General features: G+C 42.5%; 224 protein-coding genes, 1 tRNA gene, 2 pseudogenes, 1 riboswitch and 1 other annotated feature (1 of these 229 cut by a window edge). Of the genes and pseudogenes, 160 read left to right on the forward strand and 67 right to left on the reverse strand.

Annotation, left to right across the window (positions count from 1 at the left end):
- Positions 1-28: 28 nt before the first annotated feature.
- From ERJ70_RS07570 to ERJ70_RS07610, 9 genes are all read left to right on the forward strand, one after another.
- On the forward strand, positions 29-1,561 hold the full coding sequence (locus ERJ70_RS07570; RefSeq protein ID WP_209368335.1) for a tagaturonate reductase: 1,533 nt from the start codon (positions 29-31) through the stop codon (positions 1,559-1,561).
- A 106-nt stretch (positions 1,562-1,667) separates the two neighbouring features.
- Positions 1,668-2,423 carry a 2-dehydro-3-deoxy-D-gluconate 5-dehydrogenase KduD gene (kduD, locus tag ERJ70_RS07575; RefSeq protein ID WP_209368337.1) on the forward strand — a complete coding sequence of 252 codons (756 nt, stop codon included), beginning with the start codon at positions 1,668-1,670 and terminating at the stop codon, positions 2,421-2,423.
- 25 nt (positions 2,424-2,448) lie between these two features.
- Positions 2,449-3,282, forward strand: coding sequence for a 5-dehydro-4-deoxy-D-glucuronate isomerase (gene kduI, locus ERJ70_RS07580; protein WP_209368339.1), 834 nt, complete (start codon positions 2,449-2,451; stop codon positions 3,280-3,282).
- A 97-nt stretch (positions 3,283-3,379) separates the two neighbouring features.
- Positions 3,380-4,396 carry a dienelactone hydrolase family protein gene (locus tag ERJ70_RS07585; RefSeq protein ID WP_209368340.1) on the forward strand — a complete coding sequence of 339 codons (1,017 nt, stop codon included), beginning with the start codon at positions 3,380-3,382 and terminating at the stop codon, positions 4,394-4,396.
- An 80-nt stretch (positions 4,397-4,476) separates the two neighbouring features.
- Positions 4,477-5,235, forward strand: coding sequence for a DeoR/GlpR family DNA-binding transcription regulator (locus ERJ70_RS07590; RefSeq protein ID WP_209368342.1), 759 nt, complete (start codon positions 4,477-4,479; stop codon positions 5,233-5,235).
- Positions 5,236-5,256: 21 nt separating this feature from the next.
- On the forward strand, positions 5,257-6,201 hold the full coding sequence (locus ERJ70_RS07595) for a sugar kinase (RefSeq protein ID WP_209368344.1): 945 nt from the start codon (positions 5,257-5,259) through the stop codon (positions 6,199-6,201).
- Positions 6,202-6,223: 22 nt separating this feature from the next.
- Entirely contained in the window at positions 6,224-6,874 is a 651-nt protein-coding gene (locus ERJ70_RS07600; RefSeq protein ID WP_209368346.1) for a bifunctional 4-hydroxy-2-oxoglutarate aldolase/2-dehydro-3-deoxy-phosphogluconate aldolase, read from the forward strand.
- A 288-nt stretch (positions 6,875-7,162) separates the two neighbouring features.
- Complete coding sequence (locus ERJ70_RS07605) at positions 7,163-8,374, forward strand: NAD(P)/FAD-dependent oxidoreductase (RefSeq protein WP_209368348.1); 1,212 nt, start codon at positions 7,163-7,165, stop codon at positions 8,372-8,374.
- Between the two features lie 450 nt (positions 8,375-8,824).
- A complete protein-coding gene (locus ERJ70_RS07610; RefSeq protein ID WP_209368349.1) occupies positions 8,825-10,984 on the forward strand; it encodes a type IA DNA topoisomerase in 2,160 nt (719 codons plus the stop codon).
- 647 nt (positions 10,985-11,631) lie between these two features.
- On the opposite strand, the gene ERJ70_RS07615 is transcribed toward ERJ70_RS07610, so the two are convergent.
- Positions 11,632-12,321 (reverse strand): FadR/GntR family transcriptional regulator, encoded by a 690-nt coding sequence (locus ERJ70_RS07615; protein WP_209368350.1) that lies wholly within the window; start codon positions 12,319-12,321, stop codon positions 11,632-11,634.
- A 340-nt stretch (positions 12,322-12,661) separates the two neighbouring features.
- Here ERJ70_RS07615 and ERJ70_RS07620 point away from each other — a divergent pair, with 340 nt between their 5' ends.
- From ERJ70_RS07620 to ERJ70_RS07630, 3 genes are all read left to right on the forward strand, one after another.
- On the forward strand, positions 12,662-13,840 hold the full coding sequence (locus ERJ70_RS07620; RefSeq protein ID WP_209368351.1) for a trans-sulfuration enzyme family protein: 1,179 nt from the start codon (positions 12,662-12,664) through the stop codon (positions 13,838-13,840).
- Between the two features lie 19 nt (positions 13,841-13,859).
- Entirely contained in the window at positions 13,860-15,335 is a 1,476-nt protein-coding gene (gene nhaC, locus ERJ70_RS07625) for a Na+/H+ antiporter NhaC (RefSeq protein WP_209368352.1), read from the forward strand.
- 374 nt (positions 15,336-15,709) lie between these two features.
- Positions 15,710-15,919, forward strand: coding sequence for a thioredoxin family protein (locus ERJ70_RS07630; RefSeq protein ID WP_209368353.1), 210 nt, complete (start codon positions 15,710-15,712; stop codon positions 15,917-15,919).
- 41 nt (positions 15,920-15,960) lie between these two features.
- On the opposite strand, the gene ERJ70_RS07635 is transcribed toward ERJ70_RS07630, so the two are convergent.
- The 7 genes from ERJ70_RS07635 to ERJ70_RS07665 form a co-directional block, all read right to left on the reverse strand.
- Positions 15,961-16,569 (reverse strand): polysaccharide deacetylase family protein, encoded by a 609-nt coding sequence (locus ERJ70_RS07635; protein ID WP_209368354.1) that lies wholly within the window; start codon positions 16,567-16,569, stop codon positions 15,961-15,963.
- Positions 16,570-16,643: 74 nt separating this feature from the next.
- Entirely contained in the window at positions 16,644-17,411 is a 768-nt protein-coding gene (phnC, locus tag ERJ70_RS07640) for a phosphonate ABC transporter ATP-binding protein (protein ID WP_209368355.1), read from the reverse strand.
- Between the two features lie 13 nt (positions 17,412-17,424).
- Complete coding sequence (phnE, locus tag ERJ70_RS07645) at positions 17,425-18,180, reverse strand: phosphonate ABC transporter, permease protein PhnE (RefSeq protein WP_209368357.1); 756 nt, start codon at positions 18,178-18,180, stop codon at positions 17,425-17,427.
- A gap of 12 nt (positions 18,181-18,192) precedes the next feature.
- Positions 18,193-19,101, reverse strand: a complete 909-nt coding sequence (gene phnD, locus ERJ70_RS07650; protein ID WP_209368359.1) for a phosphate/phosphite/phosphonate ABC transporter substrate-binding protein — start codon at positions 19,099-19,101, stop codon at positions 18,193-18,195.
- A 93-nt stretch (positions 19,102-19,194) separates the two neighbouring features.
- Entirely contained in the window at positions 19,195-20,244 is a 1,050-nt protein-coding gene (selD, locus tag ERJ70_RS07655; protein ID WP_209368361.1) for a selenide, water dikinase SelD, read from the reverse strand.
- A 65-nt stretch (positions 20,245-20,309) separates the two neighbouring features.
- Positions 20,310-21,302 carry a glycosyltransferase gene (locus ERJ70_RS07660; RefSeq protein WP_209368363.1) on the reverse strand — a complete coding sequence of 331 codons (993 nt, stop codon included), beginning with the start codon at positions 21,300-21,302 and terminating at the stop codon, positions 20,310-20,312.
- A gap of 185 nt (positions 21,303-21,487) precedes the next feature.
- Positions 21,488-21,584, reverse strand: a tRNA-Sec gene (locus ERJ70_RS07665).
- A 148-nt stretch (positions 21,585-21,732) separates the two neighbouring features.
- On the opposite strand from ERJ70_RS07665, the gene ERJ70_RS07670 reads away from it, so the two are divergent.
- The 5 genes and pseudogenes from ERJ70_RS07670 to ERJ70_RS07690 all read left to right on the forward strand — a co-directional run bounded on the left by ERJ70_RS07670 (position 21,733) and on the right by ERJ70_RS07690 (position 26,512).
- Entirely contained in the window at positions 21,733-21,882 is a 150-nt protein-coding gene (locus ERJ70_RS07670; RefSeq protein WP_209368364.1) for a YfhD family protein, read from the forward strand.
- 289 nt (positions 21,883-22,171) lie between these two features.
- The gene (gene selB / locus ERJ70_RS07675; protein WP_209368365.1) at positions 22,172-24,076 is read left to right on the forward strand and encodes a selenocysteine-specific translation elongation factor; all 1,905 of its coding nucleotides are present in this window, start codon (positions 22,172-22,174) and stop codon (positions 24,074-24,076) included.
- Between the two features lie 100 nt (positions 24,077-24,176).
- A pseudogene (locus tag ERJ70_RS20215) lies at positions 24,177-24,365 on the forward strand (Rdx family protein); the annotation flags it as partial.
- A gap of 139 nt (positions 24,366-24,504) precedes the next feature.
- Positions 24,505-25,920 carry an L-seryl-tRNA(Sec) selenium transferase gene (selA, locus tag ERJ70_RS07685; RefSeq protein WP_209368366.1) on the forward strand — a complete coding sequence of 472 codons (1,416 nt, stop codon included), beginning with the start codon at positions 24,505-24,507 and terminating at the stop codon, positions 25,918-25,920.
- A gap of 382 nt (positions 25,921-26,302) precedes the next feature.
- Positions 26,303-26,512: a hypothetical protein gene (locus tag ERJ70_RS07690; RefSeq protein ID WP_209368367.1), complete on the forward strand. Its 210-nt coding sequence runs from the start codon at positions 26,303-26,305 to the stop codon at positions 26,510-26,512.
- A 39-nt stretch (positions 26,513-26,551) separates the two neighbouring features.
- Here the strand turns inward: ERJ70_RS07690 and ERJ70_RS07695 are convergent, their stop codons facing one another.
- Both ERJ70_RS07695 and ERJ70_RS07700 read right to left on the reverse strand, forming a co-directional pair.
- On the reverse strand, positions 26,552-27,100 hold the full coding sequence (locus ERJ70_RS07695; RefSeq protein ID WP_209368368.1) for a GNAT family N-acetyltransferase: 549 nt from the start codon (positions 27,098-27,100) through the stop codon (positions 26,552-26,554).
- Positions 27,101-27,417: 317 nt separating this feature from the next.
- Entirely contained in the window at positions 27,418-28,209 is a 792-nt protein-coding gene (locus ERJ70_RS07700; protein ID WP_209368369.1) for a DUF3298 and DUF4163 domain-containing protein, read from the reverse strand.
- Between the two features lie 150 nt (positions 28,210-28,359).
- On the opposite strand from ERJ70_RS07700, the gene ERJ70_RS07705 reads away from it, so the two are divergent.
- Entirely contained in the window at positions 28,360-28,800 is a 441-nt protein-coding gene (locus ERJ70_RS07705) for a GNAT family N-acetyltransferase (protein WP_209368371.1), read from the forward strand.
- 18 nt (positions 28,801-28,818) lie between these two features.
- Here the strand turns inward: ERJ70_RS07705 and ERJ70_RS07710 are convergent, their stop codons facing one another.
- Positions 28,819-29,304 (reverse strand): GNAT family N-acetyltransferase, encoded by a 486-nt coding sequence (locus ERJ70_RS07710; RefSeq protein WP_209368373.1) that lies wholly within the window; start codon positions 29,302-29,304, stop codon positions 28,819-28,821.
- Positions 29,305-29,827: 523 nt separating this feature from the next.
- Between ERJ70_RS07710 and ERJ70_RS07715 the strand changes: the two genes are divergently transcribed.
- The 7 genes from ERJ70_RS07715 (at position 29,828) to ERJ70_RS07745 (ending at position 35,906) form a co-directional block, all read left to right on the forward strand.
- Complete coding sequence (locus ERJ70_RS07715; RefSeq protein WP_209368375.1) at positions 29,828-30,031, forward strand: helix-turn-helix transcriptional regulator; 204 nt, start codon at positions 29,828-29,830, stop codon at positions 30,029-30,031.
- Between the two features lie 7 nt (positions 30,032-30,038).
- Positions 30,039-30,248, forward strand: coding sequence for a hypothetical protein (locus ERJ70_RS07720; protein ID WP_209368377.1), 210 nt, complete (start codon positions 30,039-30,041; stop codon positions 30,246-30,248).
- Positions 30,249-30,346: 98 nt separating this feature from the next.
- Entirely contained in the window at positions 30,347-31,126 is a 780-nt protein-coding gene (gene fabI, locus ERJ70_RS07725) for an enoyl-ACP reductase FabI (RefSeq protein WP_309507389.1), read from the forward strand.
- A 697-nt stretch (positions 31,127-31,823) separates the two neighbouring features.
- On the forward strand, positions 31,824-32,696 hold the full coding sequence (locus tag ERJ70_RS07730; RefSeq protein ID WP_245208192.1) for a glycoside hydrolase family 16 protein: 873 nt from the start codon (positions 31,824-31,826) through the stop codon (positions 32,694-32,696).
- On the forward strand, positions 32,687-34,060 hold the full coding sequence (locus tag ERJ70_RS07735; RefSeq protein WP_209368379.1) for a glycosyltransferase family 2 protein: 1,374 nt from the start codon (positions 32,687-32,689) through the stop codon (positions 34,058-34,060). Before ERJ70_RS07730 ends, ERJ70_RS07735 begins: the two co-directional genes overlap by 10 nt.
- A gap of 15 nt (positions 34,061-34,075) precedes the next feature.
- The gene (locus ERJ70_RS07740) at positions 34,076-35,011 is read left to right on the forward strand and encodes a polysaccharide deacetylase family protein (protein WP_209368380.1); all 936 of its coding nucleotides are present in this window, start codon (positions 34,076-34,078) and stop codon (positions 35,009-35,011) included.
- A 154-nt stretch (positions 35,012-35,165) separates the two neighbouring features.
- Positions 35,166-35,906, forward strand: a complete 741-nt coding sequence (locus tag ERJ70_RS07745; protein WP_209368381.1) for a CAP domain-containing protein — start codon at positions 35,166-35,168, stop codon at positions 35,904-35,906.
- A 42-nt stretch (positions 35,907-35,948) separates the two neighbouring features.
- Here ERJ70_RS07745 and ERJ70_RS07750 read toward each other — a convergent pair whose 3' ends face one another.
- A complete protein-coding gene (locus ERJ70_RS07750) occupies positions 35,949-37,661 on the reverse strand; it encodes a BCCT family transporter (RefSeq protein WP_209368382.1) in 1,713 nt (570 codons plus the stop codon).
- Between the two features lie 562 nt (positions 37,662-38,223).
- On the opposite strand from ERJ70_RS07750, the gene ERJ70_RS07755 reads away from it, so the two are divergent.
- From ERJ70_RS07755 to ERJ70_RS07765, 3 genes are read left to right on the forward strand one after another with little or no spacing between them, the layout of a single operon-like run.
- Entirely contained in the window at positions 38,224-39,162 is a 939-nt protein-coding gene (locus ERJ70_RS07755; protein ID WP_209368383.1) for a glycosyltransferase family 2 protein, read from the forward strand.
- Positions 39,162-39,536: a GtrA family protein gene (locus ERJ70_RS07760; RefSeq protein WP_209369210.1), complete on the forward strand. Its 375-nt coding sequence runs from the start codon at positions 39,162-39,164 to the stop codon at positions 39,534-39,536. Before ERJ70_RS07755 ends, ERJ70_RS07760 begins: the two co-directional genes overlap by 1 nt.
- Before the next feature lie 12 nt (positions 39,537-39,548).
- Positions 39,549-42,194 (forward strand): YfhO family protein, encoded by a 2,646-nt coding sequence (locus tag ERJ70_RS07765; RefSeq protein ID WP_209368384.1) that lies wholly within the window; start codon positions 39,549-39,551, stop codon positions 42,192-42,194.
- A 246-nt stretch (positions 42,195-42,440) separates the two neighbouring features.
- Here ERJ70_RS07765 and ERJ70_RS07770 read toward each other — a convergent pair whose 3' ends face one another.
- Positions 42,441-42,806: a DoxX family membrane protein gene (locus ERJ70_RS07770; protein WP_245208147.1), complete on the reverse strand. Its 366-nt coding sequence runs from the start codon at positions 42,804-42,806 to the stop codon at positions 42,441-42,443.
- Between the two features lie 146 nt (positions 42,807-42,952).
- Here ERJ70_RS07770 and ERJ70_RS07775 point away from each other — a divergent pair, with 146 nt between their 5' ends.
- Positions 42,953-43,996: an ATP synthase beta subunit C-terminal domain-containing protein gene (locus ERJ70_RS07775; protein WP_209368385.1), complete on the forward strand. Its 1,044-nt coding sequence runs from the start codon at positions 42,953-42,955 to the stop codon at positions 43,994-43,996.
- Between the two features lie 334 nt (positions 43,997-44,330).
- On the opposite strand, the gene ERJ70_RS07780 is transcribed toward ERJ70_RS07775, so the two are convergent.
- Positions 44,331-45,848, reverse strand: a complete 1,518-nt coding sequence (locus ERJ70_RS07780; protein WP_209368386.1) for an HD-GYP domain-containing protein — start codon at positions 45,846-45,848, stop codon at positions 44,331-44,333.
- Between the two features lie 203 nt (positions 45,849-46,051).
- On the opposite strand from ERJ70_RS07780, the gene ERJ70_RS07785 reads away from it, so the two are divergent.
- From ERJ70_RS07785 to ERJ70_RS07800, 4 genes are read left to right on the forward strand one after another with little or no spacing between them, the layout of a single operon-like run.
- A complete protein-coding gene (locus tag ERJ70_RS07785) occupies positions 46,052-47,026 on the forward strand; it encodes an ATP-binding cassette domain-containing protein (protein WP_209368387.1) in 975 nt (324 codons plus the stop codon).
- Between the two features lies 1 nt (position 47,027).
- Positions 47,028-47,858, forward strand: coding sequence for an ABC transporter permease (locus ERJ70_RS07790; protein ID WP_209368389.1), 831 nt, complete (start codon positions 47,028-47,030; stop codon positions 47,856-47,858).
- A 49-nt stretch (positions 47,859-47,907) separates the two neighbouring features.
- Positions 47,908-48,423 (forward strand): NUDIX hydrolase, encoded by a 516-nt coding sequence (locus ERJ70_RS07795; RefSeq protein ID WP_245208148.1) that lies wholly within the window; start codon positions 47,908-47,910, stop codon positions 48,421-48,423.
- A 55-nt stretch (positions 48,424-48,478) separates the two neighbouring features.
- Positions 48,479-49,324, forward strand: a complete 846-nt coding sequence (locus ERJ70_RS07800) for a dimethylarginine dimethylaminohydrolase family protein (protein ID WP_209368391.1) — start codon at positions 48,479-48,481, stop codon at positions 49,322-49,324.
- 367 nt (positions 49,325-49,691) lie between these two features.
- Here ERJ70_RS07800 and ERJ70_RS07805 read toward each other — a convergent pair whose 3' ends face one another.
- Positions 49,692-49,973: a hypothetical protein gene (locus ERJ70_RS07805; protein ID WP_209368392.1), complete on the reverse strand. Its 282-nt coding sequence runs from the start codon at positions 49,971-49,973 to the stop codon at positions 49,692-49,694.
- A 367-nt stretch (positions 49,974-50,340) separates the two neighbouring features.
- Between ERJ70_RS07805 and ERJ70_RS07810 the strand changes: the two genes are divergently transcribed.
- The 3 genes from ERJ70_RS07810 (at position 50,341) to ERJ70_RS07820 (ending at position 53,101) form a co-directional block, all read left to right on the forward strand.
- Positions 50,341-50,649 (forward strand): hypothetical protein, encoded by a 309-nt coding sequence (locus ERJ70_RS07810; RefSeq protein WP_209368393.1) that lies wholly within the window; start codon positions 50,341-50,343, stop codon positions 50,647-50,649.
- Positions 50,650-50,732: 83 nt separating this feature from the next.
- Entirely contained in the window at positions 50,733-52,034 is a 1,302-nt protein-coding gene (locus tag ERJ70_RS07815; RefSeq protein ID WP_374099808.1) for a cytochrome ubiquinol oxidase subunit I, read from the forward strand.
- A 23-nt stretch (positions 52,035-52,057) separates the two neighbouring features.
- The gene (locus tag ERJ70_RS07820; RefSeq protein WP_209368395.1) at positions 52,058-53,101 is read left to right on the forward strand and encodes a cytochrome d ubiquinol oxidase subunit II; all 1,044 of its coding nucleotides are present in this window, start codon (positions 52,058-52,060) and stop codon (positions 53,099-53,101) included.
- Positions 53,102-53,157: 56 nt separating this feature from the next.
- Here ERJ70_RS07820 and leuD read toward each other — a convergent pair whose 3' ends face one another.
- The 8 genes from leuD to ilvE all read right to left on the reverse strand — a co-directional run bounded on the left by leuD (position 53,158) and on the right by ilvE (position 62,546).
- Positions 53,158-53,739 carry a 3-isopropylmalate dehydratase small subunit gene (gene leuD / locus ERJ70_RS07825; RefSeq protein WP_209368396.1) on the reverse strand — a complete coding sequence of 194 codons (582 nt, stop codon included), beginning with the start codon at positions 53,737-53,739 and terminating at the stop codon, positions 53,158-53,160.
- 11 nt (positions 53,740-53,750) lie between these two features.
- Positions 53,751-55,175: a 3-isopropylmalate dehydratase large subunit gene (gene leuC / locus ERJ70_RS07830; RefSeq protein ID WP_209368397.1), complete on the reverse strand. Its 1,425-nt coding sequence runs from the start codon at positions 55,173-55,175 to the stop codon at positions 53,751-53,753.
- 38 nt (positions 55,176-55,213) lie between these two features.
- A complete protein-coding gene (gene leuB, locus ERJ70_RS07835) occupies positions 55,214-56,320 on the reverse strand; it encodes a 3-isopropylmalate dehydrogenase (protein ID WP_209368399.1) in 1,107 nt (368 codons plus the stop codon).
- Positions 56,321-56,382: 62 nt separating this feature from the next.
- A complete protein-coding gene (locus ERJ70_RS07840) occupies positions 56,383-57,927 on the reverse strand; it encodes a 2-isopropylmalate synthase (protein WP_209368402.1) in 1,545 nt (514 codons plus the stop codon).
- The gene (gene ilvC / locus ERJ70_RS07845; RefSeq protein WP_209368404.1) at positions 57,914-58,948 is read right to left on the reverse strand and encodes a ketol-acid reductoisomerase; all 1,035 of its coding nucleotides are present in this window, start codon (positions 58,946-58,948) and stop codon (positions 57,914-57,916) included. Before ilvC ends, ERJ70_RS07840 begins: the two co-directional genes overlap by 14 nt.
- Before the next feature lie 57 nt (positions 58,949-59,005).
- Complete coding sequence (gene ilvN / locus ERJ70_RS07850) at positions 59,006-59,530, reverse strand: acetolactate synthase small subunit (protein ID WP_209368406.1); 525 nt, start codon at positions 59,528-59,530, stop codon at positions 59,006-59,008.
- Positions 59,527-61,248, reverse strand: coding sequence for an acetolactate synthase large subunit (ilvB, locus tag ERJ70_RS07855; RefSeq protein WP_209368407.1), 1,722 nt, complete (start codon positions 61,246-61,248; stop codon positions 59,527-59,529). Before ilvB ends, ilvN begins: the two co-directional genes overlap by 4 nt.
- Positions 61,249-61,637: 389 nt before the next feature.
- Positions 61,638-62,546: a branched-chain-amino-acid transaminase gene (ilvE, locus tag ERJ70_RS07860; protein WP_209368409.1), complete on the reverse strand. Its 909-nt coding sequence runs from the start codon at positions 62,544-62,546 to the stop codon at positions 61,638-61,640.
- Between the two features lie 1,066 nt (positions 62,547-63,612).
- Here ilvE and ERJ70_RS07865 point away from each other — a divergent pair.
- Positions 63,613-63,813, forward strand: coding sequence for a cold-shock protein (locus ERJ70_RS07865; RefSeq protein ID WP_053219883.1), 201 nt, complete (start codon positions 63,613-63,615; stop codon positions 63,811-63,813).
- Between the two features lie 83 nt (positions 63,814-63,896).
- The gene (locus ERJ70_RS07870) at positions 63,897-64,364 is read left to right on the forward strand and encodes a DUF6884 domain-containing protein (RefSeq protein ID WP_209368411.1); all 468 of its coding nucleotides are present in this window, start codon (positions 63,897-63,899) and stop codon (positions 64,362-64,364) included.
- A gap of 29 nt (positions 64,365-64,393) precedes the next feature.
- Here ERJ70_RS07870 and ERJ70_RS07875 read toward each other — a convergent pair whose 3' ends face one another.
- A complete protein-coding gene (locus ERJ70_RS07875) occupies positions 64,394-64,924 on the reverse strand; it encodes a GNAT family N-acetyltransferase (RefSeq protein WP_209368413.1) in 531 nt (176 codons plus the stop codon).
- Between the two features lie 365 nt (positions 64,925-65,289).
- Between ERJ70_RS07875 and ERJ70_RS07880 the strand changes: the two genes are divergently transcribed.
- From ERJ70_RS07880 to ERJ70_RS07895, 4 genes are all read left to right on the forward strand, one after another.
- The gene (locus tag ERJ70_RS07880) at positions 65,290-66,150 is read left to right on the forward strand and encodes a manganese catalase (protein ID WP_209368415.1); all 861 of its coding nucleotides are present in this window, start codon (positions 65,290-65,292) and stop codon (positions 66,148-66,150) included.
- Between the two features lie 627 nt (positions 66,151-66,777).
- Positions 66,778-67,737: an AAA family ATPase gene (locus ERJ70_RS07885; RefSeq protein ID WP_209368417.1), complete on the forward strand. Its 960-nt coding sequence runs from the start codon at positions 66,778-66,780 to the stop codon at positions 67,735-67,737.
- The gene (locus ERJ70_RS07890) at positions 67,734-68,933 is read left to right on the forward strand and encodes a DUF58 domain-containing protein (RefSeq protein WP_209368418.1); all 1,200 of its coding nucleotides are present in this window, start codon (positions 67,734-67,736) and stop codon (positions 68,931-68,933) included. Before ERJ70_RS07885 ends, ERJ70_RS07890 begins: the two co-directional genes overlap by 4 nt.
- Complete coding sequence (locus tag ERJ70_RS07895; protein ID WP_209368420.1) at positions 68,930-70,123, forward strand: hypothetical protein; 1,194 nt, start codon at positions 68,930-68,932, stop codon at positions 70,121-70,123. The genes ERJ70_RS07890 and ERJ70_RS07895 overlap by 4 nt, the downstream gene beginning before the upstream one ends.
- A gap of 636 nt (positions 70,124-70,759) precedes the next feature.
- On the opposite strand, the gene ERJ70_RS07900 is transcribed toward ERJ70_RS07895, so the two are convergent.
- Positions 70,760-71,275 (reverse strand): GNAT family N-acetyltransferase, encoded by a 516-nt coding sequence (locus ERJ70_RS07900; protein ID WP_209368422.1) that lies wholly within the window; start codon positions 71,273-71,275, stop codon positions 70,760-70,762.
- Positions 71,276-71,450: 175 nt separating this feature from the next.
- Here ERJ70_RS07900 and ERJ70_RS07905 point away from each other — a divergent pair, with 175 nt between their 5' ends.
- From ERJ70_RS07905 to ERJ70_RS07935, 7 genes are all read left to right on the forward strand, one after another.
- Complete coding sequence (locus ERJ70_RS07905) at positions 71,451-71,684, forward strand: phage holin (RefSeq protein WP_209368423.1); 234 nt, start codon at positions 71,451-71,453, stop codon at positions 71,682-71,684.
- 17 nt (positions 71,685-71,701) lie between these two features.
- Positions 71,702-72,823, forward strand: a complete 1,122-nt coding sequence (locus tag ERJ70_RS20185; RefSeq protein WP_309507397.1) for an N-acetylmuramoyl-L-alanine amidase family protein — start codon at positions 71,702-71,704, stop codon at positions 72,821-72,823.
- A 270-nt stretch (positions 72,824-73,093) separates the two neighbouring features.
- The gene (locus ERJ70_RS07915) at positions 73,094-74,887 is read left to right on the forward strand and encodes a M3 family oligoendopeptidase (RefSeq protein ID WP_209368424.1); all 1,794 of its coding nucleotides are present in this window, start codon (positions 73,094-73,096) and stop codon (positions 74,885-74,887) included.
- A gap of 333 nt (positions 74,888-75,220) precedes the next feature.
- Positions 75,221-76,408: a cation:proton antiporter gene (locus ERJ70_RS07920; RefSeq protein WP_209368425.1), complete on the forward strand. Its 1,188-nt coding sequence runs from the start codon at positions 75,221-75,223 to the stop codon at positions 76,406-76,408.
- A gap of 76 nt (positions 76,409-76,484) precedes the next feature.
- Positions 76,485-76,898, forward strand: a complete 414-nt coding sequence (locus tag ERJ70_RS07925; RefSeq protein WP_209368426.1) for a universal stress protein — start codon at positions 76,485-76,487, stop codon at positions 76,896-76,898.
- A 108-nt stretch (positions 76,899-77,006) separates the two neighbouring features.
- Positions 77,007-77,108: riboswitch (TPP riboswitch) on the forward strand.
- A 96-nt stretch (positions 77,109-77,204) separates the two neighbouring features.
- A complete protein-coding gene (gene thiT, locus ERJ70_RS07930; protein ID WP_209368427.1) occupies positions 77,205-77,780 on the forward strand; it encodes an energy-coupled thiamine transporter ThiT in 576 nt (191 codons plus the stop codon).
- 47 nt (positions 77,781-77,827) lie between these two features.
- Complete coding sequence (locus ERJ70_RS07935) at positions 77,828-77,977, forward strand: hypothetical protein (RefSeq protein WP_209368428.1); 150 nt, start codon at positions 77,828-77,830, stop codon at positions 77,975-77,977.
- A 140-nt stretch (positions 77,978-78,117) separates the two neighbouring features.
- Here ERJ70_RS07935 and ERJ70_RS07940 read toward each other — a convergent pair whose 3' ends face one another.
- On the reverse strand, positions 78,118-78,477 hold the full coding sequence (locus tag ERJ70_RS07940) for a YflT domain-containing protein (RefSeq protein ID WP_209368429.1): 360 nt from the start codon (positions 78,475-78,477) through the stop codon (positions 78,118-78,120).
- Between the two features lie 160 nt (positions 78,478-78,637).
- Here ERJ70_RS07940 and ERJ70_RS07945 point away from each other — a divergent pair, with 160 nt between their 5' ends.
- From ERJ70_RS07945 to ERJ70_RS07955, 3 genes are all read left to right on the forward strand, one after another.
- A complete protein-coding gene (locus ERJ70_RS07945; protein ID WP_209368430.1) occupies positions 78,638-79,522 on the forward strand; it encodes a DUF1028 domain-containing protein in 885 nt (294 codons plus the stop codon).
- Positions 79,523-79,706: 184 nt separating this feature from the next.
- A complete protein-coding gene (locus ERJ70_RS07950) occupies positions 79,707-81,134 on the forward strand; it encodes a hypothetical protein (protein ID WP_209368432.1) in 1,428 nt (475 codons plus the stop codon).
- 138 nt (positions 81,135-81,272) lie between these two features.
- On the forward strand, positions 81,273-82,253 hold the full coding sequence (locus ERJ70_RS07955) for a zinc-binding dehydrogenase (RefSeq protein ID WP_209368434.1): 981 nt from the start codon (positions 81,273-81,275) through the stop codon (positions 82,251-82,253).
- A 101-nt stretch (positions 82,254-82,354) separates the two neighbouring features.
- Here the strand turns inward: ERJ70_RS07955 and spoVAE are convergent, their stop codons facing one another.
- The 5 genes from spoVAE to ERJ70_RS07980 all read right to left on the reverse strand — a co-directional run bounded on the left by spoVAE (position 82,355) and on the right by ERJ70_RS07980 (position 85,933).
- Entirely contained in the window at positions 82,355-82,705 is a 351-nt protein-coding gene (gene spoVAE / locus ERJ70_RS07960) for a stage V sporulation protein AE (RefSeq protein WP_209368436.1), read from the reverse strand.
- Positions 82,705-83,721, reverse strand: coding sequence for a stage V sporulation protein AD (spoVAD, locus tag ERJ70_RS07965; RefSeq protein WP_209369216.1), 1,017 nt, complete (start codon positions 83,719-83,721; stop codon positions 82,705-82,707). The genes spoVAE and spoVAD overlap by 1 nt, the downstream gene beginning before the upstream one ends.
- Positions 83,721-84,185, reverse strand: a complete 465-nt coding sequence (gene spoVAC, locus ERJ70_RS07970) for a stage V sporulation protein AC (protein ID WP_245208149.1) — start codon at positions 84,183-84,185, stop codon at positions 83,721-83,723. Before spoVAC ends, spoVAD begins: the two co-directional genes overlap by 1 nt.
- A gap of 16 nt (positions 84,186-84,201) precedes the next feature.
- A complete protein-coding gene (locus ERJ70_RS07975) occupies positions 84,202-84,675 on the reverse strand; it encodes a YhcN/YlaJ family sporulation lipoprotein (protein ID WP_209368440.1) in 474 nt (157 codons plus the stop codon).
- A 253-nt stretch (positions 84,676-84,928) separates the two neighbouring features.
- Positions 84,929-85,933, reverse strand: a complete 1,005-nt coding sequence (locus tag ERJ70_RS07980; RefSeq protein WP_209368442.1) for an aldo/keto reductase — start codon at positions 85,931-85,933, stop codon at positions 84,929-84,931.
- Positions 85,934-86,106: 173 nt separating this feature from the next.
- Here ERJ70_RS07980 and ERJ70_RS07985 point away from each other — a divergent pair, with 173 nt between their 5' ends.
- A complete protein-coding gene (locus ERJ70_RS07985) occupies positions 86,107-86,553 on the forward strand; it encodes a hypothetical protein (protein ID WP_209368444.1) in 447 nt (148 codons plus the stop codon).
- Positions 86,554-86,577: 24 nt separating this feature from the next.
- Here ERJ70_RS07985 and ERJ70_RS07990 read toward each other — a convergent pair whose 3' ends face one another.
- A complete protein-coding gene (locus ERJ70_RS07990; protein ID WP_209368446.1) occupies positions 86,578-87,333 on the reverse strand; it encodes a hypothetical protein in 756 nt (251 codons plus the stop codon).
- 227 nt (positions 87,334-87,560) lie between these two features.
- Here ERJ70_RS07990 and ERJ70_RS07995 point away from each other — a divergent pair, with 227 nt between their 5' ends.
- The gene (locus ERJ70_RS07995) at positions 87,561-87,959 is read left to right on the forward strand and encodes a hypothetical protein (RefSeq protein WP_209368447.1); all 399 of its coding nucleotides are present in this window, start codon (positions 87,561-87,563) and stop codon (positions 87,957-87,959) included.
- Positions 87,960-88,007: 48 nt separating this feature from the next.
- Here the strand turns inward: ERJ70_RS07995 and ERJ70_RS08000 are convergent, their stop codons facing one another.
- Complete coding sequence (locus ERJ70_RS08000; protein ID WP_209368449.1) at positions 88,008-88,190, reverse strand: hypothetical protein; 183 nt, start codon at positions 88,188-88,190, stop codon at positions 88,008-88,010.
- A gap of 169 nt (positions 88,191-88,359) precedes the next feature.
- On the opposite strand from ERJ70_RS08000, the gene ERJ70_RS08005 reads away from it, so the two are divergent.
- The 4 genes from ERJ70_RS08005 (at position 88,360) to ERJ70_RS08020 (ending at position 92,621) form a co-directional block, all read left to right on the forward strand.
- Positions 88,360-88,938, forward strand: coding sequence for a class I SAM-dependent methyltransferase (locus ERJ70_RS08005; protein WP_209368450.1), 579 nt, complete (start codon positions 88,360-88,362; stop codon positions 88,936-88,938).
- An 801-nt stretch (positions 88,939-89,739) separates the two neighbouring features.
- Positions 89,740-90,279 carry a TRAP transporter small permease gene (locus tag ERJ70_RS08010; RefSeq protein ID WP_209368452.1) on the forward strand — a complete coding sequence of 180 codons (540 nt, stop codon included), beginning with the start codon at positions 89,740-89,742 and terminating at the stop codon, positions 90,277-90,279.
- The gene (locus tag ERJ70_RS08015; protein ID WP_209368455.1) at positions 90,276-91,556 is read left to right on the forward strand and encodes a TRAP transporter large permease; all 1,281 of its coding nucleotides are present in this window, start codon (positions 90,276-90,278) and stop codon (positions 91,554-91,556) included. The genes ERJ70_RS08010 and ERJ70_RS08015 overlap by 4 nt, the downstream gene beginning before the upstream one ends.
- Positions 91,557-91,571: 15 nt before the next feature.
- A complete protein-coding gene (locus tag ERJ70_RS08020; protein ID WP_209368457.1) occupies positions 91,572-92,621 on the forward strand; it encodes a DctP family TRAP transporter solute-binding subunit in 1,050 nt (349 codons plus the stop codon).
- 198 nt (positions 92,622-92,819) lie between these two features.
- Here the strand turns inward: ERJ70_RS08020 and ERJ70_RS20220 are convergent, their stop codons facing one another.
- Both ERJ70_RS20220 and ERJ70_RS08030 read right to left on the reverse strand, forming a co-directional pair.
- Positions 92,820-93,092 (reverse strand): transposase, encoded by a 273-nt coding sequence (locus tag ERJ70_RS20220; protein WP_209368459.1) that lies wholly within the window; start codon positions 93,090-93,092, stop codon positions 92,820-92,822.
- Between the two features lie 196 nt (positions 93,093-93,288).
- Positions 93,289-93,618 carry a hypothetical protein gene (locus tag ERJ70_RS08030; RefSeq protein ID WP_209368460.1) on the reverse strand — a complete coding sequence of 110 codons (330 nt, stop codon included), beginning with the start codon at positions 93,616-93,618 and terminating at the stop codon, positions 93,289-93,291.
- 299 nt (positions 93,619-93,917) lie between these two features.
- Here ERJ70_RS08030 and ERJ70_RS08035 point away from each other — a divergent pair, with 299 nt between their 5' ends.
- Together ERJ70_RS08035 and ERJ70_RS08040 are read left to right on the forward strand one after the other, a co-directional pair.
- Positions 93,918-94,328 carry a YwpF-like family protein gene (locus ERJ70_RS08035; RefSeq protein ID WP_209368461.1) on the forward strand — a complete coding sequence of 137 codons (411 nt, stop codon included), beginning with the start codon at positions 93,918-93,920 and terminating at the stop codon, positions 94,326-94,328.
- 240 nt (positions 94,329-94,568) lie between these two features.
- Entirely contained in the window at positions 94,569-95,864 is a 1,296-nt protein-coding gene (locus ERJ70_RS08040; protein ID WP_209368462.1) for a putative bifunctional diguanylate cyclase/phosphodiesterase, read from the forward strand.
- Between the two features lie 69 nt (positions 95,865-95,933).
- Here the strand turns inward: ERJ70_RS08040 and ERJ70_RS20225 are convergent.
- The 4 genes and pseudogenes from ERJ70_RS20225 to ERJ70_RS08060 form a co-directional block, all read right to left on the reverse strand.
- Positions 95,934-96,014, reverse strand: a pseudogene (locus ERJ70_RS20225) (YjcZ family sporulation protein); the annotation flags it as partial.
- A 377-nt stretch (positions 96,015-96,391) separates the two neighbouring features.
- On the reverse strand, positions 96,392-97,558 hold the full coding sequence (locus tag ERJ70_RS08050) for a S1C family serine protease (protein ID WP_209368463.1): 1,167 nt from the start codon (positions 97,556-97,558) through the stop codon (positions 96,392-96,394).
- A 27-nt stretch (positions 97,559-97,585) separates the two neighbouring features.
- On the reverse strand, positions 97,586-98,743 hold the full coding sequence (locus ERJ70_RS08055) for a tetratricopeptide repeat protein (protein ID WP_209368464.1): 1,158 nt from the start codon (positions 98,741-98,743) through the stop codon (positions 97,586-97,588).
- A gap of 355 nt (positions 98,744-99,098) precedes the next feature.
- Positions 99,099-99,455 (reverse strand): PilZ domain-containing protein, encoded by a 357-nt coding sequence (locus ERJ70_RS08060; RefSeq protein ID WP_209368466.1) that lies wholly within the window; start codon positions 99,453-99,455, stop codon positions 99,099-99,101.
- Between the two features lie 203 nt (positions 99,456-99,658).
- Here ERJ70_RS08060 and ERJ70_RS20015 point away from each other — a divergent pair, with 203 nt between their 5' ends.
- Together ERJ70_RS20015 and ERJ70_RS08070 are read left to right on the forward strand one after the other, a co-directional pair.
- A complete protein-coding gene (locus tag ERJ70_RS20015; protein ID WP_245208150.1) occupies positions 99,659-99,850 on the forward strand; it encodes an aspartyl-phosphate phosphatase Spo0E family protein in 192 nt (63 codons plus the stop codon).
- Positions 99,851-99,940: 90 nt separating this feature from the next.
- Positions 99,941-100,111, forward strand: a complete 171-nt coding sequence (locus tag ERJ70_RS08070; protein WP_209368468.1) for an aspartyl-phosphate phosphatase Spo0E family protein — start codon at positions 99,941-99,943, stop codon at positions 100,109-100,111.
- A gap of 719 nt (positions 100,112-100,830) precedes the next feature.
- Here the strand turns inward: ERJ70_RS08070 and ERJ70_RS08075 are convergent.
- The gene (locus ERJ70_RS08075) at positions 100,831-101,988 is read right to left on the reverse strand and encodes an aminotransferase A (protein WP_209368469.1); all 1,158 of its coding nucleotides are present in this window, start codon (positions 101,986-101,988) and stop codon (positions 100,831-100,833) included.
- A gap of 103 nt (positions 101,989-102,091) precedes the next feature.
- On the opposite strand from ERJ70_RS08075, the gene ERJ70_RS08080 reads away from it, so the two are divergent.
- The 4 genes from ERJ70_RS08080 (at position 102,092) to ERJ70_RS08095 (ending at position 104,269) form a co-directional block, all read left to right on the forward strand.
- A complete protein-coding gene (locus ERJ70_RS08080) occupies positions 102,092-102,229 on the forward strand; it encodes an FbpB family small basic protein (protein ID WP_245208151.1) in 138 nt (45 codons plus the stop codon).
- Between the two features lie 413 nt (positions 102,230-102,642).
- Complete coding sequence (locus tag ERJ70_RS08085) at positions 102,643-103,518, forward strand: patatin-like phospholipase family protein (RefSeq protein WP_309507401.1); 876 nt, start codon at positions 102,643-102,645, stop codon at positions 103,516-103,518.
- Positions 103,519-103,579: 61 nt separating this feature from the next.
- Positions 103,580-103,963: a hypothetical protein gene (locus ERJ70_RS08090; protein ID WP_209368473.1), complete on the forward strand. Its 384-nt coding sequence runs from the start codon at positions 103,580-103,582 to the stop codon at positions 103,961-103,963.
- Positions 103,964-104,077: 114 nt separating this feature from the next.
- A complete protein-coding gene (locus tag ERJ70_RS08095; RefSeq protein WP_209368474.1) occupies positions 104,078-104,269 on the forward strand; it encodes a hypothetical protein in 192 nt (63 codons plus the stop codon).
- Positions 104,270-104,277: 8 nt separating this feature from the next.
- On the opposite strand, the gene ERJ70_RS08100 is transcribed toward ERJ70_RS08095, so the two are convergent.
- The 4 genes from ERJ70_RS08100 to ERJ70_RS08115 all read right to left on the reverse strand — a co-directional run bounded on the left by ERJ70_RS08100 (position 104,278) and on the right by ERJ70_RS08115 (position 107,530).
- Positions 104,278-104,490: a hypothetical protein gene (locus ERJ70_RS08100; RefSeq protein WP_209368475.1), complete on the reverse strand. Its 213-nt coding sequence runs from the start codon at positions 104,488-104,490 to the stop codon at positions 104,278-104,280.
- A 939-nt stretch (positions 104,491-105,429) separates the two neighbouring features.
- Positions 105,430-105,903, reverse strand: a complete 474-nt coding sequence (locus ERJ70_RS08105) for a YkyB family protein (protein ID WP_209368476.1) — start codon at positions 105,901-105,903, stop codon at positions 105,430-105,432.
- A gap of 95 nt (positions 105,904-105,998) precedes the next feature.
- Positions 105,999-106,577 carry an SCO family protein gene (locus ERJ70_RS08110; protein ID WP_209368477.1) on the reverse strand — a complete coding sequence of 193 codons (579 nt, stop codon included), beginning with the start codon at positions 106,575-106,577 and terminating at the stop codon, positions 105,999-106,001.
- 101 nt (positions 106,578-106,678) lie between these two features.
- On the reverse strand, positions 106,679-107,530 hold the full coding sequence (locus ERJ70_RS08115) for a metallophosphoesterase (protein WP_209368478.1): 852 nt from the start codon (positions 107,528-107,530) through the stop codon (positions 106,679-106,681).
- A gap of 141 nt (positions 107,531-107,671) precedes the next feature.
- Here ERJ70_RS08115 and fadH point away from each other — a divergent pair, with 141 nt between their 5' ends.
- On the forward strand, positions 107,672-108,439 hold the full coding sequence (gene fadH / locus ERJ70_RS08120; RefSeq protein ID WP_209368479.1) for a 2,4-dienoyl-CoA reductase: 768 nt from the start codon (positions 107,672-107,674) through the stop codon (positions 108,437-108,439).
- Between the two features lie 57 nt (positions 108,440-108,496).
- Here the strand turns inward: fadH and trhA are convergent, their stop codons facing one another.
- Positions 108,497-109,135, reverse strand: coding sequence for a PAQR family membrane homeostasis protein TrhA (gene trhA, locus ERJ70_RS08125; RefSeq protein ID WP_209368480.1), 639 nt, complete (start codon positions 109,133-109,135; stop codon positions 108,497-108,499).
- A 264-nt stretch (positions 109,136-109,399) separates the two neighbouring features.
- Between trhA and cbpB the strand changes: the two genes are divergently transcribed.
- From cbpB to ERJ70_RS08145, 4 genes are all read left to right on the forward strand, one after another.
- Entirely contained in the window at positions 109,400-109,876 is a 477-nt protein-coding gene (gene cbpB / locus ERJ70_RS08130) for a cyclic-di-AMP-binding protein CbpB (protein WP_209368481.1), read from the forward strand.
- 186 nt (positions 109,877-110,062) lie between these two features.
- Positions 110,063-110,782, forward strand: coding sequence for a 2,3,4,5-tetrahydropyridine-2,6-dicarboxylate N-acetyltransferase (gene dapD / locus ERJ70_RS08135; protein WP_209368486.1), 720 nt, complete (start codon positions 110,063-110,065; stop codon positions 110,780-110,782).
- 142 nt (positions 110,783-110,924) lie between these two features.
- Positions 110,925-112,040, forward strand: a complete 1,116-nt coding sequence (locus ERJ70_RS08140; RefSeq protein ID WP_209368488.1) for an N-acetyldiaminopimelate deacetylase — start codon at positions 110,925-110,927, stop codon at positions 112,038-112,040.
- Between the two features lie 226 nt (positions 112,041-112,266).
- A complete protein-coding gene (locus ERJ70_RS08145) occupies positions 112,267-112,509 on the forward strand; it encodes a YkuS family protein (protein ID WP_074597521.1) in 243 nt (80 codons plus the stop codon).
- Between the two features lie 72 nt (positions 112,510-112,581).
- Here ERJ70_RS08145 and ERJ70_RS08150 read toward each other — a convergent pair whose 3' ends face one another.
- Positions 112,582-113,415 (reverse strand): mechanosensitive ion channel family protein, encoded by an 834-nt coding sequence (locus ERJ70_RS08150; protein ID WP_209368490.1) that lies wholly within the window; start codon positions 113,413-113,415, stop codon positions 112,582-112,584.
- A gap of 231 nt (positions 113,416-113,646) precedes the next feature.
- Here ERJ70_RS08150 and ERJ70_RS08155 point away from each other — a divergent pair, with 231 nt between their 5' ends.
- The 7 genes from ERJ70_RS08155 (at position 113,647) to ERJ70_RS08185 (ending at position 122,359) form a co-directional block, all read left to right on the forward strand.
- The gene (locus ERJ70_RS08155) at positions 113,647-114,189 is read left to right on the forward strand and encodes a peroxiredoxin (protein ID WP_209368492.1); all 543 of its coding nucleotides are present in this window, start codon (positions 113,647-113,649) and stop codon (positions 114,187-114,189) included.
- A 92-nt stretch (positions 114,190-114,281) separates the two neighbouring features.
- Positions 114,282-114,731, forward strand: a complete 450-nt coding sequence (locus ERJ70_RS08160; RefSeq protein WP_209368494.1) for a TlpA family protein disulfide reductase — start codon at positions 114,282-114,284, stop codon at positions 114,729-114,731.
- A 698-nt stretch (positions 114,732-115,429) separates the two neighbouring features.
- Positions 115,430-117,181: an ABC transporter ATP-binding protein gene (locus ERJ70_RS08165; RefSeq protein ID WP_209368496.1), complete on the forward strand. Its 1,752-nt coding sequence runs from the start codon at positions 115,430-115,432 to the stop codon at positions 117,179-117,181.
- Positions 117,182-117,196: 15 nt separating this feature from the next.
- Positions 117,197-119,041: an ABC transporter ATP-binding protein gene (locus ERJ70_RS08170; protein ID WP_209368498.1), complete on the forward strand. Its 1,845-nt coding sequence runs from the start codon at positions 117,197-117,199 to the stop codon at positions 119,039-119,041.
- A 237-nt stretch (positions 119,042-119,278) separates the two neighbouring features.
- Complete coding sequence (locus ERJ70_RS08175; protein ID WP_374099810.1) at positions 119,279-120,610, forward strand: cytochrome ubiquinol oxidase subunit I; 1,332 nt, start codon at positions 119,279-119,281, stop codon at positions 120,608-120,610.
- Positions 120,607-121,620: a cytochrome d ubiquinol oxidase subunit II gene (locus ERJ70_RS08180; RefSeq protein ID WP_209368502.1), complete on the forward strand. Its 1,014-nt coding sequence runs from the start codon at positions 120,607-120,609 to the stop codon at positions 121,618-121,620. The genes ERJ70_RS08175 and ERJ70_RS08180 overlap by 4 nt, the downstream gene beginning before the upstream one ends.
- A gap of 70 nt (positions 121,621-121,690) precedes the next feature.
- Positions 121,691-122,359 carry a potassium channel family protein gene (locus tag ERJ70_RS08185; protein ID WP_209368504.1) on the forward strand — a complete coding sequence of 223 codons (669 nt, stop codon included), beginning with the start codon at positions 121,691-121,693 and terminating at the stop codon, positions 122,357-122,359.
- 272 nt (positions 122,360-122,631) lie between these two features.
- Here ERJ70_RS08185 and rnjA read toward each other — a convergent pair whose 3' ends face one another.
- Positions 122,632-124,299, reverse strand: a complete 1,668-nt coding sequence (gene rnjA / locus ERJ70_RS08190) for a ribonuclease J1 (RefSeq protein ID WP_209368506.1) — start codon at positions 124,297-124,299, stop codon at positions 122,632-122,634.
- 3 nt (positions 124,300-124,302) lie between these two features.
- On the reverse strand, positions 124,303-124,512 hold the full coding sequence (locus tag ERJ70_RS08195; protein WP_209368508.1) for a DNA-dependent RNA polymerase subunit epsilon: 210 nt from the start codon (positions 124,510-124,512) through the stop codon (positions 124,303-124,305).
- A 517-nt stretch (positions 124,513-125,029) separates the two neighbouring features.
- Between ERJ70_RS08195 and ERJ70_RS08200 the strand changes: the two genes are divergently transcribed.
- Positions 125,030-125,803: a Cof-type HAD-IIB family hydrolase gene (locus ERJ70_RS08200; protein ID WP_209368509.1), complete on the forward strand. Its 774-nt coding sequence runs from the start codon at positions 125,030-125,032 to the stop codon at positions 125,801-125,803.
- 141 nt (positions 125,804-125,944) lie between these two features.
- Here the strand turns inward: ERJ70_RS08200 and def are convergent, their stop codons facing one another.
- A complete protein-coding gene (def, locus tag ERJ70_RS08205) occupies positions 125,945-126,496 on the reverse strand; it encodes a peptide deformylase (RefSeq protein ID WP_209368511.1) in 552 nt (183 codons plus the stop codon).
- Between the two features lie 239 nt (positions 126,497-126,735).
- Here def and ERJ70_RS08210 point away from each other — a divergent pair, with 239 nt between their 5' ends.
- The 5 genes from ERJ70_RS08210 to lpdA all read left to right on the forward strand — a co-directional run bounded on the left by ERJ70_RS08210 (position 126,736) and on the right by lpdA (position 133,257).
- On the forward strand, positions 126,736-127,479 hold the full coding sequence (locus tag ERJ70_RS08210; RefSeq protein ID WP_245208152.1) for a YkyA family protein: 744 nt from the start codon (positions 126,736-126,738) through the stop codon (positions 127,477-127,479).
- Between the two features lie 974 nt (positions 127,480-128,453).
- The gene (gene pdhA, locus ERJ70_RS08215; RefSeq protein WP_209368513.1) at positions 128,454-129,536 is read left to right on the forward strand and encodes a pyruvate dehydrogenase (acetyl-transferring) E1 component subunit alpha; all 1,083 of its coding nucleotides are present in this window, start codon (positions 128,454-128,456) and stop codon (positions 129,534-129,536) included.
- A 3-nt stretch (positions 129,537-129,539) separates the two neighbouring features.
- Positions 129,540-130,517 carry an alpha-ketoacid dehydrogenase subunit beta gene (locus ERJ70_RS08220; protein WP_209368515.1) on the forward strand — a complete coding sequence of 326 codons (978 nt, stop codon included), beginning with the start codon at positions 129,540-129,542 and terminating at the stop codon, positions 130,515-130,517.
- A 28-nt stretch (positions 130,518-130,545) separates the two neighbouring features.
- Positions 130,546-131,844 carry a dihydrolipoamide acetyltransferase family protein gene (locus ERJ70_RS08225; RefSeq protein ID WP_209368517.1) on the forward strand — a complete coding sequence of 433 codons (1,299 nt, stop codon included), beginning with the start codon at positions 130,546-130,548 and terminating at the stop codon, positions 131,842-131,844.
- A gap of 3 nt (positions 131,845-131,847) precedes the next feature.
- The gene (gene lpdA, locus ERJ70_RS08230) at positions 131,848-133,257 is read left to right on the forward strand and encodes a dihydrolipoyl dehydrogenase (protein ID WP_209368519.1); all 1,410 of its coding nucleotides are present in this window, start codon (positions 131,848-131,850) and stop codon (positions 133,255-133,257) included.
- 629 nt (positions 133,258-133,886) lie between these two features.
- On the opposite strand, the gene ERJ70_RS08235 is transcribed toward lpdA, so the two are convergent.
- Both ERJ70_RS08235 and ERJ70_RS08240 read right to left on the reverse strand, forming a co-directional pair.
- The gene (locus ERJ70_RS08235) at positions 133,887-134,267 is read right to left on the reverse strand and encodes a hypothetical protein (RefSeq protein WP_209368521.1); all 381 of its coding nucleotides are present in this window, start codon (positions 134,265-134,267) and stop codon (positions 133,887-133,889) included.
- 911 nt (positions 134,268-135,178) lie between these two features.
- Positions 135,179-136,720, reverse strand: a complete 1,542-nt coding sequence (locus ERJ70_RS08240; RefSeq protein WP_209368523.1) for a glycine betaine uptake BCCT transporter — start codon at positions 136,718-136,720, stop codon at positions 135,179-135,181.
- Between the two features lie 374 nt (positions 136,721-137,094).
- On the opposite strand from ERJ70_RS08240, the gene ERJ70_RS08245 reads away from it, so the two are divergent.
- A complete protein-coding gene (locus tag ERJ70_RS08245) occupies positions 137,095-137,976 on the forward strand; it encodes a polysaccharide deacetylase family protein (RefSeq protein WP_209368526.1) in 882 nt (293 codons plus the stop codon).
- Between the two features lie 73 nt (positions 137,977-138,049).
- Here the strand turns inward: ERJ70_RS08245 and ERJ70_RS08250 are convergent, their stop codons facing one another.
- Complete coding sequence (locus ERJ70_RS08250) at positions 138,050-139,522, reverse strand: aminotransferase class I/II-fold pyridoxal phosphate-dependent enzyme (protein ID WP_209368529.1); 1,473 nt, start codon at positions 139,520-139,522, stop codon at positions 138,050-138,052.
- Positions 139,523-139,704: 182 nt separating this feature from the next.
- On the opposite strand from ERJ70_RS08250, the gene ERJ70_RS08255 reads away from it, so the two are divergent.
- Together ERJ70_RS08255 and ERJ70_RS08260 are read left to right on the forward strand one after the other, a co-directional pair.
- Positions 139,705-140,682, forward strand: coding sequence for an NAD(P)H-dependent flavin oxidoreductase (locus tag ERJ70_RS08255; RefSeq protein WP_209368532.1), 978 nt, complete (start codon positions 139,705-139,707; stop codon positions 140,680-140,682).
- Positions 140,679-140,948 carry a UPF0223 family protein gene (locus ERJ70_RS08260; RefSeq protein ID WP_209368534.1) on the forward strand — a complete coding sequence of 90 codons (270 nt, stop codon included), beginning with the start codon at positions 140,679-140,681 and terminating at the stop codon, positions 140,946-140,948. Before ERJ70_RS08255 ends, ERJ70_RS08260 begins: the two co-directional genes overlap by 4 nt.
- 118 nt (positions 140,949-141,066) lie before the next feature.
- Here the strand turns inward: ERJ70_RS08260 and ERJ70_RS08265 are convergent, their stop codons facing one another.
- Complete coding sequence (locus tag ERJ70_RS08265; RefSeq protein ID WP_209368536.1) at positions 141,067-141,678, reverse strand: YktB family protein; 612 nt, start codon at positions 141,676-141,678, stop codon at positions 141,067-141,069.
- A 178-nt stretch (positions 141,679-141,856) separates the two neighbouring features.
- Here ERJ70_RS08265 and ERJ70_RS08270 point away from each other — a divergent pair, with 178 nt between their 5' ends.
- Entirely contained in the window at positions 141,857-142,042 is a 186-nt protein-coding gene (locus ERJ70_RS08270) for a YkzI domain-containing protein (RefSeq protein ID WP_209368538.1), read from the forward strand.
- A gap of 406 nt (positions 142,043-142,448) precedes the next feature.
- Positions 142,449-143,252 (forward strand): inositol monophosphatase family protein, encoded by an 804-nt coding sequence (locus tag ERJ70_RS08275; RefSeq protein ID WP_209368540.1) that lies wholly within the window; start codon positions 142,449-142,451, stop codon positions 143,250-143,252.
- 93 nt (positions 143,253-143,345) lie between these two features.
- Here ERJ70_RS08275 and ERJ70_RS20230 read toward each other — a convergent pair whose 3' ends face one another.
- Positions 143,346-143,453, reverse strand: a complete 108-nt coding sequence (locus tag ERJ70_RS20230) for a hypothetical protein (RefSeq protein ID WP_209369223.1) — start codon at positions 143,451-143,453, stop codon at positions 143,346-143,348.
- Positions 143,454-143,776: 323 nt separating this feature from the next.
- Positions 143,777-143,956 (reverse strand): DUF5325 family protein, encoded by a 180-nt coding sequence (locus ERJ70_RS08285; protein ID WP_209368542.1) that lies wholly within the window; start codon positions 143,954-143,956, stop codon positions 143,777-143,779.
- A 139-nt stretch (positions 143,957-144,095) separates the two neighbouring features.
- On the opposite strand from ERJ70_RS08285, the gene ERJ70_RS08290 reads away from it, so the two are divergent.
- Complete coding sequence (locus ERJ70_RS08290; RefSeq protein WP_245208153.1) at positions 144,096-144,446, forward strand: YlaH-like family protein; 351 nt, start codon at positions 144,096-144,098, stop codon at positions 144,444-144,446.
- Positions 144,447-144,502: 56 nt separating this feature from the next.
- Here the strand turns inward: ERJ70_RS08290 and ERJ70_RS08295 are convergent, their stop codons facing one another.
- From ERJ70_RS08295 to ERJ70_RS08305, 3 genes are all read right to left on the reverse strand, one after another.
- A complete protein-coding gene (locus ERJ70_RS08295) occupies positions 144,503-144,706 on the reverse strand; it encodes a YlaI family protein (RefSeq protein ID WP_074597493.1) in 204 nt (67 codons plus the stop codon).
- A 160-nt stretch (positions 144,707-144,866) separates the two neighbouring features.
- Positions 144,867-145,472, reverse strand: coding sequence for a YhcN/YlaJ family sporulation lipoprotein (locus tag ERJ70_RS08300; protein ID WP_209368546.1), 606 nt, complete (start codon positions 145,470-145,472; stop codon positions 144,867-144,869).
- A 441-nt stretch (positions 145,473-145,913) separates the two neighbouring features.
- On the reverse strand, positions 145,914-146,480 hold the full coding sequence (locus tag ERJ70_RS08305) for a hypothetical protein (RefSeq protein ID WP_309507407.1): 567 nt from the start codon (positions 146,478-146,480) through the stop codon (positions 145,914-145,916).
- Positions 146,481-146,607: 127 nt separating this feature from the next.
- Here ERJ70_RS08305 and ERJ70_RS08310 point away from each other — a divergent pair, with 127 nt between their 5' ends.
- Together ERJ70_RS08310 and ftsW are read left to right on the forward strand one after the other, a co-directional pair.
- Positions 146,608-146,889: an Fpa/YlaN family protein gene (locus tag ERJ70_RS08310; protein WP_026570491.1), complete on the forward strand. Its 282-nt coding sequence runs from the start codon at positions 146,608-146,610 to the stop codon at positions 146,887-146,889.
- A gap of 431 nt (positions 146,890-147,320) precedes the next feature.
- Positions 147,321-148,523: a putative lipid II flippase FtsW gene (gene ftsW / locus ERJ70_RS08315; RefSeq protein WP_209368548.1), complete on the forward strand. Its 1,203-nt coding sequence runs from the start codon at positions 147,321-147,323 to the stop codon at positions 148,521-148,523.
- A gap of 160 nt (positions 148,524-148,683) precedes the next feature.
- On the opposite strand, the gene ERJ70_RS08320 is transcribed toward ftsW, so the two are convergent.
- Positions 148,684-149,580 (reverse strand): COX15/CtaA family protein, encoded by an 897-nt coding sequence (locus tag ERJ70_RS08320; protein ID WP_209368550.1) that lies wholly within the window; start codon positions 149,578-149,580, stop codon positions 148,684-148,686.
- 518 nt (positions 149,581-150,098) lie between these two features.
- On the opposite strand from ERJ70_RS08320, the gene cyoE reads away from it, so the two are divergent.
- From cyoE to ltrA, 10 genes are all read left to right on the forward strand, one after another.
- A complete protein-coding gene (gene cyoE, locus ERJ70_RS08325) occupies positions 150,099-151,034 on the forward strand; it encodes a heme o synthase (protein ID WP_209368551.1) in 936 nt (311 codons plus the stop codon).
- 179 nt (positions 151,035-151,213) lie between these two features.
- Entirely contained in the window at positions 151,214-152,272 is a 1,059-nt protein-coding gene (gene coxB, locus ERJ70_RS08330) for a cytochrome c oxidase subunit II (RefSeq protein WP_209368552.1), read from the forward strand.
- 36 nt (positions 152,273-152,308) lie between these two features.
- On the forward strand, positions 152,309-154,168 hold the full coding sequence (gene ctaD, locus ERJ70_RS08335; RefSeq protein ID WP_209368553.1) for a cytochrome c oxidase subunit I: 1,860 nt from the start codon (positions 152,309-152,311) through the stop codon (positions 154,166-154,168).
- Entirely contained in the window at positions 154,168-154,785 is a 618-nt protein-coding gene (locus ERJ70_RS08340) for a cytochrome (ubi)quinol oxidase subunit III (RefSeq protein WP_209368554.1), read from the forward strand. Before ctaD ends, ERJ70_RS08340 begins: the two co-directional genes overlap by 1 nt.
- A gap of 3 nt (positions 154,786-154,788) precedes the next feature.
- The gene (gene ctaF, locus ERJ70_RS08345) at positions 154,789-155,103 is read left to right on the forward strand and encodes a cytochrome c oxidase subunit IVB (protein ID WP_209368555.1); all 315 of its coding nucleotides are present in this window, start codon (positions 154,789-154,791) and stop codon (positions 155,101-155,103) included.
- 284 nt (positions 155,104-155,387) lie between these two features.
- The gene (ctaG, locus tag ERJ70_RS08350) at positions 155,388-156,290 is read left to right on the forward strand and encodes a cytochrome c oxidase assembly factor CtaG (protein ID WP_209368556.1); all 903 of its coding nucleotides are present in this window, start codon (positions 155,388-155,390) and stop codon (positions 156,288-156,290) included.
- Between the two features lie 36 nt (positions 156,291-156,326).
- Positions 156,327-156,782 (forward strand): DUF420 domain-containing protein, encoded by a 456-nt coding sequence (locus ERJ70_RS08355; protein ID WP_209368557.1) that lies wholly within the window; start codon positions 156,327-156,329, stop codon positions 156,780-156,782.
- A gap of 211 nt (positions 156,783-156,993) precedes the next feature.
- A complete protein-coding gene (locus ERJ70_RS08360; RefSeq protein ID WP_209368558.1) occupies positions 156,994-157,530 on the forward strand; it encodes a GNAT family N-acetyltransferase in 537 nt (178 codons plus the stop codon).
- Between the two features lie 580 nt (positions 157,531-158,110).
- Entirely contained in the window at positions 158,111-158,371 is a 261-nt protein-coding gene (locus tag ERJ70_RS20020) for a TetR family transcriptional regulator (protein ID WP_245208154.1), read from the forward strand.
- A gap of 41 nt (positions 158,372-158,412) precedes the next feature.
- On the forward strand, positions 158,413-159,411 hold the full coding sequence (gene ltrA / locus ERJ70_RS08365; RefSeq protein ID WP_245208193.1) for a group II intron reverse transcriptase/maturase: 999 nt from the start codon (positions 158,413-158,415) through the stop codon (positions 159,409-159,411).
- 379 nt (positions 159,412-159,790) lie between these two features.
- Here the strand turns inward: ltrA and ytvI are convergent, their stop codons facing one another.
- Complete coding sequence (gene ytvI, locus ERJ70_RS08370) at positions 159,791-160,849, reverse strand: sporulation integral membrane protein YtvI (RefSeq protein WP_074597481.1); 1,059 nt, start codon at positions 160,847-160,849, stop codon at positions 159,791-159,793.
- 282 nt (positions 160,850-161,131) lie between these two features.
- Positions 161,132-161,497: a YugN family protein gene (locus tag ERJ70_RS08375; protein WP_209368560.1), complete on the reverse strand. Its 366-nt coding sequence runs from the start codon at positions 161,495-161,497 to the stop codon at positions 161,132-161,134.
- Between the two features lie 223 nt (positions 161,498-161,720).
- On the opposite strand from ERJ70_RS08375, the gene ERJ70_RS08380 reads away from it, so the two are divergent.
- The 6 genes from ERJ70_RS08380 to ERJ70_RS08405 all read left to right on the forward strand — a co-directional run bounded on the left by ERJ70_RS08380 (position 161,721) and on the right by ERJ70_RS08405 (position 166,146).
- On the forward strand, positions 161,721-162,149 hold the full coding sequence (locus ERJ70_RS08380) for a CBS domain-containing protein (RefSeq protein ID WP_209368562.1): 429 nt from the start codon (positions 161,721-161,723) through the stop codon (positions 162,147-162,149).
- Between the two features lie 285 nt (positions 162,150-162,434).
- Positions 162,435-163,502 (forward strand): CAP domain-containing protein, encoded by a 1,068-nt coding sequence (locus ERJ70_RS08385; RefSeq protein WP_209368563.1) that lies wholly within the window; start codon positions 162,435-162,437, stop codon positions 163,500-163,502.
- Positions 163,503-163,768: 266 nt separating this feature from the next.
- Complete coding sequence (gene ylbD / locus ERJ70_RS08390; protein WP_209368564.1) at positions 163,769-164,182, forward strand: spore coat protein YlbD; 414 nt, start codon at positions 163,769-163,771, stop codon at positions 164,180-164,182.
- Between the two features lie 12 nt (positions 164,183-164,194).
- Positions 164,195-164,428, forward strand: coding sequence for a YlbE-like family protein (locus ERJ70_RS08395; protein WP_209368565.1), 234 nt, complete (start codon positions 164,195-164,197; stop codon positions 164,426-164,428).
- Between the two features lie 868 nt (positions 164,429-165,296).
- Positions 165,297-165,737: a YlbF/YmcA family competence regulator gene (locus ERJ70_RS08400; protein ID WP_209368567.1), complete on the forward strand. Its 441-nt coding sequence runs from the start codon at positions 165,297-165,299 to the stop codon at positions 165,735-165,737.
- 133 nt (positions 165,738-165,870) lie between these two features.
- Positions 165,871-166,146, forward strand: coding sequence for a YlbG family protein (locus ERJ70_RS08405; protein WP_209368570.1), 276 nt, complete (start codon positions 165,871-165,873; stop codon positions 166,144-166,146).
- A gap of 340 nt (positions 166,147-166,486) precedes the next feature.
- Here the strand turns inward: ERJ70_RS08405 and ERJ70_RS08410 are convergent, their stop codons facing one another.
- The gene (locus tag ERJ70_RS08410; protein ID WP_209368572.1) at positions 166,487-166,873 is read right to left on the reverse strand and encodes a DUF7147 family protein; all 387 of its coding nucleotides are present in this window, start codon (positions 166,871-166,873) and stop codon (positions 166,487-166,489) included.
- A gap of 359 nt (positions 166,874-167,232) precedes the next feature.
- Here ERJ70_RS08410 and rsmD point away from each other — a divergent pair, with 359 nt between their 5' ends.
- Positions 167,233-167,793 carry a 16S rRNA (guanine(966)-N(2))-methyltransferase RsmD gene (gene rsmD, locus ERJ70_RS08415; RefSeq protein ID WP_209368574.1) on the forward strand — a complete coding sequence of 187 codons (561 nt, stop codon included), beginning with the start codon at positions 167,233-167,235 and terminating at the stop codon, positions 167,791-167,793.
- Positions 167,794-167,795: 2 nt separating this feature from the next.
- Positions 167,796-168,275, forward strand: a complete 480-nt coding sequence (gene coaD / locus ERJ70_RS08420) for a pantetheine-phosphate adenylyltransferase (RefSeq protein ID WP_209368576.1) — start codon at positions 167,796-167,798, stop codon at positions 168,273-168,275.
- Positions 168,276-168,357: 82 nt separating this feature from the next.
- Here coaD and spoVV read toward each other — a convergent pair whose 3' ends face one another.
- The gene (gene spoVV, locus ERJ70_RS08425) at positions 168,358-169,560 is read right to left on the reverse strand and encodes a dipicolinic acid transporter SpoVV (protein ID WP_209368578.1); all 1,203 of its coding nucleotides are present in this window, start codon (positions 169,558-169,560) and stop codon (positions 168,358-168,360) included.
- Between the two features lie 175 nt (positions 169,561-169,735).
- Here spoVV and ERJ70_RS08430 point away from each other — a divergent pair, with 175 nt between their 5' ends.
- Positions 169,736-170,521, forward strand: coding sequence for a patatin-like phospholipase family protein (locus tag ERJ70_RS08430; protein ID WP_209368580.1), 786 nt, complete (start codon positions 169,736-169,738; stop codon positions 170,519-170,521).
- Entirely contained in the window at positions 170,518-171,534 is a 1,017-nt protein-coding gene (locus ERJ70_RS08435) for a SepM family pheromone-processing serine protease (protein ID WP_209368581.1), read from the forward strand. The genes ERJ70_RS08430 and ERJ70_RS08435 overlap by 4 nt, the downstream gene beginning before the upstream one ends.
- A gap of 708 nt (positions 171,535-172,242) precedes the next feature.
- Here the strand turns inward: ERJ70_RS08435 and ERJ70_RS08440 are convergent.
- Positions 172,243-173,463, reverse strand: a complete 1,221-nt coding sequence (locus ERJ70_RS08440; protein WP_209368583.1) for a nucleotidyltransferase — start codon at positions 173,461-173,463, stop codon at positions 172,243-172,245.
- A 216-nt stretch (positions 173,464-173,679) separates the two neighbouring features.
- Between ERJ70_RS08440 and ERJ70_RS08445 the strand changes: the two genes are divergently transcribed.
- From ERJ70_RS08445 to ERJ70_RS08455, 3 genes are all read left to right on the forward strand, one after another.
- Positions 173,680-174,210 (forward strand): YceD family protein, encoded by a 531-nt coding sequence (locus ERJ70_RS08445; RefSeq protein ID WP_209368585.1) that lies wholly within the window; start codon positions 173,680-173,682, stop codon positions 174,208-174,210.
- A gap of 114 nt (positions 174,211-174,324) precedes the next feature.
- Positions 174,325-174,498 (forward strand): 50S ribosomal protein L32, encoded by a 174-nt coding sequence (rpmF, locus tag ERJ70_RS08450; protein ID WP_026570466.1) that lies wholly within the window; start codon positions 174,325-174,327, stop codon positions 174,496-174,498.
- Positions 174,499-175,015: 517 nt separating this feature from the next.
- Positions 175,016-175,501: an RsfA family transcriptional regulator gene (locus ERJ70_RS08455; protein WP_209368587.1), complete on the forward strand. Its 486-nt coding sequence runs from the start codon at positions 175,016-175,018 to the stop codon at positions 175,499-175,501.
- Between the two features lie 102 nt (positions 175,502-175,603).
- On the opposite strand, the gene ERJ70_RS08460 is transcribed toward ERJ70_RS08455, so the two are convergent.
- On the reverse strand, positions 175,604-176,083 hold the full coding sequence (locus tag ERJ70_RS08460; protein ID WP_209368588.1) for an N-acetyltransferase: 480 nt from the start codon (positions 176,081-176,083) through the stop codon (positions 175,604-175,606).
- A gap of 231 nt (positions 176,084-176,314) precedes the next feature.
- Between ERJ70_RS08460 and ERJ70_RS08465 the strand changes: the two genes are divergently transcribed.
- From ERJ70_RS08465 to ERJ70_RS08675, 43 genes are all read left to right on the forward strand, one after another.
- A complete protein-coding gene (locus tag ERJ70_RS08465; RefSeq protein WP_209368590.1) occupies positions 176,315-177,205 on the forward strand; it encodes a 2-dehydropantoate 2-reductase in 891 nt (296 codons plus the stop codon).
- A complete protein-coding gene (locus tag ERJ70_RS08470; protein WP_209368592.1) occupies positions 177,198-177,581 on the forward strand; it encodes a DUF3397 family protein in 384 nt (127 codons plus the stop codon). The genes ERJ70_RS08465 and ERJ70_RS08470 overlap by 8 nt, the downstream gene beginning before the upstream one ends.
- A 74-nt stretch (positions 177,582-177,655) precedes the next feature.
- Positions 177,656-179,287 (forward strand): bacillithiol biosynthesis cysteine-adding enzyme BshC, encoded by a 1,632-nt coding sequence (gene bshC / locus ERJ70_RS08475; RefSeq protein WP_209368594.1) that lies wholly within the window; start codon positions 177,656-177,658, stop codon positions 179,285-179,287.
- Positions 179,288-179,603: 316 nt separating this feature from the next.
- Positions 179,604-180,035 carry a division/cell wall cluster transcriptional repressor MraZ gene (mraZ, locus tag ERJ70_RS08480; RefSeq protein ID WP_026570460.1) on the forward strand — a complete coding sequence of 144 codons (432 nt, stop codon included), beginning with the start codon at positions 179,604-179,606 and terminating at the stop codon, positions 180,033-180,035.
- Positions 180,036-180,069: 34 nt separating this feature from the next.
- Positions 180,070-181,050: a 16S rRNA (cytosine(1402)-N(4))-methyltransferase RsmH gene (gene rsmH, locus ERJ70_RS08485; RefSeq protein ID WP_209368596.1), complete on the forward strand. Its 981-nt coding sequence runs from the start codon at positions 180,070-180,072 to the stop codon at positions 181,048-181,050.
- Complete coding sequence (ftsL, locus tag ERJ70_RS08490) at positions 181,047-181,433, forward strand: cell division protein FtsL (protein WP_209368598.1); 387 nt, start codon at positions 181,047-181,049, stop codon at positions 181,431-181,433. Before rsmH ends, ftsL begins: the two co-directional genes overlap by 4 nt.
- Before the next feature lie 19 nt (positions 181,434-181,452).
- On the forward strand, positions 181,453-183,666 hold the full coding sequence (locus ERJ70_RS08495; RefSeq protein ID WP_245208155.1) for a penicillin-binding protein: 2,214 nt from the start codon (positions 181,453-181,455) through the stop codon (positions 183,664-183,666).
- 79 nt (positions 183,667-183,745) lie between these two features.
- The gene (locus tag ERJ70_RS08500) at positions 183,746-185,686 is read left to right on the forward strand and encodes a stage V sporulation protein D (RefSeq protein ID WP_209368599.1); all 1,941 of its coding nucleotides are present in this window, start codon (positions 183,746-183,748) and stop codon (positions 185,684-185,686) included.
- 199 nt (positions 185,687-185,885) lie between these two features.
- Positions 185,886-187,364, forward strand: a complete 1,479-nt coding sequence (locus ERJ70_RS08505) for a UDP-N-acetylmuramoyl-L-alanyl-D-glutamate--2,6-diaminopimelate ligase (protein WP_209369229.1) — start codon at positions 185,886-185,888, stop codon at positions 187,362-187,364.
- Positions 187,365-187,367: 3 nt separating this feature from the next.
- Entirely contained in the window at positions 187,368-188,726 is a 1,359-nt protein-coding gene (locus ERJ70_RS08510; RefSeq protein WP_209368600.1) for a UDP-N-acetylmuramoyl-tripeptide--D-alanyl-D-alanine ligase, read from the forward strand.
- Between the two features lie 70 nt (positions 188,727-188,796).
- The gene (gene mraY, locus ERJ70_RS08515) at positions 188,797-189,762 is read left to right on the forward strand and encodes a phospho-N-acetylmuramoyl-pentapeptide-transferase (protein ID WP_374099811.1); all 966 of its coding nucleotides are present in this window, start codon (positions 188,797-188,799) and stop codon (positions 189,760-189,762) included.
- Complete coding sequence (gene murD, locus ERJ70_RS08520) at positions 189,759-191,108, forward strand: UDP-N-acetylmuramoyl-L-alanine--D-glutamate ligase (protein WP_209368602.1); 1,350 nt, start codon at positions 189,759-189,761, stop codon at positions 191,106-191,108. Before mraY ends, murD begins: the two co-directional genes overlap by 4 nt.
- Positions 191,109-191,180: 72 nt before the next feature.
- Positions 191,181-192,281, forward strand: a complete 1,101-nt coding sequence (gene spoVE / locus ERJ70_RS08525) for a stage V sporulation protein E (protein ID WP_209369231.1) — start codon at positions 191,181-191,183, stop codon at positions 192,279-192,281.
- Positions 192,282-192,846: 565 nt separating this feature from the next.
- Positions 192,847-193,647: a cell division protein FtsQ/DivIB gene (locus ERJ70_RS08530; RefSeq protein ID WP_209368604.1), complete on the forward strand. Its 801-nt coding sequence runs from the start codon at positions 192,847-192,849 to the stop codon at positions 193,645-193,647.
- Positions 193,631-194,335 carry a DUF881 domain-containing protein gene (locus ERJ70_RS08535; protein ID WP_245208156.1) on the forward strand — a complete coding sequence of 235 codons (705 nt, stop codon included), beginning with the start codon at positions 193,631-193,633 and terminating at the stop codon, positions 194,333-194,335. The genes ERJ70_RS08530 and ERJ70_RS08535 overlap by 17 nt, the downstream gene beginning before the upstream one ends.
- A gap of 2 nt (positions 194,336-194,337) precedes the next feature.
- Positions 194,338-195,051, forward strand: coding sequence for a DUF881 domain-containing protein (locus tag ERJ70_RS08540; RefSeq protein WP_209368606.1), 714 nt, complete (start codon positions 194,338-194,340; stop codon positions 195,049-195,051).
- Positions 195,051-195,419: a small basic family protein gene (locus ERJ70_RS08545; protein ID WP_209368607.1), complete on the forward strand. Its 369-nt coding sequence runs from the start codon at positions 195,051-195,053 to the stop codon at positions 195,417-195,419. The genes ERJ70_RS08540 and ERJ70_RS08545 overlap by 1 nt, the downstream gene beginning before the upstream one ends.
- A gap of 297 nt (positions 195,420-195,716) precedes the next feature.
- Positions 195,717-197,000 carry a cell division protein FtsA gene (gene ftsA / locus ERJ70_RS08550; RefSeq protein ID WP_209368608.1) on the forward strand — a complete coding sequence of 428 codons (1,284 nt, stop codon included), beginning with the start codon at positions 195,717-195,719 and terminating at the stop codon, positions 196,998-197,000.
- A 69-nt stretch (positions 197,001-197,069) separates the two neighbouring features.
- Complete coding sequence (gene ftsZ, locus ERJ70_RS08555) at positions 197,070-198,206, forward strand: cell division protein FtsZ (RefSeq protein ID WP_209368609.1); 1,137 nt, start codon at positions 197,070-197,072, stop codon at positions 198,204-198,206.
- Between the two features lie 469 nt (positions 198,207-198,675).
- Positions 198,676-199,596, forward strand: coding sequence for a sigma-E processing peptidase SpoIIGA (gene spoIIGA, locus ERJ70_RS08560; protein ID WP_209368610.1), 921 nt, complete (start codon positions 198,676-198,678; stop codon positions 199,594-199,596).
- 25 nt (positions 199,597-199,621) lie between these two features.
- Positions 199,622-200,341: an RNA polymerase sporulation sigma factor SigE gene (sigE, locus tag ERJ70_RS08565; RefSeq protein ID WP_209368611.1), complete on the forward strand. Its 720-nt coding sequence runs from the start codon at positions 199,622-199,624 to the stop codon at positions 200,339-200,341.
- 124 nt (positions 200,342-200,465) lie between these two features.
- Complete coding sequence (sigG, locus tag ERJ70_RS08570) at positions 200,466-201,245, forward strand: RNA polymerase sporulation sigma factor SigG (protein ID WP_026771388.1); 780 nt, start codon at positions 200,466-200,468, stop codon at positions 201,243-201,245.
- A gap of 264 nt (positions 201,246-201,509) precedes the next feature.
- Positions 201,510-201,776 (forward strand): YlmC/YmxH family sporulation protein, encoded by a 267-nt coding sequence (locus ERJ70_RS08575; RefSeq protein ID WP_209368612.1) that lies wholly within the window; start codon positions 201,510-201,512, stop codon positions 201,774-201,776.
- A 62-nt stretch (positions 201,777-201,838) separates the two neighbouring features.
- Positions 201,839-202,648, forward strand: a complete 810-nt coding sequence (gene pgeF / locus ERJ70_RS08580; RefSeq protein WP_245208157.1) for a peptidoglycan editing factor PgeF — start codon at positions 201,839-201,841, stop codon at positions 202,646-202,648.
- A gap of 20 nt (positions 202,649-202,668) precedes the next feature.
- The gene (locus ERJ70_RS08585; protein ID WP_209368613.1) at positions 202,669-203,343 is read left to right on the forward strand and encodes a YggS family pyridoxal phosphate-dependent enzyme; all 675 of its coding nucleotides are present in this window, start codon (positions 202,669-202,671) and stop codon (positions 203,341-203,343) included.
- Positions 203,344-203,359: 16 nt separating this feature from the next.
- On the forward strand, positions 203,360-203,785 hold the full coding sequence (locus ERJ70_RS08590) for a cell division protein SepF (RefSeq protein ID WP_209368615.1): 426 nt from the start codon (positions 203,360-203,362) through the stop codon (positions 203,783-203,785).
- A gap of 5 nt (positions 203,786-203,790) precedes the next feature.
- The gene (locus tag ERJ70_RS08595; protein ID WP_074597442.1) at positions 203,791-204,057 is read left to right on the forward strand and encodes a YggT family protein; all 267 of its coding nucleotides are present in this window, start codon (positions 203,791-203,793) and stop codon (positions 204,055-204,057) included.
- A 38-nt stretch (positions 204,058-204,095) separates the two neighbouring features.
- Entirely contained in the window at positions 204,096-204,869 is a 774-nt protein-coding gene (locus tag ERJ70_RS08600; protein ID WP_209368617.1) for a YlmH family RNA-binding protein, read from the forward strand.
- 105 nt (positions 204,870-204,974) lie between these two features.
- Positions 204,975-205,490, forward strand: a complete 516-nt coding sequence (locus ERJ70_RS08605) for a DivIVA domain-containing protein (protein WP_209368618.1) — start codon at positions 204,975-204,977, stop codon at positions 205,488-205,490.
- Positions 205,491-205,564: 74 nt separating this feature from the next.
- Positions 205,565-205,785 (forward strand) — a binding site (T-box leader).
- A 94-nt stretch (positions 205,786-205,879) separates the two neighbouring features.
- On the forward strand, positions 205,880-208,639 hold the full coding sequence (ileS, locus tag ERJ70_RS08610) for an isoleucine--tRNA ligase (RefSeq protein WP_209368620.1): 2,760 nt from the start codon (positions 205,880-205,882) through the stop codon (positions 208,637-208,639).
- A 585-nt stretch (positions 208,640-209,224) separates the two neighbouring features.
- The gene (lspA, locus tag ERJ70_RS08615; protein ID WP_209368622.1) at positions 209,225-209,692 is read left to right on the forward strand and encodes a signal peptidase II; all 468 of its coding nucleotides are present in this window, start codon (positions 209,225-209,227) and stop codon (positions 209,690-209,692) included.
- A complete protein-coding gene (locus ERJ70_RS08620) occupies positions 209,689-210,594 on the forward strand; it encodes an RluA family pseudouridine synthase (RefSeq protein ID WP_209368624.1) in 906 nt (301 codons plus the stop codon). Before lspA ends, ERJ70_RS08620 begins: the two co-directional genes overlap by 4 nt.
- A 228-nt stretch (positions 210,595-210,822) precedes the next feature.
- Positions 210,823-211,365, forward strand: coding sequence for a bifunctional pyr operon transcriptional regulator/uracil phosphoribosyltransferase PyrR (gene pyrR / locus ERJ70_RS08625; protein WP_209368626.1), 543 nt, complete (start codon positions 210,823-210,825; stop codon positions 211,363-211,365).
- Positions 211,366-211,537: 172 nt separating this feature from the next.
- Entirely contained in the window at positions 211,538-212,926 is a 1,389-nt protein-coding gene (locus ERJ70_RS08630; RefSeq protein WP_209368628.1) for a solute carrier family 23 protein, read from the forward strand.
- 82 nt (positions 212,927-213,008) lie between these two features.
- Entirely contained in the window at positions 213,009-213,941 is a 933-nt protein-coding gene (locus tag ERJ70_RS08635; protein ID WP_209368630.1) for an aspartate carbamoyltransferase catalytic subunit, read from the forward strand.
- A complete protein-coding gene (pyrC, locus tag ERJ70_RS08640; protein WP_209368632.1) occupies positions 213,898-215,199 on the forward strand; it encodes a dihydroorotase in 1,302 nt (433 codons plus the stop codon). The genes ERJ70_RS08635 and pyrC overlap by 44 nt, the downstream gene beginning before the upstream one ends.
- Positions 215,174-216,289, forward strand: a complete 1,116-nt coding sequence (locus ERJ70_RS08645) for a carbamoyl phosphate synthase small subunit (protein ID WP_209369236.1) — start codon at positions 215,174-215,176, stop codon at positions 216,287-216,289. The genes pyrC and ERJ70_RS08645 overlap by 26 nt, the downstream gene beginning before the upstream one ends.
- On the forward strand, positions 216,268-219,471 hold the full coding sequence (carB, locus tag ERJ70_RS08650) for a carbamoyl-phosphate synthase large subunit (RefSeq protein ID WP_209368634.1): 3,204 nt from the start codon (positions 216,268-216,270) through the stop codon (positions 219,469-219,471). The genes ERJ70_RS08645 and carB overlap by 22 nt, the downstream gene beginning before the upstream one ends.
- Positions 219,468-220,244: a dihydroorotate dehydrogenase electron transfer subunit gene (locus ERJ70_RS08655; protein ID WP_209368636.1), complete on the forward strand. Its 777-nt coding sequence runs from the start codon at positions 219,468-219,470 to the stop codon at positions 220,242-220,244. The genes carB and ERJ70_RS08655 overlap by 4 nt, the downstream gene beginning before the upstream one ends.
- On the forward strand, positions 220,241-221,176 hold the full coding sequence (locus tag ERJ70_RS08660; RefSeq protein WP_209368637.1) for a dihydroorotate dehydrogenase: 936 nt from the start codon (positions 220,241-220,243) through the stop codon (positions 221,174-221,176). Before ERJ70_RS08655 ends, ERJ70_RS08660 begins: the two co-directional genes overlap by 4 nt.
- On the forward strand, positions 221,151-221,861 hold the full coding sequence (gene pyrF, locus ERJ70_RS08665; RefSeq protein WP_209368639.1) for an orotidine-5'-phosphate decarboxylase: 711 nt from the start codon (positions 221,151-221,153) through the stop codon (positions 221,859-221,861). The genes ERJ70_RS08660 and pyrF overlap by 26 nt, the downstream gene beginning before the upstream one ends.
- Positions 221,845-222,480 (forward strand): orotate phosphoribosyltransferase, encoded by a 636-nt coding sequence (gene pyrE, locus ERJ70_RS08670; protein ID WP_309507409.1) that lies wholly within the window; start codon positions 221,845-221,847, stop codon positions 222,478-222,480. Before pyrF ends, pyrE begins: the two co-directional genes overlap by 17 nt.
- A gap of 129 nt (positions 222,481-222,609) precedes the next feature.
- A complete protein-coding gene (locus tag ERJ70_RS08675) occupies positions 222,610-223,032 on the forward strand; it encodes a YtxH domain-containing protein (RefSeq protein ID WP_209368641.1) in 423 nt (140 codons plus the stop codon).
- A 384-nt stretch (positions 223,033-223,416) separates the two neighbouring features.
- Here the strand turns inward: ERJ70_RS08675 and ERJ70_RS08680 are convergent, their stop codons facing one another.
- Together ERJ70_RS08680 and ERJ70_RS08685 are read right to left on the reverse strand one after the other, a co-directional pair.
- A complete protein-coding gene (locus ERJ70_RS08680) occupies positions 223,417-225,126 on the reverse strand; it encodes a DNA-binding protein (protein ID WP_245208158.1) in 1,710 nt (569 codons plus the stop codon).
- A gap of 454 nt (positions 225,127-225,580) precedes the next feature.
- Positions 225,581-227,296, reverse strand: a complete 1,716-nt coding sequence (locus ERJ70_RS08685) for an Rqc2 family fibronectin-binding protein (protein WP_209368645.1) — start codon at positions 227,294-227,296, stop codon at positions 225,581-225,583.
- An 88-nt stretch (positions 227,297-227,384) separates the two neighbouring features.
- On the opposite strand from ERJ70_RS08685, the gene ERJ70_RS08690 reads away from it, so the two are divergent.
- Together ERJ70_RS08690 and ERJ70_RS08695 are read left to right on the forward strand one after the other, a co-directional pair.
- Positions 227,385-230,030: a calcium-translocating P-type ATPase, SERCA-type gene (locus ERJ70_RS08690; protein WP_209368647.1), complete on the forward strand. Its 2,646-nt coding sequence runs from the start codon at positions 227,385-227,387 to the stop codon at positions 230,028-230,030.
- 280 nt (positions 230,031-230,310) lie between these two features.
- Positions 230,311-230,686: the start of a YicC/YloC family endoribonuclease gene (locus tag ERJ70_RS08695; protein WP_209368649.1), read on the forward strand. 503 nt of this gene lie beyond the right edge of the window; only the first 376 of its 879 coding nucleotides appear in the window; it begins with the start codon at positions 230,311-230,313; its stop codon lies off the right edge, out of view.

Below are 230,686 nucleotides of genomic sequence, written 5' to 3' on the forward strand. Positions count from 1 at the left end.
ACATTCAGAAAAGAGGAGGGAAAGCATAGTGGTCAAATTAGATCGTACCGTCTTGGAGGAATCGGTTACTGACACAACATACCGAAAGTACGACAGTAACCTTCCAGAAAAAGTGCTGCAAATCGGAGAGGGGAATTTCCTTCGCGGATTTGTGGATTGGATGATTCATCAGATGAACAAACAAGGAATCTTCAAAGGTTCCGTAGTGGCTGTTCAACCAACCCCGCATGGGCGTGTACTTCCGAAACTTAAAGAACAGGATTGGCTTTATACGGTGATCCTTCGCGGGATAACCGACGGAAAAAAAGTGGACGAAGCAGAAGTGATTCCAGCTATTTCGAGAGGGATCAATCCTTACGAAGAATGGGAGCAAACACTCAAAGTTGCTGAATCAGACGAGTTGGAATTGATCATTTCCAATACAACCGAGGCAGGAATTACATACATGCAAGAACCTTATCATAGTGATTCCTCTCCGTTGTCCTTTCCAGGAAAGGTAACCGCTCTTCTTTACCATCGCTATAAACACTTTTCCGGTGACGTAAAAGCAGGATTGCATATCCTTCCTTGTGAGCTTATCGAGGAAAATGGCGGAAAGCTTAAATATATTGTAAAACGGATTGCAAGGGACTGGAATCTGCCTTCCGGTTTTTTACGCTGGCTCGAAACGGCAAATCGATTTTACGATACGTTGGTTGACCGGATTGTCACAGGGTATCCTAAATCGAACGCAGCGGATTTTGCCAGTAGGCTCGGTTACGAAGATGCCTTCTTCACTGTGGGAGAGCCATACCACTTATTTTGTATTGACGGGCCAGCGGAAATAAAGCAAGTGTTTCCCCTTGATCAGGCCGGCTTACGGGTGAAGTGGGGAGATATAGAACAATATCGGGAGTTAAAGGTCCGTTTGTTGAATGGACCGCATACCATGATGGCTTCTGCCGGTTACTTGGCGGGTGCAGATACGGTATTGGATGTCATGAAGGATAAGTCGCTTCGCTTGTTTGTAGAACGAGGATTTGAAGAAATCGGGGAGGCTCTTCCTTTCGGCGATCAGGAAAAGCGTGATTATGCAGAGGAGGTAAAACAACGGTTTTTGAATCCATATAATCAACACTATCTCCAGGATATCGGAATGAATGCAGTGAACAAGTTCAAATCGAGGCTCTTGCCCACCCTGAGCAGGTATATCGAGAAAACAGAACTTTTGCCAAATTCTATAATACTGTCGCTTGCTGCAATTCTCGTCTATTTCCGCCCTGTACATATGAATGAGCATGGGATTGTCGGGAGAAGGAATGGGAAAAACTATCAAACTCGCGAAAGTGAGCTTGTCAGCAAAGTGCTGGCGAACTGCTGGGAAGAATATGAACAGGAAAAGATCAGTATCGAAGAATTTGTTTTTGCAGTTTTGGGAAACCGTGCCATTTGGGACGAGGATTTAAATGAAATAGAACAGTTGACACAGACAGTCAGCAGCTATGTCCGTCAGATTATTTCTATGGGGATGAAGGAAACCCTGACACAAATGCTTCAGAAGAATTACTCTTCTTTGACTTGAATCCATGATAAAAATATCCCTTGTTATCTTTCTAACTCCGTGCTAAAATCAAACTATAACAAACAAAAACAAACATAAAAGTACAGGAAGGGAGAGAAGCTTGGTTATGGGCGAACTATTCTCGTTAAAAGGTAAAACCGCCCTCGTGACTGGTGCCACCCGAGGACTTGGTCAGGGCATGGCAGTGGGTCTTGCGGAAGCTGGAGCGAACATAATCGGAACGGGGACAAGTGATTTGAGTGAAACACAAGCGAAAGTGGAAGCTGTTGGCCGAACCTTTCACGGATTGAACAAAGACTTGTCCCGAAGAGGTTCAGCAGCGGAACTTGCCAATGAAGCGGTAGAACGAGGCGGAACAATCGATATTCTCGTAAATAATGCTGGAATTATCCGCCGATCAGATTTAGAGGACTTTACAGACGAAGACTGGTACCAGGTAATCGATGTCAATCAGCATGCTGTTTTTCAACTGAGCAGGGAACTTGGCAGACATATGCTGAATAATGGTTCGGGGAAAATCATCAACGTAGCTTCGATGTTATCCTTCCAGGGCGGCTTGAAAGTGCCAGCCTATACAGCCAGTAAACATGCTGTTGCCGGGTTGACCAAGTCTTTTGCCAATGAGTGGTCCAGTAAAGGAATTAATGTAAACGCTATCGCACCCGGGTACATGGCAACGGATAATACAGCTCCCATTAGAGAAAACAAGGAACGTAACGCCTTTATTACATCCAGAATTCCCCAAGGCAGATGGGGATCCCCAGATGACTTAAAAGGTGCAGTGGTGTTTCTTGCCTCAGATGCTTCCAATTATGTTAATGGCCATGTGCTTTGCGTAGATGGTGGATGGATGAGTTCTTAATAAAATCCGGAGAGGGGAATGAGCAATGGAAATCAGGTATGCGACCAATCCAACAGATCTGAAACAGTATGACACAGAAAGGATCCGCAAAGAGTTTTTAGTGGAAAACCTTTTTAAAACCGGCGAATTGAACCTTGTTTACTCTCATTATGATCGTCTTATCACAGGCGGAGCAGTGCCGGTAAAAGAGGCGCTAAAGCTGGAAGCAGGCGATCTGCTTAAAACAGAGTATTTTCTGGAAAGGCGGGAAGTGGGAATCATCAATATCGCTGAGGGTGCTGGGATTGTGACAGTGGACGGAGAAAAGTATGAATTGAACAAACGCGATTGTGTCTATGTTGGTCTCGGGCATGAGAATGTATCTTTTGCCAGTAAAGATAGCAGTAAACCTGCCCGGTTTTATATCGTTTCTGCTACGGCACATAAACAATATCCAACCAAAAAAATCGCCATTGAGGAAGCAACACCTAACCATTTGGGTTCCGACAGCCAGTCCAACAAGCGCACCATCTATCAATATATCCACGCTGGCGGAATACAAAGCTGTCAGCTGATGATGGGGATGACCCTTCTGGCACCAAACAATATGTGGAACACAATGCCGCCGCATCTTCATGACCGCCGCATGGAAGCTTATTTATATTTCGATATGGATGAGGATTCCCGGGTCATTCACTTTATGGGGCGACCGGATGAGACGAGGCATATTGTCATGAAAAATGAACAAGTCGTTTTTTCACCACCATGGTCCATTCATTCTGGAGTAGGTACCGACAACTATACGTTCATTTGGGCAATGGCAGGAGAAAATTACACGTTTACCGATATGGACAGCGTATCCATGGATGAACTAAAATAACGACTTTCAAGTGAAAATAAGTTCTGCCAATCCGGTTCATTGTTTACAGTGAATCGGATTTTTATTACACAAAATCAGCCGATTCAGGAAGTTGGTAATGGAAATGGGAAAAACACTAGAACAATTTTTTATTGATGAATACAATCGGGTCCCGGTCCTTAAACGGACGTTCGAGCAGTATGAAAGTCAACGAGAGAAGATGAAACTGGAATTGAAGCATTTACTTGGTGATTTTTCCGATTGGGATAAAATACCTTCAGTACCTGTCATCGAATCTGTTGAAGAATTTGAAGATTATCGTCAAGAAAGGTTTAAAGTGAGATTAGGGAATCAGCTTGATGTTCCTATCTATGTGCTTACACCATTGCAGGCGAAAACGACTTTTCCTACTGTCCTGGCACTTCATGGTCATGGTTATGGACCAAAACAAATAATCGGACTGACGAGACAAGGAATAAGGAATCTTTCGGCTACTACGCAAACAAACTATGCTTTGCAAATGGTGAAACGAGGCTGTAAAGTTTTCGCGCCGGCTTTATTAGGAAAAGGAGAACGGATTTTTCAAGCCGATGCGGAAGCGGGGAAAGACAAGTCATGTGAGCGGCTGGCTCAATTATTCTTAATGCAAGGAAAAACACTTCTCGGCGCCAGAGTTTGGGAAGCCCGGAAATTACTTGATGTTATGACATCCTTTGATGATGTACTTCCTCGTAATATTGGAGTATTCGGCTTTTCGGGCGGAGCTGCAGTAGCTGGTTTTACAGCGATTTTAGATGAAAGATTGAGAGCGGCAGTGTTGGCGGGCTATCCCAGCCTGTTTCGAGACAGTATTCTGGATAAACCACACTGCCTGGACAACTATCTGCCGGGCGTATTAAATCTTTCCGAGCTTCCGGGCTTGCTTGGACTGGTATCACCTCGTCCTATTTTTATTGAAACAGGAGAAAAAGATCCTTTATTTCCATTAGACAGTGCTAGTGTTGCTATCTCTCAGTTAGAAAAGATCTATCTGCAAAGCGGGAGACCGGAAGCGTTTGGTTTTCACATCCACAATGGCGGTCATGAAGTCGATGGCGGCCTGTCCTATGACTGGCTTTTACGGCAGCTTATCTAGCAAAGCAAAGGAAGTTCGATGAAGACATTCTACCCTGAATATGGTAGGTTAAAAATATGTGTAACTGCAGGAGGGTTGATATGCTATCAATAGAACGCTATCAACATATTTTAGCTGAACTGGAAAAACAGAAGATTATCAAAGTTTCCGCTCTTAGTAAACAATTAAAAGTGACCGAAAAGACGATCAGAATTGATTTGGAAACCTTGGAAAGTCGCGGGTTACTTACCCGAATTCACGGCGGTGCGATGTTGGTGGAGTCAGAGGAACGATTGTTGCCCATCGAAGAGCGGCAATCCGGTCAAAACGAGATAAAACAAGCGATTGCCAAACGGGCAGAACAGTTGATTGTGCCGGGAGAAACAATCCTTATGGACGGAGGCAGTACAACGGTAGAAATCGCCAAGCTGCTGGGCGACAAGGAGGTTACTGTCATCACGAATGATTTGAATATCGCTCATGTATTGCAAGCCAAACCGAAAGTGCAGCTTCTGGTTCCGGGAGGAGAGAGGATAGCCAATTCCAGCTCTCTTTTCGGTACACAGGCTACTCAATTCCTGCAAAAACTGCACGTAAACCGTGTGTTCTTTGGTGCTACAGGGGTATCAGTGGAACAAGGGTTATCTGTTTTCACTAGTTTGCATGCAGATTGGAAAAAACAGATTGTGGGTTGTGCAGAAGTGGTGACACTTGTCGCTGATTCCTCCAAACTTGGCAAAGTCGCCCTGATTCAGTTTGCCGATATTGACCAAGTCGATATCATCGTAACCGATGATCGTCTTGATAAGAATTATAAGCGACAACTTACGGAAAGAAACATTCAAGTATTACTTGCATAAAGACAAAGGAGGATTTCAGGCATGGATGTAGTAACTTTAGGAGAAAGCATGGTTTTATTTACCCCGGATACTGAAGGTCCGCTCCGCTATGTCAGCGGATTCCATAAAACGATCGGCGGGGCGGAATCAAATCTTGCGATAGCCTTGACCAGACTAGGTCATCAAACAGGCTGGATCAGTCGGCTAGGTAACGATGAATTCGGTCTGTTTGTCCGCAATTTTATTCGTGGAGAAGGAGTCGACACATCGAATGTCGTCTTTGATACAGAATTGCCGACAGCTGTTTTTTTTAAAGAAAAACTTGCAGCGGGCGATCCCAAAATTTATTATTATCGAAAACTTTCTGCTGCCAGCGAGCTATCGCCAGATGATTTAGATGAGGAATACATAAAACAGGCAGCTTACCTTCATGTAACCGGCATCACCCCGGCACTTAGCGATACATGCAAGCAAACAGTGCTTGAGGCTATCCGTCTAGCGAAAGAGAATGGCTTAAAGGTAGTGTTTGACCCGAATCTGCGTTTGAAATTATGGTCTGAGCAGGAAGCGGCTAAGACGTTGATGGAAATTGCTGCTTTAAGTGATATCGTGCTTCCAGGAATCGACGAAGGGGAACTGATGACCGGGCATGATGAGGAGAAAAAAATTGCTGAAGAACTGTTGGAGAACGGTTCAGACGTCGTCGTCATTAAACTCGGTTCAGCTGGTGCTTATTACGCTACCAGACGAGAAGCTGATTATGTTGAGGGATACAAAGTAGAACGAATTATTGATACCGTCGGAGCCGGAGATGGTTTTGCGGCCGGTTTTCTATCAGGCCAGCTACGTGGATGGGACCTTGCCGAATCGGTAAAATTGGGCAATCGAATAGGAGCTTATGCATTGACCGTTGCTGGTGATGTGGAAGGTTATCCTTTCTGGCATCAAGTCGATACGGAACAGGGAAACAAGGAAATATTGCGCTGAACAATAAGGAGGCAGAAGAAAAATGGATAAAGCTACGATTATGAAGAAAATAATGGAAAATGGAGTTCTTGCAGTTATTCGCAAAGTACCGGAAAAAGATGTAGAGCAAGTGGCTGAATCGCTGATAAAGGGTGGCGTGAATGTTCTTGAAGTAACGCTTGATGCCGAAAATGCCAATCAAATCATCCAAACTTTAAGCAATAAATTCGCCGGGAAAGCGGTAGTCGGTGCCGGAACTGTCCTTGATGCGCCCTCCGCAAGAACAGCCATTGAACATGGAGCACAATTTGTCGTCAGTCCGCTTCTCGAACAAGAAGTAATTGAGGCAACCCTTGCTCTTGATAAAGTTTCTGTTCCCGGAATCATGACGCCAACAGAAGCAATGACAGCTGTTAAACTAGGCGCCGATATTGTCAAGGTTTTTCCGGCTTCGGCAGTAGGGCCTTCCTTTCTCAAAAATGTCAAGGGTCCATTACCGGATATCACGATGATTCCGACCGGAGGCATCACGACAGAAAATGCTGCTGATTTTATAAAGGCAGGAGCGGCGGCAGTCGGAGCTGGGGGAAATCTTGTGGACAATAAAGCGATCAGGGAAGGGAACTTCACTCAGATTGAACAAGTTGCTGCAAAATATAAGGAGACGGTAAGGCAAGCAAGAGAGACGATGTAACAGATTGATAAGTTTATGGAATCTGTTTCAACAAACCCTTGTCATGAATGGTAATTATTTGACACAACAATGGAAAAGATTTATGTTTGTGAAGATAGTAGCAAAAGGAAAACTTCCTTTTTTCAAGATGTCGAGACGAGAAGATACATAGGAAGGTTTCATCTTTCTACCGCCGAGGGTAAATAGAATCAATAGATTTGCCGGAAATGGTAGATTTCTCCTGCTTATAAGTGTATCTCTACGGAGGTATTGCACTTTTATATATAAGAGAAAGGTGTGGACATGAATATGAGCAACAAACCTAAAATTGTCGTTCTTGGCGCGGGTTATGCCGGGATGATGACAACGAAACGATTGACGCAAAAGCTAGGCCAAGAAGAAGCAGACATTATTCTGGTCAACAAGCATAATTATCATTATCAATCTACGTGGCTTCATGAAGTTGCGGCAGGCACGATTGATGTCAACAAAGTCCGTATGCTTATCAGTGATGTCATCGATACGAATCGTGTAAGACTTGTCTTTGATACAGTGCAGGAAGTGAAAAAGGATGAGCAGCGCGTCGTTCTGGAAAATGGCGAGCTGGAATATGATTATTTAGTGTTCTCGTTAGGATTTGAGAAGGCCTCTTTCGGTATTCCCGGAATGGAAGAAAACGCACTGTCGATTGAAAGTGTCGACAAAAGCCGCTTGATCAGCGAACATATTGAGCATCAATTTGCCCGGTATAGCAGCGGGGAAGAAACAAACGACGAGGCATTGAACATCGTTGTAGGCGGATCTGGGTTCACCGGTATCGAGTTTGTCGGAGAACTCGCAGAAAAGGTGCCGGAACTCTGCCGGAAATACGATATCGAGCGCAGTAAGGTACGTATCATCAATGTGGAGGCTGCCCCATCGATACTCCCTGGATTTGATGAAGAGCTGGTTGCTTATGCCCGTAAATCTTTGGAAGACCGTGGAGTAGAGTTCCGTATTGGCACGAAAATCCAGGAATGCAGAGAAGATGCATTTATCGTGGGTGACGACAACGAAGAGATCAAAGCAGGTACGATTGTCTGGACTGGCGGTGTACAAGGAAGCTCTATTCTGGATAAATCCGGTTTCGAAGTGTTCAAAGGTAAAGTAAATGTGAACGGCGACCTTCGTGTACCAGGCTATGACAATATCTTTATTCTCGGAGACTGTTCCTGGGTAATGGATAAAGAAAATGACCGTCCATATCCTCCGACTGCCCAACTTGCTATCCAGGAAGCTGACACTGCTTCTGACAACCTTACAGCATTGCTGCGTGGCGGCAAGCTGGAAGATTTCGTTTTTGATAATAAAGGAACGGTGGCTTCATTGGGCGGCAGCCATGCAATGGGAACCGTTTTCTCCGGATATAAGTTGTACGGTAAAACTGCCCGCGCCATGAAAAATGTCATTGATAACCGTTATCTATTCATGCTCGGCGGACCAAAGCTTGTCTTGAAAAAAGGGAAACTTCGTCCATTTTAATAACCAACCATCAAAACGCTCAGGGAGGGAAGTAGGTTGAAAAACACATTTCTTGTAACACTGCTTGCGGTCCTTTCTACGGTTGTCTATGCCGTAGTTTTGAGGAAACAGGAAGACAACAAACATTTTTGGTAATAAGCATAACCGGAATCCATTAGGGGTTCCGGTTTTTTTCTTTAGTCTCTTATCGCAGTCTTTGTTGTTTTTACTCTTTTGTTACCGAATCCTCACTTGGTCCAGAATTTTTGACTTGAAGACAATCGAAGAAAAAACGCTTGCACCTTCTTTACAAGAAGGAGTAGAGTAGATGCAAACATTCGTTCCCTAGATTAGTTATCCGTGTTATAATGGTGGAAGCCTTAGTTTGGGTTTACCTTCTCCTTTTATATTTCCTTCGTATGCTGTTCCGGACATAATTCTCCCCGAAAAAAGTAAAGATGGGTGATACACATGAAATTAATATTAGCTGAAAAGCCTTCTGTGGCAAAAAATATTGCAGATGCTTTAAATATAAAAACAAAACAGGATGGTTACTTTCAAGGTAATGGTTATTTGGTTACCTGGGCATTTGGTCACTTGTTGCAATTATTTGACGCAAAAGATTATGATCGTTCGATGACAAAATGGAAGATGGAAAATTTTCCATTCATACCGGAGAAGTTTCAATATAAAGTGAAAACGGATATCCGCAACCGCAACCGGGCAGATGGAGGGGCACAAAAACAGCTTCATGTGATTAAGCGCTTGATGAAGCGACCTGACGTAGAAGCAATTATCTCTGCGTGTGACTATGATCGGGAAGGCCAGTTAATTGGCGACAGCATCATCGACTATATCAATCCCAAGCAACCTGTCTATCGATTATTGATCAACGAGTGGACCCAAGAGGAAGTGCTTCGGGGACTGAAAACCATGCAACCGAATGAAAAGTTGCGCGCCTTGCAGGATGCCGGGATCAGCCGCCAATGGGCGGATTGGGTAATCGGTATCAATTTAACCTCTGTTGCTACCCTTAAATACCAGCAGGGAAGTGGAAAGGCACTTAATATCGGACGGGTTCTGCTGCCGACATTGAAGATCATTTATGACCGGGATAAAGAAATCAAATCATTCATTCCGGAAGATTATTTCAAGCTGACCGCGACATTTTCTACTAAATCCGGTGGAACGTTTCAAGGTGTTTACCAGGAAAATGAACAAGAAAAATTCAAACATAAGCAGCCACTTGAAGAAATCGCCGGTAAAATAGCCGATAAAAAAGCAACCATAATAGATAAACAGGTCGAGAAAAAGAAAGAGTTCCCTCCATTCCTTTTCAATCTGTCCAATTTACAAGGATATATGACAAATAGGTATAACGGATGGACATCGGACAAAGTACTAAAAGTTGCTCAATCACTTTATGAAAAGAAGTGGATCACTTATCCCCGTACAGCAAGTACGGCCCTGGATGAAAGCCTGGCAGGAAAAGCGGCAACGGTATTAAAAAAGTTGGCTGAAGATGTTCCGTATAAAGAAGAAATCCGTTTCTCGAAGTCAAAACGGGTCTTTAACAATGCTAAAGTGGAAAGTCATAGTGCAATTATGCCTACTTATGTAAAACCAAAGCGGCTCACTAAGGACCAGGAACTCGTCTACCAGGCAATAAAAAACAGATTCATTATGCAGTTTATGCCACTTGCAGAATATGAAGAAACAAGGCTTTTCACTAAAGTTGAAGAACTGGAATTACCAGGTTTGTTCTATTCGAAAGGCAGAGTCCAGTTAAAGGAAGGATGGAAGCAGGTAGAAAGTATTCAGTCAAAGGAAACGATCCTTCCTAACGTGGAACCTAAAGAAATGGTCGCAGTTAAGGGTAGCGATGTTTCTTCCCATGTAACCAAGCCCCCAAAACCTCATACTGAAAAAACATTGCTTCGATTAATGGAAACGTGCGGAAAGGTTTCGAAGGAAAAAGCTCTAGATCAGGAAGAGGAAGTTACAGAAGTACTATCAGGCTTTAGTATCGGTACTCCAGCAACAAGGGCTGAAACAATAAAAAAATTGAAAGATGTTGGGTATATTACGATGCAAAGAAAAAATCTGGTATGTACCGAGCTTGGAAACAGGCTTGTGGAGACTTTTCCGATTGATCGTTTATTCGACTTAGAATTTACTGGAAGATTAGAGAAATCACTTGCGGATATCGAAAAAGGCAAAGTGGATAAGGAGCGTTTTTTGGAAACCGTATTCTCCTTTACGAAACAATCCGTGGGCACGATTAAGCAGGAAGCGAAGGTTACGATAAATAAGGTTGAGCGGCAAAAAGGGACGAAAGAGGCACTCGGAAAATGTCCGGTATGTGGCAGCAAAGTCGTCGAAGGAAGTAAAGGATTTGGTTGCAGTAATTGGAAGAGTGGCTGTAAATTTGTCGTTTGGAAAAATGATAAATATTTAGCCTCAATGCGAAAACGGGCGACAAAAACGTTAGTAAAAGGATTGTTGAAAAATGGACGGGTATATGTGAAAGGATTGACTAGTAAAAAAGGCAAGAAGTTTAACGCCTATTTAAGCTATCAAAAAAATGCATCCAATGACTATTTCAGTTGGAAAATGGATTTCACCAAATAAATAGAAAAGTTTGTCAGATGTTATGACAATAATAAAGCAGGGATTCATGGCCTGTGTTATCTTTAACTTACAGAACATAACAGCTGACCAAATGGAAGCTTTGCCATCCACCACTTGGTTGATAGCTGCAGGTTTTGTACCCAAAGTTTGCGTCTCCCTCTTTTCTTTGCAAGGTGTCTGAATGATTGCCGCCAGTCCAACGGCAATCGCAAAAAAGCCAAACCGGCTCCCAAGCGGCCGGTTTGGCTTTTTGTTTTTACAGGAAATGATAAATTTAACTGTCTGGGGATCATTAGTGGCTGAAACAGCCACGTCCAGCTTCAGCGCCTCGAGGTCTTAAGCCCACCCTCGGTGTGGCAAAAAGCGCCACGCCGAGGTTGTTCTTAAGCTTGTCGGAGGCCCGAACGATGTGGGTCATGCAGGCGTTGCCACAGGACGTGGCGGCTTTAGCCTGTACTCCTTTAAACAGGCGCTTGCGCTTTTGTCCATTTAGGAGACATAAAAAAAAGATTAGCTAGAAATAGCACACCATGTTATGTGGTGTTGGTCAGCGGTCTGCCAAATAAATACAGTGAACTTCACGGTGCATCCGTTTAAAGCATAACAAGAAGAGAAATTTTATGGTGATCGGAAAGGGTGTATAGAAATCACTCTCGATATTTTTCAATGCTTGTTTTAACAGAATCCATCATCTTTTGGAAGGAATCTGCTGCAGCAACGGTGTTCCGCTGCTTGATTGCTTCTAGCAAAGCTACATGGAAAGGGTAGCTTTGATCAAAAATATCATCTTGACCGAAGGGTTCATTCCAGAACTGGTGGAAAGTGTCCCACACAGAATCAATAATACTGGTGAGCAGCTGATTGTTGGCGGCATCGTATAAAGCCTGATGAAATCCCGCGTCTGCACGGTTGGCTTGTTCGCGTTTTCCTTCCTCAATGTAACGCACATAGTCCGTTAAGTGTTGCTGCATGATGGTTATATCTTTCTCTGTTGCCTTATGGACAGCTAAATCAACCGCTTTTCCCTCTAAAGCCATTCGGACATCAAGCGCATCCAGTAAAAATTTCTTTTCGTTTTCTACATCGAAAGCTGTCCTGATATAAAAAGGTTTTGCGTCTTTTATAAATGTGCCTTTTCCATTTAATACTTCTAGGATGTCTTGTGATTCTAGTAATTGCAGTGCTTCCCGCAGTGTGGATCGTCCAATACCCAAAGCATTCATTAACTCGGTTGTAGCAGGAAGGCGATCTCCGGAAGTAAGGTTTTCCTTTTTAATATATTGTTTTATTTCATCGGCTACCATTTCGGATAGTCTTTTTTTCTTTACTGTTTTCATGTAAGCACCTCGCAAATCAACTAACCCTATTATAGCAAAAAAGTAAATAATTGATGAGTACAGCAAGCTGGAAAGAAACAATAAGGTATTTTGTTAGATATTCGACTTTTGACCAGTATTAGAAACTGCGTACTGCGATGTAGATGACTCCATCTGTGGATTACCACTTATTCTATAAAGGAGGGGGTAGCCGCATGAAAGTTGAGTTGCAGTTCCTTTCTCTGGTAGTCGTCAATCAATAATTATCAGAAAAATTAGACCTTTCATACAGGTGGATAGTATGATAGTATAAGCATACACGATATTTTAAGCAGAATCCTGCAAGAAAGAAGGATGAAAAATGTATTACAGCGATGAAGAAATTTGCACACAACTTGGGGAGTCTTTCAGTGACCATCATGGGGCTGTGTCACCTCCTGTTTACCAAACAAGCTTGTTTGCGTTCGATTCATTTGAAGCCTTCACCGAAGCACAGAAAAGAGAACGCGAAAATTACGTTTATACCAGGGGGCTCAATCCTACTACTGAAATACTGGAACAAAAGCTCGCATTACTGGAGAGGGGGGAGAAATGCAAGTGTTTTGCTTCGGGAATGGGTGCCATTAGCAGTATCTTTTTATCCCTGCTGCGAAGCGGAGATCACGTTTTATTTGTGAATAACATCTACGGACCGACAATTCAATTGTTGGACCACTTAAAACGCTTTTATATCGATCATAGTTCGGTAGGCAATAGTCTGGAGGAAATGGAAAAGGCGATCAAACCAACTACTAAGCTTATTTACGTAGAAAGTCCAGGAACGATGTTAATGAAGGTTGTAGATCTTCAGCAAGTTGCCCATATTGCCAAAAAGCATGGAATCATCACGGCAATAGACAATACGTGGTCCACGCCGATTTTCCAGAAACCTTTGCTGCATGGGTTTGATTTATCGGTCCATTCCTTGACGAAATATATCGGCGGTCATAGCGATGTCGTAGGCGGAGCGGTAATTGGAAAGGAAGAATTAATCGATACTATCTCAAAATATGGTTTTCAATTAAATGGAGCCGTTTTATCTCCCCACGATGCATCCTTGATTATCAGGGGACTGCGGACATTGCCGATCAGGCTAAGACAGCACCAACAACATTGCCTGAAGGTGATCGATTACCTGAAAGGTAAGGAGGAGGTACACCGTATTCACCACCCAAGTCTTCATTCTGAGGAAGACCGTGTTATCAACAAGCAAATGAAAGGTTTTTCGGGATTGTTAAGCTTTGAATTAAAGGATGCAGGATTTGAGCAAGTCGCCCGACTTATTAATCAGTTATCGGTTTTTAAAATCGGAGTAAGCTGGGGGGGGTTTGAAAGCCTGGTAAACGCACCGGTGAAAAAGGGGAACGAAAAAGAATTGAAGAAACAGGGATTGAGTCCAGGTTTGGTTCGTTTGTCGATTGGTCTCGAGGGAGCAGATTTACTGATTCAGGATTTAGAGCAAGCCTTCCAGGCCTTGAGCCGGGAAGTGGAAATCCAGTAGCTAAAAGGAGAGGGTAAAAATGAATGATGCAAAAATAAAACGGCCATCGATTGGGATGGCAATGATTCCAATAGGTCTGGCCGTAGCTATTTTCATTATTGGGATTGGGGTGTTGAAATACCAAGCAGAATTAATGTTGATTTTTGCTGGTGCCTTGTTTGCCTTATTCGCGACGTTTTATGGTCGGTCATGGGAAGAAATTTTGGTTGTAATGGGGGATAAAATCAAAAAAGCCTTGCCGGCCATTTTAATATTGTTCAGTATTGGGATGTTGATCGGTACCTGGATGATTTCTGGAACGATTCCGTTTTTTGTCTATTATGGACTGGAAATCATCAACCCTGCCCATCTTTACGTTATGGCTTTTCTGGTAACCGCCATCGTTTCGACTTGTGTAGGAACCTCCTGGGGCTCAGCTGGGACAATCGGGGTGGCGTTGATGAGCATTGCGCAAACCATGGATTTATCCATGGCTGTAACTGCAGGTGCGGTTGTTTCCGGTGCCTATTTCGGGGATAAATTATCCCCTCTATCCGATACAACCAACATGAGTTCACTCGCTGCTGGTTCCAATCTATACGAGCATATTCGTCATATGCTTTATACATCGTTACCTTCTTCCATCGTAGCGGTCATTGTATTCTTCATAATGGGTTTGCAAATCGATTCAGCTGCAGATCAGCTTGCCAATGTGGATGAAATGCTAAGCGGACTTGGACAATTATTCAATTTAAATCTTGTTGTTTTGCTCCCCGCTGTTATTGTAATCGCGGGCTCTCTTATGAAGAAATCCCCGTTGATAGTATTATTTGTTTCAGCTTTGACAGCGATGGTGGTGGCACTGATTTTTCAGCATGCCACTGTGAGTAATCTGATTACTTCGGCCGTAGAAGGATTTAACGTCGAGATGATCGCTTCTTCTGTAGCAGGAGCTGATGCCTCCGTCATTGGACAAGACATGCAGGATTTACTCAATAGGGGAGGGCTGTACTCTATGTATGGGGCAACGTTCTTTGTATTTTGCGCTTTTTTCTTTGCTTCTGCCTTGGAAGTTTCGCAAGCCCTAAATGTCGTATTGGAAAAGGTGATAACCTATTTACGTTCGGTGGGAAGTGTTGTAGCAGCTTCCCTGATCACAGGATTTGCTGTCATTAATTGTACTTCCAATGCATTGGTAACATATTTCTTGATTCAAGACATTTATGGAGACGTTTACAAAAAGAAAAAACTCCATCCGGTCAACCTGTCGCGTAGCATGGAAGATTCTGTTACGGTAACGGAAGCATTGATGCCTTGGACGGTTTCTGGGGTTTTTATGGCCACAACGTTAGGAGTAGGAAACTTTGAATTTCTGCCTTGGGCAATATTTAACCTCGGTGGCATCATATTCTCTGTATTATACGCTTTCCTTGCACCCTTGACAGGTGGTTTTGGAATTCGAAAACTGAAGGAGGAACCAGAAAGCGGTCAAGCTTCTTCTAAAACAGCGATTTAAATATATGTGCGGTGTGCGTCTCCCGACTTTTCAGCCAGATTATGTCGGCAATTCGTCAAATAAAGTATTGTTTTAAGCCTGTAGGAATGGCTTAGAAGGAAGGATAATGCCACTTAAGTACTTATCCATCCTGACAGCATGAAAAGCCCTCTCTGACAAAGAAGCACAAGGTTTTTGTTTTAGCAAAACAGTTTCGTGGAAAAATAAACGTGAAAGTGGTAATATCTAATTTGCCGTCTTCAAAGGCAAATCATGTGAAAAGGAGGGTAATCATGGCTGAAAAGATTACAGCGCAACAATTTAAAGAACTGACAAATACGATGGACAAGCCAATCATCCTCGAATTTGGAGCTGACTGGTGACCAGGCTGCCGTATGTTGAGGCCGGTGGTCTCAAGCGTTTCTGAGCAGCTTGATACTGTAAACTTCTACTATGTAGACGTAGATGAGTCAGCAGAATTGGCTGAACAGTTTGGGGTGCAAAGTATCCCGACATTGGTAAAAATAAAAGATGGCGGAGAAGAAGCGGATCGTTCTGTCGGCTTTATGCCAGAGGAGCAGGTCAAAGCCTTCGCTGAGTCATAAATGTAGAAGAAAGGTGCCACGTCTTGAAGACGGGGCACCTTTTAATTTTTGCCTGATTCCCTTAACAATTGAAACGTGTAACCTTCCTGTTTAATTGATTGGATCAGCGATGGAAGGACTTCAACTGTTTGTTCTAGCTCGTGCAGCAAAACAATGGACTTGTCCTGCAAATGATGAAGCGTATTGTCGACAATTTGCCGGGGGTTGTTTTTTAGCTCCCAGTCAATCGAGGCTATTTTCCAAAGTACTACAGTTAAGCCTAGCTTCTCTGCAGCGCGTTTTGTATTCTCGTCATATTGGCCAAAAGGAGGCCGGAAATACGTCACTTTTTGCCCGGTAATGGATTCAATGCTCTGGACACTGGCAGCCAGCTGTCGATATTGTGCCTTGTAATCTAACCTTGTCATGTCAGGGTGCGTAATCGTATGGGTGCCAATTTGGTGACCTTCCTGAATCAATCTTTTCCATGGTCTTTCCGGGTAGAGAAGTTTGGATTGCCAAAAAAACATAGCCGGAACGTTTTCGTGCTTTAATATATCAAGTATCTCGGACAGTACACTGCTTGGCCCATCATCAAAGCTGAGCATGATGGTTTTATCTTTCGATTCCGGAAGACTTGTGATGATTTGTTTATCCTTTGAGTCGTACACGACTCTTGATTGATCTGCAATTCATGGACTATATGCCAATTTTTTCCCTCCTCGGTTTTATATTTTCTGGCAGGTTATCGTTTCTTCGTTTTCCCACTTTCTTCTTGGGATTCATATGTGTCGAAATACTCCCGATCCGTAAACTCCTCCGGTTTTCCATCAAAAATGATTTTTCCTGCTTTTAATGCGACAATCCTGGTCGCATATCGTTTAGCCAATCCCACATCATGTACATTGATCATCGTCAGTAAATGACGCTTTCGATGCATTTGCTCAAGCAGGGAAAAAATATGGTTGGATGTCCCTGGATCGAGACTGGAAACCGGTTCGTCCCCCAGCATGATTTGCGGTTGTTGCAACAATGCCCTAGCAATACCGACGCGCTGTTTTTGTCCTCCACTTAATCGTTCGACACGCCGATCGGCCATGCTGGATAAATCAACATCTTCAATTACTTGTTTTGCCTGTTGTTTTTCTTGATCACTAAACCATCCGATAAGATTTTTAAAGTTGCTCCGATAGCCAAACGTACCGGTAAGTACATTTTGCATGACGCTTAGTCTGGGAATCAAATTAAAATGTTGAAAAATCATTCCCATCTGCCGACGAATTTTCCGTAATTGTTCCTCTGACATTTTCGACAGGGCTTGTCCATCCCAACGAACTTCCCCGTTTGTGGGTTCTTGCAGCCCGTTGATACACCGTATCATGGTAGACTTACCAGACCCGCTTTTTCCAAGAATGCAAACAAATTCGCCCTGCTCAAATGTTAAAGTTACCTTTGACAATGCATCCTGTTCACTGCCTGGATAACGGACAGACACTTCCTTTAATTCCAGCATTTGTCGCACCTCCTTATATGACCCGATTTCTGACAAAGCTGCCTAATACATCGACAATGACGACGATCACCATAATAATCAATACATCAAGCGAAACAGAGGAGTATTGAAAGGTTTTGAAGTCATTGAATAAACGCTGGCCGATTCCTCCGCCACCGATGAAACCGAGAACAAGTGAGGTCCGGATTGCCACTTCAAGTCGATAAAAATAGTGTGATAGCACATTCGGCCAGATTTGCGGAAGGATACTGAACAAATGGGCAAACCAATTTTTTGATCCGACAGCTTTCATTGCTTCCTGCGGTCCCGGGTCTGAGGCTTCTACTAATTCGGAAATCAACTTGCCCAGAACGCCGATATTATGAAAAGCTATCGCGAGAACAGCCGGAAAAGGGCCGAGTCCTAAAGCTGTCAGCAAAATCAGACCAAACACGATTTCCGGAATGGAACGCATGAAACTCAAGGCAAATCGTGACAAATGGTAAACCGGCTTGGAAGGGGAGGTGTTCCAGGCAGCAATAAAGCTGATTGGAAGGCCGAAAAACAACCCGATAAAACTACCCAAAAAGGCCATCCCCACTGTTTCCAAGCTATCATTGACCATACCAGGGAATTTAGAAGTATCCATAGGAAACCACTGTGCCAAAAAATCGATCATATTACGAAAATCACGAAATTTCGACAGGTCAAATTCGGTCAGCCGCATGCTGATATATAAGAGTAGACAAAGGATAAGCAATGTCACTAGATTTTTTCGTTTAAACCACATTGAAAATCAGCTCTATTCTTCAATAACGCCTTGTTTGATAGCTGCATCACGGATGCTCTCATAATCTTCGTTTGTCGCTGTTGTAAAACCAGTTGCCCCAAAGGCATTAAGGATTTCTTCATCTTCTATTTCCTGGAAAGTTTCCTGCAATGTAGCAATGGTTTCTTCATCCGTATCTTGATGTACAGCCCAAGGATATTGGAATAACTCTTCCGATTGCCAGATTGTTTTTATTTGATCGCCATCTACTTTACCTGATTCGACTAATTGATTATAGATAGCACTGTCAATTGCTCCGGCGTCGACTTGTTTGTTTTGCACGGCCAATGCTGTCGCGTCGTGTGAACCAGTGAAACGGACAGAATTAAAGGAATGCTCGTCTTCCGATTGATAAACACCTTGATCTTGAAGCTCTATTTCTGGTATCAAGGCACCTGAAGTAGAATTAGGATCACCAAAAGCAAAGTCGATTTCTTCCGGATCTGCAAGTAACTCTTCTAAAGACTCCCAGGGATTATCATTGTGCGTAATGATATAGGAATGATAGTAAGGTTCACCATCTATAAGTTGAGTAATGATTGCCTTTGCGCCGCTTTTCTCATGAGCGACTACATATGTCAGCGGGCCGAAATAAGCCATGTCAATTTTGTCGTAATTCATTGCTTCTACGACACCGTTATAGTCAGGATAAACATCGACCTTTACGTTCTTTTCCATGGCTTCGTCTAATATGGATTGAAGTTTATCCATCGCCTCTTGCATTTCGCCTTCTGTCTGTGCAGGTATCACTCCGATAGTGAACGTGTCCTCTGCATTGTCATTCTTTTGTTCATTAGCACTATCATTATCCTGTTTATCCCCGCAAGCAGAGAGAAGTACAGACACACTCAACATGATTGCTAAGTAAATCCATTTTTTCATCTTATCACCTCATAATTTCATTTACCGGCTTTTGTTATTGTATTCAAGAAGAAAAAGGACTCTCTTGAGCCCTTTTCCCTAGAAACAGAAGGTTTATACCACAGAAATACGTCCACAGTTTTCGCTGGTGACGTCACCGATTATTGCTGACGGAACATCGCTGTTTTGCAGTTTTTGTTGTAATTCGTCAGCTTCGGCTGCTGGCACTGAAATCAGCAATCCGCCGGATGTGACAGCATCACACAGGATCAATTGATCAAGCTTACTTATTTGATCACTGTAATCAATGCATTCGGCCAACCATTTATGGTTCTTTTTTGAACCTCCAGGGATGACATTCTTTTCCGCCAGCTCTTTTGTTCGGGAAAGAAGCGGTACTTTATCGTAATGAATCGTGATGCCGACATCGCTGCCCTCAGCTATCTCCCTTGTATGGCCCAGCAACCCGAATCCGGTGACATCCGTGCATGCATGGACGGTATGGTTCTCCATCGCTTCGGCTGCATATTTATTTAAAGCAGCCATCACTTCCATCACTTCATCAGTTGTTTGTTCGTCCAGCAAGCCGTTTTTGATGGCAGTTGTTAAAATCCCGACCCCGATCGGTTTGGTGAGAATAAGCTTGTCACCTGGTCTTGCGCCGACATTTGCCCGGATTTTGTCCGGATGAACGGTGCCGGTGACCGATAACCCAAACTTAGGTTCCTGATCATCGATAGAATGGCCTCCGACCAATACGGCCCCGGATTCATTCACTTTATCAGATGAACCGGCAAGAATATCAGCGAGAATGCTTTTATCCAAATCATTGATCGGAAAGCCGACAATGTTCATTACCGTAATCGGCTTGCCACCCATTGCGTAAACGTCGCTCAATGCGTTTGCGGCTGCAATTTGTCCAAACATATAGGGATCATCCACAATGGGAGTAAAATAATCCAAAGTCTGAACGAGGGCAGTTTCATCATTGATTTTATAAACACCTGCATCATCTGACGTTTCTAAACCGACGAGCAGATTTGGATCTGGTACGGATTTTGGTAAGTGACGCAGCACCTGCGTCAGGTCCTCAGGACCGATTTTGCATCCTCAGCCACCTTTGCTGGATAAAGAAGTTAATTTAACTATTTCTTCTTTAGACATTTTCCCACACTCCTTTAATTCCTTAAGAATTGATCTGCTGCCTTCTGAATATTCCAATGCACCCATTACGTAAGCCGTTTATAAATATCCAGTAGATTTTTAGCCTCTTGTTGACTGGAATGGTTTTCCGAAATATAGCGGGCAGCAGCCTGTCCTATGGACTGTCTTAAATGGTTATTATTCATGATTTTTTCCGCATAAGCAAGAAATTCGTTTTCGTTCTGGTAAATAAACCCATTCTCTCCATGGGAGACAATACTACGATTCCCTTGGTTATCCGAAACTAAAACAGGTATTCCGGCAGCCATTGCTTCCAATATTGCCGAGGGCTGTCCTTCCGCGAGCGATGTATTTAGCAGAACATCGGCTGACCGATAAATGCTTCCCATTTTTTCATGATCTATTTGGCCAAGATAGCTGACCCAATGGTTGTTTTCGGCGACCAATTGTTCCACTGCATTTCCTTCTTCTTCTTCCAGAATTGGGCCAACCAATGCCAAGCGAATAGTTGGGTAATCGGTGTGCAGCTTTTTCATCATTTGGATGGCTGCCGGTACATTTTTAACTTTTCTTATACCTGCTGGTAGAACAAACAGGGTGGTACCTGGTTCTTTTTCATACTTATCATCAGGACTTGGAAATTCATCTGTGCCTTGGGGAATCACATGGATTTTTCCAGTGATTCCAGGGATTTCTTTCAACAGGGTGGACCGTGCTTCCTCATTAAATACATGAATGGCACGAGCTCTTGTTAGTGAAGCAATCGTATCAGCTCTGGTCGTGTCCTCATATAAATAATAGCTTAAGTCCGTACCGGTGATGGTGATCATATATGTTGTCGGTTTTTTTCGAAGCTGCTTCAAAAACTGATAAAACCGATAGGCATGAAAACCGTGTACCAAATCTGCATCAGGTAAATCTTTTTGTTGATTTTCAGACGTGATCGATACGATTTCCGTTTGTATGTTCAATTTAAGCAACGCCTTCGATATCCGCTGGACTGTAACGGTGTTTCCGCGTTGTTGATGATAATTTGGTGTTGCGAGTATTACCTTCATCGTACACATCCTTTTATAAATACTTATATTGGCGATAAAGAATTGAAAAATTGTTCATAAGCCACCATGCTAAGGCAAGCTATAAGCTGATGGAAAATGGATGTATGAGCTTACTTTACCCGGAAGAGCAAATAATAAGCCGCAATTCTTTTAAGTTGAATTGCGGCCGTACTTTCCTTATGTATTGGCGGGACTGTGTGGGAATCGAACCCACCGGAGACGGCACGCGCCTCCCTCAGGGTTTTGAAGACCCAGGGGGACACCAGTCACCCATCCAGCCCCATCAGTCATTATCGCCAAGCCTCACCCAGTTTATAATGATTTTCCCGCAGGTGCAAGTACAAAGTCTCAGTAGTTTTTACCAGCGTACATTGGAATGAGGAGACAGACAAATACTATGCTGGAAACTGTTTGAAAAGAGGTGGAAAGAATGGGCAGAGATGAACATCATCATTCAAGAGGGAAAAACAAAGTGAAATTACCTCAAACACCAGCATATGAAAAAGACCGGACCGGCGTCGATATCGAAATGTCAAAAAACCCCCGTGTTCAGTTCGGCATAAACGAAGAAGACAAATAACCCTTCAGACCTGAGGGGTCAGTCCCCCTACACCCAATTTACGCACTATTTATTAGGAAATGCGGGGTAGGGGGACTGACCCTGAAAGTATTGGACGTGCACACAAACGTTGGGACAGCAAGGTTTTCAGTGCTGCGCCGAGTAGCCCGCATGGTTATCAGTCGCGAATAAGGGACTGACCCTCCTAGGTTTTCTGTCCCTCCTAGTTTTTGATTCTTCCTGCTTGAATCACGGACTCTAGATGATTAAAGTAAGAAGTACGATGACAGAATGAAAGAGGGTGGGGAGGATGGACGAGACTTACTATACAATCGGGATGGCTGGTCACATTGACCATGGCAAAACGACCTTGACCAAAGCGCTGACCAATGTTGATACGGACCGGCTGAAAGAAGAAAAAGAGCGGAGTATCTCGATTGAAGCGGGATATGCCCCTTTACATACAGAGGATGGTACGCACGTATCCATTGTTGACGTTCCAGGCCACGAACGGTTTATCCGCCAAATGATAGCTGGTGTTGCAGGCATCGATTTGGTAGTACTGGTAGTCGCTGCTGATGAAGGAGTGATGCCGCAGACAAAGGAGCATTTGGAAATCCTTCAATTTCTCGGCATTAAAAGGTGTTTGGTGGCTGTAACCAAAATCGACCGGGTTGACGAAGAACTTCAGGAGTTTGTCGGAAGTGATATAAAAGAAGCATTGTCGGGCACGATTTTCTCGGAAGCTGAAATGGTGTTTGTAGACAGTGTGTCAGGGAAAGGAGTGGAAGAGCTTCGATCGGCTATTTTTTCCGCTTTGAAACAAGTAGAATTCAGGGACCGGTTTGGCTCATTCCGTCTGCCGATCGATCAGGTTTTCACTGTACAGGGGCAAGGTACGATCGTTAGAGGAACCATCTATGAAGGTGTGATACGCCAAGGCAGTTCATTAACGGTGTTGCCTGCAGGAAAAAAAGTTCGGGCACGTAATATTCAGGTACATCATGAAAATGTACAGGAAGCAAGAGCAGGACAGCGGACTGCAGTAAATATTACAGGCGCGGACCGTGAGCAAATCAACAGAGGAGATGTTCTAGTTGCTTCCAACCATTTCTTGGTAAGTAAGACGATTGATGTGGCGGTCCGTTTAGTGGATGACATGGAGCATCCGATAAAACAGAGGGCTCCCATCAAATTACATATTGGAACATCTGAGGTGATGGGGAAAATAGTGTTTTTCGATCGGAATGAAGCACAAACAGCACAGGATGAGATACTTTGTCAACTGCGATTGGAAGAGGAAGTTGTCGTGCGTCGGGGGGATCGCTTCATTATCCGCAGGCCTACCCCAGTGGAAACGATCGGTGGAGGCTGGGTAATCGATCCGAAAGGTGAAAAATACCGGTTTGGTACAGAAACGACCAATATGCTGGAACAGAAAAAGGTAGGTACACCAGAGGATTTGATTGCCGCAGCACTAAACGAACATACCCTCTTGAATGAACAGCAAATTATTCAGAATACTTCTTTAGATAATGCTGTCGTTATGGCGGCCTTAAACAGTGGTATTCAATCGAAACGGTTTATCCCAGCCGGAAAAAAGTTCGTTTTAACGAGTACTTTTGAGAAAGGGAAAAAGACCATAGAAGAATTCGTGGTAAACTATCAACTGCAGCATCCGATGCGGCCTGGAGTTAACAAAGCGGAGTTACGCCAAAGTTTTCTGGACACCTTTCCAAGACCGTTTATCGATTTTGTTATAACTGAAATGCTGGAGCAAGGGATAGTAAAGCAACAGGAACAGTATTTGTCGACCGCTGATTTTCGACAGCACTTGCCCCCGCGTTGGAAAGCGAGATTGGAAGAAATTATTGACCAGCTTAAAGAGGATGGGCTGCAAGTCAGGAAATGGGAAGAATACTTTGTTGGTACTCCTCTTCCTGAAGCGATCGCTGGTGAATTGAAAAGTTTTTTGCTACAGACCGGACAGGCTTATGCACTTACTGATGATATGATTATTGATCAGCAAGTGTTCTTAGAAGCCGTTAAAAAGCTGAGAAAGATGACGAATGAAACGTTTGGACTGCAAGATGTGAAGGGTGCGTGGGATGTTTCAAGAAAATATATGATTCCGCTGCTCGAATTGCTTGATCAATGGGGTTGGACCACTCGGGAAGAAGGCAACCGGCGCTGGCTGCACTCGGAAAACGGATGAGACAGTTTTGTCCTGAGTTGTAAATGATAAAGAAAAAGGAGGAGAAAATATGAAATACGAGGTAACGATTACATTCTGCATGCAGTGAAATTATGCACCAAAAGCCGCAAGTTTTGCGGAACAGTTATTTACTCACTATCGTTCTACGATTACATCCCTGTTAATGATACCAAGTTCTCGGGGAGCGTTTGAAATCTCTGTGAACGGTAAGTTGCTGCATTCGAAATTGGATACAGGAATTTATCCTGAACTGGATGCAGTAATTGCTGAAATGGATAGGTTAAATTAAGTTAAAGGAGCCAGCAACAATGTGGCTCTTTTTCTAGTTAAAACATGGAATTCGTCGTAATCGAATTAATGGGTTTAAGAGCCGTTTTCAGGCTATAATGGGAATAGAATACATGTTAGGCATAATGGAGGAAGATGATATGAAGCATTTGCTGCGAGAACTGCCGCCGGTTCATGAATTTCAGCAGCATTCGAAATTCCAAGACCTTACCGCTCAATCCGGATTCCCGGAAGAGGAAGTCACTAGCACCATAAAAGCTGAATTGGCCGAATTGCGCAAGGCGTTACTGGACGGTATCAATCCGCTCGAAGAGACCGCTGGCCATAGTTTCACAGAATACATATGGCAAAACACTGAAAAGCGTTTACAGCGCTTTGAACAGGACAGGCTCCGTCCGGTAATCAATGCTACTGGAACCGTCTTGCATACGAATCTCGGCAGAGCACGTCTTAGTCCGGAAGCAATCGACCATGTAAAGCAGGTGGCAGCCAACTTTTCCAATCTGGAGTATGCCATTGAAGCCGGCAAAAGGGGGTCACGCCATGATATTCTCGAGGATTTACTCGTGAAGCTGACGGGAGCGGAGGCAGCCATGGTCGTAAACAACAATGCGGCTGCAGTCTTTCTCGTACTGCGGGCGTTAGCAAAAGAGAAAAATGTCATTGTTTCCCGCGGACAGTTAGTCGAAATAGGAGGATCGTTCCGTGTCTCGTCCATCATGGAAGAAAGCGGAGCGAATTTGGTGGAAGTCGGTACGACGAATAAAACGCATTTATATGACTATCAGAAGGCTGTAGATGAAGAAACGGGAATGATTTTAAAGGTTCACACAAGCAATTTTAAAACAGTTGGTTTTACAGATTCCGTGAGTACCAAAGAGTTGGCGGAATGGAAGAGCCAATACCCGGATCTCATTTTTTACGAGGATTTAGGGAGCGGTGCACTATATGATTTTAGAGCAGAGGGAATCGGTGACGAGCCAATTATAAAAGAGGTCATCAAGGAAGGTGCGGATTTAGTATCTTTCAGCGGGGATAAGCTGTTGGGTGGACCACAAGCAGGAATCATAGCCGGAAAGCGGGAATTGATTCAACGGTTAAAAAAACATCAGCTTGCACGGGTTCTTCGTGTTGATAAGATGACGTTTGCTGGATTGGAAAAAACGTTGATGGCTTATATATCCGGAACTGCAGCACAACAATTGCCAACTGTCCGGGATATTGTCAAAAGGCTGGAAACAATCAAAGAACAAGCGGAAACGATGATCGAACGGCTGGAAGCCGAACTTCCACAACTTGAGTTTGAAATGATAGAAGACACATCGCAAATCGGCGGAGGTACGATGCCTGCTGTAGAACTACCAACCTATGTGGTAGCGATTACTAGTACAATCTCTTCCGCGCAACACTTAGCAGACACCTTACGGTTGGGAACGCCGGCCATTATTACAAGAATAAAGGAAGAAAAAGTGATGCTTGATTTTCGTACGATCGCACAGGAAGAGATGGAAGGCTTATATGAACAGCTACTCCATTTATTGAAGGAGAAAAAGTGATGACAGGAGGAAAACATATGAACAAAAAAATCACCGTTTTTTCAGATTTTTTATGAGCTTTTTGCTTCATCGGGAAAATCCCGTTCAGTTGCTGAATAAATAGTAAAACAACTTTCTTATTCGACTGCTTGTTGAGAAACCTTGCGTTTTCTGCAAGCTTTTGTTGAAAAAGCAAGAGAGATTAGGCATAGACAAAACTTGTTCGACCTGTTTCTTTCCTTCTCAACATTCAGGCGCGGCAATTGTGAAAGGTTTCGAGCGGTGCAAATCCTTCTATTCTTTAACTTTTTATAGGAAAAATGCAGGAATATCCGGACTGGTATGGAATATATATGACTGGGATTCAATTTATACAGCAGATAATAGAAAAGCAGGTGGAAAGATGGCATATATAATCGAAACAATGACATTCCCAGTCGACAACTTTTTAGGAATGCTTCTGTATGCAGTATTGTTTATGGCAGGGGCAGCCTTGCTTATAGGAATTCCCATGCACTACATTCCATATCATATTCCATATGCCGTTAAAAATGCTGCAATCGGAACAGCAGTTTTTATCGGTATTTTAATTTGGTGGCTGCTTATATTTTAAGATGGACTGTTTCTTTGAAAACAATTTCCTATCAAGTAGTTATATTTTTTGTTTCCATTCAGGTTGTAATAAAGAAAAAATCAACGCATCATGGGATTGCTTATGCTGGTATAAATATCCTCTTAAAGTGCCCTCCTCCATAAAACCTAATTTACGCAGTAACTGATTGGAAGCATGATTTTGGGGGAAAGTAACCGCGCCAAGCCGGTATAACCCGAGCTTTTCAAAACTGTATTGCATGATTTTGTTGATTGCTTCGGTAGTATAGCCCATCCTCCAAAAATCTGGATTTATTTCATAACCAATCTCAGCTTTTTTGCTATAGGTACTTAAGTTATTCAGTCCTGCAGTCCCGATAAAACGGTTACTATCCTTTACAATCAATCCCCAGCGAATGCCCCTTCCGCTTTTATAGGTTTCATGAAGCGAGTATATCATTTCCTCTGCTTGTTCCATGTTAACCAGGCTGTTCATCCCATAATACCTAGTCACTTGATCATTGGACATGATGTCAAAAAAACTAGAGGCATGTTGCTTTTTTATTTCCACTAAATGCAGTCGCTCAGTTTCTAACTCCGGGAAAATCATATTTCAACCCACCAATCTTAACAAGATTTCTAAATGGATAAAGTTGTTTTCAATGGTATCCTAACTCATTAAAAAGTTCAATTACCATCTGAATTCTATAGACGAATCTGCAAATTCTATAGAATTATAAGTGCTTTCAAACTGATATATATCAAATGGGAAAGTTAATATAACAATGAGGGGAGACGAGAGGTACACGTGTGGCTATTCTTTTGTTCACTGGAACGTCGAATGGCCAGGAAGTTGTAAAAAATCACTCCTAATTAAAAAAGGAAAAAACCAGTATATCTGCTCCGGTTTTTTCCTTTTTTAATGGGTTACTCGGATTTCGCGAGGTTTTGATATTGTTCTTGTAATTGTTCCTGCAAGGTCGATAGGGGAATGTGAAAGGCAGGTTCTCCCATATAACCCGGTGCAATCTCGTATTGGCCAAAAGCGATGACCAAATCCCCGTCTTCTATATAGAAAGATTGGTCCTCTGAGATACTTTGAAAGGCACTTGCTCCTGTAAAGAGATCATCGGGGTGAAAATAGCTTCCCTCCTCTGCGTTTTCCTGCTCTTTGATTTGTCGATGGATCTCCTGGTTGATGATGTCCTGATAGTTACTGTTTTCTTTGAAAAGACCTGTAAGAACTAACTTGTGATTGGTTTTTAAGTCAATATTATAGTAATCGGTTTCTGTAATCCCGTGCGCACCTCCTGTATAGGAATAAGTAGTTACCGTAAAGGACAAGACTTGATCCGTATTTTTAAGATTGTAATCAATCTTCAGTTCATAGGGATTAAATGGCCGGTTTTCCTGTTCGGCGTTATTCTGACCCTGTTTTGCCTGGACGATGATTTCTTTCTTCGCTTCCAAGGCTAGTTTTTTGATGTGACTATTTAGTCTTTTTTCAAATTTACGGTCGGACAAACCGTTTACGACAGGTATAGTTAAATCAATGGAAACGAAATCGGTTTTTTCCTGGATGACTTTGGAACCGATGATAATACTCCCGCTGTCGGACTGATCGCTTACTGGCTCTACAGAAAGTGCCTCGGCTGGTTGTGGAACTGCGGAATGCCAGCAAAAAAATGCAGCAGAAAGTAGGATCCAAGCTTTCTTCATATACTGTTACCTCCTGTTTTTTTGATTAGCTTGCCATATTTTATGAAAATACATGCTTTAAACAGAAAAATTGGCAGGAGGATTTTCAGTAAAAAGCGAAGTAATAGCTAGTTGCACTAATTATTTTGCAAGCGAAAGAGGGAGAATATAATGCTTGAAGTAAAACAAATAGAACCGGAGAGAACGTATTTACTACGTCATCAGGTTCTACGGCCAAACCAATCTATACTCCAATGTCAGTATCCGAACGATTTTCAGCAGGGTTCTTTCCATTTGGGTGCATATTTAGATGGGGAGTTAATCAGTATTGCTTCTTTTTATCCGGAAAAGCATCAAGCATTTTCCGACACAAGGCAGTACCGGTTACGTGGGATGGCGACATTGGAGGCGTACCGTAATCAAAAGGCCGGTACCGCATTGATCCAAAAAGGTGAATCATTGATGAGGGAGAAGTCGGCTTCCCTGTGGTGGTGTAACGCCCGTACAACTGTCAGCGATTATTACCTGAAAATGGGGATGGATTTTGAGGGTGAAGTATTCGATATCGAGCCCATCGGCCCCCACCGCTTAATGTATAAGCGGCTGGGTTAGGCAGACACAGTAGGCCTGTTATAAAATCAACTGGTAAAACCATACGTCCTGCCAACTTTCGAACTTGTAGCCGACCTCCTTAAAGCTACCGATGAATGTGAAGTGAAAATGCTCATGGAGCTTGATACTGGCGTCGTTACCGGCTGTTATGCCGCTAATTACTGAATGATATCCGAGTTTCTGTGCCTGCTCTAGGATAGCTCCCATCAACGCTTTTCCTAGACCTTTTCCCTGGTTGGCGGGATCGACATAAACCGAAAGCTCGCAGGTCCATTGGTAGGCGGGTTTGTCTCGATAGGCACTCAAACAACTATAACCTGCTACTCTTCCATCGTGCTCAGCAACGAGCAATGGGTATCGGCCGCCGTACTTGGAAAACCACTTATTCCGTTGCTCGATTGTTTGTGTTTCCAAATCAAACGTGGCGGTTGTATGTTCGATTGCGTGGTTGTATATGGTCAACAACGAAGAAATATCTTCTTTTCTTGTTTGTCTGATGATCACTGGAACCCCTCCCGGGCGAATATTTCATTCTTTTAGGCTATTTTATAAGAGAATAGTGTTTTGCGCAAAAGTCAGAAACTGCACATTAAATGGTTCACTTCTGTCCTTGATTAGAAAATGTGTAGTCAACTGCTGCAGGAATCCCCTGCGCTTTCCAAGGGCGGCTAGTGAGCTTCCTCGTGCTTGCGTTCACAGGGATCTCACCGAGGCCTCTCCTCCCGAAGGAATTTCAACCGTTTTCTATACTTAAACAGGATACTACTGAATTCTCACTTAGAACAGCGATTACAGAGTACAAGTGAAAACGAGGCCGTGGAATCGGCGTGGGAGTTACTTCCCGGTTTCTATCCAATGTACCAATGAACAATATGGAGAAGAAGCGATTTTTCCTATTTATTCAGTGGGAAGGATAGAAAAATGTAAAATAAGTTTGACATGAGGTAATCTATGTTTTACACTACAAATAAATGTAAAACATATTAGACATTTTAATGGGAGACCGTTATATTCGGAGGCAGTAGATGTGGAGAATACGATTCGGAGGATTAGAAAAAGTAAAAAACTGTCGCAAGAAGAATTGGCAGGGAAGTGCGGTGTTACGAGACAAACGGTCAATGCAATTGAAAATAACAAATACGATCCGACTCTGGCGCTGGCTTTTAAATTGGCCTTCCATTTGGAGGTAACCGTTGATGAGTTATTCGAATTTCACTATGGAGAGGAGTAAATGGGAAATGCGGAAACCAGATGAAATGGAAAAGCATCACAATTATGTAGCATGCAGAAATGCTTTTGTATTTTATTCAGTTGTCCTGCTCATTTGGTCACTGTGGAGTTTTATTGAAACTAGAGAGGCAGGATGGAAATTTATCATCCTCTTGACAGGTGTGGCGGTATTTTGGTTTACCAGAGTATTTTATGCACATAAAACCGGTCAGCAGTAGAAGGGGATTGGATGCCGATTAGCGTTTATTCAAAAGGGGACTGTCTTTATTGATGAAATTTGTTATGATAAAACAGAAACTACTTAATGGAGGACATTATGGAAGATATATTACAGTTAAAAGATAAACATATTGTAGTAATGGGAGTGGCCAACGAACGCAGTCTTGCCTGGGGAGTGGCTAAATCACTGGCTAAAGCCGGAGCAAAGCTGACATTTACATACCGTAAAGAACGCTCATACCAAAAATTGACGAAGCTTTTTGAAAAAAACGAACTAACTGCTGAGCATGTTACTGTTTGCGACATTAATGAGGACGAGAGTATAAAAAACGCATTCGCAGACATCCATGAAAAGGCAGGCAGGATTGATGGCGTGGTACATTCCATTGCCTTCGCTCATGGAGAGGATTTGAAAGGGGCATTTGTGGACACTTCACGCAGTGGATACGCTTTTGCTCAGGATACCAGTGCATATTCGTTGATTGCTGTGTCCAGGGAAGCGAAGCCCTATATGACGGAAGGTGGAGCGATTATCACCATGAGTGCGCTTGGTGGAGAAAGAACACTAGAAGGGTATAAAGTGATGGGAGTTGCCAAAGCTGCTTTAGAATCTTCGGTGCGCTATTTGGCGCTGGATTTGGGAGCGGACGGTATAAGGGTCAACACGATCTCGGCTGGACCGATCAGGACGCTGGCAGCTAAAGGAATCCCTGGATTTAACGATATGCTTCATGATATCGAATCAAGAGCGCCGCTGAAACGAAATGTGACACAAGAAGAAGTGGGAGATATGGCAGCAGTGATGATGAGTCCGCTTTCGAGAGGAGTGACAGGCGAAACAGTTCATGTGGATGCCGGATATAATATAATGGCCTAAGTCCAAAAAGTAAACACGAAACGTCTTTGTGGGAAAAAATTTTCTTGCAAAGGCGTTTTTTAAAAGATAAGAAAGTATAAATTTCAGAGATGTCTAGCTCCAGCGCCTACCCCCTCGAGGTCTTAAGCAAATCCTCTGTGTGGCAAAAGGCCACCACTTCGAGGCTTTGCTTAAGCTTGTCGGAGGGCCAAACGATGTGGGTCATGCAGGCGTTGCCACAGGACGTGGCGGCTTTAGCCTGTACTCCTTTGAACAGGCGCTTGCACTTTTCTTTATGTGAATGTATATGTTTTTCCTGTCTTTTCATTTTTCATTAAAAAATTTGCCTTATCTCTTTTTCCAAAGGAATAACCCCCGTGTAGAGAACACAAGAAGGATGAACAATAGGAAAAATGCCCTGTTTGAAAAGACTGGGGCTTTTAACTATAAGTGGATTAATATATATAACAGTCACTATATCAGAGTTCATTTACAGCGGCCTGTACAAGAACTGGAAGTCGTAACAGTTAACTAGAGAGAAAAAATGAAAAAGTAAGAAAAACGTAGGAATCACTCAAATAACGAACAGAACTGTTGTATTTTTCACTAAAAAGAACGAATACAACGGTTTTCTGTTTGTTTTTTTCGTTATAAAATATTTTATATTCTTTATAGAGAACAAAAGTGACTTTGGCAGGAAGTGACTAGCTTGGGAAAAGTGCTGGCTTGTTTAGTGTCTATATGCTTTCTTGTGTTGTTTGCAATTCGTCTGTTTTCAGATCAAGCGACAGTCATAGTCGCTGACACCCCTTATATTCGCGATGCACACTCATTTGAGTTGGCTGGCAGAGTGCCAGTATACATCCGGGAAGCCCAAATTGAATCGGCTTATGCTGAGAAGGGATGGCACCTTATTTGGTATGACGAATTTACGGATTCAGGATTAGATACGGATAAGTGGAGGACGGAAGACTGGGCATCCTTTAAAAATGAGGAATTGCAATATTATACTCCTGCTAATGTCCAAGTTGGAGATGGTCGTTTACGGCTGATCAGCAGGAAAGAAACGTATCATGACAGAAGATTCACTTCTGGAGCCGTACATACCCAGAGCAAGTTTAGCTTCCGCTACGGGAAGGCAGAGATAAGAGCGAAATTGCCGAAAGGAAAGGGGATATTCCCAGCATTTTGGATGCTTCCCGATCAGGAGGATAAATGGCTGCCTGAAATTGATATTCTGGAAATGCTGGGGCATGAACCGCATAAAATTTGGATGGTACAACACTGGTTAAATGGAAATGAAAAGCTTGTAAGCAATTCCTCCACCTATACAGGAGATGATTTTTCAGCAGGCTTTCATACTTTCTCGATAGAATGGTCTCCCGGGCAAATCATCTGGCTAATCGATGGGAAAGAAAGATTTCGCTCCAGTGAGTCCGTGCCGGGAATGAAAATGTACCTTTATTTAAATACCGCAATCGGGGGTGTATGGCCGGGAGATCCCGATCAAACAACTGAGTTACCACAAGCTTTTGAAGTAGATTATGTAAGAGTATTTCAAAAGAAGGGGGGTGTAGATAGATGTTGTTAAAAGTAACGATCGTTTTTTTTATCATATTTATTGTATTTCAACTCTTATATATATTCATCCCGTTATTTACGGTTAAGCCAAATAGCCGGTTTCGCAGAGCAGACAGTCAGCAGGGCATTTCCGTTTTGATTCCAGCTTACAATGAAGAACTGATTATTCTTCGTTGTATACAGGGAATTGTCCATGTTGATTACAAGAATTATGAAGCGATCTTTGTGAACGATGGTTCCACTGATCGGACGATGGATGTCCTTCATCAGCATTTGCAGCTTGAGCCGGCAGTTTTCCGGTTGCCCGCCGTGAAAATTCCTCATCAGTCGGTAAAGGAAATATACCAATCGAAGCGATTTCCTCAAATCTTTGTCATCGATAAAGAAAATGGCGGGAAAGCAGATGCATTGAATGCCGGAACAGAATATGCGCGTAAAGAGATTGTCGTGACGCTGGATGCAGATAGTGTGCTCGATTCAAATGCTCTGCATGCTGTCAATGCCGGATTTGAAGATAACCAGGTTATTGCTGCAGGCGGGACTGTTCACATCGGACAAGGGTATTCCAGTAGTATTACGCAACCCATGCCGACTTTCCGAACAAAAGGAATCATTCGTTTTCAAATCATTCAATATATCACTGCTTTTTATTTACATAAATTCACTCAGGCAAGGCTTCGCTCGATTACTGTGATTGCCGGCGCTTTTGGTGCATTTCGGAGATCGGCTTTATTTGAAGTGGATGGCTACCGAAGGACTGTAGGGGAAGATATGGATATTACCCTGCGTATTCAACGTTTGATCAATTGTAAGTACAGTAGCCATAAACTGGTATTTATTCCTCAGGCAGTTTGCTATACAGAATGCCCCGCGACTTTACGCGACTTGTTCCGGCAGCGAATCCGTTGGCAAAAAGCATTTGTTGACTGCATTTTTATGTACCGTAAAGCCTTTTTTAAACAGCTGGGCATGGCTGCGTCAATCTATTTATTGATCGATTCCCTTGCACTCGGAACACTGAATGCCTTTCCAATGTTGTTTATCCCAGTATCGATTCTAATTAATTTGGATAATTTGATGATTGCGTGCGGCCTGTTTACGATTTCTTTTTTTCTGGCAAATTATCAAAGCATCACGGCATTGATTGTCAGCCATCGATTTGGTGTCACTTATTCGTTTCATGACTATTTGCGTATCGTTTTCTTTATACCAGTTGAAATTGTTTCTTATCGACTGCTCGGCATTTTTTTCGTCATTTGTGGTACGTATATGTATTTTCGGAACAGGAATGACTGGACGGTTTCCAACCGAATACCAACCACGAACCCACCTAACAGTGAAAATTTAGCGCTAACGGATGATCAAGCTGTCTAACGGGGGGGGATTGGGATGAAAAAATGGTTTAATTTCGGTTATACACTAGTATTCCTTTTGATTTTTTCTTCAATTTGTCTTTTTTATTCCGACGATTTCACAAGGGCTTTATCATCGCGTCCGCCCCTATTTCCAACGAATCAGCCATTTGGCATAGAAAAATGCCAGAAGTGGACAGAACAGGTTAGAGACTTTTCGCTATTTCGAGAAAAAGCAGCGGAAAAGGTTACCGTGCTCATGTATCATCGGATTTTAGAGGAGGGGGAGATCGATCCATCGATCCATTATGATAAACATGGGCAACTGTATGACACAATCGTATTGAAGTCCGCCTTTGAGGAACAGATGCAATTTCTGCACGATCATGATTATACAACGTTAACGGTAAAAGAGTTTTTATTGTTCATGCAAGGAAAAATAGAAGTGCCGAGAAAAAGTGTTTTGCTTACGTTCGATGATGGATTCAAGGATAATTTTATAGAGGCTTACCCTATAATGAAAAAATATCAATTTACCGCCGCCAATTTTTTGGTTACAGGGTTTGTTTCCAAACGAGAGGACAAATTCTCATCGAGCAAACATCAATACTTCAGCCTGTCTGATGTGGGAAAAAGCTGCGATGTTTTTGACTTTCAAAGTCATACCTATAATTTTCATCAACGGAACAAACAGGGTACAGCTTACCTCGAATCCAAAGCGCCAGATGAGATAAGAGATGATTTATCGGTCAGTTTGACTAATTTGTCAGGCCGCAATCGTTCTATCGCTTATCCTTACGGTGCATACAACCAAAATACTATCGATGTAGTAAAGGAGCTGGGCTTTGAATTGGCATTTACCGTTGAGTACAATGATGCTCGTCCAGGAATGGCACTATATGAAATACCTCGTAAAGCCGTATATCCAGATGATACGTTGCATGATTTCAAAGAAAAAATCAACTTTTACTAAGGGTAAAACTGATATACAAGATTTTATTCCCGAAGGGCCAAGAAAATAAAATATGGTTGTTCTGGAAATCGCTTGTCGCTTTTTTCAATAGTATAATTCGCATCGGTTGACAAATAGTAAATATGCCACAGTCTATTACAATGGAGGTCAACTGATGAAAAAAGCGTTTGTTACTGTTGCAGCGGCCGTTGTCTTAAGTGGTTTAACTGGATGTAATACGAACAACCAGGAAGCGCAAAACCCGAATAATGACGAAGGATTTCGCCAAGTCGGTTTTCATGGTGGAGGGCAAGATGCCGGAAATCCGGATAATGACAATGATAATGGACAATTTTTTCTCAATCCGGGTGGCCAGAGCCAATATCCAAATCTTAGGGAAAATCCACCGCTAAGACGCGGAAATGAGAACTTTCAACAGGATTTTAGGCAGTTCAGCCAAGGAAACAATCAACCAGATAACCGACAAAACAACCAACAAACAGATCGTCAGAATGGTGAAACGAACAACAATGCGAATATCGGTGATATGCAGCAAGAAGTCATCCGGTTAACGAATGTCGAGAGACGTAATAATGGACTTCAAGAGCTGAAAGCCGATGCGGATTTAACCGAAGTAGCACAGGAAAAATCGGAAGATATGTCCGAAAATAACTACTTTTCGCATAACTCGCCAACATATGGCTCTCCGTTTGATATGATGCAGCAATATAATGTGGACTATCAAACAGCGGCTGAAAATATCGCTTCAGGACAGCAATCCGCTGAGGCTGTGGTACAAGCATGGATGGATAGTCCGAGTCATCGGAAAAATATCCTGAACGGAGAACTGACCCATATTGGAGTCGGATTTGATGCTGATGGTAACTATTGGACACAAATGTTTATCCAAAAATAGCTAGAAAAGGGATTCACCGCTGCTTGGTGAATCCCTTTTCGTTTAATCCTTCTTCCGGTCGATTTTCTGTCTGTCCTCTTCCGAAAGTTCTTCCATTATTTCCTCTTTCATTTCCGCTTTCACCTCTTGTTTGACTTCCTCATAAATCTCATCGTATACTTCTGTTTTTACATCGTCCATTAACTCTTCTCGGAATTCCGATTTTATTCTGGAAATGCGCCGCTTCCGTTTTCGATTGCCTTCGAGTTGTAAATCTTTACTGAACATCATCAGAATGGCAATTACCATCACCAACATGATAATAGCAAATGGCAAAGCGGCAATAATCGAAGCCGTTTGTAATGCATCTAAACCGCCGCCTCCGCTTAAAAGCAGTACACTGGCTGTCCCTGCAATCAGGAATCCCCAAACGAGCTTAGCAGTCATCGTTGGTGCCAGGCTGCCTTTGGAAGTCATGGCACCTAATACATAGGAAGCCGAATCTGCGGAGGTAATGAAAAAAATCAGGATTAGTAGGATGGCAAGAACGTTGGTAATCGTGCTAAGTGGCAGTTCCCCCAGCGTTGCGAACAATGCTAATTCTACATCACCGGTGACTAGTTCGGCTAATCCGCCAGAGCCGAACATTTCTACATTCAATGCGGTACCGCCAAAGGTAGTAAACCAAATAATCGCCAACAAGGAAGGAACAATCAATACACCGGCCATGAATTCTCGTATTGTCCTGCCTCGTGAAATCCTAGCGATGAATAGTCCCATGAATGGAGCCCAGGAAATATGCCAGGCCCAGAAAAAAATGGTATTTGTGCCAAGCCACTCACTGTCGGAAAAGGGGGTCATCGTCAGACTCATCGGAACTAGATTCGAAATATAACCGCCCAATGTGGAAACGAAGTTCTCGGCGATAAATAATGTCGGCCCCACGATAATAACGAACAATAAGAGCAGCCCGGCCACAACAAGGTTCACATTGCTTAATAATTTAATCCCTTTGTTGACTCCTTTTGCTGCTGATATCATGAATAAGCAGGTGACAATGATGATAATCGAAATTTGCGTCCAAGCATTGTTGGGAATGGCGCTGATATAGGACAAACCGCCTGTGATTTGCATCGCGCTGAGGCCGAATGTGGTTGCCACACCGGTACAGGTTGCCAGAACCGCCAGTATATCGATTGTTTTACCGATCCAGCTGTCCGTCCGGTCGCCAATCAATGGGTAAAAAGCAGAGCTGATTAAAGCGGGCCGGTCTTTGCGGAATTGAACATAGGCAAGCGTCAAGGCAACAATGGAAAATATAGCCCAAGGATGCAAGGCCCAGTGATATACGCCATATCGAAGTCCTGCGATGGCCGCTTTTCTGGTTTCAGGTTGATAACCTACAGGTGTGTCCAAATAGTAGAGTACAGGTTCGGCAACTCCCCAGAAGACAAAACCGACCCCGATTCCAGCTGCAAACAGCATACCAATCCAGGAGAACCAGGAATATTCCGGCCTGTCGTCCGGTTTTCCAAGACGGAGCCGTCCAAAAGGGCTGATAGCTAAAATGATCACGAACAGGACAAAAAATGCAGTGATCAGCATATAAAACCAGCCGAAGCTTTCAATCATCCAGCTAAGTGCGTCACTGGCTGCCTCTTGCAGGGTGTTTGGAGAGGTCGCTCCCCATAAAACAAATAAAGCTACTAAAATTGTGGAGATAACAAATACAATTCCTGGTTTTTTTGTAGTATAGGTATAGTTTTTTTCAGCCATGAAGTTGATCTGCGCGCTATTAGCGCAGAGCCCCCTTTCTTTTATTAAGAAATAAATACTCTGTAATGTTTTTGTCCAGCTTCAGCGCCTACCCCCTCGAGGTCTTAAGTCCATCCTCTTTGTGGCAAACCACGCCACTTCGAGTCTGTTCTTAAGCTTGTCGGAGGCCCAAACGATTTGGGTCATGCAGGCGTTGCCACAGGACGTGGCGGAATTAGCCTGTACTCCTTTAAACAGGCGCTTGCTCATTTCTTTATAAATAGATTGTTTGGAAGTGTGTAAAATAAAATGCGAGTGTGCATCAGTGGGTGATGGACCATTCTGGTCACATCGATTATGTAGCACTCGTACCTTTAATACCCATAGTGACCCATAATAAAACCGTATCATTAATGAGACGCTAGTGTAAACGGTACGTTATATTGATTTTTTGCTGTTTCCAGCCCTTTGAATGTTGCCTGTAACTTTGGTCGGGTTTTATCATGGAAGGTAGAAGGGTATATCATAATTGTCTCTAGAAACATACCTTTTTGAGTGATGATTAATATCGGAGGACACGCATATGAATGAGGCTTATTATTCTTTTTTAATCCCTTCCTATAATGAATCGGACAATATCCAGCTGATCCATGAAGCACTGACGAAAGAATTGGGAAAAATGAATTACGCTTATGAAATTTTATTTGTAGATGATGGAAGTGAAGATGATACATTTAAGAAAATACACCAGTTGGCAAACGACCATCCAGCGGTAAAGTATGTTTCTTTTACAAGAAATTTTGGAAAGGAAGCAGCATTGCTTGCCGGCCTAAGACATGCACGAGGAGATGCCGTCATTATTATGGATGCCGACTTACAGCATCCTACATATTTAATCGGAAACCTGATCGAGGGCTTTGAGGAAGGCTTCGACCAGGTTGTTGCTAAGCGCAACCGTGATGGCGATTCACGAATGCGTTCATTCTTATCGAAAATTTACTATAAATGGATTGATCAAGTTGTTGATGTAAAACTAAAAGATGGAGAAGGAGATTTCCGTCTATTGAGCAGAAAAGCGGTGGAAGCTGTGCTGGAATTGTCAGAAGGAAACAGGTTTTCTAAAGGACTGTTTTCCTGGATAGGATTTGAACAAAAGACAGTATATTACCAAAATCATGTTCGTGGTAACGGAGATTCAAAGTGGTCTTATAAAAAACTGATCAATTATGGAATAGAAGGAATCGTTTCTTTTAATCAAAAACCGCTCCGCGTCTGTCTCTACGGCGGGCTGATTATTATGTTTCTGGCCCTGCTTTACATTTTTGTCATGCTGGTCGGCATCATCCGTACAGGAATTGATGTTCCTGGCTACTTTTCCATCATCTCTTCTGTTTTGTTTCTTGGAGGAGTTCAATTGGTCAGCCTGGGGATTATCGGTGAATATGTCGGCAGGATTTATGCAGAAACGAAGCGCAGGCCGCATTATTTGATAAGGGATACGAACATGGACAGGGATTTATGATGAATTGGATCAATAATGAGTTCACCCGTTTTGTAGTTGTCGGCGGACTGAACACTGTTAATTATTACTTGGTATATTTGATTTGCTTTAACCTTTTGGAATGGCACTATTTAGTCGCTCACATTTTGGGGTTTTTTGTCAGTCTGGTGATTTCTTTTTTTCTAAATGTTTATTTCACCTATCGGGTAAAGCCGACGTTTTCCAAGTTTTTGCAATTCCCGTTATCTCAACTAGCTAATATAACGTTATCATCTTGTTTAATGTATATCTTTGTCGATCTACTTGGCTGGAATGGAAATGCAGCCCCGTTCGCTGCCCTGTTTATAACAGTGCCAGTCACATTTATGATTACCGGAAAAATACTGAAAAAGTAATGGTGGCAGTCTATGAGAAAATATAATTACTTCATGAAGCTGATCGGTTTCAGTGTGGTGGCTGCGATTGCAGCCCACGGATTTTTTCTATATCAATGGTGGCAGGGGGGCTTGATGGCTGGTCCTAATGATGGTCTTTCGCAAATGGCCCCATTCAGAAGCATGCTTTATCAACAGTTTACGGACGGCAATCTGTTCTATTCCTTTATATACGGGCTTGGAGGGAGCACTTTCACCCAACTTGCCTATTATTATGGAATTAATATTTTCTTTTACATAACAACTGCAGTTGTGTACGGTTTGGAGCTATTGTCGCTTGTTAAAGAACCGAATGTATTGTTTTGGGCACAAGCCACTGTATTTATAAGTGTTGTGCGATTGTCGATTGTTCTCATCTTGACTACTTGTTTGTTTCGATACATGAAGATGAACACCATTCCTGCTTTTACCGGGGCATTGTTATACGGAGCTTGTGTTATGTATTTCCGCCACGTTACTTACTGGGAGTTTTTTGGCGATGCTTTTCTATGGCTTCCGCTGTTAGTGCTCGGAGTCGAAAAGGGAATACGGGAACAGAAGCCGGGCTGGTTGATCATGGCAGTGGCGTTGTCTCTATTTGATAACTTTTATTTCGCTTTTATCAATTTCTGTTTCATCGGCTTATACGTTTGCCTGCGCTGGGCGATCCGATTGACATCGGAAGAACCGACCCTGAAAGTGCAAATACGTCAGTTTAGCCTTTCGGCACTTTTAGGCTTTGGAATTGGATCGGTAGGTTTTGTCCCAGCTGTCTGGGGCTTTTTCCATAATTATCGACCTGATTATGAACATGACATTCCATTTTTGGACAATACAAGCAACGTATTATATGACAGCCATCTTTATCTGCTCCCTGCCATATTTGTAATGTTTTTATTTGTATTTCCTTTGTATCGAATCCGGGCGTTTCGTCTGTTTGCGTTGTTGGCGATACTATTCACTTTCCTGCATTTCATTCCGTTGGCCGCCAGTTTTTTTAATGGAATGTCTGCGCCTCAGCACCGGTTTGAGTACTTGGGTTTCTTCTCGATAGGCGGTACTGTTGCAGCTGGCCTACAGCACTTCAATCGGTTAGATCACCGTGTATTGATACCGGCTGCCGTACTGATGGTTTATAGCTACATTGCTTTTTATGTGATGGATGATTCTTTATCTTTGAAGGATATACTTCCTTTCCTCATCGTATGTACTGCGATAGGGGTCTTGCTATTGACTGTCACCGCTGGAAGATTTCGTTTTGTCATGCCATGGTTGGTCGGTTTTATTCTCTTGTCTCATTTAGTGATTGTCAATCAGTTCCAACACGATAAGCTATATGAGGCTGGAAGGGTAAAAGAATCAACAAAAGCGTATGTTGAGAGCGAAGCTTATTTTTCGAATGAACAACAACGCTTGATTGATCATGTAATTTCCTCGGACGCTGCAGTACTTCCGAGGGTTGAGTGGAAGACTGATGGAAGGAATAACACACCGCTTATTCAGGGGTTCCCGGGGACGAGTGTCTATTCGAGTATTTTAAACAAGGAATTGTTGTTTTTTTATTATTACGATTTACAGATAGATATGAAAAGGGAAAGTGTCAGCCGTTATTCCGGTTTCGGGGACCGCGCCAATTTGTACAGTCTCTTTGGCGGTAACTATATCATGTATGAAAAAAACAAGGAGAAGAACATTCCTTATGGATTTACGGAATACATGGAAAGTGACCATTATGTTGTTTATCAAAACCGTAACAGTCTTCCATTTGTCCGTACATCGGACATTGTATACACGGAAGAAGCTTTGAGGGATGCTTCCGTACTTGATCGAGAGCATGCGATGTTGGATGGAATCGTACTGGAAAAAAGTTCGCAACAATCAGCTGAAATCGATACTGTGCCTAATTTAATTGAGCAAGCTACTATAGAACCAATCGAAGCAACTTATAACGATGGCCAGTTGAATGTCTCCGGTAAAACAGGCGGAATAGACATCCATACAAACCAGATTGGTCCATCCTATGAGGATTATTACGTATCCTTCTATTTATTAAATAACGATAGGCACGCACCGCTCTTCCCTTTGCATGTTAATGATTTTAAAACGAGCAGGAAGTCAAGACAGTCGATTTACCGGACAAAAGTTAATGAAATTACTGTTCGCGTACCAAGGGAGGAAGTTATTTCCCTCAGGGTGCCTGAAGGGAACTATACACTCAAAAATCTTCGTTTATATGGGGAAGATTACCAGGAACTCGAGGAGGCTGCTGGCGGTACGCAAAACCATGCAGAAGTTGAATTAGATGGCAATCGGATTGAAATATCCCTTGATAACAAGAAAAGGGACCATTTTCTTTCGGTACCTATACCATATGAAAAAGGTTGGCATGTTTACATTGATGGGGAAAAGCAACAAATTCGAAAAGCGAACTATGCTTTTCTGGGTACGAGAATAAAACCTGGCCACAACGAAATCAAAATGGTTTACTATCCTCCTTACTTTGGCATTACCATCACTTTGGCATTGCTTTCAGCTGGTGTTTCGGCTTTTTGGATTTTGTGGAGAAGGAATAAAAGAAAAAAGAGGGAAAGACATAACCTGAAGCGACTTGCAAAAGAACCGATCGATAACAGAATATGAAATAGTGATTCTCCTGGCTAAGGGCGTACCAGAGGAAAGCGAATAATTCTGTCGGCGCGAATGTGGCCCACCTTGTGAGAAGGAGACTTTAAAGTCGGAAAAGAAAAAACGAGCGATTTCGAAAGCATGCACGGTATCGCCCCCAAAAGTTAGAGTGAAAAAATCTGACTTTTTGGGGGGGACCACGTTCGGTTTTTCCATCGATCGCTATGTTTTTCTTCCAGGAGTGATACACCCTGGGCTTTCTCACTTTCCGTAGCTTTTCCAGAGTATTGCCAACAATATGATCATGATGATATCTAGCCTCGCTTCAAAAGCGAAGGATAAGAAACCTGCATGTAATAGTGGGATTTTTGTCAGCAACAAGGCGCCAATCATGATTGCAAGTAATGGAACAACTGCTCTTTTTACGTAAAATTGAAACAAAATGAAGCCTCCGCCAATGACCTCAGTTAACGCTACCAGTAAAAGAAGCGTAGCAGGACTGGGGATGCCTGTATTTGCGAACACTTCCTTGAAACTTGGGTTAAGCAATTTGATTAAACCTGAGGCGATGAATACATAAGCGACCCCATATCGAATGAGGTGCAAGGAATGGATAGGTCCTCGCAAATTTTACTCCTCCTCCATTGTTTTTCTTTTACCTTATGCAGTACGTAGGACAGCCTATGCTCTAAATTGGAATTATTTCTATATTTCTGAAAATAGTTGCTTTTTAAAGTAAAATGAATTACCTTATAAAGTAAGGAGGCGGTAAGATGGAGGATTTGAAGCTCAATGTTAGTTTGCTGCGCAAACGGGTTCCCAATTTAACAGTTGCTGCCCGTTCTGTTGGTCTCAGACCAGCGACCGTATCCAATCTTTGTACAGGGAAAATTCCGTTGGCACGGGCAGAGGTAAGAACATTAGTCCGTTTGGCATCTTTAGCAAACTGTGAAGTGGACGACTTGATCATTCAAAGAGGAGGGGAAAAAATGATCGAAACTGGAATCAAGGTGTTGGATTTATTCGCCCCGCTTGTAAGGGAAGGAAAAACGGGACTGGTAGCAAGACCAGGAATGGGCCAACTTGTTTTGTTGGCGGAAGTGTTTTATCGTTTAAAGAAGCAAGGTTTTCGTTCCATGTTTTTTGCAGATGATTGCAACAGCAATATTGCCGATGCACTCGCAGAATCGGAATTTTACAGTACTTCTGCCGAAGAAATTTTCGCTTGCATGGAGAAATACCAGCCAGCAGACATTATCCTGGGGGTGGACCGCAGGATCTATTTATCAGAGGATTTTTACCAATTAGAAGATCGTTTTTATGAAAGTGGTATAAAAAATATTACTTTCGCGATTGTTGATACGAGTGGAGAGGCGGTTGATGAGGAGCTGCCATATGGTCCGCTTGAAACCCTTTGGGAATTTGATATGGAATTGGCAGCCAAGCATGCGTATCCTGCTGTCAATCCTTTGACTTCGATTTCGACCGTTTTGGAAGATATTGATTTGGACAGTGGCCATATGGAAGTGCAGCAGCAAGCACGTAAAGTTCTTCGCAGATCAAAAGAATTAACGTATCTTGTGGAACAACGAGGAGTAAGCAATCTTTCAGAGGCCGACAAGACCACGTTTGAAAGGGGAAAAAAATTAGAGGCTTTTTTGACCCAGCCACTATTTGTAGCAGAAGAATTTTCTAATCAGCCCGGACAGTCTGTAGCGCTTTCAGAAACGTTGAATAGTGTAAAAGCAATTTTGCGGGGAAAAGTAGATAAATTAGCTGTCGATGATTTGAAATATATCGGATCCCTATCGTTGTGAGGATATTTCGGTTGCACAAGGTGATTGCAATGAAGAATGAAACATGTTATATTAATTTGGCGATGAGCTAATTTGCGTAAGACGAACAGACATGCACATGCTAAACGCCGAAATGTGGTCGGCGGTCTTTCGCCGCAAACGTCAAGCCCTCTACCAGGACAGGGGGCTTTTTTATATGGTTCAAACTAAGTAGTTGAGACAAAAGCATGGTTTCCAATGCAAAAACCGAACAAATTCGTTCGGTTTTTGCATTGGAAACAGGAGTTCTTTTCATCCTTCCCTATCCGGTTATTGTTCGGTTTTTACATATGGATTTATGGTATGTCCAAACCTCTCACTCGTTAGCAGCTTTTATACTTGCTTGTTTTCTGTTTTCCGACAGATACCATGCAACAAACACATCGACAAAGCGGGGATCCCATTGCGAGCCCTTCCCTTCTTCCAAAATGGCAATTGCTTTTTTAAAGGACATTCCTTTTCGGTAATTACGATCAGAAGTCATGGCGTCGAAAGCATCAGCCACTGCCAGAATTCTCCCGAACAAAGGGATACTTTCTCCCGCCAGTCTGTCAGGGTATCCATGTCCATCAAAGCGTTCGTGATGGTGGCGAACACCGGGAAGCAGAGGCGAAATGGCCTCGCTAGGTTTGATTTCCAGCAGGATTTGTTCGCCGATAATAGTGTGAAGCTTAATCGTTTCATATTCAGATTCTGTAAGTTTTCCGTCTTTCAATAGAATTTCATCTCGGATACCGATTTTCCCGATGTCGTGAAGTAGTGCAGACTGTTTAAGTAAGGCAAGTTCACCCTCTGACAAGCCGTATCTGCGGCCGATATGCTGTGCATACTCTGCAACACGTATTGAGTGGCCGGCCGTATATGGGTCTCTGGCATCGAGCGTGGCAGCGAAAACAGTGAAAAAGCTATCATGCAGTTGCTCGGTCATTTGTTTCTTTTCTAAGATGGAATCAACCATATGATTAAACCCATTGATCAAATGACTGAACTCATCTGAATAGTAATTGTTTAACTTAGCAAGGTCTCCTGCTTCTACTTTCCGCATACCATTTTGCAGCTGTTCGACTGGTTCTTGAATATCGTGGCTTAACAGGTTGGATCCGAACAGAGCAAAAGTTAAGACGATTATCACAACAATTACTGCCCAAACAATATATTCCATCATAAAGGCTGAGCCTGATTCATGAAGCCGGAGGGTGGTTGCTGCAGCGAACAGTAACATTGGAAAGACACTAAGTAAGGCGGCACTAAAATAAAACTTCTTATTGATTGACAGTAACAAATCTGCTCCGTGTGAAATATCTTTTTGAAACAACTCAGTCCCTTTCTCTTTTAAAAACGTCAAAACCCGCCGCATGACGAGGCTTGTCAGATAATACTCAATCATTCCATGCATGAAAGCGATGAGCAATGCCGCAATGCAGGCGATAAAAGCATAATAGTAAGGAAAAGACAGCCAGCCTGTATTTATGGCTAAAATCGTTAAAATAGCAGCAGGAGCTGTGATGCCGATAAAATGAGGCAAGATGATCCGTTGAAAGGAAAGCATTGGAAAACGGTGTGCACATTGGTAGGCTGCTTCCAATCTCATTAGCGTTGGCCGTCGATGCTTCAATACTTTTTTTATCGGAGCAATATGCTTAGAATAAGCGCTATATTCCAGAACCAGCATCACTATAAAAGACACCACAACAATTCCTAGGAAAACGATGGTCTCCGTTTTGGAAGCCTGCAAGGGATGCAATATAAATATACTGCAGAAGCCAAAAACAGCAAAGAGGGAGCCGATTAAATAATTGAGCATTAATTTAACGGCCAATTTGTTATATGACATGGGTTTACCATCCTAATTCACTTATTGTTGGAGTGTTGTATTCTTATTATAATAAAAATTGTCGAAAAAATGGGGAATTTGTCATAACTTTTTTCAATTGAATTCTGTTATTTATGATACCATTGTTTACGTGCGAAATGTTCTTGTTCGAACTTGTTTTCTGGAAAGGACGATGGAAAATAACGGGTATTAGGGGGGACATGATGAAAAATATTGTGGAAGTAAAGGGACTTAAAAAAAGTTACAAGGATTTCCAGGCAGTGACAGGTGTCGATTTTGAAGTGGGTGAAGGCGAGATATTCGGTTTTCTCGGACCGAATGGCGCCGGAAAAAGCACTACGATTAACATGCTGTCGACAATCATCAAACCTTCTGGGGGAAAGGCAAGCATCAATGGATTTGATATAGTAGCAGACAAAAACAAGGTCCGATCAAGCATTGGCCTTATTTTTCAAGAATCAACGCTGGATGAAAAATTGACCGCCAACGAGAATCTAATGCTGCACTGTAAATTTTACGGTGTGCCGAAAGAAAAACGGGAAGAGAGAATAAAAGAAGTGTTAGAAATCGTCGACCTCGAAGATAAACGAGGAAATATTGTTGATACCTTTTCTGGGGGGATGAAACGCAGGCTGGAGATAGCCCGTGGCCTGTTGCATTATCCGAGGGTCCTGTTTCTCGATGAGCCGACCGTAGGATTAGACCCTCAGACTCGAAACCATATTTGGGAGTATATACTTCGACTGAAAGAAAAAGCGGGGATCACGATTTTTTTGACCACCCATTATATGGATGAGGCGGAGATATGCGACAGGGTTGCCGTCATGGATCATGGGAAATTAATCGCTCTTGATACCCCTGATCAGTTGAAAACCAATGTCGGCGGAGACATCATTGAAATCGAAACAGAAGACAACCAGGCAGCGAAGTCAGTACTCATGGAGAAATATGAAGTGGAAGTGAAGGAAGCAGGCGGATCCCTTACATTTCAGGTGGACAAAGGGAGCGAATTCCTTGTTCAATTTGTCAAAAACTTTGATATCCCTATAAAGACAGTCAATCTTAGGCGCCCGACTTTGAATGATGTATTTCTAGCGTTGACTGGAAGAGAAATACGAGAAGAGATGGTTTCCTCAAAAGAGAAAATGAAGACCAGTATGAGAAAGGGGCACGGATAGGATGGAAGCGATATATGCGATTTGGCAGCGCGACGTCCTGAAATTTTTTCGGGACCGAGCCAGGCTTATTGGTTCTTTTGCCATGCCTTTTATGTTTTTGATCCTTTTTGGAAGCGGTATGAGTGGTGCGATAGGCTCAATGATGGGTGGAGAAGCAGCCGCTGGACCGCTGCGTGACTTTGATTTCGTTGAATTCATGTTTCCGGGGATAATTGGCATGACTGTGTTCAATACGGCGATTTTTTCCGCACTGTCGGTTGTCCAGGATCGGGAATTCGGCTACTTACGCGAGATTTTGGTTTCACCGATGTCAAGGACGTCTATCGCAATTGGCAAGGTGCTTGGTGGAAGTACAGTTGCCTTATTCCAAGGGTTGATGATGCTCGTTTTTGTTCCGTTCATAGGGGTATCCATTACGATACCAATTATTATCCAATTAATTCCTGTCATGTTCTTAGTGGCTTTTGCCATTTCATCAATCGGTCTTTTGATTGCAACAAGCTTAAAAACTTCCCAAGGCTTTCAGATGGTCATTCAGGTCTTGATTTTTCCGATGCTGTTTTTGTCTGGAGCGCTTTTCCCTTTAAATGGAATGCCTGCATGGATGGATTTTTTGGTGAAAATAAATCCGTTAACGTATTCGGTTGATATGTTTAAAAAGATTATTCTTCAGCCGGAGGATTTAGCACCTGTTTTGCGAGAGGCAATGGGGCTGAACCTGTCTGTTTTCGGCCATGTTATTTCTTTTTCAGAAGAAATGGTTGTTGTCCTCATTCTCAGTATCCTGTTTGTTGTATTGGCCACTGTTCGATTCAATCGATCAGAAGCATAACTTTTACCAATCAAAAGTATAAACGCAGAATGAAAGGAAGGCAGGGGAAATGGTGGAGCATCAGTCTGTTAGAGAGGTTAGTGGGATGAAAATCATTACGAACAAATACGATAAAACGTATTTCAGCAAGAAGGATAACCAGTCAGTGGTTCTGCTGGCAAGAGACGGTGACTCATTGGTGCTAATCCGGCAGTATCGTGAACCAGTAAACGATTTTGTTGTCCAACTTCCAGGAGGAGGGGTAAATCCTGAAGAGGATTTAGATGCTGCAGTAAAACGTGAATTTGCGGAAGAAACCGGCTTAAACTGTGAGAAAGCAGTTTATGTAGGGAATATGTATGCAGCGTCATGGATTACGAATGAAGTAACGCACGTTTACTATAGCGAATCTATTAGTAGTGGAACGGGACAAAAATTGGAAGCCCATGAAAAAATTGATGTACTAAAAGTCCCGATTGAAGAGTGTATCGAGAAAATTAAGCAAAATATTTATAACGATACAGAGCTTTGTTTTGCGGTACTTCAAGCTTCGTTGCGGGGTTTTTTATCACCTGCTGAACAATAATTTGCCGCCCTGCAGGCCATAATAAACGGAAACGTTTATTATCGGAGGGTAGCGAATGGAAATCAAAAGTGCGTACACAAACTGTTATAGTGAATATGGGCGACTTAAAAGAGTGGTCTTATGCGAACCCCAATACATGACAATTCGAGATGTCATCAATGAAGTGCAAAAGAAATTTAAAAATGAAGGGATCCATATTGAAAAAGCAGTTCGACAGCATCGTCAGTTCGTGAGCAAGCTTCGTGAATTCGGAGTGGAAGTAGTATTGCTGCCCTATCATAAAAAATTCCCTGAACAGGTTTTCACCCGTGATATCGGTTTTACACTTGGGGAGACTATTTTTGTTGCGGAAATGGCCAGCAAGGTAAGGAAAGGGGAACAGGATCAGTTAAAACAATGGCTCGAGGATGAAACAATATCTTACTATAACTTTATCGGCAACCAGATAGAAGGTGGAGACGTCATGATTGACGGAGAAGTGATTTATGTAGGTCTCAGCAATCGGACAAACCGCCAGGCGGCTGAACATTTAAGTAAACTATTGACTAATTTCGAAGTCATTCCTGTTCCGTTTGTGGAAAAATACTTGCATCTCGATTGTGTGTTCAATGTGATTTCCCCCACAGAGGCGTTGTACTATCCCGAAGCTCTCGGCCAAAAAGAAATTAATTTGCTTGCGTCAAAATATGATTTAATCGAAGTAACAAAAGAAGAACAATTCAGGCTGGGAACAAATGTTTTAAATATCGGTGACAAGCAAATCTTCAGCCTTCCTGTAAACACACATGTAAATGAACAACTTCGTGCCAGAGGTTACCAGGTTATCGAAGTGGATATAAACGAAATCATCAAGTCTGGCGGATCTTTTCGATGTTGTACGTTGCCGTTGCTTAGGGAATGAAATTTCGCAAGGCAGGCGCCTGATTTAGGTAGACTGAAGCCGGTACTAATAGCAAAAGGTATGCTCCGAGTATCAAAAAACTTACGGGAGCATACCTTTTTTTGTGTATAGGAACTGATAAATTTAACTGCCTGTGGATCATCATTGGCTGAAACAGCAACCTCCAGCTCCAGCGCCTACCCCCCTCGAGGTCTTAAGCCCACCCTCTGTGTGGCAAAAAGCGCCACGCCGAGGCTGTTCTTAAGCTTGTCGGAGGCCCAATCGATGTGGGTCCTGCAGGCGTTGCCACAGGACGTGGCGGCTCTAGCTTGTACTCCTTTAAACAGGCGCTTGCGCTTTTGTCCGTATCCGTTAGTAGCATCTAATACTATTTATTAAAATCAATGTTTTCCACCACAATTTGTTCCGGATCCCAGCCTCTACTAGGATTTGTATCAATTAACTCAGCAGTCACCTGTTGCCCGACTTGAAATTCCTTTGGATTCTCCACCATGATGGGATTGCCATCAATATAAAGCAATTGTTCCTCATCATCAATCAACGTTATTTCTCCTTCTACATCGAACTTTTTGGCCTCATTATTTTGTTGACAGCCGGTTAACAGGACGACTGAAACCGCTAAAGCAATCATTAGGCGTATCTTATGCATGTTTTTTCTCTCCTGCTGCAGATTGTCGTTTTTACTTGTTACCCATCTGTTCAATGAGGTAAACCTGCAAAAGGATGACAAGAAGAGGTTTGCAATCGAGGGATTGATCAGAAGTGGAGTGTTTCAAGAGGAAACAGTCGATCTGAGTTTAAAAAGGGGAGGTAAACTCTGAATGCATATATTACTGGAACGATGTTTCCTCTTAATATATAGACGATTACATCTATATAATAGTTTCACTTTTTTCTTATTTTTACGTTGTTGAATAATAATGCATAGAGGCGGACAATTATGGGCAGATTACTAGCGACATTTTGTTTGAACATAAGACGGAAGCTTGTCAGCTTCCTGAAGGAGCGGCATATTTATGAAAACAAAAATTATATTCCTCTTCATTTTAATGGGAATCATGGGATCAACCCCCGTTTTTGCTTCGCCTGAGGAAGTGGAAGAATCAGCTGAAGAACATAACTGGGAACGGATGGATACAGAGTATGAAACAGTCCCAGTCGACACCCATACATATACTGTTTGGCGAAACTTTATCCGGCATACACGTCAATGCGATATTTCTCATTTAATTAAAACGGATGTCTGGTACTGTGACTTGCATCATCATACCCGAAGTTCTTCCACTATAGAGGAAATTATTCATAGTGAAAAGCATAGCCATTAATCTTTAGGCACAACGTGATGGCAAAATCTTGAGATGGAGAAAAAGGGGGGAACTTCGTGGATCATTTAGAAACAGCTAGAGCTATGTTTGGTACAACCATGGCTTTTCATATCATATTTGCTACCTTGGGCGTTGGCATTCCGCTCATGGTTTTGTTTTCTGAGCTCTTCTATCAAAAAACAAAGGATCGGGATTTTGCCGTGATGGCCAACCGCTGGACAAAAGGATTTGCTGTTCTGCTCGGAGTAGCGATACCTTCCGGGACAATTGCCGGTGTACAGCTATCTCTATTGTGGCCGGGATTTATGGAAGTGATTGGAGAGGTGATGGCTCTTCCCTTCCAAATTGAGATTTATGCCTTTTTTGTGGAAGCCTTATTCATGTCGATTTATGTATATGCCGCCGATCGAATATCTCCCTGGATGCGGATTGTCAGCTTATGCCTCGTAGCTTTGGGGGCAGTTGCTTCAGCTATTCTGATTACGAATGTTCATGCATTCGAAGGGACACCCGCCGGATTTCGCATAGAGAACGGCGAAATTGTTGATGTGGATCCTTGGGCGGCCTTCTTTAATCCTGCATTCTTTACTACTGCCGGACATGTGGTGGTATCGGCTTATACGACCGGAGGGTTTGTGATAGCTTCCATTGCTGCCTTCAAAATGATAAGACAGCCGGTAGGAAGCAGACTCCGCCGTTTTCACCAAAAGGCATTGCTGCTTGGATTGACTGTCGGAGGAATATTTTCTTTACTCACAGCACTTAACGGACATGAATCGGCACAGCTTTTACACGAATACCAGCCGGAAAAATTGGCCGCAGCCGAAGGACTATTCGAAACACAGGACTATGCTCCGCTTGCTATTGGGGGTTTTACTGACAGAGAAACAGAAGAAGTTAAATGGGCAATCGAGATTCCCTGGGCACTAAGTTTCCTGTCCGGTAATCGTTTCGACACCGTTGTAAAAGGATTGAATGATTTTCCCGAAGAGTGGTGGCCGCCATTGTATGTTCATACCTTGTTTAATGCGATGGTGGGAATTGGTTCGCTGTTGATCCTTATTGCAGCTAGCGGTCTTGGTTGGTATAAATTCATTAAAAAACGTCCATTTCCCAAGCCTTTGATGGTCTTATTCATTGCATCCGGACCTTTGGCCGTGCTAGCAATCGAATTTGGCTGGATATTCGCTTGTACTGGAAGACAGCCTTGGGTTATATACCGGATGATGACAACCGAAGATGCTGTAACGGGAGCGACACAGCTCGGAGTTCTCTTCCCACTGTTTGGTCTTGTCTATATTATTTTAGGTATTGCGGTAATTCTCGTTTTGCGTTTCTATTTTAAAAAGCATCCAGTTCAAGATGAAATTGATATGCAAGAGTAAATGGAAGAAGGAGAGGGTATCCCATGTCGGATGTATTGATTGCCATTACGGTCCTTTGGGGATTTATTTTTATCTATTCGGTTATGGCTACCATGGATTTCGGTGCCGGCTTTTGGTCGTTGGTTTATATTAACAAGGAAAAGACCAATGCAACCAACATAGCAAACCGCTACCTTTCCCCGACTTGGGAGGTTACCAACGTATTTATCGTAGCCATTGTGGTGGCTTTATTCAGCTTTTTTCCCGGAGCTACATTCACGCTGGGTACCGTTTTACTGATCCCGGGAAGTATCATCCTTCTGTTGTTGGCTGTACGTAGTGGATTCCTCGTGTTTTCCCACATCGCCGAAGAATACCGCAAACCTTTAACGTATATTTCAGGTGTGACGGGATTTTTGATCCCGGGTTTGCTGATTCTGGTTCTTCCGGTGACCCATGGGAATTATATTGAGGTCCGAAATGGGGTGGAGCAATTGCTTTTCGGAGAATTACTGACCAGTTATCACGCTTGGTCGTTTATCGGTTTTGCTATCAGCAGTACCTTGTTTCTATCATCCTTGCTGTTAGCCGACTTTTCCAATCACGCCGATGAACAAGAGGCGTACAAGATTTACCGTCGTGATGCGCTGCTGTTAGGCCCTGTTACGCTATTGATGGCTTTCCTGGTCATATTTACCATGCGCTATGAAGCTGTTTGGATGTATCAAGGAATGATGGAACACTTGCCGTTTTTGTTAGCATCGGTATTTGCGTTTCTGCTGGCAGGCTTGTTTCTTTATCTGCCGTTGGGCAAGCGGAAATTGGGGTGGCCCAGAATTGCCGTCATTGTCATTGTCCTTCAATATTTACTGGCAAGCTATGCGTATGGAAGGGCACATCTCCCTTATCTGGTTTATCCGACTATCACCATCGAGGATGGCTTTACCAATCCAAATGCTTTTCGTGCTTTGTTTGTTTCTTATATTTTCGGTTTCGCTATTTTATTTCCGGGGTTCATTTACTTCTGGAAACTGTTTATGAAAGATAAACGGTATGCGAAACAACAAAAGTCAGGTTACAGTAAATAACGACGGGGCACATCTACTCAAATATCATAGACAGCCCCGCTTGATTTTCTATTTCCTTAATGTGATGCTTCATAATCGGCAATGGCCTGTTCGAGGGTAAGGGTAACAGCGATTTCATCCCAGCCGTTAAGCAGCATTTGCTTCTGATACGCCGGAAGGTCAAATTCCGCTAGAAAGCCTTGACCGTCGGTGACCTGCTGTTCGTGTAAATCTACTGTTATCCGGTATTGCCTGGTTTCGGCCTTTTGTATCAACACTTCTGTTTCGAGTTCGTTTAAATGTATGGGGAGAATTCCGTTTTTTGTACAGTTATTATAAAAAATATCGGCAAAACTCGGAGCGATGATCACTTTAAATCCATAATCCTGCAAAGCCCATGGTGCATGCTCCCTTGAAGACCCACACCCAAAATTTTCACCTGCTACCAAAATGGAAGCCCCACTGTATTTTTTATTATTCAGGGTGAAGTCAGGTTTTTCTGTCCCATCTTCGTCGAAACGCCAGTTATAAAATAAAAACTTACCAAACCCTTGTCGTTCTATTCTTTTGAGAAATTGTTTCGGAATGATTTGATCGGTATCAATGTTGGCTCTGTTCAATGGATAAACTAGTCCTTCATGCTTTTTTAACGGTTCCATTTTTTCACCCCTCACGATTGCAATGTTGCTTCGGTAAATTTTCGAACGTCGACAAAGTGACCTTCAATCGCAGCCGCTGCAGCCATTTCAGGACTGACAAGGTGTGTCCGTGCTCCGTTACCCTGCCGGCCTTCGAAGTTGCGGTTGGAGGTAGAAGCACAGCGTTCTCCGGGTGGTACAATATCATCATTCATGGCAAGACACATGCTACACCCTGCGTCGCGCCACTCAAATCCTGCCTGGGTAAAAATAACATCCAACCCTTCCGCTTCGGCAGCTGCTTTTACACTGAATGAGCCAGGAACAACAATAGCTTGCACTTGTCGGTGAACCTTCTTTCCCCTTATTACATTCGCAGCTCTTCGCAAGTCGCTTAACCTAGAATTGGTGCAGGAGCCGATAAATACGTGCTCTATTGGAACAGCATCCATCCGTTGTCCCGGATTTAGTCCCATATATGTCAATGCGCGTTCGATTTCTTCTTTTTTGCTAGCTGTCTCCGCATGGGCAGGGTCGGGGACGGTGGCACTTACAGGTATACACATACCTGGGTTCGTTCCCCAGGAAACCTGTGGTTCGATTTCCTCCGCATCGATGACGACGGTGGCATCGTAGATAGCTCCATGATCGGTTGCCAGTGCTTTCCACTCCCTTGAGATTGCTTCATATTCTTCCTGCTGCTGGGGTACATGGCGCCGTCCCCGTAAATACTCGACCGTTGTATCATCTGGACTGATCAAACCTGCCCGAGCACCTGCTTCAATGGACATGTTACATATTGTCATGCGTTCTTCCATTGTCAGGTCGCGGATCGCTTCTCCGGTATATTCGATGACATATCCAGTACCAAAGCGTACACCGAATTTGGCGATGATTGCCAATATCAAGTCCTTGGATGTGACTCCTTTGCCAAGTTTGCCATTTACCTGGACATTCAGGCTTTTTGGTGGCGCTTGCCAAAGTGTTTGCGTTGCCAGGACATGCTCGACTTCACTGGTGCCGATCCCAAAGGCCAATGCACCGAACGCCCCATGTGTTGAGGTGTGACTATCGCCGCAGACAATTGTTTTTCCAGGCTGTGTCAAACCTAGTTCTGGTCCGATAACATGGACGATACCCTGATCGGGATGGTCGATATCCGCGAGGGAAATACCGAACTGTCTACAATTTTCTTTCAAGGTTTCCATTTGTTTTTTGGAAATAGCATCTTTGATAATATTCCGGTGTTTTGTGGGAACATTATGGTCCATTGTCGCATAGGTAAGCTCTGGTCTGCGCACGCTCCGATTTTTCATTCGCAGTCCTTCGAAAGCTTGGGGAGAGGTGACCTCATGAACCAAGTGTAAGTCAATATAGAGTAAGTCAGGTTTATCCTGCTCCTGATGAACGACATGCCGTTCCCAAATCTTCTCAATAATCGTTTTTGGTTTGCTCATTTTATCAACTCCCTGCAATCAATATTTTTGTCCATTGATTATGCATAACAATTTAGGATACTGACGGTAGCGCTTTGTGATTTTATCAATTCCACAATCATTTCCGTCATTTGTTCCGTACCGACCTGGTGGCCGTTTTCTATTTGTAAATCGGCAGTATGGTAGCCATCATCGAGTACTGCCTGGACTGCTGTTTCAATCAAACGGGCTTCCTTTTCCAGTTGGAATGAATGCCTCAGCATCAGTGCAGTCGACAAAATCATCGCTAAAGGATTGGCTATCCCTTTACCGGCAATATCGGGGGCTGAACCATGGACCGGCTCATAAAGGCCGACACCGGCTTGATTCAATGAGGCCGAAGGAAGCATTCCCAGCGAACCGGTTAAGACGGATGCTTCATCACTTAAAATGTCGCCAAACATATTTTCCGTTACAATCACATCGAAAGATTTCGGGTTTGTAACGAGCTTCATTGCTGCGGCATCGACAAGCATGTGCTCGACCGTTACGTCTGGATATTGTGCTTGTTTTTCCTCAACTGTTTCCCTCCAAAGTTTGCTTGATTCCAAAACGTTTGCTTTATCAACAGAAGTGAGATGCCCTTTACGGAGCTGGGCGCTTTGAAAAGCTTTATCGACAATTTGTTCGATTTCTTTTTTTGTATAAGTGAGTGTGTCAACAACCGATTGCCCATCAACACTGCGCTCGCTAGGTGTACCGAAATATAAACCACCAATAAGTTCTCTTACGATCAGCAAATCGCTGCCACTGACTACTGCCTCCTTGAGCGGTGATGCATGCAATAGGTTGGGAAAAGCTTTTACCGGACGGAGATTCGCGAACAGATTGAGTGCTTTTCGAATACCCAAAAGTCCTTTCTCAGGGCGAAGATGGGAGGGGAGACGATCCCATTCTGGTCCACCAACTGCCCCAAGCAACACGGCATCTGCCTGTTTGCAGGCAGTTACCGTAGACTCCGGAAGGGGGATGCCGTGTAAATCAATTGCACACCCTCCAATGTCCTGTGTTTCAAATGTAAAGCTATGATCAAATTCTGCTGCAACAGCCTCCAGAACATCTTTGGCGGATTGGATGACCTCTTTGCCAATTCCGTCCCCAGGGAGCAGGACAATATGCTTTTTCATTGTGGGACCTCCTTTTCAAAATTGTCTTGAAAATACCAATTGTTTCATCATCCTGCATTTGCCTAAAGTGGTGCTGTCTCCTGCACAGTCGTATTTTTATTAAGAAAGACACGATTGATGGCATTTAAAAATGCATGCGCGGCTGCTTCCAAAACATCCTGGGCAGAACCACGTCCGCTTACGGTCGTATCATTGACAGTCATATTGACGTGGACTTCAGCCAAAGCGTCCCGGCCTTTTCCTATCGAACTTAAATGAAAATCGGTCAGATGGATGTTTTCTTCGACTAAAGCCTCGATTGTATTGTAGAGAGCCTCGACACTTCCTTGGCCGGTCCTGGCCGTTTCCACTCTGGATCCATTCGGCGTAGTAAGGGCCACCGTTGCCGTCGGCATATTGGAAGAACCATATTGCACTTGGAAGGCTTGCAGACTGTATTTTTTCCAGTCGTCTATATTTGTCTGAACATCGATTAAAATCGTGAAAAGGTCGTCGTCGGTCACTTCCTTCTTGCGGTCAGTAAGTTGCTTGAACGCTTGGAACGCTTCACTGACTTTTTCATCGGAGAGCCTGTAGCCAAGCTGTTCAATCTTATCTTTAAAAGCATGTCGGCCAGAATGTTTTCCTAATACCAGGTTGTTTGACTGAACACCAACAAGTTCTGGCGTGATGATTTCATAGGTCGATGCATTTTTTAATACCCCATCCTGATGAATGCCGGATTCATGGGCAAAAGCATTACGACCAACGACGGCTTTATTGGCTGGTACTGCCATTCCGGTAAACTTGCTGACAAGATCACTTGTACGCTTAATTTCTTTTAAGCGCAAATTGGTTTGGTATGGATATTTGTCTTGACGAATGTTCAAAGCCACAGCGAATTCCTCTAGTGCTGCATTCCCGGCCCGTTCACCAATTCCGTTGATTGTTCCTTCAATTTGAGTAGCGCCGTTTTCTACAGCTGCGAGTGAATTTGCCACTGCCATACCTAGATCGTCATGACAATGAGCGGATAGTGTTACTTGATCGATGTTCGGTACGTTTTTTCTCATGTAATGGAATAAAGCGCCATATTCTTCAGGAGTCGTGTAACCTACTGTATCAGGTAAGTTGACCACAGTTGCTCCTGCCTCGATCACTTTTTCAATAATGGTTGCGAGGAAATCCCGGTCGGATCGTGTGGCGTCCTCTGCAGACCATTCGACATGAGGAAATTTCTGTTTTGCAAAAGTTACCATCTCGACCGCTGTTTGGATCACTTCTTCCGGCGTTTTTTTCAACTTATGCGTCATATGAATGGGGGAGGTGGCCAAAAAGATATGCAGCCGTGGTTCATCCGCGTCTTTCAATGCCTCCCAGGCAATATCGATATCCGTCTTTTTTGCTCTAGCCAACCCGGTTACCGATGCGTTTTTGATCGTACGTGCGATGTTCCTCACAGCTTCAAAGTCGCCTTTGGAGGAAGCGGGGAATCCCGCTTCCATAATATCCACGCCAAATCGTTCCAATTGTTTTGCGATTTCCAGCTTTTCCAATTGGTTTAAGTTGACCCCGGGGGATTGTTCGCCATCCCGCAGGGTCGTGTCGAAGATTTTAATTGGACCCATGTGTGACCACTTCTTTCTTTTTGGAGTTCAGCGGCTGTTTCACAAACGGCATTAACTCACGAAGCTCACGTCCTACCTTTTCAATGGAATGATTGTTTTCCTTGACATTGATTGCGTTAAACTGCGGGCGGTTTGCCTGGTTTTCCAGAATCCATCCTTTGGCAAATGCGCCTGTTTGAATGTCGGAAAGTACTTCCTTCATCCGGGCCTTGGTATCTTCGTTTACCACTCTGGGGCCTGAAACGAAGTCTCCCCACTGAGCTGTATCGGAAATCGAGTAGCGCATATTCTCCAATCCGCCTTCGTACATCAGATCCACGATCAGCTTTAATTCATGCATACACTCAAAGTAAGCCACTTCCGGCTGGTATCCTGCTTCCGTCAAGGTTTCAAAACCAGCTTTCACGAGACTGGTAAGACCTCCGCAAAGCACGGCCTGTTCTCCAAACAAATCTGTTTCTGTTTCTTCCTGGAAGGATGTTTGCAAAATTCCGGCCCGACCGGCACCGATTCCTTTTGCATAAGCCAATGCAGTTTGTTCTGCTTCTCCAGTGGCATCCTGGAAAATACCGAACAACGCTGGTACGCCGGCACCTTCTTGGAAGGTCCTGCGTACAAGATGACCTGGCCCTTTAGGTGCAACCAGAAAAACATCAACGTCCGCAGGCGGGACCACTTGGTTGAAGTGGATATTAAAACCATGGGCAAATGCCAACGCATTGCCGGGAGATAGATTTGGTTTGATACTTTTTTCGTAAACGTTCGGCTGGAGTTCATCCGGAAGTAAAATCATCACCACGTCTGCCTGGGCTGTGGCCTCTGCAACGGACTGAACAGCCAGGCCATCTTCGACTGCTTTATCCCACGATTTTCCTTTTCTAAGCCCAACTACGACATCAAAACCGCTTTCCCTTAAATTCAAGGCATGTGCGTGGCCTTGGGATCCATACCCGATAATGGCAATTTTCTTTGCTCTTAAACTTTCTTCATGAATATCATTGTGATAGAGTACTTTTGTCATTTGTAGACATCCTTTCATTTCCGTATTTGTTTTATAAAAATTGGCTTCTGCCAACGTTTATCTATTTAGTAAAGAGTAGGAGGGGAGTTCCGTCGATTGCGGCTGGTGTCCCCGTAAAAAAGCAGTCATTCCTGTCCGCGCCAATTCTTTGATTCCATAGGGGCGGAGTAGTTCAATCAAAGCTTCGATTTTTTCTGGCTTGCCAGTAACCTGAATGGACAAGCTGTCTTTGGAAACATCGATGATTGAAGCGCGGAATGGCTCGATAATCCCTTGAAGTTCATTACGCAGCTGGCCGGCGGAGACTACTTTTATCAGGGCCAGCTCACGGGAAACAATTGCTTTATCTGTTATATCGGTGACTTTCAGTACATCGATTTGTTTGTTCAGCTGTTTCGTGAGTTGCTCCAATTTTTGATTATCTTCCACTTCTACCACTAAGGTCATTTTTGAAATACTGTCTGTTTCTGTTCTTCCGACGGAAATACTTTCAATATTAAACTGGCGCTTTTGCAATAAACCGGTAATCCGGTTAAGTACGCCGCTGCGGTTTTGTACGGTTGCGGTTATGATTCGTCTCATGGTTTCACCCCAATCATCTGATGAAGTCCTTTGCCTGGCGCTATCATCGGATAGACATTCTCTTGCCGGAGTACACGGCAATCCAGGACGACAGGTCCGTTGTATGAAAAGACCTCCGGAAGCAAATCAATGAATTCTTCCTGGGTATCAATCCGGTAACCCCGGATACCGTAACTGTCGGCCAGTTTCACAAAGTCCGGTTGTATTTGCAGCAGTGATTCCGAATAACGCTCTTCATAAAAGGTTTCCTGCCATTGCCTTACCATCCCGAGAGCGCCATTGTTTACAATGATTACTTTTACAGGTAACTGCCGTTCTTGTAGAACGGAGAGCTCCTGGAGAGTCATTTGAAATCCGCCATCCCCCACAAAGGCGATGACTGTTTCTTCCGGCTTTGCCAGCTGGGCACCGATTGCTGCGGGAAATCCGAATCCCATTGTTCCCAATCCACCCGAGGTCACCCACCTGTCAGGTTCTTCAAAGGCGTAATATTGTGCGGCCCACATTTGATGCTGCCCGACATCTGTCGTCACAATGGCATTGCCATTGGTAACGTTGTGAACAGCCTCAATCAACCATTGCGGAACCATTTCTTTTGCCGGGTTTTTATACCAAAGCGGATTTTCTTTTTGATAATCCGTAAGGTGCTGAAGCCAATCATCATGATTCGAGGTGGATTCAGCATGATAAAATAGCGATTGTAATGCAGCTTTCGAATCAGAAACGACTGGTATATGGGTTGTTACGTTTTTGCCTATTTCAGCCGGGTCTATATCGATGTGCGCAACGGTTGCCGTTGGGGCAAAATGTTCCAAATTCCCAGTCAAACGATCATCAAAACGGGCACCGATGTTAATCAGTAAATCGCATTCATAAAGCGCTCTGTTTGCTGTGAACGTACCATGCATCCCTGCCATTCCTAAAGCAAGTGGATGGCTGCCCGGAAAACTACCAAGACCAAGCAGGGTAGTGACGACGGGGAGAGAATGCTTTTCGGCAAATTTTCGCAACTCATCTGATGCATTGCCGAACATGACGCCGGCGCCTGCCAAAATAACGGGCCTCTCGGCAGTTTCCAAAGCATTTGCCAGTTTTTTTAACTGCAAGGGATTCGGCTTGATGTTCGGTTGGTAACCTGGCAAGTGAAAATCATCATCGTATTCATCTTCACAAGAATTAGCAGATATATCTTTTGGAATATCGACTACCACAGGACCAGGTCTTCCTGTACTGGCGATATGGAATGCTTCCCTCACAATCCTAGGCAGGTCACTGACATGTTGAACTTGATAGTTATGTTTGGTAATGGGCGTTGTAATTCCCATGACGTCTGCCTCCTGAAATGCATCTGTTCCGATTACGCCTCGGGCCACTTGTCCTGTGAAAACGACAAGGGGTAAGGAATCAATCATAGCGTCAGCAATGCCGGTAACAAGATTTGTCGCACCTGGGCCGGACGTTGCGATGACAACCCCTGGTTTCCCCGATACACGGGCATATCCTTCGGCAGCATGGATAGCACCTTGTTCGTGCCGGGTGAGTATATGGGTGAACGATTCTCTCGCTCTGTAAAGGGCATCATAGATCGGAAGAACAGCTCCTCCCGGATAACCGAATAAGATATCCACTTTTTCTTTAATCAGTGATTCAACAAGCAAATCTGCTCCTGTTTTTGTTTCGATACGGGGTGCAGCCCCCGGCTTTGTTTGTACCTTCACCTGGTAATCCCTCCTATATAGTTTGAATTTTGGGAACTTTGAAAATAAAGAATCGTTAAAAAAAGACTTTTTCTTCCGCTGACAGACTGCGTATGTGCAGAATATCAGGGGAGAAAAAGTCTTTTTCACGGTACCACCCTGTTTCACAGCCTTCTCGCGAAGACCGCCTCGGGAAGCATTGAACATTAATTCATTGCTTCATTGGTAACAGGCAGTTTGGATTCTGCCTGATCAAGCCTACTAAGTAAACCGTTCAGCCCGACACTCAGGGACGATGTCAGAATAAGGTGTATTTCCGGGCTTCCAGCAACCCCGGCTCTCTGTGAATACAGTTTCTTATTCCTTTGTTCCCGTCATTGATTTTAAAATTTTATTGTAGGCAGTGTGTCCTAACTGACTACTGCTTTATTGTTTAAATCAGGGTAACACTTGACGCCGTCATTGGTGACTACCTTCCGGAATTCTTTTAGTAACTGATTGGTTATTTTTCCTGGCCTGCCGTCATCGATTTTCCTGCCATCCACTTCAACGACAGCAATGACTTCCACCGCGGTACCAGTCAAAAATACTTCATCTGCTACATAGACATCATGTCTGGTGAAAGGTGTTTCCTTGACTGTGTATCCAGTTTCCTTCGCCAAATCAATGATGGCATTGCGAGTAATTCCTTCTAATGCTCCAAGATAGACAGGAGGGGTGAAGATGGTTCCATTTTTGACGACAAAAACATTATCTGCGGAACCTTCTGTCACATAGCCCTGATCGTTAAGCATAAGCGCTTCATCGACACCTGCCTGGTTCGCTTCCAGCTTCACAAGAATATTGTTTAAATAATTTAATGATTTAATTTGGGGGCTAAGGACATCCGGCCGGTTCCTACGGCTGGCGACTGAGCCGACTCGAAGGCCGCGCTCATAGAGTTCTTTTGGAAAAAGAGCGAGAGCTTCCGCGATAACTACCAGCCGCGGTTGTGAGCAGTTTGATGGATCTAAGCCCAGATTGCCGGAACCCCGAGATACAACCACACGGATATAAGCATCTTCCAGCTGATTTTTACGGATGGTTTCAACAATAATCTGTGTCAGCTCCTCCTTGGTGTATGGTACTTCCAACAGGATGGAACGGGCAGATTCATAAAGCCTTTGTAGATGCTCCTCAAGTTTGAATATATTCCCGTCGTAAGTCCGGATTCCTTCAAATACCCCGTCTCCATATAGAAATCCATGGTCATAGACGGAAACAACCGCTTCTTCTTTTTTTACGAATTCGCCACTTAGAAATATCCATTGACTACTCATACTCAACCACTCCTTTCTTGTCAAAATGTTAAATTAAGTTATCCTATTTCGTTTTGCCGAAAGGGGGTGGACCGCTGTCCTTGTCATTTAAAAAAAAGTATCTCAACCCCGGCAGTGAAAAGTTTTTGTTTGCTTTATTTCCATTCGTAATTGTTAGGATTGACGACAATAATACAACCATTTACAGGGGAGGTCAACAGGTAAAACAGAAGTTTTCTGATAGTTTAGATAAATCAGAAAACTAGTAAGCGCTTACAATGCTTGTTTGTCAATAAATCTTACAAACATAATTTTTTTCTGAATTTTTTGTGTAGTACTGTCCCATCTGTGTGACAAGCTATGTTGAGTGTGAATATAGAGAAAGGGGAGAAGAAAAATTAGCCATACCTTATACATGAAAAAATGAAAAGGACTTACTCCTAATTAGGACAGACCTTCAGGAGGGTGTAAGTCTTGAATTAGCCAGACAAGGTGATTCGCCAGGCTGCTGCCGTTATTTGATGATCGAATCTGTAATAACAGTTGCAACTATGCCATTGTTTTAGTGCTTCTCGTTTGTTGATGAGCCATCGTAGGTGTCTTTCTTTTTGTTATAAGGAATGTTCCGTTGTTTTATCAAAATAGACTTGACGTTATGACGGTCGCACCCATTTATTTTGGTTAACTTCTAACCTTTAGCAGGCGTTATCAAGATTGCCCTATCGGCAGATGGTATCTCGTTAATTTTCTTCTGTTAGAATTGATTTTTTATCTGAACTAGTAAGCAGAAATCTTATGAATGGTTTTGTACAGTTGAGTTGAATCGATCGTTTATTTCCAATTAATCACTTATTCCACTTATGGACAAATCTTAAAACGAACAAATATTTTGTCGAATGAAAGCGTCAAAAAAAATTGCCAAAGATAGTTAAAAGACTTGGAAATGTCTAACGGATTTGTTATTATAATATTAGCTATTTTGTTCGTGACCGCTTCAAGTAATTGAAACGCCAACATTTTTTGTTGAGGTAAGAGCAAGAATAGTAATACATGTGTGTGGAAGATCCACACAAGGAGGAAATGTTTCATGGCACAAGGAAAAGTAAAATGGTTTAACGCAGACAAAGGTTTCGGTTTTATCGAAGTAGAAGGACAAGACGATGTATTCGTTCATTTCTCTGCTATTCAAGAAGAAGGTTTCAAAACACTTGAAGAAGGTCAAGAAGTGACTTTTGATGTTGAAGAAGGAAACCGTGGACCACAAGCAGCTAACGTTGTAAAAAACTAAATTAGCTGATGATAAAAAAGGCAAACCTTATGGTTTGCCTTTTTTGATTTGGTCAGCAGGAAGATGAAGGAGGAAAAAAGTAAATGGAACCGTTATGTATTATACCTTGCGGAAAGAAAAAAATTTGGGATAAACAGGCAGATGTCGGTCCTGTTGCGGCACGAGAAGCATATATCGGTACATTCCACCGTTTGTGTGAAACGTACGCAGATCATTTTAAATTGGATTGGGTTGTTTTGTCTGCGAAACACGGGTTCCTGCTTCCGAAGGATATCGTACCGGAAAATTATGATCTTACATTCAATCAGAAAAGTGACCAAATCGTTACAGGGGACTTCTTGGCAAACCAGGTAAAAAACAAGCGCCTTGATATTTTTTCTCGAATTATCGTCCTTACTGGAAGAAAGTACAAGCCGTTTATTTCTGCTGCTTTTTCTTCAACGAATCCAGAGATAGCTTATCCGCTGGAAGGCTGCAAAGGAATTGGGCAAATGCAGCAGCGATTAAAAACGGCAGTGGCTAATGATACACCAATTCATCCGGGATACTGACGATTAAGCGATACTTGCAACGAATGGATTTAATTTATTTTTCCATCCCATTCCCTCTTGAGTATACTCATTTCATAATAGCTCCAAAATTCGTCCTTAACTTTCCGGACTTCTCTGATCAATCCCTCGTTTGTGAATCCCGCTTTCTCATATGCCTTGATAGCAGGAGTATTGAAGTCAAACACACCAAGACTTACCCTGTTCAAACCAAGATTTAGAAATGCAAACTCTAAAATTTGTTCCAACATCCTTCCGGCAACCTTCTTTCCTCTGGCCTGTTCGGTTACCATCACTTTTCCGATTCTGCCTGTCATATGGCCGTAATCAATCCGGCCGATTGAGATATGCCCCACTATCTGGCCGCTGTTGGTGTCGACGGCCTTAAAAGCATACGTATCAGCCCCATCCTGGTTGGCAGACTTGATATATGTTGACAACTGTCCGCGGGTCAGTGGGTAAGTGAAAGCTGGACCACTCCATTGCATCGTCAATTCTGGAGAGGTTATCCAGCTGATCAACAAATCAAAATCGTCTTCAGTGAAATATTCCAGTTTTATCATTTTTTCCTCCTATCTACTAAACTCATTGTAATACAGATTGTTATTTTTTGAAGGTGGTTTAAGCGTACAAGAAATAGAAATGGCTGCGATATAACATTTGATTTGTTTAAAAGAAGATAAGAGTGCTAGTCTTCGACGCAGGAGCACCCCAGTCTTTCTCCGGGAGCCATTAAGCTTTCTCACAGTTTCATCATCTACGGTGATTATATAGTAATAAGTCTTGTGAAAAGTATTCATGATGAATATGTTTTTCGCTGCCAATGAAAAAAAACTCCGCTTACCCTTCACCTTTTTATTGCGTGATGAATACCTAATAAAGGAGGGGCAATAACCCAACAAAACTTATCATTAAGGAAGTGGATAAATTGTTCTATCACGTAAGCGAACTGCAGTACCGTTCTAAGCCTGACTGTCCGGATCCCGTTTATGCGAAAAAACTGCAAGAAGTTTTAGGTGGGCAGTTTGGTGAAATTTCCGTGGCTTTGCAATATTTATTCCAAGGTTGGAACACCAGGGGAGACGGTAAGTACCGGGATCTATTAATGGATACCGGTACCGAGGAACTGGCACATATTGAAATGTTGGCCACCATGATAGCTAGACTTCTGGATGGGGCTCCTGATGTGGAACTGGATGAAGCTGTTCAGAATCCAGTTGTTGCTGCCATACTTGGAGGAACAAACCCGCAGCATGCAATCGTATCGGGTCTTGGAGCAATGCCTGCAGACAGTGTAGGTAATCGCTGGACGGCAGATTATATCATTGCCAGCGGCAATCTGCTGGCCGATTTTCGCGCCAATTTAAACGCAGAATCCCAAGGGAGACTTCAAGTTTGCCGTTTATATGAAATGACGGATGACCGAGGGGTGAAAGACATGCTATCCTGGTTGATTGCAAGGGATACTATGCATCAAAATCAATGGCTTGCTGCCATAAGAGAGCTGGAGTCGAAAGAAAATATCGTTGTGCCTAGTACGTTCCCTCGTAATCTTGAAAAGCAGGAAGTAGCTTATACCCTGTTTAATCTCTCTAACGGAAACGCCAGCGCTGAAGGACGATGGGCGCATGGACCTAGCATGGACGGGTGCGGTATGTTCAATTACGTAGAACACCCAGTACCTTTTGGTAAAAAACCAAAACTTCCACCAGCACCGCCATATATTTACGATACGCCATTGTTCGCCATGCGCAATTCAGATGATTACCCGGATCCAAACATGAAATAATGGAGTCGATCTGCCTTAACGGGCAGATTTTTTTTACTGTATAGGAAATGATAAATTTGACTGTCTGTGGATCATTATTGGCTGAAACAGCCACGTCCAGCTCCAGCGCCTAGCCCCTCGAGGTCTTAAGCCCACCCTCTGTGTGGCAAAAAGCGCCATGCCGAAGCTGTTCTTAAGCTTGTCGAGGGCCCACACGATGTGGGTCATGCAGGCGTTGCCACAGGACGTGGCGGCTCTAGCCTGTAATCCTTTAAACAGGCGCTTGCGCTTTTGTCCTTTTCAGATAGCCCAGTCCGAAAATTAAAAAGACGAAATGATAAATAAATAGCTTCGCTACGGCAGAAAACCTTTCCATGGGTAGCGGCTTCCGCATCCAGAAGTGAAGAATGCCTTTTTACAGGTTTCGGAAGCATGCGTTTCTTATAGGAGTTTGCGTGTTCTGCCTCCGTTGATAGGAAGTTTCTCCATCACCCGGAAGTGACAGCCTTCCCAAATCATTTTTAATTTTTCATGGAAGCGAAGAATTGGGAAAATGCAGGGGGTATTTTATTGAAAATTTTGCCGATTTCTCCCTATTCGCCTATTAAAAATGATAAAATATGTAAAAAGACAATCCAAGGGGGAAGTATGGTGTCATCATTACAAGCAAAAATTACTACAGCAAAACAGGAAATCGGAAAGACTATTATCGGAAAAGAACTGGCAGTAGAACTGCTGTTCACCGCTGTGTTGGCAGAAGGGCATATCTTGCTCGAGAGCGTTCCCGGTTCTGGGAAAACAAAGCTTGCCAAAAGCTTTGCGACCATCATCTCCGGAGACTTTCAAAGGATTCAGTTTACGCCGGATGTACTGCCAAGCGATGTAACAGGAATCCAATTTTATAATCCGAAGACGCAGGAATTTGAACTGCGGACTGGTCCAGTATACTCGAACATTTTACTCGCTGATGAAATCAACCGTGCTACACCGAAAACACAGTCAAGTCTGCTGGAGGCAATGGAAGAAAAGCAGGTGACGGTGGACGGGGAAACAGTAGCGCTTCCAGTCCCGTTTTTGGTGATTGCCACTCAGAATCCGGTGGAAAGCAACCACGGTACCTTCCAATTACCAGAAGCGCAGTTAGATCGTTTTTTATTTAAAATCGACATGGGCTACCCATCTTTAGAGGAAGAGCGGACAATCCTCGATACATACAGGGAAGCTGAACCCTTTTCTGAGCTGCAAAAGGTTATAGAGCTTGAAGAATTGGTGGCTTGGCGGAAGCAAGTAAGACAAGTAACAGTCTCGCAGCCTGTGCGGGATTACCTGCTCAAGCTGGTAAGAGGCACCCGTGAGCATCATGAGATCGAGTTGGGCATCAGTACCCGGGGAGCTCTGGCATTGATGAAAGCAGGACAGGCTTATGCATTGATCAAGGGAAAAGACTATGTAAGCCCGGCGGATATTAAATTACTCACCCCTTATCTGTTTGAACACCGACTGATCTTGAACATGGAAGGCTCTATTCGTAAAACACCAGCTCAAGTATTGGAGGAAATAATCAGCCAAATAGACGTCCCAGTGGAAGCAGGAGAGCCTGTATCATGAAGTTGGAAAAAAGAATCGGCGATCAGTTGAACTATGGTTATGAATTAATGGTGTTCCTGGTCAGCGTTATTTTTGTCTTCAGCATTATTTTTAATCGTCCCATGTTATTCGGACTAGTAGCAATTGTTACCGCATATTTATTTATCAACAGGCTGTATGAAAAGAACATTGGAAACCGTTTGGTGATCGATAACCCAGCGAAAAGCATTCGGTTATTTCCAGGAGAAGAGAGTGCTATTTCTTTTTCATTCAGCAATCAATCCCGCTTACCGATAGTGAATGGCAGACTGTATTTCGCAATCGGAGAAGTGATAGAAGGGAAAGAGGACAACGACGAAAAGAGCGCCACCCATAAATTCGGGATTCCTTTTTCTATGGCTAGAAAAGGAAAAACGAATGTCACCTTCCCTTTCACGGCAAAACAACGAGGAACAGCAAGAATACATAATATCCATTACTTATTTCCCCACCTTACGGGATTTGATACCATCCGTTTGACTTTCAACGGCTTCTATCGTACGGAGTTGATTGTCTACCCAGAACCGTTGCCGGTTCAAGGAGTTCAAAGTGTATTTGTACAAGCACCGGGGAATCAACGTGCGGTCATTTCCCCTTTTGAAGATACGATGGATGCAGCTGGAGCACGGGACTATGTTAGTTCTGACTCTTTTTCCCGCATACATTGGAAAGCGACTGCGCGAACGACGAGGCTTCAGACCAAAGTCTATGAACGTAGTCTGGATTTCACCTGGGTAATGGTCATTAATCTGGGAGAAACAAGCAGGCTTGGCAACCGGTATTTTTCTGCCTCTATGGAGAAAATACTTTCCCAGGTGACCTATTTTTGCTATGTTGCTGTGCAAAAAGGATATCCTTTTGAAATCTATATCAATTTACAACGACCAGGCAGAAAACGATTCTTCTCGATAGAAACTGGAAGTGGAAAAACACATCTAAAAGAAGCACTGGAGATGCTGGCAAGAGTGGATAAAAACTATAAGCTGGAAACTTCTGGCACATTGCTTCAGTTTGTGGATAACCATATGTATAAACAAAAATCTGTCGTATTTTTCGGAGAAATGGATGATGCAACCAAACACTATGCCAACAAGTGGAGTAAACAAGGGATTCCGGTGTTTTATGTGGAAGAATCGAAAGAAACAGGAGCGATGAAAGGTTGGGGGGCATACCGATGAACCGTACAGCCCTTACGATTACTCGTATCTATCAATTCATAAGTGAAGCGATAGTAATTTATTTGCTGGCGGTACCATTTTTATGGGTATTTCATCTGGAATATTCGTTTTGGAGTTATTTTCTTCTCGTCTGTATCCAGGCAGTCACCGGCTTATTGATTATGCGGGTTACTGCAATATTGGCTGCTCTCATAGTCCTTGGTGCTGCCATTACCGCAATGGCTGGTTTTATCCTCCACGTTCCCTGGCCGGCGGCTGTTATCACAGGAGTCCTACTATGCTGGAGATTCATAAAACATCAAGAAGATGCCGATCATCAGCATGAAAAAGCCATTCTTGGACTAAGTTTTTTCATGTTATCGGGGTACCTGCTGTTAAGTACCGATATCACTTTTTTGGCAATAGGCCTTGTTCAGTTTTTACTGATTTTGTCTGGTTTTTTACTTCGCAATGTTTTTAGCATGGAAAAAGATCGGGGATTCGGTGTTTATATCGTAAGCGGAACGATAGGTATTTTCGCTGCCGCAGGGCTGGTTATAGCCTTACTATATAACGGCGCCCGATCCATATATTTATTTGCCGGTGGTTTGTTTTCTTCATTGGCAGGCGGAGCCATGGCAGCCTTGCTGAGCCCATTTGATTTGGAGCCTAATTTGGAAAAGACAGAGCGGAACGGAAATGAGACAGAGCAAAATCAAGGGGCAGAGGATCCACTACCAGACCGTCCTGAACAATTTAATGGAGAAGCAATAGATCGAGTTTTTCATATTGTGGAATGGGTGGTGATCATCGGTGCGCTGGCTATCATTGTATGGATAATCCTTAAGGTATACCGAAAGCGGGTACAAATGGAAACGGTTGATAGCTCTAAACCAATGGTCACTTATGAAGTGCTGTCTGATCAAGACAAGCAAAAGGGATGGCGACTATTGAAAAGGCGGAAACCGCAGATAGACGATACTGTCCGTCAATTGTTTTTAGAATTTGAATTGTTTGCCGCCAAAAGAGGACTTGGCAGAGAGCGGTTCGAGTCGATAGAGGACTGGTTCCAACGAATCGGTTTACAGGTGAACGACACAGAACTTTATCAACGGGTTCGATATGGAGAAGAACAACTGGAAGAGGATAAAATAGCGGAATTCCGGGAGGGAATAGCAGAATTAACCTCCCGCTTAGAGGAAAAATTATAAGGAAATAGAGGCATGGTGCTTTGTCTTGCATATGGGGATACGAAATAGAGCCTGGGACAAAAGCATCGTGACCAAAATGAAAACCGAACGATTCCACCATTCGTTCGGTTTTTTGATGAGCAAAAAGCAAAACGTTTAACCCTATGAAAAGTGCCACTTTCCACTCCGGCAAGGTACTTCGCTTTCCGCGGGCACGGCCAGCTAACTTGGCAAAGCATACCGCTTTGCCAAGTGGATCTTCAGCTCGCGCTCATCCGGCTGGAGTCTGCGTACCTTGCCTCCGTTGAAGGAGATACATTCTCTTCTGGTGTGATTTCCGTTTTGCCTATTGCTGTTACAGATAGAAAACTGAGCTGCATGGAAACAGCCTTCTTATGCTATTGTCCAATTTCCGAAGAATAAAGGCCCCCCCATGCTGATTTCTCGTCTTCGTCACTGTTTAGATACCTATCAGCCAATAAAAAAATATGGTTCATCTTGTCTTGATCATGTGGAAATCAGATCACGAAATCGTAGCGATTCGAAGCACGCATCAAACAACAGGATTAAAAGAGAATATACAACTAAAAACCGAACGAATTTGATTTTAAAATTCGCTCAGTTTTTGCTTTGGTGGCCATGCTTTTGTCCAGACCACTATTTTTCGTTTGTTTCGTCCATCCCCTCCAACGGGCATGTCATCACAATAAATTCAATATTATTGTTCATAAATGCGCCTTGTATGGTGAAACCCACACGTTGGTATACAGTTACAGCCCGCTGATTGAAGGCCGCGACAGTTAAACGCACTATACGGGGTTGAAAGGTTTTAATGCCGAATTCCATGCCTCTGGTCAGGAAACTGGTGCCTAATCCTTTTCCGGTTAAATTAGGTCGGAGACCAAGTCCGATATCAAGAGCGGTTCCGTCATAGAACCCTTCTTTTTTTCCTGCAGGGACCTGGGCACTTTCCCCAAAACAGAAATATCCTATTAACGATTCATTTACCGTAGCTCCATAGTAAGATCCGTTTAATAGTTCTTTGATTAATGCAGGACTTCCGTCATGACTGTATAAGTCATAAGGTTTTTCATATTGCCAGGATGAAATCTCCCGTGCACAATCCTCGCTTAATGCATCGATAGATACTGGTAATCCTCCGATCAAGTTCATCGCACCTTACTCCTGTCTTCAAACAATTATATTAGTGAAACTATTCCTATTGTAACACAGATATATGTGGATTCCTGCCGAAAATAAGATAGCTGCCGTGCCCGAAATTGTTTAATTTGATTCTACTATTAGGAGAAGTATTATGCTTCCCAATCTAGACTGAGGAGGTGACGAAATGGACAAAGGGACATGGGTCAGAACCGTTGTGTTGGCTTTGGCTCTCGTAAACCAAGTGCTTGTCATGTTCTCCAAGTCTCCACTTCCAATCGACAATGAAATGGCGGAGCAAATAACAGCCAGTATTTTCACCGTCGTTACTTCTGTCTATGCATGGTTTAAGAACAACTATGTTACGAAGAAAGGAAAGCAGCAGCGAGATATTCTAAGACAAAACGGGTTATCAAAATAAAAGGAGGGGATCGGTAAGTGGCACCTATTTTAATCATTGATCCCGGCCATGGGGGAAACGATCCAGGCGGCGGTTCCAATCAATATTGGAGGGAAAAAGACCTGAACCTGCAAATATCGCTATATCAGTTTCAACGATACCAAGAGCTGGGTGTTCCAGTTGCTATCACTCGAACAAAAGATCAAACCCTTACTCCAGAAGAACGGACACGTCTGGTTATAGACAGTGGAGCCGACTATTGTCATTCCAACCATATAAACGCAGGGGGCGGGGATGGAGCAGAAGTCATCCACTCCATATACAGCGATGGCAAAATGGCGAAAGCGATTGGAGAAGAATTACGGAAGGCCGGACAAAATCTCCGGAATATTTATACGAGAACACTGCCCGGTAACAGTAACCAAGATTACTATTTTATGATCAGGGATACAGGCCAAGTTGAAACGAATATTATTGAATATGGTTTTGCCGATTCAAGTGGCGATGATATACAGCAGCTAAAAGAAAATTGGAGAACATTAGCAGAGGCGGTTGTAAAGGCATTTTGTCAATTTGCAGGATATCAGTATCAATCGCCTTCTGGCTCAAGTAGTAAGAACGTTGGGAGCAAACCGGTCAATGTTTCTCCTACAAAACAATCATCGAACGGCAGCTCTGCCGGTCAGACACTGTATCTTCCGGCTGATGCGAACTCATGGCGTGTTTATCCTTTAGGTATTTCTCCGGTGAAAGGCAACGAAAAAGGGTTTCTTAGACCAGCAAAATTTGGTGGATTAGAATATAGGATTGAAGGAACAACCCAGGCAAATGTTTACATCATCGAGACAGCAGATTTTGGCAAGGTTCAGATATATGCACATCCAAATACAGGCGCAAAAATTGTCCAGGGAAACAAAAGCGGTACCAATCAACCTGCCTATGCAGGCCACAGGGTGGAAAGTAAAGTGAATAACTTGCGTTTTTACAACCGCCCTTCTTGGAGTGACGCCCATGTGGTCAATACGATTGATAAAGGTATCGGGTTTCCGGAAATCCTCGATAAAGTGAAAGTTGGCAGAAGTTATCAATATAAAGTCAAAAATTCCAAAGGATCGATTTATTATCTTACAGCCAATCCCTCATATGTTCGCGTCATCTGATTATTTCAGCATGAACCAGGAATGAAGCGTAAGAAAATCAGGGAACCGGGGACAGTCCCCATCACTGCTGATTCTGCAAAAATTTGCAGGAAAAGTGGTGTTGAGGGACTGTCCCCACACAAGCTTAATGGCGGATAAGCGATTTCATTCTGGTAAAAAAAGCGGTATAATAGAATACTAAAATAGGGAAATAACAAGTAGGAAATAATTAGGGAGGGAACTGCCCCTTTCTTTCTTGCTATTTTGCTAGAAGATAAGGAGAGGTGTTGGATGAATAGCAGATATAATCCGCGTTGGGACCTGGAATCTATTTTTTCCGGTGGAAGTGAATCGGTCGAGCTTGAAAATTACATAGCCGTTTTGGAAACGGATTTGGATCAACTTTCCCAGCAAGTGAAAGGGTTTCCGCTGCCGAAACAGCCTGAGGATGTCGCTTATCTGGAGAGTATGATCAGTTTACTAGAGAAAGTATCCAAGCAACTAGGTGAGGTGTCAGCCTTTGTCAGTTGCTTGACGGCAGAGGATGTACATGACTACAAGGCAAAACTGCTTGTAGGAAAAAGAAGTGAGCTGAGTGCAGCATATTCTGCGAATTTGACGATTCTGGATCGTAAATTTGTACAGATTGATTCCGATGTTTGGAATGGTCTCCTTCAACAACCGACACTCGCTCCGTTCTCATTCATTCTTGACGAAAGACGGCAAAATGCGATGGACAAGCTGCCGGTCGAACAAGAAATACTGTTGAACGATTTGGCAGTGGACGGTTATCATGCCTGGGGAGAAATGTATGATGCAATTGTGGCAAAAATGGGGATAGATTGGGAACAAGATGGAAAGAAAGAGCGACTATCCATCGGACAGGCGGCTAACTTGTTAAGTAGTCCTGATCGAAGTGAGCGTAAGTCTGCATTTGATAAGTTGGAAAAAGCATGGCTGGAGCAAACAGATTTGTTCAGTGAGACGATTAATCATCTAGCCGGCTTTCGTCTGCAGACATACAAACATCGCCATTGGGAAAATGTTTTAAAAGAACCGGTCCAGTATAACCGGATGAGTGAGAAGACGCTTAATGCGATGTGGGAGGCAATATCTAGTCATAAAACGCCGTTTGTTTCTTATCTCAGGCGAAAAGCTGAGTTGCTTGGCTTGGAAAAACTGAGCTGGTTTGATCTCGATGCTCCTGTTGGGGAAAATAACAAGACCATCGATTACGATGAGGCTGCAAGAATTATTATCGAACAATTCAACCGTTTCAGTACCGGGATGGCAGAATTTGCCCAAATGGCTTTCGACCAACGCTGGATTGAAGCAGAAAATCGTCCTGGTAAACGTCCGGGAGGTTTTTGCACAAGTTTTCCAGATAGTCGGGAAACGCGAATCTTTATGACCTATTCAGGCACTCCCTCCAATGTAGCCACATTGGCACATGAACTCGGTCATGGATATCACCAGTTCGTGATGAACGATATTGAAATACTAAATCAGGATTATGCAATGAATGTGGCCGAAACAGCTTCTACTTTTGCTGAAATGGTTGTAGCCGATGCTGCTGTGAAAAATGCAGAAACCAAGGAAGAAAAAATTTCTTTACTGGATGATAAAATTCAACGTAGTGTGGCATTTTTCATGAACATCCATGCTCGTTTTCTGTTCGAAACAAAATTTTATGATGAACGTAAAAAAGGCCTTGTCTCTGCTGAACGCTTGAATCAATTGATGAAACAGGCACAAAAGGATGCGTACTGTAATGCGCTTTACGGTTATGATCCAACTTTATGGGCATCTAAACTTCATTTTCACATTACTGATGTACCTTTTTACAACTTCCCTTACACATTCGGTTATTTGTTTAGCCTTGGCATCTATGCGGATGCACTGGAATCTGGTCGAGGTTTTGAGGACAAATATGTTGCCCTTTTAAGAGATACTGGACGAATGAGTGTGGAGGAATTGGCTAAAAAACATCTGAATGTCCACCTGGACAGAATGGAGTTTTGGGAGAAAGCCATCCAATTGTGCAAGGACGATGTGGAAGAATTTTTAAAGCTGACAGAGCGATAAATACTTGTTTTATATAGTACGAAGGGAGCGGAACAACCACCCGCAGTGGTTGTTCCGCTTTCCGTTGTTATGGAGACGATTTTCGTAATACCTGAAAAGCAACAAGGTCTGAAAAAAGTGACTTGATGAATAAGAAATTTTGCCATGTGCGATTTGTAAGCCAATGCCTTTTTCAGTTCAATCAATTCGGTTGATTGAAGGATACAAGTTGGTTTTCTGGGAGACAGTTAAAAGACAGCAGAAAAACATATGCTTATACTGCCAGTTTAAGCCGCTCGCTTTAAGGCTAAAGAATAGATATAGAAATGAATGTTGTAGAAGGGAGTCTCAGTCATGTTAGCGCATCAGATCGTTTTGCTATTATTCTTAGGCTATATCGTTTTTTCCATTGATAAAAAACAGAAGTATTTTCCGGTACCAATGGTGTTGGTGCTTTTAGGAATCGCGTTATCGTTTATATCCTATTTCGATTCTCTCAAAATTACCAAGGAGATTATTTTCAACGTTTTTTTACCAGCCTTGTTGTTCACTTCCGCATACCAGTTTTCACTTGATTCGTTAAAGAAAAATAAATGGATCATTGCTACGCTTACTACTGTGGGACTAATGGCGACTGCTGGACTTCTAGGTGTCGCCATTTATTTTATCAGTGGGCCTTTCCTTCAAATTTCCCTGTTAGGAGCGCTTTTGATTGCGGCAATCCTGACACCGACTGATCCGGTCTCGGTTGTTTCCATTTTGAAGCAATCAACGGGAAATGAAAAAATAGCCGATATTGTAGAAGGTGAATCGATGGTGAACGATGGAACAAGCATCGTTGTCTATTCGGTACTTTTGACTATGTATAAAAGTGGAGAATCTTTCTCAATTGTTTCCTTCTTAAGCGAATTTTTACTCGTATCTGCAGGCGGGGTCATCCTCGGGATTATTTTTGGCTGGCTTCTCAGCAGGGCTGTGCACTATACACACCATAAACAGTACCAGGTTATGCTCAGCATCATCGTCGCATACGGAAGCTTCCATATCGCGGAAAAAATTGGTATTTCTGGTGTCTTGGCAACTGTCACTGCTGGGATCATGCTTTCTTGGGAATTCGGTAAAACGGAAAAAGAAGATTATTTCCATGACTCACTTGATGGGTTCTGGACCATTGTTGAGCCGTCTGTGTTAGCCCTCATTTTCCTGCTTATCGGCATAGATGCTGCAGATTACCTTGCATTTCCCGGCTGGGTCCTTGCTTTTATCATTTTTGTTTTATCGCTTGTTGTCCGTTTCCTTGTATTGGCTGGTTTTACGAGCGCGGTACCTGCCTGGAGGAAAAAATTCAGTGCAGGTGACGTTGGCCTGATTACCTGGTCCGGCATAAAAGGAACGATGTCGGTCGCATTATTGTTGGGATTAGAAGCGGGTGTAGATCAGGATAATGTTCTAGTGTCTTTGACTTTCGCAGCCGTCTTATTGTCATTAGTCATTCAAAGTGTCGGTGTCTATCCATTGACGAAAGAAAAAGAAAAAGAATAAGCCTGTGAAAATTTTTCTCCATCAGTTGGTGCCTTTCTTTTACTAATTGAATAGACTGCAATAGAGGTGAACGCCCATGCAGAAAATTTATTTGGTGCCAGTCGATGGCAGTGAACAATGTTTATCGGCAGTTGATCATGCTGTAGAAGCGGCGCTTGAAAGTGGTTATGGAATCCGATTGTTGAACGTCCAGCCGAAAGTCCATACACAGTATGCGCAATCAAAAGTCGGAACAAAGACGTTGGAAAACTATAAAAAGGAAACATCCGACAGAATCCTGAATCAAGCAGAAGAGAGAATAAAGGATCAGGTAGAGGTTGTTTGTAAAACACGCTGGGGAATCCCCGCAGTGGAAATATGTGAAGAGGCAAAAGGGAAAGCGATAAAAGGAATTATTCTAGCACCGCGAACAGCAAAGAAAAAGCTTGGAAGCGTCACTTATAAAGTCTTGCAAAAGTCGACTGTCCCAGTAACTGTCATTCCAGTTTAACGGTATAAGCAATAATAATTCCGCAAGATATAACTCCAATCCATCGTTTCCTTTTTGCGGTGCAAGGCAGTTTTCGTTATACTGTGTCTAACAAAAAAAGAGGATGCCGAAGTCTTCAGGGGGAGCCAACTGGCTGAGAGTGAACACTGATGTTCAGACCCTTTGAACCTGTTAGTTAACACTAGCGTAGGAATGGCGGCTTTTATGATGGCGAGGTAAGCAATGCAACGGGTATTTCCATCAGGAAAGCTTTCCCCTTTTGCATTGCTTTTTTTGTCGATAACTAAAACTATGGGGGTGTGCACGATGGAAGCAAGGCAAACACTGTTTTTGGTCGAGGTAGCTATCATGTCTGCTATGGCACTCGTACTTGATATTATTCCTTTCTTATCGTTTAAAATTTGGCCGCAAGGCGGCTCTGTATCCTTCGCCATGATACCAGTATTTCTTTTTGCTTTCAGGTGGGGCATGAAAGGGGGACTGTTGAGCGGTCTGTTGTTCGGGGCATTTCAAGTGGTGACCGGTACAGCTTATATTCTTACACCATTACAAGGATTGATAGAATACGGTTTGGCCTTTACTGCTCTCGGTACTGCAGGAGTTGTATCAACAAAGGTACAAGCAGCACTGAAAGCAGGAAAACATTCAGTATTTTTTGTGTACATTTCACTCGGTGTTCTTCTAGGATGCAGTTTGCGTTTTTTGGGTCATTTGTTGGCGGGCGTATTCTTCTTTTCGGAAAATGCGCCCGAAGGACAGCCGATTTGGCTTTACTCCGCAATTTATAATGGTTCTTACATGCTTCCGGCGTTTATATTGAGTTCGATAGTCATTTCCTTTTTGTTCTATAAACAGCCACGGTTGGCAGAAGCCAGACCATGATAACGACGAAAACGGATCGTAAGGAGGAAAAAGGAGGTTGAATTTTAATGAAGGAACTTATCGGCAACTGTATTCGTTGTAATAAAGCTGTTTATTGTAAGGATGGTTTTTTTGACGGTATTCATCATGAGGGGAAACTGCTTTGCGTTGATTGTAGTGAACAGGACGAACTGGAAGAAGAATCAGACAAACAGTGATCCTGAAGTAATTGAATCATGGTACATAATCTTAAAGCATACCAACCGATGCGTTTTCTTTCCCTGTATGGAACATTCCTAATTAACAAATAGGGGCTTGTCCGCAAAAGTCTTTCTTTTGCGACAGCCCCATATTCTTCTTAAAGGGTATTGGTTAAAATTTCTTCTACGTTATCGGTATTGGTAACGACCAGTAAAATTTTCCCTTCGTCCAATTCTTCCTCATAATTATTAGCTTCCACATCAGATAAACCTACTTCTTTCAACTTGGTACGAAGTTCGTCTCCTTTTTTATTGAACAGATTACCAACGGCACTTTTTAAGTTCATCTCGTTTAATCCGATGGTATTGGCGTCTGCATTATCTGCAACACGTTTCGACCGATCGCTGTCATGGGCAAGAACATATACGTTATCTTTATCAATGCCCTTTTGACTTAATTTGTTTACATCCTGTTGTAATTGTTCGTCGTTTGTATATTTGCGAATAAATGGTGACATATAAAGCCCTCCTTTTTTATTTTCCATTTCATAAATAAAAATACCCTTCCCACATAGAATGAAACGCTTTAAAGGGGAGCTCCAACCATACATGATGTCAGAAAAGGATAAATTTTCAGGTAAATAAATTGCTGTTCTTGGTAGTATTGTTCTAAAATGAATGCAGGTCATTAAGGGGGGAATAAATTTGAAGAAAAATATCGTAGCAACTTTTTCCATTGTCGGAGTGGATCCGGAAACAGGAGAACATGGGATTGCTGTTCAATCAAAGTTTATTGCGGTAGGGTCTGTCGTGCCGTGGGCAAAGGCTGGAGTGGGAGCAGTAGCGACCCAGGCTTTTGCCAATCCTTCTTACGGTCCACAGGGTCTTGAGCTTCTTGAAAAAGGGTACACACCTGAAGAAGTTATTGACCTTTTGACAAAAGACGATCCACAGAGGGAAGAACGTCAGGTTGGCATAGTAGATGCGAAGGGAAACAGCGCTACTTATACTGGGGTACATTGCTATGATTGGGCAGGAGGAACCCGCGGAGAAAATTTTGCGGCCCAGGGAAACATTCTCGTAAATGAAGCCACTGTTTCCCATATGGCTAAGACCTTTGAACGATCACAAGGAACATTGGCAGAACGCTTGCTGGCATGCCTGCAAGCTGCCCAAGAAGCTGGTGGGGATAGTAGAGGAAAGCAGTCGGCAGCACTGTATGTTGTGAAAGATAAGGGAGGATATGGTGGGTTCAATGACAGGCTTGTCGATTTACGGGTTGATGACCATCCTGAACCTATCCAAGAAATTATCCGTCTTTATCAGCTTCAGCAGCTTTATTTCGGTGAGATAAAACAGGAAAACGTACTTCTGATTGAGGGAACAACAAAGCAGAAGGTGATCTCTGGTTTGGTAAACAAGGGATATCTCCGGAGTATGGAAGTATCCGAGGAAGAGCTTCAGAAGGGGCTGACGGAGTACCTTCATACCGAAAATTTTGAGGAAAGGGAATTAGAACCGGGTAAGATTGATAAAGAAGTATTGGATTTTTTAAATAAGTAGTAACATTAAACGTCTTAGCCATAGAGGCTAAGGCGTTTCTTATAGGATAGCTCTGTCGCCCCAGTAGTAATACAGGGGAAAGAGTCTAGGCACTCCTTCAAGGATGCGCCGGAACTCCATGGTCTCCGATTGCATAGGCTATAGCACACACATAAGCAGTACCAATTGAAGGGAGTTCCTTGCTATGGAATTGACTGTATCCCATTGGTTGTACGGTTCTTTTACGTTATTAATTATCCTTACGATGATTTTTCGTAAAGGGGTGGTACTGCCAACGCTTCTGGGTACCTTTCTGGTTTCCTGGGTTTTTAAAGGCAGCGTCATCGGTGGATTCACAGCCATTTTTAACGCTAATCTTGTAGCTGCGAAAGAACTATTTAACATCTTTTTGATTATCACTTTTATGGTTGCGCTGCTTCATTCCTTAAAGGATCTGGATGCCGACAGACGAATGATTCAGCCAATCCAAAAGGTTATGGTCAATGGACATTTAGCCTATTTTGTATTAGTTGGTGTTACTTATGTTATTTCCCTGTTTTTTTGGCCCACCCCAGCTGTCCCTCTTATTTGCGCTCTTCTCGTTCCAGCTGCCATCCGAGCGGGGCTGCCTGCAGTTGTGGCAGCGGTTGCTGTAGCTCTTGCCGGGCAAGGCATGGCTTTGTCGTCTGATTATGTCATTCAAGTGGCGCCAGGCCTATCTGCAGCAGCTGCCGGTGTGGAAACGGCAGCTGTATTGGAGAAAGGACTTGTATTATCATTGATAACTGGTGTCATTGCAATCTCCGTTGCTTACTTTGCCAACCGCCGGCATATCCGTTCCCAGAATGACCCAAGGAATGATGTAGAATTAAGCATGATGCGGGGGATAGACGATCAAGATCAACCGTTAAATGGTAAGCAGGATGTCCCACCTTGGGGTAAATTTTTTGCTGTAGTTGTGCCATTATCTATGTTATCTGTCATGATATACATGGTTTCAACAAAGCTTACATCCGGAAGAATGGGAGGATTCGAGGGAGGGGATGGTGCTGCCTTTATCGGTGGTGTCGCAGTAGTATTGCTGTTATTGTCGACCGTGGCATTTGGCAAGCATCGTGCACTGGATTATATCAGCGAACATATTACCAATGGGTTTGTCTTTGCTTTTAAGGCGATGGGACCGGTGATTCCGATTGCCGGATTTTTCTTTCTCGGAAGCGCTGACTTTGCCAGTTCCATTCTTTCCATCGAGGCAGACAAGGCCCCTGGACTGCTGTTTGATTTAGTGCAGTCATTACAAGCGTATCTTCCAGAGAGCTCCGTACTGGCAGCGTTTAGTATATTGATTATTGGGGTCATTACAGGACTTGATGGCTCTGGATTTTCTGGCTTGCCGTTGACTGGGGCATTGTCTGGTGCTCTGGCGGACGGAACAGTTGATCCGTCTGTACTTGCAGCTATCGGTCAAATGGGATCGATATGGACTGGGGGAGGAACAATCATCGCCTGGTCTTCATTGGTTGCCATTGCCGGATTTTGCGGTGTACCGGTCATGGAATTAGTACGAAAAAACTTTCTGCCTGTAATGACCGGATTATTTATTTCAACCCTGCTGGCACTATTTATATTCTGACACCATCTAATAGAGGGACAGCTCCGGAGAAGGGGACTGTCCCTCTGTTTACTAGTGAACATAATGTTTCGTGATGGGGGAAGGCGTATGATACCATAAGAAAAACCGTACATACTTTTATAAGGAAAGGATGATTGGATGAAAGCTTTTGTCCATCAAGGTGATACAATTGCTTATAAGGAAATAGAGGAGCCTGAAACTGGCAAAGGAATGGTCAAAATCAAGCTGAAAATGGCTGGTTTGAATCACCGGGACCTGAATATACCAAAACGAAGAGGCAGCCAGCCTGAACCATTAGTGTTGGGATCCGATGGTGCTGGGACGGTTGTCGAAACCGGAGCAGGTGTTACCGGAATAAAAGAAGGAGACGAGGTGATTCTTAACCCAGGCTTGGGTTGGTACCATAACAGCGATGCACCTCCGGCAGGTTTTGAAATCTTGGGAATGCCGGATAATGGAACGTTTGCTGAATATATTGTGATAGCAGCAGAGCATGTTGAGAAAAAGCCGGCCTTCTTGACATGGGAGGAAGCAGGAGTACTCGCTTTGTCTGGTTTGACAGGTTACCGGGCCTTAGTTACCAAAGGTAGTATCCAGCCAGGGCAAACGTTGTTCATTCCCGGGGCAGGCAGTGGGGTTGCAACCTTTTTAATCCAGTTCGCGAAAGCCAAGGGTGCCCGTGTTATTGTCTCTTCCAGAAGCGAAAAAAAGCGGCAAAAAGCACGCGAATTAGGTGCTGACAGGGCAATCGATACTAACGGTGATTGGCAGGAAGCCTTATCCGAAGAACAAATCGACCTGGTGATTGACAGCGTCGGACGGGCTACTTTCAACCGGTCTCTGGATGTTTTGAAAAAAGGCGGCAGGCTTGTCAGTTTTGGAGCAACAACCGAAGACGAAATAACGATCAATATTCGAACATTCTTTTATGGACAATATCAATTGTTTGGCTCAACGATGGGGAGCAGAGAAGAATTGCGTGATATGCTCCATTTCATGGAGGTGCACAAGATTCGTCCAGTAGTAGGAGAAACCTTTGATTTAAAAGAAACAAAAGCGGCATTTGATTATTTGCGGGAGGCAAAGCAGTTTGGCAAGGTGGCGATTCGGATAGACTGATTATCAAGTATCCTGTACAAAACACCATGTCCCGTTCCTTTAAGGGTTATCTTTTTTAGGAGCGGGACCTTTCTGTTTTACCAACCATCATTTTTGCTGAATCACCCTTTTGGCTTAAATAAAATAGCACCGATCATGCCAAAAATAATTGCTGCAGTGATGCCGGAACTTGTCATTTCGAACATACCGGTAACTACACCGATTAAACCATGCTGTTCAGCCTCCTGCATAGCACCATGAACCAGTGAGTTGCCAAAACTGGTAATGGGAACAGTAGCACCAGCACCTGCAAAGTCGATAAGTGGTTCGTAAAGACCGAAACCGTCAAGCAGCGCCCCAATTACTACCAATATACTAAGTGTGTGGCCAGGAGTCAGTTTGAGAATGTCGAACATCAACTGACCAATTACGCAAATAAGACCGCCTACGACGAATGCCCAAATAAACATCATTACGTTGTTTCACCTCCGGATTCGATTGCTACAGCATGGGCAATACATGGAATAGACTCCTTCTGCTGAGTAGTCAGTGGTGATAATAAGGCACCGGTGGCTACAACCAATATACGGTTCAGTTCCCCTCTTTTCATGCGATTAAGGAAGTGGCCGTACGTAACGACAGCAGAACATCCGGCACCGCTTGCGCCGGCATTGACATGCTGCTCTTTACTGTAAATAGTCAGGCCGCAATCGACATAGTTTTCATCGAGAATCTTCGTTCCATTCTTTTTGAATAGGTCAAGGGTGATTTGGCGTCCGATTTTTCCTAAATCACCGGTAATGATTAAATCATAGTGGGAAGGCTCAAGGTCTAAATCGTTGAGATGTGCTTCAATCGTATCCACAGCAGCTGGTGCCATAGCCCCGCCCATATTAAATGGATCATTCAGGCCCATATCGATTACTTTGCCGATAGTAGCAGAAGTGACAACCGGTCCTTGTCCAGAATTGCTTAGCAATGCGGTTCCTGCCCCTGTCACTGTCCATTGGGCTGTTGGAGGTTTTTGTCCACCGTATTCAGTGGGATAACGAAATTGTTTTTCAACCGCAGCATTGTGACTGGATGCCCCGGTCAACACATAGTTCGCGCCACTAGCATTTACTAGGAACGCACTAAGGGCAAGTCCGGCCATCGAAGTGGAACATGCCCCAAATAGTCCCAAATAAGGTGCCCCCAATGTTTTCGCCGAAAAGCTTGTAGGAGTAATTTGATTGATCAAATCGCCGGCTAGGAAAAATTGAATTTGGTCTTTGGTTAATCCTGCTTTGTCGATTGCTTGCTGACCTGCTTTTTCGAGCAATACTTTATGTGCCTTTTCAAAAGAGTCCTGTTCCATATACAGATCGGGATGAAGCAGGTCAAAATCTTCTGCTATGTTACCCTCTGCCTCGAAGGGCCCGCCAACGGTACCTGTCGAAATGATTACCGGCTTATTGGCAAATGTCCAAGTTCGTTGGCCAGTTAGCATCATATTACCCCCCATTGAATAAGTAAAGTTTTTATCAACGCAATGATAAATGCAGAAAACACACCAAAGAGAATGACCGATCCAGCCAGCTTGAACATGTTTCCGCCGACACCGAGGACGAATCCTTCCGTTCGATGTTCAATTGCTGCAGATATGACTGCATTGCCGAATCCAGTTACCGGCACAGCGGAGCCAGCCCCCGCAAATTGTGCAAGCCTATCATATACACCGAAACCAGTTAGCAGCATCGTAATGAAAATTAGTGTAGCCACTGTCGGGTTGCCTACATTTTGCTCGGTGAAATGGAAAAAATGAATGTAGAAAGTGGATATCAATTGACCAAAAGCACATATCAAGCCACCGATAAGAAACGCCCGGATACAGTTTTTAAAAACCGGCCGTTTTGTTTCCCGTTGTTTGGCGAATTGTTGATAATCTTGATTCGTTTGTTTGTTGGTAGTCATTGTCATCCCTCGTTCTTTATGCTTGATCTGAAATCAATTTCTTTATCCTGTTGGTTTCCTGGTCTAACTTTTTCTTGGATAAATCCTTTGTTTGCAACCGTCCTTCTAACTCATCGAGTTCTAAGTAAATTTTCTTATCAGTAGAAACGGTCACCTTTTTATCCTTGAACTTTTTTTCCAAGTCCGACGTGATTCTCTTTTCCAATTTTTTAAGTCGAAAGCGATCCAATTGCCGGACTTCTATAGCGACGAGCAGCTGATCAGAAGTATTGACTCCCCGTGCTCCAATTACTTCTTGTTTTTTTAGTACGGATCTTTTTGCTTGGTTAGCTATTTCCTGACTGATTTCTGCTTTATTGCTTACTTGCGTTAAGTCGTAATCGGGATCACTGCTGGCACTGCGTCCATCCTCGTTGTTTGCACACCCTGCCACCGAAAGGAAGAACAATAGCAAAGCTGGCAGAGAAGCTTTTTTCCATATGTGTTTCATCTGCATCACCTGTATTAGTAAGTATGAAAAGCCAAAGCAGGAGCTGGCCATTAATTTCCTGCTGTCTTAGCATGAACCTGTTGCAGACAAATATACTTTGTATTAATTACCTTTGAGAATTAATTGAGCAGTAAAGCAATCAGGGGAAAAGCCGTGGATGGTTAGGGTTGGATAAAGTATGAGAAAGTAAAAACTTGTAGAAAAACCAGAGGTTTTTCTACAAGCTTTGTCAAGGCAAATTTTATATTGTTCCTTATAATTCTTGTTTATTAGGTGGAGCCATAAACTCAACACCAATAGGCGATTTCACTGTTCGCATCAGGATTTCGTCTATATCCCTCATCGTTTCATCATCGATAGAAAAATCCCAAAGATTATCTAATGGAGCTAGTTGGTCCGGGTGTCGCGCCCCCCATAACGAGATAGTCGATCCAGGTTGCTGAAGATTCCAACGCAGAGCTAACTCAAGCACATTTTTTTGAAATCTATCCTGCGCCAGGTCATCTAATTCTTTGACTGCCTTCAAGTATTGTTCAAACCGGGGAGATTGAAATTTCGGATCTGTATCTCGACGGATATCTCCATCAGGAAACTGACTTTCTTTGGTGATCTTACCGGATAAGAGCCCTCTGCTCAGCGAACTGTAAAGAAACGCTGTCAATTCTTTTTCCTCCGCATAGGGCAGGAGTTGATTCTCACTATTTCTTTCAAACAAATTATGTGGTACCTGGATCGCATGGATGGGAGCTGCTTCCCGGAAAATGTCCATTTGCTCGGTAGTGAAATTACTTAGACCGATTGCCCGTATTTTCCCTTCTTTATATAAATAATTCAATGCTTCCGCTGTTTCATAAAAAGGAGTCAGCGTGTCGGGCCAGTGGACATGATACACATCGATATAGTCGGTTTGAAGGTGGTGCAGGGTCCGTTCGATATCCTTGTGAATAAAGGATTTGCTGGAATCCCGAAACAATCCATCCTTTTCGTTCCAATTAATTCCCGTTTTAGATGAAAGGATGACTTCGGAACGATCGAGGGAGGAGGTATGCAGCGCCTTGCCAATGATCTTTTCCGCTTTTCCAAATCCGTAACCAGGAGCAGTATCAAGCAGCCTTATTCCTTTGTCCAAGGCAGCATGAATGGTTTTTTCCGCTTCCTGTTCATCCGTGCCGCCCCATTGAAAGCCTCCGATTGCCCATGTTCCGAGTCCAATTTTACTTGTTTCTATATTGGTTTGTTTCATTGTCATATTTTCCATGATTTCCACCTCCATTAATAATGGGCACTGATAAAGCAATTCCCGTTATTACTGTCATTCAATCATAAAAAAATTGTCGGCAATATGAAACTTTTTCCATAGATCCATCGTCTATAATATAGGGTAAAGGTAATACATAGATGGTGGCTTCAGAATAACAGAGGAGGAGAAAGATGGTAAAAAAATTGCTGATGATTTGTACGACATTGGCTGTTATTGGGGGAGCAGCAGCTTATTGGTTTGTGGAAACATCCAGTGCAAAGCTGGCGGAACCTGTACAGGTTAGCGAGCAAATGGAGGATTTTATTATGCATGTCCAAGTTGAAAAAAACGAAGAGGGATTTCAAGTTTTAAGATCGCTTGAATATATTGGAGATGAGCCGATTGTCTTATCTCATCGTACTCCATTGATATCACTCCGTGTCAATCATGATGCGAAAAACTTCACAGGCAGTCCAGTCACCAAAGAGCTGAACCCCGGAGATGTATATCATCCCCAGGAAGCAAAAGTATTCAATCCATTAAAAAAGGGCAGTCACACTTTGTATATGGATTGTGAATTTTATATTGACGGTGAACGCAAAAACATTAAAGCACATAAAGAAATGGTTTTTCAATGATAACAGAAATGTCGAAATCTTCAATTATTCAATAGTCAATTCTATCGTTTTTGTCGGTTGATCGGATAGATACCAGGTTTCAAGTGACTCTTCGGTACCCGATATGGCTGGTACCGTCACGGATATCACCTGGTTGTTTTTCCAAGATGCCGACAGGACCGGCCAATGATATTCGTTCTTGAATGGTTCTCCGCTATCCATCAGCGTCCTTTGCCTGCTCATTTGTTCCAAGTCGACAATCACCATCTTGTCTTTGGAAATATCCGTTTCCAAGCCAGGCTCTTTTCTGTTGAAAAGTAGTAAGAGAAGGTCATTTTCTGGTGAAATAGAGGCGGATTTAAACATCGCTAAATCTGCTGCAAGGTAAGAACCGCCTTCTTCCTGCTGATTCAGGAGAAGGTAAGAGCAACTATCCTCTCTGCAGGTAAACTCCAAAAGGTAAATTGTATCCTTATCCGGTATATCTACTCTTGTTAATGACATATCCTCTATTTCCGCTTCTCTGTCTGGAACCGCAGATAAGTAATGCTTCAAAATCGTGACTTGATTTAAATCAATGACAACTTGTTCGTTCGGCAAGGTGAATTCAAGCAGCATCTCCTCTGGCTCTGAATCCTCATCCTTTTCTTCCGTATCTTTTTCAACTAAGACAGGTTTTTTTTCTGTAGCATCTGCATGTTCTTCTGATTTAACCATCACTGGCTGGGCATCATCATCTGAACAAGCAGAACCTGCCATAACGAATGATAACCCGATCAAAAACAGCAAACCTGCACGCATAAGTGTCACTCCCACACCTCATTTTAGTCGCTTTGTTATTATTATACCGAAAATTGAATGAAAAGCTTAGAAAAACGGTCTTCTGTTCTTCAGGTTATGGTCAGCATACCTTCCATATGTTTATACATGTAGTAAGAGAGGGGAAGCTGTCATCTCTACTCTACTACAGGAAAGAGTTTCTAATTTTTCAAAAGTGGTAAAAGTATTTTAGGATGGTTATTAATAGAATGAATAAAACATCTTTAATGGTAGGAAAGGTGCTGACAATGGGGAACTTAATTGATTTTGACCAAAAGAAAACGAAGAAAAGAATGAAAGAGCTCGCCCAATCGAAAGGGGTTGTATATGAAATTTATTTAATTGTTGTAAAGTATGTCTATAGGTATGCTGATAAAGAAAGAGTCGATGCCTATGACTTCTTGACAACGGAAGCAAGTTTGTCCAACTTGTTTGCTGGAGACAGGAACAAATTCAGACAGACTTATGATGAGTTGATGCGCTACTGGGACTTAACGAACGTTTATGATCGGGATGTCCTCGGGGGAAAGGAATTTCAGCAATTCCATACAATTGGAGATTTGTGTTTTTATATTGAAGAAAAATTAAACAAGGAAAAAGGTTTATAAATCTAACAATGAGGCGTGCACCAGCCGGTGCACGCCTCATTGGTTTCCTCAAAGTTTTTCTGCTTCATCCGTTTCGTGCTCGGCGCCACGTTTGATGTAATCCTCATTAAATGCTTCCAGTTCTTCCGTCGTCAAATCTGTATCGCTGTTTTTCTTTTTACCACTTGTTTTAAAATATACAAGGACACCGATAACAAATGCAAGAACGATAAGTAAAAAAATCCATGTCATACTGTATTGCCCTCCTCGTGTCTGTTATTTTCTATATTTTCCCTATATTGCTGTTTTTTAATCGACAGCTTTTCAGAAATTTTTCCAGAACATCTATAAAATGCAGGGTGTTTGAAGTGCGAAATAAAAGGCTACATATCAGTATACTTATCAGGGAAAGGGGATAAACATGGCAGGAGAATTGTTTTCTTATCAAAAAGCAGATCAATTATTGAACCCCGAAAGAGAGGAATGGGTTCCGATTGATCAAGTCATCGAACTATTGAATTTGCAGGGAAATGAAAAAGTGATTGATTTAGGGGCGGGTAATGGTTATTTGACTATACCTATAGCAGAAAAAACGGATGACCGGGTGGTTGCAGTCGACGTCCAACAGGAAATGCTCGAACAGCTTGCTGATCGTGCTGTTGATCAAGGACTCGAGAATATAGACAGAATGCCAAGTGGAATCGATTATTTGAATTTTCCTGATAATTCATTCCAGAGAGGTGTTGCTGCATTTGTCTTTTACGAGGTGAATGAGCTGGAGCAAGCTTTGCAGGAAATCCATCGGGTCATTAGTGAAGATGGCAGGCTGCTTATCATAGAATGGGAAAAGTCGAATCATGAGGAAGGGCCTCCATTGGATGTACGTCTTCCAAAAGAAGCCTTGCAGGAAAAACTGGAAAACTTCGGTTTTTCCGTGACAAATGGTAATTTAAACAGCAATATTTATTACATGGTAGCAGAAAAAGTAAAACACATATGAAGAAAAGATGCGGACTTGTTCTCAAAGACGGAGACGGGTTCGGCCAGGAGTCTGAGGAAAAATCCATCTAGATAGCGTTTTGAAAAAATCCTTCGCTTTTTATAATGAAGTTACCTAATAGGAAGCGGGGGAACCACATGAATATTTATGAAATGGAAATCGAATTGGAACGGCGAAAGCCAAAACACAAACAATTGAATAGTGGATAAAAGACCAGCTGAACTTAGCTGGTCTTTTATTTTTGTACTTGTATAGGAAATGATAAATTTAACTGTCTGTGGATCATTAGTGGCTGAAACAGCCACGTCCAGCTTCAGCGCCTACCCCCTCGAGGTCTTAAGCTTGTCGGAGGCCCAAACGATGTAGGTCCTGCAGGCGGTGCCACAGGACGTGGCGGCTCTAGCCTGTACTCCTTTAAACAGCCGCTTGCGCTTTTGTCCTTTTATTAGAAATGTCTGTGACTTGATGCGATAAGTCTTAAGTCACTACTCTGTGTAACCAATATGTAACCAATGGATTCTATGTAAAGTTTGCTCAAACAGAAAGTAAAGGGAGGGCAAACAACTAGCACTCCCAGGATTACTTAAGCTGACCAGGGGGTGAGAAAGGTGCTTGGGTTTTCCGTATGCGGGTTAGCGAACGGTTCTGAGCTTTTTCTTTTTAAGCTTTTATAAGTTTTATATGGGGCAGCGGGCAAGCGAGCATGACCATATTCCCGCTTTCTTGTTAAATCGGAAGTTTACTTATTTACTCGAGCAGGTATTTATTAGTACGGGCTTAAAGAAGGAGAGGATGATCAGGATGAATGTATTTAGAAGAATAGATAAAATTCAGGCTGGAATTGAAAAGTGGACGATCATAACAGCAATATTCGGGATGACTATTGTATTGTTGGCCAATGTATTCGCCCGAACATTAGGCAACAGCCTGACCTTTGCAGAAGAGGTTGGACAATTTTTCATCATCATTGTGACCTTTATCGGACTTAGTTATTGTGCCAGAAGGGGCAGGCATTTGAAAATGACGGCTATAGTAGAATTTCTGCCTTTTAAAGTCCGCAAAATACTTGTGCTGATCATTACATTCACAACTTCCCTATTGCTTTTTTATTTATGTTACATCTCTTTAGACTACACCATTACATTATATCAATTGGGAAGAGTGACAGCAGCATTACGATTTCCGGTATATTTGATTACATTGTTTATTCCTATCGGATTTCTGTTCAGCGGACTACAGTATTTAAGGGAGTGCTGGCTAAATTATAAGTATAAAGACGAAATGATCGATGGTACGGAAGACCCTGACTGGGAGAGAAAGGAGGCAGATGGAACGACATGATTTGGATATTATTAGGTATTATGTTTCTACTTTTGTTCCTGGGTTACCCGATAATGGTTCCATTAATTGTGGCTCCGCTGGTAGTAGCCTTGTTATTTTTCCCTGAATTAAATCCGATGGTTCTGATTCAGCAGTTTTCCATTGGAATCCAGACGTTTGTACTCCTGGCGGTCCCTATGTTCATATTCGCGGCGGACATTATGTCTTCAGGGAAAACGTCTACCAGGCTCTTGGATCTTGTAGGAAGCTTTATCGGGCATATCCGTGGTGGTTATGCTATCACGACTGCTGCTGCCTGTGCCATGTTTGGTTCAATATCTGGGTCCACGCAGGCAACAGTCGTTGCGGTCGGAAAACCGACAAGAGAAAGACTGAAAGAAATCGGTTATAAAGATAAACAAGCAATCCCGCTGATTATTAATGCAAGTGACCTTGCTCTCATGATACCTCCAAGTATAGCCATGATTGTCTATGGGGTGGTTACCGGAACTTCTGTCGGTGAACTATTCATTGCAGGCATTGTACCTGGTTTGATAATTTTCCTGTTCTTTGCTCTTTATAGTTATTTTTTAGCAACGGCTAAAAAATTGGGTAATGAACAAAAGGCAACCTGGAAACAGCGAGGCAGAGCTTTTAAAAAAGCAATATTGCCGCTGGGCTTTCCAATTGTCATTATCGGTGGAATTTACTTAGGTATCTTTAGTCCTACCGAAGCTGCGGCTGTATCTGTGTTATATGCCTTCTTATTGGAAGTGGTTATCTATCGCGATGTAAAACTAAGTGATTTGCCTAAAATAGCTGAATCTACTGCCATTGTAACTGCTGCAGTATTTATTTTGGTGGCGGCAGGAACTGCGTTGAGTTGGATTTTGTCTTATGCAAAACTGCCCCAGGAAATCACGGAGGCTGTATTGGGAAGTGATCCTTCCGCAACATATGTGCTGTTTATTGTTGCTATTTTCTTCTTTGTCGGCTGTATGTTTGTTGATCCACTGGTCGTCATTTTGATTTTGACACCGATTTTCTATCCCGTGGCGATGGATGCAGGAGTTGACCCAATAGCTCTAGGGATAATTGTTACCTTGCAAGCCGCCATCGGATCGGCTACGCCACCGTTCGGAGTTGACATATTTACAGCTATAGCAGTATTTCAGCAGCCATATAAAGAGATAATCAAAGGAATTTGGCCATATATACTAATTTTAATGGCGGCCTCTGCTTTGTTTATATTATTTCCGGAAATTATTACATCTTACCAATACTTTTATTCGGATTAGAAAGAAGGTGATAGGATGAAAAGATCAGTATTAATGTTGTTTAGCATGTTACTTCTGTTGACTGCATGTGGGTCAGGAGGGACGGAAACGACAAGAGGAGAAGATGCTCCAGAGTATGTATTCCGTTTCGCCCATGAAGAATCACCGGATTCTGTTCAGAATACCTATGTAGAGGAATTCAAAAAAATCATCGAAGAAAAATCAGACGGAAATATAAAAATAGAAATTTATCCAGTAGGACAACTCGGAAATGCTACCACTCAAGCTGAACTACTGCAAATAGGTGCCATTGATTTTGCCATTATTTCACCAGGTAATATCGGTACGATTGTTCCTGAATCGCAGGTGTTGCTATTGCATTTTCTATTCTCGGACGATATGGAAATAAACAAACAAATCATGAACAATAGTGAAGCGCTATATGGTCCATTGGCAGATAAATTTGAGGAAAAAAAAATAAAAGTTTTATCCTACTGGACAGAAGGCTTCAACCATTGGACGACCCAGTCTAAAATTGAACAGCCGGTGGATTTCTCAGGGGTGAAGTTTCGGACAATGCCATCTCCGTTAATCGTTTCTTCTTATGAGCAGTATGGGGCGAATCCGACTCCTGTACCTTATGAGCAGGTTTACAGTGGGTTACAGTTGAACATGATAGAAGGACAGACAAATCCAATGTTTGCCATCGAACAAATGAAATTTTATGAGGTACAAAAGTATTTGACCCTGTCTAAACATTCGTTATATACGACCACCACAGCGGTTAACCCGGATTTATATGAAGAAGTACCGGAGGAAGTAAGACAGATGATCGACGAGACGATTAAGGAGATGAAGGAGAAGGCCTTTGCAATTCAAGAAGACACCAATAAACAGGCGTTAGAACAAATTAAGGAGAATAGTAACATAGAAATTACCGAATTGACCGATGAGCAAAGGCAAGCTTTTCGAGATGCGAGTAAGCCGGTCAGACAGCAATATATCGATCAAGTCGGTGGAGCTGCAGATGAAATTATCAAAAAATTGGAAGAAGAGATAGAGGAAGCAGAGAAAAACAGCAATTGACAAGCCCGACCAGACTGGAGCCGATGGGGCATCGCCGGTCTGGTTTTTCGGTTCTCTGTCAAATGAGATGGTGTGATTTTCACTCCACCCTCTCTTAATCTAAAGGCTCATTTCAAAAAATAGCTATTCTACTCAGGCCGCAGCGGAAATAAACTCGCTTTCCGCGGACGAACGTTTTTCTTACACGGCGAAATGCCTCTATGTTAGAAGCGCGCATCCATTACAGGCATTAATCCAGTCCTTTTCCACCTTTTGTCGCCCTTCTGACAATTTGGAAGGCGATTTCCACAACAGCTTTTTACCTCGCTTCGTGTGAATACGTGTCTTTTTATCCACCTCTCGTTGAACTTCTGGACGAACAGCATTCACTACCAGATAAATCTGCCGCATGAAATGAAATCGATCGGCAATGATTAATGGAACTCCTAAGTACCTTACGGACTGCCTGTTAAATGACTTCGATAAAACCATCACGACTTCCACTTTTACTGGTGTCACAGGAACACAAGTACTTTTCGATCGGAACACAACCACATTCAGTAGAAAGCCGGTTTTTCTAATTCATTAAAAAGACAAAATCCGCTTCATGCGGATTTTGTCGAGTAAAGATGGAGAAAAGGATGATTATATATGATAAACTTCTTATAAGAAGTTCCCAACGAATTATTTAAATGACAAAGGAGATGTCATTGTCTACTTCAACTTTATGTCGATTTCTGATTTTGGCCTGTTTCACGTTTTTATTTAACAGTTGTTTGATATGTTGATAACCTTCGTCCGGCTTTTCGCCGTCAATGACAATCACCAAAGGCTTTTTGCTTGAAGCTATGAGGAAAAAAGATAGCAATTTTGGAAAGTTTCCTGCGTCGGCCACCTGTCCGTTTTGGTACAAATATACATCATATTCACTTCTGGAAACATAATGATACAGCTTCATCATTTCGTGTGTGGTTAATTGATAAGTTAAATCTACTTGATAGGATGTAATTTCTTTCAAGGTCATCACCTCTCCAATTTTTGTTGTCTAATCTGTCTATCTAATCGCGCAGAAGTAACAAAGTAAACAAGCCAGCCGTTCACTAAGTTTTTCATGTTGGTATATAGATACCCCTGGGTTGCGAGGATAAAACCCGAAGATCAATAAATATGCATGTAAACAACTGTTACAGCAGTTACTTAGGTAGAGCATCAGCATGGTTTTTTGGTACAATAAAGAAAGATAGTAATTGACTGACAGAAAGAAACACCCTGCCTCCGATTGCATTGTAAATCGGTGAAAGTTGTTAGGAGGAAATCATGAAAACATTTAAATTAATTTCTCTTGACGTGCTGGAAGATCAGCATGAAGAAATCCGTCCCCGTAATATTCCGTTGCTCGATGGGTTGATCATCAACAGGGAAGATGACCAAAACCGCTGGCTGCTAGAAGCCTATTTGGACAAGTCTTATGAGAAGTATTTTCAAGTATTAAAGGAAGAAAATGAACAAGTCATGTTACAGGGGAAAATTACCAAAGAAAGTAACCAGCCGGCTACTTTCATGGCTTCTATCACCAATATCAATACAATTGGTGAACACATCAATGTTCTTTTTTTAAGCACGCTTGTCGACCGGAAAAAGGGAGAGATAGAGCGTACGTTAAAAACTTTAATAGAAGAGGGTTACCAGGGAGACGAGCTGCTTGATGAATTTAAAGACAGAGTATGAAACTGTCCGGAGGTACCGGCTGTTGATTGGATGGCCGGTGCGCTTTATGTCGCTTCTTTCGGAAGATATATCGGGTCATTTTTCGGAATTTTTTTAAATTTATTTTCGTTGAATGGCTGTCTTCCATAGAATTGTCGGTCCAAAAGCGTTCTCGTTACTTGCGGTACACAGTTAAACATTTCTTTTGAGGAGACAGGAAGTAACCAAGAATGAATCATGGACTTGAGGAGGCCTGTGAATATGGCAAACAAACCAACCAATGCAGAGAAATTAAGTACACATCAACAATTTTCCTCCAAAAACCGATTTTTGCACAAGGTTGCCAAGGGATTGGAAGAATGTAAAACTACTAAACGGTCACTAACTGTTCTATTTATTGGTTTGGATTCTTTAAGGCAGATTTTCCATACATATAATGTGAAGGATGGAACGGCTTTTCTCAGGCAGTGTGCAGACCGGATACGGATCTTTTATTCAGAAATCGGGGTGGCAGAAGGAGGGGATGGCCTGTTACTCCTCGTTGATGGCCTCCATGATATGGAGTCGGCTGAACGAGCGGCCTGCGACATTATTGAAGCATTTTCGGAACCGTTTGCGATGAATGGAACGGATATATTCCTTACTGTTAGTTTGGGTATTTGCCTGGATTCTGACCAAAGAAAATCTCCGAATGAGTTGGTCAAAGGAGCAGAAATGGCATCGACGTTAGTAAGAGAGAAACCCGGAAGTAATTTTCACTTTTTCAGTCCGGATATCCTTACGACATGGAAAAACACATTCAACTTGGAATTTTCTTTGAGAAAAGCTTTAAAAGGAAACCAATTCGAACTTCATTATCAACCACAGAAAGATATAAAATCAGGAAATATCGTTGGATGCGAGGCTTTACTAAGATGGAAGCATCCGGATAAAGGCTATATACCACCAGACCATTTTATTCCATTGGCAGAAAAAAATGGGATGATGCTTGAATTGGGTGAATGGGTCTTACGGGAAGCCTGCAGACAGAATAAAAAATGGCATAGTACGGGAACTTACCGCGGACTTATAGGCGTTAATTTATCAGCAAGGCAGTTACATCAACCGGAGTTGGCAGAAAAGGTAAAAGAAATACTCGAGGAAACAGGACTTTCTGCTGAGTATTTGGAGCTGGAAATCACAGAGAGTGCGACAATCTCCCAAAACAATGAGGTGCTGAACAGTCTAAGGCAGCTAAGGGAGCTCGGTGTTCACGTTTCCATCGACGACTTTGGCACAGGCTATTCCTCCTTAAAATATTTAAGTATATTTCCGATCAGTAAGTTAAAAATCGATAAACTGTTCATGAAACAAGAAGTACAGCACAATCAGGCGATTGTAAAATCAATTATCACAATGTCACATTCTATGGAAATGAAAGTAATAGCGGAAGGGGTGGAAACCGAGGAACAGCTTGTTTTTTTAGAGAAAGAAAATTGTGATGAGGTGCAGGGGTATTATTTTTATAAACCACTTCCGCTCCAGGAAGCAAGCGAATTATTTTTGCAAGCTCAATAAAGTGAATAAAAATCAACAAACCCCCGTGTTTGGGGGTTTGTTTTAAGTTGATGGTTGAATGAGGTTCTATTAGCAGTAGAAAGCAGCACCAACGATGATGAGTAAAATGAAGAGAACCACGATCAAAGCGAAGGAGTTACCGTAACCGCCGCCATAATAACCGCCGACGTTGCCTCCGCCGCAGTAACCTCCACCATAAGGATAACCAAAGGACATACATACTCACCTCCTGAATGTTTACAATTTACTATATGGAAAGAGCGGAGGGTTTGTATGGACGTATGCCTATGAGAATGAAAGTTAAGTAAGATTGGGCAGGGTATTCGGCTGAGAGAGGGGGGTGTACCTCCTCAAAGGAATGAACATATCCCTATCTAACAGGCATATGTCTATTCTTTTATCCTCTAACGTACAAAAGCCTCCCAAGTGGACTGTTCTATACACTTTTTATCGCTATGGAAACAACCCTTATCAGCTAGACATAACTATTTTATTGGTCTTGCCATTGCAAGTGGATTCCCTTTTTATCATTCCTTGTTCTTCTCTTTTTCATTAATCAGCTCCCGCTTTCCTTTCAGCAGTCGGACTTGATCATTTTCATATCCTACTTCAAATCGATAAAGGTAAACCCTTTTAAAAACCTTTTCGGGGCTGCTGCGCTCTTCATGCTCAACCTCCATTGTTACTTTTGCAAGGTTGTTTTCTTTGTCGAATTGGATATCCATTTCCGATGTTTTGGTATCAACGATATAGATATAATCCTCTCGAAATTGCTGGTAGCTCGTTTCCGTTTGCCAGTCACTCCCTAGGAGGGTGTAAGCATTGATAAAGTCACGGATGGAGATACTTTCAAAAAAGTAATTGATCATGTATTTTGCGTCTTCTTTTAACTTATCTGGATCTGATTCTTGTGCATTGGCTATAGCGCTTTCGTAATCCAAGGTCTCTTCATCTGCTTGTTCAGACCATTGTTCTGCTTTATCGATCACCTGCTGCATCGGAATACTGAAGCCCATACTTCCATCATCTATTCCGGCAGAATTAACCGCAATAACTTTTCCGGAAGCGCGGTTTATAAGGGGGCCTCCGCTGTTCCCGTGATTGATTTGTGCAGAGATTTGGTAGGCATCCTCATATTCGAATTCATCTATTTCAAAGGATCGATTCTGCCCGGAAATAATGCCTAACGTTACGGAATTTTGAAAGCCTAACGGACTACCGACAGCAAGAATTTCATCTCCCAGCTCGGCCTCAAAGCTAGTGTCCAAAACCGCTGGAGACTGATTTGCGAGTTGGGGGACACGAATGACAGCAATATCCAATTTTTCCCCTTTACCAACCAATGCGGCTGTATAGGTTTGGGCATTTGCTGTTTTGACATAAATCGTTTCTGCATTCTCCACAACATGGGCATTGGTTATGATATCTCCTTTGTCATTATATAAAAATCCTGAGCCAATTGTTTCATTCCATTTATCCAACGCCTCTACCTGTACAACGTTTTTCTGTGACTGATGAATAATTGATTTTAAATTCACTTTGTCCTGCTGCTCTTCAACTTGGTGAGCCAGCGTATTTTTCAGTTCCAGTGACTGATCATCCCAGTTTTGGTATATAAGGAATACAGATGCTGCACCAACAGATAGAAACAAAACGGTTAAGAGAACCGGGAATATAAATTGTTTGTTTTTCATTATCTCACTCCGTCTTTCTGTAAGTCGTTAGTCGAGAAACCATTTTATTTTTTCAATTTCAACCTTGGATGTATCCTGTGCGTTGGTATCAAAGTGAGTGAACTCAAACTTGCCTTCTTCTCCTGGATAAAGGGTATCAGGATATACATACACCTCATTTGTCAGCAATTCATCATCCTCAGGGTCGAGTATTTTATAATCAACAGATATCGAGTAAACCGGAACAGTGGCAATACTTTTCAGTTTACCACTGACTACGGCTTTCCCCTGATCATCTTTGGAAATAGATACATCAATCATTTCCACTGCATCATTTTTGTTTTGATTCTGTTCTTTTTCTGCAGCAGTAACTGCTTGCTCTATTCTGTTTTGCTGTTCTGTTTCAAAAGCCGTTTTTTCTTTTTCAATAGTTGTTTGCAAACTTTGCAATTTATCTGAATCCGGAACATAATTCAGCCCCTCTTCCACAACATCACGTGCATCGGTAAATTGTTTTTGGGATAGCTGTTCATTAGCCGTTGAGAAAATATAAGAAATGATTTTCTCCTCTATGGTTCCGGTGATGGTTTCCGCTTCTTCACTGTTGATCGCCTTTGCTTGCCATAGTAGCGTTTTTAACTTTTCTATCGAGGGATCGTTTTCCATTGCTTCTTTTAATTGATTCAACTGCACTTCACTTCGTTTTGTAACTACTTCGTCTATAATGACATCGACTGCTTCTCCATCATAGACTTTTAGATTGTTTTCCGCTTCATCTATTTTTTCCAGGGATTTTTGATAGTTTTCATCACCTGCGTAATCCTCTGCTTGTTTTAAGTCTAATTTTGATCGGAGGGCAACCTCCATAAATGATTTATTTTCGCGGGCAGCAGGAAAGTTGTCTTTTTGTTGAAGAGCTGTTTTAAACTGGATGAGCGCCTCATCATAAGCACCATCCAGGGCTTTTTCTTCAGCGGCCTGAAATGCTTCCTTTGCCTGCTGAGTCTGGTGTTGTAAATAAAAGTAACTAAAACCAACAGCTAATATACTGATAATGAAGGAGGCAGCCGGTAAATACCAAATCCGCTTACTGACCGTCGGTTCTGCAATTCGGTCATAGCGATCCTCCGGTAATTTTTTTCCGCACTGAATACAAAACAGTTCGTCATCATTCGTTTTGCTTCCACAATATGGGCAATAAAGCATTATCACACCCGCTTTCTTTTCTGTGAAACTAGTTTTATGTCTAGAGTCTCAAAGAATAGTTTACCACAATCCTGCCACCATCCGTACCCATTATTTGTTAATAAACTTTTTTGTCAAAGGTGGAGAATCTAAAACTGAAAGAAAGGGAAATCCGTAAATTTATATGGAAATGTTGCTGGAAAAGGATCTATTGATTACAATGGAAATGGAGGTGTAGGGAATGATAAATGCCGCTTTAGCAGTTGTTTCAGTAGGAATTCTTGTTTTGAATATCGGTTACTGCATATTTGATAACAGTTAAATGAAGCAATAACGGAGAAAACCTCCCGCGTTTATGAACGGGAGGTTTTACATGTCAATCATTTTCCCCAGCAGATTTGACCATCTGTTTCAGTAAACCTGTAATATGCCTTTGGTACTCTTCTTCAGCATTCAATTTTATACCGAAAATATGATAATTGTAATGGCGTTTTCCCCATACGACGGTTCCAACAGCCTGACAATCTGCTTTCATTAATTGGTAAGTAACTTGTACCATATCCCCTGTATTTAGTGAATAGGCCGCTTCTTGTTTAACCCTGATTCCATTCAAGCTGACATCGAGAACGGAAGTATGGTAGATAGTTTTTTCGTCTTCATTCAGGATTTTTATCTTCCCGTCTATAGGAGTGGCAAAAGTAAACCGATATGCCTCGTTTCGTTTATAGTACATCTTAATCCTCCCGGGGTAAGTAATAGTACCTAAAATCTCTTCTCCACGATGATTGTATCGAAGGTAATGTTGTCGAAATATCTGCCTTTCTTTTTATTTTATTACAAATTGTTATAAAATTTTGTCTAATTTTGCGATTCCCTTTACTTATCCTAGTTCCTCTGACATAATCATGAAGGTTAAAAAAAGAAAAATGAAAGGTCTTGGGAAAGTTGAAGGGGAATATAGCAGGAAGAGAAATCTATTATTTGCAAGAATCGATCGCTGAAAAACGAAGACAAATGATTCAGGCGGCAAACAAAAATGGGCTGTCTAGTATCATTACCTTGAAAATCAGTCAAGAACTCGATGGATTGCTTAATCAGTATACACGAGTTCGACAAGCGATTAAATGAGAAATCAGAGAACAAGAAGCTAATTACATCCAGAAAAGCAAATTGAGGAAAGGAAATCAGTAAGCTGTTAGGAGGGTAACCAGGCCAAAGATGGAAAATTCTCAGTCGCTTTTGGAAAAAATTGAATACTTACGCAACAAAATGACCAAAGTAGCCCTCCGTAAAGGCTTCACAAGCAATGAATCGATTTCACTAAGCCAGGAATTGGATCACCTATTAAATACCTACGAAAAAAGTAAAAACAACAAAAATAGATTATAGAAAAATGAGAGCGTCTTTTCCTGTAATACAAAAAGTGGATTTCGCCGGAGGAGATAAAGGAAACAGGATGAGCGTAGGAAAACTATGATGACTTTGACAAGGCTTTGATAGCAACCAGGACTCTAGTTTTGCCAGTCGACGACTCTTCTTTTACGTACGGTGGGAGGCAAAGGAAGTTTGTAAGATTTCTAGTAACTACAGCAGGACAAAGAGCGAAGTCGCTTCCGCAAATACACTGTTACACCGGGTGCAGGTTAGATGCTTACGTACAAGGTGGGGAAATGGTGGTCGTTTTTTTGTTATCAGCTGTGGAAAGTAAGGAGTAACGGAGAAAAGAGAAAACTCTCTCTTTAGGCAAAACGCTCCTTCATTGTTGGATACGTCTGTCAGTCTATTTACAAGAGAGAGTTGTTCAATCGGCGTTCTACAGTATATTTGCTTTCCGAGGGTAGTGCTTCAGCCTTCTCGAACATGTAAATGGAGTTTCTTCAGGGTAATGGTTCACTGCCGAAACTTCCATGACCTGTGGGATAGCACGCGGCCGGAGACACCGTAAGAAGCTTCCTCGCGTTTTTGGTGGACTTTGCCCAAGGAAAGCGTAATGTGTCCACCGGCGTCTAAGAGAGACGAAATAGTACTTATAGTACTATACGTTTACCTGTTGCTCGGGTTTCTATCACACGAAAGGGAAGGCCAGGTCTGGTTATTCCCGGTTTTTATTACTTGTGTCGCGCCAGAAACTCCTCAAGCCTGTTAAGTCCTTCCTCCAATGTGTTCAAATCATAGGCATAAGAAAGACGCAGAAACCCCTGACCCCCTTCTGAAAAAGCATCCCCTGGAACAAGGGCCAATTTTGCTTCCTCAACTAATCTTCGTGCTAAATCAAACGAAGATATCCCATTTAGTTCGATACCGAAGAAGAAATAGAATGCTCCGTCAGGCTTCATGACGTTCAATCCCATCTTCAAAAGCCGTTCATAGACATAATCTCGCCTTTTCAGATATTGGCGTCTCATTTCTACAGGGTCCTGTCCGCCGTCTTTCAATGCAGCTAACGCTGCATGCTGACTGATGGAAGTTGCGCAGGAAACATTGTATTGATGAACTTTCAGTATATGCTGACATAGCCATCCGGGACACAGCAAGTAGCCAATGCGCCACCCGGTCATAGAATGAGATTTTGACACGCCGTTGATGACGATGGTTTTCTCCCTGATTTGAGGGAATGTGCCAAGTGATACATGTGTATGCTCGTATACCAGTTCACTGTAAATTTCATCTGCCAGAATAAATATGTCCTTATCAGCCATCAGATCGGCTATCTCCTGAAGTTCTTGCCTGTTAAGTGTCATTCCCGTCGGATTGGAGGGATATGGGAGAATGATGCACTTTGTTTTACTTGTGATATGTGGCTCGATCAAATCCTTCGTCAATTTAAAATAGTTTGTCCGAGTATCTACATGGACGGGCGTTCCACCTGCCAGGCGGATTAAGGGTTCATATCCTGGGTAGACCGGGGAGGGGAGGATTACTTCATCCCCGGTTTGGATAATTGTCCTCAAGGTAATATCGATTGCTTGAGAAGCCCCTACTGTAACGATGACTTCATTGAACGGGTCGTAGGTTAAATGGTATTTATCCTTTGCGAAGTCAGTGATTGCTTGACGTAAAGGGAGCAAACCGGCATTATGCGTGTATGTTGTCTGATTCTGATCGATCGCTTGTTTACCAGCATCTTTAACATGCTCGGGTGTAGGAAAATCAGGCTGCCCGATTGTCAGTGAGACGATGTCCTGTTTCCCACTTACCATGTTGAAAAACTTTCTGATTCCTGATATTTGCAATGCTTTTACTTGATCATTAAGAAGATGTTCCACATTCCGACCTCCTGAAAAGTTCTCTAATTGTTCACACAATTAAGATAAATATAGGGTGTAATTCTAGTATAATGAGATAGAGGATCAATCAAGTATATAAGGGGTGATCGTTTTGCGAAATCGTCCTTCCACTTTCACTGAACTGGTAAAGAGAAATAAAGAGGAGTTGCTCAAAAATCCTCAAGAAATGGCTAAAATGGAAAAGAAACTCGATGCAAAACAAATACTAAGAACCAAATAACCTGACTGGTAAACTGATGATACCATACTACAGGACATTCTAAAACCGGAAGGATCAAGGCAACTGGCGATGGCTGTGACAAAAGCTTAGTGGCCAAGCAATAACCGAACGCCGATTCGAATTTCAACCATTCGAACACGTTCGGTTTTTCTTTTTTTAATAGTTGGTAAACACCTTAGAGAAACTTTCTTTCACCCTCTTCTTACCTTTAAAGAGAAAGTTAGCCTTCGTTTGTTCTTCCACTGTACAATCTACTAAAAGTACAAACTGGTTTTTTTCGTACTTCCTATCGGTTTTTAGGTTTGCCTCCACCTCATTCGTTTTTATTTGCTTGATAGCCATATATTCGATATAATATTCCTATTTTGAACCTAGAATTTCCAATTTAGAATTCTATCAAAGGATGTGTCTATATGATGCAGGATGTCGGTTTGGTATTGGAAGGAGGCGGCATGAGAGGTGCCTATACAGCAGGAGTGCTCGATGCTTTCCATGACAGCGGGATTACATTCCCTTTTGTGACAGGAGCTTCAGCTGGTGCTTGTAATGCCACTTCTTATGTTGCTGGCCAACGTGGACGAAACTATAAAGTGTTGGTTGAATATGGAAGCCATCCAGAGTACATCTCACTGAAAAGAGCTGTTATGAGGAAAGAGCTGTTCGGGATGGATTTTATTTTTGATGTTCTGCCGAATCAGCTTGTTCCCTTTGATTTTGCATCTTTTTTTAACAGTAATATTCGTTTTGTAGTGAGCACCACTGATATCGATACAGGAGAACCAGTGTATTATGATACATTTCATTCGAATCAAGAATTACTCACCATCATTCGTGCTTCCAGCTCTCTACCCTTTGTCGCACCAAGCATTTCGGTGGATGGCAGAAACTTAATGGATGGGGGCATCGTTGATCCCATTCCCTTGCAGCCATCGATTGATGCGGGGAATCGTAAGCATGTAGTGATACTTACCCGAAACCAGGGCTATATGAAGAAACCCATGAGACTCGCATGGTTATTGAAACGTTCTTTAAAAGCACATCCTGCGCTTGTCTCTGCCATGCAAAATCGGCATAAACGATACAATGAGATGGTAAAGCGCCTGGAGAAAATGGAAAGAAACAATCAAGTTTATGTTATTCGACCGAAACAACCATTGGAAGTAGGTAGAATCGAACGAAATAGGTCAAAACTGGATGCTCTTTATCAGCAAGGGTACCAGGAGGCAAAGCAGCAAGAAGAAGCAGTTGTTCGCTTTACCAGTCCTGTGGAGGAGCCTGTCATGTCCTGAGAAGTATAAAGTCTGGAACAGGTGGTTAGGCTGAATTAAAAGGGACTGAAGAGGTGAGCCTATGAACACTTGGAATGATGGACCGGTTTTCGATTTAACTTCCATTGTGAATAGAAACCAATTGCATACATTAGGTATTTCAGATAATTATTTGTATATTTTGTTGGGTTTCGTCAGTATTTTGATCTGTTTTTGGCTAATCAGGCCGCTGGTAAGGTTTATGGTTCTGTTGAATTGGGAAGATCTAATAACCTACCTGATTGGCGGAGTGATGCTGTTCTCCTCATTATTACTTATTGTATACTCAGATGGCAATGAGGAAAAAGGTCAGGGAGATCAACTTTCGTATCTTGTGCTTGGCTTTGTTTTGTTTGGAGGGTGTTTATGCTCATTGAAAGTCATTAAAACAATGGCTAAAAATATGAAAAAAAACATCGGATCGTAAAAGAATAAAGTAAAGCAAAAATCCCTTCTTCGATTGATTTCGAGTGAAGGGATTTTTTGCTTTATGAATCTATTTCCCTTTGTAAAACGTATAGTAATTACAGGAGGGGAAAACATGGGAGCTATGTTGTTTATATTTTTGTTTGCAGCAGGTTTGTTGTTCTTGAATATTTTCACTAGTATTTGGGCCTACAAAGATGCTGTTAGTAAGGGAAGAACCAGTGTTTTTGCTTTGATCGTATTATTTGGTACTTTATTCTTTCCAATCTTGGGATTAATCGTTTATGTGTTTATACGGAATGAATAAAAATCAACTTATTCATCTCCCGTAACACCCATTTCTTTCTGCATGGCGGATAGCCATTTCGTCGCGTTTTCTGCTAATTCATCAGGTGGAGTCTGGGTCGGAGATTGTGATAATACCAGCTGCTTTTCAGTGTCAGACAGTCTATTATATGCATCTTTAAGAATGGAAGACTGATCCATATATTTATTTAGTTCATATAGAAAATCCTGTAATTCGAGCATACAATAACCTCCTTTATAAAACCATTTCCGATTATTGACCGAACTAAACCACGATATCACCATCAGTTAAAATAAAGGGTCAGGATAAACGATCATCAGAAACAGTTGCAGGCTGATTCTTACCTGTTTAAAAATACCTTGTCCACCTATCATGGGGGAAGCCGGGATTTAATAATAAAGAGGCCGGGACAAAAGCAAGGCCACTAAAATACAAACCGAACGAATCTAAATGCCAATCAAATTCGTTCGGTTTGTATTTGTATATTCTCTTTTTTATCCTGTTATTTGATGTGTGCTTCGGAATCGCTACGGCAAGATACTACGCGTTTCACGGGCACGGCTTCAACTTCCTCCGAAAGCACCAACCGCTTTCTTGCGGGATTTTCAGCTCGTGCTGTTCCCGTTGGAGTCTCCGTATCTTGCCTTCGCTACGTTTATGTGCTCTGATTTCCACACGATAAAGACAAGATGAACCGTATTCTTCTATTGGATGATAGATATCTAAACAGTGACAAAGACGAAAAATCAGCATGTGGGTTCCTTTATTCTTTGGAATAGGACAATAGCATAAAAAGGATAAAGAAGTACTCCTGGTTTCCACGCAGCTTCGCTTTCTATCCGTAACGGCAATAGGCAAAACGGAAATCACACCAGAAGAGAAAGTATCTCCATCCAACGGAGGCAAGGTATGCTGACTCCAGCGGGATGCACGAGCTGAAGATCCACTTGGCAAAGCGGTATGCTTTGCCAAGTTAGCTGAAGCCGTGCCCGCGGAAAGCGAAGTACCTTGCCGGGGTGGAAAGTTACACTTTTCATAAGAGAGGGGTAGAACGGTTTCTTTTTGCTTATCAAAAAAACCGAACGAATGGAGGAATCGTTCGGTTTTCATTTTGGTCACGATGCTTTTGTCCCAGACTCAGATTGAGTCAAGTATTCGAATTAGTATTTTTTTTGTTTTCTTCGCGGTTTTCTTTCCCACTGGCCGAGAGAAGAGGGGGTATAATAAGAAGAAGGTTGTTTACGGTCGGCTTCCTTTTTTTCGGGAAAGGACCATCCCAAATAACCGGATAGTATTTTTTTCGCCTGTGTCAGACTCATTTGCGGTTTAGGATTTCTGAAATTTTTGTCGGTCGCACCCAAATGCTTCACTTCTTGGAAATCTTGTTTGGCAGGCGGAATATGGAAGTAAAAGTCGCTCACTTTAACAAGTAAGGTGGAGTGTTGGCGGCTTAGTTTTGGTCGGTCAGAGAAATGCAAACCGATTTTTTCAGCATGGTTTTCCTGAAGCAATTTGTTAATGGCCTGCTTTTTCATGTCGTATAATGGTCGGGGATTTGGGGCGGTCTTTGCATGTCGATTCACAATGAAAAGTGCTTTTGCAATATCATTCAGATTGTTTGTTTTATTACTCATGTACCTGTCCTCCTTTTCCAACGAGCTAGAGGTAAATGGGAATCACATATCCCGGGCCAGGAATAAAAATCCCGGCCTCGATGGAAGGTTATCCTTTAGTTGCTCATCTTTTTAATATCTTCTACTATTTTGTCCATTTGAGCAGCTTTCGTACCGTCGTAAGCTTTAATGGCATTTCCTTCTGGAGAAACTAAATAGAAGCTTGTGGCATGTAAGTATTGATCGGAATCATCCAATTCTTCGACTAATGCTTTAAATGAATTAATGGAAAACTCTTTTATTTCGGAGAATTCATATCCCGTAAGTAAGTCCCAATTGTCAAACTCGCCCCCGCGTTCTTTGCTATACTGTTTCAAATCTTCAGGAGAATCATGTTCCGGATCAATACTGAAAGAAATAAGACGTACATCCAGGTTTTCCTGCTTCAATTTTTCCTGGAGACGAGCCATGTTAGCTGTCATTGGTGGGCATACTGTTTCACAATTAGTGAATATCATATCGGCCACCCAAAACTTACCGTCCAATTCTTCTTTGGAAACTGTTTCGCCATCTTGGTTTTTATAGGAAAAAGGTTCGACTTTATAAGAAAAGTCTCCTTCATATTTTGGCCCGCAGGCTGCTAAGAAAAGCAGAGAAACTAACCCTGCGACCAGTGCCATCCTTTTTATACTCATGCAAGAACCTCCGTGAATCCTTTTCTGTTTGTCCATTATTTTAGCATGGCTGGTTAAAAAATACTATGTCCGTTCTGTGACGTATCTCCATTAGCAACGCGCTACTGTTCTGAATTTAATTGGAATAGAGTGATTTCAGGAGCGCATAAAAAACGATAGGGCAGCCGGGTCGTTCCTATTCCTCTGCTGACAAACAGCTGCAAGTGATCTCCAATCAGGTAGTTACCTTCTACATATTTCTCTGCATAGGCAGGCGTGTAGATATGGCCGACCAATGGAATTTGCACTTGTCCCCCATGGCTGTGTCCGGAAAATTGAACATCTATCGGATACTGCTTCGCTTTGTCCGCATAGTCTGGTTCATGTATCATGACCATCGTGTAAGCATTTGGATCGGTCCCTTCCATTGCCTTATCCAAGTCAGGCTGACCGAGCATCACATCGTCAATTCCTGCCAAGGTAATGAAATCATTTCCTTTTTTAAGGGTGGTGTGATTATTTTGTAAAAGCTTGAAACCGCCGGCTTCCATGGCTTCTTTGACAGTTTCTGTACCATATCCTCCATGGTCGTGATTACCATAAATCCAGAACTTCCCTTCAGGACCGCGAATGTTTTTCAAAATATCTGAAATCCTGCGATCCCACATAAATTGATTCGGTTCATCCACTAAATCTCCTGTGAATAGGACGATGTCCGGGTTATGGCTATTGATTTCCGTTGATAGCTGGTCTAATTGCTCTAAGGAATATTGAAAGCCGACATGTGTGTCTGAAAATTGCAGTATTTTTAAACCATCGAACGATTTCGGGATTTTTGTAGAAGTAAGTGTTTCTTTATGAATTTTCAGCATGCCAGGTTCTATTTCCCTGGCATAATAATAGGTTCCTCCTCCTACACCAAATAGTGCAAGGACAGAAGCTCCTAATTTTTTCAGGAATGATCTGCGGTTCATCTATGTCCAAACCCTTCTTCTGCTAGATTAATCTAGTAGCATTATAGCACGGAATGAAAATTTTGCGTGACCATAAAAAAATGCCGGGAATGGAAGGGTTTCCAGCAGTTATATGGAAATGTTAGGGGAGGGGGGATACGAATGGAAAATGAGACAGTCATCATCACAGGAGGATCCAGCGGGATGGGGAAGCAAATGGCCAAACGTTTTGTCGAAGGCGGAGCAAACGTAATGATTACAGGGAGAACGGAACAAACATTGGCTAAAACAGTTAGAGAACTAGAAAATGCAGGCGATGGAAAACCAGCCTATACAGTGATGGATGTCAGAGAGCCTGACGAGATAACAGCTTTGCTGGATAAAACGCTCAACATATTTGGAGGGGTAGATCATTTAATTAATAATGCTGCCGGAAACTTCGTCTGTCCAGCCGAAAAATTGTCCGTTAACGGTTGGAATGCCGTGGTGGATATTGTCCTTAATGGAAGCTTTTATTGCAGCCGAGAAATCGGTAATTACTGGATCGGCAAGAATCAGAAAGGAAATATTGTCAACATGGTGGCCACCTATGCCTGGAACGCAGGAGCAGGTGTGATCCATTCAGCAGCCGCAAAGGCAGGGGTCCTTTCTATGACTCGAACACTAGCAGTCGAATGGGGAAGTAAATATGGAATCAGAGTGAATGCAATCGCTCCCGGCCCTATTGAGCGGACAGGAGGAGCCGAGAAATTGTTCGAGTCAGAGAGCGCAGCGCAAAGAACGCTGGAGTCCGTGCCGCTTCATCGGCTGGGGAAACCAGAAGAAATAGCGGAGTTCGCGTATTTCCTCTGTTCAAAGCATGCTGGCTATATCAATGGAGAAGTAGTAACCATGGATGGGGGGCAGTGGTTGAATAAACACCCTTTTTGAACCAGGATAAACAAATAGAACAAGGCAACAGTCATATACTGCTGCCTCGTTCTATTGTTAAATTAAATAAAGAATAACCGAGAAAAAATGGAGAGCTGTTCCAGCTAAAACAAATAAATGCCAGATTGCATGGTGGAATTTAAATCCTCTCCACACATAAAAAATCGACCCGATCGTATACAGAATACCGCCAATCACAAGTAAGAGAAGTCCGTTAAACTGCATGTTCTCTACAAGGGTTTTCCAAGCGAAAACAATTTGCCAGCCGACAACAATATAACCAATCGTAGAGACGAACAAAAATCGTTTGACAAAAAAACATTTAAAAATCGTGCCGGCGATTGCAATTCCCCACACAATTCCAAATAAGGTCCAGCCTAACCAGCCTTTTACTGCCACAAATAAAAAAGGAGTATAGGAACCGGCGATAAAAAAGTAAATCGAAGCATGATCCAGTATTTCAAAGACATCTTTTCCCCGACCTTTTGGCAAAGCATGAACAAAAGTCGAAGAAATATATAGTAGAACCATCGTAGTGCCAAAGAGAGTGAAGCTGACTACATGCCAAACTGTTCCGTGTTGAGTTGCATAAACGATTAAGGTTACAAGAGCGGCAATGCTGAAAATAGCACCGACAGCATGGGTAATTGCGTTTGCAATTTCCTCGTTTTTAGAAAAAGTATGAGTGTTAGCCAAATTGACCGTCCTTCCGGAGGGGGATTACATCCCCACCTCATTTTTATATGCTTATTATACACGGATTGACTGAGATTATAAAGAATGGAGGTTTGAAGAGGGCAATGGATGTGGAATGTTTAAGATGGTAGTTGTCGAATCCAGTCGTTATTTCCTGTTTCCAATCTGAGTTATGGAATGGTTTTCATAACCTGGATATGGTAAAATGACATTTGGATAGGATGCGTGAGAACTCCTTCAACTGCTAAAAAGGAGTGTCAGCAAATGAGCAGTACGCAAAGCAAAGAAATGACAGAAATGGTAGTCGAAGATTTAATGATTCCTGCAGAGAAAGTAGCACATGTTCAAATGGGAAATCCATTGGAGCACGCATTGTTGGTTCTGGTGAAATCGGGTTATTCCGCAGTGCCCGTGCTAGATGCCTCGTTCAAATTGCAGGGAACAATCGGCAAAACAATTATTTTAAATGATATCCTCGGACTTGAACGCTTTGAAATGGAAAAACTATCGGTTACGACAGTTCGAGAAGTGATGAACACCGATATACCGTGTCTTTCGAAAAAAGATGACTTTTTGAAAGCATTAAAAGAGATGATTAATCATCCTTTCATTTGTGTCGCTGATTCACAAGGTTATTTCGACGGGATTGTGACTAGAAGGGCAATTTTAAAGCAGTTGAACAAAAATCTTCACGCAAGCAAATATTCGCCGGTCACAGAGATGGTTACCGGGAAGAATTAAAGTTCATGTCAGAGTGGGTTCTTGGTCAGCCAAGAGCCCTTTTGTATGCAAAGATTACTCCATACTATCCTGATAAAACGGCAAAAGTGAACAGGAAACATTTTAAAACAGGGTAAAATTCTTGTACCCTTGTTTGAAATTTTGATAAAGTGTAATACAGAGTATGATAAATGGAGGGAACAGTAAATGAAAATGATGGATGCGAATGAAATAATCTCTTTTATTTCCAATAGTAAAAAATCAACACCTGTCAAAGTATATTTAAAAGGCACTCAATTGAATACAATCGATTTTGGCGACCTGATTCAGGATTTTGTCGATGAAAAGACAGGCGTTCTCTTTGGTGAATGGAAAGACATAGCAGCCGTACTGGATACATACAAAGATCAAATTGAAGATTATGCGGTCGAAAATGATCGCAGAAACTCGGCTATCCCATTACTGGATTTAAAAGAAGTCAATGCCCGGATTGAACCTGGTGCGGTTATACGAGACCAGGTTGAAATCGGAGATGGCTGTGTCATTATGATGGGAGCTATGATAAATATCGGATCGGTTGTCGGTGAAGGCACAATGATCGATATGAACGTCACACTGGGAGGAAGAGCTACCGTCGGTAAAAATTGTCATATAGGTGCCGGCGCTGTACTTGCCGGTGTAATCGAGCCGCCTTCGGCCAAACCCGTTGTTATTGAAGACGGCGTTGTCGTCGGAGCAAATGCCGTCATTCTTGAAGGAGTCACAGTTGGAGAAGGTGCAGTTGTTGCGGCTGGAGCAATTGTAACAAAAGATGTACCGGCCAACACCCTTGTTGCTGGTACTCCTGCAAGGGTGCTGAAGGAGATAGACGACCAGACGAAGTCTAAAACCGAAATAAAAGCAGAACTGAGAAAATTGGATCAGTGATAATCAAGTCACTTTCCGTTAGCAAAAAGCAGGAGATGTTTCTCCTGCTTTTTGCAATTCACGCTAAACGACGCAATACAATGCTGCAAGCCTGCATAGTGCCTTCAAGGCAGGCAGAAGTGACTTAAGGGAGGATTGACGAGTGAATCACCAAGATTTAGTGAATATAAGAAGAGATTTGCATCAAATTCCGGAATTAGGTTTCCAGGAATATAAGACTCAGCGATACTTGCAGGAGGTAATTGCCCGTATACCGCAAAAGCATCTTACCATTAAACAATGGAGAACCGGATTGCTGGTAAAAGTATCTGGATATAACCCTGCCCGGTTAATTGGCTACCGAACAGATATTGATGGATTACCAGTTACAGAAGAAACGGACTATTCATTCGCTTCTAAGCATGAAGGGAACATGCACGCTTGTGGACATGACTTTCATATGACTATTGCTTTGGGAGCACTGCAGCGTTTGGCAGAACAACCGATGGAAGATGATGTCCTGTTTATTTTCCAGCCGGCGGAGGAGGGACCTGGCGGTGCTTTGCCAATGCTGCAGACAGCATTGTTGGGCGAATGGAGACCGGATGTCGTGTTTGCCCTTCATGTAGCTCCTGAGCTTCCTGCAGGAACGGTTTCTACCAGGGATGGTTTATTGTTTGCCAATACGAGTGAATTGTTTATCGACTTCAAGGGCAAAGGAGGGCATGCTGCTTACCCCCATTTGACTCATGATATGGTGGCTGCCGCCAGCAGCTTCGTCACCCAGTTGCAGCAAATTGTAGCCAGGCGGATTGATCCATTGCAAAGTGCTGTGGTAACCATTGGAAAAATCGCTGGGGGTTCCGTACAAAATGTTATTGCAGAAAAGGCCCGACTGGAAGGTACGATTCGGACTCTTGATCCCAAAGCAATCGACCTTGTGAAACAGCACATTGAACAAATTGCTAAAGGGCATGAAATAAGTTTTGATTGCAAAATAAACCTTGATTATGGAGCTAATTATTATCAAGTTTACAATACAACGGAATACATCGAGCGATTTAAACAAATTGTATCTCAGGAACAGCTAACGTGGAAAGAAGCGAAAGCTGCTATGACAGGCGAGGATTTTGGGTATATGTTGAAAGACATACCCGGTTTTATGTTTTGGCTCGGCGTTGATTCCCCCTATGGATTGCACAGTAGCAAATTAAGTCCTTCGGAGGATGCTCTTTCGACCGGTGTCCATATTGTGGAGAAGACGATAAGGAATTTGTAAAATGCGATAAAGAAAGTATATCGGAGATTGTCATGATGTAGTGACCTCCTACGTTCTTTTCTGGCAAAAGGAAGGCCATACCAATCGTGAAGAAAACAACCATTTATCAAGGTCCAGCTGCAGACGCTGCTTTTTAAGCCGACTGGTCCCGGTTCTGTATATGCTTTTCGTATTAGGGAAGTCTAATAGGGATTATTTAATCCATTTGTACAGAGGAGGTATTTGGATGCCGCGTATAGGTATAGAAGGAACACTTTCAGACGTAAAAGGAGCATTACAGGAACGGGGCTATGAATTGGTGGATTTGAGACAGGAATCAGATGTACAAAATTGTGATTGCTGTGTCATCTCAGGGCAGGATAAAAACGTGATGGGAATGGCGACGGCGAGTACACAGGCCCCTGTTATCAATGCAAATGGGATGACTGCCGACGAGGTTTGCCATCAGGTTGACAGTCGTTTTCAATAACGGAATCGATAAGGTTGTAAGGGGGAAGAGGCTGGCTTCTGTTTAGAAAGAAGCCAGCCTCTTATCATTTCCTCATTTAGGTTGTTTATTTACATTAACCTGGTGGGGATATGGAATATCAATGCCAGCTGCATCAAATTCTTCTTTGATTCGTTTCCTTAAATCTCGTTCCACTTCCCATTGCATCATGTTTTCGGTTTGTCCGAGAACCCGAAGAACGATATCAGAAGAGCCGATGCTTTGCACGCCTAAAACGTCCGGTCCTTCTGCAAAACGAGCATCATTCTCTCGGAAATCATCACAAATCCGTTGGAGTACGGCCATCGCTTCGTCAATGCTGTCTTCATAACTGATCCCAATATCGACTAGGGCGCGCATGGTGCCGCGGGAATGGTTGCTGACGCTGGAAATTTCCCTGTTCGGAACGAAGTTCAATGTTCCGTCGAAGCTGCGTATTTTGGTTGTCCTTAATCCGATTTCTTCGACGATTCCATCGAAACCGCCTAAGGTTACATACTCATCCACTTCCACCTGTTTTTCCAGCAACAGAAAAAAACCGGTGACGACATCGCTGACAAGGCCTTGCGCTCCGAATCCGATTGCAAGTCCAAGGACGCCTGCACCTGCAAGGAGCGGGCCGATCGGGATGTTGAATATACCAAATAGAATAACGATGAACAGAAAAATGAGCACATACGAGTAAACATTGATCAGCAGTTTTTCGAGGGTTTTTATTCTTCCTTCTGAAACCTTTTCCCTTCGTCCGGCTCGGGAGAGTGTTTTAGCAATGATTTTTTTCCCGAGCGGTGCGGCAATCATAAAACCGATGATCAACAGGATGATTTGCAATCCATAACCAAGGAGTGCTCCGAAATCCAAATACAACCCTTCTTGAAAAATGTCCATACTACGTCTCCTTCCTATGTATTGTTAAGTTAAAAGAAAAAAAGACTGTTTGCAACTGAACAAGCCAATTTTCTTCCTTATTCTTATATATCTTCGGGCTTTTTACAGAATTTTTGTCATTGGGAACGAAATGAATTAATTTTTGACTGAACAACGTTCCTCCTTTATAATGTTTTTTGTAAATCAACAGCGTTCGTTGAAAAATAGAGAAGCAATGTGGAGGGATTACATATGGCAGAACGCATGGTAGGAAAACAGGCTCCTAGGTTTGAGATGGATGCCGTACTATCTAATAAGGAATTTGGAAAAGTATCTTTGGAAGAAAACATGAAAAACGATAAGTGGACGGTGCTTTTCTTCTATCCAATGGATTTTACTTTCGTTTGCCCGACAGAAATCACTGCGGTTTCTGACCGTTTCGACGAATTTGAAGATTTGGATGCAGAAGTTATCGGTGTTTCCACTGATACTATCCATACGCATTTAGCTTGGATCAATACCCCAAGAGAGGATAACGGTCTTGGTGACCTGGAGTACGCGTTAGCTGCCGATACCAATCATCAGGTTGCCCGTGAATACGGAGTACTGATTGAAGAAGAAGGGGTAGCGCTTCGCGGTTTATTCATTATCAGCCCAGAAGGGGAGCTTCAGTATCAAGTAGTTAACCACAATAACATCGGCCGTGACGTCGATGAAACACTACGTGTTCTGCAGGCATTGCAAACTGGCGGTCTTTGCCCGGCGAACTGGAAACCAGGTCAAGAAACATTGTAATTCGGTTCCGTGAAGACTTAAACGGGTCTAACACATTGTGTTAGACCTTTTTCACGACATAATCGCTTTGGTTGAAGAAGGAGGAAAAGGGAATGAAACTAAGAACACCAATGCCTGAATTGGAAGGCGCTACCGAATGGCTTAACGGAGAAGTAACGAAAGAAGACTTGGTTGGAGGAAAGCCGACTTTAATCCATTTTTGGTCTGTAAGCTGTGGTCTATGTAAAGAAGCTATGCCGAATGTAAATGAGTTTCGCGATGAATACAAGGATGATTTAAATGTCGTAGCTGTTCACATGCCACGCTCCGAAAAAGATTTAGATCTGGAACAGATAAAAGAAGTGGCTGAAGAACACGGCATTTCCCAACCAATATTTGTTGATAACAAACATGCCTTGACAGATGCATTTGAAAATCAATACGTCCCTGCATACTATGTATTCGATGCAGAAGGAAACCTTCGGCATTTTCAAGCCGGCGGTGGCGGTATGAAAATGCTGCGTAAGCGCGTCAATCGTGTTTTAGGGCAAAACGAGAAATAAATAAGAACTAACAGCAGGAGGATGGGAGCGGTAGCGCTAATTCTCCTGCTTTTTTCTTGTTGTACAGGAAATGATAAATTTAACTGTCTGTGTATAATTATTGGCTGAAACAGCCACGTCCAGCTCCAGCGCCTCACCCTCTGTGTGGCAAAAAGCGCCACGCCGAGGCTGTTCTTAAGCTTGTACTCCTTTAAACAGGCGCTTGCGCTTTTGTCCTCTTGTTTTCCACGCTTAAGGAATGCTGATACGGTGTTTGGTAATAACTTTGCTTCCCTTCAGATTCTCCTCGTATCCTCCCTCCTTATTAAAATCCTGTGTCTAAATAATATACATTCTTCTAGGCCAACTCACGTGGAAAAAACATTAGTCCTTCTTATGGATAAAGCGAAAAAGGCATGAAAGGCATGAACGCAAGGTTAGGATAACCATGGTACTTTTCCAAGGAATCCTCCTTCTTCTGCAACTCTAATCGATTTAGGAGTACACCATTTCTTTTAGCTCTAACAGAGTTACCGTTTATATGTACGATTAAGAAACCGTGACAAAATGTCCCTTATTCTTTGAGGAGAGTAGAAGCATTCCGGTAATTCGCAGCCGATTAAAAATTTTAAAAAAATTGAGTCAAATGGGTGGAAAAATATTTCGTTACCCGATATATTTATACATACGTGAAAAAATCATCAGGAGGAGGGATATTCTTGGACACTTTTAAAAAGTTAAAAAACTATTACTGGCCATTTAAAAAATTGTTTTTTGCATCCCTGTTTTTCGTTATGCTGGTTACAGCAATAACAGTCATTTACCCAGTGGTCCTGCAGTTGACCATCGACAATGTCGTATTGAAGGGCCAGTACTCATGGATTCCGTATTTGTCAGTAGGATTTATACTCATCATGGCCGTGAAAGGAGTCGCAAACTTTTCCCAGCAGTATTTAGGAGAATTGTTTGGTGTTAAATCCGTGTACACATTAAGGGATAGTTTATACCAAAAACTGCAAAGGCTTTCGTTTACTTATTATGACAACGCTAGAACAGGGGATTTGATGTCACGTCTGACAATGGATGTGGAAGGATTCAAATTTTTCCTTGCTGCAGGATGTAAGGAATTGATCAAAGTCGTCTTGTTGATGCTTTTGAGTCTGAGTGTCATGTTTTACTATTCCGTTCCTTTGGCTCTAGTAACCATGGCTGCCATGCCGTTTTTAGCAGTTGTTGTCTATAAGTTTGATCGGCGTGTTCATCCTTCATTCCGGAAAATCAGAAAATCGATGGGAAGGCTCAATACGAGGATTCAGGAAAATGTCAGCGGAATGAATACAGTAAAGTCGCTTTCGAAAGAAGATTTTGAAATCTACCGTTTTACCGATAAGAATGACAACTACAAAGATAATTATATTGCTACCTCGCATATTTGGGCCCGTTACTTCCCGCTCATGGAATTCATCGGCAATATCTGTATGGTCGCCTTGCTTGCTTACGGTGGTTATTTGGTTATTAACGGGAATCTAAGTATTGGTGCCCTCGTGGCTTTCTTCAGCCTTGTCAATTATATACTTGGACCTTTGATGCAGCTTGGATTTATCGTTAATATGTTCTCGCAGGCAAAAGCATCAGGGGAACGGCTGCTGGAAATTCTGGAAGCTGAGGAGGACATCCAGAATGCAAAGAATCCGGCAGAAGTCCAGAGACTACAGGGGCATGTCACTTTTAACCATGTTACCCTTACATACTCGGAAGATGATGATTCTGCTTTAAAAAATATATCTTTCGACGCGCCCCCTGGAACGGTAGTTGGTTTAATCGGAGCGACAGGAGCAGGTAAAACGAGTATTACTCAATTGATTACCCGCTTCTATGAACCTGAAGCGGGTGAAGTACTGGTGGACGGAAGAAAAGTGGAGGAATACGATTTAAAATCATTACGCCGCAACATCGGTTTTGTATTGCAGGAGTCTTTTTTATTTTCCACTTCTATAAAAGAAAACATTGCATACGGTAACCCTAATGCCAGCATGGACGAAATTGTGGATGCAGCCAAGCGTGCCCAGGCGCATGATTTTATCATGGAAATGCCTGCTGGCTATGAAACCATGCTTGGCGAAAGAGGAATGGGACTTTCTGGAGGTCAGAAACAACGAATTGCAATTGCCAGGGCTATCTTAATTGATCCGAGCATTCTTGTTTTAGATGATGCCACATCAGCAGTCGACATGGAGACAGAGTTTAAAATTCAGAAGGCGTTGAAAGAAGTGATGAAAGATCGGACCACTTTTATCATAGCCCATCGAATTTCTTCTTTGAAACATGCAGACGAGGTGTTGGTCCTGGAAGATGGAGAAATTGTCGAACGCGGCAGACATGAAGAACTGTTGACGAATGGCGGACCATATCAGCGGATTTACGATATTCAGTATCAGGATAAACAAGAAATCATGAGTGCTGCAAAATAAAAGGGGGGGAATAGTATGGCAAAAACAATGGCTAATCAGCCCAAGCAAAGCAGGCACCTTAACCGATTTTATTATCCATTGGATCATGCAGTGGAGAAACCCTTTAACTGGAAACAAATGCTGCGACTGTTGAGATATGTAAAACCATACACCGGGAAGCTGGTTCCAGGCGCCATTATCGCCATGTTTATTTCCACGCTGATCAGAATGGCTGTGCCTGTTTTGATTACTAAAGTGGCGATTGATATAGCAATACAAAATAAAGACGTCGGTTTCCTGACGTATCTTGTCATTGGAATTTCAATATTGTATTTAATCAGTTATCTTGCGAATACATTTCGGATAAAATGGGTGAATATACTTGGACAGAATGTGATTTATGATTTACGAAGGAATCTCTTCTCCCATGTTCAGCATTTGTCCCATAACTTTTTCGATAAACGTTCTGCCGGTTCAATTCTTGTACGGATTTTGAATGATGTTAATTCCTTACAGGAATTATTTACGAATGGGATTATCAATTTGTTAATGGATGTAGTCATGCTTATCGGTATCGTAGTCATCCTGTTCGTGGTCAGTCCTCCGCTTGCATTGGCAGTCATGGTCGTATTACCGATCATGTTTTACATTTCCACAAAGCTGCGGCGTAACATACGACGTGCTTGGCAGGATGTCCGAATCCAGAAATCAAGGCTTAATTCCCATTTAAATGAAAGCATGCAGGGAATCCGGATCACCCAGTCTTTTTCGCAAGAGCAAGAAAACACCGAATTTTTTAATGGTGTGAACACAGATAATTATGAAAGTGAACGACTTGCTACGAGAAAGAGTGCTTACTTCGGACCTTTCGTAGAAATGAGCAACGCCATTGGAACAGTCATTCTCATCTCCTATGGATCACATTTATTATTGCTGGGAGAAGCCAACGGAGGCATTGAAATCGGTTCATTTGTTTTGTTTGCCTTTTTCCTTGGGATGTTTTGGGAGCCGATTTCACGTCTTGGACAGATTTATAATCAATTACTGGTTGCAATGGCTTCCTCAGAAAGGATCTTTGAATTTCTCGACGAACAACCGAACGTAGAAGAAAAGCCGGATGCGAAGACGATTGACAACATGGAAGGACATATTGAATTTGATAAAGTACAGTTTTCTTACGATGAAGACAGGATTGCATTACATGAGATCTCTCTTGAAATGAAACCTGGCCAGACTGTTGCACTGGTAGGGCATACAGGATCAGGGAAATCGACGATTGCAAACCTGATCAGTAGATTTTACGATCCCACCAAGGGTGCGGTGAAAATCGACGGGTTGGATTTGCGGGATTTAAAGCTCGATAGTCTGCGAAAAAATATCAGTGTCGTGCTTCAGGATACATTTATTTTTTCAGGTACAATCATGGAGAACATCCGATTCGGAAGGCCAGATGCTTCAGATGAAGAGGTGTATGAGGCTGCAAAAGTAGTCGGTGCGGATGAGTTCATCAGCCGGCTGGCCGATGGATATCAAACGGAGGTCGAAGAAAGAGGAAACATTTTATCAGCTGGTGAGCGACAATTATTGTCTTTTGCTCGGGCATTGTTGGCGGATCCGCGAATACTAATATTGGATGAAGCGACGGCAAGTATTGATACAGAAACAGAAATGAGGATTCAACAGGCTTTGCGCAAGCTGTTGAAGGGCCGTACGGCTATCATGATTGCACACCGTCTCTCCACGATAAGGGAAGCGGACCAGATTATCGTATTGCAGCACGGTAAAATTTTGGAAAAAGGCAACCATCAGGAACTGATGCAACAACGGGGAGAATACTTCGACCTGGTTAAATCACAATTTCAAATGTTGAATGCTCTCTAATACAAAAGCTGCCCACCGAACAAGTGGGCAGCTTTTGTATTATTGGCAAAGCGGCTGCATATAGTGGGAAAAGTCGTCTGGTTTCATATCCGCAAATGGTTCAGAAATGATACAGATGTGATTTTTCCGTTTACCCCTGTACTGTAAAGGAAAATAAAATTAGATAGGGTTATATCTGTTAGGAGTTATGGAGGAAACAGAAAGGGAGGATGCAGTTTGTTTGCTGATAGTGTAGCGATGAGCAGAGCGTTGACATCATTGACGCTGGGCTTTCACATTATATTTGCAACCATCGGGGTCGGTGTTCCATTGATGATTTCGATTGCTGAATTCATTGGAATAAAAAAAGGTGATGCGCATTACATCTTGCTTGCTAGAAGATGGACACGCGGTTTTGTCATAACCGTTGCAATCGGGGTGGTGACTGGTACTGCAATTGGGCTTCAGCTATCTTTATTATGGCCAAGCTTTATGCAAATTGCAGGAAATGTTATCAGCCTTCCGCTATTCATGGAAACTTTTGCCTTCTTTTTTGAAGCCATATTTCTCGGTGCATATTTGTATACGTGGGATCGTTTTAAAAACCCGTTTTATCATTGGATATTATCCATACCTGTAATCATTGGTTCTACCATGTCTGCGGTTTTTATCACGACGGTAAATGCGTTTATGAATGCGCCGCAAGGTTTTGAATTAAATGGACGAACCATTACGTCCATCGATCCAATTGCTGCTGTATTGAATCCGGCGACACCTGCCAAAGTTTTTCATGTGGTGACATCCGCTTATTTGGCATCTGCCGCTATATTGGCTGCCATTACTGCGTTTAACATATTGAAGAAAAAAACCAATCCGTACCATAAAAAAGCGTTGAAGCTTACGATGATATCCACTTTGGCTTTTGCACTCGCCACTGCTATTGCAGGTGACGTATCAGCAAAATATTTAGCAGAACACCAGCCAGAAAAACTTGCGACTTATGAATGGCATTTTGATACCGAAAGAGGTGCGGATTTAATACTGTTTGGCACACTGAATGAAGAAAACGAAGTGGAACATGCTATCCGGCTGCCGAACTTTTTAAGCTTTCTGTCTTTCGGCGATTTCAACAGTGAAGTGTCAGGACTGGAAGAATTCGATGAAGAATTGGTCCCTCCATTATGGATTCATTATTTATTTGACGGAATGGTGACACTTGGTATGTTTGCCCTTGGAATTTCCATGCTTTATTTGATTTCGCTTAGAATCCGACGTTGGAATGAAGAACACCCGCTGCTTTTATGGCTGATTATTATCAATGGTCCGCTAGCCATGCTTGCCATTGAATTTGGCTGGATTCTTGCTGAGGTGGGGCGCCAACCATGGATCTTGAGAGGTTATATGAAGGTGGCAGAAGCCGCGACGACTTCTCCGCATGTTGGCTGGATGTTTTTGTTGTTTTTAGGATTATATATCGTTTTGGGGGTCATCGGTGTACGGGTATTGAGAAAGCTATTTAAAAACAATCCGGTTGAATTAGAGCTTGAGCAGCGATTTCCCCACATTGCAAAAAAGGATGATGACCAATGAGTTATGAAATGATAGGAATTATCGTCCTGTGGCTGTTTCTTTATGGTTATTTGATTGTCGCTTCGGTTGATTTTGGTGCAGGATTCTTTGCGTACTATGCAAAGCTCACCAACAACGACCATATTATCAACCAGTTGATATCCAGATACCTTTCACCTGTCTGGGAAGTGACCAACGTTTTCTTTGTCTTTTTCTTTGTAGGCCTTGTCGGTTTTTTTCCTGATACCGCTTATTATTACGGCCAGACCTTGCTGATACCAGGTAGCATTGCTATTGTATTATTGGCTGTAAGAGGATCATTCTATGCCTTTGAGAATTATGGTTCGAAGAAAAGCAATATCTATATGTTTCTGTATGGCGCCACTGGACTTCTTATTCCTGCATCCTTGTCGACAGCGATGACTATTTCGGAAGGCGGTTTTATACAAGAAACGGAGGAAGGGGTGGTTTTGCTTACAAAGGATTTGATGACAAGTCCTTATTCTTGGAGTGTCGTGTTTTTGGCGATTGTTTCCGTGCTTTATATCAGTTCAGCATTTCTAAGTTTTTATGCAAACCGGGCGAATGACCGAAAAGCATTAGAACTTGTAAGGAAATATGCTTTGTTTTGGAGCTTCCCGACTATTATCGCTTCTTTGACTACCTTTATTGCGCTGAGCCAGCATAACATCGAACACTATCAAAATATGATTGATTTGTGGTGGGTGTTCGGGTTGTCGCTCGTTTGTTTTTCAGCTGCAATGTGGCTAATATACCGGGGTATTTATTATGGACTTGCATTTATATGCGTAATGCTCCAATTCTTTTTTGCCTTTTTTGGCTACGGAGCAGGGCACCTTCCATATTTGTTATATCCTTATGTCACTGTGGAGCAGGGGGCGACACATGAGGCGATGGGTATTGCCCTGGTGAGTGCGTTTATATTAGGGTTGCTGTTGCTGATTCCTTCTCTGTATATGCTGATGCGTATGTTTTTATTTGATGCAGATTATGTAAAAGGCAAAAAGTAGCTTCCCCTGCCTCTTCTTCAGAAAATATGGTAGAATGATGAAAGTATTGATTAGATATGGAGGAAGAGGCATGGGTAGAGAATTCGCAGTCATCGGACTAGGTCGCTTTGGAGGAAGTATATGTCGCGAACTTAGTAAAGAAGGAATGCATGTATTGGCGATTGATTTGGCTGAAGATAAAGTCAATGAGTTTAAAAATATTGCGTCGCATGCAGTTATTGCTGATACCACAGATGAAAAGGTGTTAAAAGAATTGGGAATCAGGAATTTTGATCACGTGATTGTCGCAATCGGTGATAATATTCAATCCAGTATTTTGACGACCTTGATGCTGAAGGAATTAGGGATTAGTAAAATAACGGTAAAAGCGCAAAACGATTACCATGAAAAAGTATTAAATAAGATTGGTGCAGACCATGTTGTCCATCCGGAAAGGGATATGGGGAAAAGGATAGCCCACAGTATGATTTCCAACAATATTCTGGACCACTTGGAACTTTCGGATGAATATAGCATAGCAGAAGTGAAGGCTGGCAGGAAGATGAGTGGGAAAACGTTGATTGATTTAGATATTCGTGCGAATTATGGCTGTAACGTAGTGGCCATTAAACAGGCTAAGGATATTAACGTATCCCCAATGCCGGACGAAGTTATTTCGCATGATGATGTATTGATTGTCATTGGAGCAGATAAAGATATAAGCAGGTTTGAAAAACACTTAGTTGTAGATGAAGACTAAACGGAAAAACGAGATAGGGTCAATAAGGGCCAAAGCAAAAACCAAACGGTTCGAATGGACTCGTTCGGTTTTTTGTTTTACCTATGAACTGTTAATGAACTTGACAAATAATAAGCGATAGTAGCTTTCTATCAAGAATGGTGGCAAGTACTACACCTAGGTCAGATATTCCGCTTTCTGAGGAAGTTTCGAGCTCTAAGAAAACTGGACACCAAAAACAAACGGAGACTGATTTCGGCTATTAAAACCGCTGATCAGTCTCCGTCTTCAAGTTAAACTTCCATAATGATTGGTAAGACCATAGGCTTCCGTTTCGTTTTCTCGTATAGGAAAGGGGCAATTGTATCGGTAATTTCATTTTTGATTTCCGACCATTGTGTTGTTCGTCTCTCCATCACTTTGTTCAAGTGGGATGAAACAAGTTTTTGGGCCTCTTTGATAAGATCTTCCGATTCCCTCATATACACGAAACCACGAGAAATAATGTCAGGACCTGAGGCGATTTTGAACTCTTTCATATTGATACTTACGACTACCATGACTAAGCCTTCTTCTGAAAGAATACGGCGGTCTCGAAGAACTATGTTTCCGATATCCCCGATACCACTGCCGTCAACATAGACGGATCCGGAAGGGATTTTGCCGGCTACCGCAGCATTGTCTTTGCCAAGCGCGAGTACATCGCCATTATCCATGACAAAACAATTACCTGGATCAATATCACAAGCGTTGGCCAGCTTTGTATGTTCTTTCAGCATTCTGTATTCTCCGTGTATCGCCATGAAATACTTAGGCCTGATAAGGCGTAGCATCAGCATTTGTTCCTGTTGGCTGCCGTGACCCGAAGTATGAATGTCATTTAGCGGTCCGTGGATGACATCCGCACCAGCCCGATATAGCATGTTGATGGTTCTGCTGACGCTTACGGTGTTTCCAGGGATTGGAGAGGAAGAAAATACAACCGTATCGCCAGGGATGATCTGAATTTGCCGGTGCGTTCCATTGGCAACTCGGGAAAGGGCGGCCATTGGTTCGCCTTGGGATCCGGTGCAAAGAATCGTCACTTCATTTGCCGGAAGTCTGTTAAGCTGGTGAGCATCGATAAAGGTATCTTTGGGAGCCTTAATATATCCGAGCTCCTGACCAATATTGATAGACGCTTCCATACTTCTACCGAAAACTGCCACTTTGCGGTTGTGCCGCACGGCGGACTCAACTACCTGTTGGAGTCGGTGGATGTTGGAAGCAAAGGTTGCGAAAATTAATCTGCCGCTAGTTCTTGCGAAAATATCGCTGATGCTTTCCCCTACTACACGCTCGGACTTGGTAAAACCAGGTACCTCACTGTTGGTACTGTCTGATAATAAACAAAGGACACCTTCTTTGCCGATTTCGGCCATTTTCGCCAGGTTTGCTGGTTCTCCTACCGGTGTGAAATCAAATTTGAAGTCTCCGGTATGAACGATGTTTCCTGGAGGTGTTTTGATTACGATTCCATAGGAATCAGGGATGCTATGAGTGGTTCTGAAAAAGGTAACTGATGTTTTACGAAATTTAATAACGTCGTCTTCTTGAAATGGATATAACTTCGCATTTCGCAATAGACCATGCTCGTCCAGTTTGTTTTTGATTAATCCAATCGCAAGTTTTCCAGCATAAATTGGGACATTGATTTGCTTCAGCAGATAAGGAATCCCGCCGATATGGTCCTCGTGTCCGTGGGTGATGAATACCCCTTTGATTTTATCTTGGTTTTGCACCAGGTAGGTGTAATCAGGAATGACATAATCAATGCCCAGCAATTCATCTTCGGGAAATTTTATACCCGAATCCACGATAATAATCTCATCCTGGAACTGAATCCCATACATGTTTTTGCCGATTTCTCCAAGCCCGCCAAGTGCAAAAACGGCTGTCTGATCATTCTTTACAAATTTCATTGACTAAACAGACTCCACTTTATAATCAGGAGATTGTTTTTCATACTCCAAATGTGTTTCATCAAGTTGCTGGATAAACTCGATATTAATGTTGCGACTGGCTAGTTCTTTTCTAACTTGTCGTTCTGATTCAGCCTCAAAGTATAAGCTTTTCGTGCGTTCCCGCACTGGTATTTCTTCCGGTAACTCCTGGTAAAGAACTTTATATACCATAAAATATATCTCTCCTTAATCTTGTATTACCAGTTATATCCTTTTTCATAGCATGTTTATTATCAGTAAAATACAGTAATCAACAAACGCAGCAGGGTTTTCACTTAGCGGCAGTCATTTTCAAATGTACTAGGTACGCCTTTGCGACCGCGTCCTAACAGACCTTTCCATTGTTTTTTTAACTTTTCCCTCAAACGTTTTAACATTATTACTTACAGCTCCTTTCCTTATACACAAAGAAAAGCAACAGAAAAACGTTTACCGATCCAATCCCTATTAATTTATAGTATAGTATGAAATGGCAAATATTGAAATAGAAACGCGTCTCTAAATTTATTTTTTTCTGTTTCAGCCGAATTATCTTGAGTTTTTTGCTGCCTCGTGTAATGATATTTTTTACTTAAAGAGTCAACTTATACTAGCTTAAAACAGAAATGCTTGTTTTTTGTGAAGCCAATTATTTGTGAAGTGCCGAATCGATCGGCAGTTGTTCAATTTGGATGTAGGGGGAAGGAAAATGGCTGATAAAATTGTATTTCTCGATATAGACGGAACCATCGTAGATCATGAAAAAAAGATACCAACTGAAACCAAACAAGCAGTAAAGTCGCTAAAAGAACAAGGGGTTTATGTTGCCATTGCGACAGGAAGAGCTCCTTTTATGATTAAAGATATTTGTAGAGAATTGGATATAAATTCCTACGTCTGCTTTAACGGCCAATATGTCGTTCTCGAAGGCAAAACTGTTTATGAGCACCCGTTGACGGTTGAGCAGTTGACCGCTCTCTCTAAAAAAGCAGAACAGTCTGGTCATGCCATGGTGTTTATGAACCATGAAGGGATGCGGGCTTCCATTAAGGAGGACCCATTTATTGCGGATAGTTTGTCCAGCTTGAAGTTTGCTTACCCGGAAGTCGATCCTGACTACTTTTATAAAAAGCAAATATATCAGGCATTGTTGTTTTGTAAAGATCAAGAAGAAAAAATGTATCAGGATAACGATGATTATTTTACGCTCATCCGGTGGCATGACTACTCCTGTGATGTTTTACCTGGAGGAGGATCAAAGGCTGTAGGAGTAGAAAAACTGATCGAGGCGAGCGGACTTAATAGTGCTGATGCATATGCATTTGGCGACGGTCTCAATGATATTGAAATGATCAAACATGTTGGAACAGGGGTTGCCATGGGGAATGCAGTACCAGAACTGAAAGCGGTGGCAAACCATATTATCGGGAATGTAGATGAGGCAGGTCTCGCTAAAGGAATGGTGCAAATCGGCCTATTATGACTTGAACGTGATGATTTTCTCCTTGGGTTGCATTTCAGTAGAAATGCTCTTGGTACGAGGCTATCCGGAAAGGCAGGAGCCATCGTATGCAACAGGCTGTCCGATAAGGAATACCAATTATCGGACAGCCTGTTTTCAGGTTTATTCTATTGGTTTGGAATTTTCTGGAACTTCGAACGGGTTAACTGGATTAATATAATCATAAAACATAATGCCGTTTAAATGATCGATTTCATGTTGGAAAACAATGGCGGCATATCCCTTTAGCCGAAGTTTAACTGGATTTCCTTCCAAATCAGTTGCCTTTACAGTAATCCGTGCATATCGAGGGACATAACCCGGGACTTCCCGATCAACGGACAAACATCCTTCTCCTGTGGAAAGGTACGCTTTCTCAACAGAATGACTGACAATTCGCGGATTGAACAAGCCATAACTGTATTGTTTGCCATCGAAATCCTCTAAATGGACGGCGATCATCCGCTTTGGTATTCCTATTTGCGGAGCAGCGAGTCCCACCCCTGCGCGTAAATTATATTGTTCGGCAATTTTTTCATCCTGGCTATTTTTTAGGAATTGCAACATTTCCTTAAGTGTTTCTGTTTCCTCTTCTGTTGCAGGCAGAGAAACCTCTTCGGCTGTTTTTGTTAAAATCGGATTGCCTTCCCGGACAATATCATCCATTGTTATCATATCTTTCACTCCTAAGCTGCAAACTATGGTGATTTTTAGTTTAACACATTACCGTGGAAAGCGGGAATTGAAATACTTTTCCAGACAAATAAGAATGTTTGGGGGCTGTCCTCATAAACTAAAACAAGGAATAATGCGGTTGAAAAACTGCTTTATAAACCGTTGGATTTATTATATGATGGAAAACGTAATTGAATCTACATAAAAGATATTCAACTACGAAGATAGGAGGGGAATCATTGCCAAGGAACCGTATTATAATCCTTTTAGGGATACTTTTAATGTTGCTGGCTGCCTGTAATAGTCAGTCCACGGAAGAAAAAATGTACGAGCATTTAGAGGAGGCAGTTTCACAGGAAGATGTTTTTGCGGAACAACAGCAACCTTTAGTGGAACTCGAGCAGCAGGAAAAAGAGTTATATAATGAAATTATCTCCTTGGGGATGGAAGAATTTGATCAAGTGAAAGAATTGTCGGAGGAAGCTTTAGGTCTGATAGACAAACGGGAAGAACGACTTAAGGCGGAAAAGGAGAGCATTGAATCGGCAAAGTCAGAATTCGATAAAATTGATTCATTGGTTGATGAATTGGAAGATGACCAGGTTCAATCTACTGCCAACGAGATGATCAGTGTTATGGATGAAAGGGAGCAGGCATATCAAGCATTGAACGAGGCCTACCACTCAGCCTTGGAACAGGATCGGAAGTTGTATCAAATGTTGCAGCAGGAAGACTTGCAAGAGGAAGATCTAAGGGCCCAAATCGATGTTATCAATGAAAATTATGACAAGGTAATTGCTGCCAATGAAACATTTAATGACAAAACAGAAGCCTATAATCAATTGAAGCAAGATTTTTATGAACAGGCCGAATTGAATGTCGAATATGAGAATCAATCGGAAAGTGAATCTAACAAACAAAGCGAATCGGACGAAGATGCTCAAGAAGACGAGCAAGATCAAGAGAACACGAAGGATGAATAACTAGTTGAACCCTCCAAACTGAAATGGAGGGTTTTTTAACTGTATAGGAAATGATAAATTTAATTGTCTGTGGATAATTATTGGCTGAACCAGCCACGTCCAGCTCCAGCGCCTACCCCCTCGAGGTCTTAAGCCCACCCTCTATGTGGCAAAAAGCGCCACGCCGAGGCTGTTCTTAAGCTTGTCAGATGCCCAAACGATGTGGGTCATGCAGGCGTTGCCACAGGACGTGGCGGCTTTAGCCTGTGCTCCTTTAAACAGGCGCTTGTGCTTTTGTTCTTATATCCTCTAAAACTGCTGCTTATACAGAAGTTGTAACACACTAAACTTCTATCAATACATCCTATGTCTAACAGGATCACTAGCATGTCCTCCTATCATTGGTTAAGCAATCACTTAATTATTACAAAAACAAGAGCCACTTAAATAAAAATAAGACCGTGCCTGCAGGCTCTTTAATCGGTAAATTTTCTTTGTGAGAAGAGCAGGATGATGGGCTGTTTCTGCATCTACTAATGAATTTACCCAAAAGCTATTGATACAGTTAGCTGAAAATCCTGAAACAGCTACAAGATATAAATGAAGGCCGTCGTGTTGGCGGATCTCTCGCCAGGAATTTACTCATAGAAAAAAATACAATCCACAAAGGTAAAGTGTTTGACCATCCCATACGAATGAGCTAAAATTAAACCAGAGTGAAAATTGTACCAGTCAATTTAAAGATAAACTATGTAACAGTTTGTTGATTGCTTTATCAAACGATTAAGTAATTGAAATAAAGGGTATTGTATTTTTATCATAATTGGTACAGATTTTTTAAACTTTTGGGAAGGCTAGAACCATAAAGGATTATTGCCTTTGTGCGTGCTTTCTGTTCAAGTTGCCGAAAAGTTGTTTCGGCCCACTCAGTATTACTTACCCCGTATGGTCGGGGACAAATCTAAAGGATAAGAGAAAGGAAGAGGTGAGTCGATTTGAAACGTACTCTTGAAAACATCGAAAACCAATTTGAAACGTTTCGAATTCTGAATGAAGACGGCGAGATCATCAATGAAGATGCTATGCCTGATCTTTCGGATGATGAATTGAAAGAACTTATGCACAGAATGGTGTATACCCGTATCCTGGATCAACGCTCCATTGCGCTGAATAGACAAGGGCGACTGGGATTCTATGCTCCGACTGCCGGTCAGGAAGCTTCTCAATTGGGAACACATTATGCATTGGAGAAAGAAGACTTTATTCTTCCGGCTTACCGTGATGTGCCTCAATTGATCTGGCACGGCCTGCCGTTGTATCAAGCATTCTTGTTCTCCCGTGGACATTTCCATGGCAACCAGATGCCTGAAGGTGTAAATGCACTAAGTCCACAAATCATCATCGGTGCTCAATATACCCAAGCTGCCGGTGTAGCACTTGGTATGAAGCGCCGCGGTAAAAAATCAGTTGCAATTACTTATACTGGTGACGGCGGTACTTCCCAAGGTGACTTCTACGAAGGAATCAACTTTGCGGGTGCTTATCAAGCTCCAGCAATTTTCGTGGTGCAAAACAACCAATTTGCAATCTCTGTACCTGTTGAGCAGCAAACTGCAGCTACAACATTGGCGCAAAAAGCGGTTGCTGCAGGAATTGAGGGCATCCAGGTAGACGGTATGGATGTATTGGCTGTATTTGCAGCAACGAAAGAAGCGCGTGAACGTGCCATTAACGGAGAAGGTCCTACCTTGATTGAAACATTGACTTATCGTTACGGACCGCACACAATGGCTGGCGACGACCCGACTCGTTACCGTACAGAAAACATGGATAATGAGTGGGAAAAACGCGATCCGCTTGTACGTTTCCGCAGCTTCCTCGAGAAGAAAGGCCTATGGTCGGAAGAGGAAGAAAACAAAGTAATTGAACAGGCAAAAGAAGAAATTAAAGCGGCAATCAAAAAAGCCGACGAACAGCCAAAACAAAAGGTAACAGACCTCATCAAGAATATGTATGAAGAACTTCCTTCCCATTTGGAAGAACAGTTGGAAGAATACACAGAAAAGGAGTCGAAGTAAATCATGGCTCAAATGACAATGATCCAAGCAATTACAGATGCCTTGCGCACTGAATTGAAAAATGATGAAAATGTGCTGGTTTACGGAGAAGACGTCGGTAAAAACGGCGGTGTTTTCCGTGCCACTGAAGGGCTGCAAGATGAATTCGGAGAAGACCGCGTATTTGACACCCCGCTTGCTGAATCAGGCATCGGCGGTATTTCCATCGGTCTGGCTTTGCAAGGATTCCGTCCAGTACCTGAAATTCAATTCTTTGGCTTCGTTTATGAAGCGATGGATGCCATCAACGGTCAAATGGCCCGTATGCGTTATCGTTCAGGCGGTACAAAGGCGCAGCCTGTTACAATCCGTTCACCATTCGGCGGTGGGGTTCACACTCCAGAATTGCACGCCGATTCTTTGGAGGGATTGATTGCGCAACAGCCTGGTATGAAAGTTGTCATTCCTTCTTCTCCTTATGATGCAAAAGGTTTGTTGATTTCATCCATCCGCGACAACGATCCGGTCGTTTTTCTTGAGCACATGAAGCTTTACCGTTCTTTCCGTGAGGAAGTGCCGGAAGAAGAATACACGATTGATCTTGGAAAAGCCGAAGTGAAACGTGAAGGAACGGATGTAACGCTTGTAGCTTATGGTGCAATGGTCCATTCTTCTTTGAAAGCTGCTGAAGAGCTGGAAAAGAATGGCGTAAGCGCGGAAGTAATCGACTTAAGAACCGTAATGCCAATCGATATGGATACAATCTTGGAATCTGTGAAGAAAACAAATCGGGTAGTAGTGGTACAGGAAGCACAACGCCAAGCTGGTGTGGCAGCGCACATCATTGCTGAAATTCAAGAACGTGCGATTCTTCATCTGGAAGCTCCTGTATTGCGAGTTACTGCTCCTGATACAGTATATGCGTTCTCTCAAGCAGAAGAAGTTTGGCTTCCAAACTATAACGACATAATTGAAAGAGTCAACCAAGTAGTTAATTTCTAAAGAGAACCTGAGATAGGAGGCAATATAAATGGCTTTTGAATTCAAGCTTCCGGATATCGGTGAAGGTATCCATGAAGGTGAAATAGTAAAATGGTTCGTAAAAGAAGGCGACCAGGTCAATGAAGATGACGTGCTTTGCGAAGTACAAAACGACAAGGCTGTTGTTGAAATTCCATCTCCTGTAGAGGGGACAGTCAAAGATGTGAAAGTGGAAGAAGGAACGGTTGCCGTTGTAGGTGACGTCATTATCACGCTTGACGCAGAAGGTTATGAATCAGAAGACAGTGGAGAGGAAGAAGCTCCTGCAAAAGAAGAAGAACCTTCTGAGTCAGAAGAAAAACCTGCTGCTGATCAAGAGCAGCCTGCTGCAAGTGAAGAGGACAGCGCTGAAGATTCTGACAGACGTGTCATTGCTATGCCTTCTGTACGTAAATATGCCCGCGACAACAACGTGAAAATCGCGAAGGTACAGGGTACAGGTAAAAATGGCCGAGTTACCAAAGAAGATGTAGACAGTTACTTGAACGGAGGACAGCAGCCTGCCGCTGATCAAGCAGAACAACAACAGCCGGCTGAGGACCAATCTGCTGCTCCTGCTACTGCTCAAACAGTTCCGGAAGGCGAATTCCCTGAAACTCGCGAGAAAATGAGCGGCATCCGCAAATCTATCGCTAAAGCGATGGTTAATTCGAAAACAAAAGCTCCTCACGTAACACTTCATGATGAAGTGGACGTAACTGAGCTAGTAGCACACAGAAAGAAATTCAAAGCAGTTGCTGCTGAACAAGAAATCAAGCTGACCTATCTACCTTATGTCGTAAAAGCTTTGGTTTCATCCCTGAGAAAATATCCGATTTTAAATGCATCCATTGATGAAAATACCGATGAAATCGTTCAAAAACATTACTATAATATCGGTATTGCTGCTGATACGGATAAAGGATTGCTAGTACCAGTTGTGAAAAATGCTGATGCTAAATCCATCTTTGCGATTTCTCAAGAAATCAATGAATTGGCAGGCAAAGCAAGAGATGGTAAACTAAGCCCGAATGAAATGAAAGGTGCTTCAAGCACTATTTCCAATATCGGTTCTGCAGGCGGACAGTGGTTCACACCTGTGCTTAACTACCCAGAAGCAGCCATCCTAGGAATTGGACGTATCGCTGAAAAACCTGTTGTACGCGACGGTGAAATTGTGGTAGCTCCAGTATTGAGCCTATCCCTAAGCTTTGATCACCGTATCGTAGACGGCGCTACAGCCCAAATGGCACTAAATCAAATCAAGCGTCTGTTGAACGATCCACAATTAATTATGATGGAGGCGTAAATTATGGTAGTAGGAGATTTCCCGATCGAATTAGATACTTTAGTAGTTGGCGCCGGACCAGGCGGCTATGTAGCCGCCATCCGGGCTGCCCAAACCGGCCAGAAGGTCACCATTGTCGATAAAGGCAATCTGGGGGGCGTCTGCCTAAATGTCGGTTGTATTCCTTCCAAGGCTTTGATTCAAGCAGGTCACCGTGTCGAACAGGCACATGGCGAAGATGAGCTTGGAATTAAAACAGAAAATGTCAGTGTCGATTTCTCAAAAGTTCAAGAATGGAAAGGCACTGTGGTCAATAAACTGACCAGCGGAGTGGAAGGACTTTTAAAAGCGAACAAAGTGGACATTGTGAAAGGGGAAGTTTACTTTGTCGATAAAAATACAGTGAGAGTAATGGACGAGAAAAATTCTCAGACTTATACGTTTAATAACTGTATTATCGCGACGGGCTCAAGCCCGATTGAACTTCCGACTTTCAAATTCTCTGATCGTGTTCTGGATTCCACTGGAGCGCTTAACTTAGGTGAAATTCCTGAGAAATTGGTAGTGATCGGCGGAGGTTATGTCGGAACAGAGCTAGGAACTGCTTATGCCAACTTCGGTACGAAAGTGACGATTTTAGAAGGAACGAAAGATATCCTGGGCGGTTTCGAAAAGCAGATGACTTCTCTTGTGAAGCGTCGTCTGAAGTCTAAAGGCGTAGAAATTGTAACCAACGCAATGGCTAAGGGAGTAGAAGAAACGGATAATGGCGTTAAAGTAACTTATGAGGCAAAAGATAATCAAGAGGTTATCGAAGCTGATTACGTTCTTGTAACAGTCGGTCGACGTCCAAACACTGCTGAAATCGGGCTTGAGCAAGTAGGCATCGAGATGGACGATAAAGGATTGATCAAAATCGACAAGCAGTGCCGTACAAATGTAGATAATATTTTTGCGATTGGTGATATTGTTGCCGGTCCTCCACTTGCTCATAAAGCGTCCTATGAAGGAAAAGTAGCTGCCGAAGTTATCGGCGGAGAAAAGTCTGAGATTGATTATAATGGCATCCCTGCTGTTGTATTCTCCGAGCCGGAACTGGCTACAGTTGGATATGATGAGCAAAGTGCCAAGGATGATGGGTATGAAGTGAAAGCTTCTAAATTCCCATTTGCAGCGAACGGCCGTGCATTATCTCTTAATGATAGTGATGGATTTTTAAAACTTATCACGAGAAAAGATGATGGATTGGTCATTGGAGCACAAATTGCCGGTCCAAATGCCAGTGACATGATTGCTGAACTAGGATTGGCGATTGAAGCAGGAATGACTGCTGAAGATCTTGCACTTACTATTCATGCCCATCCAACACTTGGTGAAATTACCATGGAGGCAGCAGAAGTTGCCCTTGGCTCACCGATTCATATCGCTAAATAATTTGAAATGCAAAAACTCCAGAAGATCAATCTTCTGGAGTTTTTTTCTTGTTATATAGGAAATGATAAATTTAACTGTCTGTGGATCATTATTGGCTGAAACAGCCACGTCCAGCTCCAGCGCCTACCCCCTCGGGTCTTAAAAACAGCCTCTGTGTGGCAAAAAGCGCCACACAGAGGCTGTTTCTTAAGCTTGTCGGAGGCCCAAACGATGTGGGTCATGCAGGCGTTGCCACAGGACGTGGCGGCTTTAGCCTGTTCCTTTAAACAGGCGCTTGCGCTTTTGTCCGTAATAAAGTGTGATCGCTTCATATTGGATTCTATGTAAATGTATTGGTAAGACTCTCACTCCACCATTTCTATGTCGAAAAGCTTATTCCATAATCATAGCAGTTTTGTTCAGTCCCCAGAGGGAAACAAAACTCGCTTTCCGCGTTATAATGCACGGACCTTCCCGCATAACTACTGAAGGGTCTCAGTCGCTCATATCCCGCAGGAGTCTCAGTAACAAAGAAAATCATCCCATTCAGTATAGAACCTGTTACGTAATTCTTTCTGTAAGACAAAAAATTCCACCTCCGAGTAGTAGATTTAACCTGTCGGGGGTGGGAGTAATGCTTTACGGCTTTCTTAATTGACTGTTTTTAGCAGATGCTGTAATACTTCTGATTTTTTTGTATTGCCACTTACAGTTGAAATTGTTTCTCCATCTTTCACGATAACAAGCGATGGATATTCACTAATTTTTTTTCTTTTCGCGGCTTCTTTGGTTGTTTCTTTACGTTCTATATTATCCATTTGCTCAGGATAATCTTGTTTTAAATCCAAAATAGCGGTTAAATATTCATTTTCTATTTTTGGGTTTGAATTGGTTGAATAATAAAAGACCTGATAATCACTTGGGGCGAAGCTTACTTCTTCGATTGGATGCTTCGCATTACAACTTGTTGAAATTAAAACTAAGCCCACAAAAATAAAGGTAAGCCATCTTTGCTTAGTGATATGCCGCACCTTCCTTTTGGTTGATGTCGTATAGCTACATCATAACAAAAAATTCGCCAGTATTAGTCTCTATAACCTAATTGTTAACAAAATGAAACAGGAGTGCGGTTTGTGTAACAAAATGAAATAAAAACGGTTCTCTGTCAAAAGTGGTGGTGTGATTTTTCCTCCCACCCTCTCTTTACAGAATGGGCACTTTTGTTGCCTTTTGTGTAAAGCTCTACTCTTAAAGCACTTCCTTCTTCCTTTACATTCCATACATCCACTTGTTTATCTTAATCCCTAATAATTCGATGATAAAATGACGTTTTACTCATATCCCTCTCTTTTTCCTTTGGTGTCGGCAACTTTAGGGTAACAAAGAGAGAGGGAATGAGTGTATTTTTTTGCCCTGTTCGAATCCGCATCACGACAGGGGACACCACCACATTCAGTATAGAGCCATACAAACTATGGAAGTGTGAAGAGTACCGTATTTTTCCGGTTTAGGAAATGGACTAGTGAAATAAAGAAAAAAGCTAGGACATGCCATAAATCCACTTGCGAAAGCGAACGATAACAGAACGTGAAATTCTAAATGGCCATCTTCCAGTGTTTCAATTTTATTTCACAGGAAGGGCAGTAATTTTTTTCACCCAGTTGTGTGATGAGTGTTTCGCTTCACTCAGGCAGGATACTGCTTTCTAAGGGAAGTATTGCACCACTGACAGGTTATAAGAAAAAGTGCGCTATGGTACAGCTTTCAGGCTATGACAGGGAGATAGTAACACTACTTCATTTCTTGCTATATAGAGGATCGCGAGGCGCTGTAGCTGGGTAGCATCACATTAGAAATTTAGAAGTAAAAAAAAGAAAAACCGAACGGGTTCGTTCGGTTTTTTCGTTGGCCGAGACTCTTTTGGACACAGCTACTTATCATATTATCTATTATCTTTCTTTGGTCGGCGTAAGTCCACTGTTGCTGCTTCCTCACGGAAGGACTTGACCAATGAAAACACGACCAAAATCATAATGATAGCAAATGGAAAAGCGGCAATGATAGAAGCTGTTTGCAACGTTTTCAGACCACCTTGCCATAATAGGATGGCTGCAGCAGCCGATTGGATAATGCCCCAAACAAATTTTATCCTGTTTTGTGGATTCAATCCGCCGCCTGTGGTTTGCATACCCAGCACAAATGTAGCGGAGTCCGCTGATGTGATAAAGAAAGTACTGATTAGCAAAACAGCTAAAATCGACATGATTAAACCGAGAGGATAGGACTCCAATACTGCGAATAATGCAATTTCGGTTCCCATGTCATTTACGTAATGAATGATGTCCTGACCGCCGTAAAATTCAAGGTTGATGGCAGATCCGCCGAAAACCGAGAACCATAATGCGCCAAATATGGTCGGCACCAGAAGAACACCTAATACGAATTCTCGGATTGTTCTTCCTTTTGATACTCTGGCAATAAAAGTACCGACAAATGGAGCCCACGCAATCCACCAGGCCCAATAGAAAATCGTCCAACCCTGAATCCATGTATTATCTTGATCGAACGGGGTAAGCCGGAAACTCATATTGACAATGTTGGCAGCATAATTCCCAAGTGACGTAGTAAATAAATCCATGATGAAGTTAGTCGGCCCGGCAAACAGTAAAAACACCATAAGTAGAATGGCCAATACGATATTCGTATTACTTAAATATTTTATACCTTTGTTAATCCCGGTCATTGCCGACAACAAATAGAGCACAGTTACGATGGCAATTATGATTAGTTGTACAGTTATCGTACGGTCTATACCCGGAAAGATGAAAGCAAGACCGCCGCTGATTTGAATAGCTCCGAGTCCGAGTGAGGTAGCAACACCGAAGATAGTCGCAAACACTACGATAAAGTCGACAAGGGTGCCCCAACCGCCTTTTATTTTTTCACCAAATAATGGCTCCAGAATGGAACTGACCAAACCAGGTGCACCTTTTCTGAATTTAAAATAGGCTAGTGCCAGTGCGATGACAGCGTAGATCCCCCATGGATGCAGGCCCCAGTGGAAGAAGCTGTAACGCATTGCTGTCCGGGCTGCCTCTGGGGACCCCTCGACAATGTTTCCATCTGGCGGAGTATGAAAATGCGACAGTGGTTCCGCAGCTCCCCAGAACACCAAACCAATTCCCATTCCGGCACTGAATAGCATAGCAAACCAGGTTAAGTAGTTATACTCTGGACGGTCCTCTGGTTTACCAAGCCTGATATTGCCGTATTTAGAAAAAATCAAGAATATCGCGAAAACCAGGAATCCCGTAGCTGATAATAAATAGAACCAGCCGAATTTTTCAACGATAAACCCTTGGACTGCACTTGTCACGTTCTCCAAATTGCCATTAGGCAAGACATCATCCGAAATCAAGCCCCAGATGATAAAAATGATAGCTACAGCAAGGGAAATATAAAAAACTCTGGTAATTTTATTCATTTTTTCTCGTTCCTTTCCTTTATAATTTTTTTGACGTAATCAACATTGTTAATAAAACCACAATTATGTATTAAAACATAAATTGTCCATGTTTTAAAATGGTTTGCAAATATCTTGGTGTTCAGGAATGGTCTTAATATGTCCATGTTTTTGAAGGAGATTCTTTCTTTAGGAGGGAAGGGAGGAATGAATTGCTTCGTCAAAACTCGACAGAAACGAACACATAGAATATGATTACCCATCCTTGTAAACCACTAAACACTTTAAAAATCCTTCTTTCTCACTAGAAAATTCTTACGTGGAATGGTTCCCAACTTTTAGTGGATTATTTATAATGAGGAGACAGGAAACGACAAACAGCAGGAGGGAATTTTTTGAAGAAGCTCAAGATTTTATGGATTGGAATAATCGGTGTACTCTTACTTGCCGGCTGTAGCCACTTGTCTACTTCGGCAGGTCCTGACAAAGAGAGTCAGCAAAGTGAAAACGAAGAGGATACCCAGGAACAAACAGATGAGGATAACGTTTCTGAAGGACAAGAAGAACAGAAGGATACAGGTGAGAATGAAGTACAAGAAACAGTACAACCGGAAAGCGGATCGGCTGACAGCGTTATAGAGCCCAAATATGAATTGACAGATACTTGGTCTATCAAACCCATTAAAGATCAAGCGGAAGAGAATGTCGTGCTGTTGACAATTGACGATGCGCCGGACAAGCACGCTCTTGAAATGGCTAAAACATTGAAAGAATTAGATGCCAAAGCAATTTTTTTCGTCAACGGACACTTTCTAGAGAGGGAAGAACAAAAGCAAGTATTAAAGAAAATCCATGATATGGGCTTTTTAATTGGTAACCATACATACCATCATCAAGCTTTAGTCGATGCAACGAAAGAAGAGCAGAAAAAAGAAATTGTCCGTTTGAATGATTTGATTGAGGACATTATTGGAGAAAGGCCGAAATTTTTCAGGGCGCCTAATGGCCAAAATACCGATTATTCAAAGCAGGTTGCGAAAGAGGAAGGGATGCTTCTTATGAATTGGTCTTATGGCTACGATTGGAATGAGGAGTACATGGATGAAGATGCCCTTGCTGACATTATGGTGAATACAGAACTATTGGGTAACGGAGCAAATCTGCTGATGCATGACCGTGAGTGGACCGCAAATGCGCTGGAAGAAATTGTATCTGGTTTGCGGGAAAAAGGGTATGAAATTGTCGATCCGGGTTTAATAAGAACTGCGGATGAGTAAAGCTTTAACTGATTTCGTGAATGCAAATAACCCTCACGGCCAACCAATGGCCGTGAGGGTTTGCATTTAGCGATTATCTGAAGGCTTTATGTTCTTTTATCACTCGGATAGATTGTAATGTTTCGTCCTCCAGTCCCTGAACAGGCAGACCGGTTTTTAAGTTTTCCCGGATATATTGGATGTTATCTGCAGTAATAATTTCACCAGGAATAAAAATTGGAATACCCGGCGGATAAACCATGATGGATTCAGCGCTGATCCGGCCGGATGCTTCCTGAAACGGAATAACTTCGGTATCTGCGTAAAAAGCGTCTCTTGGCGACATGGATAAGAGAGGTATTTCGGGTATCTTGACGGGTACACTTTTCTGAATGGCATAACTGCTGCGTTCCCAAGCCAGTTTATCCAATGCTTCGACAAGCGTGTCTGTTTCCTCTTCCTTATCTCCCGGAGTAATAATGCAGAGAATGTTATACATATCCGACAATTCCACTTCGATTCGATAATGCTTTCGAAGCCACAATTCTACGTCATAACCAGTGAGACCGAGGTTTTTAACAGAGATAATCAATTTGGTCGGGTCGTAATCAAATGTCGCCTCACTGCCAAGTATTTCACTGCCGACACAGTAAAGGTTCGGAATTCGGTTAATGGCATCTCTTGTTTTGTTTGCCAAATGAATGGTCTCGTCGATGAATCCTTGTCCATTTACAGCCAAATGCTTCCTGGCAGCGTCAATGGAAGCAAGAAGCAGATAAGAAGTAGATGTGGTCGTAAGCATCGATAGGATGCTCTGAACCCTTTCATGGGAGACCAAGCCTTCCCTCAAATTAAGTACCGAGCTTTGGGTAAGCGATCCCCCTAGTTTATGAACACTCGTGGCGGCCAAATCTGCACCTGCATCCATGGCAGACACAGGAAGGGCTTTGTGAAAATGGATGTGGACCCCATGCGCTTCATCAACTAAGACCGGAACTTCAAAAGTGTGTGCTATCTCGACTATTCTTTTCAAATCGGCAGCAATTCCAAAATAGGTTGGATTGATTACCAGCACCCCTTTGGCATCCGGGTTTGCGCTTAATGCCTTTTCTACTGCTTCAGGAGTAATACCATGGGAAATACCGAGTTCATTGTCCACTTCCGGATGGATGAACACCGGCGTAGCACCGGAAAAAATAATCGCGGTCGTCACCGATTTATGAATGTTTCGCGGGACGATAATTTTGTCGCCAGGTCCACAAACACTTAATACCATTGTCATAATAGCGCCGCTTGTCCCTTGGACTGAGAAAAAAGTATAGTCAGCAGAAAAAGCTTCGGCAGCAAGGTCTTGGGCTTGCTTGATCATACCTTGCGGGTGATGGAGATCGTCAAGGGGTTCAATGTTAATCAAATCAATTCCGAGAGCGTTATCCCCAATAAATGCCCGGAAATCGGGATTCATTCCTGCGCCTTTTTTATGACCGGGGATATGGAATTGAATTGGTTTTCTGTTCATATGATTCACCAATCCAGTAAATAACGGAGTTTGTTCCTGTGATGTCATTATTCAAAATACACCTCTTTATAGCACTTTAATAAGTAGTTATCATTTGTTTTAATCTAACGTTCCACTCACTCCAGAGATTGCGCAGTGTATGAGAAATTATAGCAAAACAGAAGAAGAATCGCTACTTTTAGAAAAAGAATATACGACATGATAGGATAAAGAGAAAGAGGGGGGATAGAATGAAATGGAATACCCAGATAACGGAGTTACTAGGAATAGATTATCCGATAATTCAGGGAGGTCTTGCATATTTGGCCTATGCGGACCTAGCCGTCGCTGTATCCGAGGCAGGTGGACTAGGACAAATAACGGCAATGAGCCTTACAACTGAAAAACAATTGCAGCAGGAAATAGTAAAAGTGAAGGAAAAGACAGACAAACCATTTGGCGTCAATTTTTCCATTGGTCAGCAGCGCCGTCCGTTTCAAGGGATGGTACAAGCAGCAATCGATGCACAAGTTCCTGTTATAACGGTAACCGGAGGGAACCCCGAACAAGTGCTAACGATGACGAAGGGCACAGGGATTAAAACATTGGTGCTTGTAGCCGCCAAACGGCAAGCACAAAAAGCAGAGCAGTTAGGAGCAGATGCTGTTATTGTGGTAGGACAGGAAGGTGGAGGACATCTAGGGAGGCAAGACACAGGTACATTTGTTTTGACTCCGCAAGTGGTAGAGGCCGTATCCATTCCAGTGATTGCTTCTGGCGGTATCGGAGACGGAAAAGGGATGATGGCTGCTATGGCTTTAGGTGCTGAAGCAGTGGAAATGGGGACAAGGTTCATCGCCACCAAGGAATGTATCCATGCTCATCCAGCGTATAAACAAGCCCTTTTAGAGGCAGGAGAGCACGATACTTTGGTTATTAAGCGTTCGCTTGGCGCTCCCGCTAGAGCACTGCGCAATAAATGGACAGAAAAGATCGTAGAATTGGAGCAAGATAATCCCGGGTATGAAGTTTTACAGCCTTATATAAGTGGGGAAGCGAATAAACGGTTTATTTACGAAGGAGAGGGTTCAAACGGATTTGGATGGGGAGGCCAAATTTCGGCAAGAATAAGCGATATTCCCAGCGTGAAACACTTAATCAAAAGAACGATGGGTGAGGCGGCCGACATCCGAAGGACTTGGAGTGTAGGAAAGGAGGAAAGTCTGTGAACTATAGTTATCCAATTGAAGAGACATGGACAAAGCAGGAAATCATCGATGTGGTCAATTTTTATTCCTTGGTGGAGCAGGCTTATGAGAGCGGTGTGAAGCGTGATGATTTGATGCTGGCATATACTCGGTTTAAACAAATTGTTCCTTCGAAAAGTGAAGAAAAACAGCTTTGTGGTAAATTCGAAAAAGAATCTGGTTACTCTTGCTATCGGACAATAAAAAAAGCAAATGAAGCCGGTACTGGGGGAAAGATAAAAATGTAATTACATAAACGGAGAAAAACAAAAATCACTTGGAATAGACCAAGTGATTTTATTTGTTTTCAACACTCCAAAGGTAACTACTACTTTCGTAAAACGGCTTTGCTCTCTGTATTCTGGATTATGAAATAGCAAGCTTGTAAAAAGGTAAGAGGGTTTCGCAGGTTTGTTTCACTTCATCCATGAATTTATTGCCATTTTTAGCAGTAGGACTGTCCGGATTAATATGTTTCCCTACTAGAAATTCTGCTTTTTTCACATCTCTGAACCTGATGAGATTTTCTTCGCTTAAATCGGAAATCGGCATTGCCTCCTTCTTGGTATGGTCAAGAGAGACTACAAAATCATCCGGGAGCTGTTTCAAAGCATCGTAATTGTCCAGGAATGTTTTTGCTATTGTTTGTTTTTCTGGAAGCTCATAAATCAATGCCAACCATATAAACACATGATCATCAAACAACCCAACTTGAAAATGTGGGTGCTTCTTGTACCCTCTTTTGTTAGCAGCTACCGCCAGCCAAGTATCTGCTGGTGGATTAACAGACCTTCGGGCATGCTGCGCTATATGTAAGAACATTTCGTTCCCTAGTTGTGCGGCGAGGTGCTCTGTCAATTCACTTCCGATAAGTTGAAACTTAGGCTGGATGCGTTCTCTTATTGCTTCCATTCTGGCATCCAAGCCATCGATATCAAAAGTAGCAAAATCTTCTTTCGTAAAACCGTTAAATTCCATGTTACGCTCTTCCCTCCATTATATTGCTAAATTTATTTTACCATAGTAATCAGGCAGAACAAACGGAACAGCCTGTGTTTAAAGGGATGGTCAGAGGGGTAATAAAAAATTAACAAAACGTAAAAGATAAATAGCAGGATAAAAAACGACCATAAATAATCAAAGGGAAGGGGATAAAATGAAATACGTAATGGAAGCAATTAAAAAGCGAGAGGCTGAAGAAAAGCTCCCGGTAATAAAATTGGAAATCGATTATGAACTAATTACCTTGTATGATGCAATGAAAGATAACGACCAGGAAGCAATGGATATTTCCAAACAACGATTGAATGAATTACGCCGGGAAATGCTGGCACTGTCTTAAAAGGAATGAGCTCATGCTCGTTCTTTTTTATAGCATTTTTTAAAAGAGTGTTGCTTTTTGGTCGTGGGGGACCCCTTCGGTGAATTTACTTTTTGTTTACAAGCAGGAAATCTGCTTGGTATTCCTCTAATTTACCGCTAGAAACGGATATACGCTTCAACCATCTGGAACAGATAATGATGAGTCGTGATTCTCTTTATTCTCTTTATTAAAAATGGGAAGCTGTGCTCACTTGAAAGGGAAGCGCAGAAGTGGATTCAAGTTACGCTTGTTTGATGGCCGAGAAAGACAAGAGGGATTGCTCTGGAAATCTGGTGTGTTTTTCTTTAGAATGAAGAAAGAATATAATGGGTGGCTTCCTAACCTTTATAAGTGGTAGGCAAATATGAAAAAAGGTGTGTTAGGTATGAAACGAGAAGAAAGACAACAGCTATTTGATACGGCGAAACAGTGGGTTCTTGAGGCAGGAGAAAATATACGGACAGCGATAGATGAACCATTAAGGATAGATACGAAATCCAATGCAAATGATTTAGTAACACATATGGACCAACAGACGGAGAAGTTTTTTACGGAAAAAATCAGAAGGGAATTCCCTGACCATTCTATACTTAGCGAAGAAGGGTACGGAGATAATTTAGATAGTGATAAAGGGGTCATCTGGATAATCGATCCTATTGACGGAACGATGAATTTCGTCCACCAAAAACGAAACTTTGCCATTTCCATTGGAATTTACCAAGACGGGGTTGGGGAAATCGGATTGATTTACAATGTGATGGATGATGTACTTTATGCTGCCCGGCGAGGCGAAGGAGCATACCGGAATGAAAAAAAACTTCCACAGTTAAAGCAGGAGCTTCCATTAGAAGAAGCGATTTTAATTCTAAATAATTTTTGGACATGTCCGAATCATAAGATAGAAGAAACCAAAATGCAGTCTCTCGTTAGAAAAGTCAGAGGAACGAGATCGTATGGTTCCGCTGCATTAGAACTCGCCTATGTGGCCGAAGGGATAGCTGACTGCTACTTGACCATGAAGCTAGCACCGTGGGATATTGCCGGTGGAATGGTCTTAGTCAATGAAGTTGGCGGCTTGACAACGAAAGCTGATGGCAGTCCGATCAACATACTGGAACAAAACACCCTCTTATCCTGCAATGGCGATATCCAGGAGGAATTAGTAGGAGAATATATCGAGTTGAAATGAAACAATGGGCTGCTCCTAAGTGAATAAACTTAAGAGCAGCCCGTTTTTTTTTCGCAGGAGTCTTGCTCAATTCCTCTGCTCCGTTATTTCGCTTTATAGAGCCTTTATAACCGCTTGTTGCCAAAAGACTTTTTGCTTTAAACGTTCAAAGTTTCTGGTTCCAAAGGAATCTCGTTTTATAATTTTTATCGTATTGTTTATCCCCTCGACATCCTACTGTTTCCACCACATGAAGGTTTTTCTTACACGGCGAAATGCCTCTATGTTTGAAGCACGCATCCATTCCAGACATTCCTCCAGTCCTTTTCCGGTCTTGTTTATCTTTAATCTCCACTAATTCTATGATAAAGTGACTTTGCACACTGTACGAACCCGCATCACGACAGGGGAGACCACCACATTCAGTATAGATCCCTTTAAAGCGTTCCTATAAGCATAAAAAATCATCAGCAATTATCCTATGCTGATGATTCCTCTTTATCCCGTCCTATCGGGATATCCCTTTATGCGTATGATTACCTGAGTCAGGAAAACGACTGCCTTCTCCGTTTTCTCGCCAGTCCGAATCCCATCAACAGAAAGCCTGCCAGAATAAACAAAACCATCCACAAATAGTTTCGGAACCCAATTGCAACCCCTGCTGCTACGAAACTTGCTATAACTAAAACAGCCAACAGCAGCATCGGTAACTGAATCTTTTTCATGACTCTCACCCCTAATCTTCTACCATTAAGTATAACGGAATTTCCTGTAAATGAAAATGATCTTTTCTTATGCTAGCACAGCAGATGATGTTCTAGTATGATAGATGGGGGAATGATTCGGAAAGAAGGAGTGAAAAAGGTGGAGGAAACAAATGAAGCAATCGATATAGGCAACAATTTGCCCATTGTCGACTTCCTGTTTAATACGGCGGCAAATGGCGACCTCCTGATTGGTTTTCTTTTGTTGTATTTGACGATTGGTATCCTGCTGGCAATTTGTTATAAATTGGGTTTTGCAAGAAAATTACCGCTGCTTAAATCTTTGATTGTCTATATCTTTTTATTTATCGGAGCTTTTATCATTGCAATGCTTGGTCTTAAACTTCCAATGGCAGAGTGTCTGGTCATTATAGCTCTGGTGCTTGGGATTTATCGTTTCCGGCTGGCTCAAGACCGAAAACGACGGAATAACCAAATTGAAAATAATTAAAAAAGAAGGGACGTACCTGCTGCCATTTGAGCGTACGTTCCTTCTTCTTTTTTGTATCATATCAGGCTGTTCTTTTTTTTCTTTTCTTTGTATAACTTAAAATTTCCCGTGGCATGTCGCTTATTCGTGTTCTTTTCCACTCTGTCGTAGCAAGTTTTACAAATATACATATGAATTCGGCGGTTGCGTAACCTTTTTGCCTGCAAACAGTTGCTGTCTATATTTTCAATAATGTCACATAAGACACATTTTACTTTCATATTATTATCACCTCGCGGTAATTATTTCTACCATTGTAACATAGGCGAGGGACATACATCTAATCCTTTTTGCGAATAAACTGGCTAAACAGAAAAGGGCAGGCGAGTAAAACGAGGTTCATCCTCCCTCCTTAGATGATAAACCTCGATTTGATGCTCGTTACTGATTTTTTTGTTGATTGGACTGATCATTCTCGATATCATCTAATTCCTGCTGCTCATTTTCTGGTATTACTTCTTTATTTTGATCAGGTTCTTCAGGCTGATCATCATTGATGGGGATTTCCGGCATATATCTACCGACTACTGCGGAGAGTTCATCGACAAAACCTTGGACAGGATGGCCCTGTTGAATTTTGTCAGCCATGTGCCTGATTCGTTCCATTCCATCAGCATCTGCTATGACAATTGCTGTTTTCCCGTATGGATCATGATGGAGCGCTTCCGCCACGGAGTATTTAATGGTACTAACACGCGAACGATCTAAATCCTTGTCTACATCTATTCCGACTACTGCATAGGGGCCAGCTACTACTGAGGAAGCATCATTTACGTTTGGTACATCAGCAGCCAAGCTTGCCAAGTGATCGGCTATTTCTTGATTCGTGTAATTTTTTTGCTGTCCGTCTCCGGGGTCAGAGTTTTCCACTTGAATGGTCGGATCCTGGTTCTGTTGATCAGGCAAGCTTTCCTCCTGTTGACAGCCCATCAATACCAGTCCCAGCGACAAAACACTTGCACATAGGAAAATAAACCGGGTAAACATAAGGGCACTCCTCCTTTTACTCCTATCATTTCAATTCCTGCTCAGTTTATGCATGGAAAGGAGGGAAAGCAGTGCGATATGGATCAACATAAACATCAACTGTTTTCTGAAAAATCGAGGGTTATCATTATGGATCCCTTTGACTAACTTATTTTATACAAATTTTCTTGCCGGAAGTGAGATCAAAGTTCAAGAGGCAATGCTGAAGTACTCTGGTTGAAGACAGGAAAGTCAGTAAGGAAGAATACAAGTGGATATCCCGTGAGGAAGGATTAGGTGAGACTTTTCAGAACAAGATCCCGATAAGGCTCACCCGCCGTCCGCGGAAGGAGTGCTATCAGCTGAGCACTCGTCCTAGTAATGGAGGTTCTTGCGTGGCAAATCTTACTCCATTGAGCGCTATAAAAAGCAGGCATGCAACGAAAGCATTTGGTTCACTCTTCATTCAATAATTATTTTGGTTACTCCTTTGATTGGTTCATCACGATTAGAACCGTCAGCAAAGTAAACATGAACCGGACCGTTCTCTTTAACTGGTTTTCCGTTTTCGGCAAATAAAAATAATGAATCTTTTAAAAGCGGTAAAGAAATAATTTTTTCCTCGTTGTTTAAGACAAGTCTTGCCTGGCTTGCACCTGCTTCTATTTCTGCCGTTTTGAGAAAGTCTTTAATGGGCATGAGGTATGTTCCCTTCAAAATTTGTTCTTTCTCGAATCGGTTGATGCTTCTATTTACTGGCGGTTTGCTGCTTTGCTGGGTGACTTCGCGCTCCCAGCGAGTTGAAGCCCGCTTCAGTGCTTCTTCTGAATCCTCTTCAGGTAAGTCCGTCGAATCGGTAAAGGCATTTTCCATTTCTATTTTTCGATCGTCAAAAATCCACACAGTCGGATCCAATGTGATTTGATAATTTACTTTTCCCGTAAGCTGGACAATCATCTGTACCAGTCCCTTTCTATCTCTATTATAGTATTCGTTTACAAGAATAGCAGACTTGGTGTTGAATTTCATCTATTGCGGGGGGGTATCCCTAGTTAAATTAATTCCGAAAGAGAAGATATTTCTGTTCTTACCTTGCATTTTTTTCGGACAACAGCTAATATAAATAGAAGAGAGTCTGTTAAACGGAGGGGATTTTGTGATACCTGAAGTGGCTGTTAGCAATCGTGATAAAGCCTATGCCCTTCTAGAGGCTGATGCAAATAAAATATTGAAATTGATTAAAGTACAAATGGATAACCTGACGATGCCTCAGTGTCCTTTATATGAAGAGGTTTTAGATACGCAAATGTTTGGTTTGTCGCGTGAAATTGATTTTGCAGTCCGGTTGAACCTGGTCAGCGAGGAAGACGGCAAAGCATTGCTGGAAAATCTCGAAAGACAATTGAACGTGTTGCATGAAGCAGCTCAAAAATCGTAGAGAAGGACAGGCGAATTCTGTCGTATAAGAGGAAAACCTTTGCCAAAATCCGGCGGGGTTTTTTTGTTACTGTATAGGAAATTATAAATTTAATTGTCTGTGGATAATTATTGGCTGAACCAGCCACGTCCAGCTCCAGCGCCTACCCCCTCGAGGTCTTAAGCCCACCCTCTATGTGGCAAAAAGCGCCACGCCGAGGCTGTTCTTAAGCTTGTCGGAGGCCCAAACGATGTGGGTCATGCAGGCGTTGCCACAGGACGTGGCGGCTCTAGCCTGTACTCCTTTAAAGAGGCGCTTGCGCTTTTGTCCCTTGTACCAAACTATGCAGCTGTACCTATATATAATCATTGTTCCCTATGGTATATTTTATATAACTGTGAAATTTGGATTAAAGGGAATTGATTATCAATACATAGTTAGGAGTCATCACATTGAAACAGAAATGGAAAGATTTAGATTTCACGCTTTTTATAACCCCGTTGCTATTGACTGCATTCGGTATTGTGATGATTTACAGTGCCAGTATGGTAATTGCAGTTATAAAAAATGACGTACCAAGCAATTATTTCATGGTTCGGCAGCTGATTTGGTTTGGACTTGGCTTCGTTTTTTATCTGTTTTGCAGCATGTTTGCATACCGCCATTACCAAAAGCTTATCAAGCCGATGATTATGGTGATTTTTCTACTGTTGGTGGCTGTTCTTTTTTTTGGAGAGGAAGTAAACAATGCTAAGTCATGGCTGGTTTTGGGGCCGTTGAGACTGCAGCCAGCTGAATTGGCGAAGCTTGGACTGATCATTTACCTGGCATCTGCTTATTCCAAAAAACAGCAATATATAGATGATTTTTTCAAAGCGGTACTGCCGCCTTTAGTCATGACAGGAATGATATTGGCGTTGATTATCAAACAGCCTGACATTGGTACTGCAGCAATTATTTTGATGATAGCTGCCACGGTTATATTCAGCTCAGGTATAAAATTCCGTCATCTTTTCCTTTTGGGTGGCGCTGTTATCGTCATAATCGGATTGGCAGCAACCAAAATGGTTACTCCTGAACGAATTTCCCGATTTACTGGCGCCTATCAGCCGTTTGACGATCCTGACTTGAACGGCTTCCATCTCATTCAGTCCTATTTGGCCATTGGTACAGGTGGGTTAACGGGACAAGGGCTTGGACAAGGCATCCAAAAGCTCGGGTACCTTCCTGAACCCCACACGGATTTTATCATGGCTGTCATTGCAGAAGAGCTAGGGTTCCTCGGCGTGATCGTTGTTCTTGGAATGCTTGCGGCGATTGTACTTCGTGGGTTATACATCGCGAATCAATGCAGAGACAGTTTTGGCTCTCTATTGGCAATCGGTATTTCTTCCATGATCGGTATTCAGGCATTTATTAATCTTGGCGCTATAAGTGGACTTTTACCGATAACTGGAGTGACACTGCCATTTGTCAGTTACGGAGGTTCCTCCTTGCTGATCCTATTGATCTCCGCAGGAATTCTCAACAACATCGCAAAATCTGTTCGTGCAAATGAACAACGGATAACAAAAGAAACGATACCAGATGATAAAGAATACGACAAAAACAGAAGAACAGTAAGACAGCGGAGGTCCTGGTCGCAATCGCAGTAATCATAAACATGCTGAAAGAATATACGACTAAAAGAAAAAGAGGCCGGGACAAAAGTAGCGTGATCAAAGCAAAAACCGAACGATCCACCAATTCGTTCGGTTTTTGCTTTGGTGCTATGCTTTTGTCCCGGCCTCTTTGTTCGTGTTAGCCATATGCAGTTCAATTTTCGTGTTTGGCGCTCCGGGAAGAAAGCAAGATAAAATAGCTGAGAACGCCAAAGTAAATAGAAATGATCAAAGCGTGAAATAATGCAGCAGTCAAATCGACCATGCTGAAAATCACGATTGCACCCAATGCAACCTGGGTGATCATCAAAAGAGATGCCGCAGTCCATCCCCAGAGCATGACGCGATTATGTTGATAACGGCGGTAAATCTTAACCATTAAGTATAATGTCCAAACAAATGCCAAACCTGCGGCCAACCTGTGACCCATTTGAATCCATTGTGTAAAGTGAAATTCGAGGGCAAAAGGTGCTCGGTTATCACAAAATGGCCAACTCCGGCATGCCAGGCTTGCATGAGCGTGACGCACCAGTGCGCCCGTATAGACAACCAACAATATATAAATGAATAAGCCGTAAAAGTGGCGGCGAATTCCTTTTTCGATGATCAGGGAACGCGCGTCGAACTTCTGATCAATTTCGAAAATCAGCAAGGTAAGTAAAAACACTGCCGCAAATGAAATCAGCGAGATGCCGAAATGCATGGCAAGAACGAAATCGGACTGGGACCACAATACAGCAGCAGCGCCGATCAAGCCTTGCAGTACTAAAAAGAAAATGGAAACAAAAGATAGAAATTTCACTTCTCTGATATGGCCGACAAATTTCCAGGATAAAACCGATAACAGCAGTACAATGATTCCGGCGGCTCCCGAGACAAGACGATGGCTTAATTCAATGATCAATTCTGCTGAAAGCTCGCCTTCGCAAATAGGCCAGTTTGCTCCACAGCCCATGCCGGAACCGGTTTTGGTTACCAGGGCACCACCGAGCAGAACAAGCATCATGGTAATTGTGGCTATGATAGATAAACTTTTAAGGAACTTAACCAAGGTTCCACCTCACAATCTTAGTGGAAGAGTTTTTTAGGCTGAAATCAGCTGATCAGATAACACGTCCAAACATACAAAGGTTATACTACCATGTTTGACGGCTATTTTCACTATAAAAAAATCAAAAAAAGCCTTGCATTGTTGATATTTGTTTGCTAGAAATAAATATGAGGATTTGATCGTCTTATTAATCGACGCCGTAAGAGTTGATTCGACCGCAGTTTCGGCACTTCCATATTGATTAAAGGCTTCTGGCCTTTAATTTTATTTTTGCCCTGTCGTTCACAAAATTGTCATCTTTATTTTTGGCGTAAAGCCGGTCTTACGGCGTTTAGTTAAATAGATGGAATAGCAAATCCGTGATACAATATGGATATAACCTGCGTAGTTGTTAAAAATAGGTTATACTAACAACATTGACGATCAACCATCTATTTTAAAGAGATGAAAGCTGACGAAAGCTTTTCATCACACGCGTTTGATTGTAAAGGGAGCTGGAAGGAGGGTTGTAGGCTAGAATGAATAAAGTAGAAGCAACTTCTTCTCATGTAATAGGGAAGACAGACAGCGAAGATAAGTCTGCTCTCTGGGCGGATATAATGGCTCTCATTAAAGTAGGTATCATAAATTCCAATTTGATCACTGCTTTCGCCGGATTCTGGCTGGCGCTGTATTTTACTGGGGGTATTCTGTCGGATTATTGGGGTAAGTTGATATTGATGGTGGCTGGTACGGCTTTGTTGATTGCCGGTGGCTGCATATTAAATAATTATTACGACCGGGATATCGATCCAATCATGAAGCGGACGAAAAATCGTCCCACTGTTACCGGGAGCATACCTCTAAAAGTAATTCTTGCAATGGGGATTTTAACTTCATTGGCAGGGGTTGTGCTCTTGTCGTTCACGACTATGGAAGCTGCCTTGATAGGAGCTTTTGGATGGTTTGCCTATGTTGTTCTTTATACAATGTGGACAAAAAGAAGGTACACAATTAACACCGCTGTCGGCAGTTTGTCAGGTGCGGTACCACCAGTAATCGGGTGGGCAGCAGTTGATCCAAGCCCGCATGCTGCGGCTTTTATTTTGTTTTTGATCATGTTTCTATGGCAGACGCCGCATTTTTTGGCGCTGGCCATTAAAAAATGTAAAGAATATAAAGCGGCGGGCATACCGATGCTTCCAGCCGTTCATGGATTTGCCATTACAAGAAGACAAATGGTTATCTACGTGGCTTGTTTATTGCCACTGCCGTTTTACTTATTTTCATTGGGGAAGATATTTCTGATCATTGCCGGACTGTTGAATGCAGGCTGGCTGATTATGGGCATAAGCGGCTTTTTTATGAAGAATAGCAGGAAGTGGGCAAACCTTATGTTTGTTTATTCTTTGAATTATTTGATGATACTATTTGTAACTATGGTATTAGTAACACTTCCGGGTGTTGTTAATTAATTTAGAATACGTTTGAAAAGTTCACTAATTGGCAGGTTGATTCGGCTTGTTCGTACCTTGGCTTCAATTGTGTTACGGTGGATTTAACAAGCCGTCCTGCTTACATACTAACGAACTTACACCTGTGTATTCTAATTATTTAAATAAAAGGACACAAGAGAAAGAGAGGTATCATTCGAATGAAAGGTTGGATGGGAAAGTTCCGGGCACTCGGTATATTCGGTTTCTTGATGCTTGTACTATCAGGCTGTGGAAAAGAAAATCTAAGTGCCTTAACACCTAAAGGTTATGGATCCAAAGCTGCCTTGAACCTTATCAATATTTCTTTAGGCGTCATGATTTTTGTGTTTGTCGTCGTAATGGTGATTTATGCGATTGTCATTGTTCGTTTCAGAAAGAAAAAAGGGCGAGAGGATTACATTCCACCACAAACAGAGGGGAACAAAGCGTTGGAAGTGATTTGGACCGTTATCCCTATTATATTACTTGTCATCATTGCGATTCCTACTGTCGCTATTACGTTTGATCTGGCAGACGAAAGCGCTGCAGATGAATCACTGAACGTAAACGTAACTGGTAACCAGTTCTGGTGGCATTTTAATTATGAAGGGGAAGAAATTCAAACAAGCCAGGACTTATATATCCCTACTGGTGAAAAAGTGTATTTGAATATGAAAACCAGTGATGTACTTCACTCATTCTGGGTGCCGGCACTCTCCGGTAAAATGGATTTGCATCCAGAAAACGAAAACACCATGTATATTCAAGCTGATGAAGAAGGAGTTTACGATGGAAAATGTGCTGAGTTTTGTGGTACATCTCATTCATTGATGGACTTCAAAGTAATCGCTGTAAGTCCTGAAGAATTCGACCAATGGGTGGAAGATATGCAAAATGTGGATCCGGAAGCACAACCGGAAACAGCTGACGCTCAAGAAGGTCAACAATTATTCCAGGATAACAGCTGTATCGGCTGTCATGCGATTGGCGCATCTCCAGCTGCCACTGGTCCGAATTTGACAAATTTCGGTGACCGAACCACTTTGGCAGGTGTGAAAGAACATACCAAAGATAACATCGTTGATTGGATCATGGACCCAGAAAGTATGAAACCGGGAAACAAAATGGCAGATGCCAATTATGATGTCACGCAGGAAGAAGCGGAAAAAATCGCTGACTATTTACTACAATTACAACCATCGGATATTACTCCTGAAAGTGCAGAGACAAACGAGTAAAAAAGGGATGGAAGAGGTTAAGGGAGGTTTAAAAGCTTGAGTACAGCAGTTGCGCAAAAAAAAGGCTTCGGCGCATTTATCTGGGATTACTTAACCACTGTCGACCATAAAAAGATTGCCCATTTATATTTAGTGGCTGGTGGATTGTTTTTCCTGGTAGGTGGACTAGAAGCACTATTGATCCGTATTCAGCTAATAAAACCAGATAATGATTTTGTTAGCGCTGGTTTTTATAATGAGTTATTGACAATGCACGGAACGACCATGATTTTTCTGGCTGCAATGCCATTAATATTTGCTATCCTGAATGCTGTTGTTCCATTACAAATAGGGGCCAGGGATGTAGCATTCCCGTTTTTGAATTCATTGGGTTTCTGGCTATTCCTGTTTGGCGGCCTTATACTTAATTGCGGCTGGTTCCTCGGAGGAGCTCCCGACGCAGGATGGACTGCCTATGCACCGCTGTCAGCTGTATCGCCGGGCCATGGTGTTGATTTTTATGTGCTGGGTCTGCAAATATCCGGTGCAGGTACATTGATTGGGGGCATTAACTTCCTTGTCACCATCATCAATATGCGCGCGCCAGGAATGACTTACATGCGGATGCCGCTATTCACTTGGACAGCACTTGTAACAAGCACATTGATTCTCTTTGCATTTCCGGCATTGACAGTCGGCTTGTTTTTGTTAATGTTCGATCGTTTGTTCGGAGCTGGTTTCTTCAATGCTTCGATGGGCGGTAACTCGGTTATTTGGGAGCACTTATTCTGGATATTCGGACATCCGGAAGTCTACATTCTGATTCTTCCTGCATTCGGCGTATTTAGTGACGTACTATCAACGTTCTCGAAAAAACGATTGTTCGGTTATACAGCAATGGTGTTTGCGACCACACTGATCGGTTTTCTAGGATTCATGGTTTGGGCGCATCATATGTTTGCAACCGGTCTGGGACCTGCTGCCAACTCTATTTTTGCGATTGCAACAATGGCAATTGCGGTTCCAACAGGTATCAAAATCTTTAACTGGTTGTTCACCTTATGGGGTGGAACTATAACCATCAATTCTGCCATGTTATGGGCGTTAGGGTTTATTCCTTCGTTTACGATTGGTGGTACGACTGGTGTCATGTTAGCGGCTGCAGCAGCAGACTATCAATACCATGATACGTACTTTGTTGTTGCCCACTTCCACTATGTCATTGTCGGCGGGGTAGTGTTTGGCCTGTTTGCCGCCATGCATTACTGGTGGCCGAAAATGTTTGGTAAAGTTCTTAATGAAACATTGGGACAAATTACATTCTGGACATTCTTTGCCGGTTTCCATTTAACGTTCTTTATACAGCACTTCCTCGGATTGATGGGAATGCCTCGTCGTTACTGGACATATTTGCCGGGACAGGATTTAGATACAGGAAACCTGGTGAGCAGTATCGGTGCGTTTTTAATGGCAATCGGTGCTATCGTGTTTGTCATCAATGTCATTTATACATCCGTTAAAGCACCAAAAGTAAGCGGGGATCCATGGGACGGACGAACGCTGGAATGGTCGATTCCATCTCCACCGCCTCATTACAACTTTAAACAAACCCCATTGGTGCGTGGACTTGATCCTTTATGGATTGAAAAAATGGAAGGACGGAAAGGCATCACTCCAGCAGAACCGCTGGATGACATTCATATGCCGAATCCATCCATTCTGCCATTTATCATGTCGCTAGGTCTGTTCATCGCAGGATTCGGTTTTATTTATCAGGTCGACAATTTGTCATACCTATGGTTAGTGATTCTTGGCATGGGTATTACACTTGGATGCATGTTGATCAGATCGGTGAAAGACGACCTTGGACACCATATCCATAAAGAAGATTTAGAAGAAGAGGGGGCTGAACAATAATGAGTGATCAAACATTGAATCCGGAAACAATGCCGGAACAGCCCGAAAGAGCTACATTAGAAGGAAAGAACAAATTTTTAGGGTTCTGGTTCTTCCTAGGTGGAGAAACCGTGTTGTTTGCAAGTCTGTTTGGTACTTACCTTGCATTGAGAAATTCGACGAATGATGGACCAGGATCAGAAGAATTATTTGGTCTGGAATTAGTATTTATTATGACCATGTTGCTATTAACCAGTTCACTTACCAGTGTTTATGCGATGTACCATATGAAAAACAACAGTTTCGGCAAAATGCAGCTGTGGCTTGGAGTCACTGTTCTTCTGGGACTTGGTTTTCTGGGCTGTGAGCTTTTCGAGTTTTATCATTACATCCATGGCGAAGGGTTTACACTCCGTTCCTCTGCATTCGGTTCGGCGTTCTATACACTTGTCGGATTCCACGGGGGACACGTGACATTCGGTTTACTGTGGATCATTGCCTTGATGGTACGGAACGCGAAACGCGGATTGAACTTGTACAATGCACCTAAATTTTATATTGCCAGCTTGTATTGGCACTTTATCGATGTTGTATGGGTATTTATCTTCACAGTTGTTTATCTGATGGGGGTGATCTAAGCCATGGCCGAGAACACCAATATTCATGAAAATTATAAACGCAAAAAAAACAAGGAAGAAATGAAACAACAGGTTATCACCTTTGCATTGATGATCGTATTTACGCTCATCGCATTCGGAATGGTGAAGGCAGATCTAAGCAAGTTGTTTGTGATACCGATTTTACTGGTACTGGCTGCAGTTCAAGTTGGATTCCAACTATATTATTTCATGCATATGAGCCACAAGGGACATGAAATGCCAGCTCTGATGATATATTCTGGAGCATTTGTTGCATTTATGACTGTCTTGACTCTATCTGTCTTGATTTGGTGGTAAAACATAAAGGGCCCGGGGAACTATTCCCGGGCCCTTTTTTAATGGTTAAAAAAACCTCACATCATGGTAAGATAAATTATATCTAGTGGGAACTTATCGCTGAAATAAACCTAGGTGTTTGATTGGGAGTTGTTCTATTGATTTCAAAAAAACAGGGAAACGCGATATAATGTAGGAGTGTACGGGATGTCAATCTGTTTTTAAATTGTCACAATACACGCTCAACAAGGTTTCGGGATGCGTTATAATGGAAGAAGCAATTTTTTAGATGGAGTGAGGTTGTTATGTGGCTGGAATTACAAATTTTTGGTTTTCGAGCTCTATGGAGTCCTTATTATTTGCTGTTTGTTATCGCACTTGGCTTGTTATATTACTTGGTCACCATTACTTTCAGAGAGAAGTTCACTGATAAAGCAAGGCCAAGTTCAAAACAGCTGATTTATTTTTACACTGGATTGGTAATTCTTTATCTAATTAAAGGATCACCAATCGATCTACTTTCCCATATCATGTTTACTTCCCACATGGTACAAATGTCGCTGTATTATTTGGTTTTTCCGATTTTGATCATCAAAGGTATCCCAGAGTGGATATGGAGAAACGTTTTTTCGGTGCCGGGTTTAAAACAGGTGCTGTACCTTTTGACAAAACCATTGATCGCTTTACTATTGTTCAACGGGTTGTTTTCTATGTACCATATGCCAGTCATATTCGATTTTGCAAAAGCAAATGTAATTGCCCATGCTGTCATCACGACAGTGATATTAGTAGCGGCATTTTTGGTTTGGTGGCCGATTTTTACACCTATCAAAGAAATGGACAAACTATCCCCACTAATGAAAATTGGTTATATATTTGCTAACGGGGTGTTGATAACACCTGCTTGCGGTTTAATTATTTTTTCTGGACAGTCGCTATATGCCACCTATAGTGAGACAAGTGGTTGGATTCAAGCAATGTCGCTTTGTGTCCCGCAGTCCATTCTAAACGGACTTCCGTTGACAGGGCCACAAATGTTCTCACCAATTCCAGTCTTGGAGGACCAGCAGCTTGGTGGGATTCTGATGAAAATCATGCAAGAAATTGTTTATGGGTTTGTTTTAGCCCGGATTTTCTTTGGCTGGTTCAATAAAAGTGTGGACAGGGTCGATCCGTTGCCATCAACAAACACAACTACAGAAGCATAAATCGAACTATTCAGAACAGGGAGAGGTAAAAGTCTTATGCCTATATTGCCAACGATCAGCACGTTTTTTATCGTATTGAGTGCTGTACTTATTGCCATCGGCTGGTATCTAGTTGCAAAAAATAAGTTCGCTGCTCATAAACGTACGATGATAGCAGCTGCGATTAGCGCTTTGCTGTTTTTTATCATTTATATGTCTCGGACCATTTTCATTGGTAATACCAGCTTCGGAGGTCCTGATAATATCAAGCTATACTATACCGTTTTCTTGATTTTTCACATTATCCTTGCAACAGTAGGGGCTGTTTTTGGAATTGTGACTCTGACCTTGGCTTTTAAAAGAAAAATCAAGAAACATCGTAAAATCGGTCCAGTTACGAGTATTATCTGGTTTTTTACTGCTATAACTGGTGTAGCAGTTTACCTACTGTTGTATATCTTTTTTGATGGCGGGGAAACTACCAGTATGATCAAAGCAATCCTCGGCTTGTAAATGGAGTTTCGAACACCCGGAAAGGGCTGTCCCAATTGTCATAATACAAGATGGGACAGCCCTTTTATTAAGTTAGTTTTGCTTCAACAGGATTTTTACCATTGTGCTGATAAATTACTTTCATTTCCCACTTTTAAAGAGCTCGTACGTTTATTTCTTCGAATCCGATGGTATATAGGCTATATAAACACGTACGAAAGGATCGGTTTAGATGGATATAGAAAGCGCACGGTTGCTTATAGAACCTGTTACATTAGAAGAAGGCCAAATGCTTATCAAAAACCCGATGGAGTATTATTATGAGAAACATATCCCATATGATGTAGAATGGCCCCATTATTCATTGAAAGCATTGCTCCCTTATTATTTGGAAGATTTGGAGAAGAAAAAAGTATCTCTCGGCATGGGACCGTGGATTATCCGGGACAAACGAAAGGGGCGGATAATCGGTGAGGCGGGTTTCAGAGCTTTTGACGAACAGAAAAAGACGGTAGAAATCGGCTATCGAATTCTACAAAAGAAACAAAATCAAGGTTATGCAACGGAGGCTGTAAGTTCCCTATGTCAATGGGCTTTTTACCAGCAAATAAAAAAGATCAGAGCTTGCTGTGACAAGGAGAATGTTGCTTCTCAACGTGTACTTAAGAAGAATGGTTTTAAAAAAGTTGCCAATGAGAAAGGCATATTGGTATATGAAAAAAGAAGAGCTGTCCAAAAAAAGAGCATCCAAGGAACCAATTCCTTGTAAAAAAAACAGCCTACCTGGTAAAAGGGATAGGCTGTTTTTGTCATTGTATGCGTGCCCAGCGCGCTATTAATTGCTTACTGGTGAAAGTCCAGTCTGAGTAAGTGCCAAGACGCTCAGTAGCTGACAGGCGACTGGTGGAGAAACCCTAAGGTTGAAGCCCTGTGACAAAGCAACTCCTTTCGGAGTGCGAGCAACTTAACAGGTTGTAACATGAAGTGAATCTTGCAGCTTCGTCAATTAAATCCCTCTTCGGAGGAGCAAGGGAAGTCGAGCCTCTATACGATGGGCGAAGACCATGGAAGGTGTGTAGAACTTGGAGTACAGCACTGAAGGATCCCTCGGGGTATGGAGAGCGACATGTTAAGACAGTAATTAATGGAACTGGGGATACCCTCCTCGGTCACTTCGAAAGAAGTAAAACAGATACCTATAAGCTATCGGTGAAATGGTTGACGGACTGAGAGGGAGTCGGAGGGGGTCATAGTACCAATGATGACAAGGACAACACAACATTGTCTAGGGAAGGACGGCACAAGCCAATACCCTACTTCGTTCATATGTTCAAAGGAGGTAAGAGTCAGTGAATGCCAAGAAAATGGCTAACTACGCCAGTAATGCAAAAGCTCAAGAACTCTGGAAAACATTATACCTTTGTGCCAAGGAAAGTGATACTCGTCGGTTTCATGCACTATATGATAAGATTTATCGCCCGGATATCTTGTGGGATGCATGGCAACGCGTGAAGCGGAGAAAAGGAAGTGGAGGTGTCGACGAACAAACGCTGGAAGATATCATGGCTTATGGAGAGAAGAACTTTCTCAATGAGCTCTACTTGAGTTAAAAGATAAGAAATATCATCCACAACCGGTTCTTCGAACCTACATTCCAAAGGGTGATGGCAAGAAACAAAGACCATTAGGAATCCCAACAATTAAGGACCGAGTAGTTCAAATGGCAACGAAGCTTGTGATTGAACCAATATTTGAGGCGGACTTCGAGGAATGTTCCTATGGCTTTCGTCCAAAACGAAATGCGCATCAAGCTATCGCTAAAATACGTAAAGAGAGTAAGAAATCCTATTGGGTATTGGACGTCGATATCCAAGGTTTCTTTGACAATATCAATCAAGATAAATTAATGAAACTTCTTGAACAGCGTATCAGCGATAGAAGAGTGCTAAAACTTATTCGAAAATGGCTAAAAGCTGGAATTATGGAAGAAGGGAAGCTCAGAAACTCCATAACTGGTACACCGCAAGGTGGAGTTATCTCGCCACTTCTCGCGAACATCTATTTGAATACAATGGACAGGTTATGGGAAAAGAAATTCAGTCATTTTGGTAAACTTATTCGTTATGCAGATGACTTTGTGGTTATCTGCAAGAGGAAACAAGAGGCACAGGAAAGTGCGCAAGTAATAAAGGCCATTATGAATAAACTTGACCTTACCATTCACAAGGATAAATCGAGATTAGTGAATATATGGGATGACAAAGATGGATTTGATTTTCTTGGATTACATCACCGGAAATTTCCAATCCGCAAGAAAGGTGGTCGTACATTCTATATCATGAACCACGTACCATCAAAGAAGGCCATGAAAAAGATGCGAACCAAAATCAAGGAATATACCGAACCACGCCATAAATTATTTATGGATATTCGTGATTTAGTGAAAGGATTGAACCGTAGACTTCAAGGTTTTAAGAACTACTATCAATTATCACCGATGGGAAAGAAGTGGTTAAATCGCATCGACTGGTATGTGTTAACTCGTCTTAATCTGTTTAATAACAAGAAAAGGAACAGACGGAAAAAACATGCCAAATTCCAAGATACTGCGGAAGAAGTTAAATACTTATTAGTGAAGTTGGCAAGTTAACACCGTAAAGCCAAAGGAAGAAGAACGTCGGAAAGCCGTATGAGGGAAAACTTCACGTACGGTTTGATGAGGGGGAGCTGAAAGTAAAGAAGATAGCCGAAAGGCTACCCTCTAGAAATCAGTTCTCTACTCTACAGGAAATTATAAATTTAATTGACTGTGGATCATTATTGGCTGAACCAGCCACGTCCAGCTCCAGCGCCTACCCCCTCGAGGTCTTAAGCCCACCCTCTGTGTGGCAAAAAGTGCCACGCCGAGGCTGTTCTTAAGCTTGTCGGAGGCCCAAACGATGTGGGTCATGCAGGCGTTGCCACAGGACGTGGCGACTCTAGCCTGTACTCCTTTAAACAGGCGCTTGCGCTTTTGTCCTACTGTACGACTATACTTTAAAGTTCCATTTAATAATTCCAGCTTCCTTCGCTGAATTAAAAGCTATAACCAGCAAAGGCCCCAGGATAAAGCCGATAATTCCTATTAACTGAAGACCGAGGTACATGGCAATCAGTGTTGCTAAAGGAGAAAGTCCGATATGACGACCCATTACTTTCGGTTCTACGGTTCTTCTAATCGCCAACAGGATGATCGCCAATACAGCAAGCTGAATGCCCATAACTGTGTCACCGGCCAAAAGCATATACAAGGCCCATGGACCTAGTATGACAATGGAACCTATAATCGGGATGAAATCAACCAGCCAAATGATAATCGACATGATAATGGCGACTTCCGGTGTGATATAAAGAAGTCCAATTAGCGATACGACAAATATTATGATGCTTACGAGAAACTGTGCTTTCAAAAAGCCAAGTACGACATAGGACAGACGGGCATTCATGAACTTTACTTTTTCTGCTGTTTCCTCTGTTAGGTGATTGTAAGACATTGCTTTCAGGCGGGGCAATTCAAGCATGAATAAAAATAATGCGATTAAGTAAACGAGCAGGCTGACAAGGTATTCAGGTACTTTAGCCGCTGCCGAAGCAATCTTATCTAATTCAAAATACTGTTTAACTTTTGTATTCAGTAATTCAATATTACGTTTAAATCCATCTTTCACCTCCGCTACAAAATCAGCAGGGAGATTTTCGGTAAAACGATCCATATCTGTTTCCCATTCCGTAAATTTGGTATTCAGCTGGTTCACATAAGACGGCGCGTTTTCGGCAAAGTTGACGACATGGGTGATGGCTCTTGTTACAAAATAAGTTCCGACAAGACTAATAATGAGCAAAAAAATCAAAAATATGACCGTTACCGATATTTTGCGGTTCAGTTTAAAACGGTATTGGAGCCATCGAATGGCCGGATTCAAAAACATGGCGGTCAGAAGAGCCAAGATTAAGGGTACAGACACCGGCAAAATGAAATATCCAGCTATAAGAATAAGAATCGCTGCAATAATTAATATCCATTGGCGTTTTGACAAGTAACGGAACAATTGATTATGTATCTCCTTTCCTGCATGTGAACAAAATATAAATACGGTTGCGTCGAACTTATTTACGTAGTGGTGTATACAAAGAAAACTGCCCCAGGGCAGTAATTCTGAGAGTAACGCGTTTTAAGCAGGCAAACAACAGCATTCTCTAAGGTTAATCATAACATGTTTTTTTGTAAGTTTGTTGAAAAAACAATTAACTTCTTGTGAACAAAATCAACAACATTAGTTAAACGACAAGGAGAAAAAACTGCCGGCACATAAGCCGGCAGCAGTAATACATTATTTCGCGAAATTGTCTAATTCGTTCTTTGCTTTCGCCAACAAACTTTTTGTACGGTCGATGACACTTTCCGGGAAATCTTCCCCTTCTCCATACTCGACTCCATGCGGATAATAATGTTTTCCCAATAAAGGCGTCGTAAGTTTGATGACTGCGTCCCCCCGGTCTACTTCGCCTTCAACAGCGTATCCCTGGATTCTTATGTAATAAGTGATATTTTTCTCTGCAGACCCGATTTTATAATCGTATGTGACCCTTTCATAGTCCCATTGTCCGGCACGGACAAAAGCGATTTCATCCATTAGATGGTCCAAGGGTTTTAAGTCCATGATCATTCCTTCGATTCCTGTTCCTTCTATTCTCATTACTTCCACCTCGCAAAAATTGTGTATCTAATCTAATAATAGTATTTATTGCAATAAGTTGCAATTATTATTGTACGGATCATTTCAGTCCATTTCACTAATGAGAAGATCTTATAGGGAAGAGAAGTTTTTATAAAGGAAGTGCGATTTATATGAAGGGTTTAGGGGAAGAATACCTACAGAGTGGGGAGTACCATTCATAATACAACGAGGAGGTACTGCAATGAAAAAACTAAGAGAGGTTATGACAACTGATCTTTCTGTTTGTTCAGCAGATGATACGTTGACTGAAGCGGCAAAAATCATGACAGACCATAATGTCGGTGCTGTCCCCGTATGCGGGACCAATAGAGAATTGCTTGGGATGATTACGGACAGAGACTTGGTTGTACGCGGATTGGCGAGGGAAAAAAGTCCTTCGACTAAAATAAGTGACGTAATGAGTGGGAAACTTTACTCTGTAGCTCCCGATACTTCCGTTCAAGAAGCAAGTAGCTTAATGGCTGAAAAGCAAATTCGTCGTCTGCCAGTTGTTGAAAATGGTAAGTTGGCGGGAATCGTTTCGCTTGGAGATTTGGCGTTGGAAGAAAAATCTAATTTAGCTGCAGGTCATGCTCTGGAAGAAATTTCTGAGCGACCGGAACTTCACTAAGTTGTAACAATTGAATGGAACAGACTGTCCCTGAAAGACAAAGGGACGGTCTGTTTTAGATTTTATTATACGAAAGGATAAAAGGTGGTCGACTACATCCTTCTAGTGAAGTCAAAGCAGCTTGAAGAAGAGGATATTTTTATCATTCCTGTACAAAGTAGCGCCACGTTGAGGGCGAACCGTAGCATGTGACTTAAGAAAAATGGGTTTCCTCAATTTCTTTTCATAAAGTCGGTTTTCGATTATTATAATTATTTAACAGGTAAAAAAGGAGTTTAAAGGGCTATGAGAGGAATCGGAAGGTTGATCGTGCTGTTACTGATCGGCGCGGGGGTTTTTTATTTGGTTAAAATAGGGGATTTTAACCCTGATGAAGCGGTACAGAAAGTAGAACAAAAATTAAAGACAAAAGAAACAAAGATGGAAAGCAAATCCACCCCGGATCATTTTACTCCAAATATTGACTTGGAAGGAGATTTGTACAGCAGAATCGGGGAAACATCGGATGAATTGCAACAAGAGCTGGGAAAACCAGTACGCAAAGATAAAAGTTCATATGGGTACGACTGGTGGGTCTACACCACCGAAGAAAATCAATATATGCAATTTGGTGTGGAGGATGGACAAGTTGTCACTATCTTCGCAACAGGTGAAGATTTATCAATTGATCCAGTCAACATCGGACAATCATACGATGAAGCAGCCGCACATTTTGAATTTACCAAAGAAGTATCTATATCGGAAGGGATTACTTCCTATAGGTTCCAATTGACAGACGAGGAGTTAAAAGTACGCCCATTAGTAAAGCTGGACAAGCAAACTTATATGCAGTTATATTTTGATACATTCACGGATAAATTATCCTCTGTCAGGGTAGTAACCCAAGATATTTTATTGAAACAACGTCCATACGAAATATACTACCGCGGCCAGCTTCCTGAGAAACCGGAGTTAACCGATGCAGAATGGGAAGATGTACAAAAAGGTATGGAGAAGCAAATATTTGACATTACTAATGTCATTAGAAAACGGCACGATAAAGGCTCGCTCAGTTGGGATGATCCTATAGCAGAGGTTGCCTTTTCACACAGTAAAGACATGTCGGATAATAATTATTTTTCCCATTATTCTCAGAACGGCGAAGGGTTAAAGGAACGGCTTAGTGAACATGACATTTATTACTTGTCTGCTGGAGAAAACATAGCGGCTCAATACACAGATGGACCTGCTGCTGTGGAAGGATGGCTGAATAGCGAAGGACATCGTGAAGCACTTTTAAAGGATGGTTACACCCATTTAGGCGTTGGTGTTTATCGGTATTACTATACGCAAAATTTCATGCAAAAACCTTAGTACTATGCAAGTGACAGGGATAAAAGTATAAAGGAAAAAGCAAAAACCGAGCGATGATTCGAAATCGTTCGGTTTTTGCTTTTTTGTACCAACAACCGATAAAAAGTCTACTGATATGCTGTCCCGCTTCAGCGTTTCCCTCTCGAGTTCCATTAATATGCCATTAGTTACTTGCTCATGGACACTTGTCATAGGGAGGAATTTCACACGTTCTCTAAGCATTCATATAATGAATGAAAAAGGATATGGGGAGCAGGTGATTGTCAATGAGTGATTTACACCCTTCTGTACAAGAGTTTAAAGCATTCGTCAAAAAGCATCCTGGACTGGTAAAGGAAGTTAACCAAAACGGAAATTCCTGGCAGGATATCTATGAAATGTGGGTGTTGCTCGGGGAAGAAGATGAAAAATGGAAGGAATTCCAAACGGGAAACCTGAAGGGAGCACAGAATAGTGAAAGGTCGGCACCAGGAGATTCTCAAGGTAAGCAGCAACAGCTTGCAAGTCAATTCATGCAAATGATTGAGAAAGTAGACTTAAATAAGGTGCAGGGTCATATGCATCAATTAAACGGAGCGATTAACAATATCCAGACGTTAATTGGCCAATTTCAAGAGTTTAAAAAACATTCTCCGGCAAAACAATCTAAAATGCATCAGACACCTTGGAGTAAAGATTAGGGGGAATACGGATTGCAGCCAGCCATTTATCAGCAACTGACGAACCGGCCAGACTTGAAGCATTTTATCAGGATGAACCCCGAATGGTATCGGAAATTGACTCGGTATCCGGAAGAATTTACGGAGATGGAAAAAGCAGCAAAAGCTTTTTATGGGAAAACAATTCCGCAGCGGATTGAACGTTTGAGTGGTCAAATGCAAATGATATCAATGCTTATCCAAATGGCCGGATCCATGAAGGATTAATTAGGAAAACTTTATTTTGATGGGATCTTTTCGCATACATTGTTGCTTATTAATCGGCATAGTTGATAGAAACTGCGATATAACTGTAATGGGAAGTTTCATTGCCTATTCAAAGAGCGTGTTACCGCTTGGTAGCATACTTCGCTTTCCGCGGGCACGGCTTCAGCTAACTTGGTAAAGAAAACCGCTTTACCAAGTGGATCTTCAGCTCGTGCTGTTCCCGCAGGAGTCTGCGTATGCTCCCTGCGCTAAGGAGCATGCTGATTAAAGGAAGCGGAGACTTTTTCCTTGAGAACCAACAAGCCATCTTAAAAACGTTTTTCAGGAAATAGGTACTTCTTTTCATAAAAAGACAGTTGGAGTTCCCGTCTTTTCTCCTGTTCTTGGACTTTCTGCTTGTTTTCCTAGCAATCTTTTGATAATAAGGTGCATAGAGTACCATGAATAAAAAATTTCGAGGCGTTTCTAAACAGAAAGCTGTTCCTAGCGAAGAAAATACCCGGAGACTCCCGCGGGAGGAAAGGCCTCGGTGAGATCCCGCAGAGCGTCAGCTCGAGGAAGCTCACCAGCCGCCCGCGGAAAGCGCAGGGTATTTTCGCAGCGTCGAACTCCAACTCAACAAAAGTAAGAAGTAAAGTAAGAAGACAGGAAGATGCATTCAAACTATGTCGTAGTTTATAATTTATGTGCAAGAGCAAAAATTTATAAGAATCCGCCTTGTAGAACACAGCAAAAGTTTGAGACGAGCCATAATTGTTGGACCTCTATCCTTGCAAGTCATAATCCGGTTCTACATTACTAAAAGGACTGATATTACTTTTCATTTCAGTCCATTGTTGGTATTATATAGGATATGGAGGTGGATACAGTGTTTGCCACTTTAGAGTTAGTAGATATTATAGATAAGTCTGAAGCACTTGGCCAAATGATTCTTCAATCCGATGTCATGGAAGAATATCATCAGCAAAAAAGACAGCTGGAAGAGGATGATGAGGCGCAAAAACTGATTGCTTCCTTCAATCGTATGAAAGAACAGTACGAGGATGTTCAGCGATTCGGTAGGTATCATCCGGATTATAATCAAATTATGAAGGATGTTCGTGCTTCGAAAAGGGAAATGGACATGAACGAAAAAGTTGCTTCGTTTAAAATAGCTGAACGCAATTTGCAGCAATTTCTTGATGAAATCAGTGATTTGGTTGCCCATAGCGCCAGCGAGCAGGTGAAAGTGCCTAAGGATGGAGCAGCACTTCAGGACAGCGGATGTGGCTGTGGAAGCGGTGGAAGCTGTGGCTGTCAAGCTTCATAATCACTATATATACATGAGCGGCTGGACCTCATACTGAATGATTGGTCCAGCCTTTCTGTTTTTTCAGGATATTGATGGGTACGAAATATTCTGATAAAATGGACATAAATCAGTGAATAAGCGAGGATCCTATATGAGAACAAAACGTCAAGGGTTAATTGTTTGGTTCCAACATATGAAAAACATAAAACAAATCAAACGATTCGGTCATTTAATATATGTATCAAAGCAGCGAAAATACGCTGTGGTCTATGTAGATCAAGTTGAAGCCGATGAAACGGCAGATAAATTGAATCATTTACCGTTTATATCCAAAGTGGATTTTTCATACAAGCCTTACGTGAACACCGAATTTGAAAATGCAAAAATGGATAAGGCGAAAGAATATGATTATAAAATGGGTATTTAAAAACATCCTTGCCGGACACTCGGCAGGATGTTTTTTTCGAAAGATAAGAAAGTATAAATTTCAGAGATGTTTAGCTTCAGCGCCTACCCCCTCGAGGTCTTAAGCAAATCCTCTGTGTGGCAAAAGGCCGCCACTTCGAGGCTTTGCTTAAGCTTGTCGGAGGCCCAAACGATGTGGGTCATGCAGGCGTTGCCACAGGACGTGGCGGCTTTAGCCTGTACTCCCTTAAACAGGCGCTTGCGCTTTTGTTCCTGTTACAGCTTTTGCAGATGCATTTAGAAACTTTTTTAAATAGGATCAATACTGAATATGATGGTTTCCATTTGTCATACACTATGGATTAGTGAATTTTTATCAAACGGTTCATTTGAAAAATTCCGATCAGATATTGAAAATATAACGTCTTTTCATGAAAATCAGCAGAAGATTTGACTATTAATGATTTAATTTCATGCTCTTGTTCGGAAGCTGCCTTTTTAAATAATTCATATCTTTTGCTCTCAGCAAATTCCGGGTCTGGTACACCTTCCATACAAATATAAATCGGCTGAAAATTACCGACTGTGGCAGGACTCATAATAATAGCCGGCGAAGTAACCTTCCTGCCATTTTTCTCAGTCCGGAGTGATACAAAGTGAAGAATCCTTTCGGGCATTTTTCCCGCAAGTTCACAGAGTTCATATATATCAGCATATCCATCGCCAAGTTCAATTATTCGCTGAATCATTTGTTCACCTCTCTCCCCTTATACTTTAGCATGGGATAAGGCCATTGCAAATATCAGGAAGGGAGAAAACCATAAAAAAAGCCTGCAGATAAATCTGCAGGCCCTTTTTGTTCTCTGATTAGAAAACAAAAAGGCAAAGGGAGAGGAGAAACCGGAAGAAGAACTTATGGGGAAACGTAAGCCTTCTCCGTGTTCTGAAGCAGCCGTCAGGATAGCCAGCTGCTTCACTACGTTAGTATGGACGGATTGGAAATTTATATACCTTTCCGTAGAACAATAATTTAAAGAATGGAATATTTCCGCTATATACCGTTTTATGGTAGGATGAAGTTCGAATATAAAGCGAGAGGTGGACACTGATGAGGGTTATTTCCGGTAAATACAAAGGAAGGCAATTAGATCCAGTGCCAAACCGGCTGACCAGGCCTACCACAGATAAGGTAAAAGAAGCGTTGTTTCAAATTATCGGACCGTTTTTCCAGGGAGGAAATTGCTTAGATTTGTTTGCTGGTTCAGGAGGACTCGGAATTGAAGCATTGAGCCGGGGAATGGAAAAAGCAGTGTTTGTCGATAAACAGCCAAAAGCTATCCGTACTATTCATGATAACCTTCGAAGCCTGGAACTTGAGGAATCTGCAGAAGTCTTTCGGACAGATGCGTTTATGGCGATGAAAGCGGCGGGCAAACGCGGTCTGTTATTTGATGTCATATTTTTAGATCCGCCGTATGGAAATGTTTCCTATGAGAAATTATTGGGAGCAATAGATACATACCACTTGTCGACAAAAAAAGGGCTGATCGTTTGCGAACATGAAAACAGAGAAAGACTGGTCGATGAATATGCCGGTTTTTCACGAAGGCAGACAGAAGTTTACGGAGGTACTACCAGCATTACTATCTACCAGCGAAAGGAGCAATAAAGATGGAAAGAGTTGCTATATGTCCAGGAAGTTTTGATCCAGTCACCTATGGACATTTGGACATTATTCAGCGGGGGGCAAAGGTGTTTGATAAAATTATTGTAACTGTTTTTAACAATCAATCGAAGTCTCCGCTATTTACTGTAGACGAAAGAATTGAATTATTAAAGAGCGTTACCAGTGATATGGAAAACGTTGAAGTGGATTCGAGTAGTCAACTGTTGATGGAGTATGCCAAACAGAAGAAAGCTTCGGTGATTATAAGAGGATTGCGGGCAGTCAGCGACTTCGAGTACGAAATGCAAATAACAACAATGAATCGCAAGCTGAATGAGGACATAGAAACTTTTTTTATGATGACAAATAACGATTATTCTTTTTTGAGTTCAAGTATGGTAAAGGAAGTAGCCAAATATCAGGCTAATGTATCGGATTTAGTTCCGAAAGCAGTTGAACTGGCACTTCAGCAAAAGTTCAACTAATCAGGAGAGGCTGTGCCACCGCTAAACAGTAAGTATTAGCCGTTTAGATGAGAGGTACAGCCTTTAATCCTCCATTCAATTATCAACGACTTAATCGTCGAAGCAAAATCAGCGCTCCGCAGGCAAGGGATAACAGTGTGATCAACGGTCCGAATTGCTGAAGCAGTTCAAAGGAAAGGAGCCAATTTTGACCATCTGAGGCAGCGAACACTGGAATGCTGGATCCCGTTGAGGAAGCCAGCTGGTCTTGGTACAGTGGCTTGAATAATAAGATGGCTAAGGTACTGGCAAAAATTCCATGCAGAATTCTTGCAAAGAAATATGGTGTGAAGCGAATATCGCTTTCGGCAAGGATACTTGCCACTTGTGCCTGAACCGAAAACCCGTTGAATGCCAGAATAAAACTGACTACAATGACTTCTGGCAGCATGTCTGGCAAGTTTGTACCCGAAATCATTTGGGCACCTAGGGTGATTTCAAACAGTCCCGAAAAAAACGGTAGCGCCAATTCTCCTGGAATGCCAGCCAATGTGAAAAGCAAAGAAATACCGGCAGCCAGAATTTTGGATATGCCGATTAGAAATATTAGTTTATTGAACACGGAAAACATGATGATAAATCCACCTATCATCAATAGGGTTTGGATAGATTGAATGACGGCATCGCCAAATATTTTCCCGAATGGGCGAGAATCCTGCAGTCTTGTCCGATGAAGTGCCTGTAAAGCATGGTATAGTGAAACACGTTGTTTTTCTTCGCCGCGCTCTTTTCTGTCTCTGCCGTAAAAACGCATGCAGAGTCCGACAAGTGTGTTCCCGCCATAATGACAAACTGCAAGCAAAATCCCTAACTGTGCATCATGAAAAAAACCGACAGATACCGCGCCAAAGATAAATAAAGGATTTGAAGCATTTGTAAAGGAAACGAGGCGCTCTGCTTCGGTCTTTGTCAATTGTTTTTCCTGGCGAAGCCGTGTGGTAAGCTTCGCTCCGGACGGATAACCGCTGGCCATCCCCATTGCCCAGACAAAGCTCCCGGCTCCTGGTACGTTGAATAATGGACGCATGACAGGCTCACATAAAACACCGATGAAACGGACTACCCCAAACCCAATTAATAACTCGGCAGTGATGAAGAACGGAAGCAGAGATGGAAATACAATTTCCCACCACATATTCAATCCCCGTATACTTGCTTCTAGTGTTTGATCTGGAAATGTAATCAGTGCAGCTGCCAGAAATAAAGCTGTTCCGGCAAACAAAATCGACTTTATTTTAGATTTCAATACTCCGGCCTCCCAGTTGGTGAGCTTCACACATTTCTGTACTTCTATTAGAGGAAATAGTAGAATATGAATAGCTCCTATAGTACAAGCAATCCTTTAACAATATACGCTCATAGTTCTTGGTTTTATGCCATAATATAGGTAAAAAACATTCAGGCTAAAGGAGCGTTCCAGGGTGAATCCATCTATAGGTTTGGCATTAGGTTCAGGAGGGGCTAGGGGGTTTGCCCACTTAGGCGTTTTAAAAGCATTAACTGATAAAGGGATTGCCATTAATTGTATAGCAGGAAGCAGTATGGGGGCGCTGATCGGTGCGTTGTATGCATCTGGTCAGAGACTGGACAGCTTGTACCAGCTTGCCAGAACATTCAAGCGAAAGTATTTTTTGGATTTTACCCTTCCGAATATGGGGTTTCTTCAAGGAGACCGAATTAAGGAATATATCCGCTTGTTTACCTTTAATAAAAATCTGGAACAATTTGATATACCAATCGGTGTAACAGCAACTAACTTATTTGATGGCAGTAAAAAAGTGTTTACAGGGGGAAGTGCAGCAGATGCTGTCCGGGCGAGTATATCGATACCGGGCATATTTATTCCGGTAAATATCGATGGGCAGTTATTTGTTGACGGGGGAGTAGTTGATCGTGTTCCGGTCTCGGTTGCCAAGCAGCTGGGGGCGGATTTCGTGATTGGCGTAGATTGTGCTCATTTTTCGATTAATACCGATGTTGATTCCATTTATGACGTGATTATTCAAAGTATCGATATTATGCAGGATGAGCTGGTCAACGCAACGGGTCCACAAGCAGATATTCTATTGAAACCCAACGTATCTGCGTTTAGTTCCCGTGCATTCAAGGATATAGAAGCGATAGTCGATGAAGGAGAGCGGGAGACATTGCGAAAAATGCCGGAGATTATTCGCAGCATCGAGGATTGGAAGGAGAAAAAGAGATGAAATTTAATAAAAAAACGCTCATTCCCGCAATCATTGTCATTGTCATTGCGGCTTTTTTGGTTAGCTATCGGTTACCCTATTATATTTACAAACCAGGTGGAGCTGATGCATTGAACCCAATCGTAGAAGTAGCTGGTGGGTTTGAAAGTAAAGGAGATATGCACTTGGTAACCATCCGGGGAGGACAAGCAACCCCGTTACAGTACTTATGGGCATCCATCCGTCCTCATCAGGATATTGAGCCAATTGAAGAAGTGTTTCCTGAAGGGATTTCCCAGGATGAGTACTTTCAGGCTCAACTACAGATGATGGAAAGCTCACAGGAAGCTTCTACGGTCGTAGCTTATCAGGCGGCTGGGAAACAAATAGACATTGAATACGAGGGTGTCTATGTCGTAGCAGTGATTGAAGGAATGCCTGCAGAAGGAAAACTAAAGGCAGGAGATAAAATTGTAGAAATAGACGGACGCGAACTTGAAACATCAGATGATTTGATCAACTATGTATCGAGTAAAGAAGCGGGTGACCAAATAGAAGTAACCGTGGAAAGAGAAGAAGAAGCTGTCAATAAAACAATTGAATTGGAAGAGTTTCCTGGACAGGAAAAGATAGGAATAGGTATTCAATTAGTTACCAACCGCAATGTAGAAGTAGAACCGGAGCTAAAGTTTGCAAGCGGTAATATTGGTGGTCCAAGTGCAGGTCTGATGTTCAGTTTGGAAATTTATGACCAACTGACGGAAGATGATTTGACGAAAGGCCATCAAATTGCGGGTACAGGAGAAATTAATTACGAAGGGGAAGTAGGCCGTATTGGCGGTATTGACAAAAAAGTCATTGCTGCTGACAAGGAAGGCTGTGAAGTGTTTTTCGCTCCAAACGAAGGTGGAGCGGAAGAATCCAATTATAAAGTTGCTGTAAAAACGGCAGAGGAGATTGGCACAGACATGGAGATTGTACCTGTCGATACGTTTGATGATGCATTGACTTATCTTCAAGAAATGGATAATTAATAGGTTCCGGAAATCATCTGAGTACTGTCAAAGTAACTTAATACGGAAATGAAAGAGACTTGGACAAAAGCATCGTGACCAGAATAAAAACCGAACGATTTACAATTCGTTCGGTTTTTATTTGGTTAGCAAAAAGCAAACCATTCTACCCTCTGAAAAGTGCCACTTTCCACTCCGGCAAGGTACTTCGCTTTCAGCGGGCACGGCTTCAGCTAATTTGGCAATGCGGTATGCTTTGCCAAGTGGATCTTCAGCTCGCGCTCATTCCGCTGAAGTCTGCGCACCTTGCCTCCGTTGTAGGAGATACTTTCTCTTCTGGTGTGATTTCCGTTTTGCCTATTGCCGTCACGGATAGAAAGCGAAGCCGCATGGAACCAGGAGTACTTCTTCAGCCTTTTTATGCTATTGTCCTATTTCCAAAGAATATAGCAGCCCCCGCTGATTATTTGTCTTCGTCACTGTTTAGATACCTATCAGCCAATAGAAGAATACGGTTCTGTTCATCTTGTCTTGATCATGTAGACATCAGGCTGCGAAAACGTAGCGATTCGAAGCACGCATCCAACAAGAGGATAAAAGGAAGTTAACTTTACAAAAAATCGAGCGAATTCAATCAGCATTTAGAATTCGTTCGGTTATTATATATCCATTTTTCATTATCTGATATTCTCATAAAATCAGATAACATAGTTCTAAATATGAAATTTTTTATTCTTCGCCTGCTATGTAAGGAGAGGTCAACTCCTGGCGGCGCAACTTACTCCTTATATCATGATTAGTGACACTGTAGTAAGCGTTTGAAGCTTTTTCATCTATCAAAGCAAGCGGGCTTTTTTGCTTTTTTAACTGCGAAACCAGCGGAACATCTATTTCTTTTCGTTTATGGTTTAAGTAAGCTCGTCCAGTTTTATTCATTGCCAAAATTCTCAGATGTTGCATGTGGTCTGTGTTTAATAAAGGTTGAATGGTTTGTTTTTGGTTATTAAGCAATAAGTGAACAAAGATTCGCTGCAATCTTGTCCAAGTGTATCGTTTTGTTTTTAGTGCTGTCATCCAATCGATAAAGCTGTCTGTTTTGGCAGCAGTTTCTTTCAATCGATGCTCCAAGCCCTCCTCAACACCGTGAATTTCTCTTATTTCTTCCACCTGCATGGTAAGTATCCGGTATTGAAGAAGGTCAAAATAATCCTGCCAATTATGCCACAAACCAGCCTCCTGCTTATATTCCAGCAATATTTGCTGGACAGGATCGGGTAGAGTCTCTTTGGCGATATCCGTGATGTCTTGATGTTTATTCAGTTCGTTGCGTATGCTGGTTGCACTTGCAATAGAATGTTTGATCTCTGGCTCATGATAATCGTTGTGCACTCGTTTAATCGTCAATGCTTTCATGGAAAGACCGTATTCCTCGATTGCTTTCACATAACTGTAGCCAAGTATATTGTTCGGTTTGGCTAAATCGACCGTCCCTGAATTCAACCCGATTGCTTGGTAAGCAGACCTGCTTGCTTCAGGAAAGGAATGCCCCTCTGTTAATGACCGCTTCAGTTCCTGTTCATATGTCTCCCGGTGTTGGCTGAAACGATTATATGCCTGTAAAAAAGTATCAATTTCACCGTGTTCACTTCCAAAACAAACGGAATCAACCTTCAATTCCTCCAAAGTAAGCAAGGCTCCTTTTGCAAATAAATCACTGTTTTGAACGGCGAACACTGCAGGTAACTCGATGACAAGATCGACGCCGCATAGTATAGCTGCTTTTGCCCTTTGAAACTTATCGATAATCGCCGGTTCACCACGCTGCAAAAAGTTACCGCTCATAACCGCTACTACACAGTCGGCTGCAGATTTTTTCCGTGATTGTTGCAAATGATAGAGATGCCCATAGTGAAACGGATTGTATTCCACTATCAGTCCACAAGCGTTCATGCGATCCAACTCCTGTTAATGGTTTGATTTTATTTTATCAAATCAATCGGCCATCTGCATTTTAATTTGGTTGTCACCGAAGAATATGTTAGTATACTAGAATATGCATTCCATGCATGTTTTTGAATCGGAATAAAATAAACGCTGTAAAGAAAAAATATTGACAAATGCCGGAATACCTTTTAAAATATTTTTTGTTGCCTTGAGGTGATATCAATGAAATTTCCTCTTCAAAAGTTAAAAATGGCCGGAACGGAAGGCTATTCATTTGAAGACCATGTAGATATTTCTGAAATAGAAGAAATGAACAATGACATTCGGAAAATTGATCCTGTTTTGGTCAAGGGTCGAGCAACCACACAGGGGGATGAAATTACCTTTCTTTTTTCGATTGAAGGAGAAATGATTCTTCCTTGTGCTAGAACCTTGGTGGATGTTCCTTATCCATTTCACATTGATGCTTTGGAAGTTTTTTCAGCTTCACCATATTACCAAGAAGAGGATGAATCAGAAATTCATCCGGTTGATGGAGAAATGCTTGACTTAACTCCTTATATAAAGGAAAATGTTTTATTGGAAGTACCGTTTCGTGTATTTTCTGATGATCCGAAGGTGCAGGAAAATGCTCTGACCGAAGGGGAAGGCTGGGAATTGCATACCGAAGGTAAAACAGAGGATAAGGTCGACCCGCGTCTGGAAAAACTGCAATCATTGCTGAAAAACAAAGATCAAGAAGAAAATCGCTGAGGATAGCTTTTCAGCTTCATCTTTACCTTATTATGACGAGCAGAAAAATAGTTTCTCTATTTTTTCTTCCGGATAAGGAATGATTTTCGTTATTAGTTGAAGGAGGTGTAAGACATGGCAGTACCTAAAAGAAGAACTTCTAAAAAAGTCAAAAACCAACGCCGTACGCATAAAAAACTTCACGTACCAGGTATGATTGAGTGCTCTAACTGTGGTGAATACACAAAACCGCACCATGTTTGCAAAAATTGCGGACATTATGACGGAAAACAAGTGGTTGAGCAATAATATCATCAATAGGCGTCCTTATAAGGAAATCACCTTTTGAACTTGCTAAACAAGCGGTTTGAAAGGTGATTTTTTTATTTTCGTGTTTGCTGTAAAATTGTGGTGTTTGCGTAAAAGATTTGGACCGGAACCTAATTTGCCGGATGATTTTCGAATAGGAGTGCTGATACTCGCTCCGAAATGCTTTTCGCGGACGGGGCTGGTGATCCTTCTTGCGCTTTAATCGAAGGTTCTCGCCGATGCCTTTCCTCCAACAAGGAATTCAAGGCAAAAGAAAGCATGATGGGCTAAGTGCATTTTCGTTTTATCTATTTTAAGATAGTGGACAATCAACAGGCGATTGTTCGGTGGCAGTGGTCTGAAAAACGTCATGCCATATCGCTTTCGATGGCTGCGAAGTTAAATAGAAGCAAATAGAAGGGTTTTCAAACGAAGAAAAAAATAGAACAGATAATTTTATTCTATCATTCCTATCTTTTGCATACATTGATAGCAAACCGTATACAGGAGGGATGATATGAACAATACGAGGCAGGACGCTTGGAGCCAGGATGAGGATGTCCTGCTTGCTGAGACTGTTCTTCGTTATATTAGAGAAGGGAAGACCCAACTCGAAGCTTTCAAGGAAGTCGCCAATCGCTTATCCAGAACCCCGGCTGCTTGCGGATTCCGCTGGAACGCTTCCATAAGAAAACAGTATCAGCAGGCAATTCAGCTTGCAAAACAGGATAGAAAGCAGGCGGACCATTATCCTGTCTATCAACCAGAAATAAAAAATGACGGGAAAGATGCTGGATTCGAAGCCGCCATTTCCATGCTGGAAAAGCTTCGGCATAGTTATGAATCAGCTAACAAGCAATCAATTGATACAGAAATTCAGCGGTTGAAAACAGAAAATGATCAATTGAAAGAGCGATTGAAAAGATACCGGGATGCCTGGAATGAAATTGGGGATGTGTGGAAGCGGGCGGACAGCCCGGAGGAAGAACGCCAGGCTAAATAGAAATATCCATCCATGGAAGTGGAAAAGAGCCGTCTTCAAGAGGCTGCCCTCACAGGCAGAACTCATGCAGGACGGCTTTGACGTTGAAGGTCGAGGTGTGCATTAGGAAACACTTTGTTCGGCTACACCTTCAGGAGTCCAAATCAATGGATTTTCTCCTAAATCTCTTTCCATATTGTATTTAGCTTTCTTGAAGCCCATCTTTTCCCAAAACCCGTGAGAATTGATTCTTGGATTCGTTTTGATCGGCAATTTATATTCTTTGGCGAAATCAACGAGTCGGCTGCCATATCCCCTTCCCTGATAATCAGGCAATACTTCCAGCTTCCATAATTCGAGATAATCTTGCGGTGGAGTGAAATATTGATCGTATTTTGCATCTACTTTATAAAGACTCATCCTGGCAACTAAAGCGTTTCCATAATAAATGCCGAAAAAAGGAGATTCACTGTCATTTTCAATAATGTTGCTCTCTAAATCCTCGAGCATGGAAAGTTCCTGGTTTCCGTACTCTTTAAATCGCTTGAATTTTTCGAGTGTTTTGTAGTTGACCAACAGCCTTTCTACCTTCACTTGATGCATCGTCATTTCCCCTTTCCTGCTATTGAACTGGCTGCCGCCAGATCCTTAAACGAAGCTTTCCGACGAGGAAAGCTTTTTTTGATTTCTTTACGCTTTCCTCTTTCATTATAGTATAAAAATTTTCAGAATGAAATGAATTGCAGCTATTTACTGGCAATCGAAAAAGTTTTGCAGATATTTTCAGCATTCTCTGCTACAATCCTAATAGTTGAATTTATTGAAGGTAAAAAAATGAAGGTTGGCATTATTGGCGGCGGGGCAGTCGGGCTCCTTACTGCTGCCAATTTAACTAAAGGGAATCACCAGGTCACCGTTTATGTAAGAAGGGAAGAGCAAAAACACGAAATCAATAAGGGAGGCGTCTCTTTGATTCCGGAGCACAGGATCTTTCCGGTCAAAGCACTGCTGTTAGAAGAGTTAAGACAAGAAGACGTAATAATGATTGCAGTTAAACAGTATCAGCTTTCTGAAATCCTCTCCAGTCTGCAATCCTATTCAAACATTCCGTTGATTTTCTTGCAAAATGGAATGGGGCATCTGGAACTGCTTAGACCGTTGAAGAATAGTCATCCCGTGCTATTGGCGGTAATTGAGTACGGCGCTTTAAAGCATGACGATCATACCGTCGAACAAACCGGGAAAGGATTGTGTAGAATAGCTTCATTAAGCGAAGCGTCTGCAACAAGCAGACAAATTATCCAGAAGCTAACGGCATCTTCCTACCCGATTAATTTGGAAGAAGACTGGTACAATATGTTGGCACAGAAACTGGTAGTTAATGCAGTCATTAATCCGCTTACCGCATTATTTCATGTCAAGAATGAAAGCCTGCTTAAGAATGAACATCTTCTATGGCTAGCTGGAAAACTGTGCCAGGAAGCTTGCGAAGTACTCGGATTAAGCACAGGTGAGTCATGGGAAATGGTAAAGCGAATAGCTTATCAAACGAAGGAGAATTATTCATCCATGTGCAAGGATATAGAAGCAGGAAGAAGGACGGAAATAGATGCAATATCTGGTTACATACTCGAAAAGGCGCAGTGTGACCTTTATTATACATCGTTTGCCTATCGAAGCATAAAGGCTTTGGAGATGAATGCGGGAGGCTTGAAAGATGATTGACTTAATGGTCTGGTTGCTTGCGTTTTGTTTGACGATGCCAATAGTTATTTCCTGGTTGATGTATATCGTTGTAAGAAAGGTAAGCAATAATCGCTTGAAGGCACTACATGTTTCTGTTAATTACACAACGCTATTATACATTCTATCAGTGGGAGTCATCTTCCATCACTTATATGGAACTACTTATTATGGGTACATCTTTATTTTCCTTATTGTACTTCTGAGTTTTTTTATCATCATGCAGTATAAAGTCAAGGGGGAAGTATTGTTTCTCACCGCTTGGAGGCGGTTTTGGAGACTTAGCTTTCTTCTGTTCACACTGCTTTATTTTCTGCTCGTCCTATACGGTATAACTGCAGGAATTCTTGCCGTGTAAACATAATAAGTGAATTTGCCTACTGTTTTATGTAAAATACGAATAGGCAAATTCAAATAAAGGAGCAGGTAATAGTGCGGATTGATCCAATTGAAACAAACATTCAAACGAAACTGATCGCTGGATACCGATCTGGAGACAAAGCGATTCAGGATAAATTCGATTATCAGCCTTTTCAACAGGAAACGTATGTACAAAGAGCTCAGGATATCAGCGACAAGCAATTCAATCGTGAGGGACTGTCCGCAGTCTTATCTGAATTAAATGCAAGATGGGGTGGAGCTCAGGCGACAATGCATAATATAGAACGGCTGAAAAACGAAGACAGTATGGTGATTGTCGGCGGCCAGCAGGCTGGACTGTTAACCGGCCCTCTATATACGATACATAAAATCATCTCGATTATCAATTTTTCCAAAGAACAGGAAAATCGGCTAGGAAGACCGGTGATACCGGTTTTTTGGATTGCTGGTGAGGATCATGACTTCGATGAAATCGATCATATTATGATGCCACAGGGTGAGCGCATGAAAAAGAACAGAGTCGGACAGCGTTCGGATCAAAAACAATCCGTCTCCGATTTGCAGGTTGATCATGCTCAAGCGGAAAAATGGTTGAAAAAAATTTTTTCTCAGATTCAAGAAACGGACAATACAAAGAATCTATATTCTTGCTGTCAAGATTTACTGCAAAGCTCAGGCACTTATGTAGATTTTTTTGCCAAAATTATATTGCGCCTGTTTGGAGAAGATGGGCTAGTGTTGGTGGATTCAGGAAATCCGCTGGTAAGGAAATTGGAGAGTGATAACTTCCTGGCGATGATAGAAAATCAATCTTCGATCAGCCAGGGGGTGTACCAGGAAATCCAAAAAAACAGAAATGAAGGGTATCCAATAGAGCTTGATGCCGAACCGGAGAGTGGGCACCTTTTTTATCATCTTGAGGGGAGCAGAGAAAGGGTATTGCTGTTCAAGCAAGAAGACAATACATGGGCTGGAAAGCAAAAGGAATGTAGCTTTACGACAGCAGAGCTTCGTCAAATTGCAATGGAGCATCCCGAAAAATTAAGCAACAATGTAGTTACCCGTCCATTGATGCAGGAACTGTTATTTCCTACACTTGCCTTTTTTGGCGGGCCTGGAGAAGTTGCTTATTGGTCGGTTTTAAAACCTGCTTTTCATGCGCTGCGAATCAAGATGCCCCCTGTACTCCCGCGATTGTCTTTTACATTGGTTGATAAGAATACTGAAAAAATAGTTCGCAATCTTTCTTTACCCATTAAAGCGGTGTTAGAGCGCGGAGTGAATGCTGAAAAAACAAATTGGCTTGCTTCCCAATCCAACCCACCGATAGAAATGTTAGCTGAACAGGTCAAGAAGTCTATCGAGGAAGCACATCGGCCATTACGTAAAGCTGCCGAAGCAATTCGGACGGACTTGAAACATGTTGCGGATAAAAACTTGGAGTATTTATACAGAGATATCGATTTTATAGAAGAAAGAATCAACAAAACCTTGCAGGATATGCATCGTAAGACGTTGGAAGAATATGATTCAGTGAATCTTTGCTTATATCCGGAAGGGGGATTACAGGAGAGATCCTGGAATGCGCTTCCCTGGATCAATCATCATGGCAAAGATTTTATCAGGCAGCTTACGGCATCATCCTTTGATTACAGTAAGGCGCACTATATTGTTTATTTATAAAAATGCTCAACTGGTGGTCAGAAACTCCTCCACTTTCCACCACTTGAGAAAAATCGATAAATGGAATAGTAAAGATTATTTGGTGTAATAGAACGCCCTGCATTTTGCAGGGCGTTTTTTTTGGGGCTAGTCAACGAGTTCGGTTCTTTTGGTGAAAGTGATCATCGCTTACTAAAAGCCTATAACCACGGGGTATCTGGGGTGTAGAAAAAAGATTTTTACAGATTGTTTACTTGTAAATAAGTTTTAATAAAAAATAAGTGGTGAATAGTGGGGGAATGTGGTACGATTAATTTAGAAAGTGGGGGCGGTCTCTATGTTCATGGGTGAGTTTCAACATAATATTGATACAAAAGGCCGGATAATCGTCCCTGCAAAATTCAGGGAAGGGCTTGGGGAAACCTTTGTCCTTACTCGCGGTTTGGATCAATGTTTATTTGCTTATCCTATGGACGAATGGGCGCTTTTGGAAGAAAAGCTGAAAAAGCTGCCGCTCACCAAAAAAGACGCCAGAGCGTTCACCAGGTTTTTCTTTTCTGGTGCCGTGGAATGTGAAGTGGACAAGCAGGGGAGAATAAATATACCAGCACCTTTGCGGAAGTACGCCGGGCTGGAAAAAGGATGTGTGGTCATCGGTGTCTCGAACAGAATAGAATTCTGGTCTGACAGTGAATGGGAAACCTATTTTGAAGCATCCGAAGACTCTTTTGCAGAAATTGCAGAAAATATGATGGATTTTGATATTTGATTTACCAATAGACAAAGCGTAAGCGGGTGAAGGTATGTTTGAACATTTTAGTGTGCTGAAACAAGAAGCAGTGGAAGGTTTGAATGTAAAGCCAAATGGTACATACATAGATTGTACGCTCGGTGGAGGCGGACATTCCGAGATGATAGCCAGCAAGCTTGGAATGGGCGGGATGCTGATCGCTTTCGATCAGGACGAACAGGCGCTTCAAGCCGCTAGAGAACGCCTCGCGCCTTACCAAGGAAAAGTTCTGTTCATCCATTCGAATTTCCGGAATTTGAAGGCGGAATTAGAAAATAACGGAGTAGAGGAAGTCGATGGGGTGTTATTTGATTTAGGCGTTTCCTCCCCTCAGCTCGACGATGCAGAGAGGGGATTCAGCTATCAACATGATGCAAGTCTGGATATGCGGATGGATCGATCCCAAGACTTTACTGCTTATCAGGTTATTAATCAATGGCCATATGAACAACTCGTGAAAATATTTTTCCGTTACGGTGAAGAGAAATTTTCCAAACAAATTGCCCGGAAAATCGAAGAGCGCAGAAAAGAAAAGTCTATCGATACCACATTTGAACTAGTCGATATTATCAAGGAAGCGATCCCGGCTCCGGCCAGAAGAAAGGGCGGACATCCGGCAAAAAGAATTTTTCAGGCTGTCAGGATAGCGGTAAATGATGAACTAAATGCATTTGATGAAGCATTGCACCAAGCGGCAGAGGTTATTGCTGTAAACGGGCGGCTATCTGTCATCACTTTCCATTCATTGGAAGACAGGCTCTGCAAGCAGGCTTTTAAGAAGTGGAGTACAACACCGCAGCTTCCCAGGAATATTCCGGTGATTCCAGAAGAAAGCAAGCCGCCGTTTAAACAAATCAATCGTAAACCGATTCTTCCAGAAGATGAAGAACTGGATGTCAACCGACGCTCCCGCTCAGCAAAACTGAGAATATTAGAGAAAGTAAAACCTTGGAACGACGAATTCAGTTATCAAGAAGGGTGGAATAAGAAATGAGCACATCACCATTAAAGAATTGGCAGGATTCCTGGCAAGAAACCGGCCGGCAAACGGTACCTGATACAAAGAAGCAGGTCAAAGTCAAAGTTCAAAAGAAAAAATGGATTACAACCGGAGAGAAATTCATTTATACTATATTCAGCGCTTTACTAGTGGGGGCATTATATTTTTCTGTCTCATTAAGCAGTTCTACGGATGCACTGAACAGAGAGGTGCAACAATTGGAACAGCAAGTGGAAAGGCAGCAGGAAATAAATCAGAATTTAGAATACAAAGCAAAAGATTTAAGTAATCCAGACCGAATTTTGAGAATCGCCAAGGAAAACGGTCTAAAGATCCAAAATACGGAAGTGAAGCAGGCAACTCAAATATCTGAATAAGTAAGGATGGAGATATGGCGTGCGAAAGAATAAAACGACTCATGTCATGTCATCGGTGTTTATGTTGTTATTTATCGTCTTATTCCTTGTTTTATCTGGACGCTTTTTATACATACAGGGAACAGGAGAAGTAGATGGAGTATCCTTGCAGGAGTGGGCCGACAAAAAACGGACCAACTCTTATGTAATTGAAGCAGAAAGAGGGCAGATATTGGACCGAAACGGGATGCCTCTTGCATACGACCGTGCAGTTTACCAAATTTCTGCTATTGTCGATGAAAGCTATTCGGAAGGATTGGAAGAGCCGAAGCACGTCGATGATATCGATAAGGCGGCTGACCAGTTGGCACCGCTGCTAAATATGGATGCAGCAAAAATAGCCGAAATCATGAAAAAGGGGCAGGAAGAAGGCAGGTTCCAAGTGGAATTCGGTGTCCATGGGAAAAATATTACCCAGGAGACAAAGGAAAAGATTGAAGACTTGGAAATTCCAGGGGTCAACTTCGAAAAAGATTCTATCCGCTATTACCCAAATGGTACATTCGCTTCCCAAGTGATTGGCATTGCGCAACAGCAGGAAGATAAGTTGATAGGCAGAAATGGGATAGAAGCAGAAATGGATGATGTGCTAAGCGGGAAGAATGGATCTATTTCCTACAAAAGGGACAACTTTAACACAAAACTGCTTGATCCGGATGAAGTGATCAAACAGGCCGATGACGGGGAAGACGTCTATCTGACAATTGATCAAAAAATCCAGACGTTATTAGAAGATGCAATGAGCCAGGTCGATAAGGATTATAATCCAGAGCGGATGACAGCAGTGGTGATGAACCCAAAGACAGGAGAAGTAGTGGCCATGAGCAATCGGCCTAGTTATAATCCGAATGAACTTGGGGAAGTGAGTAACTGGTATAACGACGTTGTATCCAACCCATTTGAACCAGGCTCCACCATGAAAATTTTTACGCTTGCTGCAGCGATAGAAGAAGGTGTCTTTAACCCGGACGAAAAGCTGAAATCGGGGTCTTATAAAAATGACCAAATGAACAGTCCGATACATGATTGGCGAAGAAACTGGGGAACCATCACTTATAAAGAAGGGATACAGCGATCTTCCAACGTGGCGGCTGCCAAGCTCGTATGGGAAAAGCTGGGGCCCGATAAATTCCTCGATTATTTAAAAGCTTTCCATTTTGATCAGAAAACAGGCATCGATTTGCCGAATGAACAACCGGGCCATATTCTTTATGATTGGCCAATTGAAAAAGTGACTACCGCTTACGGACAGGGGACGACTGTCACCCCTATACAACTGATGATGGCCGCATCTGCCATTGCCAATGACGGGAAAATGATGCGACCCTATGTCATTTCCAAAATTGTCAATTCAGAAACTGGACAGGTAATGAAAGAGAATGAACCAAAGCAATCGGGCCAGCCGGTTTCAAGCCAGACGGCAAAGGAAGTGAAAGATATCCTGGAGACGGTTATCACCTCTGAACATGGTACGGGTCATAATATATACAACTTAAATGATTACTCCGTAGCAGGCAAAACAGGTACGGCGCAGATCCCGGACTCAGAGACTGGACGTTATATGACAGGAGAGGAAAATTACCTATTTTCGTTTCTTGGAATGGCGCCTAAAGAAGATCCTGAGCTAATGATGTATGTATCGGTAAAACAACCGGATCTGGAAGAAAATGAATCTGGCTCTGCCCCAGTGTCATACATTTTTAAAAATGTGATGGAAAACAGTCTGCATTATTTAAATATTGAACCTGACCAGAAAAATGAGCAGAAAGTGGAAACGGTCAGCATGCCGGATATAGACGGATTGTCCGTTAATAAAGCAAAAGAGAAGCTAGAATCGAAAGGTTTGAAGCCCGCGGTTATCGGAAGCGGGAAAAAGGTAGAAGCTTTCAGCAACCGGCCTGGAGAACAACTTTTAGCCGGTAAAAAAGTCTTTATCCTAACTGAAAAACCGGAAATGCCGGACGTAAACGGATGGTCGATGCGTGATGTGCTCAAATTCGGGGATGTGGCAGGTATCGAGATAGAAACCATGGGAAAAGGATTTGCAGTTAAACAAAGCATAAAGAAGGGAACTGCACTGAAAAAAGATGATTACTTATTAGTTGAGTTCTCACCGCCGCAACGCGAAGAAGATAATAAGGTTAAAGAGGAAGAAAACCCGGAAGCTTCCGATGACGGTTCTGGGGAACAATGATAATGAAAACAGCAGTGTTCTATTCGTTTTCAGCCATTCATATATTGGATACAAGCATACCTTTGTAAGGAGATGTCCTATGAAACGAGTATCCAATGTAACAATGCGAAAACGTTTAGTCACTGTTTTTCTTTTGGGAATTTTTGTTTTTGGAATCATCGATATCCGGCTTGGTTACGTACAATTTGTCCTTGGAGACTGGCTTACAGGGGAAGCGAAAGAACTATGGAGCCGTGATATCGTCTTTGAACCGGAGCGTGGCGAGATTTTGGACAAGAATGGCGAGGTTTTGGCTGAAAATGTGTCTGCTCCTACTGTCATGCTGGTTCCTCGTCAGATAAAAGATCCTGAAAATACCGCAGAATCCCTGGCCAAAATCCTTAACATGGACAAGAAAAAGGCTTATCAAGAGGTCACTAAAAATGAAAATATTGTTAGACTTCATCCGGAGGGGCGGAAAATTTCGGAAGAAAAGGCTGATGCTATCCGGGCATTGGGAATGGAGGGAGTTTATATAGCGGAAGATTCCAAACGCCACTATCCAAAAGGTTCATATTTATCTCATGTGCTTGGGTTCAGTGGAATCGACAACCAGGGTCTAATGGGACTGGAACAGTATTATGATGAACAGCTGAGCGGTGAAAAAGGTAGTCTCTCCTATTTTTCCGATGCCAAAGGACAGCGTATGGCTGATTTGGCAGATGTATATAACCCACCTGTGGATGGGAATTCCTTGAAACTGTCAATCGATTCCAGGGTACAGACAATAATGGAGCGTGAGCTGGACCTTGCTGTCTCGGAATATAATCCTGATGGAGCTATTGCGATTGCTGTGGATCCTAAAACGGGGGGGATACTTGGAATGTCTTCCAGACCGACCTTTGACCCTGAACATTACCAGGATTATGATTCAAGTGTATATAACAAAAACCTTCCGATTTGGAGTACGTATGAACCAGGCTCTACCTTCAAAATCATTACGCTTGCAGCTGCATTGGAGGAAGATGCTGTAGATTTATATGAAGAAGAATTTCACGATGATGGATCAATCGAAGTTGGTGGAGCCACTTTGCATTGCTGGAAGAGCGGCGGGCATGGCCATCAGACTTTTCTGGAAGTCGTACAGAATTCTTGCAACCCAGGTTTTGTCACGCTTGGTGAACGTTTGGGAAAGGAGAAGCTGTTTTCCTATATTGATGACTTCGGATTTGGAAAAAAGACCGGCATCGATCTACAGGGAGAAGGAACGGGAATCCTGTTCAAACCGGAAAATATCGGACCTGTCGAATTGGCGACAACCGCTTTTGGTCAAGGCGTTTCTGTTACCCCGATTCAGCAAGTAATGGCTGTGGCAGCTGCGGTGAATGGAGGATATTTATATGAACCATATATCGCCGAAGAATGGATTGACCCCAAAACAAACAAAGTCGTTGAAAAAACGGAGCCGACCCTTCGAAACAGAGTGATTTCCAACGAAACTTCTAAAGAGATCAGGGACGCGTTAGAAAGTGTCGTTGCCAAAGGCACCGGAAGAGGTGCTTATGTCGAGGGGTATCGAGTAGGTGGAAAAACAGGGACTGCCCAAAAGGTAGGGAAGGATGGCAAATATATGAGCAATAACCACATCGTTTCCTTTATGGGCTTTGCCCCAGCTGACGACCCTGAAATTGTCGTTTATGTTGCTATCGATAATCCGAAAGATACGGTCCAATTCGGAGGTGTTGTAGCAGCTCCGATCGTCGGGAGCATTATCGGAGATAGTTTGAGAGCTCTTGGTGTTAAAAAACGCACCAATGGGCTGGAAAAGGAATATCAGTGGCCTGATCAGCCGTTGGTAGAGGTTCCAGACTTGGTTGGTTTAAGTAAAAATGAATTGATGGAATACATGGTGAACCTATCTGTTGAAACAAGTGGTACAGGCGAATATATCATTGATCAGGCACCTAAACCTGGCACCAAACTAGAACAGGGCAAAGAAGTAAGAATCTACCTTTCCGAAAAAAAACCGGATGAAAATTAGCAACCCATCCGGCCAAGAGGAAAAACTTCTGTTATAATAAAGTGATGTAAATAATTTAAACTAAAATCGTTCAATCGTCTACAGGAGTCTTGTTCTTGTGGCGATTGGGCGATTAACAGTGAGCTAAAAAGGGAATTCAGACAAAATGTACATGGAAGATGTCAAGAAATTGGTTTTTAGAAGGTTAGGATGTGGAATGATGAAACTTACGGAGATTTTAGATGCTTTACATTTTTATCGAGAGACGAAAGAGATTGAAAACGTAACAATCAAGGGATTGGAAATAGATTCTAGAAATGTTGAACAAGGCGACTTGTTCATTTGTATCGAGGGTTTTACAGTCGATGGCCACTTGTATGCCCGGCAAGCCGAGGAACAAGGTGCTGCAGCTGTTATCGCTGAGAAACCGGTGGATGTTTCTATCCCCGTCATCCTTGTGAATGACACCACAAAAGCAGTAGCCCTTCTGGCTAACAAATTTTATGACTATCCGACCGAGAAGCTCAACGTAATTGGGGTTACAGGAACGAATGGCAAGACATCTGTCACCTATTTGCTTGAAGCAATATTCAAAGAGCAACGGAAAAAGACCGGTTTAATTGGAACAATACAAATGAAAATGGAAGACGATTGTTTTGATGTCAAAAATACAACACCGGATTCGTTGTTCTTGCAAAGAAGTTTTCAACAAATGGTGAATAGAAAAATCGATACCGTTTTTATGGAGGTATCATCCCATGCGCTGGACTTAGGCAGGGTTTACGGATGTGATTTTGATATAGCCGTATTTACCAACCTTTCTCAAGACCACTTGGATTATCATGCGAGCATGGGAGATTATTTGCATGCAAAAAGCTTGTTATTTTCTCAACTGGGGAATAGGTATGATGAGAAAAAGCCAAAGTTTGCCGTCGTCAATAAAGATGACCCTCATTCCAAAATGTTGATAAAAAGTACTTCCCAACCTGTCATCACTTACGGAATCGAACAGCAGGCAGACATTCGAGCTATCGACGTCAAGCTTGATGCCAATGGGTCCAGTTTCTTGTTAAAAACGTTTAATGAGGAAGTACACATCACTAGTAAGTTGATGGGGAACTTCAGCGTATATAATATGCTTGCGGCTGCCTCTGCTGCTATTTGTGCCGGGATTCCGTTACATACGATAAAACGGGCACTGGAATCAACTACTGGTGTTAGCGGACGATTCGAACCTGTAAATCTCGGTCAACCGTTTGGAGTAATTGTGGACTACGCCCATACCCCTGATTCTTTGGAAAACGTTCTGGAAACGATCCGCTCTTTCGTGAAGAGGAAAGTATACGTCGTGGTTGGTTGCGGAGGAGACAGAGATAAATCGAAACGGCCGTTGATGGCTGATGCAGCTGTTAAGTATGCAGATTTGGCTATTTTCACTTCCGACAACCCGCGTACAGAAGAACCGCAGGCTATCTTAAACGATATGGTCGCTGGTCTCCAAGGGAATAATTTTCAAGTGATCGAAAATCGCAAACAGGCAATTGATGAAGCAATACGGCTCGCAGAGGAAGATGACATTGTATTGATTGCCGGAAAAGGACATGAAACCTATCAGCTGATTAATGGAGAGGTTCATGATTTTGATGATAGAATCGTAGCGGCTAATGCAATCAAGTTTAACTGGAATAAGGAGAATTGAGTCATGTTGTTTACCACCGAATTTTTGGCGGATGTGTTTGATGATTACAAAGGCGCTGTTCAGGATAGCATTGAAATAAATGAGGTGATCACAGACAGCCGCAGACAAAGCCATAAATCGTTATTCATCCCCTTGGTTGGGGAGTCCTTCGATGGGCATGATTTTTTAAAGGGAGCTTTTGATAATGGGGCGGTTGCAATATTATGGGCAAAAGACAGGGAACTTCCTGAATTCCTGCCTGCCGGCTTCCCGGTGTTTTATGTGGATGATACGCTGGAGGGATTGCAACTGCTTGCCCGCGAATATCGTAAACGAATCAATCCGACCGTTATTGGAATTACTGGTTCTAACGGAAAAACGACAACCAAAGACCTTGTTGGAACAGTAACGGCTTCTTACTATCGTACCCATCGGACAAAGGGAAACCTTAACAATCATATAGGTGTACCATTGACCATATTGTCGATGCCGCCACAAACAGAGGTGCTCGTGTTGGAAATGGGCATGAGCGGATTTGGCGAAATTGAATTGCTGTCTAAAATAGCCGAACCGGATTATGCGGTGATTACGAATATCGGAGAATCACATATTGAGTATTTGGGTTCAAGGGAAGGAATCGCTCAGGCTAAATCGGAGATTTTGGCTGGATTGAAATCGGATGGCCGTCTATTTATTGACGGTGATGAAGCGCTGCTGTCCCCTTTGAAGCAAAGAGAGGATGTTATCGGGTGTGGTTTTCAACCCGACAATCAGATAACAGCCGATCAGATTCGTATGTATTCCGACAAAATCACTTTTCGGTTTAATGGACAAATTGCATATGAATTAAATATGCTTGGAGAACATAATGTTAAGAATGCATTATTTGCGATTGCTATCGCTGATCAATTAGCTATTCCGGAACAATATATCAAGTCTTCCTTGTCGAATCTTGAATTGACCGGTATGCGTTTTGAATTTATGAGCGGAAGGAATCAGTCGACGATTATCAATGATGCATATAATGCTTCTCCTACCTCAATGAAAGCCTCGATCAGTGTGGTTCAGCAATTAACAGGGTATCAAAGGAAAGTGCTGGTACTAGGAGATATCTTTGAGCTGGGCGAGCAGGCGTCTGCTCTCCATCGGCAAGTCGCTGCTGCCATTAATCAGGAAATCGATGTACTGTTTACAGTCGGCAGCAATGCGCGTGAAATTTCGGATGCGAAACAAAATGAACTTCGTCTGGTCCAGCACTTCGATTCGCTGGATGATTTGACAACTGCTCTCCTGCCACTGTTGGATGATGGCACCCTTGTCCTATTAAAGGCATCCAGAGGCATGAAGCTGGAAACGATGCTCAAAGACATTGCTAATCAATAACTAGAAAGAACTAAATGGGCGGGTTTTTGCAATAAAGGAGGAAATAACTGTGAATGAATATGTATTACTAATGACCATGGCAATATCTTTTCTGATAACCGTCCTGATTTCTCCAGTATTTATCCCATTCTTACGTAGATTAAAGTTTGGACAAAGTATTAGAGAAGAAGGTCCGAAATCCCATATGAAAAAGACTGGAACACCGACAATGGGGGGGCTTATGATTCTCCTCAGTGTAGCTATCACGACTCTGGTGATGATCGGCAAATTTAATCCGCACCCATTCGGCTTCCAAATTGTATTACTGCTAATCGTATTACTAGGCTTCGGTCTGCTCGGTTTTCTGGACGATTTTATCAAGGTGGCAATGAAAAGAAATCTTGGATTGACTTCCAAACAGAAGATGGCTGGACAGATTATTATTTCTTTGGTTTTTTACTTTATTTTGAAAGCGAACGATTTCCCTACTTATATTCAAATCCCAGGTACAAATATTCAATGGGAACTGGGCTGGGCTTATGCAATCTTAATTATAGTCATACTGGTTGGTTCTTCCAACGCCGTGAATTTAACTGATGGGCTCGACGGCTTGCTGGCAGGAACAGCAGCTATAGCTTTCGGTGCTTTTGGTATTCTTGCATGGTATGGGTTTACGCAATTCGAAGTAACTATATTTTCTTTGGCAGTAGTCGGAGCTTTGCTCGGTTTTTTGGTCTTCAATGCGCATCCTGCGAAAGTATTCATGGGCGATACCGGATCGCTAGCACTCGGGGGAGCTATTGGAGCGATAGCCATTCTTACAAAGATGGAAATTCTGCTGATCGTTATTGGCGGTGTTTTTGTCATTGAAACACTTTCTGTCATTATTCAAGTTATATCTTTTAAAACAACAGGTAAACGGGTGTTCAAAATGAGCCCCTTACACCATCATTATGAGTTGATGGGATGGTCTGAGTGGCGGGTGGTAACGACGTTTTGGCTGGTGGGACTTGTATTTGCAGCACTCGGGGTTTATATCGAGGTGTGGTCATTTTGAAAACATTGATTAATTTTCCTTATGAAAAAATTCTTGTACTCGGACTTGCTAAAAGCGGCACCGCTGCAGCTAAATTGCTCCATGAAAGTGGGAAGGAAGTACGGGTAAATGATTTAAAAGCTGATCAAGACAGTGATCAGGTACAAGAATTGACAGGTTTAGGAATTGAAGTAGTAACTGGTGGACATCCGCTTTCTGTACTGGAAGGTGTTGAGTTGTTAGTGAAAAACCCGGGCATTCCTTACGAGAATCCCGTTGTCAGAGAAGCTGAAAACAGGAAGATTCCGATTATCACGGAAGTGGAATTGGCTGGAAGACTCGTAAATGATTCCATTATTGGGATAACGGGCTCCAATGGAAAAACAACGACCACAACATTGATTTACGAAATGCTCAACCAAAGTGGCTGTAAAACCCAACTTGCTGGGAATATCGGTAATGTCTCTTGTGAAGTCGCCCGGAACATGGCCGAAGATGAATGGATGGTTATTGAACTATCGTCTTTTCAGTTATTGGGGATAGACAAGTTCAAACCAAAGATTTCGGTCTTGCTCAATCTATTTGAGGCCCACTTGGATTACCATAAATCGTTCGAGAATTACAAACAAGCGAAAGCTGGCATTATGAAGAATCAAACCGAAGATGATTTTATCGTATTTAATGCGGATGACAACGAGATTGCAGATATCGCAGCTCATTCTGCTGCAGAGAAAGTACCTTTTTCCAAAACAAAAAAAATGCCGGATGGCGCCTGGTGCGATGACAAGTATTTATATTTTAAAACGGAAACGGTCATCTCCTTAAAGGACATCGTACTTGTCGGCAGCCACAATCTCGAAAATATCATGGCAGCTGTCAGTGCGGCCAAATTAAGCGGAGCTGATAATGAAGGAATCAGACAAGTGCTGAATACGTTTACTGGTGTTAAACACCGGCTTCAGTTCGTCAGCAACGTAAATGGACGTTTATTTTACAATGATTCCAAAGCTACCAATATACTGGCAACCAGCAAAGCGTTGTCTTCCTTCAGCCAGCCGACCATTTTATTAGCAGGGGGGCTGGACCGAGGCGGCTCTTTTGCTGATTTAATCCCTTCATTGGAATTTGTCAAGGCGGTCATCGTTTTTGGAGAGACGGCAGATAAAATAGCCGAAACGGCGAGCGACGCAGGAATTAAAACAATTGAATATGCAAAAAACGTAGAAGAGGCTGCCCGCAAAGCTTATCAGCTTTCCTTGGAGGAAGATGTGATTTTGTTATCACCTGCTTGTGCAAGCTGGGATCAATACCGCACTTTCGAGGAAAGAGGAGACATGTTTATGCAAGCTGTGCATACATTAGAGTAGGGGGCTTGGACTACTCACCCCCATTACCGTGTACGAAAGGGAATTGGGGGTGTTTTTTTGGCTAAAAAATGGGTGAATGATGCAAAAGATTCTCCGGATTATCTGTTGGTAATAACGATTTTAACTCTGCTCACAATAGGTGTGGTCATGGTTTACAGTGCTTCTGCAATCTGGGGAGAATATAAATTTGATGATGGCTTTTTCTTTGTGAAACGACAGTTGCTATTTGCCGGATCGGGTATTGCAGCAATGTTGGTAGTCATGAACGTGCCTTATTCTTCTTGGCAGAAATATGCCAAACCATTGCTTTTTATCTGTTTTGTTTTGTTGTTGGCTGTGTTGATCCCTGGCGTGGGACTGGTAAGGGGAGGAGCTAGAAGCTGGATCGGAGTTGGAGCGTTCAGCATTCAGCCTTCTGAATTTATGAAACTTGGGTTGATTATATTTTTATCGACTTATTTGGCAAGCAATCAAAAATACATCACTTCTTTCAAAAAAGGTTTTCTCCCTGCATTACTGCTGATATTTACTGCTTTCGGGCTGATCATGTTGCAGCCAGACTTAGGGACGGGTGTCGTCCTTGTACTGACCTGTTTTGTCATGTTGTTTGTAGCAGGAGCGAAAATCACACATTTTTTAGGTCTGGGAATACTTGGTATTGCAGGATTTCTCGGTTTGATTTTGTCGGCTCCCTACAGGATCAACCGGATTACCGCTTTTTTAAATCCGTGGGAAGATCCTTTGGGGAATGGCTTTCAAATTATTCAATCTTTATATGCGATTGGTCCGGGTGGTTTGATGGGATTAGGACTCGGGCAAAGTCTGCAAAAGTTTTTTTATCTACCCGAACCACATAATGATTTCATTTTTGCCATTGTCGCAGAAGAACTTGGTTTTATCGGAGGGACATTTCTGATCATGCTGTTCGGCGTGTTTTTATGGCGTGGAATCCGCATTTCATTGGCGGCACCTGATACATTCGGAAGTTTGCTTGGATTAGGGATTGTCGGGATGGTTACCCTCCAAATCATGATCAATGTCAGTGTTGTAATCGGTCTGATTCCAGTTACAGGTATTACGCTTCCTTTTCTAAGTTATGGAGGTTCATCGCTGACGTTGACTTTATGTTCTATGGGGATTTTATTAAATATCAGCCGGTACGCAAAGTATTGATTTTTAATCAACTTGCAAAGTAAGAGGTCGAATCCGATGTGATTCGGCCTCTTATTATTTGATGAAAACATCGCTCGGGACAGTGTTCACATTTATTCTAACCAGTAATTGGACTACCTGCTAAATCGCCCTGTTTTTTGTACAAGCTTTTCAACCGCAAAAAATATAACCTGCGACATTGTTTTATACTCCTTCCTAACTTCTTGGATTTATTGAGTGGGAGTTCGGCGCTACGGAAATACCCTGCTTTCCGCAGCGTTGGATTAGTACTCATTCTGTTAAGACTAGGAGGAAGAAACAGCAGGGTTATGTCGCAGGTTTCTATCAACTTCTTTCTTACAACTACAAATTGAATGAGGTGAGATTAAGGGTGTATTGGGTGAAGTAGCGGAATTGCGACGAAAGTATCACCTTAAAACATGACGAAGCATCCGGAAAATGTGATATAATTTTAACAGAAACAACCGTAACGGCATACCAAATGTCGTTTGTTTATGTTTCAGTTTTAAAACCTCGATTTATATGGTTCATCAACGCATCTTTAAACTGAAAAGGAAGATAAAAAATGAGTCAAAAAAAAGTAGTGTCCATAGAAGACCGAATACCGAAGCTGAAACAAGCACGAAAGAAAAAAGCGAACCGCCGATTGATTTTTTATCTTTCTATTTTCTTTGTTTTGATTTCCATAGTAGTCTACTTGCAATCTCCATTAAGTCAAGTTCGTCATGTTGTCATAAATGGAAACCAGTACATAGACAGCCAAGAAGTAAAAACGTTAAGTGGGTTGTCGACCAAAAACAACTTTTGGAATGTGGACAAACAAGCTGTAAGCGACAAAATTCAAGAACATCCGGTCATCAGAAAAGCAGAAGTGGAAAGGCGATTTCCGACAACTATCCAAATAGAAATAAAGGAATATAACAGGGTAGGATACGTCATGGAAGACGGGGCCTATTATCCGGTTTTGGAGAATGGGAAAAGCCTCAAGCAGGAAAAAATGAAAACAGCAAAGGGAGATGCTCCTCTATTGTCCGGATTCACAAAGGAGACGTATTTGCAGGAAATGACGAAAGAACTCCAGCGTCTGCCCACGAGCATCGTTGGGTTAATTTCGGAAATCAATTGGGAACCGACAGAGGAAAATCCTTATAAAATCATCCTTTTTATGAATGACGGCTATGAAGTTGAAGGAACGATTCGTAACTTTTCTGCGAAAATGAAAGCTTATCCTTCCATCGTGGCGCAATTGGAGCCTGGAAGTGAGGGAATCATTCATATCGGAGTGGGAGCTTACTTTGAATCCTATCAAAAAGAGGAAGAAGAGGAAGATACAGAAGAAGGTGATCAGGATGAAGCTGAGAGGTAGGCACGTCATTCTGTCATTGGTTTTACTCGTTTCCGGTTTCTTAGTAGCTATTAGTTACGAAAATACCAAGCAGGACTCGAAGGTGGTACAAGTCAATGATCAGGAGTGGGAAAAGGATTATTACTACCGGCAACAGCTGATTAATCTAGAAGAAAAAAATCTGGAGTTGAAACAGGAGTTGGAAAACAAACGAAAAGAAATACAAAAACTTGAAGAGGAATTGGGCGGACAAACCGAAAAAATCGACAATTATGTCGATCGTAAATTGGAATTACAAATGATTACCGGAGAGCTTCCTGTTATCGGAAAAGGCGTCCGGATAACCTTAAGCGATGCCGATTATGTACCTTCAGAAGAAAATGCCAATCAATATATTGTTCATGAACGCCACATTCATCGTGTAGTAAACGAATTACTTAGTGCGGGAGCAGAAGCTGTTTCGATTAATGGCCAACGCGTATTTCGCGACAGTTTTATAAATTGTGTTGGCCCGGTTATTTCTGTAGATGGGGTTACCCATCCGGCTCCCTTTTCCATTTCGGCAATCGGGGACCAGGAAGTCCTGTACTCAAGCATTAATTTAACCGATGGCCTTGTGGATGAATTGATCAATGACAATATTGAAGTAGAGATGGAAAAAATGGAAAACATCCAGATGAGTGCTAGAGTCGACCAGGAAAGGGGATAACAGTGAAATTCAAACACAAATTAATTATTTCCCTTGTTTTTGGCCTGATCGGGCTTATGGTTGCCATTCAATTTCAAGCAAATCGGAAACCCGACGTGCGGGATACAAGAGATTTATGGGAAGTTAGGTCCCAGCTGCAAGAAGAACAGAAGCTCCAGCAGAATCTATATCAACAAATCAGGGATGCAGAACAGACAATCGATCAGTATGATGCGACTTCAGAATCTGAAAAGGTTCAGACGTTAAAGGATTCATTGGAAAAATTAAGGAGCGAAGCGGGGTTGACGGATTTACAACAACCGGGAATCATTATCGATATTTCCCCAATCTTCGTAGAAAAAGAGATTGGGCAAACATACCCTTCCATTGCTCCGGATTTGCTCAACCGCCTTATCAACGAGCTGAACACATACGGTGCGACAGACATTCAAGTAGCGAATGAGCGGATTGTCGATGTAACACCGGTACGCTCGGTCAATGGAGAAACATATGTCAATAACCATCCATTGCCTTCTGTTCCACTGAAGATAAAAGTGTTGGCGGCCAATCCTGAAAAGCTAAAGGATTATATGGAAGTTAGCCGCTCCAAAGACGACTTTGCCATAGAAAATCTCGATATGGAATTGAGATATGAAAAACAGGTCCACTTAACTGGATATCAGGAACCTGTCCAAATCAAATCCATGCGAGTGTTGGAAGAAACAGGTGAGGAATAATGTGGCTTCCTGTATTATTTTTGATTATCGGAGTAGGATTGGGATTGCTCACAGATATCCGCATTCCTGAAATATACGTGGATTATCTGTCTATTGCTGTATTGGCTGCTTTTGATACACTTTTCGGTGGAATAAGGGCTTACTTAGAGGGAAAGTTCGATGAAAAAGTTTTTTTGAGCGGTTTCTTCTTTAATACTTTACTCGCTGCGCTTCTTGCGTTTATAGGTGTCCAGTTGGGGATTGATTTGTATTTGGCTGCCGTTTTTGCATTCGGAGTACGGTTGTTTCAAAATATCGCAGCAATCAGACGATTTGTCATCGATAAAAAGTATATTTCAAAGAAATTGGCAAAGTGGCGAAGAAAATAACAGGAATTCGCTGCTATCTGTAGAATATGGTAGTAGTTAAACGAGTTTATCTTCACTGAAGAAGGGGAATATAAGCTAAGTTGGCTACCTGGATGGTTGCCGCCACCTTAACATGCTGATTTTTATTTTATTGATAATTTTTATTGATAACAGTCGCCATATAGCTTAAAATTTCCATATACTTTACTGACAAGAAATGTTTTACTTAATAGGAGAGCTTATTTTCTTTGTAAAAAATAAAAATATTCGATAAGATGTGAACTATTCAAAATGTTTTAGACTGGGAGGTGCCTTTCTTTGAACAACAGTGAAATATTAGTCAGCCTGGATATAGGTACATCGAAAATCAAAGTAATAATAGGGGAAGTGCTTAACGATTCCTTGAATATAATAGGTGTCGGTACAGCAGCATCCAATGGAATGAAAAAAGGTGCCATCGTCGATATAGATCAAACGGTGCAATCGATAAAAACGGCTGTTGAGCAAGCAGAACGAATGGTAGATATGCATATTGACCGGGTCGTTGTCGGCATTAATGGCAACCATATTCAATTGCAGCCATGCCATGGAGTAGTTGCAGTTTCAAGTGAAAATAGGGAAATAGGCAATGAAGACATCGGCAGAGTAATTGACGCAGCACAAGTAATTTCGATCCCTCCCGAAAGAGAGATCATTGATGTAGTACCAAAACAGTTCATCGTAGATGGGCTGGATGAAATAAATGATCCGCGGGGAATGATAGGCGTTAGGTTGGAAATGGAAGGAACGATCATTACTTGCTCAAGGACTTTGTTACATAATATTTTGAAATGCGTGGAAAGAGCCAACCTCGAAGTGCTTGATATTTGTCTACAACCGTTGGCTGCCGGTTCCATTGCACTTTCCAAAGATGAAAAGAATCTGGGAGTGGCATTGATTGATGTAGGCGGCGGAAGCACAACGGTTTCTATATTTGAAAATGACCATTTAGTAGCCACAAGTGTCATTGCGTTGGGCGGAGACAATATAACCAAGGACTTGTCCATTGGACTCCGTACTTCTTCTGAGGAAGCCGAACAAATTAAATTGAATTATGGACATGCTTTTTTTGATGACGCACGAGAAGAGGAAACGTTTGATACCACAATTATCGGCAGCAATCAAAAACAAACATTTAATCAACTGCAGATTTCTGATATGATTGAAGCTAGACTAGAAGAAATTTATGCATATGCCGAAAGAGAAATCAGAAAAAAGGGATACAGAGAGCTGGCAGGCGGATATGTGCTAACCGGCGGAACAATCAGCATTCCAGGTGCATTGGAACTTGCCCAGGATGTATACCAATCCAACGTTCGCATTGCTATACCAGACTACATAGGTGTAAGAGAATCGCAATATACCTGTGGCGTTGGTATCTTGAAGTTTGCCTACAACAATGCGAAAATACAAGGAAAAGAGATTTCTGCTTCGGTTCAGCCAGCTGAACATGATATACCTAAGCAGACGAAACAGAAACGGGCAGTAAAGCAAAAGGATACATCGTCTAACAATAAAAAAGAATCCGGAATCGCTAATTTGTTTAAATACTTCTTTGATTAAACAAGCGTTCCCTTACAGAATCTATAACTTCGATGAATCTTGTAATCTTGCAAAATAGGAGGAACGAATATGTTAGAGTTTGATACAAATATGGACCAGCTTGCAACGATCAAAGTAATCGGTGTAGGCGGCGGCGGAAGCAACGCGGTCAACCGTATGATCGAGCATGGAGTGGAAGGTGTAGAATTCATCGCTGTCAACACGGATGCCCAGGCGTTGAACTTATCAAAAGCAGAAGTAAAGATGCAGATAGGCTCGAAATTGACTCGCGGGCTGGGAGCTGGTGCCAATCCGGAAGTAGGAAGAAAGGCAGCAGAAGAAAGCAAGGAACAGTTAGAAGAAGTCCTTCAGGGTGCCGACATGGTGTTTGTAACTGCTGGTATGGGCGGTGGAACTGGAACTGGAGCAGCCCCGGTGATCGCTCAGGTAGCTAAGGAAATCGGTGCATTGACTGTCGGTGTTGTGACACGCCCCTTCAGTTTTGAGGGCCGGAGACGTTCTACACAGGCAGTTAGTGGGATAGATGCGTTGAAAAGTAATGTCGATACGTTAATCGTGATTCCAAACGACCGTTTATTGGAAATTGTCGACAAGAATACACCGATGTTGGAAGCATTCAGAGAAGCAGATAATGTCCTTCGCCAAGGTGTTCAAGGTATTTCCGACTTAATTGCCAAACCGGGGCTGATCAATGTTGACTTTGCCGATGTCAAAACGATCATGTACGACAAAGGGTCTGCTTTAATGGGGATCGGTGTGGCAACAGGTGAAAATAGAGCTACTGAAGCCGCAAAAAAGGCCATTTCTTCTCCGCTGCTTGAGACATCTATCGATGGTGCTCATGGAGTACTCATGAATATTACCGGGGGAGCGAATTTAAGCCTGTACGAAGTACAAGAAGCAGCCGACTTAGTTACTTCTGCTGCGGATCAGGAAGTTAACGTTATTTTCGGTTCGGTAATAAATGAGGAATTAAAAGATGAAATCGTTGTGACCGTTATTGCAACTGGCTTTGATGAATCGCAGTTGAAAGCCAATCAACCAAAACAACGTCCTGCGGTCAACAATCAGGCGCAGCCTGCCGGCGGTGAAAAACGAAAAGAAGAACCTCGCCGTGAAAGCCCTGTGCAAGGCCAGCAGGTAAAACAGGAAGAGGATACGCTGGATATTCCTACATTTTTACGCAATAGAAATCGCAGAAGATAAGTATTACCTAAAACCCTTCAAGTTGTATGCTTGAAGGGTTTTTTTATGTCTGTATAGGAAAAGATAAATTTGACTGTCTGTGGATCATTATTGGCTGAAACAGCCACGTCCAGCTCCAGCGCCAGTGCCTCCCCCCCTCAAGGTCTTAAGCCCCCCCTCTGTGTGGCAAAAAGCGCCACGCCGAGCTGTTCTTAAGCTTGTCGGTGGCCCAAACGATGTGGGTCATGCAGGCGTTGCCACAGGACGTGGCGGCTCTAGCCTGTACTCCTTTAAACAGGCGCTTGCGCTTTTGTCCTTTAAACAGAAGATCCCCATCTTTTTTGCTGTTTTAAAGAAATTATTTTGACAAAATCACTGATAAATTCTGAAAATAAGTTGTTTTTATGGTTCAAGAAATGACAGACTTCTATTTTCCAGTTCGTTATACTTGCTACAAGTCCTGATTGGTAGATTGAAAGGAAGAGTAAACGTGACAATCTATTTAGATGCCGTATGGCTTTTGAACTTTATGTTGGATTGGATGATTTTATTATTAACCCATTATATAGCCAAAAAACCGCATAATCGTTTACGGCTTATTCTAGGTGCTCTTGTTGCTTCCTTTCTTGTCCCACTTACTATTTATTACCCGGATTCTTTTCTTTCTGCTTGGTGGGGTAAAGGGCTTTATTCCCTGTTGATCGTATGGACTGCATTTGGCTGGTATAATGCCAGTTCGTTTCGAACTTGTCTGGTATGGTTCTACTTTGTTTCGTTTATTCTTGGAGGTAGTTTGATTGCTCTTCACTTTTTGATTGGGCAACAGGTAATTGCATCCTCAAGCGGATTGCTAACATTTAAGACTGGTTTCGGAGACCAGGTAAGCTGGCTTTTTGTATTATTTGGCTTTCCTTGTGTCTGGTGGTTTACAAAGAACCGTATGGACAAGCACGCATTCGATAAACTGCAAATGGGCCATATTTTCCCTATCACATTAACGTTCCGTGGGAAAAGAGTATCAACTACGGGTTACATGGATAGTGGAAATTCGCTTGTTGATCCGGTAACCAGGGAGCCAGTCATTATTTGCGAACAATCTCTGCTACTTCATTGGTTTAGTGAAGAAGAAATTGCTGCTTTTCAGGATGTGCAGGAAAACCTGCAGTTAGAGAAGCTTCCTGAGGCCTGGGAGGACAAATTACGCCTGGTCCCATATCAGGGTGTCGGTGGCAGGAGTACATTCATGCTTGTCTTCAGGCCGGAATTAATCGACACGTATTATGAAAATAAGCAAATTGTCACAAGCAGGATACTTATTGGCATGCAGTTTGGAAGTCTTGCGACAGATGGCAGTTATCACTGTCTCCTGCATCCTGGCATTCTTAAATATTCAACAGCAACATCTGCTTAAATATCGTAAAAAGGAGAGGATACAGATGGGGAAATGGAAGTTGAAGCTGCAATTGTGGTGGTATAAACTACTTATCAAACTTCGAGTAAAGTCTAAAGAAGTTTACTATATTGGTGGTAATGAGGCGCTACCGCCTCCGCTCAGCAAGGAAGAAGAACACGAGCTGTTAAAACGGCTGCCCGTTGGAGATAAAGCAGCAAGGGCAATGCTCATTGAACGGAACTTACGACTTGTCGTTTATATTGCAAGAAAATTTGAAAATACCGGTATCAATATTGAAGACTTGATCAGTATCGGGACTATCGGCCTCATTAAAGCTGTCAACACTTTCAATCCGGAAAAAAAGATAAAACTTGCTACATATGCTTCCCGCTGCATAGAAAATGAAATACTCATGTATTTGCGCCGGAATAATAAACTGAAAACGGAAATTTCTTTTGATGAACCACTGAACATCGACTGGGATGGCAATGAACTTTTGTTATCTGATGTTCTTGGGACGGATGAAGATATTACCACCAAGGATCTGGATGCCAATGTAGACAAGAACTTACTCCGAAGTGCCCTGGAACAACTAAATGAACGTGAAAAACAAATCATGGAATTGAGGTTTGGTCTTATAGGGGAAGAAGAAAAAACACAAAAAGATGTGGCAGATATGCTTGGAATATCTCAATCGTATATTTCTCGTCTGGAAAAGAAAATTATCAGCAGGTTGAAGAAAGAATTTAATAAAATGGTCTGAAGCTTTGGGAGCGTTGTACTAAAACGCTATCCGGCACTTTTGGCCACTGAGCGGACTGCATAAAAATCCTCTCTGGGGAGATACTGTTCCATGAATAGCATCTCCAACAGGGAGGGTAAGGCACATGACAAGACATAAAGTAGAAATTTGCGGAGTAGACACATCAACATTACCTGTTCTGAAAAATGATGAAATGCGGATTCTTTTCAAGAAAATGCAGGCAGGAGATCTTGCTGCCAGGGAAGAACTGGTCAACGGCAATTTACGGTTAGTCTTAAGCGTCATTCAACGGTTCAATAACCGCGGTGAATATGGGGATGATTTATTTCAAGTGGGTTGTATCGGCTTGATGAAATCCATAGATAACTTCGACCTTGGCCAAAATGTAAAATTTTCAACTTATGCAGTACCGATGATTATCGGGGAAATCAGAAGATACTTAAGAGACAACAACCCGATTCGGGTATCAAGGTCTTTGCGCGATATAGCTTATAAAGCGCTACAAGTAAGAGAAAAATTGATAAGCAAAACTTCAAAAGAACCGACACCAATGGAAATCGCCGAAGAAATGGGGATTTCGCACTCTGAAATTGTTTTTGCCATGGATGCCATCCAGGATCCTGTCTCTTTGTTCGAGCCGATTTATAATGATGGCGGTGATCCGATCTTTGTGATGGATCAATTAAGTGATAATAAGGATAAGGACAGCACCTGGCTGGATAATCTTTCGTTGAAAGAAGGTATGCAACGATTGAATGAAAGAGAAAAAATGATTCTGAACAAGCGTTTTTTTCAAGGGAAGACACAAATGGAGGTAGCAGAAGAAATCGGTATTTCTCAAGCGCAGGTTTCCCGGCTCGAGAAAGCTGCCATTCAGGAAATGAACAAAGAAATGTTTGAATAAGCATATCGGCCTTGTAATGTACAAGCTATAATCTTTACGAAACAGGGTCTTTTTTCACTAACCCAAATATTGAGAAAATCATCAGCAAAAATCTAAATTGCTGATGATTTTTTTGTTTGAAATTTCTTTCAATGTTTTGTTGCTGTCTAAATTTGTGGTTTGGTGATTACATGTTTAGAAAAAAAGAGATAAGACAAACAGTCAATTTTTCCGAAAAACATGCCCTTTACTTGCATATAGTAGATAGAAAAGGCAGGTGTAAGCATGATCACACTTTCAGAACTGCAGATCAAAGATGTGATTGTTGTAGATGACGGCAAAAGACTTGGCAACATTACCGATTTGGAAATCGATGTAGATCACGGAAGGATTACGTTTCTTGTAATCGGATTGAAAGGGAAAATGATGGGGCTTTTCGGCAGGGAAGAAGAAGTGGTGATACCATGGGAAAGTATTGTGACGATTGGATCGGATGTTATCCTCGTCAAAAAGCAGAAAGAACCCACTTTGTACACAGAAAAGAGTGAATAATGACAAACATCAGCAAAAGTTCTTGCAAATATGATAAAATGAATGAAAAAATAAGGAGGAGAATGATGAAAGACCCCTTTCAACTATCAGAGGAATCGGTGCTTTCAATCGGGGGCTGGCATGGACTGGCACCGGGATTGAAAGCGGGATTCACCACAAGGCAAGGCGGGGGTAGCCTCCCTCCCTACGACACATTTAATTTAGGACTACATGTAAAAGATGATCCAGATACCGTCATAGCAAACAGACAAAAATTAGCTGATATAACCGGTTTTCCTTTGAAGGACTGGGTTGCTGCTCAGCAGGTCCACGGAACCGACATCGCAGTCGTTTCAGAAACAGACAAGGGAAAAGGATCTAAGACACAAACTGATGCCATCTTAAATGTCGATGGTTTAATTACAAATCAAACGGGAATTTTGTGTACAGCCTTCTTTGCCGATTGTGTACCACTTTATTTTTTTGATCCCGCGACCCGTTGGATTGGGATTGCCCACGCAGGCTGGAGGGGAACAGTCAACGGGATGGCTGAAAAAATGGTTTCTGTTTTAAAGGAATACGATGTTCAACCTGAGACTCTTTTGGCAGCAATCGGGCCGTCTATCAACGTTGAAGCTTATCAAGTGGACGATAAGGTGATCAAGTTGGTACCAAACGGCTTGGAGGATGAAGTAGTACACAGGGGAGAGACTGGCACTTTTTTGGACTTGCAGCGATTAAATGAATTGCTTCTGCAGCGGGCTGGATTGCCTCCTGAAAATATCAACAGAAGCAAGCTTTGTACCTTTAAAGAAAACGAGTTGTTTTTTTCGCACCGAAGAGAAGAAGGAAAAACTGGAAGGATGCTGGGTTTCATCGGTTGGAAAGAATAAGCGGGAAAGGAGTTATTTTTTTGGACGTAGCAATGAATGTAGAGCAAATTCAGTATAACATTAGTGAAGCTTGCCGGAAGGCTGGTCGTAAAGAAGAAGAAATCACACTCATCGGAGTGACGAAATATGTTACAATTGAGCGGACGGAAGAAGCATTGGCAGCAGGCGTACATCATTTAGGGGAGAACAGGTTGGAAGGTTTTTTACAAAAATATGACGCAATCGGTGAGAAGGCTAAGTGGCATTTCATTGGATCATTGCAATCCCGTAAAGTAAAGGATATGATTAATAAGATAGACATGCTGCATTCTTTGGACAGGAAATCTTTGGCAAAAGAAATTAATAAACGAGCTGAAAAACCTGTACCCTGTTTTGTGCAAATCAATACAAGCGGTGAAGCATCGAAACATGGAATCGAACCGGAGGAAGCTCTGAAATTTATTGACGGACTTGCGCAATATGACAAAATTCAAGTTGTCGGTTTGATGACGATGGCGCCATTTGTCGAAGACGAAGAGATCATCAGGCAAACTTTCCGCAGGTTGAAGATGCTGCGCGACGAAATAGAGGAAAAACATTATCAGCACGCACCTTGTCGTTACCTATCCATGGGAATGAGCAACGATTACCAGTTGGCCATAGAAGAAGGCGCGACCCACATTAGAATTGGTTCTAAGCTTGTCGGCCAAAAATAGCTCGAGGTGAAAAAGAATGAGTTTTAAAAACAAACTAAAAACGTTTTTTACAATGGATGATGAATACGAATATATCGAGGAAGAGGAAGAATTGGAGGTTCCGGAAGCAGCCTCCCAGCAAAAAGGCCAGGGACAGAATGTCGTGAGCTTGAAAAGTGTACAGCCTGCATCCAAGGTAGTACTTTTGGAACCCCGTACATACAGTGAAGCACAGGAAATCGCTGATAATATTGTCAATCGCAGAGCGGTTGTGATTAATTTGCAGCGTGTCGACCATAACCAGGCAAAGCGGATTGTCGACTTTTTGAGCGGTACCGTTTATGCTGTGTCTGGAGACATCCAAAAACTCGGCAGCCATACATTCCTCTGTACGCCGGATAATGTCGATGTTTCCGGTACGATTTCCGATATGTTTGAAGAAGATTTAGACAAAAGGTGGTAGTCCCAGTGTATCAATTATATACAATACTTTTTTATGCAATTGAAATTTACAGTTTTGCTTTGATTGCCTACATTTTGATGTCCTGGTTTCCCGGTGCAAGGGAATCCTCGTTTGGAAGTTTTCTAGCTAAAATATGCGAACCGTATTTGGAGCCCTTCCGGAAAATCATCCCGCCGCTAGGCATGATCGATATTTCACCAATTGTTGCAATCCTGGTACTTAATTTCGCAACAAGAGGGTTGGCAGTATTGTTTGGCTTTGGCGGTTTTTAATCCGCAATAAACACTAATGGAAACAGTTGGGTGACTCAATGGATATTTATCAACACTTTCGTAAAGAAGAACAACCTTTTATTGATCAAGTACTTTCCTGGCAGGAGGAATTGGAACGCAGTTATCAGCGAAAGGTGACAGACTTTCTCGATCCGCGCGAACAGAAAATTTTCGGTTCTTTGATTGGCGGGAAAGAAGATTTTCGTTGGCGTCTATTTGGAGGAAGCCCTTCTGCTGAAAGAAAAAGAGCCATACTTGCCCCTTATTATGAAGAGATAGTACTGGATGATTTCGAGTTGGTACTGCTTGAAGCTGATTATCCAGTTAAATTTGTCAGCCTGGCACATCGTGATGTTATGGGTGCCTTTCTTTCCATGGGAATCAAACGAAAAAAACTCGGTGATCTAGTTGTCAAGGACGGGCTTATCCAAATTATAACAGCAGCTGAAATAGCGCCGTATGTCAAAATGAATTTGACTAACATAAAAAACGCCGGTGTCCGTTTCGAAGAAGTATCATTTGAACGGTTGATGGAGAAAGAGGAGCAATGGCAAGAAAAAAATATGACGGTAGCTTCCCTTCGTCTGGACGTCCTGGTAAAAGAAATTTATCAAGTTTCCCGGCAAACAGCCGTGCAGTTCATCGAAAAAGGATTAGTGAAAGTCAACTTCCGTGTCGTTGACTCCCCGGCTTTTACTTTGGAACAGGGTGATTTGTTGTCTTTAAGGGGAAAAGGCAGAAGTCATGTGAAGGAAATCCATGGACGTAGTAAAAAAGAGAAATGGAAAATTACTGCGGAAATCTTGAAATAAGCAAAAAACATGCAGGATTTTCTTCGATTTTGTCGAATTTCTCTGTTACAGTATTGCGCACTTTTTGTTATCCTAAATTATTCTAACAGACAGGAGGTGGCCGATGTGCCATTGACACCACTAGATATTCATAACAAGGAATTCACCCGGAAATTCAAAGGATATGATGAAGATGAGGTGAATGAATTCCTGGACCAGGTTATCAAAGATTATGAGACGGTCATTCGGGAAAAAAAGGATTTGAAAGAAAGGTTAGACCAGTTAAATGAGCGATTGGGCCATTTTACGAATATTGAAGAGACCTTGAACAAATCGATCCTGGTAGCACAGGAAACTGCCGAGGAAGTGAAGGGGAATGCCACAAAAGAATCCAAACTGATCATCAAAGAAGCGGAAAAAAATGCGGATCGGATTATCAATGAGGCATTGCATAAATCCCGTCGGATAGCAATGGAAGTAGAAGAACTGAAAAAACAGGCAAAGGTGTTCAGAACCCGTTTGAAAATGCTTGTAGAAGCCCAGCTTGATATGATTGAAAATGATGACTGGGACGGATTGCTGACCACAGAAGTCGATCCGGAAACTGAATATGAAAAAGAGGCAGTCGAAAATAATTATTAAACCTTGACGTTTTCATGAATTTTACATATAATTCATAAACATAATGCTACTATTTCTGTAAAGTAAATTAATTGATAAATACGAAGACAGGGACAGTACAGGAAGAAGCATGCTGTATTAGCGATCCGGGGACGGTGTGAGCCCGGAACAGAGCCTTTCTGGAAAATCACCCTTAAGTATCCGCGTTGAAATAGAGTAGGGGCGGACGTCTTGTTCACGTTACGAATTTCAAGTGGAAGGATTCTTTCGTTGTCCTTCTATAAGGGTGGTACCGCGAGTCCTTCTCGTCCCTTCGGGATGAGAGGGGCTTTTTTTATTTTCCTGCCATTCGTGGATTGTCTAGACTATTTGCAGATAGATTTGCACAGCTAACAAGGAGGAAAGAGAAGATGGATTATAAACAAACGTTGCTCATGCCAAAGACAGCTTTTCCGATGCGGGGAAACTTGCCGAACAAAGAGCCGAAGATGCAGGAAGAATGGGATCAGAACAAGATGTACGAAAAAGTCCAGCAGCGCACGGAAGGAAGACCGCTATTCGTCCTTCATGATGGACCTCCATACGCTAATGGGGACCTGCATATGGGGCACGCCTTGAATAAGATACTGAAAGATTTTATTGTAAGGTATAAGTCAATGGCCGGCTTCCATGCTCCGTATGTTCCCGGTTGGGACACCCACGGATTGCCGATTGAACAGGCGCTGGCAAAAAAGAAAGTCAACCGCAAGAAAATGACGGTGGCTGAATTTAGACAAAAGTGTGCGGAATATGCTTTAAAGCAAGTCGATAATCAACGGACGCAGTTTAAGCAGCTGGGAGTTCGTGGCGATTGGGAAAATCCTTATATTACATTGAACAAGGATTATGAAGCTGCCCAGATCAAGGTTTTCGGTGAGATGGCGAGAAAGGGATATATTTATAAAGGGCTTAAACCGGTTTATTGGTCCCCTTCTTCTGAGTCAGCGCTTGCCGAGGCGGAAATTGAATACCAAGATAAGCGATCGGCTTCCATTTATGTTGCGTTTGAGGTGAAAGACGGGAAAGATGTCCTGGATGGTGATGAGAAATTCATCATTTGGACGACAACTCCATGGACGATCCCTGCCAACCTGGCGATCAGTCTTCACCCTGACTTGGATTATGCAGTAGTGAAAGTGGATGGTTACAAGTACGTAATCGCTCATGACATGCTGGAGACTGTTACCCAAGTGCTTGAGTGGAACGATCCAGAAGTAATCAAGACGTTTAAAGGCAGGGATGCAGAGCGCGTCGTCACGAAGCATCCTTTTTACGACCGTGACTCCCTGGTAGTGCTTGGGGAACATGTCACAACAGAAAGTGGTACTGGGTGTGTTCACACTGCACCTGGGCATGGGGAAGACGACTTTTATGTAGGCAACAGATATGGTCTTGAGGTGCTTTGCCCGGTTGATGAAAAAGGAAACTTCACCGATGAAGCACCTGGTTTTGAAGGGCAATTTTATGATTCTGCCAATAAAGAGATCACACAAAAGTTGGAGGAAGTGGGTGCCTTATTAAAACTCGAATTTATTACGCACTCCTATCCTCATGACTGGAGAACGAAAAAACCGACTATTTTCCGTGCAACCAATCAATGGTTTGCTTCCATCAAAGATTTTCGCGAAGATATCCTGAATGAAATTCAACGAATCAACTGGTACCCTGGCTGGGGTGAAACGAGACTGTTCAACATGGTCCGAGATCGGGAAGATTGGTGTATCTCGCGTCAAAGAGCTTGGGGAGTACCAATTCCGGTGTTTTACGGAGAGGATCGTACACCTATCATTACCGAGGAAACGATTGAACATGTCTCCAAATTGTTCCGGAAGCATGGATCAAACATCTGGTTTGAATGGGAGGCGAAAGATCTGCTTCCGGAAGGATACACTTCCGAACACAGTCCTAACGGCAAGTTTACAAAGGAAACAGATATCATGGATGTATGGTTCGATTCCGGTTCCTCCCATGAAGCCGTTTTGAAAGGCCGCCCGGAACTTCAACGGCCGGCAGACGTTTATTTGGAAGGATCCGACCAATATCGCGGTTGGTTTAACTCGTCCATTTCCACTGCGGTGGCTGTGACAGGAAAGGCACCATATGAAGCAATTATCAGCCATGGTTTTGCACTGGATGGTCAAGGCAGAAAAATGAGTAAGTCGGTAGGTAATGTAGTCGTTCCTTCTAAAATCATGAAACAATATGGTGCGGATATTTTAAGACTATGGGTTGCTTCTGTCGATTATCAGGCAGATGTGAGAATTTCGGATGAAATCATCAAGCAAACTTCTGAAGGGTATCGTAAGATTCGTAATACGTTCCGTTTTATGCTCGGAAACCTGCAGGACTTTGATCCATCCAAAGATAAAGTGTCTTATGAAGATTTAGAAGAAGTGGACCGTTACATGCTGATTCAATTGCAGGAGCTTATCGAGAAAGTACGACATGCTTATGATCATTACGAATTCTCGACTATTTATAACAATATCCACAATTTCTGTTCGATTTCGTTAAGTTCTTTCTATTTAGATTTTGCCAAAGATGTATTGTATATTGAATCGGCCAACGATCATAGAAGAAGAAGCATCCAGACCGTCTACCATCAAATTTTGACGGCATTGGTCAAGCTATTGTCACCGATTATTTCCCATACCGCCGATGAGGTTTGGCAGTATATTCCTGGTACAGAAGCGGAAAGTGTACAATTGACCGATATGCCACAGCCAGAACAATTCGAGGGTCAGGATGAACTGAAGCAAAAATGGGATCGGTTTATGGATATTCGGGATGATATCCTGAAAGCGTTGGAAGAAGCACGTGCAGAGAAAGTCATCGGAAAATCATTGGAGGCAACTATTCAAGTTGTGCCAAATGATTCTGAAACAAAAGATTTGCTGAACAGTATTGAATACCTCCAACAATTGTTGATTGTTTCTGGTTTGGAAATCCAGCAAAGCAATTCGGAAGCGAAACGATACGAGCATGTTGCTGTTCGGGTTGAAAAACATCCGGGAGAAAAATGTGAACGCTGCTGGGTATCATCGGAGACAGTAGGGGAAGATGAGCAGCATCCAGAGCTTTGCTCCCGCTGTGCAGAGGTAGTGAAAGAGCATTACGCAGATCTCGTTTAGTGTAGAAACGGCTAGCATGATAAAGATAGAGCCTGGGACAAAAGCATCGTGACCAATATGAAACCGAACGATACCACCATTCGTTCGGTTTTTTTTTGATGAGCAAAAAGCAAATGTTCTACCCTATGAAAAGTGCAACTTTCCACTCCGGCAAGGTACTTCGCTTCCCGCGGGCGCGCGTAGTATCTTGCTGTAGCGATTCGAAGCGCACATCAAACAACAGGATAAAAAGAAAATATACAAAGAAAAACCGAACGAATTTGATTGGCGGTTAGCATTCGCTCGGTTTTTGCTTTGGTGGCCATGCTTTTGTCCCGGCCTCTTCTATATGGGTTCTTTTCGTATAGCCTGATGCTTTATCACACTGAGAGCAGTTAGGAATCGCGGAAAATTTTTGGCATGACTTATTTCCGTGTAAACGGAAGTGTGCTAAACTCTCGCTGAGGAAATACCTTGTGTATTTCATGGGAACATTAATCGAAAAGATAAAGATGGACCAGTAAACAGTATGCTTATTTTTATACCACGTTGTTTTGTGGTAAACTTTAGTTTGTAAAAGACAGCGATAAGAACGGGGGAAGCGGTGTGCAATATTACATACTGGCAGTAATCATTGTCCTGATTGATCAACTATCCAAATGGTGGATTATCAAGAATCTGGAAATAGGCGAACAATTTCCTGTCATAGAGAATTTTTTCTATATAACCTCCCATCGCAACACCGGGGCAGCATGGGGCATGTTGGAAGGCCAAATGTGGTTCTTTTATATTGTCACGGCTGTTGTGGTGCTGATTGTGATTTATTATATCAGGAAGTTTGCAAGGACAAGCAAATGGATGGGATTGGCATTGGGATTAATTTTGGGTGGAGCAGTCGGTAATTTCATTGACCGCTTGTTCCGGAAAGAGGTTGTCGACTTTTTTGATGTATATTTAGGCAGCTATGACTATCCCATATTCAATGTTGCTGATTCGGCTCTTGTTTGCGGAGTGATCATTGTTTTGATTATGACTTTTGTCGATGAGAAGAAGAAAGGAAGAACTGCAAAATGACGAGTTCCAGTCATACGGTACAAGCTAATCAGACCGGTTTGAGAATTGATAAACTGTTGGCGGAGGTTAACGAAGACGCCTCAAGATCACAAGTTCAGGAATGGATAAAAGAAGGACTTGTCTATGTCGATGGAAGCCAGGTTAAAAGCAATCATAAATGTTTGGAAGGAGAACAAATCTCCTGGGAAGTGCCTGAACCGGAAGCAATGGAAATAAAAGCAGAGGATATACCATTGTCCATTGTTTATGAAGACTCGAGTCTCTTAGTGGTAAATAAACCGAAGGGCATGGTTGTTCATCCTTCTGCGGGTCACCGCAATGGAACCATGGTAAATGCACTGCTATATCATTGCAACGATTTATCCGGAATCAATGGGGTAATTCGGCCGGGAATCGTGCATCGAATCGACAAGGATACGACCGGGCTGCTTGTAGTGGCTAAGAATGACCAGGCCCATTTGTCATTAGCTGAACAATTGAAAGATAAAACCATGTCCAGGAAATATCAGGCGATCGTTCATGGTGATATACAGCATGAATATGGCACGATCGATGCCCCATTGGGAAGAGACCCGAAAGACCGCCAGAAACAAGCTGTGGTCCGTGATGGAAGGTCTGCAGTCACACATTTTCAGGTTATCGACCGATTCGGCTCTTACACCCACGTAGAATGCGTGCTCGAAACCGGACGTACCCATCAAATCAGGGTGCACATGAAATATATCGGTCATCCCTTGGCAGGTGATCCGAAATATGGACCGAAAAAAACATTGGATATCGAGGGACAGGCGTTGCATGCCGGATTGCTGGGTTTCAGCCATCCACAAACCGGTGAATGGATGGAGTTTGAGGCTCCTTTGCCTGATGAATTACAAACAATTTTAGCGAAGTTAAGAAAATGAGGTTGACAGCTGACGGTTATTTTGAAATAATCGTTAGTAGAAATTATAGTAGTAAGGAAATTGCGCTGTGCCATAATTGCATAATATCCTTTAAAACAGTCCCGTGAGGCTGGAAAGGAACGGATAAATGATAAACTGTAATGGTTGAAGTATGTCCAAATCCCTTCTTTCCTCTCGCGGAAGAAGGGATTTTTTTGTAATACGAGTTTGGCTGGGGGGATTACAACAATGGAAAAAAAAGCTACAGTATTGGACGATGCAGCAATAGGCAGATCGTTGACAAGAATAGCTCATGAAATTTTAGAAAAAAACAAAGGCGTTCAAGGCTTGATTCTTGTCGGAATAAAAACGCGCGGTATCCCGCTGGCAAAGCGTCTCCAGGAAAAAATTGTGCAAATAGAAGGTGTAGAAGTACCAATCGGCGAATTGGATATTACGCTTTACCGTGACGACCTTTCAAGTATCGAAGAAAACCGTGAACCTCGTTTGAATGAAACAAAGATTGACGGGGATATTTCCGGAAAAACACTGGTGCTGGTAGATGACGTTCTGTTTACAGGAAGGACCGTCCGGGCAGCAATGGATGCCATAGTCGATCAAGGTAGACCTGAACAAATACAACTGGCTGTGTTGATTGATAGAGGACATCGGGAGCTTCCTATCCGAGCTGATTTTATAGGCAAGAACATCCCTACTTCCAAGGAAGAAATTATTGTGGTTGAATTGGATGAAACAGACAGCCAGGATGAAGTAAGTATTTATGAAAAATAATCAACGATAAAAACCTGGACCTTTAAATCGAGTCCCGTGAGGCTTGCAAGGTCGCGAAAGGATACGTGTGTATTTTCGGCACGTTTGCCTCCTTGCGACCAAGCAAGGAGGTTTTTTTACGCAAAAAAAATAGAGAGAAAACAAACAGGGAAACATCAGAGGAGGAAACAAAATGAGCAGCAAACACATCGTTATGGATGTACAAGACATTCCGAAAATTCATAAGTGGTTTACCTTGAGTTTACAGCATTTATTTGCCATGTTTGGTTCTACCATTCTCGTACCTTTTCTAACAGGTCTGTCACCAGCAATCGCGCTTGTTTCCAGTGGAGTGGGAACATTGGCATACCTTTTGATCACCAAAGGAAAAGTACCAGCTTACTTAGGTTCAAGTTTTGCGTTTATCTATCCGTTAACGGTTGTCAGCGAGTCTAGCGGCATTCCGGGTGCCATGGTTGGAAGTTTTTTAGCCGGTCTGGTTTATGGGCTGGTTGCCCTGCTTATTCGCACTTCGGGATTGAATTGGCTCATGCGGATTCTGCCGCCAATCGTCGTGGGACCTGTCATCATCGTGATTGGTTTAAGTCTCGCATCGACAGCAATTGATATGGCGATGTATGTACCGGGACTGGATGAGCAAGTGTACAGCGGAACACATTTATCGGTGGCGTTGGTAACACTGGCTATCACCATCATAGCCACCATGTTCTTTAAAGGATTCTTCGGTCTAATTCCGATATTGACCGGTATCGTCGGAGGATATATTTTTGCTTTGTTTCAAGGTATCGTCGATACAAGTGAAATTGCTGCTGAGTGGGCTTCATTAACATCAGCAGGTTCTGTTGGAGAGTTTTTCACAGCTTTATTTCAAAATCCCGGTTTTGTCCTGCCTTTTGTGGATTATTCCCCATTGGAGGTTATCAGCTGGCAAATCGCTTTCGCCATGGTTCCGGTTGCTCTTGTGACAATCACAGAGCATACAGGTGATCAAATGGTCCTGTCAAAGGTTGTAGGTAGGAATTTCATCAAGCAGCCTGGACTGCACCGTTCCATCCTTGGCGATGGTACAGCTACGATTATAGCATCCTTGCTTGGCGGTCCACCTAACACGACTTATGGAGAGAATATCGGGGTTCTGGCGATAACCAGAGTGTTTAGTGTATTCGTCATCGGTGGCGCAGCGTGTCTTGCTGTCCTGTTCGGGTTTGTCGGTATCATTACAGCTGTTATAGGTGCTATTCCGTCCGCGGTGATGGGCGGGGTATCGATTCTATTATTTGGGATTATCGCCTCCAGCGGTTTACGTATGCTGGTTGACAATCAAGTAGATTTAGGAGACAAGCGAAATTTGATCATCTCTTCCGTGATTTTGGTAATCGGAATCGGCGGGGCATTCGTTCAAGTGACGGATGATCTGCAAATAGCAGGGATGGCATTGTCTGCCATCATTGGGGTTTTACTGAACCTGGTTCTGCCTGGAAAAGAGAAGGGATATGGAAATGGGAATATGTTCAGTGATACCGAGCCCGATCCGGTAATGCAAGGTGACGGCGAGGATTGATCTGACTATCATTGGAGGGACTGTATGCTTCTCGTAAACCGGGAGGGGACAGTCCCTCGTTATAAAGGAGGAGAAGACAACGATGGAGCACTTTTTATCGATGAAGGATCTTTCCGAACATGAGATTTTACGGTTGCTTAAGGAGGCAGAAGCAATCAAAAATGGTGGGCAAAAACCTTTTGAAAAACAGTTGTTTGTCGGGAACCTGTTTTTTGAACCAAGTACCCGGACGAAAATGAGTTTTACAATTGCCGAACGAAGGCTTGGTTTCGAAAGTCTTGATTTCACTGGCGAATCTTCCAGTCTGGTAAAAGGAGAAAGCATCTATGATACGGCTCGAACCTTTGAAGCAATAGGTGCGTCTTTACTGGTGATCAGGCATCCGGAAGAAAATATGGCAGCACGACTGGCAGCTGACATTTCCATACCAATCATTAACGCTGGCGACGGAGCAGGAGAACATCCAACCCAGTCACTCCTTGACCTCATGACCATCCATCAGGAATTCAAACGATTTTCAGGTCTCCGGATAGCGATAGCAGGTGATATCAAACATAGCAGGGTGGCTAGATCGAATGCTTTCGCTTTACAAACGCTTGGTGCAGAAGTCTATTTATCTTGCAAGCCGGAGTGGGAAGACCGTTCGCTTCCTTATCCTTATGTATCAATCGATGAAGCCGCAGAAATGTGTGACGTGGTTATGCTGTTGAGAATTCAGCACGAACGGCATGGAAAAAACAAAGGCGTGAACCCTGCGGACTATCTTCGACATTTTGGCTTGACGGTAGAAAGGGAACGTTCGATGCAGCCGCACGCCATCATTCTTCACCCTGCGCCGGTGAATCGAGGGGTCGAAATTGAAGACGAATTAGTAGAGTGTCCAAGATCCAGGATTTTCAAACAAATGGAAAACGGTGTATTTGCAAGAATGGCAGTAATGAAGCACTTATTAAAAGACAGGGGGATTATCGATGACATTAACATTGATCAACGGGATGCAATTAGCAGCAGATAACGATTTGAAACAGTGTGAATTAATTGTGCAGGATGGTCATATTTTGGAAATCGCTGAAAAGATTGAGGAACCGGCAGGAAAAGTGATCGATTGTCAGGGCTGGCTGATAGCGCCAGGGTTCATTGATGTGCATGTCCATCTTAGAGAGCCTGGCGGCGAAGCAAAAGAGACCATCGAAACTGGGACCATGGCAGCAGCGCGTGGCGGTTACACGACGGTATGTGCCATGCCGAATACCAAGCCGGTACCAGACAACACCGAGACGTTGAAGCAATTACAGGAAGCGATTGATGAAAGAGCTCACATTAGAGTGTTGCCCTATGCTTCTATTACAGAGCGACTGCTTGGGGAGAAGCTGACTGATATGGGAGCATTGCAGAAAGCAGGAGCTTTTGCCTTCACTGATGACGGCGTCGGTGTACAATCGGCAGATCAAATGCTTCAGGCTATGCATCAGTCTGCTGCTAGCGGTAAACCAATTGTTGCGCATTGCGAGGACAATAGTTTAATACATAAAGGCGTGGTCCATGAAGGAATGGTCAGCCGAAAGCTTGGTGTTCCGGGGATTCCTTCCGTATGTGAATCAGTCCAGATTGCCAGGGATGTCCTATTAGCAGAGGCTGCAGGCTGTCATTACCATGTTTGTCATGTCAGTACAAAAGAATCCGTCCGTGTTATCCGCGATGCAAAACGTGCAGGGATAAAGGTGACAGCAGAAGTGACCCCGCACCATCTACTCCTCAATCAGGAAGACATCAGTGAAAATGATGCAAACTACAAGATGAATCCGCCACTGCGTTCACGGAAAGATCAGCAAGCCCTGCTTGAAGGATTGCTGGATGGAACAATCGATTTTATTGCAACAGATCATGCACCGCATACGGTAGACGAAAAAACCATGGGCTTGTTGGCTGCACCCTTTGGCATCGTAGGATTGGAAACGGCCTTTGCTCTTCTTTACAAGAAACTAGTAGAGCCAGGAACCTTTACGTTAAAACAGCTTATAGACTGGCTTACTGTAAAACCGGCAGATGTGTTCGATTTGCCTTATGGAAGAATGGAAATCGGAGCGGAAGCTGATCTTACCATATTAGACATAGAAGAAAAATGGACAATCGATACTAATGAATTTTCTTCTAAAGGGAAAAACACTCCTTTTTCCGGCTGGAAGGTAACAGGGAAACCAAAGTTGACTATTTTTGGTGGAGAAATCGTTTATGAGGAGGAAAATGATGCAAAAACGACAGCTCGTTCTTGAGGATGGCACGCGTTTCCTAGGAACAGGTTTTGGAAGTAGTCGGGAAATTAGTGGTGAGGTTGTTTTCAATACCGGAATGACAGGTTATCAAGAAATTTTGTCAGATCCGTCCTATTGTGGCCAAATCGTAACAATGACCTACCCATTAATCGGAAATTACGGAATCAATCGAGACGATTTTGAAACGATCACACCTTCTATTCATGGATTGATTGTGAAAGAGGCTTGCGATTTACCATCCAACTATCGTTCAGAAGAAACGTTGGACCGTTTTTTAAAGGCAAATGATATTCCCGGACTTGCCGGAATTGATACAAGAAAGCTGACTAGATTGATTCGGAACCATGGAACCATGAGAGGATTGTTTACCTCTGCAGCCTATTCCATTGAGCAAGCCTTACGAATCCTTGACCAGCAAACACCGATAACCAACCACATCGAACGGGTTTCCACGGTGAAACCATATGTGGTGCCAGGTCGCGGTAGACGAATCGTTCTTGTCGATTTCGGAATGAAACATGGAATTTTGAGGGAACTGACCAAACGGAACTGTCATGTAACGGTTGTTCCCTACCATTATTCAGCAGAGAAAATTAGAAGGCTGAAACCGGAAGGGGTCATGCTCTCTAATGGACCCGGCGATCCAAAACAAGTCCGGAATGCTATTCGGATGATCGCAAACATCATTACCGATATTCCTATCTTTGGCATATGTCTCGGTCATCAATTGATCGCGTTGGCGTGCGGGGGAGATACCGAGAAGCTTCGTTTCGGACACCGAGGGTCCAATCATCCTGTCAAAGATTTGACAACAGGCAAAACCGTTATGACTTCTCAGAATCACGGCTATACCGTGACGGAAGAATCCCTTGCCGGGACAGAGTTAGAGCTGACCCAAATAGCATTGAACGACGGAACAGTCGAAGGATTGGCACATAAACGTTATCCGGCTTTTTCGGTTCAATACCATCCAGAGAGTTCGCCGGGACCGGAAGATACGTATCACCTATTCGATCGATTTCTTGCTAACATAGACACCTATCAGTCGGAAAATAAGGAGGAAGAATCATGCCAAAGCGTACAGATATAAACAAGATTTTAGTGATTGGTTCCGGGCCGATCGTTATCGGGCAGGCAGCAGAGTTTGATTATTCGGGCACACAGGCTTGTCAATCACTGAAAGAAGAAGGTTATCAAGTGATTTTGGCTAATTCTAATCCAGCCACCATTATGACGGATGATTCAGTGGCTGACATTGTATATATGGAGCCATTGACTCCCGAGTTTTTAATAAAAATTATCCGAAAAGAGCAGCCGGATGCTATTTTGCCTACACTGGGAGGCCAGACCGGCCTTAATATGGCCATGGCTTTAGAACAGACCGGGATTCTTGCGGAGTATAATGTTGAATTACTCGGAACGTCGCTTTCTGCCATACGAAAGGCGGAAGATAGGGAAGTATTCCGCAGCTTGATGCACGAACTTGGTGAGCCTGTAGCAGAAAGCCAAATCGTTCATTCTGTCGAGCAAGCTCTGGAATTCGCAGAAGAAATCGGGTTTCCACTGATTGTCCGTCCCGCATATACATTGGGCGGAACAGGAGGAGGCATGTGTTATGACAAGGAAGAATTAAAGGAGATAACAAGAAACGGGCTGGCTTTATCCCCTGTTACACAGTGCTTGGTCGAAAAAAATATTTCCGGCTTTAAAGAAATAGAATATGAAGTGATGCGAGATAAACAAGACCAGGCGATTGTCGTATGTAATATGGAGAATGTAGATCCGGTAGGTGTCCATACCGGCGATTCGATTGTGACCGCCCCTTCCCAAACACTCAGTGACCGTGAGTATCAAATGCTGCGCAATGCGTCTCTGAAAATTATCCGGGCATTAGAAATCGAAGGGGGATGTAATGTCCAACTGGCATTGGATCCCTCCAGTTTTCAATACTACATTATTGAAGTGAATCCGCGTGTCAGTCGGTCATCAGCATTGGCTTCAAAGGCAACAGGATACCCGATAGCAAAGCTTGCAGCAAAAATCGCACTTGGGTTAACGCTTGATGAAATAATCAATCCAATAACCGGAAGAACATATGCCTGCTATGAACCAGCGCTTGATTATGTGGTCACCAAATTGCCGCGCTTTCCTTTCGACAAATTTGTCAGCGGCAATCGCAGTCTTGGAACGCAAATGAAAGCAACTGGCGAAGTGATGGCTGTGGGCAGGAGTTTTGAAGAATCCTTGTTAAAAGGTATCCGCTCCCTTGATATCGGGACAGAGGAACTATGGATGGAGAAGTGGACGTATAAGACGTTGGATGAACTATTCGCATGCTTGAGAAAGCCGGATGATGAACGGATATTTGTGATAGCGGAAGCATTCCGGCGTGACTGTACGGTAACGGAGTTGTTTGAGGCAACGAAAATTGATCCGTTTTTTTTGACAAAGATACAGAGAATAATAGAACTGGAAAGAAGCGTTTCAGCACATAAAAATGATATGGAAGTATTAAAGAAAGCGAAACAGGCTGGATTCTCTGATTCCCATATTTCGAGACTTTGGCAAACGGATGTCGATTCTGTTTATAACTTGCGGAAGCAATCCGGCATGTTACCGGTCTATAAAATGGTCGACACGTGTGCAGCAGAATTTGAATCGGAAACCCCTTACTTCTATAGCACGTTTGAAGAAGAAAATGAATCGATTGTTTCCGGGCGCCAAAAAGTGCTGGTAATCGGATCAGGGCCGATTCGGATAGGTCAAGGAATCGAGTTTGATTATGCAACTGTTCATTCTGTGCTTGCTTTAAAACAGGCTGGTTACGAGGCAATCATCATGAACAGCAATCCGGAGACTGTTTCTACCGATTTCAGTGTTTCTGACAAACTGTATTTCGAGCCGCTGACGTTGGAGGATGTTATGCATGTGATCGAACTGGAAAAACCCAAAGGGGTTATCGTCCAGTTCGGTGGTCAGACAGCAATCAATCTAGCGGAAGGATTGAGAAGAAGAGGCGTGGCAATTCTGGGAACCGACTTGGAAGCGATTGACGCTGCCGAGGACAGGGACAAATTCGAACATCTATTGAATGAACTGGCTATTTTACAGCCGCAGGGGAAGAGCGTCCGTAAACTTGATCAGGCGGTCGAAGCCGCTGAACAAATTGGCTATCCTGTTTTGGTCCGACCTTCTTACGTAATTGGCGGCAGCCAGATGGAGATTGTTTATAACAAGGATGAATTGGCTGCTTATCTGAAAAAAAGCAATCATATCAAGCATACTCATCCTATTTTGATCGACAAGTATTTGACAGGTATCGAGCTGGAGGTCGATGCTGTATGTGATGGGGAAAATATTGTCATACCAGGGATGATGGAACACATTGAACGGGCGGGAGTCCACTCTGGTGATTCGATTGCCGTCTATCCTCCACAACGAATCTCAGACAATGCCAAGCAGGAATGCGTGGAAATTACCATGAAAATAGCGAGAAGACTTAATGTGAAAGGCCTGATCAATATCCAATTTGTCATTCATGAAGGCCATGTCTATGTTTTAGAGGTGAATCCAAGGGCAAGCAGGACCATTCCGTTTTTAAGCAAAATAACAGGAGTTCCGATGGCTGCGTTGGCTACAAGGTGTATTTTAGGAGAAAGTCTTGCTGATGCCGGATATTCGAATGGGTTGCTTCCAGAACAGCCGCAGGTTTCAGTGAAAGTCCCGGTATTTTCTTTTGCGAAGCTGCGTAGTGTCGATACGATGCTGGGGCCGGAAATGAAATCGACTGGAGAAGCAATCGGAAGGGATAAAACACTGGAAAAGGCTCTTTATAAAGGATTGACTGCCTCCGGGCTGTCGATTCCGCAAGAGGGAGCGGTGCTTTTGACCGTTGCCGATAAAGACAAGCAGGAAATGATCGAAATCGCAAAGCGGTTCCATATGCTCGGTTTTAAGCTTTATGCGACCGAAGGGACCAGTGAATTCACTGCCAGTGAAGGAATCCCTGTTCAAAAAGTCGGCAAGGTAGGAGCTGCCGGAGAAACGGTTTTGTCCATAATCGAAGAAGGCAAGGTGCAGGTTGTCATCAATACGTTGACCTCTGGAAAGCAGCCAAGATCGGATGGATTCAGAATCAGAAGGGAAGCAGTGGAACACGGTATTGCTTGTCTGACGAGTCTGGATACTGCAATGGCCATTTTAAATGTTATTGATTCCACTACTTTTACGGCAAGTCCGGTGTCGGAAAGAAGGGCGGCAGTCGTAAAATGATGCAGACAGAGCTAATCGTTTTGGCAAATGAAAAAATAGCAGACCAAACGATCGAGATGCAGCTTGGTTTGAATAGCGATAATTTGGGGACAGAAGTACAAAAGTTTGTACCAGGACAGTTTCTTCATGTAAAGGTGGGAGAAGCAGATACAACGATGCTAAGAAGGCCGATTTCTATCGCCGATGTCGATGGTAATGGAAACATAACGATCATATTCAAAATTTCCGGGCGAGGTACAGACATGCTGAGTAAACAGACAGCCGGGAGCCGAATCGACGCTTTGCTGCCATGCGGTACAGGTTATCCAGTTGATAATTTGAATCTGGACACAGCCCTGCTAATTGGTGGTGGAATAGGCGTCCCCCCTCTCTATTACCTTGGCAAAACTTTGGCCGCCCGCGGTACTCGTATCATTTCCATCCTTGGGTTCCAGAAGGCCGACCATGTGTTTTATAAGGAAAAATTTGCGGAGCTTGGTGAATCCATTATTGTCACAGATGATGGAAGTTATGGTGAAAAAGGATTTGTTACGGACTGCTTGAAAGAAATGGACATTGATTTTGATTGTTTTTTTTCATGCGGACCGACACCAATGCTCCAGGCTGTGACAAACAAGCTTACCGGCCGGCATGGCTATATTTCGGTTGAACAGCGGATGGGGTGCGGAATCGGTGCCTGTTATGCCTGTGTCGTACCGGCTAAGAGTGGAACTGGTTTTAAAAAAATCTGTAAAGATGGTCCGGTATTTGCAGCAAATGAGGTGAGTTTATGATTTCTCTGGAAACCAAACTTCCAGGTTTGGATCTGAAGAATCCGATTATGCCAGCATCCGGCTGTTTTGGTTTTGGGCGGGAATTCAGTGAATTGTATGATTTGAATAAGCTTGGGGCTGTGGTTATCAAAGCTGCCACACTAAATCCAAGATATGGTAATCAGACACCGCGTGTAGCTGAGACCGCTGCAGGTATGCTAAATTCGATTGGATTGCAGAACCCGGGAGTGGAAACGATTTGTAGCGAGGAACTGCCGTTTTTATCTCAATTCAAGACGCCGGTGATTGCCAATGTAGCCGGCAGCACGATAGAAGAATATGTTGCAGTGGCAAAAAGGCTGGACGAAAGCGGCTTGATTCAGGCTCTGGAACTAAATATATCTTGTCCTAACGTGAAAGAAGGGGGGGTTCAGTTCGGCAAGGATCCGGTACTTGCTGCCGAAGTGACTGCACAGGTAAAAGAAACAGTAGCTTTGCCGGTTTATGTCAAATTATCACCGAATACAGCTGATATAGTACAAATGGCAAAAGCGGTAGAAGCTGGTGGAGCGGATGGATTATCGATGATCAATACGCTGACAGGCATGCAAATCGATTTATCTTCCAAAAAACCTCTGTTGGCTAATCAAACAGGTGGGCTGTCCGGTCCCGCAATCAAACCGGTCGCCATCCGGATGGTTTATGAAGTGAGGCAGCATAGCGGACTTCCGATCATTGGAATGGGCGGCATATCTGCTGCCGAGGATGTGCTTGAGTTCCTCATAGCGGGAGCGAGTGCAGTAGCGGTGGGAACTGCTAACATCCATGACCCGTTTGCTTGTGTGAATATCATTGACAGACTTCCACAATTGTTGGAAAAGTATGGTTTCCAAAATGTTGAGGAAGCAATAGGGGGAGGAAATAGAAATGAAGCCAATGTATCTCGCTCTTGATTTTCCTGATTGGCAGGAAACAGAATGGTTTATCCGCAGTAATGAGCTTCAAGGGGTACCTGTAAAAGTGGGAATGGAACTGTTTTACCGCGAAGGCCCACCGGTTATTGAAAAATTAAAGGGTGATGGTCATTCCATATTTTTAGACTTGAAGTTACATGATATTCCCAATACGGTTTATAAAGCGATGAAAAATTTGGCGAAATTGGGGGTGGATTTAGTCAATGTCCACGCCTGGGGAGGAAGCGAAATGATTCGTGCTGCCAAACAAGGATTTATGGAAGGAAACCTTGAAAAAAATAGCAGGTTAATCGCAGTGACGGTGTTAACTTCTATGGACAATCGTACGCTGTCAGAAGAGTTGCATATTCCTGTTAGAGCGGAGGAGTCGGTTCTTAACCTAGCGATGATGGCAAAAGAAAGTGGGGCCGATGGAGTCGTTTGTTCGCCGTGGGAAGTTCCTTCAATCAAAAAGAATTGTGGGTCTTCCTTTTATACAGTAACCCCTGGCATCCGTTTGAAAACGGATCAGCATCAAGATCAGCAGAGGACCGCAAGTCCAACCGATGCAAGGGATAACGGAGCTGATGCAATCGTCATAGGACGCAGTGTAACGGCATCTACCGAACCGAAAAGCAAGTACCAGCAAATTATAAAGGAGTGGAAAGATGATGACGAAAGATGAAATAGCGAATGATTTGTTGCAAATCGGAGCCGTGAAAATCAGTCCTGACCATCCCTTTACATGGACTTCCGGGTTGACGTCACCAATATATTGTGACAATCGGTTAACGATGTCCTATCCGGAAATAAGAAAAAAGCTCACGATGGCCTTTGCCGATATGATAAAACAGATGGAAGGCGGTCCTGATGTTATTGCTGGATGTGCTACAGCGGGGATTCCACATGCAGCCTGGTTATCAGATTATCTCGGTTTGCCGATGGTTTATGTCCGTTCAAAGCCAAAAGGGCATGGAAAAGGCAATCAAATCGAAGGCAACATAAAAAAAGGACAACGAGTAATTTTAATAGAGGATTTGGTTTCAACTGGTGGATCGGCATTGAATGCTGTCCAGGCACTACAAGAGGAAGGCGCAGAAGTGACAGCGGTGTGCGCTATCTTTACATATGGACTTACAGGTACGGCTGAAGCATTCCTGGAACAAGGGGTATCATTATCCACCATTACCGATTTTGATTCATTAGTAGCCGTTTTGGAGAAAAAAGATGGAATTTCAGAGAAGGGAAAAAAGCAGTTATTTGGGTGGCGTGAAGCATTACAGGAACCGGCTCATCGTTCTTAAAAAGCTGCTTATAGAAATCAGCGGTCTATTAATCTCGAGGAAAGATTGTTTAGTCTGGGTAGACAAGTGGTAAATAAAAAATGAAATGGGATAAAAAAACCATCAAAGTCTACTAAAGGAGTGACAGACATGCAAACCCAACAACAAAACGGTAGTAAACTGATTGTAGGTATGGCTGCCGGTGCCTTAGCTGGAGCAGCCCTTGCAATGCTTAATTCCAATACCCGTTCTAATGTGAAACAAAATATGAATGGTATGAAAGAATCGGTGACCAGCATGGCAAGCGATGTAAAAGAAAACCCTCGAGAAACAAAAGACCAGCTGATGGATAGGGTGAAAGCAGCTACCGATGTACTAAAAGATGCTGCTAACAATGTTCAAGAGCTTTATAACAAAGTCAATGGTGACTTCAAAGATGAATTGAAGGACGTGCAAAACGATACGCAAGAGGCTGTATCAACTGCAAAAGATGTAGGCAGCAAAGTTAAGGATGCAAAAGAACAACTTGTAAACGGTTCTTCTGACTCAAGCCAATATAATCAGCCCCACTAAATGATCGAAAAAGAAATGAGCCTGGGACAAAAGCATCGTGATCAAAATAAAAACCGAACGATTCGTTCGGTTTTTATATTGGGAAAAAGTAAACCGTTCACCCTATGAAAAGTGCAACTTTCCACTCCGGCAAGGTACTTCGCTTTCCGCGGGCGCGCGTAGTATCTTGTCGTAGCGATTCGAAGCGCGCATCAAACAACAGGATAAAACGAGAATATACAACGAAAAACCGAACGAATTTGATTGGCAGTTAGCATTCGCTCGGTTTTTGCTTTGGTGCCCATGCTGTTGTTCCGGCCTCATTTTAATGGCTGTCGGACTGCTATTTTGGTATTCCATAAAATGGGGGCGGTTAGAATAACGGTTGTTGGAAAGCCCCTCTGTTTAATTTGCTTCGAGGGAAGCAATGGAAATTTGTTCAACCGTTCCGACACCATTATCGCGAATTTTTACTTCCATTTCGACTCTGTCCCCCTGCTGCAAGAAGATAGCAAGCGGTGCTTTACTGGCATTTACAGTATAAATTGTCGTATCACCATTCAATATAAATTGAACAGACTGGCCTGATGAAGTGGATGTTACCAATGAGCGGTTGACTTCGCCGCTGATTGTTTCCAATTCAACATCTTCACTGGCCTCTGGGTTACCAGGCTCCTGTGCCAGCTGCAAGCGATAGGCTGCAAGGGTCTCCTCGGCGGTCTCCCCGAATACAACAAAGTCAGAATCATTTGCTTTGATATATGCATATTGCTTGAACAGGCCATTTGGATCCAGTACGTTCACCACCCATGTCGGATTTCCGTCAATATTGTACAAGATGGGCATGGATCCTTCCCAATTCTTTTCGGGAAACTCTTTGTTTACAATTTGTTTTGCTCCTTTACTATCCATGATACCGTTATTGTTTTTGCCACTATAATAGGTCAATTCAGCTGTTTTGGCATTGATTAGTGTATAACCTAAAGCAGAGTCGATATTCTCTTTAGGGGATGCCATATCTGTAAAGTAGTACATTTCTCCATTACTGTCGAAAATCGGTGTGACAGTATTTTCCGTGCCGGATTCATTTGGTATTTTCACATCTTTTTTGCCGAACAAAGCATTTAACCAGCCATGCACATATTTTCCAAAGTAATTGTTCTGTTTACCTGCCATTTCTGAGCTGACCGGGCTATCGATGAAGGAAGGTGCTTTGCTTGGATCGTAAAGTTGCAAATCTCCGGTTACCGGGTCTACTACTGCTACTTTTAATTGATCCATATTCGGCTTGTTCGTTAGCTTGATCGGTTTATACAAAGTTTGAATATACCATGGCTTTCCGTCGTCATCTACTTCAATTTGTGCTTCGCCGCTTTGCACATAGTGGGGGTATTCATTATAGATGGTCCGTTGCACGTTATGATTGAAATAGCTTGAATTGGTAAACAGCATTTTACGTTGAACAAATTCAGGCTGTGCATTGACATCGGCAGCTGGAATAGTGAAAAAGCCCTCTGTTTCTTTTCCTCGTAAGTATTTCCATATACCGGTGAATTCTACTGGTGCCACGTACATAATTTCGTTATCGACTTTTTGTACTTGCAACTTGCCTAAATCGTAGAACTGCGTGTTCGGAACTACGCTCATTGCTTTTTGTACTTTGTTACGGGCAAATTCTGGTGACACAGTTATCGGTGTATCATCTTCATTGAATGGTTCCGCTTCTCCTGTTTCTTGCTTGGCGATTGATTGATAAGCGTTATCAAGCGCTGCTAAACCAATAAATAAGCTGACTGGAAGTGCTACTATCAATAAAATGATTAGAATTCCAGATGCGGATCGATGAGGCTTTTTGTATGAAAAAGGAATCCCGGTTTTGTAATAGAGAAGTGGGACAAGGACCAAACAAACGATGAAATTCTCGACTAAAAGATTTGGTAAAGTCATTGCCGGCAATGCGAGATAATTGAACAGGCCGCAAAGTATAAAGCCTGCAATGAAAATAATGATCCAGTTGCGGATCATTCCGATTGATTTCTTTTTTCTTATCATAGCTAACACGCTGAATAAGAAAAATAAAGGAAAGGATAAAATAGTTGTCAGTAGTATTCCCATCAAGTAAATTCTCCTAACTATTAATCTGTTTATGATTGCTGCAGCTTATCTATCTGTACGGATGAGTGGAAGATAAAGTTTCATTTTTCAAAAAGATAGAATTACAGGAAGTCATGTCAAAAGGTAAGTATATTTGGATTTTTGTAAAAAAGTGGTTGCTGACATAAAAAATTCACTTGCTATACCATAAGATTACAGAAGAAACAGCAAAGTAAGATGGATTTTCCTTAGATGGCCCTCCTTTCATTCTGTTGTTTGAGAAATCGCTGCGGAAAGTAAAGTACCTTGCCGGAGTGGAGTGTTTGTACTTTTCTTGAAAGAGGGTTAGCCATGTTAATTCCCTGATTCCAGTAAAAATCAAAAAAGAAAACCGAACGAGTTCGAATGCTTGCGATTTCGAATCATCGTCCGGTTTTTGCTTTGTCCAGGATATTTTTCCAGAGCCAACATTTCCTTAATCCGGTTTTTTCTTCAATTTTTCTACTAAACCAGCTACAGGAGTTACAAACAAGGTTTTCTGATTGTCATAGGTTACAAACCCTGGTTTAGCGCCATTTGGTTTTTTTACATGGCGGATCAACGTGTAATCGACTGGAACAGACGAAGAATTCTTCGACTTGCTGAAATTAGCCGCCAGTTGGGCAGCCTCATACAACGTTTCCTCACTTGGATTACGGTCTCTGATGACCACATGGGAACCAGGAATGTCCTTCGTGTGCAGCCAAATATCATCTCGTGCTGCCAAACGGTTGGTCAAGTATTCGTTTTGTTTGTTGTTTTTCCCGACAAGCAACAAGGTACCATCGCTTGCGTAGAATTGTTCCGGATCGGGTTTTGCAGGTTTGTTGTTTTTTTTCCTTTGGGTCGGTTTGGATTTTAAGTAACCTTCTTCGCGGAGTTCCTGTCGTATTTCTTCGATATCTTTTTCTCTTGCCCCAGCAATTTGTTGCAGCAGGTCATCCAGATAGTTTATTTCCTGCTCGGCCTTGGAGATTTCTTCTAGGACAACTTGTCTGGATTTTTTCAATTTTTGATAAGTCTTAAAGAGACCTTGTGCGTTTTCACTGGGCGTTTTATTTGGGTTTAGTTCAATAGTGATTTTCTTTTGTTCCGGATCATAATAATCGATTACTTCTACTTGTTTATCACCTGGTTTAACCTGATGCATATTGGCAGTCAGCAATTCACCAAGCCGCTGATAGTTATCGGCTTGTTCCGCCTTTTTCAACGTTTGTTGATGTTTTTTGATTTTGCGGATGTTTTTATCCCGTTCATTTTTTAAAAAACGTGAAAGGTCTCCGGATTGTTGCTTTACCCGATCTCGTTCTGCTTTTCCGGAATAAAAAATATCCAGCATTTGACTGACTGAGTCACAGTGAACAGGTTCACCGTCTTTCGTTTCCAGTGGTAAAACATAGAAATCCTCTTTGCTTTCCCGATAAATCAACGGTTGATAATTGTGTTTTATCAGCTTGTCCTGCAAATCTGTAAAAGCCTGTAAGAAAGCGTCGCTTCCACCCAGTCCGGCCCGATGCACGATTTCTTTAGCGATTACCGGAGAAAAACCTGTGAATTGATTCACTATTTGCTGGTCCAGCCTGCCGGCATTAAAGTCCAACTTGCGGATAAATGTTTCCGGATTCAGTTCAAGTGGGTTGATTTTCCCCTGGTCTGGAGGAAGTTTGTAGACACTTCCAGGCATGATCGTCCTATAGCGGTTTTGGGCGGGTGGAACGTGTTTGATACTATCCTGGATAACTTGTTTCTCTCTGTCGATTAGCAATATATTACTGTGCTTTCCCATTACTTCGATAATCAGCGTTTTCTCTGTCTCATCACCGATTTCATTTTTTCCTCTAAAGTGAAGCATGACAATTCTTTCATTTTCATACTGAACGATTTCCTGTAAAAAGCCTCCAGCTAAATGTTTTCTTAACAACATGCAAAACATCGGCGGAGTTTTAGGATTCTCGTATATATCCTCCGTCAAATGAAATCTGGCATAACTAGGATGGGCGGAGAGCAGCAATGATTTATTGCTTCCGTTGCTTCTAATTGTAAGAATCAGTTCTGTTTCGGTTGGTTGATAAATTTTCAGTAGCCGCCCTGCTGCCAGTTGGTTGTGTAATTCATGTACGGCAGCCCGAGTGACTATTCCATCAAAAGCCATGGAATCACCTCGTTTGTAATTATAGCATTTTTTTGGACGAGTCTGAATACATATACAACAGACAGACTAGGACATGGAGGAATGCGATGTGAAATGGTACCAATTAAAAACGGAAGAAACAGCGCAAAAACTAGGAGTCAATCTAGAAAAGGGGCTTACAAATCAGGAAGCTGAAAATAGAAGAAGAAAAATGGGAGCAAATGTACTTGAAGATGAAAAGCAGACGTCTTTATTGCTGGTTTTTCTCAAACAGTTTCAGGATTTCATGGTGCTGGTCTTATTAGCCGCTACTCTTGTATCCGGGCTGCTTGGGGAATATATTGATGCTATAGCTATCATGATTATCGTATTGATCAATGGATTCATCGGATTTTTCCAAGAACAGCGTGCTGAAAAATCACTTGCCAAGCTTAAGGAGCTGTCTGCGCCGCTGGCTCATGTAAAAAGAGATGGGGAATGGGTGAAAATTCCTTCGAAAGATGTTGTCGTCGGAGATTTAATCAAAATAGCTAGCGGGGATCGGGTCCCGGCGGATGTTCGTCTGACTAAAGCAAGCAGTCTGGAATTGGAGGAATCTGCGCTGACCGGTGAATCACTTCCGGTAGCCAAAACGGTCACCCCACTCGGACAGGGCCAATTAGAACCGCAGGATCAACATAACATGCTCTTTATGGGGACGCTTGCCAGTAGAGGAAGTGGGGAAGGGATTGTTGTCGGTACTGGTATGAATACTGCCATGGGGCAGATAGCGTCCTTGTTAGTGAAAACAGAAAAAATGACGACTCCATTGGAGAAAAAATTGGCTGAGCTAGGAAAATTGCTTATAGTCATTGCCTTGCTTCTAACGTTATTTGTTGTACTGATTGGGGTTTACCAGGGCCACCCGTTATACCAAATGTTTCTGGCAGGGGTATCTTTGGCAGTAGCTGCGATTCCGGAAGGACTTCCGGCGATTGTGACGGTGGCATTGTCACTGGGAGTGCAACGGATGATCAAACGGAAAGCGATCGTCCGTAAACTTTCGGCTGTTGAAACATTAGGAAGTGCATCGGTCATCTGTTCTGATAAAACCGGAACGATGACGAAAAATCAGATGACAGTAAAAGAAATTTTCACCCCAGGTAATTGGTATCATGTTACTGGAGAAGGATATGACACAAACGGGGCTTTCTACGAGGACAACAGAGAAGTGCTTCCTGACCAGCTGCGCTCGCTGCTGCTTTATGGAACGTTGTGTAACCATGCATCTTTGATACAAAAGAAAGGTAAATGGGGAGTGGATGGAGATCCGACAGAGGGGGCTATCCTTGTAGCTGCCCGCAAAGCCGGCATCACAGAGGAAACGGTTGCTTCCTTTAAAATCATTAAGGAAATTCCATTCGACTCGGATAGGAAGCGGATGACTGTTCTGGTTGAAGACGATAAAGGGAACAGGTTTTCCATTACCAAAGGAGCTCCCGATGTTTTATTGGCCCGTACGGCTTTTATAGTAGACGGTCAACGCAGGGCAATGAAGTCGGCTGATCAGGTAAAAATCGAGCAGGCCGTTGCCGAGATGGCAGGAAAAGCATTGAGAACGATTGCAATCGGAGTGAAATCGGTACCTTCCGGTCAAACGCCGGATGATTTCAGTCTGGAAAAGGATTTAACTTTACTGGGTGTCACTGGGATGATAGATCCCCCACGCAAGGAAGTAAGAGGAGCAATTGCGGAGTGTCAACAAGCGGGAATAAAAACAGTGATGATCACTGGCGATCATGCCCTCACGGCCAGAGCGATAGCACACGATTTGAGACTGCTTCCCGCTAATGGTCAGGTGTTGGAAGGCAGCCAGCTTAGCAACATGACAGAGGAGCAACTGAGTGATGTCATTGAGGACGTATATGTGTTTGCCCGTGTAACTCCAGAACATAAATTGAAGATAGTGAAGGCTTTCCAGAAAAAAGGACATGTTGTAGCCATGACCGGGGATGGAGTAAACGATGCACCAGCAATCAAAGCAAGTGATATCGGTATTAGCATGGGAAACAGCGGAACAGATGTAGCGAAGGAAGCATCCTCACTCGTATTGCTGGATGACAATTTCGCCACCATCAAGTCTGCAATCAAAGAAGGACGCAATATTTACGAAAACATCCGGAAGTTTATCCGTTATTTACTTGCTTCCAATGTAGGGGAGATTCTCGTTATGTTATTTGCCATGCTGTTGGCATTGCCTCTCCCACTTGTTCCTGTTCAAATTCTATGGGTGAACTTGGTGACAGATGGTCTTCCAGCAATGGCTCTTGGTCTCGATCAGCCAGAGCAAGATGTCATGCGCAGAAAACCTCGCAGTCCAAAGGAAGGGATTTTTTCAAGAGGACTTGGTTTTAAAATTATCACCCGGGGGCTGCTGATCGGACTGGTGACGCTTGTTGCCTTTATGACCGCCTACCAGGACAATCCCGACAACCTGCGTTATGCTCAAACAATGGCTTTTGCTACACTTGTGATGGCTCAGTTGATACATGTGTTTGATTGCCGTTCGGAGCGTTCTGTCTTTTCCCGGAATCCTTTTCAAAATATTTATCTTGTAGGGGCCGTAGCATCCTCAATGTTGTTATTGCTAGTCGTTTTATATTTTGATCCACTGCAGGAAGTTTTCCATACTATGGATTTGTCTTTGAGAGATTGGCTGCTGATCATGGCCCTTTCAGCCATTCCGACGGTTATGTTCGGCTTCTCTAAAAAATAGAACAAAACAAGACCCGGATGTTTTGCTCGGGTCTTGTTTTGTTCTTTCAGGCTCTATTCGTATGTGGTGTTGCTTTGGAACCTTTTGCGTTCGTATTTAATGAAACCACGAACACTTCTCTGCAAAAAGAGCCAAATTTTAAAGGGAAATATTTTGATGATATAGGCGAAAAGCGGGTTAGTTGATAGGCAGAATGATTAAAGTTTGTTATGATGAACAAGGACTGATGCAGGTTATTGGATTATTTCAGCTAGAGTATTAGTAAGAAGGCGGGATGTCGATGGTCTGGAGTATGACCGGCTATGGGAGAGAGGTATGTACCAAGGATCGAACGGGTATTACTGTAGAAATAAGAAGTGTCAATCATCGTTTTTTAGATATTTCACCAAAGATTCCCCAGACGATGTTGTTCTTGGAAGAGGAAATAAAGAAAGTTGTCAAGGATTATTTTAGCCGGGGGCGCGTCGAAGTGCATATCCATCTCGACGGGGACGCGTTGATAAAAAGAAATCTCACCGTTGATTGGGAATTGATGGATCAATACATAGATCATTTACGAAAAATAAAAGAGAAGTATCATTTGTCTGGTGATATTCCTTTGGAAATGGCAGCCAGCCATTCTGATTTGTTCCGAATTGAAGAAGATGGAAAGGAGC

The sequence above is a fragment of the Sediminibacillus dalangtanensis genome (genome assembly GCF_017792025.1).
Classification (GTDB): domain Bacteria; phylum Bacillota; class Bacilli; order Bacillales; family Amphibacillaceae; genus Sediminibacillus; species Sediminibacillus dalangtanensis.

What these genes read in the sequence shown, in the direction of transcription:
- ERJ70_RS08380 (WP_209368562.1), top strand. Translation starts at nt 161,721, where the DNA reads ATGAAAAAACTAAGAGAGGTTATGACAACTGATCTTTCTGTTTGTTCA.
- ERJ70_RS08435 (WP_209368581.1), top strand. Translation starts at nt 170,518, where the DNA reads ATGAAATTTAATAAAAAAACGCTCATTCCCGCAATCATTGTCATTGTC.
- coaD (WP_209368576.1), top strand. Translation starts at nt 167,796, where the DNA reads ATGGAAAGAGTTGCTATATGTCCAGGAAGTTTTGATCCAGTCACCTAT.
- ERJ70_RS08660 (WP_209368637.1), top strand. Translation starts at nt 220,241, where the DNA reads ATGATTTCTCTGGAAACCAAACTTCCAGGTTTGGATCTGAAGAATCCG.
- ERJ70_RS08160 (WP_209368494.1), top strand. Translation starts at nt 114,282, where the DNA reads ATGAAACTAAGAACACCAATGCCTGAATTGGAAGGCGCTACCGAATGG.
- ERJ70_RS08510 (WP_209368600.1), top strand. Translation starts at nt 187,368, where the DNA reads ATGTTGTTTACCACCGAATTTTTGGCGGATGTGTTTGATGATTACAAA.
- ERJ70_RS07750 (WP_209368382.1), bottom strand. Translation starts at nt 37,661, where the DNA reads ATGGCTGAAAAAAACTATACCTATACTACAAAAAAACCAGGAATTGTA.
- ERJ70_RS08505 (WP_209369229.1), top strand. Translation starts at nt 185,886, where the DNA reads ATGAAACTTACGGAGATTTTAGATGCTTTACATTTTTATCGAGAGACG.
- ERJ70_RS08575 (WP_209368612.1), top strand. Translation starts at nt 201,510, where the DNA reads ATGATCACACTTTCAGAACTGCAGATCAAAGATGTGATTGTTGTAGAT.
- ERJ70_RS07885 (WP_209368417.1), top strand. Translation starts at nt 66,778, where the DNA reads ATGGTGTCATCATTACAAGCAAAAATTACTACAGCAAAACAGGAAATC.
- ERJ70_RS07995 (WP_209368447.1), top strand. Translation starts at nt 87,561, where the DNA reads ATGAATAAAACATCTTTAATGGTAGGAAAGGTGCTGACAATGGGGAAC.
- ERJ70_RS07660 (WP_209368363.1), bottom strand. Translation starts at nt 21,302, where the DNA reads ATGAAGGTAATACTCGCAACACCAAATTATCATCAACAACGCGGAAAC.
- ERJ70_RS08155 (WP_209368492.1), top strand. Translation starts at nt 113,647, where the DNA reads ATGGCAGAACGCATGGTAGGAAAACAGGCTCCTAGGTTTGAGATGGAT.
- ERJ70_RS08635 (WP_209368630.1), top strand. Translation starts at nt 213,009, where the DNA reads ATGGAGCACTTTTTATCGATGAAGGATCTTTCCGAACATGAGATTTTA.
- mraZ (WP_026570460.1), top strand. Translation starts at nt 179,604, where the DNA reads ATGTTCATGGGTGAGTTTCAACATAATATTGATACAAAAGGCCGGATA.
- mraY (WP_374099811.1), top strand. Translation starts at nt 188,797, where the DNA reads ATGACCATGGCAATATCTTTTCTGATAACCGTCCTGATTTCTCCAGTA.
- ERJ70_RS07760 (WP_209369210.1), top strand. Translation starts at nt 39,162, where the DNA reads ATGAATTGGATCAATAATGAGTTCACCCGTTTTGTAGTTGTCGGCGGA.
- ERJ70_RS07740 (WP_209368380.1), top strand. Translation starts at nt 34,076, where the DNA reads ATGAAAAAATGGTTTAATTTCGGTTATACACTAGTATTCCTTTTGATT.
- ilvE (WP_209368409.1), bottom strand. Translation starts at nt 62,546, where the DNA reads ATGAGTAGTCAATGGATATTTCTAAGTGGCGAATTCGTAAAAAAAGAA.
- rpmF (WP_026570466.1), top strand. Translation starts at nt 174,325, where the DNA reads ATGGCAGTACCTAAAAGAAGAACTTCTAAAAAAGTCAAAAACCAACGC.
- selA (WP_209368366.1), top strand. Translation starts at nt 24,505, where the DNA reads ATGAAGCATTTGCTGCGAGAACTGCCGCCGGTTCATGAATTTCAGCAG.
- sigG (WP_026771388.1), top strand. Translation starts at nt 200,466, where the DNA reads ATGACAAGACATAAAGTAGAAATTTGCGGAGTAGACACATCAACATTA.
- ERJ70_RS08000 (WP_209368449.1), bottom strand. Translation starts at nt 88,190, where the DNA reads ATGACATGGATTTTTTTACTTATCGTTCTTGCATTTGTTATCGGTGTC.
- ERJ70_RS08295 (WP_074597493.1), bottom strand. Translation starts at nt 144,706, where the DNA reads ATGAAAGTAAAATGTGTCTTATGTGACATTATTGAAAATATAGACAGC.
- ERJ70_RS07800 (WP_209368391.1), top strand. Translation starts at nt 48,479, where the DNA reads ATGGAAATCAAAAGTGCGTACACAAACTGTTATAGTGAATATGGGCGA.
- ERJ70_RS07940 (WP_209368429.1), bottom strand. Translation starts at nt 78,477, where the DNA reads ATGTCACCATTTATTCGCAAATATACAAACGACGAACAATTACAACAG.
- ERJ70_RS08455 (WP_209368587.1), top strand. Translation starts at nt 175,016, where the DNA reads ATGAACAATACGAGGCAGGACGCTTGGAGCCAGGATGAGGATGTCCTG.
- ERJ70_RS08305 (WP_309507407.1), bottom strand. Translation starts at nt 146,480, where the DNA reads ATGAAATTCAACACCAAGTCTGCTATTCTTGTAAACGAATACTATAAT.
- ERJ70_RS07605 (WP_209368348.1), top strand. Translation starts at nt 7,163, where the DNA reads ATGAGCAACAAACCTAAAATTGTCGTTCTTGGCGCGGGTTATGCCGGG.
- ERJ70_RS08010 (WP_209368452.1), top strand. Translation starts at nt 89,740, where the DNA reads ATGAATGTATTTAGAAGAATAGATAAAATTCAGGCTGGAATTGAAAAG.
- ftsZ (WP_209368609.1), top strand. Translation starts at nt 197,070, where the DNA reads ATGTTAGAGTTTGATACAAATATGGACCAGCTTGCAACGATCAAAGTA.
- selB (WP_209368365.1), top strand. Translation starts at nt 22,172, where the DNA reads ATGGACGAGACTTACTATACAATCGGGATGGCTGGTCACATTGACCAT.
- phnC (WP_209368355.1), bottom strand. Translation starts at nt 17,411, where the DNA reads ATGCTGGAATTAAAGGAAGTGTCTGTCCGTTATCCAGGCAGTGAACAG.
- ERJ70_RS07865 (WP_053219883.1), top strand. Translation starts at nt 63,613, where the DNA reads ATGGCACAAGGAAAAGTAAAATGGTTTAACGCAGACAAAGGTTTCGGT.
- thiT (WP_209368427.1), top strand. Translation starts at nt 77,205, where the DNA reads ATGGAAGCAAGGCAAACACTGTTTTTGGTCGAGGTAGCTATCATGTCT.
- ERJ70_RS08035 (WP_209368461.1), top strand. Translation starts at nt 93,918, where the DNA reads ATGAAAACATTTAAATTAATTTCTCTTGACGTGCTGGAAGATCAGCAT.
- ERJ70_RS07690 (WP_209368367.1), top strand. Translation starts at nt 26,303, where the DNA reads ATGGCATATATAATCGAAACAATGACATTCCCAGTCGACAACTTTTTA.
- ERJ70_RS08015 (WP_209368455.1), top strand. Translation starts at nt 90,276, where the DNA reads ATGATTTGGATATTATTAGGTATTATGTTTCTACTTTTGTTCCTGGGT.
- pgeF (WP_245208157.1), top strand. Translation starts at nt 201,839, where the DNA reads ATGATGAAAGACCCCTTTCAACTATCAGAGGAATCGGTGCTTTCAATC.
- ERJ70_RS08405 (WP_209368570.1), top strand. Translation starts at nt 165,871, where the DNA reads ATGAGAACAAAACGTCAAGGGTTAATTGTTTGGTTCCAACATATGAAA.
- ERJ70_RS07700 (WP_209368369.1), bottom strand. Translation starts at nt 28,209, where the DNA reads ATGAAGAAAGCTTGGATCCTACTTTCTGCTGCATTTTTTTGCTGGCAT.
- ERJ70_RS07935 (WP_209368428.1), top strand. Translation starts at nt 77,828, where the DNA reads ATGAAGGAACTTATCGGCAACTGTATTCGTTGTAATAAAGCTGTTTAT.
- rsmD (WP_209368574.1), top strand. Translation starts at nt 167,233, where the DNA reads ATGAGGGTTATTTCCGGTAAATACAAAGGAAGGCAATTAGATCCAGTG.
- ERJ70_RS08470 (WP_209368592.1), top strand. Translation starts at nt 177,198, where the DNA reads ATGATTGACTTAATGGTCTGGTTGCTTGCGTTTTGTTTGACGATGCCA.
- ileS (WP_209368620.1), top strand. Translation starts at nt 205,880, where the DNA reads ATGGATTATAAACAAACGTTGCTCATGCCAAAGACAGCTTTTCCGATG.
- ERJ70_RS08535 (WP_245208156.1), top strand. Translation starts at nt 193,631, where the DNA reads ATGAAGCTGAGAGGTAGGCACGTCATTCTGTCATTGGTTTTACTCGTT.
- ylbD (WP_209368564.1), top strand. Translation starts at nt 163,769, where the DNA reads ATGAGTGATTTACACCCTTCTGTACAAGAGTTTAAAGCATTCGTCAAA.
- ERJ70_RS07915 (WP_209368424.1), top strand. Translation starts at nt 73,094, where the DNA reads ATGAATAGCAGATATAATCCGCGTTGGGACCTGGAATCTATTTTTTCC.
- ERJ70_RS07630 (WP_209368353.1), top strand. Translation starts at nt 15,710, where the DNA reads ATGTTGAGGCCGGTGGTCTCAAGCGTTTCTGAGCAGCTTGATACTGTA.
- ERJ70_RS08465 (WP_209368590.1), top strand. Translation starts at nt 176,315, where the DNA reads ATGAAGGTTGGCATTATTGGCGGCGGGGCAGTCGGGCTCCTTACTGCT.
- ERJ70_RS08175 (WP_374099810.1), top strand. Translation starts at nt 119,279, where the DNA reads ATGAGCAGAGCGTTGACATCATTGACGCTGGGCTTTCACATTATATTT.
- ERJ70_RS07600 (WP_209368346.1), top strand. Translation starts at nt 6,224, where the DNA reads ATGGATAAAGCTACGATTATGAAGAAAATAATGGAAAATGGAGTTCTT.
- ERJ70_RS07745 (WP_209368381.1), top strand. Translation starts at nt 35,166, where the DNA reads ATGAAAAAAGCGTTTGTTACTGTTGCAGCGGCCGTTGTCTTAAGTGGT.
- ERJ70_RS08240 (WP_209368523.1), bottom strand. Translation starts at nt 136,720, where the DNA reads ATGAATAAAATTACCAGAGTTTTTTATATTTCCCTTGCTGTAGCTATC.
- ERJ70_RS07620 (WP_209368351.1), top strand. Translation starts at nt 12,662, where the DNA reads ATGTATTACAGCGATGAAGAAATTTGCACACAACTTGGGGAGTCTTTC.
- ilvN (WP_209368406.1), bottom strand. Translation starts at nt 59,530, where the DNA reads ATGAGACGAATCATAACCGCAACCGTACAAAACCGCAGCGGCGTACTT.
- ERJ70_RS07670 (WP_209368364.1), top strand. Translation starts at nt 21,733, where the DNA reads ATGGGCAGAGATGAACATCATCATTCAAGAGGGAAAAACAAAGTGAAA.
- ERJ70_RS08545 (WP_209368607.1), top strand. Translation starts at nt 195,051, where the DNA reads ATGTGGCTTCCTGTATTATTTTTGATTATCGGAGTAGGATTGGGATTG.
- ERJ70_RS08385 (WP_209368563.1), top strand. Translation starts at nt 162,435, where the DNA reads ATGAGAGGAATCGGAAGGTTGATCGTGCTGTTACTGATCGGCGCGGGG.
- ERJ70_RS08500 (WP_209368599.1), top strand. Translation starts at nt 183,746, where the DNA reads ATGAAACGAGTATCCAATGTAACAATGCGAAAACGTTTAGTCACTGTT.
- dapD (WP_209368486.1), top strand. Translation starts at nt 110,063, where the DNA reads ATGAAAATGATGGATGCGAATGAAATAATCTCTTTTATTTCCAATAGT.
- ERJ70_RS08020 (WP_209368457.1), top strand. Translation starts at nt 91,572, where the DNA reads ATGAAAAGATCAGTATTAATGTTGTTTAGCATGTTACTTCTGTTGACT.
- ERJ70_RS08060 (WP_209368466.1), bottom strand. Translation starts at nt 99,455, where the DNA reads ATGTACTATAAACGAAACGAGGCATATCGGTTTACTTTTGCCACTCCT.
- ERJ70_RS08645 (WP_209369236.1), top strand. Translation starts at nt 215,174, where the DNA reads ATGCAAAAACGACAGCTCGTTCTTGAGGATGGCACGCGTTTCCTAGGA.
- ERJ70_RS08685 (WP_209368645.1), bottom strand. Translation starts at nt 227,296, where the DNA reads ATGGCTTTTGATGGAATAGTCACTCGGGCTGCCGTACATGAATTACAC.
- spoVAD (WP_209369216.1), bottom strand. Translation starts at nt 83,721, where the DNA reads ATGCTAACTGGCCAACGAACTTGGACATTTGCCAATAAGCCGGTAATC.
- ERJ70_RS07820 (WP_209368395.1), top strand. Translation starts at nt 52,058, where the DNA reads ATGTCGGATGTATTGATTGCCATTACGGTCCTTTGGGGATTTATTTTT.
- ERJ70_RS07795 (WP_245208148.1), top strand. Translation starts at nt 47,908, where the DNA reads ATGGTGGAGCATCAGTCTGTTAGAGAGGTTAGTGGGATGAAAATCATT.
- ERJ70_RS08250 (WP_209368529.1), bottom strand. Translation starts at nt 139,522, where the DNA reads ATGACATCACAGGAACAAACTCCGTTATTTACTGGATTGGTGAATCAT.
- ERJ70_RS07805 (WP_209368392.1), bottom strand. Translation starts at nt 49,973, where the DNA reads ATGCATAAGATACGCCTAATGATTGCTTTAGCGGTTTCAGTCGTCCTG.
- ERJ70_RS08195 (WP_209368508.1), bottom strand. Translation starts at nt 124,512, where the DNA reads ATGGTATATAAAGTTCTTTACCAGGAGTTACCGGAAGAAATACCAGTG.
- ERJ70_RS08110 (WP_209368477.1), bottom strand. Translation starts at nt 106,577, where the DNA reads ATGAGTATAAAAAGGATGGCACTGGTCGCAGGGTTAGTTTCTCTGCTT.
- ERJ70_RS07895 (WP_209368420.1), top strand. Translation starts at nt 68,930, where the DNA reads ATGAACCGTACAGCCCTTACGATTACTCGTATCTATCAATTCATAAGT.
- ERJ70_RS07985 (WP_209368444.1), top strand. Translation starts at nt 86,107, where the DNA reads ATGGTAAAAAAATTGCTGATGATTTGTACGACATTGGCTGTTATTGGG.
- leuB (WP_209368399.1), bottom strand. Translation starts at nt 56,320, where the DNA reads ATGAAAAAGCATATTGTCCTGCTCCCTGGGGACGGAATTGGCAAAGAG.
- ERJ70_RS08530 (WP_209368604.1), top strand. Translation starts at nt 192,847, where the DNA reads ATGAGTCAAAAAAAAGTAGTGTCCATAGAAGACCGAATACCGAAGCTG.
- ERJ70_RS07695 (WP_209368368.1), bottom strand. Translation starts at nt 27,100, where the DNA reads ATGATTTTCCCGGAGTTAGAAACTGAGCGACTGCATTTAGTGGAAATA.
- ERJ70_RS07610 (WP_209368349.1), top strand. Translation starts at nt 8,825, where the DNA reads ATGAAATTAATATTAGCTGAAAAGCCTTCTGTGGCAAAAAATATTGCA.
- ERJ70_RS07735 (WP_209368379.1), top strand. Translation starts at nt 32,687, where the DNA reads ATGTTGTTAAAAGTAACGATCGTTTTTTTTATCATATTTATTGTATTT.
- def (WP_209368511.1), bottom strand. Translation starts at nt 126,496, where the DNA reads ATGATAACAATGGATGATATTGTCCGGGAAGGCAATCCGATTTTAACA.
- ERJ70_RS08185 (WP_209368504.1), top strand. Translation starts at nt 121,691, where the DNA reads ATGGGTAGAGAATTCGCAGTCATCGGACTAGGTCGCTTTGGAGGAAGT.
- fabI (WP_309507389.1), top strand. Translation starts at nt 30,347, where the DNA reads ATGGAAGATATATTACAGTTAAAAGATAAACATATTGTAGTAATGGGA.
- ERJ70_RS07905 (WP_209368423.1), top strand. Translation starts at nt 71,451, where the DNA reads ATGGACAAAGGGACATGGGTCAGAACCGTTGTGTTGGCTTTGGCTCTC.
- ERJ70_RS07705 (WP_209368371.1), top strand. Translation starts at nt 28,360, where the DNA reads ATGCTTGAAGTAAAACAAATAGAACCGGAGAGAACGTATTTACTACGT.
- ctaF (WP_209368555.1), top strand. Translation starts at nt 154,789, where the DNA reads ATGGCCGAGAACACCAATATTCATGAAAATTATAAACGCAAAAAAAAC.
- ERJ70_RS08265 (WP_209368536.1), bottom strand. Translation starts at nt 141,678, where the DNA reads ATGGAATTTAACGGTTTTACGAAAGAAGATTTTGCTACTTTTGATATC.
- carB (WP_209368634.1), top strand. Translation starts at nt 216,268, where the DNA reads ATGCCAAAGCGTACAGATATAAACAAGATTTTAGTGATTGGTTCCGGG.
- pyrR (WP_209368626.1), top strand. Translation starts at nt 210,823, where the DNA reads ATGGAAAAAAAAGCTACAGTATTGGACGATGCAGCAATAGGCAGATCG.
- spoVAE (WP_209368436.1), bottom strand. Translation starts at nt 82,705, where the DNA reads ATGATGTTTATTTGGGCATTCGTCGTAGGCGGTCTTATTTGCGTAATT.
- phnD (WP_209368359.1), bottom strand. Translation starts at nt 19,101, where the DNA reads ATGAAAAAATGGATTTACTTAGCAATCATGTTGAGTGTGTCTGTACTT.
- pyrF (WP_209368639.1), top strand. Translation starts at nt 221,151, where the DNA reads ATGAAGCCAATGTATCTCGCTCTTGATTTTCCTGATTGGCAGGAAACA.
- ERJ70_RS07780 (WP_209368386.1), bottom strand. Translation starts at nt 45,848, where the DNA reads ATGTCATATAACAAATTGGCCGTTAAATTAATGCTCAATTATTTAATC.
- ERJ70_RS07615 (WP_209368350.1), bottom strand. Translation starts at nt 12,321, where the DNA reads ATGAAAACAGTAAAGAAAAAAAGACTATCCGAAATGGTAGCCGATGAA.
- ERJ70_RS08620 (WP_209368624.1), top strand. Translation starts at nt 209,689, where the DNA reads ATGACGAGTTCCAGTCATACGGTACAAGCTAATCAGACCGGTTTGAGA.
- ERJ70_RS08285 (WP_209368542.1), bottom strand. Translation starts at nt 143,956, where the DNA reads ATGAAAAAGATTCAGTTACCGATGCTGCTGTTGGCTGTTTTAGTTATA.
- ERJ70_RS08360 (WP_209368558.1), top strand. Translation starts at nt 156,994, where the DNA reads ATGGATATAGAAAGCGCACGGTTGCTTATAGAACCTGTTACATTAGAA.
- ERJ70_RS08085 (WP_309507401.1), top strand. Translation starts at nt 102,643, where the DNA reads ATGATGCAGGATGTCGGTTTGGTATTGGAAGGAGGCGGCATGAGAGGT.
- ERJ70_RS08005 (WP_209368450.1), top strand. Translation starts at nt 88,360, where the DNA reads ATGGCAGGAGAATTGTTTTCTTATCAAAAAGCAGATCAATTATTGAAC.
- pyrC (WP_209368632.1), top strand. Translation starts at nt 213,898, where the DNA reads ATGACATTAACATTGATCAACGGGATGCAATTAGCAGCAGATAACGAT.
- ERJ70_RS08590 (WP_209368615.1), top strand. Translation starts at nt 203,360, where the DNA reads ATGAGTTTTAAAAACAAACTAAAAACGTTTTTTACAATGGATGATGAA.
- ERJ70_RS07890 (WP_209368418.1), top strand. Translation starts at nt 67,734, where the DNA reads ATGAAGTTGGAAAAAAGAATCGGCGATCAGTTGAACTATGGTTATGAA.
- ERJ70_RS20220 (WP_209368459.1), bottom strand. Translation starts at nt 93,092, where the DNA reads ATGGTTTTATCGAAGTCATTTAACAGGCAGTCCGTAAGGTACTTAGGA.
- sigE (WP_209368611.1), top strand. Translation starts at nt 199,622, where the DNA reads ATGGGGAAATGGAAGTTGAAGCTGCAATTGTGGTGGTATAAACTACTT.
- ERJ70_RS08220 (WP_209368515.1), top strand. Translation starts at nt 129,540, where the DNA reads ATGGCTCAAATGACAATGATCCAAGCAATTACAGATGCCTTGCGCACT.
- ERJ70_RS07875 (WP_209368413.1), bottom strand. Translation starts at nt 64,924, where the DNA reads ATGATAAAACTGGAATATTTCACTGAAGACGATTTTGATTTGTTGATC.
- ERJ70_RS08100 (WP_209368475.1), bottom strand. Translation starts at nt 104,490, where the DNA reads ATGCTCGAATTACAGGATTTTCTATATGAACTAAATAAATATATGGAT.
- ERJ70_RS08145 (WP_074597521.1), top strand. Translation starts at nt 112,267, where the DNA reads ATGCCGCGTATAGGTATAGAAGGAACACTTTCAGACGTAAAAGGAGCA.
- ERJ70_RS08055 (WP_209368464.1), bottom strand. Translation starts at nt 98,743, where the DNA reads ATGCTTTATTGCCCATATTGTGGAAGCAAAACGAATGATGACGAACTG.
- ERJ70_RS08170 (WP_209368498.1), top strand. Translation starts at nt 117,197, where the DNA reads ATGGCAAAAACAATGGCTAATCAGCCCAAGCAAAGCAGGCACCTTAAC.
- ERJ70_RS08300 (WP_209368546.1), bottom strand. Translation starts at nt 145,472, where the DNA reads ATGTTTACCCGGTTTATTTTCCTATGTGCAAGTGTTTTGTCGCTGGGA.
- ERJ70_RS08115 (WP_209368478.1), bottom strand. Translation starts at nt 107,530, where the DNA reads ATGAACCGCAGATCATTCCTGAAAAAATTAGGAGCTTCTGTCCTTGCA.
- ERJ70_RS08200 (WP_209368509.1), top strand. Translation starts at nt 125,030, where the DNA reads ATGGCTGATAAAATTGTATTTCTCGATATAGACGGAACCATCGTAGAT.
- cyoE (WP_209368551.1), top strand. Translation starts at nt 150,099, where the DNA reads ATGAATAAAGTAGAAGCAACTTCTTCTCATGTAATAGGGAAGACAGAC.
- cbpB (WP_209368481.1), top strand. Translation starts at nt 109,400, where the DNA reads ATGAGCAGTACGCAAAGCAAAGAAATGACAGAAATGGTAGTCGAAGAT.
- ERJ70_RS07765 (WP_209368384.1), top strand. Translation starts at nt 39,549, where the DNA reads ATGAGAAAATATAATTACTTCATGAAGCTGATCGGTTTCAGTGTGGTG.
- ERJ70_RS07840 (WP_209368402.1), bottom strand. Translation starts at nt 57,927, where the DNA reads ATGGGTCCAATTAAAATCTTCGACACGACCCTGCGGGATGGCGAACAA.
- leuC (WP_209368397.1), bottom strand. Translation starts at nt 55,175, where the DNA reads ATGAGCAAACCAAAAACGATTATTGAGAAGATTTGGGAACGGCATGTC.
- ERJ70_RS07955 (WP_209368434.1), top strand. Translation starts at nt 81,273, where the DNA reads ATGAAAGCTTTTGTCCATCAAGGTGATACAATTGCTTATAAGGAAATA.
- ERJ70_RS07720 (WP_209368377.1), top strand. Translation starts at nt 30,039, where the DNA reads ATGCGGAAACCAGATGAAATGGAAAAGCATCACAATTATGTAGCATGC.
- coxB (WP_209368552.1), top strand. Translation starts at nt 151,214, where the DNA reads ATGAAAGGTTGGATGGGAAAGTTCCGGGCACTCGGTATATTCGGTTTC.
- ERJ70_RS08675 (WP_209368641.1), top strand. Translation starts at nt 222,610, where the DNA reads ATGCAAACCCAACAACAAAACGGTAGTAAACTGATTGTAGGTATGGCT.
- nhaC (WP_209368352.1), top strand. Translation starts at nt 13,860, where the DNA reads ATGAATGATGCAAAAATAAAACGGCCATCGATTGGGATGGCAATGATT.
- ERJ70_RS07785 (WP_209368387.1), top strand. Translation starts at nt 46,052, where the DNA reads ATGAAAAATATTGTGGAAGTAAAGGGACTTAAAAAAAGTTACAAGGAT.
- ERJ70_RS08355 (WP_209368557.1), top strand. Translation starts at nt 156,327, where the DNA reads ATGCCTATATTGCCAACGATCAGCACGTTTTTTATCGTATTGAGTGCT.
- ERJ70_RS08655 (WP_209368636.1), top strand. Translation starts at nt 219,468, where the DNA reads ATGATGCAGACAGAGCTAATCGTTTTGGCAAATGAAAAAATAGCAGAC.
- ERJ70_RS08255 (WP_209368532.1), top strand. Translation starts at nt 139,705, where the DNA reads ATGAAATGGAATACCCAGATAACGGAGTTACTAGGAATAGATTATCCG.
- ERJ70_RS08340 (WP_209368554.1), top strand. Translation starts at nt 154,168, where the DNA reads ATGAGTGATCAAACATTGAATCCGGAAACAATGCCGGAACAGCCCGAA.
- ERJ70_RS08375 (WP_209368560.1), bottom strand. Translation starts at nt 161,497, where the DNA reads ATGAGAATAGAAGGAACAGGAATCGAAGGAATGATCATGGACTTAAAA.
- ERJ70_RS08440 (WP_209368583.1), bottom strand. Translation starts at nt 173,463, where the DNA reads ATGAACGCTTGTGGACTGATAGTGGAATACAATCCGTTTCACTATGGG.
- kduI (WP_209368339.1), top strand. Translation starts at nt 2,449, where the DNA reads ATGGAAATCAGGTATGCGACCAATCCAACAGATCTGAAACAGTATGAC.
- ERJ70_RS08270 (WP_209368538.1), top strand. Translation starts at nt 141,857, where the DNA reads ATGAAATACGTAATGGAAGCAATTAAAAAGCGAGAGGCTGAAGAAAAG.
- ERJ70_RS07870 (WP_209368411.1), top strand. Translation starts at nt 63,897, where the DNA reads ATGGAACCGTTATGTATTATACCTTGCGGAAAGAAAAAAATTTGGGAT.
- ilvC (WP_209368404.1), bottom strand. Translation starts at nt 58,948, where the DNA reads ATGACAAAAGTACTCTATCACAATGATATTCATGAAGAAAGTTTAAGA.
- ERJ70_RS07920 (WP_209368425.1), top strand. Translation starts at nt 75,221, where the DNA reads ATGTTAGCGCATCAGATCGTTTTGCTATTATTCTTAGGCTATATCGTT.
- ERJ70_RS07980 (WP_209368442.1), bottom strand. Translation starts at nt 85,933, where the DNA reads ATGGAAAATATGACAATGAAACAAACCAATATAGAAACAAGTAAAATT.
- lpdA (WP_209368519.1), top strand. Translation starts at nt 131,848, where the DNA reads ATGGTAGTAGGAGATTTCCCGATCGAATTAGATACTTTAGTAGTTGGC.
- rsmH (WP_209368596.1), top strand. Translation starts at nt 180,070, where the DNA reads ATGTTTGAACATTTTAGTGTGCTGAAACAAGAAGCAGTGGAAGGTTTG.
- ERJ70_RS07815 (WP_374099808.1), top strand. Translation starts at nt 50,733, where the DNA reads ATGTTTGGTACAACCATGGCTTTTCATATCATATTTGCTACCTTGGGC.
- ERJ70_RS08680 (WP_245208158.1), bottom strand. Translation starts at nt 225,126, where the DNA reads ATGGGAATACTACTGACAACTATTTTATCCTTTCCTTTATTTTTCTTA.
- ERJ70_RS08410 (WP_209368572.1), bottom strand. Translation starts at nt 166,873, where the DNA reads ATGATTCAGCGAATAATTGAACTTGGCGATGGATATGCTGATATATAT.
- ERJ70_RS08040 (WP_209368462.1), top strand. Translation starts at nt 94,569, where the DNA reads ATGGCAAACAAACCAACCAATGCAGAGAAATTAAGTACACATCAACAA.
- ERJ70_RS08460 (WP_209368588.1), bottom strand. Translation starts at nt 176,083, where the DNA reads ATGCATCAAGTGAAGGTAGAAAGGCTGTTGGTCAACTACAAAACACTC.
- ERJ70_RS07775 (WP_209368385.1), top strand. Translation starts at nt 42,953, where the DNA reads ATGGAGGATTTGAAGCTCAATGTTAGTTTGCTGCGCAAACGGGTTCCC.
- ERJ70_RS08105 (WP_209368476.1), bottom strand. Translation starts at nt 105,903, where the DNA reads ATGAGTAATAAAACAAACAATCTGAATGATATTGCAAAAGCACTTTTC.
- ctaG (WP_209368556.1), top strand. Translation starts at nt 155,388, where the DNA reads ATGTGGCTGGAATTACAAATTTTTGGTTTTCGAGCTCTATGGAGTCCT.
- rnjA (WP_209368506.1), bottom strand. Translation starts at nt 124,299, where the DNA reads ATGAAATTTGTAAAGAATGATCAGACAGCCGTTTTTGCACTTGGCGGG.
- phnE (WP_209368357.1), bottom strand. Translation starts at nt 18,180, where the DNA reads ATGTGGTTTAAACGAAAAAATCTAGTGACATTGCTTATCCTTTGTCTA.
- ERJ70_RS07945 (WP_209368430.1), top strand. Translation starts at nt 78,638, where the DNA reads ATGCAGGTCATTAAGGGGGGAATAAATTTGAAGAAAAATATCGTAGCA.
- ERJ70_RS07925 (WP_209368426.1), top strand. Translation starts at nt 76,485, where the DNA reads ATGCAGAAAATTTATTTGGTGCCAGTCGATGGCAGTGAACAATGTTTA.
- ERJ70_RS08225 (WP_209368517.1), top strand. Translation starts at nt 130,546, where the DNA reads ATGGCTTTTGAATTCAAGCTTCCGGATATCGGTGAAGGTATCCATGAA.
- fadH (WP_209368479.1), top strand. Translation starts at nt 107,672, where the DNA reads ATGGAAAATGAGACAGTCATCATCACAGGAGGATCCAGCGGGATGGGG.
- ERJ70_RS07590 (WP_209368342.1), top strand. Translation starts at nt 4,477, where the DNA reads ATGCTATCAATAGAACGCTATCAACATATTTTAGCTGAACTGGAAAAA.
- ERJ70_RS08095 (WP_209368474.1), top strand. Translation starts at nt 104,078, where the DNA reads ATGGGAGCTATGTTGTTTATATTTTTGTTTGCAGCAGGTTTGTTGTTC.
- ERJ70_RS07755 (WP_209368383.1), top strand. Translation starts at nt 38,224, where the DNA reads ATGAATGAGGCTTATTATTCTTTTTTAATCCCTTCCTATAATGAATCG.
- kduD (WP_209368337.1), top strand. Translation starts at nt 1,668, where the DNA reads ATGGGCGAACTATTCTCGTTAAAAGGTAAAACCGCCCTCGTGACTGGT.
- ftsL (WP_209368598.1), top strand. Translation starts at nt 181,047, where the DNA reads ATGAGCACATCACCATTAAAGAATTGGCAGGATTCCTGGCAAGAAACC.
- ERJ70_RS08150 (WP_209368490.1), bottom strand. Translation starts at nt 113,415, where the DNA reads ATGGACATTTTTCAAGAAGGGTTGTATTTGGATTTCGGAGCACTCCTT.
- ERJ70_RS07585 (WP_209368340.1), top strand. Translation starts at nt 3,380, where the DNA reads ATGGAAATGGGAAAAACACTAGAACAATTTTTTATTGATGAATACAAT.
- ERJ70_RS07975 (WP_209368440.1), bottom strand. Translation starts at nt 84,675, where the DNA reads ATGAAACACATATGGAAAAAAGCTTCTCTGCCAGCTTTGCTATTGTTC.
- ERJ70_RS08630 (WP_209368628.1), top strand. Translation starts at nt 211,538, where the DNA reads ATGAGCAGCAAACACATCGTTATGGATGTACAAGACATTCCGAAAATT.
- ERJ70_RS08070 (WP_209368468.1), top strand. Translation starts at nt 99,941, where the DNA reads ATGGAAAATTCTCAGTCGCTTTTGGAAAAAATTGAATACTTACGCAAC.
- ERJ70_RS08050 (WP_209368463.1), bottom strand. Translation starts at nt 97,558, where the DNA reads ATGAAAAACAAACAATTTATATTCCCGGTTCTCTTAACCGTTTTGTTT.
- ERJ70_RS08600 (WP_209368617.1), top strand. Translation starts at nt 204,096, where the DNA reads ATGGATATTTATCAACACTTTCGTAAAGAAGAACAACCTTTTATTGAT.
- ERJ70_RS07810 (WP_209368393.1), top strand. Translation starts at nt 50,341, where the DNA reads ATGAAAACAAAAATTATATTCCTCTTCATTTTAATGGGAATCATGGGA.
- ERJ70_RS07950 (WP_209368432.1), top strand. Translation starts at nt 79,707, where the DNA reads ATGGAATTGACTGTATCCCATTGGTTGTACGGTTCTTTTACGTTATTA.
- ERJ70_RS08090 (WP_209368473.1), top strand. Translation starts at nt 103,580, where the DNA reads ATGAACACTTGGAATGATGGACCGGTTTTCGATTTAACTTCCATTGTG.
- spoVAC (WP_245208149.1), bottom strand. Translation starts at nt 84,185, where the DNA reads ATGACTACCAACAAACAAACGAATCAAGATTATCAACAATTCGCCAAA.
- ERJ70_RS08180 (WP_209368502.1), top strand. Translation starts at nt 120,607, where the DNA reads ATGAGTTATGAAATGATAGGAATTATCGTCCTGTGGCTGTTTCTTTAT.
- pyrE (WP_309507409.1), top strand. Translation starts at nt 221,845, where the DNA reads ATGATGACGAAAGATGAAATAGCGAATGATTTGTTGCAAATCGGAGCC.
- ERJ70_RS07595 (WP_209368344.1), top strand. Translation starts at nt 5,257, where the DNA reads ATGGATGTAGTAACTTTAGGAGAAAGCATGGTTTTATTTACCCCGGAT.
- ERJ70_RS08445 (WP_209368585.1), top strand. Translation starts at nt 173,680, where the DNA reads ATGAAATTTCCTCTTCAAAAGTTAAAAATGGCCGGAACGGAAGGCTAT.
- ERJ70_RS07900 (WP_209368422.1), bottom strand. Translation starts at nt 71,275, where the DNA reads ATGAACTTGATCGGAGGATTACCAGTATCTATCGATGCATTAAGCGAG.
- ERJ70_RS07790 (WP_209368389.1), top strand. Translation starts at nt 47,028, where the DNA reads ATGGAAGCGATATATGCGATTTGGCAGCGCGACGTCCTGAAATTTTTT.
- ERJ70_RS07990 (WP_209368446.1), bottom strand. Translation starts at nt 87,333, where the DNA reads ATGCGTGCAGGTTTGCTGTTTTTGATCGGGTTATCATTCGTTATGGCA.
- ERJ70_RS08275 (WP_209368540.1), top strand. Translation starts at nt 142,449, where the DNA reads ATGAAACGAGAAGAAAGACAACAGCTATTTGATACGGCGAAACAGTGG.
- leuD (WP_209368396.1), bottom strand. Translation starts at nt 53,739, where the DNA reads ATGGAACCGTTAAAAAAGCATGAAGGACTAGTTTATCCATTGAACAGA.